Raw genomic sequence first — 189,206 nt, forward strand, 5'->3', positions numbered from 1 at the left:
GGGTTGGGGTCTGGCCGCTTGGCGCCCCCGGGGGGGGGGGGTGGGAGCGCCCCCCCCCGCCCGCCCCCCCCCCCCCGCCCCCCCGCCCCCCCCCCCCCCCCCCCCCCCCCCACGACTTAGTTCCAGCTAGATGTTCTCCAATCCTCCAGTGGGCGAGCTACTTTCGCTCCTTGATCGGTCGAGCCACATGAACAAAGGAGCCGAAGTTGCAAGTAGATTCGACAGTAAAACCGGGTGCCCGACTGGCGCCGATCCTTCGTTACGATCTGCCGGCCTCGCTGGTCGTGTTTCTGGTGGCGCTGCCTCTGTCACTGGGCATTGCCATCGCCTCGGGCGCTCCTGCCCTCGCCGGGCTGATCGCTGCGATCGTCGGCGGTATCGTCGCGGGCGCCCTGGGCGGATCGCCGCTGCAGGTCAGCGGTCCGGCTGCCGGGCTGACAGTGGTGGTCGCCAGCCTGGTTGCGCAGTTCGGGTGGAAGGTCACGTGCGCAATCACAGTGGCGGCAGGCGTCCTGCAGGTGCTATTCGGAATGAGTCGAGTAGCACGCGCGGCGTTGGCCATCTCGCCGGTGGTGGTTCACGCGATGCTTGCGGGAATCGGCCTCACCATTGCGTTACAGCAGGTCCATGTACTCCTGGGCGGACAGATCAACAGCTCGGCATGGCGCAACATCACCGAACTGCCTAATCAGCTGATGAACGCGCACGGACCGGGGCTGGTACTCGGTGCGCTGGTGATCGCTGTCCTGGCCGGGTGGCGGTGGTTGCCGAAGCCGCTTGCCAAGGTGCCGGGTCCCTTGGTCGCGATATTGCTGGCAACCGTACTCGCTGCGGTGCTGGCACTCGACGTGGAACGTGTTCGCCTCGACGGATCGCTCCTCGACGCGCTCGCTCTGCCCAGTCTTCCGGACGGGAACTGGGGCGCCTTCGCGGTGGGCGTGCTGACCGTCGCACTCATCGCCAGCGTCGAAAGCCTCTTGTCGGCTGTTTCGATTGACCGCATGCACAACGGTCCACGAACGAACTTCGATCGCGAAATGATCGGCCAAGGCGCCGCCAACATCACCTCTGGAGCCATCGGCGGATTACCGGTGACAGGAGTCATCGTACGAAGCTCGACCAACGTCAATTCCGGTGCGAGAACGCGTGCTTCGGCGATCCTGCACGGAGTGTGGGTATTGATCTTCGCGCTGCCGTTCGCAGGCTTGGCAGAGCAGATCCCGACCGTCGCACTGGCGGGGCTCCTCATCGTGATCGGGATCCAGCTTGTCAAGCGAGCTCACATCGAAACCGCGCGCCGCACGGGAGACATTGCGGTCTACGCCGTCACCTTGCTCGGCGTGGTGTTCCTGAACCTACTCGAGGGCGTGCTGATCGGACTGGCGCTGGCCATCGTTCTCGTACTCTGGCGCGTGGTGCGCGCGCGGATCAAAGCCGAACCGATCGGTGACGGGGAGTGGCGCGTCCTGGTCGAGGGCTCCTGCAGCTTCCTGTCGCTTCCGCGCCTGGCGAAGACGTTGGCCACCGTCCCGGCCGGGTCGGCGGTGACGGTCGAGTTGTCGGTGGACTATATCGATCATGCGGCGCATGAGGTGATCGAGGACTGGTGCCGTCAGCATCGCAATGCTGGTGGGACCGTGGAGATCTGCGAGGTCGGCTCCGTTGAGATGCACAGCGCCGTGGAGCGACCTCCGGTACGGGAAATTACGCCGCTCGACGTGCGCTCCGGTGTGGTGCCCTGGAGCTCATGGCAGAACGGGAACAGCGTCGACGCCGCTGTCTTCACCGGTGTCGACGTGTACCAGCGCCGCACCGCTCCTTATCTGAAGCCACACATGGAAAGGCTCGCGCACGCGCAACGCCCCGAGACGCTGTTCATCACCTGCACCGACTCCCGTCTCGTCCCGAACATCATTACGAGCAGTGGCCCCGGCGATCTGTTCACGGTGCGCAACGTCGGTAACCTGGTCCCAGAAGACCGGCGGGACAATTCGATCGAGGCTGCGATCGCCTTTGCGGTGGACAAGCTCGAAGTCACGTCGATCGTGGTTTGCGGACACTCCAGCTGCGGCGCAATGAACGCGATTCTCCATGGTGGTGCCCCGCTCAGTGAGGCCGATGAACATCTGTCGGAATGGTTGAAGCACGGGGATGCCGCGCTGATCGAATTCGACGACGGCAACCATCCGGTGGCACGGTCGGCAGCAGATGCGGGGTTCGGTCGCGTGGATCAGCTGAGCGTGGTCAGCGTCGCCACCCAAGTCGAGACGTTGCAGCGGCACCCGCTCGTTCGGACACGCACTCAGCTGGAGGTCGTCGGATTGTTCTACGACATCCCCAGTGCATCGGTTCTTCGCGTCACGCCTGAGCTCATTGATTTCCCTATCCAACCAGCGAAAATGGTCGAACTTCACAGCTAATGGCATGGTGGCTGCCATGAGCAGCACTTCCAGCAGGTTGTACCGCAAATGGTTGGCGGTGGCGATTGCCGGCATCGCAACACTGGGTCTCGTGACGGCGTGCGCAGGGTCGGGCCCGTCGCGGCACGAGAACGACGCGCCCGCGTCGAAGTTCACCACCGATGGCGCCGCCGCCGGCGCACCGGAGGCCCCGCCGCCTCAGGAGCCCGCGCCGGTGCAGGACGCCCAACGCGATGTCGTCAAGACCGCATCGATGACCATCACGGTGTCCAACACGTCCGAGGCCGCGGACAAGGCGGCGGTCATCGTCGAGGATGCCGACGGCCGAGTCGACAGCCGCAGCGAGAACGCGGGGTCCGACTCGGGATTGGCGCGCACCTCGGTCGTCCTGCGCGTCCCGGTGGACAAGCTCGACGGTGTGGTGCGCGAGCTCAAGACACTCGGGACCGTGCAGTCGGCCGAAACCAGCTCCGAGGATGTGACGGCACAGCGTGTCGATCTCGACGCCCGCATCAAAGCGCTGCAGACCTCGGTGGACCGATTGCTGGCGATCATGCGCGATGCCCGCGACCCCGAAGCGCTCATCGCCGCCGAAGACGCGCTCTCACAGCGCCAGGCCGACTTGGACAGCCTGCGTGCACAGCGTGAGGCCCTCGGCGACCGCATCGAATACAGCACCGTCAACGCCACCTTCGTGGCCGAGACGATCGGTGGACCGGCGCCGGAGCAGTATCAGGGCTTTCTGGGCCAGGTCGAACGTGGTTGGGACGCATTGGTTTCCGTCGGAAGCAACCTGGTGCTGCTTTTCGGTCTCATGCTGCCCTGGCTGCTCGTTGTGGCCGCCGTCGTCGCGCTGTGCTACGGCGTGATCCGCGTGGCCGGCGCCCGTCAGCCCAAGCCCGTGGTTGTCGCGAAACCGGCCGGTGCATCAGACGTGGACGCGGCGCACAACCCGCCTCCAGCTGACCAACAGGATGACGGGAATCAATAGCAGCGACGTGCGAGATATGAACTGAGTCAGTACATCGTCTTTCAGCAGCCCGGGCCCCGCGAAGTAGCCGAAGAGCAGGAGGGTTGCGGTCACCAAAACCGCCGCCCGGCCCACGGGAGTGCAGATGCCACTGGCATCCAGCGATGTCGGCATCACGGTGCGATAGAAATCGACCATCGCCGCCAGGGTCAGGTATCCGATCACCACGTACAGCCACCACCACGACTGGCCTGAACCCCAGGTCCAGTTGTGCATGTCGTCACTCGGTGCCGCGACGCGGATCGGAACGTAGCAGTAGAAGTTGCCGACCTCCATGCACAGCAACCAGAACGTGGAGTAGGCGACAAGTCGGTGCGCACTCTTGCGCCACAAAGGCGCGACGAAGCGAAAGATCAGGTACAGCAGCGCATTGACCGCGATCCCGGATAATGCCACGACAGCGACAGCCAGATGTCTCCCGGATGCCATCGCGGCGGCATAGTCGACGTGTTCGTCGACTTCGTCAAGAAACAGAATGTTGAAAATGCTGTTGCTACCCCAGTGAATCGGCCAGGGGCTCGATTTGATGCCCAGGAACCAGGCGGCGAACGAGTGCCCGTATTCGTGTGTCATGAAGGACACGTAGTACGTCACGAGAAGAACCAAGGGTGTTGATGCCAACAGCAGCCACATCGATCGGGAACCGGAAGAATCCGCCGGGTGCACTGCCATGCGCTCTCCAACCGTTCGGCCTGCCGGTCGTCCCACGCGGGAGCATAGGCATACGCGCGACAAAATTCCTTGAAATTCCTTGAAATTTGCGGATTTCGGTTGCCATAACCGGCAGCCCGCCAACGTGATTCGCGATATTCTGGCTTGCCAAATGGATAACACCACGTTGTTCACACTGACGGCTATGGTGTTGTGCTATGCGGTGATCTCAGCGTTGGTCAAACGGTGGTATGTCGCGCCTGCCTTGATATTCATGCTGTGCGGAATGGCTTTGGGGCCGTTCGGTATCGGCGCGATCGAGGTTGGCCACGACGTAGGCGATTACTTGATCGTCGCCGAGTTGGCGCTCACATTGATCCTCTTCAATCAAGCAGCCGCTCTCGACTTGTCGGCGGTCGTTCGTCGCCACGGCATCACCGTCCGGCTGTTGGTGGTCGGCATCCCGGTGTCTCTCGGCCTGGGCACTTTGACCGCGCTGCTACTCATCCCCTATATGTCGGTTGCGGGCGCGATCGCTGTGGGGGCGATCGCAGCTCCCGCGGAGGTCGCGCTCATCTCAGCTTTGCTGGAGGATCGCCGCATCCCGGAGACTGTCCGCCATGCGTTGTCGACGGAGAGCGGGCTCTACGACGGATTCGCGCTGACCACGCTGGTACTCGCACTTGCGGTGTACGAGGCCCACGAGCGGGCCCCGCACCAGCGGTTTGATGATGTGGCGTGGTTCCTGGTCCGCACCGAAGTCATGTCCGTCGTTGCCGGTCTGATCCTCGGTGCGATCGGGGGCGTGGTGATCACTTGGTCGCGTCGGCGCGGCTGGATGGGCGACACGTGGGCCCAGTTGTCGATGTTGGTAGGTGCGTTGCTGTGTTTCCAGGTCGGTCAGCTGTCGGACGGCAGTGGTCTGGTGGCTGCCTTTGCCGGTGGACTCGCGTTTGCCTTTGTCGCGGAACGGAGGGGAGGCGGACCTGACACGCATGTCTCAGATGCCGCCGCTCATCTGCTGGAACTTGTCGTCTTCGCGATGTTCGGCGCCTACGCCGTGGTTGGGGCCTGGCGCGAAGTTGAGTGGCGGGTGGTGGCCTTCGTCATCGTCGCTGTGTTCGCGGTGCGTCTCATCGCTGTCTCGTTGGCGTTGATCCGTACCGACCTGCCGCCCAGAGACCGGCTGTTCATCGGCTGGTTCGGACCGCGCGGCCTGGGCACCATTGTTCTGGGCCTGCTGATGATCGAACATATCGAACTACGTGAGCCCGATCTCGAGCCCTGGATCACACAGTTGGTCGGAGTCGCGGTCTCGTTGAGCCTCGTTGTGCACAGCCTCACCGTGTGGCCGGGAATCAACTGGCTGGCAACGAAAGTACGCGCGGCCGGTGCATCAGACGTGGACGTCGCGAAGGCCGACGGCGAAGCGGAGGCCTGAGCAGTTGTAGCACCCCGCACAGCCAACACAGTTCGTGCAGCCGACGCACCCCAGGCACGCGACACACTTCTTGCAGAACGCGCACGCCACACACGCGATGCTGCCCGCGACGGCGAGAGACATTGCGGTAACCATGCTTCCGGCGACCGCGGCACTTCCGGCGGTTGCCATCGATCCGGCCACAGCTGTGCTGGCGACGGTGGCCGCCGAGCTGACCACACCGGCACTCGCCACCGTGGCTGCCGACCCGGCAACTGCGGTGCTCGCCACCGTCGCCGCCGAACCGGCCACTGCCGAGCTGACCGTGGTGGACACCGATCCGGCGACCGCCGTGCCGGCCGTTGCGGTTTCGAAGTTGTAAGGGTCCAGGTTTCCTGACACGGCGTCCATTTTGCGTCAGGCCCGCATCGCTGTCGCGGCGGTTCGGCTACGACCTTGTTCAAGCGTGGATCGCAGGACGCGTCGGACCAACCTCTCGAGCTTCGGTTCGTTCGGCCGGTGCTCCGTCGTCGCGGCGATCAGGGCCTCGAACGTCGGCGGGCCGTCCGACGGTGTGCACGTGGCAATGACTTCTTCGATGATGTCGATCGCTTGGCAGAGCCGGGTCGAAGGCTCGGCGATGTCGAGCTCAGTCCGCCACAGTGCGCCTTGGTGTGCGTAGGCCATCAAATCGGGCAGCCGCTTGGGTGCCACCGCGAGGGTTTCCGCGACGGCCTGCGCCCAACCGGTGAGGACGGTGAGGTCCTCGACTTCGAGCACCGGAGGCGACGGTGCAGACGTGTCGACGGGTTGTGGTTCCGAACCCGTTGCCGAGGCGTAGATCTGGTGTACGGATACGTCGAAGTAGTGGACCGCGTTGTCAATCGTCTTACGGCTGTCGGCGGTGCGCCGCAATGCGCGATCCCCGCAGATGGTCATCAGGACGCCGTGGGCACCGGCCTCCAACGGAACCTCGCGGGTACCCCGGACCGGGTCTCGCCATAGTCCGACGATGGGGGAGAAGCCGAAACCTGGCGGCTGGGAGCGCCGCACCATGCCGTAGGCGCTCAGTGTCGCGACCGCCGAGCCCGGATCGTCGGCCAAGATGCTGGCATACCGGCCGGCCCACCGCGACGTCAGCTGGGGCCCGTCGAGCAGTGGCGTGACGACGAGCGTCGGCCCCACCGATCGAACGACTTCGGCCACATCGTCGCGCTGGGACAGGTCCTCGCATATCAAGCAGCAGAGGGTTAGTTCCTCTCCCATTTCGATGAACTGGACCGTCCTTCGCGTGACGTCCATCGCCTCCCACCACCGGACGTGCGGGTGTAGGGCACCGCCGAGGTGGTACTGGTAAATCTGTGCTTCGTCGAGCGACCAACGGTGATGCTTGTTCTGCCGGATGTGGAACCACTGATCACGAGCCGAACCTGTTGCGGCTCTGTGCTCTTTGAGTCCCTTCTCCAGCTGCGAGTTCACGCCGATGTGCACCCAGTTGCCCGGCAACTGCCCCGTCTTCGGTGCCGGTTGCCGAACCCCGGCCATCAAGATGTTCACTCCGTGGCGGTCCAGGACGGCCTCGAGTTCCTCGAGATCGCTTTCATCGATTGCGCTTTCGGGAAAGACCACCACGTCAACACTGGAAACTTCATCGAGAGCGGCGATGATGGTGCGGTCCACCAGGTCGAAATCAAGCCGTTCCGGCGGGGCGAACTCGAAATAGCCGTAGGGCTCGCTGGTATGTCTGCGCACCGATCCTTCGACGGGGCGAAAGTCCGTTTCACGTATCCGCAGCGGCCAGGGAAGGAGGAGTAAGTTCGCGTACTCGGCCTGGACATCTGTGCCGCGATGCCGCACAGGAACCTTCGACCACCGGACCTGCGCACCGGGGCGATGAACGCACGCGTAGCGCGAAAACGAGCCCAGGGCAGTCGCATTGGGTGAAGTGCGGACCTTCGGAAGGACGCGCAGAAGGTCGGGGTGAATGCGGGCCAGGGATCCGGTTCGAGCCAGGAGCTCGCGCCCGCGGGCGCGATAGGTGTAGCCGTGATCATCGGGCCGACCCACCGGCGCGCCCAATCCGGCGCACGCCTCGTCGGCTATCGCGTGAAGTGTCAGTAGCGCCTCACACATCCGCCAGTCCCGACCCTCGGTGAGGTCGTCGATCGGGATCTGGATCTGGCCGCGAAAGACCTTCCATTCGCGGGCGAGGATTTCGGGAACCGTGCAGCTGTCTCGGTTGTCGACCCAGCCGCTCCACTCCCGGCCTGCGTCCTCGACCGCTTCGGCCCAGCTGACGTAGCGATCGGGCGGCCAGGTGGCGCCGCCCGGCGGGGACAACACGAAGCGATAGGCCTGGGTGTGGTCAAGGAGCACCTCGGTGAGGGCGAAGAGATCTGGCGGCCACTCGAGGATTTCGTCGGAGACAGAGACGCCGCTCAATGCCGCCCACATCGACTCGGGCGTCGGATCTACCACGGGCGGCTCCCTTATTTGTCGCTCATGCTAAGCGAGGATCAGCCGCGCGCCGTTTCGACCGAGAGAAGAAGGTCCCACCCGGCACGCCGGATGGGACCTTCGCTATGGGGAATCGTGGTTATGAAGCGCGCCGGATGCCCCGCTTCAGCAACAATTCGCGCTCGGACTCCGACAGGCCGCCCCAGATGCCGTAGGGCTCACCGACCGCCAGTGCATGCGAGCGGCACTGAGCGATCACGGGGCAGCTGCGGCACATCTCCTTGGCACGCATCTCACGCTGCGCGCGGGCCCGGCCGCGTTCGCCGTCGGGATGAAAGAACATGGACGAGTCGACGCCTCGGCAAAGGCCGGCGATCTGCCAATCCCAGATATCTGCGTTAGGTCCGGGAAGCTGTTGCGGCTGTGGCATTGGAAAACCCCTCTCTACACACCCATTTCGCCAACTACACGGGTGCGTGAGTTTTGGAACCGATCCGAGCGCAAGTCGCCGATGACTACTCGTGCACACAAACTAGGGGGGCTCACGAAATTCCGTCAATAGCCTGAGCATGTGCCAATTGACATAACAGCAGGTCCAGAATTTACTTCACGTTCATCTTGGGACACTTCGTCGACGAGATCGGTGTTTAGACAAACGTGATGCGGAGACCGCCAAGGCGTATTTGTCCTGATCGGGTCGATACATGCGACTCTGGCAATTATTCGCGACTCCGCTCCGCCTTACATGGAATTAACTTTTGCAGCACCAACTGTTAACCAAAGTGATTTTGGCCCCTTTTGAATACGAGTCCACCGGTACCGGGTAACCGCATCTGCTCGTTGCCGCCGTTGATACCGTCGCGGGCACCCATGATCACTTCCACGACAGACCTGGCAAACGCGGCGTTCGGGGATGACCCGGGATGCTGGCCGCTGCCTGCCGCGACAACTCCGCACGAGTCATGGCTGCGGGCGGTGGCGGCCGGTGGCCAGGGTCGCTACAGTAGTGCGCTGGCCGACCTCGCCGCGTTGCGCCGCGAGCCGCCCGGCCCGTTGGTGTCGTTGGCCCACAGCACCCGCGCATCGTTTCTGCGGCAGCTCGGCTGGCACGATCGGGCCCGCGCCTGGGACGGCCGGGCGTCGGCACTTGCGGGCACCGATCGCGAAGCGGGCGGCGACGCTCTGATCGGACTGGCCGCCGATGCGCTCGGCACGGGACGGTTCGCGGCGTCGGAGCGGGCGTTGCTCCGCGCGACCGACCTTCTCGACGGCCCGGTTTCGGCGCGACTGCAGGTGCGGATCGCCTGGGTGTCCGCGGAGCTCGCCATGGCCCGCGGAGAGGGTTCGGCCGCGGTGCGACACGCGGAAGCGGCCAGGGCCGCGGCCGCGACACTGGGCTCGGCCCGGCACACCGTCAAATCCCAGGTGGTCATGGCCGCCGCACTGTGCTGCGTCGGCGACCTCGACGGCTCCCGCCGGGTGGCCGATGCCGCGTTGGAGGACACCGAACAGCACGGAATGATTCCGCTGCGCTGGGCGTTGGCGTCCTTGCTGGTCGGTATCGGCAGCGCGACGCGGTCAGAAGTAGAGGTGGCCGGGATCCGAGACGGTTCTGCCGACACAGTCCGATCACGGGGCGGCGTGTGGGCCGTGCGCTGAGCCGGGAGCACGCCATCCTGAAAGTTATTGTTTAGCTGAGCCAAGCCCACCGGTAAGTGTCCGCTACGTAACGCTGGAGAGATCGCCCACGATGACAATTTCGGGAGAACATCTCGATGATGTCGTTGCTGAGGCTGTGGCAGGCAATCGAGACGCACTCCGGAGGGTGCTGGAGACCATTCGTCCCATCGTCGTCCGGTATTGCCGGGCGAGGGTTGGATCGACTGAACGAAGTGGCCTCTCAGCTGATGACGTCGCGCAGGAGGTGTGCTTGGCCGCCATAACGGCGCTGCCGCGGTACAAGGATCAGGGACGACCGTTCCTGGCCTTTGTGTACGGCATTGCAGCGCACAAGGTCGCTGACGCACATCGCGCAGCAGGCAGGAACCGCTCCGACCCGACGGATGTCGTGCCGGAACGCTTCTCGCTGGACGCTGGCCCCGAACAGATGGCGTTGGACTCCGAGGCATCGGCCCGGATGAAGCGGCTACTGGCGGTTTTGCCGGAGAAGCAACGCGAAATCCTGATCCTGCGTGTGGTCGTCGGCATGAGCGCCGAAGAGACCGCAGAAGCTGTCGGAAGTACGGCGGGTGCGGTCCGGGTCGCCCAGCACCGCGCACTCGCGCGGCTGAAGGACGAGATCATGTCGACGGGGCACGACTATGCCTGACTTCGGACGTTGGACTTCCAACGGAGGCGACCCGTCGCTCAACGAGATCAACCGCACCGATCAGCTGCTCGATGCGCTCGCGTACGAGCAGCCGGCCTATGCGGCCGATCGCGGTGAGGCCGAACTGATCAACTTGCTATCCGGTTGGCGAGACAACATTCGTGATGCGCCGCTGACGGTTCCTGTGACGCCGCGCGACGCGGTGATCGCGTTGGATACCGCACAACGTTCGCGCAAACGCTCGCGCAGGACGCTGGCCCTGGTCGGGTCGACCGCCGCCGCGGTGCTGTGCCTAGGTGGTTTCGCCAGCGTTGTTGCCGGCGCGGGACCGGGCGACTCCCTCTACGGGCTGCGCACGATGATTTTCGGCGAGGCGCCGGCCCCGCGGGACGACGCCGTCATGCTTGCTTCGCAGCAACTGGCCGAGGTGCAGCAGCTTGTCGACCAGGGGCAATGGGACGCCGCGCAGCAGAAGCTGGAGACGCTCACCACGACGGTGGCGACGGTCAATGACGACGTGCAGAAGCAAGAACTGGTCAGCCAATGGCAAGACCTGACGGTGAAGGTCGAGGCCCAGGACCCCGCGGCGGTGCTGCCGCCCGACGTTCCGCCGCCTACCTTCCCTGACGTGCCGGTGGTCATGCTCACACCGCCACCAGCCGACGGCACTTCGTCGGAGACGACGTCGCCGACGACACCGCCGTCTGAGACAACGTCGACGTCGGGAACCACGCCGTCGGAATCTCCGACGTCTCCGACGACGCCGCCATCGGAGACCCCGCCGGCCAGTCCGACGTCACCGGCCACCAGTCCGCCGGTGCAAGGCCCGCCGCCTTCGTCGGCCCCTGCGACTGCGACGGAGGAGCCGACGACGGAGGAGGAGCTCCCGCCGAGTTCTTCCGCACCGACGACGACCACCACCGTTGCGGCCACGACGCGACCCCAGCCGTTGCCGACATCGACCGTCACCGAGGCCGCCGAGGAGGCGCCGCCGGTAGAGGCTCCGCCGGCAACGGTCGAGGCACCACCTGTGACGGTTGAGGAACCTGCAGAAGTGGAGGCGCCGCCGACAACTCAGGCACCGCCGGTTCAACGACAAGAGCCGCCGGTACAACGGCGAGCCCCGGTTACGACCACATTCGCGGCGCCCGAACCCGAATCAGGCGGGGAGGGCAGCTAACCGGGGGTATGCGCTCTCAGCGATATCCGTCGGTGTCCGTCGTAGCCTCGTTGAGGGAAGCGTCGGCGTAGCCGCGGCAATAATCCCAGGTGACGTAGGCATCGGGTTCGGGATCGTAGGCTGGCTCGTGCGGCCGGACCGTCCCGTCGACCAGCAGCTGCAGCAGGTTCGCCCGCAGCATGTCCCAGTCGTGATAGTGGTCCTGCTGGCATTCGTCGCAGCAGACGACCAAACCGCGAATTCCCTTGTGTGCCAACAACGCTTCGTACACCGCTAAATCGGCGAGATCGGCCTCCACCGCGGTCCGCTCCTGTGGGTCCAGCGGTTGCCCGGGTTCCAGGGCGTCGAGCGCAGCCGAGGGGTCGCACGGGTCGTCGGCGAACGGATCGGGCGGCAAACCCGGCGGGAGGTGGTCGCGCACGACTCCACACTACGCAGCCGCCCACATTTCGCGCCAGCCGTCGCCCGGCATGGCGCAACCGGGAGTGTGGGGCCGAACCGGCGACGTCAATGCCGATAAGATGGGGAATCTAGCTCGTCTGTCTCGGGAGGCCCCACCCATGTCGATCGCCGAAAGCAGCCTTCCCCTCGCCGTTCCGGTGCCCACCGGCGGCGACGATCCGACGAAGATCGCGATGCTCGGCCTCACTTTCGACGATGTACTGCTGCTGCCCGCCGCCTCAGATGTGGTGCCCGCCACAGCTGATACCTCCAGCCAGTTGACCAAGAAGATCCGGCTGCGCGTCCCGCTCGTCAGCTCCGCGATGGACACCGTCACCGAATCGCGGATGGCCATCGCGATGGCCCGTGCCGGAGGCATGGGCGTGCTGCACCGCAACCTGCCCGTCGCCGAACAGGCAGGTCAGGTCGAGACGGTCAAGCGCTCCGAGGCCGGCATGGTCACCGACCCCGTCACCTGCTCACCTGACAACACGCTGGCCGAGGTCGACGCGATGTGCGCACGGTTCCGCATCTCGGGGTTGCCCGTCGTGGACTCGCTCGGTTCTCTTGTCGGGATCATCACCAATCGCGATATGCGCTTCGAGGTCGACCAGTCCAAACCGGTGTCCGAGGTGATGACGAAGGCCCCGTTGATCACTGCGCAGGAAGGGGTTTCGGCCGAGGCGGCACTGGGACTGTTGCGCCGCCACAAGATCGAGAAGCTGCCGATCGTCGACGGCAACGGCAAGCTGACCGGTCTGATCACCGTCAAGGACTTCGTCAAGACCGAGCAATTCCCCTTCGCGACGAAGGACAGCGATGGTCGGCTGCTCGTCGGCGCCGCCGTCGGTGTCGGCGACGACGCCTGGACGCGCGCGATGACGCTGACGGACGCCGGTGTCGACGTGCTCATAGTGGACACCGCGCACGCCCACAACCGTGGCGTGCTGGACATGGTGCATCGCGTCAAGGTGGCGGTCGGTGACCGCGTCGAGGTGATCGGCGGCAACGTCGCCACCCGCTCCGCCGCGGCCGCACTCGTCGAAGCGGGCGCCGACGCCGTGAAGGTCGGTGTCGGCCCGGGCTCGATTTGCACCACACGGGTCGTAGCCGGTGTCGGAGCTCCCCAGATCACTGCCATCCTCGAGGCCGTCGCCGCGTGCGCGCCCAAGGGCATTCCGGTCATCGCCGACGGGGGCCTGCAGTATTCGGGCGACATCGCCAAAGCCCTTGCCGCGGGCGCGTCCACAGCGATGCTGGGCTCGCTGCTCGCAGGCACCGCGGAGTCGCCTGGCGAGCTGATCTTCGTCAACGGCAAGCAGTTCAAGAGCTACCGCGGCATGGGTTCGCTCGGTGCGATGGCCGGGCGTGCGGGTGCGAGGTCGTACTCCAAAGACCGTTACTTCCAGGACGATGCGCTGTCCGAGGACAAGCTGGTGCCCGAGGGCATCGAGGGTCGGGTGCCGTTCCGCGGTCCGCTGTCGACGGTGATTCACCAACTCACCGGCGGGTTGCGCGCCGCCATGGGCTACACGGGCTCGGCCACGATCGAGCACCTGCAGCAGGCGCAGTTCGTACAGATCACCGCGGCTGGGTTGAAGGAGAGTCACCCGCACGACATCGCGATGACTGTCGAGGCCCCGAACTACTACACCCGCTGACAGGAAACTGAATCATGCGCGACATGGTTGAAATCGGCATGGGCCGAACCGCCCGCCGCACTTACGAACTCGACGACATCAACATTGTGCCGTCCCGCAGAACCCGGTCGTCTCAAGACGTTTCGACTGCCTGGCAATTGGATGCGTACCGGTTCGAGATCCCGGTGGTCGCACATCCCACCGACGCGTTGGTGTCGCCGGAGTTCGCGATCGAGATGGGCCGGCTCGGCGGCCTCGGTGTACTCAACGGCGAGGGTCTGATCGGCAGGCACGCCGACGTCGAGGAGAAGATCGCTCAGGTCGTCGCGGCGGCCGAGAAGGAGCCCGAACCGTCGGCGGCAATCCGACTGCTGCAACAACTGCATGCCGCGCCGCTGGACCCCGACCTGCTGGGCGCAGCGGTCGCGCGGATCCGCGACGCCGGGGTGACGACGGCGGTGCGCGTCAGCCCGCAGAACGCCCAGGCGCTGACGCCCGCGCTCGTCGCCGCTGGTGTCGAACTGCTCGTTATCCAGGGCACGATCATCTCCGCCGAGCGGGTCGCCCAAGATCACGGGGTCGGCGAACCGCTGAACCTCAAGACGTTCATCTCCGAACTCGATATCCCCGTGGTGGCGGGCGGTGTCCTCGACCACCGCACCGCCCTGCACCTCATGCGCACCGGCGCTGCGGGCGTCATCGTCGGCTACGGATCGACCCGCGGCGTCACCACCAGTGACGAGGTGCTCGGCATCAGCGTGCCGATGGCCACCGCAATCGCCGACGCCGCCGCGGCGCGGCGCGAATACCTCGACGAGACAGGCGGCCGCTACGTGCACGTGCTCGCCGACGGCGACATCCACACCTCCGGCGACCTGGCCAAGGCCATTGCGTGCGGCGCCGACGCCGTGGTGCTCGGCACCCCGTTGGCCACCGCTGCCGAGGCCCTGGGAGACGGCTGGTTCTGGCCCGCTGCGGCCGCGCACCCGTCGTTGCCGCGTGGTGCACTGCTGCAGGTTGCTCTCGGCGAACGGCCGTCGCTGGGACAGGTTCTGACCGGGCCGTCCGACGATCCGTTCGGCTCGTTGAATTTGGTCGGTGGCCTGCGGCGATCGATGGCCAAGGCGGGTTACTGTGACCTCAAGGAGTTCCAGAAGGTCGGCTTGACCGTCGGTGACTGACACTAAGAGGTGGGGTGCACTTCCCACGTGTCCGTCGGATAGACGCAGAACAACGGCAGACCGTCCGGTGACTGAGCGGCAGTCCACCCGTTGCCGTCAGGATTGACGGCAACTACATCGGAGAAGCACTCCGTGCCGATCTCGCGGACGCCGACGAGCCCGGCGATCTGTGACCATTCGCCAGGCGCTTTGGGGGAGCCGCACGCCAGAATCGCTCCGCTGGTGTTCGTTCCAAACACGAACGATTTGGTGTTCTCGCACGGCTGGCCCAGAACTGCGTCGTCGACCATCCCCGGAACCGGCTCCGCACCGGCAGGAACTGCGATGGCGAAGGCGGCTGCGAGGAAAGCGACCGCGACGAGCGAACGGGACATGGGCGAAGGGTACGCCCGGCCTGCTGCGTGAACGTCAATTTGGACGAAGTGCAGCTAAACGTGGACTAAGGGTGGCCTCACTAGTAGTTACTGGCCAGTAGTTAGATACTGAACCGATGAAGCCTGACTATGACGTCCTGATCATCGGTTCCGGTTTCGGTGGCAGTGTCACCGCGCTGCGGCTCACCGAGAAGGGCTATCGCGTCGGCGTTCTGGAGGCCGGTCGCCGCTTCGCCGACGAGGAGTTCGCGAAGACGTCGTGGAACCTGCGCAAGTTCTTGTGGGCGCCGAAACTCGGCATGTACGGCATCCAGCGAATCCACTTGTTGCGCAACGTGATGATCCTGGCCGGCGCCGGGGTAGGCGGAGGTTCGCTCAACTACGCCAACACGCTGTACGTGCCGCCGGACGCGTTCTTCAACGATCCGCAGTGGAAGCAGATCACCGACTGGCGCAGCGAGTTGACGCCGCACTACGACCAGGCGCAACGGATGCTCGGCGTGGTCCAAAACCCGACGTTCACCGACGCCGACCGCGTCATGAAAGAGGTCGCCGCCGACATGGGTGTCGAGGACACGTTCGTCGCGACGCCCGTCGGTGTGTTCTTCGGGCCCGACGGCACCAAGACGCCCGGCAAGACCGTGCCGGATCCGTATTTCGGCGGCGCGGGACCGGCACGCACCGGTTGCATCGAATGCGGTTCCTGCATGACGGGTTGCCGCTACGGCGCCAAGAACACGCTGCTGAAGAATTATCTCGGGCTCGCGGAAAAGGCTGGGGCAGAGATCATTCCGATGACGACAGTGTCGGGGTTCTCGCAACGATCCGACGGTGCGTGGGAAGTGCGCACGAAGCGGACGGGCTTGTTGGGACTGCGCAGGCGCAAGTACACGGCGACCCACGTGGTGCTGGCGGCGGGGACGTTCGGGACGCAGAAGCTGCTGTTCAAGATGCGCGACACGGGTAGGCTGCCGAGGCTTTCGGAGAAGCTCGGTGTGCTCACCAGGACCAACTCGGAATCGATCGTCGGTGCGGGCCGTTTCGCCGTGTCGCCGGATCTCGACCTGACCCATGGCGTGGCGATCACGTCGTCGATCCATCCGACCTCTGACACACACATCGAGCCGGTGCGCTACGGCAAGGGCAGCAATGCCATGGGCCTTCTGCAGACCCTGATGACCGACGGCGCGGGGCCCTCGGGATCCGACGTTCCGCGGTGGCGACAGTTCTTCGCGCAAGCGGGGGAGGATCCTCGCAACCTGCTGCGCTTGCTCAATCCGCGCAAGTGGAGCGAGCGGACCATGATCGCGCTCGTCATGCAGCACCTCGACAACTCCATCACGACATTCACGCGGCGCACCAAGTTCGGCTTCCGGCGGCTCGACAGCAAGCAGGGCCACGGCGAACCCAACCCGACGTGGATCCCGGTGGGCAACGAGGTCACGCGGCGGATCGCCAAGAAGATCGACGGTGTCGCGGGCGGCACCTGGGGTGAATTGTTCAACATCCCGCTGACGGCGCATTACCTCGGTGGCGCCGCGATCGGCGACACCGTCGACCATGGAGTCATCGACCCGTATCAGCGGGTCTACGGATATCCGACGCTCTCGGTACACGACGGTGCGGCGATCTCGGCGAATCTCGGTGTGAATCCATCGCTTTCGATTACGGCCCAGGCCGAGCGCGCCGCGTCGCTGTGGCCGAACAAGGGCGAGGCCGATCTGCGACCCGAGCAGGGCGAACCGTACAAGCGTCTGGCGCCGATCGCACCGGCACATCCCGTCGTTCCGATAGATGCGCCCGCGGCGTTACGTCATCTGCCGATCGAGCCGGTGAGCTCAGCGGGGTAAAACCTCAGCCGGGAGGTTTGAAGTGGCGGGACCTGGGTAAGTGGTGCCGATGCGTACCGCCTACCACGAGGAATTGTCGGGTCTGGGCACGCAGCTGGCCGAGATGTGCGGGCTGGCGGCGAAGGCATTGGACGACGCGACGCAGGCCCTGCTCATGGCAGACCTGTCACTGGCCGAACAAGTCATCGCCGAACATGAACACATTGCGGCGATGAATCGTCGGGCCGAGGAGACCGCGGTAAGACTTCTCGCGCTGCAGCAGCCGGTGGCCGGTGACCTGAGGAGGGTGGTCTGTGCCATCCACGTCGGCGCCGACATCGAGCGGATGGGTGCACTCGCGGTGCATGTGGCCGGCATCTCGCGGTTGCGGCACCCGGACTGCGCGTTGCCTGATGACGTCAAGGCCAGCTTCACCGAGATGGGCACTCGGGCAGTTCTGTTGGCCAGGATTGCACGTGAGGTGCTGGAGTCCAGTGATCCCGAGAAAGCGTCGGGCATGCACGAGCTGGACGACGCGGTCGACTCCGAACACCGGCATTTGTTCACTCTGCTGATGGACCACAAGTGGCAGGACGGCGTCTGCTCTGCGGTCGACGTTGCGCTACTGGGGCGCTATTACGAGCGGTTCGCCGATCACGCCGTCGAGATCGGCAGACGCGTCGTGTTCGAGGCGACGGGTGGTCTGCCGCAGGTCAAACAACTGGCGTAGATATTCGCTACAACGACTTGCGGCGCAACGGTTCCCGGCCGGGTGGCTGCTGCGGGGGCGGCAGTAGCGGTTCACGCGGCCTGAGCGCGACTGTCGTGGGGCGGTCCGTGCCGAGCTTTGTCTCCTCGCCTGCGTGACGAATCGTGAGGAACGAGTGCGGTCCGTCGCGGACGGTATAGGTGACGCTTTCATGGTTGACGTCGACCGTGATCCGGAAGTCCCTCCAGCGCAACCGGAATTGTAACCGTGAGATACCCGACGGCAGCCGTGGATCGAGCGACAGCACTCCGTCGTCGTCACGAAGTCCACCGAATCCGGCCACCAGTGCGGTCCACGCGCCTGCCAGTGACGCCATGTGCAGACCGTCGCGGGTGTTGTGGTGCAGGTCGCGCAGATCGATCAACGCGGCCTCGTACGCGTAGTCATGCGCGAGCTCGAGATGGCCGACGTCGGCGCACATCACGGCCTGCGTACACGCCGACAGCGACGAGTCACGCGTGGTCCGGCGCTCGTAGTAGTCGACATTGCGCGCCTTCTGCTCCGGGGTGAACGCGTGGCTCTGCCATTGCATGGCCAACACCAGATCCGCCTGTTTGATCACCTGCGCCGGGTACAGCCGCACATAGGGTGCGTGCAACAGCAGCGGATACGTCGTGTTTGTCACGAAGTCCCACTCTTGAAGCGTGGTAAATCCCGCGCACTGCGGATGGACGCCGAGTTCGTCGTCGAAGGGTATGAACGCGTCATCGGCGGCAGTGCGCCAATCGGCCATCTCCGCGGCGGTGACGCCCAGGTCCTCGGCGCGGTCGGGGTGACGCAGGCAGGCCTCCGCTGCGGTCCGAAGGTTGTGTGCCGCCATGAGATTGGTGAAGACGTTGTCCCGGACGACCGCGGTGTACTCGTCGGGTCCCGTGACGCCGTCGATGTGCCATACCCCGAAGCGGTCGTGATGCCCAAGCGACAGCCACAACCGCGCGGTCTCGACGAGGACCGCCAACCCACATTCGGCTTCCAGTGAATCGTCACCGGTCACAATGCGGTACCGCTCGAACGCCATTGCGATGTCGGCATTCACGTGCCAGGCGGCCGTGCCTGCCGGCCAGTACGCCGAGCACTCTTCCCCGCGGATGGTGCGCCATGGGAACGCGGCGCCGGTGAGGTTCAGTTGTGCGGCGCGCTCCCTGGCCATGTCCAGAGTGGAGGCTCGCCATCGCAGCGCGTCGGCTGCCGCATATGGTGCGGTGTAGGTGAGCAGCGGGAGCACGAAGCCTTCGGTGTCCCAGAACGCGTGCCCGTCGTATCCAGTGCCCGTCAATCCTTTTCCGGGGATCGCCCGGCGTTCGGCGCGTGCACTGGCCTGCAGGACATGGAACAGTCCAAACCGAACCGCCTGCTGACTGTCGGGGTCACCCTCGACCTCCACATCGGCGGAGTCCCAGAAGTCGTCGAGATATTCACGCTGAGCCTCGAGCAGGCCGTCCCAGCCGGTGTAGCGAGCGCCGCTGAGCGCCGCCGCGACCTGATCACGCAGTGCCGGACGGGATCTCAGACTGGACCACCCGTAGGCAAGGTATTTCACGATGCGCAGCTTCTGACCCGGCCGCAGGCCACAGATCACGGTTGTGGTGGCCCAATCCTCGCGTGCGCCGGTAGTCACCTCGACACGGCCCGGAACCTCGACGTCGTGCGTCATCGCCGCGGCCATCAGCAGTTCGCTGATCCTGGTCCGGTGTAGGAGGATCGCACCGTAGTCGGAGTGTTCGTGTCCAACGGCGTCCAAAGGCTTCTCGAGGACGGCGGCCACCCTCGGATCGTCTGCCGACTCCGGAAGTTGTTCGTTGGCGACAAGCTCGGACTGGACCGTGACACGGGTGAATTCGTCGACGGCCTCGACCGTGTACTCGATCGCCGCGACGCTGCGTTGCGCGAGCGACACCAGACGGGTCGACACGACCCTGACCTGCTTGCCCGCCGGGGAACGCCAATCCGCGGTGCGGGTCAGTGTGCCTGCCCTCATGTCGAGGACGCGTTCATGTTCGAGCAGTTCGCCGTACCGCAAATCGAATGGCTCGTCATCGACGAGCAGACGCAGGATCTTGCCATTGGTGATGTTGACCAGTGTCTGACCCGCCTCGGGATAACCAAACCCCGCCTCGGCGTAAGGCAGTGGGCGAACCTCGTAGTAAGAGTTCAGATACGTGCCAGGAAGTCCGTGTGGTTCGCCCTCTTCGAGATTGCCGCGCATGCCGATATGCCCGTTCGACAAGGCGAACAGGGATTCGGCTTCGTCCAACAGATCGAGGTCGAGCGAGGTCTCGCGGATATGCCACGGTTCGACGGTGAAATTCTCGCCGGAGATCATTGCGACATCAGATCCGCGAGATCGGTAACTACCACATCAGCGCCGTTCTGCCGCAGCTCTTCTGCGTGACCGACCCGGTCGACACCGACGACATACCCGAACTTTCCAGCGCATCCCGCCTCGACCCCTGATAGCGCGTCCTCGAACACGGCAGCCTCGTCGGGGGTGACATCGAGCAAGTCAGCGGCGCGCAGGAAGGAGTCGGGCGCGGGCTTGCCCGCGATGTTCTGCTCCCGGATGGTCACCCCGTCCACGCGGTGCTGGATGAATCGGTCGAGCCCGGTCAGCTCCAGCACCTCGCGTGTGTTCGCACTCGACGACACCACGGCGGTGCCGAACCCCGCGTCGACGACAGCTTCGAGGTAGCGGCGGGATCCCTCGAAGACCTCGACCCCGTCGGCCTTCAGGGTTCGCTGAAACGCCTCGTTCTTGAGGTTTCCGAGCCCGAAGACGGTCTCGGCGTCCGCCCCGTCGTCCGGGTCGCCGTTCGGCAGCTCGATGCCCCTGCTGGCCAGGAAGGACCGGACTCCGTCCTCACGCTTTTTGCCGTCGACGTACTCGAGATAGTCGGCATCGACGTCGAACGGCACGAATTGAGCGCCCGCGCGCTCTGCGTGGGTCTTGAGAAAGCCGTCGAACATCGACTTCCAGGCCTTTTTGTGCACGCTGGCGGTGTCGGTCAGCACGCCGTCGAGGTCGAAGAGCGTGGCACGGATCCGTTCGGGTAGACCAAGCACTGGGTACCTCGCTTTGGCTTCTGGGGTGCGTGCCTCCAGTTCACCATTCCCACGGTGCTCAATTCTTAAAGATGCACCGCGCGCATACTTGGGCATGGATTTGACGGGAGTTCGCTGGGATGCGGTCACCGAGATTTCGGTACGGACCACCGCGCGCGGGCCGGCCGAGGAGGACGTGTTCTTCGTTTTCACCTATGACGACGACACCCGGCTCGCCATCGGCCTCGGCGACACCGACTACCTGCTGCCGCGGCTCCAGGACATGCCGGGCTTCGACAACGAGGCGTTCATCCGGGCCGTGGCGACCAGCGAAGAAGGCTCGTCGGTGCTGTGGAGGCGCTGACTAGACTGTCCGCGTGACAACAGGTTCTCCCCGGCCCGTGCTGGTCGTCGACTTCGGGGCGCAGTACGCGCAGTTGATCGCCCGTCGCGTCCGCGAAGCGCGGGTCTACTCCGAGGTGATCCCGCACACCGCGACCGTCGAGGAGATCAAGGCGCGCGACCCGCAGGCCATCGTGCTGTCGGGCGGCCCCGCGAGTGTCTACGAAGAGGGTGCACCGCAGCTGAACGCCGAGGTGTTCGACCTGGGGGTGCCGGTGTTCGGCATCTGCTATGGCTTTCAGGCGATGGCCCAGGCGCTCGGCGGAACCGTCGCCCGTACCGGCACCAGCGAGTTCGGCCGCACCGAGCTGGAAGTGACTGGCGGCGATCTGCATTCCGATCTGCCAACCACCCAACCGGTGTGGATGAGCCACGGCGATGCAGTCACCGTCGCCCCTGATGGGTTCGACGTGGTCGCCACCAGTTCCGGTGCGCCCGTCGCCGCTTTTGAGAATCGGGCCAAGGGCCTGGCGGGTGTGCAGTACCACCCCGAGGTGATGCACACCCCGCACGGCCAGCAGATTCTCAGCCGGTTCCTGCACGAGTTCGCCGGTATCGATTCGACCTGGACACCGGCGAACATCGCCGACGCGCTCGTCGAGCAGGTGCGTGAGCAGATCGGTGACGGGCGGGCGATCTGCGGGCTGTCGGGCGGGGTGGACTCCGCGGTGGCCGCCGCGCTGGTGCAGCGTGCCGTTGGCGACCGCCTGACGTGTGTATTCGTCGACCACGGCCTGCTGAGGGCCGGCGAACGCGCACAGGTGCAGCGTGATTTCGTCGCCGCCACCGGCGCCAATCTGGTGACCGTCGACGTCGCCGACCGATTCCTGGAAGCGCTGTCCGGGGTGACCGATCCCGAGGGTAAGCGCAAGATCATCGGCAGACAGTTCATCCGTGCCTTCGAGGGCGCTGTTCGAGACATAGTCGGTGACAGTGGTTCTGAGGTCGACTTTCTGGTTCAGGGCACGTTGTATCCCGACGTGGTGGAGTCCGGCGGCGGAACCGGAACCGCGAACATCAAGAGCCACCACAACGTCGGTGGCCTGCCCGACGATCTGAAGTTCAAACTCGTGGAGCCGCTTAGGCTGCTGTTCAAGGACGAGGTTCGGGCGGTCGGCCGTGAACTGGGCCTGCCCGAGGAAATCGTTGCACGCCAACCCTTTCCGGGTCCGGGTCTCGGCATCCGGATCGTCGGGGAGGTGACCGCTGATCGGTTGGAGACGCTGCGGCGGGCCGACTCGATCGCGCGGGAGGAACTGACCTCGGCGGGCCTGGACCACCAGATCTGGCAGTGCCCCGTGGTGCTGCTCGCCGGAGTCCGTTCGGTCGGCGTGCAGGGCGACGGCCGGACCTATGGACACCCGATCGTGCTGCGCCCGGTATCCAGTGAGGACGCGATGACTGCGGACTGGACGCGGGTGCCCTACGAGGTGCTGGAACGTATCTCCACACGCATCACCAACGAGGTCCGCGAGGTGAACCGCGTCGTGCTGGACATCACCAGCAAGCCGCCGGGCACCATCGAGTGGGAATGATCAGGCGTCGACTGGGTTTTCGCTGGATGGCGGTTCCTTCTCGATGAACTCACCGAGGATCTGACCGACGGTCGACTCGATGGTCGATTCGATGGAGAAGGCCAACGTGGCCGAGACCGCCGACACGGCCTGGGTGCGGAACCGCACGAGCATCGTAATCAGTTCGGCTACTTCGGTATCCGGTGGCAGCGCAGCTCCCGGGTTGACGCGGTGCAGCACCTCGTCGATGCCGGCCTGCACCAGCATCCCGCTGATCTGATCGAGCAGGGGTGCGATCTGCTCGTGCAGGTCGATGAGTTTGTCGGTGGCGACGCCGTACTGCCTCATCTCGTTGAACGCCTCGATCAGCTTGGGGCGCACCACAACCGCCTCACCGTCTTCCAGCTTGATCACGCCCAGCCCGACCATCCGGTCGAATCCCGGATCGTCGTCGACCAGTCGTCGCGCGTCGGCAACGCTCATCCGTTCGGGCTTCTCCGTTGCCCAGCTGCCCGCGATCGCCGATTCGATGCCGAGCATGTCGCCAAGGTCCTTGCCCTGCTCCCAGGCCGACAGCATCTCGTGGACATGGGCGATGTTGTAGCCGCGGTTCAGCATTGAGGTGATGAGCCGCAGCCGCGTCAGGTGCGTGTCGTTGAAGAGAGCGATCCGCCCGACTCGCAGTGGCGGGTGCAGCAATCCGCGGTCGCGGTACACCCGGATGTTGCGGGTCGTGGTGCCGGCCAGGCGTGCGAGCTCGTCGATGCGGTACTCGCCGGAGGTGGACTCGGGATGGGGATGAAGCACTGCCGCGTCGAACAATTGCGACACCGCGGTCTCGATGACATCGCGGGAGCCGCGCCGTACGCGCCGCGGCGCGCGCCGCAGCGTTTTCAGGATCGCCGAGATCGCCCCCGCCTGCTGGCGTGGTGGCTTGTCCGGCGGATTGGTCATGCGCTCGAGAGGGCACCGCTGCCGGCGCGCGCGCCGTGCTCGACGGCGACGTAGTCGGGGAAGCGGAAGTCGCGCATCTGACGAAGATACTGCGTGGCGAAGCCGGGGTACATCGAGGCGTTAAAGCCGTCAGCCGTCAGATACCAGCTATTGCAACCCGACATCCACGTCGTCTTGGTCAGCCGCTTCTGGATGTGCTCGTTGTAGCGGTCCTGGATGTCCTTGCGGACGTCCAGATACTTCAGGTTCTCCCACAGGATCGTCGTGATGCCGCTGACCGCGTAGTCGAGCTGGCCCTCGACGTAGACGAGCAGCGAGTTGTGGCCCGGCCCGGAGTTGGGTCCCGTCATCAAGAACAGGTTCGGGTAGCCGTGGGCGTTGATGCTCTTGTAGGCCTGCGCCCCTCGTGCCCACTCCTGCGACAGCGAGCGACCGCCGATGCCGGTGACCTCATATGGCGGTCCGGTCAGATGTACGTCGTAACCGGTGGCGAAGACGATGCAGTCGAGATGGTGTTCGACACCGTCACTCGTGCGGATACCGACCGGGCTCATCGTGGCGATCGGCCAGTCGATGAGCTTGCAGTTGTCCTTCTGCAGCGCCGGGTAGTAGTCGCTGGAGATCAGCATCCGCTTGCAGCCCGGCCTGAAGTCAGGCGTGAGCTGACGGCGCAGCCAGGGATCCTTGACGGCTCTGCGTAGGTGGGCCTTGCCCAGCTGGGCGACCAGACCCGTCAGCGGCGTGTCCCACACCATCGCGGTGGCGGTGATCTCGTGACCCCAGAACAGTGCCTGGCGCGCAAGCTCTTGAACAGCAGGGACTTTGGCGAACAGCGCCTTTGCCGCCTCGGGAGTGGCGCCGTCCAGACGGGGCATCACCCAGCCCGGTGTGCGCTGGAAGACCTTGACGAACTCGGCCTGCTTGACCAGCTCGGGCACGATCTGCACGGCGCTGGCGCCAGTACCGATGACCGCGACGCGCTTACCGGCGAAGTCGTAGTCGTGGTCCCACTGGGCGCTGTGGATCTTGTGGCCCTCGTAGGTGTCGAGGCCACGGATATCCGGCCATTTGTGGTCAGGCAGCGGGCCGGAGGCCATCACGACAGTGCGCGCCTGAAAGCGCTTGCGACCCTTGGTCTTCACCGTCCAGACGCCGGCCTTCTCGTCGAATTCGAGACCGTTGACCTCGACGCCGAACTGGATGCGGCGCGGAATGTCGAACTTCTCGGCCATGTCCTCGATGTGGCGGCAGATCTCGTCGGCCGGGGAGTAGGCCCGCGACCACGACGAGTTCTTGACGAACGAGTACGAGTACAGCAGCGACGGAACGTCGCAGGCCGCACCGGGATACGTGTTGTCGCGCCAGGTGCCGCCGACACGGTCGGAGCGGTCCAGGATGACGAAGTCGTCGACGCCGGCCTCGGTGAGCTTGATCGCCGCGCCGATACCGGTGAATCCGGCTCCGACGATGAGGGTGTCGTAGATGTGAGTGGGCATGATCAGGCCGCCGGCTCGTGGGTGACCTCTTTAACCCAACTCGGCACGGAGGGCAGCAGTTGGCGTGGGTACCGGTCGGAGACCCAGACCATGGAGTTGGCCAGCAGGTGGTAGGGGTGACGCGGGTTGGTGACCACACCGGCGTAGCGCCGCAGGAACAGGTATGTCGGTACGCGCTTGGTGTACTGGCCGCGATCGCCGAGTTCCTTGAATCGCTTCACGGCGCGGTACAGCCGCTCGGGTTCCATTCCCATCGCGGCGATCTCGTTGGCGATCCGGTTGATCAGCGGTGCGCCCATGACCGCGCCGATGATGAGGCCCGGGGTGGCGTTGTGGCCGACGAAGTCGATGAGCATACGCCGGATCTTGGCGTGCCCGATCATGTCGAGCACCTCGAAATCGACGACGAGATGGCGGGATTCGTCGTTGTTGATCTTCTCGAAGACCTGGTGACATACGGGGTCGTGCACCTCGTCGAGCAGGAATTTCAGCAGTGCGCCGTCAAGTGCGACCTCGAGCATCGGAATGACCGTGCCGAGCAGTGACAGTGGCATGTCATCGGCCCAGCGGTCCAGCCAGTCGATGGCCAGCCGGATGTTGACATTGGGCTCGGGGACTTCGCCGTCCTCGAGCATGCCCCAGCGCTTCATCAGCGCGAGTTCGGCGTTGGCGTGCCGCTGTTCCTCGGCGTGGAAGTAGCGGTAGATCTCGGCGATCGTCGGCGTCGGAGCCTTCTTGGCCAGTGCGGCGAAGCCGCGGGCGCCGATGTTCTCGATCCAGCAGAGGTCGGCCATGAAGGCTTTGAGCTTGGGCCGTTGTTCGTCGGTGATCAGATCGGCCCCCGGTGCGTCCCAGTCGATGTCGGCCAGCGCCCACTGCCGGTTCTTGATCTTGTCGAGCATCACGTCCATGTCGATCTTTGATTTGGGGGCCATGAGCTCCTCCTACGGTGTGGTGACGCGGGTGGTGAGTCCGACGGCGCGGGTGTACACCGTCGGGGTGAAACGTTTGATGCCCCAGCCGATTCGGGCGTCAGGTTGCGGCATGCAGTAGAGGCCGCCGCGGTCGAGGGTGTCCAGGCAGGTGCGGGCCACTCGCTCGGGTGAGAAGCCGGTCCAGCGCATCAGCCGGTCGGCGAGTTGCGTTGACTTGTCGGAGATCCGTCCTGAGTCAACGATGCTGGTCTTGACGAACGTCGGGCATAGCACAGTGACGTTGACACCGGTGCCGGAGAGTTCGGCGGCCAACGTCTCGGACAGGGACAGCGTGCCCGCCTTGCTGACGTTGTACGCGGCCATCCCGGGTGCCGCGCCAAACGCGGCGGCCGACGCGACGTTGATGATGCCGCCATATCCGGCCTCGCGCAGGATCGGTGCGAACACATGGCAGCCGTGAATCGGCCCCCAGAGGTTGATGTCGAGAACCCACTGCCAGTCGTCGATGCTCATCTCGCCGATGGGCAGGCCGCCCGCGCCGACGCCGGCGTTGTTGATCACGACGGTCGGTGGGCCGTCGAACCAGGACTGCGCCTCTTTGGCCAGCGCCGTGACGTCGTCGAGTTGCGAGACGTCGCAGCGTAATGCGATCGCCTTCCCGCCGTCGGCGATGATCGCATCGGCGGTGGCGGTGGCGGCGGGTTCGTCGATGTCGCTGCACATCACGCGCCCGCCGCGCCTGGCGAGTTCTTTCGCGAACGCCGCACCGATGCCGCTGCCTGCGCCGGTAATGACTGCCGCGGCGTCATGGCTGCGCTTTTTCGACGATCCGAACAGGCCCATGCCCGTCACCCCGCTGCCTGATCGATGGTGTTGTCCTGCAACGTCTGTGAAATGAACGCGGCGATTCGTTGCATAGCCGGTCGTGCCTCGGGCGTCAGCCGTGGCAGTGCCTGGAAGACGTGCACCTGATCCGGCCAGACCTCGAGTTCGCAGGTTCCGCCCGCGGCACGGATGTGCTCGGCCAGCGCGGTGGCGTCGGCGGCGAGCATTTCGGCGCCGCCCGCCTGGATCAGCGTCGCAGGTAGAGGCCGGCCCGCGGCGACGTCGAGTTTCAGCCGAGGATGCGTCGACTCGATTCCGGTGCAATACAACTCGACCAGCCGAAGGGCGTCCGCTGAACGGATGGCCGGGTCACGGCGAATCTTTTCGCGGGTACGTGCAAGTGAGAACGTCAGATCCAGAACGGGGGAGAGCAGCGCCAGGGCTGCGGGATGGGTGACGTCGGGTTGCAGCAACAGGTCGACGGCCAGGTGGCCGCCTGCGGAATCCCCTGCGATGACGGTGCGCTCGGGTGCCACGCCATGTTCGTTTGTCAGCCAGTCCCATCCCGTGCGGACATCGTCTGCAGCGGTGGGGAATCGGTGTTTGGGAGCGAGGCGGTAGTCGATTGAGAAGACCGGCAGTCCGGTGAGATGGGAAAGCCAGGACGTGAGGCGGCGGTGCGTGCGCGGTGAGCAGAGAACGAAGCCGCTGCCGTGGACGAAGTAGATCGCCTCGGCCTGATGGCGTTGTACGCCTGGGCCGTACACCCATTCCCCGACAACGCGACGGCCGTCTGATGTTCTGGTGTCGACGCGCTGCACGTTGGTGCCGATCATCGATGGGCCGAACGTATCCATGATGCGGGCCACGATCTGGCGCGAAAGCCATACGCCCCACGCCTGATCCGGCGGGAGCACCGCGCTGATCTGCCGCAGGGTCAGGCCGCTGATCGATGCCGCGCTGCGCGAGCGCAGCGAACCGCGCTCGGGCATTGCGGGCTCTTCGTTGAGCACCTTTGGAGTACAGCACCGAATGATGACATTTGTCAATGTCAACATCAGGTAATGGCAAGGGTCGACGAGTCTGGATCCCTTGACGCTTGTCGGGGGGCAGGTGTTTACTCGGGGTATCGAACATACATTCGAAAAGAGGGTGATTCTGGTGATGCGGGAGGTGCTGTTGTGACAGCCGCCTTGACCCTGGATCAACGCCGTCCTGACCGCGCTGAACAGCTAGAACACCTACGCCGCAGGATAGCGGCAGTGTCCGGCAAGGTGGGTGGTGGGCGCCGCGGGGCAGCGCAGGCCAGCGACCCGCTTCCGGCCTCAGAAAGTTTGCTGCCGGTCCCCGAAACTCTTGGCAATGCCCTCCCTGCGCCGTTGCCACGCGGGACCGTGGCGGTGTTGTCGGGTGCCCGGTCGCTGGCGTTGAGCATGGTGGCGGCGGTGACAGCGGAGGGCGGACATGCCGCGATCGTCGGCCAACCCGATGCCGGTCTGCTGGCCGCTGTGGAGATGGGCGCGGATCTGAGCAGGATCGCAGTCATCCCCGACCCGGGAAGCGATCCGGTCGAGGTGGCCGCGGTGCTGATGGACGGCATGGACATGGTGGTGCTTGGGCTGGGCGGGCGTTCGGTGCCCGCCACCCGTGCGCGGGCGGTCATTGCCCGCGCGCGGCAGAAGGGCTGCACCCTGCTGGTCACCGACGGTGACTGGCAGGGTGCGTCCGCCCGATTGGATGCCAGGGTCTGCGGTTATGAGATCACCGGACGCGCTCGCCCCGGATTCGGTCGAATCGCCAAGGTGCAGTTGACCTACTCGGTCAGTGGCCGGGCCGGGCTGACGCCGGTTGCGCAGTGAGCGGGCCGTGTCATCACGCGCGCGTATTGGCCATCTGGTGCATGGACTGGCCCGCGGTCGCCGCCGCGGCGGCGGCGGGTCTGACACCCACGGCTCCGGTCGCCGTGACGCTGGCCAACCGGGTCATTGCCTGTTCGGCGTCGGCGCGTTCGGTCGGCGTGCGGCGGGGGTTGCGGCGTCGGGAGTCGCAAGCCAGGTGTCCGGATCTGCATGTCGTCACGGCCGATCCGGCGCGCGATGCCCGTCATTTCGAGCATGTGACTGCCGCGGTGGACGACCTGGTGCCGCGGGCCGAGGTTCTGCGGCCCGGCCTGCTGGTGCTGCCGGTGCGCGGGGCGGCCCGTTATTTCGGGTCTGAACAGGCCGCCTCCGAACGGCTGGTCGACGCGGTGGCCGCGGCCGGCGCCGAATGCCAGGTCGGCGTCGCGGATCAACTGCCCACCGCGGTCTTCGCCGCGCGGGCGGGCCGGATCGTCGAGTCCGGCAAGGACGCACTGTTCCTGTCGGCGCTGTCCATCCGGCAGCTGGCCACCGAGCCGAGCCTGGCTGCCCCCGGTCGGGAAGAATTGGCAGACCTGCTGTGGCGCATGGGAATCCGCACCATCGGACAGTTCGCGGCATTGTCTCGCAGTGATGTGGCCTCGCGGTTCGGCGCCGACGCGGTGGCCGCACACCGGTTCGCTCGAGGCGAGTCGGCCCGGGGGCCGTCGGGTCGTGAACCCGAGCAGGAGCTCGACGCCGTCATGGACTGCGACCCGCCGATCGAGAGGGTGGATGCCGCCGCGTTCGCGGGCCGCTCACTGGCGGGCACCCTGCACCGCAGCCTGGAGACGTCCGGGGTGGGATGCACCCGCCTGGCCATCCACGCGATCACCGCCAATGGTGAAGAGCTGGAACGGGTTTGGCGCTGCGCTGAGCCGCTGACCGAGGATGCGACCGCCGATCGGGTGCGCTGGCAGCTGGACGGCTGGTTGAACAGGCGCAATCCGGGTGATCGGCCCACCGCACCGGTCACCGTGATCCGGCTGCGTCCGGTGGAGCTGGTTTCGGCCGAGGCGCTGCAGCTGCCGTTGTGGGGAGGCATTGGGGAGGAGGACCGGCTGCGGGCCAGGCGAGCACTGGTACGCGTACAAGGTCTGCTCGGACCTGAGGCGGTGCAGGTGCCGATGCTCAGCGGTGGTCGAGGGCCCGCCGAACGCATCACCTTCACGCCGCTGGGTGACGAGCAGGTGTCGCGCGCCGATCCTGCTCAACCCTGGCCGGGCCAGCTGCCTGAACCGTCACCGACGGTGCTGCTCGACGATCCGGTCGAACTGTTCGACGCCGGCGGGAATCCGGTGCGAGTGACCGGCCGCGGACTGTTCTCCGCGGACCCATCGCGCCTGGTCTCACCGGGCGCGAACGATTGCCGCCTGGCCTGGTGGGCCGGACCCTGGCCGGTCGACGAGCGGTGGTGGGACCCCGAGCTCACAAAATCGGGCCGCACCGCCAGGGCGCAGGTGCTGGTGGAGGGCAAGTCCGGGCGGGCGCTGCTGCTGTGCTACCGGCAGAGGAGGTGGTACGTCGAGGGCATCTACGAATAAGGGGCACCAGATGGGGTACGCGTGCATGGCATGACTGCTCAGCCCCCAGATCCTGACCCCACACAAACACCGGGCCTCGAACCCGGCGGCGGAGTCACACCAGGGTCCACGCCACCGGATTCGGCGCAGACCTCCGGTCTCTCCGCCCCGCAGCCGCGGGCCAGCCGGAAGTTCACGCCTGCCGTCGTCGTGAGCATTGTCGCGATCGCGATCTTCATCCTGTTGTTCGCCGCGACCGCACTGGTGCTGATTCCGTAACGCTGGTCAGTTCAACCGTTTCGCGAAGGCACCGACCCGCGTGATGAAGCGGTCGAAGAACGCCGCCGGGTCAACGTCAACGCCTATGAGCGCGTTGGGTTCCCGACCCCAGCGGTTGCTCCAGTCCGCGATCGTCATGCCCTTGGTCAGAGTGCCGGTCAGTTCGACGTCGACAGCGACGCGCCGGCAACGAACCAGATCGGGATCCAGCACGACCGCCGCGGCCAGCGGGTCGTGCAGATGTGCCAGGTAGCCCTCGTTCTGGTCGAAGTGGAATTCGAAGTAGAACCGCATCGCGTCCTCGAGCGCCGCGATCAACGGATTGGACGCGACCGATTTCGTCCCGCGGCTGTCCAGCACGCTCATCGGGATCGACGACGACTCCGCCGCCGTGGCGAGTCGGCTCAGCAGCGTCGGCGTCATCGCGATGTTCTCGGTGAGGTTCAGACCGAGCACGATTGGGAGATGTCCGGGTGGCTTCAGCCCCCACGCGGCACCCCATACGGCGAAGACCTCGCCGGCGGCCTCCGGATCCACGCTGATGTTCCACTCCGCCACCGGCGTGGTGTTGCCGCGATAGTCGAAAGCGCCACCCATGATGACGAGTCGGCGGAGCAGCCTCGGCAGTGCGGGTTCTCTGCGCATGGCCAGTGCCAGATTCGTCAGTGGGCCGACGGCGATCGCGACCAGTTCGCCGGGATATTCGTGTGCCGCACGAATCCACGCGTCGGCGGCATCGTGCGCGGTGACTTCACGATCGGTCGAAGGCAACTCCGCATAACCCATGCCTTTGGGCCCGTGGGTGTCTTCTGCGGTGCGCAACGGTGTCACGAGGGGGCGTTCGGAACCCTTGGACACCGGAACGCTCATTCGGCAGAGCTCCAACAGCCCCAGGTTGTTCTCGCAGACCTGTTGTACGGGAACATTTCCCGCGGTCGACGCGATACCGACGACCTCGGCATCGTCGCTGGCGAACAGGTACACCAACGCCATCGCGTCGTCGACCCCCGTGTCGACATCGACGAAGACAGGCAGCGTCACGCTGCCAACGATAGGACCAGCTCGCTCACCAATGCACGCCGGGCACCAGCCGCACGGCGCGCTTAGCTGGGCGGACGACCACCCCCGGAACCCGCACCCGGGGCACCGAGGCTCGCGCGGGTCGCTTCGGGCGGCGCTCCGGCGTGGGTTCGGTTGCCTCGCCACGGGCCGCCGCGGAATCCGGGAATCCCAGATAGATCTGGTGGAGCACCCGCCGCGACAGCTTAGGAGTGAAGTACATCCCGACGTCGGCCAGTGTCCCGACCGGAGTGTCGATCCTTGCCGGCTTGTCGACCAGCCCGCGCACGACCATCGCCGCGGCGTGCTCGGCGGTGATCGGCGGCAACGGGTTCAGCCGCCGCGATGGCGCGATCATCGGCGTCTTCACCAACGGCATGTGGATGCTGGTGAAGGTGATGTGATCGGAAAGGGTCTCGCTGCCAACGACTTCGGCGAATGCATCCAGCGCGGCCTTGCTGGGGATGTACGCGCTGTACTTCGGGCTGCTCGCCTGCACACCGGCACTGGACACGTTGACCACATGCCCGAACTGCCTTTCGCGCCAGTGCGGCAGCAGGGCCAGCACCATCCGGACCGATCCGAAATAGTTGACCGCCATCACGCGTTCGTAGTCGTGCAGGCGGTCGGTGGATGCCGATACCGAGCGACGGATCGACCGCCCCGCGTTGTTCACCAGGTAGTCGACGTGCCCGAACCGGCCGAGGATGTCTTTGACCGTGGTCTCGACGGACGTCGAATCGGTGACATCACAGGTGAACGCGTACGCCTGCCCGCCGGCCTCGCGGATCTCGGCGATCAGCTCGTCGAGCGCATCGGCGTTGCGCGCCAACGCGAACACCGTCGCACCGCGTTCGGCGACGGCGACCGCCGACGCTCGTCCGATCCCGCTGGAAGCGCCGGTGATGATGACGTGCTTGCGTACCAAGGGGCCGGCCGGGTCGTCGCGGCGTGCGCGGTCGGGGTCCAGGTGCTCAGCCCAGTACCGCCAGAGGTGCGGTGCGTAGGAAGCGAACTCCGGCACGGCGATACCCGTGCCGCGCAGTGCTTCGTCCGCGTTATCGGAGGTGAACGTGGGGAACAGGTCGACGACATCGAGCACTTCGGCAGGCACGCCCAGCTGTGTGGCCGCCATATTGCGAAGGATCTTGGCGCGGCCGGTGGCCCGTACGATGGGCGCGGCGGCGCTGCGCGGCAGTGAGCCCACCAGCGGCGGCAGGCCTGCGGCTTTGGCAACGCCACGGTAGATCCCCCGCAGGCCAATGGTTTTCGGTGCGGTGAGATGGAACGTCTGCCAATCGCGATCGGGTTTGTGCATCAGCGCGACGATCGCCTCTGCGACGAAGTCGACCGGGACAATATTGGTGCGGCCGGTGTCGGGCAGCACCATTGGCGTGATACCGGGCAGTCGCGCCAGCTTGGCCAGTACTCCGAAGAAGTAGTAGGGCCCGTCGACCTTGTCCATCTCGCCGGTGCGCGAATCACCCACGACGACGGCCGGTCGGTAGATCCGGTACCGCAGACCATGAGCCGAGCGCACCAGCAATTCGGCTTCGAATTTTGTTTGGTGGTAGGGCGTCGGCAGATCCTGGGCGACGTCGAAATCGTCCTCGGTGAAGTCGCCTCGGTAGGCGCCGGCCACGGCGATCGAGGAGACGTGGTGCAGGGTCGCGTCGAGGCGGAGGGCGAGGTCTATGACGGCGCGGGTGCCGTCGACGTTGGCCGCGCGTTGGTCGGCCTCGGTGGCAGTGATGTCGTAGATCGCCGCGCTGTGCACGATGTGGTCGACGGTGCCGAGTTCGGCGACGGCGTCGTCGGTCAGTCCGAGATCCGGCGAGGTGAGGTCGCCGACCAGCGGTTTCGCTCGTTCGCCCCAGGGGTGCGCACCTTCGGTGGCCAACCGTTCGAACCGCTCGAGTGACTCTCGGCGGACCAAGACCCACACTTCGGCGTCATCGCGGCTCGCCAGAATCTGCGACACCACACGTCTGCCAATAAACCCGGTACCGCCGGTAACGACATAACGCATGCGAGCCATGGTCACCCCTGACGGGGGAAACGTCAATGGTTGGTGGTGCTGTGTATCGTCCGACACACCAGCGAAAGGGAGCCTCGATGCCGCTCGATCCGAATGCAATAGGCGCAAAGACGGAACCGCAACTTTTCAAATGGACCGATCGCGACACGATGTTGTACGCGCTCGGTGTCGGCGCGGGACTCGACGATCTCGCGTTCACCACCGAGAACACCCACGACACCCCACAACAGGTGCTGCCGACGTACGCCGTCATTGCGTGTCTGCCGTTCGCGGCCGCAGCGATGATCGGCAGCTTCAACTTCGCGATGCTGCTGCACGGATCTCAGGACATCCGGCTGTTCAAACCGCTCCCCCCGGCGGGCAAGCTCAGCGTCGTCGCTGAAGTCGCCGACATCCAGGACAAGGGTGAGGGAAAGAACGCCGTCGTCATGCTCAAGGCGACGGGCTCCGATCCGGACTCCGGTGAGGTGATCGCCGAAACCCACACCACCGCGGTGATCCGCGGTGAAGGTGGATTCGGTGGCCAGCCGGGACAGCGCCCGTCGGCGCCGGAAATCCCGGACCGCGAACCGGATTCGACTATCGCGCTGCCCACCCGAGAGGACCAGGCGCTGATCTACCGGCTCTCCGGCGACCGCAACCCGCTGCACAGTGATCCATGGTTCGCGCGCGAGCTGGCCGGCTTCCCGAAGCCGATCCTGCACGGGCTGTGCAGCTACGGCGTCGCGGGCCGAGCCTTGGTTGCCGACCTCGGTGGGGGCGACGCAACCAAAGTCAGCGCTGTCGCCGCCCGATTCACCTCGCCGGTGTTTCCCGGGGAGACCCTCACGACGTCGATCTGGCGGACCGAGCCGGGGCAGGCGGTGTTCCGCACCGAGGCTGCCAATCCCGACGGTTCGAACGCACGCCTCGTACTCGAGGACGGCACTGCCGAATACAGCGGCTGACGCTGCGTCACCGGGTAAGCCACCGGCCAATTTCTCTCAAAGCAGGGGTAATCGCGGTCCCGCGTTGACAGGATTCACCACACGACGCCCGTACAACGCTGTGCGAGATGGAGGGTGGTTCGGCTATGAAGCTGATCGTTGGTTACCTGGCAACGCCGGGAGGCGCCGACGCATTGGCGCTCGGAGTGCGGCTCTCCCGCACGCTTGGCGCCGAGCTCGGGGTGAGCATTATCTTGCCGCCGGATCGGACGGTGCCCTCGCTGGTGCCGGTTGGCGGCTATGACGAGCTCCTCACCGAGCAGGCCGAGCACTGGCTCGCCGAAGCGCGCGCTTCGATACCCGCCGATGTCGTGGCGGGTACCCACGTCAGCTTCGACGACTCGTACGCCGATGGGCTGATCAAAGAGGCGGCGCGGGTGCAGGCCGACCTCATCGTCGTCGGAGGTTCCGGCGGTGGGCTGGCGGGCAGTTATTCGTTGGGGTCGGTCGTCAACGAGCTCCTGCATTCGGCGCCGGTCCCCGTCGCGGTGGCGCCGCGCGGCAGCCGTCACTGGTCAGAAAATCGGGTTCGCGAGGTGACGTGCGCGATCGGTGAGCGTGCAGGTGCAGATCTGCTGCTCGACACCGCTGTGCGGTTCAGCCGCGCCGCGGGAACTCCGCTACGGCTGGTGTCGCTGGTGGCGCTGGACCCGATGTTCGGCACCCTTCGGGGCGATGACGACGCGGTGCGTGAGCGTGCCCTCGCGCATGCCGAGCACACCCTCGAGACGGCGAAAAGTCAACTCCCCGCTGATTTTCCGGTGACGTCGACGATTGTCGACGGCCGCACGGTCGAGGAAGCGGTGAGCAAGCTGCGGTGGCATGACGGTGACGTGCTCATGGTGGGATCGAGCCGGCTCAGTGCACCCAAGCGCCTGTTCCTCGGGTCAACGGCGGCGAAGATGTTACGGGTACTGGAGGTCCCCATGGTGGTGGTCCCGAGGGATCAGTTCGACGCCGCGGACCTGCCGTGAGCGAAACCCAAGAGGGAACGGGGCTCGTCTCCAAGGGTTTGGCCGCAGGCAAGGTAGGTACCTTCTCCGGTGCGGTGCTGGGTATTTCATCGGTCGCGCCCGGCTACACCCTGACGGCGAGCATCGGGCTGATCGTGGCCGCCGTCGGACTGAAGATGCCGGCCATCCTGATCGCCGGGTTCATTCCGATGTTCCTCACCGCATACGCATACCGCGAGCTGAACTCGCGGGCACCCGACTGTGGCGCATCGTTCACGTGGTCCACCAAGGCTTTTGGGCCCTATGTCGGGTGGATGTGCGGATGGGGCATGGTCATAGCAACCATCATCGTGCTGTCCAACCTCGCCGCGATCGCCGTGGAGTTCCTGTACCTGTTCATCGCGCGGATACTCGACAACCCATCGATCGCCGAACTGGCCGACAACAAGTTGATCAACATCGTGACGACACTCGCGTTCATCGCGGTCGCCACGCTGATCGCCAGCCGCGGCATCACGACCAGTGAGCGAGTTCAGTACGTGCTCGTCGGCTTCCAGATGACGGTGCTGATCGCCTTTGCGGTCGCCGCGATCCTTCTCGTGAGCCGTGGCGAGGCGCCCGCTGGTCTTTCTTTCAATCTCGAATGGTTCGACCCGTTCACCGGGCTTGCGTTGAGCGCCTTCGTCGTTGGCGTGACGGGGTCGATCTTCGCGTTCTGGGGTTGGGACACCTGTCTGACGCTCGGTGAGGAGTCCAAGGACCCGACCCGGGTGCCCGGTCGCGCGGGTCTGCTGTGTGTGCTGTCGATCCTGCTGACCTACCTGCTGGTCGCCGTCGCGGTGATGATGTACGCCGGCGTCGAAGCGGAGGGCCTTGGCCTTGGCAACGAGGAGAACGCGGAGAACGTGTTCGGTGCGCTCGCCGATCCGGTGCTCGGGTGGGCGGGGCCATTGCTTTTCCTCGCGGTACTCGCGTCGTCGGTGGCCAGCCTGCAGACGACGTTCTTGCCAGCTGCGCGGGCGATGCTCGCGATGGGCGCATACGGCGCATTCCCAAGTCGATTCGCCAGTGTCAGCCCGCGATTCCTGGTGCCGTCGTATGCCACGATGGTCGCCGGTGTGGTGACCGGTGCGTTCTACACGGTCGTGAGCCTGCTCTCGGAGCGCGTGCTGTTGGATACCATTGCCGCGCTTGGCATCATGATCTGCTGGTACTACGGCATCACCGCGTTCGCGTGCGTGTGGTACTTCCGCAAGGAGCTGTTCAGCAACATTCACAACATCGTGTTCAAGTTACTTTTCCCGATGCTCGGTGGAATCATGCTTGCTGCGGTCTTTGTGATCTCGGTGCGCGAGAGCATGAATCCGGAGAACGGCAGTGGCGCCTCCATCGGCGGTATCGGCCTGGTGTTCTACATGGGGTTCGGCATCCTGTTGCTCGGCGCGGTGTTGATGATGATCTGGCGCTTCCGCAGCCCCGCCTTCTTCGAGGGACGCACGCTGTCAGACGGACCGAGTAAGACTGAGTTATCCCCAATGACGGATTGATTCACAGATCGTCGCCCGTCAACGTCATTGCGGCCGCTTCCGTTGGTTGGCGTCGTTAGCGTTGTGATATGGGCGAATTCGTCACCGGAGCAGCAGCACGCGAGCGGTTTCGCGCGTTGCTGGACCAGGTCGACGACGCCTATGCCGAGATGCGGGATACTTCCTCTGACGGTGTGGGTAGCGCGTTTCGGGTGGAGATGGCCGAACGTCTCGAGACACAGGAGCGCACCAACCGGGGATTGATGTACCGGGTGTTCGGTCAGCTCGCCGACCCGCCCGACGAGTCGGGGGTAGTGGGCGGCGTGATCGACGGGCTGTGGGCGCGGTTGCGAATCCCGCGCGACGAGATCAAGCGCCGAATGAAGGTGGCCACACGGATTCGTCCGCGACGTCAGCTCAGCGGGCCGCCGCTGCCACCGGAACTGCCGCTGGTGGCTCAGGCAGTGGAGACTGGCGATATCGGTGAGGACCATCTGCGGGTGATCGGCAAGGCAATGGATCGACTGCCGTCGTGTGTGTCGGCAGATGACCGCCGAGAGGTCGAACGCAGCCTGGTCCGCGAGGCCATCAAGAACGACGCCGAGATCGTCAAGGCCGTAGGCCGCCGTATCGACGAGATCTTTAATCCTGATGGCGATTTCGACGAAGCCGACCGGGCTCGTCGGCGTGGCATGGTGCTGGGGCCGCAGGGTCGCGACGGGATGTCGCGATTGTCGGGATGGATCGACCCTGAAACCCGCTGCTACGTCGAGGCGGTAACCGCCGCGGTGCGTCCGGGCCGACACCTGCCCGACGGCACCCCGGCCGAGACATCCGATGACCGCAGCCGCTCGCAGCGGTGTCACGACGGGATCAAGCTTGGACTGAAGTTGGGCATCGCGTCCGGCGGCATGGGTTCGCACCGCGGCCATGCCGTCACGGTGATCGCCCGCACCACGTTGGGCGAACTCGACCAAGCCGCTCACGCCGTAAATGATCCGGACGTCCCGATGCCGTCGCCGGCGCGCACCGGAGGCAACACCGCACTGCCTATGCGGGACCTGATTCGGATGGCCGCCGACGGGGTCCACTACCTTGCGGTGTTCGAGGAACATAGTGAGCGACCGATCTACCTTGGGCGCCAGAAACGCGTGGCGACTGCCGATCAGCGCATCATCTGCTATTCACGCGACGGCGGATGCACGCGGCCGAATTGCGTCGAGCCCGGCTATCACTCTGAGGTGCACCACGCCGTCGACTGGGCCGCAGGAGGCGTCACCGATGCCGACATGCTGTTCTTCGCCTGCGGGCCCGACCACACGGCGGTCGGCAACGGGCGGTGGCAGACGATGGTCACCGACAGCGGACGGTTGGCATGGACCGACGGAACCCGACCCCCTGACGTCAACGACGCCCATCACCCCGAAGAACTCCTTCGCAGCGACCCTGACCCACCGGACCCCGGATGCGATTAGAACATGTGTTCGATAGACTGCGTGGATGGGCTGGCACACTGGACCGCCGAGCTGGACGGAAATGGAGCGTGTCCTCAACGGCAAACCCCGCCGTGCCGGCTGGCCCATCGACCAGCAGGTCGGCGACGGAGGCGACAGTCCGGCCTGGTCGCGCAAGCGCGGGTCCTACGAGCCGCTGGACATCGACCGCTCCGGATCGTCGGTTCCGTACGCGGAGTTGCATACGCATTCGGCGTACAGCTTCCTCGATGGCGCGAGCACACCGGAGGAACTCGTCGAGGAGGCCGCCAGGCTCGATCTGCGCGCCATCGCGCTGACCGACCACGACGGGCTCTACGGGGTGGTGCGTTTCGCCGAGGCCGCCAAGGAACTCGACGTGCAGACGGTGTTCGGCGCGGAACTGTCACTCGGCGGAGGTGACCGGACCGAGGATCCCGACCCGCCGGGCCCGCATCTGCTGGTGCTGGCCCGCGGCCCGGAGGGGTACCGGCGTCTGTCGCGCGAGCTCGCAAAGGCGCATCTGGCGGGCGGTGAGAAGGGAAAGCTGCGCTACGACTACGACGCGTTGACCGAGGCGGCGGGCGGTCACTGGCACATCCTCACCGGATGTCGTAAAGGCCATGTCCGCCAGGCATTTTCCGAAGGCGGTCCAGACGCGGCGGCCACGGCACTCGTCGATCTGGTGGACCGGTTCGGCCGCGACCGGGTCAGCATCGAGCTCACCCATCACGGGCACCCCTGCGACGACGAACGCAACGCCGCGCTCGCCGAGCTGGCGCCCAGATTGGGAGTCGGCGTCGTCGCGACCACCGGCGCACACTTCGCCGAACCGTCCCGCGGCAGGCTGGCCATGGCCATGGGGGCGATCCGCGCTCGGCATTCCATGGACGAGGCGGCCGGTTACCTTGCCCCGCTGGGCGGTTCGCACCTGCGATCGGGGGGGGAGATGGCGCGACTCTTCGCCGACCGTCCCGAGGTGGTGACGGCGGCGGCAGACCTGGGCGAGCAGTGCGCGTTCGGCCTCGCACTGATCGCCCCGCAGTTGCCGCCCTTCGACGTGCCGAAGGGGCACACCGAAGACAGCTGGCTGAGGCACCTCGTCATGGCGGGTGCTCGAAACCGGTACGGGCCACCCGAGCGTGCCCAGCGGGCGTACTCCCAGATCGAGCATGAGCTGAAAATCATTGAACAGCTGACATTTCCGGGCTATTTCCTGGTGGTGCACGACATCACCCGGTTTTGCAAGGAGAACAACATCCTGGCCCAGGGCAGGGGATCGGCGGCCAATTCTGCCGTCTGTTACGCCCTCGGCGTCACCAACGTCGACCCGATTGCCAACGAGCTGCTGTTCGAGCGGTTCCTGTCGCCGGCGCGTGACGGACCTCCGGATATCGACATCGACATCGAATCGGATCTGCGTGAGAAGGCAATCCAGTACGTCTACAACCGCTACGGCCGCGACTATGCCGCCCAAGTGGCCAACGTCATCACCTACCGGGGACGCAGCGCCGTGCGCGACATGGCCCGCGCTCTGGGGTTCTCTCAGGGGCAACAGGACGCGTGGAGCAAGCAGATCGGCCAGTGGGGCGACCTGACCGAGGCAACACACGTCGAGGACGTTCCAGAACCGGTGATCGACCTGGCCGTGCAGATCTCCAACCTGCCCAGGCACATGGGCATCCACTCGGGCGGCATGGTGATCTGCGACCGCCCCATCGCCGACGTCTGCCCGGTGGAATGGGCGCGGATGGAGAACCGCAGCGTGCTCCAGTGGGACAAAGACGACTGCGCGGCAATCGGTTTGGTGAAGTTCGACCTACTCGGCCTCGGTATGCTCTCGGCGCTGCACTACTGCATCGACCTGGTGCGTGAGCACAAGGGTCTCGAGGTCGACCTGTCCAAGCTGGACCTGTCCGAGCCCGCGGTGTACGAGATGCTGCAGCGCGCCGACTCCGTCGGGGTGTTCCAGGTGGAGTCCCGCGCGCAGATGGCCACGTTGCCCCGGCTGAAGCCGAGAGTGTTCTACGACCTGGTCGTCGAGGTGGCGCTGATTCGCCCTGGCCCGATCCAGGGCGGGTCGGTCCATCCGTACATCAAACGGCGCAACGGGGACGAACGCGTCACCTACGAACACCCGTCGATGGCAGCCGCCCTGCGAAAGACCCTGGGTGTACCCCTGTTTCAGGAACAGCTCATGCAACTTGCGGTGGACTGTGCGGGCTTCTCCGCCGCCGAGGCCGATCAGTTACGTCGCGCGATGGGATCCAAACGTTCCACCGAGCGGATGCGACGGCTGCGGGGCAGGTTCTACGACGGTATGCGCGCGCGGCACGGTATCACGGGCGACGTCGCCGACCGGATCTACGAGAAATTGGAAGCGTTCGCCAACTTCGGTTTCCCGGAAAGCCATTCGCTGAGCTTCGCCTCGCTGGTGTTCTATTCGTCGTGGTTCAAGTTGCATCATCCGGCGGCGTTCTGCGCGGCGCTGCTGCGGGCACAGCCGATGGGCTTCTACTCGCCGCAGTCGCTGGTGGCTGACGCCCGCAGGCACGGGGTCACCGTCCACGGGCCGGACGTCAATGCCAGCGTCGCGCATGCCACCTTGGAGGACGCCGGGAACGCGGTCAGATTGGGACTCGGCAGTGTCCGCCACATCGGTGACGAGCTGGCCGAACGTATCGTCGACGAACGAGAAGCCAACGGAGCGTTCACTTCTCTGGTGGGCCTCACCCAGCGGATTCAACTCAGTGTTCCGCAGACCGAGGCGCTGGCCACCGCCGGCGCGCTGGGCTGCTTCGGGATCACCCGACGCGAAGGGTTGTGGGCTGCGGGTGCGGCCGCCACCCAGCGTCCCGGCCGGCTGCCAGGAGTGGGGGCGTCATCGCAGATCCCCTCGCTGCCCGGGATGACCGAACTGGAACTGGCAGCCGCCGACGTATGGGCGACGGGCGTATCGTCCGACAGTTATCCGACCCAGTTCCTGCGCGAGAACCTCGACGCCCTCGGCGTCGTTCCGGCCGACAAGCTGCTGGAGGTACCCGACGGGACGCGGGTGCTGGTGGCCGGCGCGGTGACTCACCGCCAGCGGCCGGCGACGGCACAAGGGGTCACGTTCATCAATCTCGAGGACGAGACCGGAATGGTCAACGTCGTGTGTTCGCGGGGGGTTTGGGCACGGCACCGCAAGCTGGCCCAGACTGCGTCGGCATTGTTGATCCGCGGTCAGGTGCAGAACGCCACTGGCGCGGTCACCGTCGTCGCAGACCGCATGGGCAACCTCGACATGCGGGTGGCATCGAAGTCCCGCGATTTTCGCTGAGCGCAGCGAAGCGGAACGTCGGGCCCGGCAGATGACCTGGCCCTCGCTACTGTTGAGACGTGTCCCGCTCGCTGTACTTCCTCATCGGCGCGGGAACAGCACTCATTGCCTGTTGCTACGGGTTCGCCCGGTTCGCCTACGGGTTGTTCACGCCCGTCTTCGCCGACGTCTTCGAGCTCGACGGCGCCCTCACCGGAGTCATCGGCGCAGGGAGCTACATCGGATACTGCGCCGCGATCATCCTCAGCCTGCTACTGACAGAGCGAATCGGTTCCCGGCGCGTTGCTGTCCTCGCCGGAGTGGTTGCCACGGTGGGCCTTTCGATCATCGCGGCGGCGCCGTCAGGGTGGGTTCTGGCGCTGGGCGTCCTGGTCGCGGGTTGTAGCACCGGGATCGCATCGCCGCCGCTGGCCGCAGCCGTCGCGCAGTTCGTTCCCGCCGCGAAGGCGGACCGGGCGCAGACGGTGGTCAACGGAGGTACCGGAATCGGCGTGGTGCTGTCCGCCCCGGTCGCCCTGCTGCTGTTGGATCAGTGGCGCGCGGCCTGGTCTGTGTATGCGACTCTCGCCGCAGCGGTGACGATATGGGTCGCTCGCTCCGTCCCTTCGACAACGCGGTCGCGCGCCACGGATTCAGTCGGATCATTCTGGCGCGCAGGCACTGTGACGATGTTGATCGGTGCGCTGCTGTTCGGGGTGGGTAGTTCCGCGGTGTGGACATTTGGCCGCGACTTGATCACGACTGTCGGGGAGGCAGACGCTACGCGCTCATCGATCATGTGGATCGTCCTCGGCGCGGCGGGTGTCGCCGGGGCCCTGGCCGGTGATGCGGTGCAACGGATCGGATTGCGACGGTCGTGGTTGGCCGCCACCGCGACGATGGCCGCGGCGACGCTGTTGCTGGCCGCGGCACCTTCCGAATTCGTTGTGGTGGTCGCCGCCGCCACGATGTTCGGCGCCGCTTACATCGCGTTGACCGGCCTGCTGCTGTTGTGGAGTACGCGCCTGTATCCGGATAGAACGTCGTTCGGGGTCGGCGTGGCTTTCTTCACGATCGCAGCCGGGCAGGCATTGGGAGCGCCCGCGGCGGGCGCGCTCATCGACGCGGTGGGAGCGAAAACGTCGTTCGTCGTCATCGCCACGGTCGGGTTGTGCGCTGTGACGTTGCGTCCTGCGCCCGAGGTGAAACCGGTCTAGCCCTCGGTCGGGGTGGTCCACACCTTGTCGACGCTGATCTTCAACCGTAGGTTGTAGGCCGACAGGAACTCGTCGGTGAAGCCCAGGCTGGCCGCGAGCTCCCCGTATTTCGCGCGATATCGCTCGTCCTGCAACGGATCCGCGTTCTCCGCGTCTACGGTGGCCTCGCCGCCCACGACGATGACGCCCGACCCGGTTCCGTCGGAATCCAGGTTCAGGCTGACGCGGGGATGGTTTTTGATGTGCCGAACCTTCGCGGCGTTGGGTTCCGAATAGACGATGACATCCTTGCCATCGAAGTAGAACCACACCAGTCGCGGCACGGGCTGGCCGGATCTGGCCACCGTGGTCAACCAGCCCGAATGATCGGCCGAAAGTCGGTCGGAAACCTCTTGTGTGTATTCGACTGCCATGCCGCCGAATGTAGTCTCCGGGCATGACACTCAACCTCTCCGTCGATGAAGTCCTGACCACTACGCGTTCGGTACGCAAGCGACTGGATCTGGAGAAGCCGGTGTCGCGCGAGGTGTTGATGGAGTGTCTCGAGCTATCGCTGCAGGCGCCGACCGGATCGAACGCACAGGGTTGGCAGTGGGTCTTCGTCGACGACCCCGAGAAGAAGAAGGCGCTCGCCGACATCTACCGCCACAACGCCGAGCGGTATCTCGAAATGCCGAAGCCCACCTACGGCGACGAACGCGACGAGCAGCGCCCGCGCGTCACCGATTCCGCCAAGTACCTCGCCGAGCACTTCCACGAGGTTCCGGTGATGTTGGTTCCCTGCTTGGCGGGCAGCCCGGACGACGCGGTTGCCGGCAGCGCCGGGTTCTGGGGCTCGCTGCTACCCGCGGTCTGGAGTTACATGCTGGCCCTGCGCTCGCGTGGCCTCGGCTCGGCGTGGACGACGTTGCATCTCGTTGGTAAGGGCGAGCAGCTGGCCGCCGAGGTTCTCGGCATTCCGTTCGACGAGTACCGCCAGGGCGGCCTGTTTCCGATCGCTTACACGAAGGGCACCGATTTCCGGCCTGCCAAGCGGCTGCCCGCCGAGCAGCTGACGCACTGGAACTCGTGGTGATTCAGACCGCGCCACTGAATCCCTGCTGCCGCCACGCCTCGTAGACGACGACCGCGGCGGCGTTGGAGAGGTTGAGCGACCGTCGACCCACGAGCATCGGGATGCGTAGCTGCGCGGTGATGCGCGGGTCGGCCAGCGTTGCCGCGTCCAGGCCGGTGGGTTCGGGACCGAACATCACCACGTCGCCCGGCTCATAGCTGACGTTGTCGAACCGTTCGCTGGCATGTGCGGTGAATGCGTACACGCGCTGCGGTGCAATCGCTTCCCACGCGGCCGCCAGGTCGCGGTGAACCGTGACCGACGCGAGGTCGTGGTAGTCCAGTCCGGCACGCCGTAATTTGGGTTCGGACAGATCGAATCCGAGCGGCTCGACGAGATGCAATTCGCAGCCGGTTGCGGCGACCATTCGAATCGCATTGCCGGTGTTGGGTGCGATGCGCGGCGAGAAGAACAGCACCTTGAACACAACACGCGATTCTTTCAACATGCTCAGCTCGGCGGTCGAATTTGCGGAGGTCAACCGCGGACGTTGCCCACCGCGCCGATCGAAACCCCAATCTTTGACGGATGCGTCAATACCCCGCCTTATGGGTGCCCCCCGCCTAGTCTTGGCCTATGGGGGCGGTCGCAAGCCGCGGATCGGCAGTGCTCGCATGACAGTCGCCGGTGTTGCGTGCGTGACTTGCGGCACCGATCTGCCCGAGAATGCGAAGTTTTGCCACGAGTGTGGCGTCGCCGTTGCGGTCGCTACCCAGCCGGCCGAATACAAGCAGGTGACAGTCCTGTTTGCCGACGTGGTTCATTCGATGGACATAGCCGCTGCGGTCGGGGCCGAACGTCTTCGCGAGATCATGACTTCGCTCGTGAACCGCGCAGCGCACGTGGTCCAGCGCTACGGAGGCACCGTCGACAAGTTCACCGGCGACGGCATCATGGCGCTATTCGGTGCTCCAACGGCCCTGGAGGATCACGCGGTGCGCGCTTGTCTATCGGCGCTGGCTATCCAAGAGGACGGAGAGGCTTTCGCCGGTGAGGTGCAGCGGCGCGACGGTGTCGAGCTACAACTCCGGGTCGGGCTGAACTCCGGTGAGGTGATCGCCGGTGAGCTGGGGTCGGGCCCGTTCGGATACACCGCGATAGGCGAGCAAGTCGGGATGGCACAGCGGATGGAGTCGGTGGCCCCCGCGGGTGGGGTGATGCTCAGCCAGTCCACCGCACGCCTTGTGGCCGACGCAGCCGTGCTGGACGAGATGGAAATGGTGCGCGTCAAGGGTGCCCGTGAACCCCTTCCTGCATATCGTCTGCGGGGAATTGGCGAGCGCAGGTGGGTCGGCACTCAGGAATCGACTCTGGTCGGACGCGAGCAGGAAGTCGCGACGCTTGAAGCGGCACTTGGCCGGACGGTTTATGGCGCCGGCTGTGTTGTCGGAATCGTCGGGCCGGCTGGTATCGGTAAAACCCGACTGGTTCGCGAGACTGCGGCAATGGCGAGCCGACATGACGTCGCGGTGCTTTCAACGTTGTGTCAGTCCCACGCGCGCGACATCGCCTTCCATGCCGCGGTGGGACTGTTGCGAGCACTGTTCGACATTGACGGCATGACCTTCGAGACCGCGCGCCAGCGCGTACGGGCACAGCTTCCCGGTGCAGATCTAGAGGATCTGCGACTGCTCGACGATCTGCTCGGAATACGTGAGACCGACACAGGCGCAGTTGATATCGACCCGGATGCTCGCCGCCGTCGCCTGTCACGGCTTGTCAACAGGGCCGCGACGACGCGGACTGCGCCGACCCTGTACCTCATCGAGGACGCACACTGGATCGACGATGTGAGCGAATCGATGTTGAACGATTTGGTACCCGTCCTTCAACAGACGCGGTCGCTTGTCTTGATCACCTATCGCCCCGAATACCAAGGTGCACTGACCAGAATATCCGACTGCCAGACCATCTCGCTTGCATCCCTTGAGGTTTCGCACATCTCGTCGATGGTGAACGAGTTGCTCGGTGTACACCCTTCGATTGCAGCGCTCTCGGCTCAGGTGACCGAACGAGCCGCTGGGAACCCATTTTTTGTCGAGGAGATCGTGCGCGATCTAGTCGAACGTGGCGTCTTCGATGGGAATTCGGGGGCTTACGCGCTCCGCGTGGACTCCGCACAGGTCAGTGTTCCCGCCAGCGTGCAGGCGACCATCGCCGCACGCATCGATCGTCTTGGTAGCACCGCCAAACGCACATTGAGTGCCGCAGCGGTCATCGGCTCCCGGTTCGACGGGGAGTTACTCGTCCGCGTCGAATCACGCACAGCGTTGAGCGAACTCGTCGATGCCGAGCTACTGGATCCGGTCACGGCGTCGGCGCGAGCCGAGTACGCGTTCCGTCACCCTTTGATCCGCGCCGTGGCGTACGAGTCGCAACTGCTGGCCGACCGCTCGCTGCTGCACCGCCGGGTAGCGGCGGCGATCCAAGAGATCGATCCGTTGGCGGTTGAGAACAACGCCGCGCTGATTGCCACTCACTTGGAGGCTGCCGGGGACCTGAGGGAGGCGTTCGATTGGCACATGCGTGCCGCGACCTGGCTGACGAATCGCGACATCGGCGCGGCACGAGCGAGTTGGGAGCGGGCCAGGAACGTCGCCGATCGCCTGCCTGAGGATGAGCCTGACCACATGTCGATGCGCATCGCTCCCCGCACACTCCTCTGCGGTTTCACCTGGCGCGCCGGTGGTGCCGATCTGGAGGGTTCCGGCTTCGACGAACTGCGTGACCTCTGCGATGCAGCGAGCGACCAAATGTCCTTCGTGATGGGCACATCGGGGGTGCTTGTGGCGATGACTCTCAACCATCGACTCGACGAATTGCGAGCGCTGGCTCCCGAATACGTTCGGCTTCTGGAGTCGACTGGTGACCCCGCACTGATCATGCTGCTCAACACCGCTACCCACGGCATGTTCGAAGCGGGTCAAATCACCGATGCACTGCGATTGTTCCAGCGGGCAATCGACGTCGCCGATGGCGACGCCACCCTGGGCAACTTTTTCTTCGAATCGCCCCTGGCTTGGGTGACGACCCTGCGCGGGCTCGCGCGTTGCAGCCTGGGACAGTCGGGCTGGCGCGAGGACCTGCAGGCGGGCGTGGCAATGGCTCGCACCGCGCAAGGCATGACGCAGGCCGCTGTCACCACATATGGCTACGGGGCGGCCTTCCAGAACGGCGCGCTCGTGCCGGACCCAGTGGTGCTCGGCCATACCGCAGATGCACTTCGCACTGCCGAGAGGTCCGGCGATGACGTTTCGCTGGCGTGGGCGCGGATCATTCACGGCAGCTTGCTGCTCTATGCGCAGGAAGCGAACGATGGTGTCGGCTTGGATCTGCTCGTCAGTGGTCGTCAACAAGCGTTTCGGCATGGAGACCTTCTCACGGCGACTACAGCCGACATCAATCTCGCGGGACACAAGACACGCACCGGGAATTTCGACGGGGCTATCGACGTCGCCCGCGCTACCGTCGAGCACGTCTTCGGCCGCGGCGAAGTGATCAACCGCGGTCCCGCCGCAACCGCGCTGGTGGACCCGCTGCTGCGTCGCGGCACCGAGCCGGATCTGCGCGAAGCACAGGCCGTCGTCAACAGGCTGGCAGCTTGCCCTATAGAACCGGGATTTGTCTTTTATGAGCTGCCGCTTCTGCGGCTACGAGCACTGCTTGCTCGTGCACGCGACGACGAATTCGCCTACCGGGAGTGCGCTGCCCGTTACCGCGCCATGGCGACGCGGCTTGGCTTTGAAGGGCATATCGCGATGGCGCGCGCTATGAGGTGACGTGCGGCCGCAGGATCGGCGGGGCATTTGTCGAACGGCGTCACGAATACGCTGAAAACGTGTTTGCTCTGTTATCGCAAAGCGACAAGAACGTGCCCTTATGAACTCTGTCTGTTCAGTAAGAATTGTGGAACCAGCACGGCACGGCTGGCATACTCGAGCAATTGCCAGGCGCACACCGCCAGCCCGCTGAGCGGGCGAATTATCAGGAAGCATATGAACCACGCTCCAAAACTGGAATATCGACACGCGGGAACACGCGGATGAGTGTGTTCTCGCAGCTCGCATCGTCGGGCGATGCATCTGCCAATTTCGAATTCAAAACCGCGCCACCGCCCAAGAGGCCTAGCCGTTGGTCGGTTTCCAATTGGCCGGTCCGCTGGAAAGTGTTCGCGATCGTATTGGTGCCACTCGTTCTCGCAGGCGCCTTTGGTGGGTTGCGCATCCACAGCAGCGTCACCGAAGCAACGGATTTGCGCCGCGCCGCCGACCGCGCCGAAATGGTCCCCGCGATCGTGAACTACATGGCGGCACTCGACCGTGCAATGTTGGCGAGTTCGACCGGCGGCGATCCGCAGTCCGCGCTCACCGAGTTCGATTCCAGCAGGCAAGAATTGCAGCGCCGGGTATCCGACACCGACATCGCCGACGACGTCAGCAAGGGCGTCACGAGCATGATCGAGGGCGGCCAGGCGCTGATGGACAGGGTCGCCGCCAACAACATCAACCTGTTCGACCGCGTCACCACCTACGCGCCGGTCCTGCTGACCGCAGAGGACGCCATCACCGGGTCGGTGCGCGTCGACGATGAGCGCATCACTGCCGAGACCCTCGGGCTGTCCCGCGCGGTCGGTGCCCGCGGTCAGATGATGATGCAGCAGCTACTCGTCAATCTCGGCGGTGAACTGCCGGAACCCGAGCTGCGCACCAGGATGATCGCGCTCGCCGGTACTGAGCCTTCGACGCTGTTCGGGATGAGCCAGGTGCTCGGTGTCGGCTCGGCTGCGGCTCAACAGCTACAGGGGGAGATGGTCAAACGACTGGCGATCATGTCCGATCCGGCCGCCGTCCTGGTCAACAATCCCGACCTGCGCGCATCCGAGACGGTGACGGACCAGATCGCAACTCAAATCATCAGCGACACCTCCACTTGGGTGACATCGACGGTGGAGGAGCGGGCCGCCGCGCAGCGCACCGCCGCCATCCGGGATGCGGCGATCATCGGCGGCGCCATGCTGCTGGCCCTGATCGTCGTTTTCGTGGTGGCGCTGTCGCTGGTGCGCCCGCTGCGCCGCCTGCGCGACAGCGCCCTTCGCGTCGCCCATGACGACCTGGCCCGCGAGATCGAGCACGTGCGTGCCGGTGGCGATCCGGGACCGATCGATCCGATTCCCGTGTACACCTCCGAGGAGGTGGGGCAGGTTGCGCACGCTGTCGACGAATTGCACGAGCAGGCGGTACTGCTCGCCGGTGAGCAGTCGCGGCTTCAGCTCCAGGTCGGCGACATGTTCGAGACTCTGTCGCGGCGCAGTCGCTCACTGGTCGACCAGCAGCTGTCGCTCATCGACCGGCTCGAGCGCAACGAAGAGGATCCCGAGCGGCTGGAAAGCCTGTTCCGCCTTGATCACCTCGCGGCCAGGATGCGCCGCAACGGCGCCAACCTACTGGTGCTCGCCGGTGCGAAGGTCCCGCGCGAGCAGGCCGAGCCGGTGCCGGTCTCGGCGATCATCAACGCGGCGGCCTCCGAGGTCGAGGACTACACCCGCGTGGTGACCGCGACGGTGCCCGACAGCGAGGTCGCCGGCTCCGTGGCGGGCGACCTTGTCCATCTGGTGGCCGAGCTGCTCGACAACGCTTTGCGCTACTCGCCGCCGATCTCACAGGTGCGCGTGTCCGCGGTGCACACCGGTCAAGGTGGCCTCGTCATCGAGGTCAGCGATATCGGCCTGGGTATGACGGACTCGGATCTGCGGGTCGCGAATACGCGTCTGCAGTCCGGCGGTGAGGTCACCCCCTATACCGCTCGGCATATGGGCCTGTTCGTGGTCGGACGGCTCGCGATGCAGCACGGTCTGGTGGTAAGACTGCGCAGCACCATTGCGGGCGAACCGAATTCGGGCACCACGGCCGGGGTCTACGTGCCCGCCGAACTCCTCGGCGGAGCCGATGCGCCGCACCAATTCAGCGAGCCTGAATACGCGGCCGACGCGCACGCGGGTATCACGACCGCGCTGGCTCTCGACGACCACGGGGACGGCTGGGGCGACTACGACGACGAGCCGCAGGCCCGCAACGGCCACTCCGACGTACCGGTCGCGTTGTTGCCGCAACGCGACCCCGGCGCCAGCGGTATCTCCGACGTCCCCGCATCGCTCGGGCCGCCCGCGGATGCGGCGCCCGAGGACGAGTGGCCCGCCGACGAGTGGCCAGAAGACGAGTGGCCCGAGGACTCGATGCCCGCTCAGACGGCTGAGTTCGGAGACCGCGAACCGGTCGACGAGTGGGTTGCACCTCCTGCGCCCACCGAGCGGCCGGTCGACACCTCGGGGTTCTTCGCCGCCCGGCAGCAGGCCGCGAGTAACGCGGTGTCCGCCCCCGAGCCCGAACCACAGGTCCAACCGCAGCCCGAGCCGGAGCCGTCGGCCACAGCCGGCTCAGACGATGCCATCTACCAGAAGATGCTCTCCGAATGGCTGGTCGACCCGACTGAGCTGGCCAACAGCGCCGATCTGAACTGGGAATCGGTGTGGGACAGCGGCTGGTCGGCAGCGGAAGCCGCGGACGAGGCTCCGGTCGAGCAGCACACCGAGGAGGGCCTGCCGGTGCGCGAGCCCGGTGCGCGGCTGGTCCCCGGCGCGGCTGAATTCGCAGGTAGTGACGCTGGGCACGACCGTAGCGGCGGCGTGCAGGGGAACGCCGAGGGTGCCGACGAGGTAGCATCGGCGGCTGAGTTCGGCTCTCCGGGGCCGGACGCATCATCCGCAGGCGGCGCATTGCCGCAGCGCGATCCCGATGCTGTCCGTGCGAGTATCAGCAGCCATTTCGGTGGTGTTCACGCGGGCCGCTCGCACGCGCGAGAGACCAGAGGAACAGATAGCTAATGACGTACCCGCCACGATCGACGCAGCGCGATTCGCTCGACTGGCTGGTCTCGAAATTCGCGCACGAGGTATCCGGGGTCACCCACGCGGTCCTGGTGTCCGCCGACGGGCTCTTGATGGCTTCTAGTGAGCACATCCCGGTCGAACGCGCCGACCAGCTGGCCGCGGTCGCCTCCGGGCTGGCCAGTCTGTCGACGGGCGCCGCGCAGCTGTTCGACGGCGGCTACGTCATGCAGTCAATCGTCGAGATGGAGAACGGTTATCTGCTGTTGATGCGCGTCGGTGACGGTTCGAACCTGGCGACGCTCGCATCGCGCAATTGCGACATCGGCCAAATCGGTTACGAGATGGCGATTCTGGTGGAACGGGTGGGCGCCGTGGTGCAGTCGTCGCGGCGGCGTGCACCTCAGCACATGTGAGCGGCCGATGGACAACTGGGAGCGGGAGGTCGCTGACGAACCGAGTCTGGTCCGGCCCTACACGCTGACGGCCGGCCGCACGGAGCCCCGGTTCCATCTGCCGTTGGAAGCGCCCATCGGGAAGCTCACGACGACCAGGGCGCCGCGCTGGCCGGGGAACGACGTACGGGGCCAGATCCTCACGATGAGCGACGAAATTCCATCGGTGGCCGAGATCGCCGCCGGTTTGGCCTTACCGCTCGGCGTGGCGCGGGTGCTGATCGGTGACCTCGTGACGCAGGGTTATCTGCAGGTGCACACCACCCTCGGCGATTCGGTGACCGACGACGAACGACGGGACCTCATAGGAAGGACGCTGCGTGGCCTCAGGGCACTCTGAGAGGCGGCATGCCTCGCCGGACCCCGCGGCGAAGCGGGCCGCCGCCTCGACCAAGATCGTCATCTCCGGCGGGTTCGGAGCCGGTAAGACGACATTCGTGGGCGCAGTCTCCGAGATCATGCCGCTGCGGACCGAGGCGTTGGTCACCAACGCGTCAGCCGGTGTCGACGGCCTGGAAGCGACACCGTCGAAGACCACCACGACGGTGGCGATGGACTTCGGCCGAATCACCCTCGACGAGGAGCTGGTGCTGTACCTGTTCGGCACACCCGGCCAGCGCCGGTTTTGGTTCATGTGGGACGACCTCATCCGCGGCGCGATCGGCGCGGTCATCCTGGTCGACGTCCGGCGACTCAAGGACAGCTTCGCCGCCGTCGACTTCTTCGAAGCGCGACGCCTGCCGTTCCTGATCGCGATCAATGAATTCGACGGCGCACCAACATATTCGACTCAAGCACTGCGCAAGGCTCTGGCGCTGTCGGATCACATCCCCGTGGTCGCGGTCGACGCCAGGGACCGCCACTCGTGCCGCGAGGCGTTGATCGCGGTCACCGAGTACGCGCTCGACTCCCTGTCCTCGCTGCCCGGCTGAAACGGTGGACGACGAAGAAGCTTGGGTCGAAAGGGAGTTCGTCGCTCACGACTTTCGCGACGAGGATCTCAGCCGGTTACGCACCGAGCGTGCGGTGTTCGACGAGTGCGACTTCCGCGGTGTCGATCTTGCTGAGTCCGAGCATGTCGGCTCGGCGTTCCGTAACTGTCGATTCGAGCGGGCCAGGCTGCACCACAGCACTTTTCAGCACTGCAGCATGCTGGGATCGGTGTTCACTGAATGTCGGCTGCGGCCGCTGCAGCTGGTCGAGGTCGACCTGACGCTCGCGGTCCTCGGTGGTTGCGATCTGCGGGGCGTCGACTTGTCCGGGTGCCGGCTGCGTGAGGCCAGCCTCGTCGAGACGGATTTGCGCAAGGCGATACTGCGCGGCGCCGACCTCAGCGGTGCACGGTTGCAGAAGACGCGGCTCGAGGAATCGGATCTACGGGGCGCGCGCACCGATGCGACGTTCTGGACCACTGCCGCCCTGCGCGGCGCGAAGATCGACATCGATCAGGCGCTGGCCTACGCCGTCGCGCACGGTCTGAACATCCACGGGGAATAACCGCTGTACTCTCACGTTGAGAGCTGCATGCGAGCTGGTGAGATGACTGCGCACACGGGGTTTCACGACGGAGAACTCGCGGTTCAGGACCGCGCTGGTGTTCGTGCGCAGGCCGCCCGCCTCGGGGACGCCATGTTGGCCACTCCTGATCTGAACGGCGGTATGAGCGGCTTCCTGGCTCACCGCGAATTCGCCGTACTGACCGCCCGCGACGCCGATGACCGGTTGTGGACGTCGCCGCTGTACTCGTCGCCGGGATTCCTGCAGGCACACGACCGGGAACTGCGGGTCCACGCCGTACCGACTCCCGGGGATCCGTTGCACGACCTCGCCGCGGATCAGCCGGTCGGCATGCTCGCCATCGAGTTCGCCACCCGCCGTCGGGTCCGGGTCAACGGCACCCTCGCCCACGTCGGTGATGATGGTCTGTTGATCTCGGTCGACCAGGCATACGGCAACTGCCCCAAGTACATTCACCCACGCCATCTCGAGCACACAGACATTCCCGCGCCTCCCATCGAACGCTCGTCGACGCTGAGCGCCGAGCACGCACAGCTCATCGCAAACGCCGACACCTTCTTCCTCGGCACCATCCATCCGTCGCGCGGAGCCGACGCATCCCATCGAGGCGGCCCACCCGGATTCGTCCACGTCGAGGGTAACCAGCTGTGGTGGCCGGACTATCCGGGCAACAACATGTTCAACAGCTTCGGCAACCTCGCGGTGGATCCCAGCGCCGCGGTGCTTTTCGTCGATTTCGAGACGGGCACGACGCTGCACATCTCGGGTAAGGCCACCATCGAGTGGGTGACGCCCAGTGATGCCGACGGTGGCACCGGACGTCGCGTGCGGCTCGCGGTGGAGTCGATCGTGTGGGGCGCCCGCTGGTGAATACTCGCAGAACGATCGAACGGTGGGTCGAGTTGTTCAATGCCGGTGATGCCGAGGGGATTTCGGAGCTGTACGCCGAGGATGCGGTGAACCACCAGATCGCGCTCGAACCCGTCGTGGGCAGAGATGCGATCAAGCAGTTTCACCGTGACACCTTCGCCGGGGGACCGCTGACCTGTACGCCGCTCACCCTCGTCGTCGACGGTGCCTGGGGCGCGCTGGAGTGGGTCGACCCCGACGGTTTCCGTGGCTGCGGGTTCTTCCAGGTGCGTGACGGGCAGATCCTGCTCCAGCGGGGCTACTGGGACAGCGCGCAGCTCGGTGCGATTCACCCCGATATGCACGATCTCTGAATCCGGCCTGCGCTCACCGGCGGCGGAGCATGATCAGCACATGGCAGCCACCGGGGACACGATCGATCGCTATGTCGTCATCTCGACAGACACACACGCCGGAGCGGATCTCCACGAATACAAGGAGTACCTGCCCGCGCGACTGCACGATGACTTCGACGCGTGGGCGAAGACGTACGTCAGCCCGTTCGACGACCTGATCATCGCGACCGCCAAACGCAACTGGGACCACGAGCTGCGGATGTCGGAGATGGATGCCGACGGAGTGGCGGCCGAGGTGCTGCTGCCCAACACCGTGCCGCCGTTCTTCCCGACCTCGCCGAACATCACGATCAGCCTGCCGCGCACCCGCGAGGAGTTCGAGCACCGATGGGCAGGTGTGCAGGCCCACAACCGGTGGCAGGTCGACTTCTGCGCGCTGGCGCCGGATCGGCGTCGCGGGCTGATCCAGATCTTCCCCAACGACATCGAGCTCGCCGTCGAGGAGATCCGCTGGGGGGCGCAGCAGAGATGTTTCGGCGGGGTCCTGCTGCCCGCGGTTTCGCCAGGGGATCCGAACGTCGCCCCGCTCTTTCACACGCGCTACGAACCGATCTGGGCGCTGTGCACGGAGCTCGACCTGACCCTGGTTCAGCACGCGGGCGCGGGCAGTCCGGTGATGCCGATGGATCAGCCGGCGTCCAACGCCGTGTTGGTGACCGAGATGGCGCTGTGGGCGCAACGTACGGTCAGCCACCTCATTCTCGCCGGGGTGTTCGAGCGTCACCCGACCCTGCGCTTCGTGCCGACCGAGCAGGGCACCATGTGGCTGCAAGACCAGATGACCTTGCTCGATGTCATGGTGCCGAGCATGAAAACCGAAGCGGGGAACCGTACCTACGGAATGTTCGGGGGTTCGTCGATCGACGAGTTGTCGATGGCGCCGAGCGAGTATGCCAAGCGCAACTGCTACCTGGCGTCCGAACTCACGCCCTACGAGAGGTCGATGATCGACTACATGGGTGCCGATCACATGATGTGGGGCAGCGACTATCCGCACGAGGAAGGCTTCGCGCCGCATTCCAAGCTGGCGATCCAGTGGGCGCTGCACGACCAGCCCGAGGACACCTGTCGAAAGATTCTGGGCGGCAACGCCGGTCGCCTGTACCGCTTCGATCTGGATGCGCTTGCTCCGATTGCCGCCAAGATCGGGCCGACGGTCGCCGAGGTCGGCAAGCCGTTGGGGGACACCGGCTACGTTGCTCCGCCCGCGTTCGGCTATCGGCCGTTTGAGGGTGGACTGGCGCTCAAGCGGTTGGCTCCGGCGCGGGTTTGACCAGGATCGCGCGGGTGTAGAGCAGGTCGAAACCGCGACGCTGCACGTTCTCTTGGGACTTAGACCCCGGTGACGTCGTGACGACGGCGATGTCGCACCCCGCTGCGGCCGCGTCGACGAGCCGGGTCGCCAGCAGCGCCGTCTGCACCCCGCGCCTACGGTGCGCGGGAGCCGTCGCGGCACCGGTGAGTTGTGCGATGCCGTCGACCAACCGCACGCTCGCCGCGCCGGCGACGACTCCGTCGGCCATCGCGATGTAGCGGGTCGCGCCTGCGGCCGCCATATCGCGGGTGGCGTCGGCAAGGACGTCGCGCGGGAACTCCTCGTGTGAGGCGACGCCCTGCGTGTCCGGGTTGGCGAAACCCTCGACGACCGTGTCCAGCCACGTCCCGAATTCGTCGTCATCGCTGGGCCGGACGTCGACACCGGGTGGCGTGATCCGCTCCAACGGGCCAACCAGTAGGCGGCCGAGCACGTTCTCGAAGGAGACCAGCTGATAGCCGCGAGCCGTCAGCGCCGCAGCGATATCGGGGTCGGCCAGGTGTGCGAGCTCGACCTGGGTCGCGCTGCCGCGCGCCGCGAAAGCCGTTTCGATCTCGTCCAATTCGGCGGCCGAGGGCACACCGCCAAAGCCGACCCCGACGACCTTGTTGAACGGCGAGTTCTCGCCGGCGAAGCACGCCGCGCCGCCGGCCACCGGAACCTCGAAGCCCTCGCCGCCGCGGCGCCGTGCCGCGTCGGCGCCGGCGGTGATCAGACCCGCCTCAGCGCGCTCGATGCGCTCAGCCAGCGCGGTGCTGCAGAACGTCGGCGTCACTTGGCGGCAGCGAGCCTGATCTTCCAGCGCACGAACCCGGTGTAACCCACACAGATCACGACGAGCATCAGCATGTCGAACCACCACGCACCACTCGTGTGGTGCCAGTGAGAGTCATTGGGTGACAGCGGACTTGGTACGAGTCTGGTCAGGTCGATCGTCGACGCCGACGCCGCGAAGCCCCAGCGTGCGGGAGTCAACCAGGCCAGCTGATCGAGCACGATCCGGTCGGTCACCGGGATCATGCCGCCGGAGAACACCAGCTGCGACATGATCGCCACCACGAGCAACGGCATGATCTGCTCTTGCGATTTCGCCAGTGCCGACAGTGCGAGGCCGACCATGCCCGCGGCGATGGTGGTCATCGCGATGTCGACGAACAACTCCAGGCTGCGGTTGCCGATGAACACCCCGGATTCGGTGGCTCCGGGCCCCCACCCCTTACCCCACACAGCGATCGAGGTGACGATGGCCGACTGGATGATCGCGAACACCGTGAAGACGGCCATCTTCGCGAGCATGTACGCCGACGTCGACAGTCCGACGGCCTGCTCACGCAGGAAGATCGCCCGTTCACCGATCAGCGCCCGGATGGTCAACGCGGTGCCCATGAAGATGGCGCCCACGTTGAGCATCACGAGGATCTGGCCGGGCTCGTTGGGTGCTTCACCACCCTTGATGGCGGGAACCGGCAGGCCGAAGCCGACGTTGCCGGGCACCGACAGTGACAGCACACCCATGATGAACGGCAGGAACATCAGGAAGATGAAGTAACCGCGGTCCGAAATGATCAGCCGGACCTGACGCCTGGCGATCGTCGAGAACTGTCTTCGCAGACTCGTTTTCGTCGGCGCGCCGAGATCGGAGGGCTTTTCCGCAGGCGGTGGCGGTGGCGGCGGCCCGTGCTGGGCGAGGTACCGAGCCTTGGCCGCCTCGGGGTCTCCCGCAACCGAGCTGAAGATGTCGGCCCAGTTCGTCGTGCCCATCGACGAGCCGATCTCACTGGGCGGCCCGTAGAACGCGGTCTTTCCGCCGGGCGCCAGCAGCAGAACCTGATCGCACACGTCGAGATAGGTCAGCGAGTGCGTGACCACGAGCACGACGCGGCCCGCGTCTGCGAGCTGGCGCAGCATCGTCATGACCTGGCGGTCGAGCGCCGGGTCCAGACCCGAGGTGGGCTCGTCCAGGATCAGCAGCGACGGCCCGGTCAGCAGCTCGAGGGCGACCGAAGCGCGTTTGCGCTGACCGCCGGAGAGCTTGTCGACGCGGGTCTCGAGGTGCTTGGTCATCTCGAGTTCCTCGAGGACCTGCATGACGACCTGTTCGCGGTCGGCCTTTGTGGTGTCCGGCGGCAGCCGCAGCTCGGCGGCGTACATCAGCGCTTGCCGCACGGTCAGCTGACCGTGCACCACATCGTCCTGGGGAACCATGCCGATGCGGGAGCGCAGCGAGGCGTACTCGGCGTGAATGTTGTGACCCTCGAAGGTCACGGTGCCCGTCGTCGGATGGGTGTAGCCGGCCACCAACTTCGCGAAGGTCGACTTGCCCGCGCCGGACGGGCCGATGACCGCGGTCAACGTGCCGGGGCGGGCCGCGATCGAGATGTTGTCCAGCAGCGTCTTGTTGCCCTCGATCGTCCACGTGATGGAGTGGACTTCCAGGCCACCGGTTTGGGTTGCCGCCGCGGTCTCGGTGCGACGGGCCAGCGTGCCGCCGGTGAACACCAGGTCGATGTTGCCGATCGTGACGGTGTCGCCGTCACGCAGAATCGCCGAGTCGACGCGGGCACCGTTGACGAACGTGCCGTTGATGCTGCGGTTGTCCCGGATCTCGGTGCCGTTGGGCGTCGGGAGCAGGGTTGCGTGGTGCCGTGACGCGAGCACGTCGGGCACCACGATGTCGTTATCGGTGGCGCGACCGATCTTGATGGCGCCCGCGATCCCCGCTGCGGCGGCGGGCTTGCCCGGCCGCAGGATCTTCAGCATGCTCGTCGCGAGATTGCCCTCGCCCGCACGTGGAGCCGCCGTCGGACCCATCGCGGTGACCGACTCAAGCGCCGGTTGCGACATCGGCGCAGAGACCGGAGGTGGCCGCAGCGGTGCCGAGGGGCTGGAAGGGTACTGCTGCCCGCCGCCGTAAGCGGCCGGTTGTTGGGGCGACGACGGGTACCGCGGTGGGGCGGTCGGCGGACGCTGGGTGCTCGGCGGCGGCGACTGCGGTCGGGATACCTGCGGCGAGGAGGCCGGCGGATGGGCGGCCGGCGCCTGCGTCGGCCACGAAGTGTCCGCGGGGCGAGCCGAGCCGATGGGCACCGATTGGGTCGGCGTCCGCCCGGCGGCACCCTGGTGACGCCCGATCTCGAAACTCAGTTGCGGCCCATCGGGATTGCCGATGTTGAGATGCTGACCGTCTTGTAGGTCAACGGCGGGTACGCGACGGTTGTTGACGTACATCCCGTTGAGGCTGCCGTTGTCGATGGCGACCCACCGACCCTGGTCGAACCGCAGCACAAGGTGTGCGCGCGAGATCAACGGATGTGCGATTCGGATGTCGGCGCGAAGATCGCGACCGACGACTACGTCGTTGCCCGGCGCGAAGGTTCGGGTCGATCCGTCGTATCGAACGGTCAGCGCGGGTGGGGCTGGTCGGCTCATCGCGGACAACTCTATCGGTACGACACCGATCTCGGCGCAGGTCTGCGGAGCGTCAATGTGCAGTCATCGGCACGGGATGCGCCATTGGGCAGTGTCAGTGATCTGCTGCAGTGCGGTTATCTGCTCGCCCCGGGTCGTGATGACGTGAGCGAATGCGGCGTCGACGGTCGTCGCGCCGTCTCGTGCCGGACCTCGATACCGGCCGATCACGACGATCCTGTCGGCATCGACCGCGAGATATTCGACGGGATCGACGGTCACGTCGTAGAGCGCGTCAATGCGGCCCCAGACTCCGGCGATCATGTCGTTCGGGCCCCGGTGCTGGCCGCCGACATCGTGCGGCATACCCGTACTCACGGTGCCGACGAAATCGTTGGTGAGCAGCGCGAACAGCTCCTCGGCGTCGGACCGGGCGATGGCCTCGTAGAAGCGTTGCGCAATAACGGTAGGGGATGACACGCGGTTACCTCCAGACGGTATTAGAGAAAACTCTCTATTATCATAAGGCGATGCCGCGGCCCGCGCGATACACCGTCGACGAACTTCTTGACGCCGCGGCAGCCCTATTGGCCGACCAGGGTCCCGCCGCGGTGACCATGTCGGCCGTCGCGCGCGCGGTCGGTGCGCCCAGCGGGTCGATGTATCACCGCTTTCCGACCAGGGCCGCCCTGTGCGGCGAACTGTGGATTCGTACCGAGCAGCGCTTCGGATCCGGCGTCACCGAGGCGCTGTCCGGCGCGGAAGACCCGCAGACCCGGTGTGTCGATGCGGCCCAGTTCACGGTGCGGTGGTGCCGCGAGCATCCGAATGAAGCGCAGGTGCTGCTGGCCGGGGCCGACGCGCTGGCCGCCGCCGACTGGCCCGAACACCTGACCGCGGCCAGGCGGCGCCTGCACCGCAGGCTGCGACAGCTCATGAAGGACGTTCCGGCCGATACGGACCGGGTCACTGCCGCGGTCGTCGACGTTCCGTACGCCGTCGTCCGGCGGCACCTGCTCGCCAAGCAAGCGATTCCCGCGAGCGCCGACGGCATCGTCGGGGACTGTGCCAGGGCACTGATACCGCCTGGGTGACAAATATGTACCGGTTCGCTCGGCGAGTCGTCGGCCGTCGCAGCCGCGTTCGTGGTGTCGTTAATCATGGTGTCTAAGGCGCCTGCAGCCCTGCTCACGGGTGCCGCGGCGGTTCTGAGTCTGGCGGCGGTCAGCACGCCGTCGACCGCAGGGGCACAGCCGTCCTACCCCACCGATGATCGGGGCTTCGTCGACTCGCAGATCCGCTGCGACGCGCCCCAGTCGGCGGTCGCGTTCAGCCGCACCGAACAGTCAATTGTGGCGATCTGCGTCGACCAGGCGGGCCGCTACCAGTACCGGGGCGCCAGGGTGGCCGATAAGGACGCCGTGCTCACCGTCGTCGCCGAACCCACCGTGCCCGGCGAATTCTTCGCCCAGAAAGACGGCGTCACCTACACCGTCACCGCGCAGAACCTGGTCATCAAGACTCCAGAGTGGACGCGCACCGAGCCGGTAGTGCAGTTCGGTACGCAGCCGCTGCTCGCGGTCGAGGCGCCGACAGCACCTCGTTAGCCCGGCGAACCCGTCACCACGCAGTGCGTGTGGCTGTAGATCGTGGCCATGCACTTGTTGCAATGAGTGCAGAGCGACCGGATCGAGTGGGCGTCGCCGTCGTCCTGGATGCGGTTGATCAAATCGGGTTCGGCGAGCAGCGCCCGCCCCATCGCGACGAAATCGAAACCCTCGGCCATCGCCAGATCCATGGTTTCGCGATTTGTGATGCCGCCCAACAGGATCAGCGGCATCTTGAGTTCGGCGCGGAACAGCTTGGCGTCGCGCAGCAGGAACGCCTCCCGGTAGGGGTAGGCGCGCAGGAACTTCTTGCCGGTCATCCGGATTCCCCACCGCAGTGGCGGCTTGAACGCGCCCGCGAACTCCTTGACCGGGGCGTCGCCGCGGAACAGGTACATCGGATTGACCAGTGAGCTGCCCGCGGTGAGTTCGATGGCGTCGAGGCCGCCGTCCTCTTCCAGCCACTTCGCGGTCTGCAGCGACTCCTCGATCGGGATGCCGCCGCGCACCCCATCGGCCATCGTCAACTTGGCGGTGACCGCGATCGGAGTACCTTCCTTCTCCACCGCGCGTCGTACCGCCATCACCATGCCGCGCGCCACCTTGGCGCGGTTCTCGAGCGACCCGCCGAATTCGTCGGCCCTGCGATTGATCAGCGGGCTGAGGAACGAACTCGCGAAATAGTTGTGTCCCAAATGGATTTCGACAGCGTCGAACCCGGCCTCGATCGCCATCCGCGCGGCGTTGGCGTGTGCGGCGATGATGTCGTTGATGTCGTCCCGCGTGGCCTTCTTGGCGAACCGCATGGAGAGCGGATTGAAGAACCGCACCGGCGCGTACGCCCTGGCCTTCGTCGAGCGGGCATTGGCCACCGGTCCGGCATGACCGATCTGCGCGCTGATCGCCGCGCCCTCGGAGTGGATGGACTCCGTGAGCTTCTTCAGGCCCGGCATGGCCTCGGGACGCCACCAGATGACGTTGCCCTCCGTGCGACCACCTTGCGTGACCGCCAGATACGCGACTGTCGTCATGCCGACCCCACCGGCGGCGGGCAGCCGGTGATACGTGATGAGGTCGTCCGTGACGAGCGCGTTCGGCGAAGAAGCCTCGAACGTGGCCGCCTTGATGATTCGGTTGCGCAGCGTCACCGGGCCGAGCTTGGCCGGGGTGAACACATTGGGCTGTGTGTTCATAGGCAGTGAGCATGCCAGACTGGGCTCGCGGGCGAGCGAAGCGACGGGAGAAATCTGCGTGGGTGCGATCACATTGGACGGTAAGGCCACACGCGACGAAATTTTTGTCGACCTCAAGGAGCGGGTGGCGGCCCTGACCGCCGCAGGCCACACGCCAGGACTGGGCACGGTTCTGGTCGGCGACGACCCGGGCTCCCATGCGTATGTCCGGGGCAAGCACGCGGACTGCGCCAAGGTGGGTATCAACTCCATCCGCCGCGACCTGCCCGCCGACATCAGCCAGGCCACGCTCGACGAGACCATCGACGAGTTGAACGCCAACCCCGAGTGCACCGGCTACATCGTCCAGTTGCCGCTGCCCAAACACCTCAACGAGAACGCCGCCCTGGAACGGGTCGACCCCGGCAAGGATGCCGACGGTTTGCATCCGACGAATCTGGGCCGGTTGGTGCTCAACGAGCCGGCGCCGTTGCCCTGCACCCCGCGCGGGATCGTGCACCTGCTGCGCCGCTATGAGGTCGAGATCGCGGGCGCGGAGGTCGTGGTGATCGGTCGCGGCGTGACGGTCGGCAGGCCACTCGGTCTGCTGCTGACCCGTCGATCCGAGAACGCCACGGTCACGTTGTGCCACACCGCGACTCGGCATCTGCCTCAGCACACCCTCGATGCCGACATCATCATTGCCGCGGCAGGGGTGCCGCACATGGTGACCGCCGAGATGGTCCGACCCGGGGCCGCGGTGATCGATGTCGGAGTAAGCCGCGACGACGCGGGCAAGCTCGTTGGCGACGTGCATCCGGACGTCTGGGACGTCGCTGGTCACGTGTCACCGAACCCTGGCGGAGTCGGACCGCTGACCAGGGCGTTTCTGCTCACCAACGTGGTCGAGCGGGCAGAGGCGGCGATGAGCGCTTGACGCCGCGGGAGTTCGCGCGCAAAGTCTTCGGCGGGCAGTGGCCGATCCTGTTGCCCGGCGTGATCCTGATCGCGGCATTCGCGCTCGTGGTCGCCGGCTATTGGCGCCGCGGAGCACTGGTGCTTGCGATCGGGGTGGCCGTCGCGGCGGTGCTGAGGCTCACCCTGCCCGAGGAGCGGGCGGGCTTGCTCGCGGTACGCAGCCGCGGGATCGACGTCGCCACAACCGCCAGTGTCAGCGCGACGATTCTCTACATCGCGTGGACGATCGATCCCCTGGGCACCAGCTAGCCGGTCACGCGGCCGATGGTTCGGGTGGAATGTTGTGGTTCGTTCGAAACCTGTTGTGCGGGTCGTACTTTGCCTTGACGGCCCGCAGTTTCCTGTAGGTGTCGCGTTCGTAGGCGCGGGCGGTCGCCGACTCGCTCACATCGGCGGGACCCTGAAAGCTCGGGTGCGCCATGCGGTGTAGCCACGGCGCCAGTGCGTCGACGAGTTCTCGGCCCGAATCGCGGTAGTCGGCGACCTCCTGGCCCGGCGGCACCACCGTCAGCGCGAAGAACCCGAAGGCGGCATCACGTCCGCCGACGGCGTTGGGGAACGCCGGGGGCCGGCTGAAGGCCCCCTGGAGGTGCCGGATGTCGACGAGGTTGATGTGGCTGCCGGCTTCGGGTCCAGCCACCTCGACGATGGCTTCGACGGCGTCCGGGGTGAGGTCGCGTAGCAGTCCGAAGTGCTCGACTGCGGCTGCGGGATCCGTGGGATCGGCGCTGATCGAGGCGAATTGGGTGAAGGGGATGTCTGCGACGGTGTCCACGAGGACCGGTGCGGCCTGACGCAGTGGGTCGATCAAACGCGCACCCTCGTCGGGGTCCCCGAGGTAGGACACCCGCACCGCGACGGCGACCTTGCCCTGCATGAACGCCGGAAGGTCCGGCAGCGGTGGGAAGTTCAGGATCGCCAGTCCGGTGGCGATGTCATCGGGCGCGGTCGCGGTGAAGGGGAGATAAGCGTTGAGGACGTCCCGAATGTGTTCGCCCGAGAAGAACAGTGCGCCCGCATAGAGTCTCGTCACAGGGAAGAGCGCGAACTCGATTGCGGTGACCACGCCGAAGTTGCCTTTTCCGCCGAGCAGCGCGCTGAACAAGTCGGCGTCCGAGCAGGGCGTGACCCGACGGAACCGTCCGTCCGCCGTGACGACGTCGATGGCGCTGACGTGGTCGGCCGCCCAACCGTAGCGGCGGCCCATCGTCGCGCTGGCCCCACCGGCCAGGGTGTAGCCGACCACGCCGACGCCGGGCGCGGATCCCGGCAGCGGAGCGAGGCCAAGCGGTGCGGCGGCGTCCACCAGTTGTCCGAATCGGACCCCGGCCTCCACCCGCGCCGTGGACGTGTCGACGTCGATCTCGATCCTCGACATCCGCTTGGTCGTGATCATCAAAGTCGATGGGCCCGACGGCACCGACGGGCCATGACCGGTGTTCAGCACGGCGATATCCATACTGTGTCGCGACGCAAAGTCCACCGCCACACCGATATCGGACGTGTTGACCGCACCCACGACGACGGCGGGACGATGGGTAACCGCTTCGTTGAACACCGCGACCTCATCGGAGTAGCCGGGGGTGCCGGAAACAAAGCAAGGTCCGGCAAGGCGATTTTGTAACGCCGGAAGATCATCGCGCCACGAGTGCGTCATGGTTTCCTCTTCGTTGGTGGGATGCCCGCTATTGGTTTTCAACGGTATGAACAACGATTCCGCTTGCACGCGGGCGAGTTGTTCCAGGCACCTGCAATAGGGCTGCGCGACTGCAAGATTTCCGTCACTCGCATCGTTGGATATTGAGAAGGACTGTGACGCAGAGCTACGGAGGAAGAATGGCTACAACCGGACGCGTGCGCTTCACCCGCGACAACACCGCAGTACTGCTGATCGACCATCAGGTCGGACTGTTCACCGGCGTGCGGGACATCAACGTCAACGAGCTCAAACACAACGTCGTAGGCCTCGCGCGCGCCGCGCAGATCCTCGGTCTGCCCATCGTCGCGGTGACCACCGCCCGGGACAGCATGTGGGGTCCGACGATTCCCGAACTGCGGGAAGTGCTCCGGGAAACCGAGATCATCGACCGGTCCACCGTCAACGCCTGGAACGACGACCGCTTCGTGGCACAGGTCGAGGCGACGAAACGCGATCACCTGATCATCGCCGGCCTCTCATTTGAGGTCTGCGCCTAGCTACCGGCGATCTCCGCTCGAGACAGAGGTTTTCATTCAGTGGTGGCTTTGGATGCGTGCGGGACGTTCTCGCATCACAAGCGTGAAGCCGGTCTCGCCCGCCTCACGACGCTCGGAATCGAAGTCTCCGATTACGCAACGCTGATGGTCGAGATCATGGGCGACAACGCCGACCCGAAGGCCAACGACATCTACGCCGCACTGGACATGCCCTTCGCCACCCTCATGGGACAGGTGGCCTCCGCGCTGGCGCGGTAGCGGCAGCGGCTCGACATGATCGCGAATGATGACGGTGCGGTAGGCCCGCCTCGCAGTTGAAGTAGTCGCCTACGCTAGTGGCCGCACTGGTGCCTTGCGATGCTCCAGCCATGGTCCTGAAGATCGAAAACGTCGAGTTGAGCGCGCTACCGCCGGCTCCGAAGAACCCGCTCTCGTACTGGCAGACACTGCGGGCTGTCAGATCGCTGCATTTCGGCGTGGAACAGCTGCGCGAGGCGGGAGGTCCGGTTTCGCGATTCAGTCTGGGTCCGCGCTGGCTCATGCCGCCAGTGGTACTCGCGGCCTCACCCCAGGGCATTCGCGATGTTCTCGGCCGCAAGGATGACTACATCGAGAAGACCGTCGTCCATCGGGAGATGCGCCATCTGCTCGGTGGGAACCTGTTCGACCTCATGCACGACGAGTGGCTGCCCCGCCGACGTGCGCTGCAGCCGATTTTCACCAAACAGCACGTCCGTCAGTTCGGTGGCCACATGTTCCACGCTGCGGAGACGGTCGCGTCCCGCTGGCCCGACGACGGTGAAGTCGACCTCGATGCGCAGTGCCGCACACTCACCATGCGCGCGTTGGGTCGCTCGGTTCTCGGACTGGACCTCGACGAACGAGCGGACAATTTGGCCGAGCCCATGCAGGCAGCCCTTAAGTACATCGCGGACCGGGCGCTGAGTCCGGTGCGCGCTCCGAGGTGGTTGCCCACGCCTGCACGCCGCCGCGCCCGCGCGGCCACCCACAGCATGCGTCAGCTCGCGAGTGAGATTCTGCAGGCGTGCCGCGAGGATTCGGAGCGGGATGCTCCATTGGTGCGGGCACTGATGGTCGCAACTGACCCCGTTACGGGACAATCGTTGTCCGACAGCGATATCTGTGACGAACTGTTGGTGTTCTTGATCGCCGGTCACGACACCACCGCCACCGCACTGGCCTATTCCATGTGGGCGCTCGGTCGTCACCCCGAACTGCAGGACCGGGTGGCTGCCGAGGTCGCCGAACTGGGTGATCGCGAATTGACACCCGACGACATGTCGCACCTGAGCTACACCGTCCAGGTGCTGCATGAGGCGTTGCGGCTGTGTCCGCCTGGCGCTACTGGAGCCCGGATGGCGATGCGCGATGTCGAGATCGACGGCTACCGTGTCGAAGCCGGCACCCTGCTCTTGTTCGGCATCATGTCGGTGCAGCGGGATCCGTCGCTGTGGGACGATCCGCTGAAGTTTGACCCCGATCGGTTCAGCCCGGAGAATTCAAAGGCCCGCGATCGTTGGCAATATCTTCCGTTCGGCGGGGGCCCACGATCGTGCATCGGCGATCACTTCGCCATGCTGGAGGCGACGCTGGCGCTGGCCACGATCGTGCGGCACGTCGAAATCTGCTCTTTGGAAGACGATTTCCCGGTCGAGACACCGTTCACGACCGTCGCGGCGGGGCCGATCCGTGCCCGCGTGAAGACTCGCGCAAGATCCAAGGTGGGCTAGACGGGATCAGCTGCCCGACAAGGTGCTTTCCCAGAACAACAGCCGGGCACGCAACCTCGGGTTGCTGAGGCCGTCGAGCAGCTTGAGTCCCGCACTGGTCAGTGCCGGTGTGCCGACCAGGCGGTGAAACAGCCTGCCGTGTCGATATTCTCGGCCCCAGATCGAGTTCACCTGCTGCTCGTAGTTGGTGAAATCCTCTGGTCCGCCGTTGGTGAGCGCGGCGATCGCACACTCTCCCGCGGCGAGACCGGACTGCAATGCCTTCGAAATGCCCGCACCCGAGACCGGCCTCGCCGCGCCAAGGGCATCGCCTGCGAACAGTACCCCCGGTCGCCACGGCGGCCACGCCGTGAAGCCCATGGGGAGCCGCCAGCCCTGAAGTGCCTTCGACCGTTGCAGTTCATCGATCGACGGCAGGTCCCAGTCCCGCGGCAGCGTGGCCATGAACTCGCTCAAGAGCTGGGTGGAGTTGATCTGGTGCCACTTCTTGTAGCTGTTGACATAGCCGAGTCCGACGTTGACTCGGCCGTCGCCGAGCGGGAAAACCCAGCCGTAGCCGGGCAATTGATCGCCCTTGAAGGTCACCTTCAAATGGATGTCGAGGGAGTCGGAGTCCGGGCGGTTCGCAGACATTTCGGCGCGAATCGCGATCGCAGAGTAGCCGTTGTATTTCGACGTGAGCTTGAGCGCGCGCTTGACCGGTGAGTACGTGCCGTCGGCGGCGATCACCGCATCGGCCAGCACTTCTTCGCCGCCCTTGAGAGCCAGGCCCGTCACCCGACCGTCGGTGTCGAGCACCGGGCCGACGACCTCGGCGGACTCTCGTACCTCAGCCCCCGCCACTTCCGCGTGTCTGAGCAGCATCGTGTCCAGTTGCGTGCGACGGATGCCATGTCCGTGATCGGGCATACCGGGTCGTCGAGGGAACGACAACTCCCACTCGGACGGACTGAAGATCGTCGCCCGATTGAGCCGATGGAACTTCGCGACTTCGTCCGCCAATCCCATCTTTTGTAGGTAGCTGACGGCTCGCGGTGTCAGACCGTCGCCGCACGGCTTGTCGCGGGGAAATGTGGCTTTGTCCAGAACTACGACCCGTGCTCCGGTTTGCACGGCCTTCCACGCGGCTGCCGACCCCGCCGGGCCGCCGCCGGCGATCGCGACGTCGTACCGCTGCTTCGTTGCACCCATCAGGACCTTCTTGACCTCGTTTTCGCACGTCGACGGTCGCCGCAAACGTGCTCTCAAGAGGTATTCGGAGCCATCGAGCGCGCGGACTGGCGCTTCGTTGATTGGCGTAGCGAACAGTCGTCACTTACGGCCCAAACATCAGCGGCCCGTTCAGTCCCACTGATCAATGTTTCACAGCGGACTACTCGGACTTCCTGCAATATGCGCGACGCTGCGACGTGTGTGACTGAGCGCCACCGATGCACCCGCCGCCGCGTTGACCCGCTGGTTCGGCGTCTAGGACAGCGTCGCGCGGATGGACACCGTGACGTAAGGCAGCGCCAGACCGTTGGAGTTGGCCAGTGCGGGATGGGTGTCCAGCAGTTCGCGCACCTGATCGAGAGTCTTGGTGCGCACCTTCTCCGGCGACGTGATGCAGTAGCTGCGTGATGCGACCAGATCGATGAGTGCCTGCGGTGTCAGGTAGCTGGTCCAGTCGACTCGGTGATGTTCGACATCGGTGAATACGTCCGGCAGCGTGGTGGTTTCGTTGAAATGGGCGTTCTCGTGGCCGATGATCGTGCCTAGATCCTTCACCCAGCCCAGCCGCTCGTCGCGGGCATTCCACACCAGGCCGAGCCGACCGCCGGGCCGCAGCACGCGCGCCACCTCTTTGACCGCGCGCTCGGTGTCGAACCAGTGCCAGGCCTGTGCCACCAGCACGGCGTCGACACTGTCATCGGGGAGCGGGATCTCTTCCGCTGTGCCCAACAGCGCGGGCGTGTCGGGCAGCGAATTGCTCAGCAGTTCGAGCATTTCCGGAATCGGGTCGACGGCGATTACGTCGAGTCCGCGTTCGACCAGCCGTGTGGTCAGCTTTCCCGTCCCGGCACCGAGATCGAGGACGTCGCGAGCCCCGTCCGGAAGCAACCAGTCGATCGCCTCTGGCGGATACGACGGCCTGCCGCGCTCGTATGCCGCGGCTTCCGCACCGAAGGACAGCGAGCGCTGCTGGCTGCTCGTCACCGCTCAGCCAACTCCAGCGTCTTGCGGACCAATTCGCCCACCGCCTCCGTCTCGACCAGGAACCCGTCGTGGCCGTAGATAGAGTCGACCACGTTCAGTTGGGTGCAACCCGGAAGCAGCTCGGCCAATTCCTCCTGCAGTCGCAGTGGGTACAGCCGATCTGAGGTGATGCCGCCGACCACGACAGGAACCGGGCAGCTGCGCAGCGCCGCCTCCACGCCCCCGCGGCCGCGCCCGACGTCGTGGCTGGACAGGGATTCCGTCAGTGCCACGTAGGTGCCCGCGTCGAACCGAGCCGACAGTTTGCGGCCCTGGTATTCGAGGTAACTCTGCACCGAATAGCGGCCCCCCGCCGAGGGATCCTCGTCGCCCTGCGCGTCGTTGGCGAAGCGGTCGTCCAGTTCGGCCTCACCGCGATAGGTGAGGTGGGCGAACCGGCGTGCGATCTCCATGCCGGTCTCCGGGACCAGCCCGGTGTCGTAGTAGTCGCCGCCGCACCAGTTCGGGTCGGACTTGATGGCCGCCACCTGTGTGCTCTGGGTCCCGATCTGGTCGGCGGTAGCGCGGGCCCCGACGGCCAGCACCAGCGCTGCGCGCACCTTGTCGGGATGACCGACGATCCACTCCAGTGCGCGAGCGCCACCCATCGAACCGCCGACCACCGCGGCGACCTGGGTGATGCCCAGCGCCTCGAGTGCGGCGATGTCGGCCTCGACCTGGTCACGCACCGACACGAGCGGGAACCGGGATCCCCAGGCCTTTCCGTCGGGGTGTGGCGAGCTCGGGCCGGTCGATCCGCGGAAGCCGCCGAGCACATTGGTCGAGACCGCGCACCAGCGGTTCGTGTCGATCGGCGCACCGGGGCCGGCGACGCCTTCCCACCAGCCCTCGGTCTCCACGCCCGGACCGGTTGGACCGGTCACGTGCGAATCGCCGGTGAGCGCGTGCAGGACGACGACCACGTTGTCGCGGTTGGGCGAAAGCTCACCCCAGCGCTGCACGGCGATGGTGACATCGTCGATGACGGCGCCGTTCTCCAGCGCCAGAGGGCCGATGTCGATGTAGCCGACTTCTCCTTGGGCGGGCAGAAATTGGGGGTTCACTTCGACTTTCCTATCGAGCAATGTCATCAGAACGCCGCCGCGGCTTTGGGATCAGATGACCCGGAGAACTGCTTGGCAGCGGCGAAGCCCTGTTCGAGATCGCCCAGAATGTCGTCGATACCTTCGATCCCGACTGCGAGGCGCACCAAGCCCGGTGTGACACCAGTGGCCAGCTGCTCCTCGGGCGACAGCTGCGCATGAGTCGTCGACGCGGGATGGATGACCAGCGATCGCACGTCGCCGATGTTGGCGACGTGGCTGTGCAGCGTGAGCGCGTTGACGAACGCCTTACCCGCGTCGATGCCACCCGCCAGCTCGAACGCCAGCACCGCACCGGTTCCCTTGGGGGCCAACTTCTTTCCAAGCTGGTGCCACGGTGAGGTCGGCAGCCCCGCATAGTTGACGGAGATGACGTCCTCGCGCCCGGCGAGGTACTCGGCGACCGTTTGCGCGTTCTGGACGTGCCGCTCGACGCGCAGGCTCAGCGTCTCCAGCCCCTGGGCGACCAGGAACGCATTGAAAGGTGATGCCGCTGAGCCGAGATCGCGCAGCAACTGAACGCGCGCCTTCAATGCGTATGCGGGAGGGCCGAGTTCGGCAAACACCACGCCGTGATAGCTCGGGTCGGGTGTGGTGAATCCGGGGAACTTGCCGTTGGTCCAGTCGAAGGTGCCGCCGTCGACGATGACACCGGCGATCGCCGCGCCGTGACCGCCGAGGTACTTGGTGGCCGAGTGCACGACGATGTCCGCGCCGTGGGCCAGCGGCTGGATCAGGTATGGCGTCGCGATCGTGTTGTCGACGATCAACGGCACACCTGCCTCGTGTGCGACGCCGGCAACCCCTGGAATGTCGAGGATGTCGATCTGGGGGTTCGAGATCGTCTCGCCGAAGAACGCCTTGGTGTTGGGGCGCACGGCGGCCCGCCACGAGTCCAGGTCGTCAGCGTCGTCGACGAAGCTGACCTCGATGCCGATCTTGGGCAGCGTGTAGTGGAACAGGTTGTAGGTGCCGCCGTAGAGCCGCGGGCTGGAGACGATGTGATCGCCCGCATTGGCCAGGTTGAGAATCGCGAAGTGCTCGGCGGCTTGACCGGAAGCCAGGAACAGCGCCGCGACGCCGCCCTCGAGCGCCGCGATGCGCTGCTCGACGACATCCTGCGTCGGGTTCATGATCCGGGTGTAGATATTGCCCGGCTCGGCGAGGCCGAACAGCGCAGCGGCGTGCTCGGTGCTGTTGAACGTGTACGACGTGGTCTGGTAGATCGGCAGGGCACGCGCGTTGGTTGCGACATCCGGAGTTTGGCCGGCGTGTACCTGCTTGGTTTCGAACGCCCACTGTTGGGTCGGGTCTTCTGGCGCGCTCATGGAATGGCCCTCCATCTGTGTGTCAGGGGGCCCGTCGAACGGACCCGCGCTTGCCGGCAGCCACTCGCTAGTGGCTACTCAACCTGGTCTTCACCCGGAGCACCCCACCGCGGTTGGAGGGTTGCCGGCCAGCAAGCCGGGGCTTGACGCTGGCACTCATGACCGACGACAGACTATCTCACCGGGTTCATTGTGTGCCAGCAGCCTCAATGAGGCGGGCCGAAAAGCTACCCGTCAGTAGCTGAAGTCCGCCCGGGAACGCACCGTGGCCCCCGCGTAGCGTCGTGTTCGACGTAATACTGATAGCCGCAGATCTGACCGAGAAGACGCCGGGAGACCATCACATGAGCCAAGAGCAGCCGACCATCATCTACACCCTGACCGACGAGGCGCCGCTGCTTGCGACCTATGGCTTTCTGCCGATCATTCGGACCTTCGCCGATCCGGCGGGGATCAATGTCGAAACGAGCGACATTTCGGTGGCGGCGCGCATCCTGGCTGAGTTCGGCGATCACCTCGAAGAAGACCAGCGTGTGCCGGACAACCTGGGCGAGCTCGGGAAGCTGACGCAGTCGCCCGACACCAACATCATCAAGCTGCCCAACATCAGCGCGTCCGTCCCGCAGCTCTACGCCGCGATCAAGGAGCTGCAGGAGAAGGGCTACGCGATTCCCGACTATCCCGCGCAGCCGAAGAGCGACGAGGAGAAGGAGCTCAACCAGCGCTACGGCAAGATCCTCGGTAGTGCGGTGAACCCTGTTCTGCGCGAAGGAAACTCAGACCGCCGTGCTCCCAACGCCGTCAAGGAGTACGCGCGCAAGCACCCGCACAGCATGGGCGAGTTCTCCCAGGCGTCGCGTACGCACGTGGCGACCATGAAGGATGGCGATTTCTACCACGGCGAGAAGTCGATGACGCTCGACAAGGATCGCAAGGTCCGCATGGAGCTGAAGACCAAGGGCGGCAACACGATTGTGCTCAAGCCCGAGACGGCGCTGCAGGACGGCGACGTCATCGATTCCATGTTCATGAGCAAGAAGGCGCTCGTCGAGTTCTACGAGCAGCAGATCGAGGACGCGTACAAGACTGGCGTCATGTTCTCCCTGCACGTCAAGGCGACGATGATGAAGGTCAGCCACCCCATCGTGTTCGGTCACTGCGTGAAGGTCTTCTATAAGGACGCCTTCGCCAAGCACCAGGACGTGCTCGACGAGCTGGGCGTCAACGTCAACAACGGAATGGTCGACCTGTACAACAAGATCGAGTCGCTGCCGTCGTTCCAGCGTGAGCAGATCATTCAGGACATCCACGACGTGCACGAGCACCGTCCCGAGTTGGCCATGGTGGATTCGGCCAAGGGAATCACCAACTTCCACTCGCCGAGCGACGTGATCGTGGACGCGTCGATGCCCGCCATGATCCGTCTCGGCGGCAAGATGTACGGCGCCGACGGGCGGACCAAGGACACCAAGGCGGTCAACCCCGAGTCGACGTTCTCCCGCATCTATCAGGAGATGATCAACTGGTGTAAGACCAACGGTCAGTTCGATCCGACCACCATGGGCACCGTGCCGAACGTCGGCCTGATGGCGCAGAAGGCCGAGGAGTACGGCAGCCACGACAAGACCTTTGAGATCCCCGAGGACGGCGTCGCCGACATCGTCGACATCGACAGCGGTGAGGTGCTGCTGTCGTGGGACGTCGAGGAGGGCGACATCTGGCGGATGCCCGTCACCAAGGACGCGGCGATCCGGGACTGGGTGAAGCTGGCCGTCACCCGTGCCCGCGCTTCCAATATGACGGCGGTGTTCTGGCTCGACACCGAGCGTCCACACGAGGTCGAACTCCGCAAGAAGGTGAAGGAGTACCTGAAGGACCACGACACCGAGGGTCTGCAGATTCAGATCATGCCGCAGGTGTGGGCCATGCGGTACACGCTGGAGCGGGCGACCCGCGGCCAGGACACCATCGCCGTCACCGGAAACATCCTGCGCGACTACCTCACCGACCTGTTCCCGATTCTCGAGCTGGGCACCAGCGCCAAGATGTTGTCGATCGTGCCGCTGATGGCGGGCGGTGGAATGTACGAGACGGGTGCTGGCGGTTCGGCGCCCAAGCACGTTCACCAACTGGTCGAGGAGAACCACCTGCGGTGGGATTCGCTCGGCGAGTTCCTCGCGCTGGGGGCCTGCTTCGAGGATCTTGGCGACAAGACCGGCAACAAGCGGGCCACGCTGTTGGGCAAGACGCTCGACGGCGCGATCGGCAAGCTGCTCGAGAACGACAAGGGTCCGTCGCGTAAGACCGGCGAGCTCGACAACCGCGGCAGCCAGTTCTACCTCGCGATGTACTGGGCGGCCGAACTCGCGGAGCAGACCGAGGATCAGGAGCTGGCCGACCACTTCGCGAGCCTGGCGAAGTCGCTGAAGGAGAACGAGGACGCGATCGTGTCCGAACTTGCGCAGGTGCAAGGGGATTCGGTGGACATCGGCGGCTACTACTGGCCGGATCCGGAGAAGACCACCGCGATCATGCGGCCGAGCAAGACGCTGAACTCGACGCTGGAGTCCGCGCGTAGCTAACCGATGGCTTCGTGCGGGGGAGGCGTCGCGTAGCGGTCGGTGAACTCGACGATCAGGTCGGCGACCCGGCGCGGTGCCTCGAACATCGGGATGTGCCCGACGTCGTCGAGATGCGTCACCTCCGTGGACTGCGGTAGGTGGGTGGTGAAGTGCCGGGTGAACCGCGGATGCGGCAGCACCCGGTCCTTCTCGCAGATGACCAGATGCGTCGGCGTCTTGGCCTCGGCGAGTTCCATCAGGCCAGGCATCAGTAGGGACTTGGCCAGCAGCTGGTAGTACGCCGGGCAGTGGGTGACGTCGTCGATGATGTCGAGCCACTGCTCGTCGTTGAGGCGGTCCGCTTTCGCGCTGATCGGCACGAAACCGAGCTGTCGGACATACGGCAGCTTCAGCGCACGCTGGCCGAGCACCTTGGCGCCCAGGTAGACGGGCAGACCGGCGACGAACTTGAACACGATCTCGAACTTGGCGGGGGTGTAGCGGGTCCAGCCGCCGGCTGGGGCGATACCGGTCAGCGTGCGGGCCCGGCCGCGGCGCGCCAGCTCGAACGCCGTCCAGCCGCCCAGCGAGTTGCCGACGATGTGCGCGGTATCCCAGCCGAGCTCGTCCATCCGGCGTTCCATGTCGTCGGCCAGCTCGGCGGTGTCCAGGAAGAACCTGCCTTTGACCCCGCCGTTGTGGCCGGGCATCGTGGGCGCCAGAACCTCGTACCGACCGGTGTCAGCAATCAGCGGGGCGACGCCTTTCCAGACGTTCTGAGACATCATGAACGGATGCAGCAAAAGCATCGGCTCGCCTGAGCCCAGGTGTATCGGTGCGCGCTCGCTCATCTGCCCGACACTAAAGGTGATACCGCCGGTACCGCAAGCCTGTCTCGAGGTTCATGGCTAGGGTCTGGACCCGTGATTGTCAGCACCATCAACGTCAACGGCATTCGCGCAGCGATCAAGGAACGGTCACCGGAGAACCTCGGGCTGCTGCCGTGGTTCGCCGCCACCACCGCCGACGTCGTGTGCCTGCAGGAAACCCGCGCCGACGACGACCAACTCGCGACGGCGCTGGCGCCGGTGCTGGCCGACGGGTGGCACCTGGCGTCGGCGGAACCACATATCAAGGGGCGCAGCGGCGTTGCGGTCCTCTCCCGGCATCCGATCGAGGCGACGCGGTTGATGGACTCCGACGAATTCGGGACGCACGGCCGCTACCTGGAGGCCGACACCGCAGGGATGACGGTCGCCAGCCTCTACATCCAGACCGGTGAGGCGGATACGCCGCGCCAGTTGGAGAAGGAGCGGTTTATGGCGACTCTCGCGGCGCGGATGGCGGCGTTGGCCGCGGCCGGCCGCGATGCCGTCATGTGCGGCGACTGGAATATCGCGCATACCGAGAACGACATCAAGAACTGGAAGGGCAACATCAAGAAGTCGGGCTTTCTGCCCAGCGAGCGGGCCTGGCTCACCGATCTGCTGGCCTCCGGGTGGGTCGACGTGGCGCGGGTGCTGAATCCGGATGTTCCCGGCCCGTATGCGTGGTGGTCCTGGCGCGGCCGCGCGTTCGACAACGACGCAGGCTGGCGGATCGACTATCAGCTGGCCACCGCAGGGCTGGCGGCGCGGGCGGTGTCCGCGCGGGTCGAGCGCGCCGAGGCCTATGCGCTGCGCTGGTCCGACCACGCCCCGGTCACCGTCGAGTATTCGGGTTAAGGTCGGCCCATGACCGTCGAGACCAGCGCTCCCCGGCGCCACCGCGTCGTCATCATCGGGTCCGGCTTCGGCGGCCTGTTCGCGGCCAAGCACCTCAAGCGCGCGGACGTCGACGTCACGCTCATCGCGAAGACGACCCACCACCTGTTCCAGCCGCTGCTGTATCAGGTCGCGACGGGCATCCTGTCGGTCGGCGAGATCGCGCCCGCGACGCGAATCATCCTGCGCAAGAACAAGAATGCCGAAGTTTTGCTCGGCGACGTCGTGGGCATCGACCTGAAGAACAAGACCGTCACCTCCAAGCTGCTCGACTGGGAGCGGGTCACGCCGTTCGACAGCCTGATCGTGGCTGCGGGTGCGCAGCAGTCCTATTTCGGCAACGACCATTTCGAGGCCTTCGCGCCCGGCATGAAGACCGTCGACGACGCGCTGGAACTACGCGGCCGGATCCTCGGTGCCTTCGAGGCGGCCGAGGTGACGACGTCGGAAGCCGAGCGCAAGCGCCGGCTGACGTTCGTCGTCGTCGGCGCAGGGCCGACCGGTGTCGAGGTCGTCGGCCAGATCGCCGAACTCGCGGACCGGACGTTGAAAGGAGCGTTCCGGACCATCGACCCGACCCACGCCCGGGTGATTCTCGTCGAGGCCGCGCCCGCGGTGCTGCCACCCATGGGCCCCAAACTCGGGCTTAAGGCGCAGCGCCGCCTGGAGAAGATGGGCGTCGAGGTCAAGCTGAACACAATGGTCACCGATGTCGATTACCTGGGACTGACCGTCAGGGAAGGTGGCGCGGACGGTGAAGAGACGAGAATCGAGGCCGCCGTCAAGGTCTGGTCAGCCGGTGTGCAGGCGAGCCCGCTGGGCAAGCTGATCGCCGAACAGTCCGAAGGTACCGAGACGGACAGGGCCGGACGGGTCGTGGTCGAGCCCGACCTCACCGTCAAAGGGCATCCGAACGTCTACGTCATTGGCGACCTGATGAGCGTTCCCGGCGTGCCCGGGATGGCGCAGGGTGCGATTCAGGGCGCGGTTTATGCCACCAAACAGATCAAGAGCGAACTCAAGAACTCGGCTCCGGCGGAACGAAAGCCGTTCAAGTACTTGAACAAAGGCAGCATGGCCACCGTCTCGCGGTTCAGCGCGGTATGCCAGATCGGCAAGGTCGAGTTCGGCGGATTCCTGGCCTGGCTGGCCTGGCTGGGCTTGCACCTGTACTACCTCGTGGGCAGCCGAAACCGCATCGTCGCGGTGTACTCGTGGTTCATCACCTTCCTGGGCCGGGGCCGCAGCCAGCTGGCGATCACCGAACGCTGGGTGTTCGCACGCAGGGCCATCGAGGAGTCCCGAGAGCAGAGCGCCCAAAAAGCCATTGGCTGAGCGTGCCAAGATTGACGCATCATGAGCACTGCGCGTCGCGTCTTTTCTGGTGTCCAACCCACGTCTGACTCTCTGCACCTGGGCAACGCCCTGGGCGCCATCAAGCAGTGGGTGGGCATGCAGGACGACTACGACGCCTTCTTCTGCGTGGTCAATCTGCACGCGATCACAGTCCCGCAGGATCCCGAGCAGTTGCGGCGGCGCACTCTGGTGACCGCCGCGCAGTACTTGGCACTTGGCATCGACCCGTCGCGATCCACCGTCTTCGTGCAGAGCCAGGTCCCCGAACATGCCGAACTCGCTTGGGTGCTGGGCTGTTTCACCGGTTTCGGCCAGGCATCGCGAATGACACAGTTCAAGGACAAGTCGCAGAAGGAAGGCGCCGAGGCCACCACTGTCGGGCTGTTCACCTATCCGGTGCTGATGGCCGCCGACGTGTTGCTATATGACACCGATCTCGTTCCGGTCGGAGAAGATCAGCGTCAGCATCTGGAGCTGGCCCGTGATGTCGCGCAGCGGTTCAACGCCCGCTTTCCGGACACCTTCGTGGTGCCCGACGTGCTGATTCAGAAGGCCACCGCCAAGATCTACGACCTGCAGGACCCCACCGCGAAGATGAGCAAGTCCGCGGCCACCGACGCGGGGCTGATCAGCCTGCTCGACGATCCGAAGAAGACTGCGAAGAAGATCCGGTCGGCGGTCACCGACAGTGAGCGCGAGATCCGCTACGACCCGGCCGCCAAAGCCGGCGTCTCCAACCTGCTGACCATCCAGTCCGCGATCACCGGCACTGACGTCGACAAGCTCGTCGAGGGTTATGCCGGCCGCGGCTATGGCGACCTGAAGGCCGACACCGCCGAGGCCGTCGTCGAGTTCGTGACGCCGATCCAGGCACGCGTCGACGAATTGATGACCGATCCCGCCGAGCTCGAGGCAGCGCTGGCCGCCGGTGCCGAGCGTGCCAGAGAGGTGTCTTCAAAGACGCTGCGGCGGGTATACGACCGGTTAGGGTTTCTACTCGCGACCTAGTCGATGCCCGGTCAACGCCCGTAACTCGCTTGGAGGCACGTATGACACCTCCGTCCGAACCGGGTGAATCGGACGAGGACAAGCCCGGGATTCTCGATCGCTACCGCGCGCGGTATCACTGGTTCGACCACGTGATGCGGGCCCAGGAGCGATACCAGGACAGCAAGGGTGACTTCTACGCCGCGGGCATCACGTACTTCACGATCTTCGCGCTCTTTCCGATGTTGATGGTCGGGTTCGCGATCGGCGGCTTCATTCTGGCGAGCCAGCCCGAGTTGCTCGCCGAGATGCAGGCCCGCATCAAGTCGACAGTGTCCGGAGATATCGGACAGCAGCTGGTCGAGCTGATGGACTCGGCGATCAAGTCGCGCACGTCGGTTGGCATCATCGGCCTCGCGACCGCCGCATGGGCCGGCCTGGGCTGGATGGCGAACCTGCGTGAAGCGCTGAGTCAGATGTGGGGGCTGGCGCGGCAGGAGGCCAAAGGGTTCATCCGCACCAAGCTGTCGGATCTGACGGCCATGGTGGGTTTGTTCCTCGCGCTGGTCGTCACGATCGGCCTCACCGTGCTGGGCAGTTCAGGCGCGATGAAGGGCGTGTTGAAATGGCTTGGACTGGAGGATGTTCCGGGTGTGAGCATAGCGCTGCGGGTGGCGTCCCTAGCGATATCGGTGCTCATCACCTGGCTGTTGTTCACCTGGATCATCGCGCGATTGCCGCGGGAGTCGGTCAGCTTCCGAAGCGCTTTGAGGGCGGGCCTGCTGGCTGCGGTGGCCTTCGAGGTCTTCAAGCAGGTGGCGTCGATCTACCTGCGGTCGGTGGTGACCGGCCCGGCCGGGGCGACGTTCGGTCCGGTGTTGGGCCTGATGGTGTTCGCCTACATCACCTCACGACTCATTCTCTTCGCCACCGCGTGGGCCGCGACGTCGAGAGACAACCTGGAGGCCGCGCCGGTCGACCCGCCCAACGCCGCGCGGATCACCCCGCGCGTCGAGTACCGCGAGGGTATCGGGGTGCGCGGTGCTCTCGCCGCCGCTGCCATGGGCGCTGTTGGCGCACTGAGTATCTCGCGATGGACGCGCCGGTCGTGAGCCTCGGCTGAACTACACCGGCGCCGCCTCCTCCGCGAGCGCAGGCGCCTTGTCCTCGACCGCCCCTGTGGTGGAATCCAGGGCGTCGTCGACATCCTGTGCGACCTGAATGTCCAGGCCGCGTAGCGGTGCGGGTGGTGTCATCAGCGACACAGCGACATAGGTCAGGAGGCCGGCCGCGAATGCGATGAACGTGGGCCATCCGTCGAACGATGCGCTGATGAGGTTGTTCGGGATGTAGAGGATCGTGTTCTCGACTCCGAACATCGTCGGGGTCATGACGAACAGCACGATCCGGACGACGAATCCGACGCCGATCGCGGCGACGGCGGCCGTGGTGGTTCCTCGCCGCCACACCAACCCGAGGATGAACGGCACGGTCAGGCAGGCCAGCATCAGGTCGAAGGCGAGCGTCAACAAGATCCCGGTCTGCTGCACGTAGATCGCGAACAGGATCGAGAACAGCGTCATCGGCACCATCGCGATGCGCGTGGCCTTCAGCAGCGGATCCTTTTTGCCCGGCTCGTGCACCCGGCGGACGCCGCCGAGGTTACGCACGCACACATTGGAGATGGCCAGGATCGCGCCGTTCGCGGTGGACATCGACGCGCCGACCAGCCCGCACAGCACCAGCACCGTCAGCCCGACCGGGGCGTACTGGTCCAGCAGGACGAACAGCACCGGACCGTCGAGTTCCGCGGGCATGAACGAATGTGCCGCCAGCACAACCAATCCGAACGGGATGCAGATGGCGACGGTTCCCGCTGCAGCGGTGAAACAGGCCTTGCGTGCGGCCTCGGGTGACTTCGCGGAGAACACGCGGGCCATGAAGTCGATCGCGACGATGTCACCGATGCCCAGGGCGATCAGCGTCGCCCAGTTGATGACTGCGCCCTGCGCGGGGTCCGACAGCTGACCGAGCGCCAAAGGCCCTGTGCCCTCGGCGATATCGAGACTGTGCGTCGTGGTCATCCACACGAACAACCCGATCGCGCCGATCAGGATCAGTGCCATCTGGATGATCGCGGTGTAGGCGTCGGCGATCAGGCCTCCGGTTCCTGTGTAGGCCACTGCGATTGCCGCGATCAGGACCACACCCAGCCAGTAGGGCATGCCGAGGAAGTAGTTGAACAAGAAGCCGCCCGCGACGAGGTTGCCGGCCACGAGCATGCAGAACGCGACGGCCAGGAGCACGGAGGCGCCGACCTCGACCGAGCGCCCGAACCGGAGACGGTAGTAGTCGGGAAACGACGTCAGACCCATCCGGTTCATCGGTTTGGCGAAGAAGATGCCGGTGATCGTCAGGCAGAGCGCCAACCCCAGGGGCAGCGCCGCACCGGCCCAGAAGCCGAACTCGAAGGCGAGGTCGGTGTTGCCGAGGGTCGCGTTGGTGTCGACGGCCGCGCCCATGAGTGCGCCGCCGACGAGCCAGAAGGGCAACATCCGACCGCCGACAAGGAAATTCGAGCTGTCGCCCTCGATGCGTTTGGACACATAGAAGCCGACGGCCACGACAACGGCGATGCTGATCGCCACGCCGAGAAGAATCATGAGGGGGACCTCCCATGGGTCGTGCGGAAGCGGAGCCTCCGACGAGGGATAAGGCCTCCCGGGCTTTTGTCCCGCCGTGGAACGACCCGACATCGCTGCCCGGTCGCCTGCGTCTCTCGGACCAGACCCGCGAACGGCGGAACCCTAGACGCGCCCCACAACTCTCTGTGAGTCCACGTCAGAAAAGACCCCGCTCGTTACGGCCGATCGCGATCGGTGTTAACGATGCGTTTCCTTCAGCGCTGGACAGGGATAGCGCCACGTGCCAACAATGACGGCAGGCGCCGTGCGAACTGCGCCCCGGACGAGGTGCGTCGTACCCGGTCAGCGACAAGACGACGCTTGAGGAGTTCTCATGTCCGATGGCGACGAATTCACCCGCGATCCGTCCCTGCCGAACGCCGAAGGGGCGTGGGCACAGCAAGTAGAGGCCAATCTCGGCGATCGCCGGTTGCGTGAGGAGATCGATCGCGGCCTGAGCTACGGCCTGGAGGCCGCCCCCACCATCAACGACCGGACGATCTCCACGTTCGTCCGCGGGGAGAAGCCGCACTTCGCCGGCGAGCGCGGCACGTTCCTCAAGTGCCCGTTCATCGAGGACGTCAACGAGGTCGACGACGCCGAGGTCGCGATCTTCGGCGTGCCCCTCGACGCCGGTGCCACCTACCGGCCTGGCACCCGGTTCGGTCCGCAAGGAATTCGCCGCTCCACCAACCTGTTCGGCACATACAACTACGAGTCCGGAGTCGATCTGCGCGAGCAGCTGAACATGGTCGACATCGGCGACGTGTTCACCATTCCGGGCAACTTGGAGAAGTCGTTCGATCAGATCAGTCAGGCGATGGCGCACGTCGCGCAGAAGGGCGTCATGCCCATCGTGCTCGGGGGCGACCACTCGATCGGCTTCCCGACGATCCGCGGTCTGGCGCCGTACATGGACGGCAACATCGGCATCATCCACTTCGACCGCCATGTCGACACTCAGGAGACCGACCTCGACGAACGGATGCACACCACCCCTTGGTTCCATGCCACCAACATCAAGAACGCGCCCGCGACAAACCTCGTGCAGATCGGTATCGGCGGCTGGCAGAGCCCGCGCGAGGGCGTGAAGGTTGGTCGTGCACGCAAGTCGACGGTCATCACGGTCGGCGATGTGGAACGCGTCGGCGTCGAGAAGATCGCCGAGATGGCGCTCGAAATCGCGTGGAAGGGCGCCAAAGCGGTTTATTTGTCTTTCGACATCGACGTGATCGACGCGGGATTCGTACCTGGCACCGGCTGGCCCGAACCGGGAGGACTGCTGCCGCGGGAAGCGCTGAACCTGGTCAAGATGGTCTCGGAGCCCGGGCTGGCCGGTATCGAGGTCGTCGAATGCTCACCGCCGTACGACTGGGCGGAGCAGACGGCGCTGATGAGCTCGCGGGTGATCCTGGACAGCCTTGCCGCGCAGGTGCGCTCGGGAAAGCTCGGCAAGAAGTCGGCTGCGCTGCCCCGTCCGGCGTGGGGGCCGTAACGGGTCTCAGTGCTGCGGACGACGATTGAGTGACCGGGCAGCCATGATGAGCCCGAAGACGATGATCGAGCCGACGATGCCCACACCGACGCGTACGGGTGTGGCCTCCATGTCGGGCAGCACCGGTGCGGCATTGAGCGCTTGGGCGTTGGCGGCCGTCTCCGGCTTCGGCGCGAGCAGCGACGGGTCGGGCTCGATCAGCGTGCCGACCTTGGTGCCCGGCGCCGTCGCAAAGCCGTAGTCCAGCAGATGCGCCGCCTGCTCCCAGGGGGCGATCGGCTGGCGGGTCCCGCGCAACAGCACCGCCACCAGTCGGCGGCCGTCGCGGTTGGCCGCGCCGACGAACGTCTGGCCCGCGTCGTCGGTGAACCCGGTCTTGCCGCCGAGGGCACCGGGGTAGTTGGCGAGCAGCTTGTTGTCGTTCTCGATGGGATAGCCGACATCACCGCGGCCGGGGAAGTCGAAGCTGCGGGTACTGACGATGTCGCTGAAAATCGGGTTCTGCCAGGCATATCGGTAGAACAAGCCGATGTCGTAGGCCGATGTGCTCATGCCAGGACCGTCGAGTCCCGACGGTGTCGCGACCCGGGTGTCGTGTCCGCCGAGCTTGTCCGCGAGCACGTTGAGCTTGCCGATGGTGGTTTCCATCCCGCCCATCTGAGCCGCCAGCGCGTGCGCCGCGTCGTTGCCCGAGTACATCAGCAGACCGTGCAGCAGGTCGTTGATGGAGTAGTGGCCGTTCTCGCCGACTCCGACCTTGGTACCCTCCTGCGCCGAATCTTCGGCGGTGCCCGGGACGACCCTGTGGATCGGCAGGTCTTTGATGGCCTGCATCGCGACGAGGACCTTGATGATGCTCGCGGGCCGGTGCCTGCCGTGCGGGTCCTTGGCGGCGATCACGTCTCCGGTGTCCAGATCGGCGACCAGCCACGCCTCGGCGGAGACATCGTTGGGCAGCGGCGGGGTGCCGGGCGCGGTGATGACGCCGCAGCCCGAGAGCGCATCGCCGCCCATCGGCTTGGCCGGGACGGGCAGCGGACCGGGAGCGGCCTGGCCCGGTTTGGGCACCTCGGAGGCGTCGACGGCCGGTGGTGTCGATTGCTTGTACGGGCACGCGTTGGTATCCGGCGCCGCGTCCGGTTGGGCCGCGGCCACCGCGGGAGAAGTCAACAGAAACAGGGCCGCCACCAGGGCAGCAGCGCGCTTGGACGAGGTTCGTACATTCGCCATGGTGTGCGCAGATTAGGCGTTTTAGACAGGGTTTGCCGGGAGGCGCGCTGTGACTAGTGTGATTGGAGTTTCAAATGTGACTTGCTGGGGTATGGGTCTGCAGCCCTTCAGCGCAGCGCCGTCGCCGCCAGATCCACGTGCGCCACGGCCGCCGAGCCGATCGAGCCCAGCCACAGTCTGTCGCCCACTTCGACCAGACCGGTCACCAAACCGAAATCGGGATGCTCGGTGCGCACACCGGCGACCGGCTTGCCACTGTCCGGGTCGAACGCCACCGCCCACACGATCGGCTTGATCTTGGGCTGCGTCCGGTCGGGCAGTCGCCACAGCAGCTTGCGCAACCACGGCGGGCTCTTGGGCAACAGCTCCGCGATGGCGTTGGTGGCCGACACCATCGCGCACCAGATCCGTCCGTCGGCACCCGTCGACAAGTTGTCCGGGCTGCCCGGCAGGTTGACCGCGAGCGGCGTCACCGTGCCGGCCTTGTTGCCGGTGAGCCAGTACTTCGACAACCGCCGTGCCTGGGTCTCGGCGAACACCAGGGCCGACCCGTCGGCCGTCGGCGTGATGCCGTTGGCGAAGTACAACCCCGCGACCACGGTGAGCACCGTCCCGTCAGGATCGCGACGGAACACGCTGCCGCGATTGCGGGCCTCGAAGATCGGTCCGAGGAAGTGCTCGTAGGTGAACGCGCTGGTCGATTCGGTGAAATAAATTGTGCCGTCGGCTAATTCGGTGACGTTCGAGCAGAATTGCAGAGCCCGTCCGTCAACCTCAGCCACCAGCGTCTCGACAGCGCCGCTGGCCGGGTCGAGCGCGAGCAGACCGCCGGGACTGCTGCAGACCAGCAGCCGGCCGTCCCGCGCGACGTGCAGACCCAGCGGCCGGTTGTCGATCTGCGCGACCACCGCGGGTGCGCCCCCGTCAGGTGGGATGCGGATGATCTTCCCGTCGATCAGCCCGGCCCAGATCTGGCCGTCATTGTCGACGACAACATCCTCGGGCGCATCGCCGGGCACGGCGACGACCGTCAGCTCCGCGGAAGGAAAGTCCGGCAGCGGGTCGACCGGTGGCGGAGTCCAGCGGACGGGGTCGATCGGCGGCTTGGGCTGTTTGGCAGGCACCTTTCAAGTTTCGCCGAAGCTGAATTGCGGCAGGTCGTTACGCGAACTTTCACTGTCGCCGGGTTTGTCAGTAGGACATGCCGGGAAACCCGACCAGTCATCCAGCGAAAGGACAAGATGTCTGACGTCACTGCTGCAATCGAGGCGACATTGTCCGGGTTAGCGGGCGGTATCAGCCCCCTTCGGGCCGGATTGTTCGCCCGCCCAGGCCCGACTTTTCGCGCCACGTTGACGATCGATGCGCAACCGCACGCCCCCGGCGTTTCGCGGGTATTCCACACCGGGACGCCGGCCGAGGCGGTGATCCGATTCGCCGCGGCGGAGGAGCTCGCGAACGACCGTCGTTCACTGGTACGGACGGCCTGCATCAAGTTGCCCGATTACCACGGACCCCAACGCGATCAGGATTTTCTGCTCGCGTCGTCGGCTGACGGCATCCCGTTTCACCACGCCGTACTTCCTGCGGCCGGCCCGGGGGATCGCCTCTACTCGTCGCTGTGGCTGTACCTGGCCGGTGTGGAGCCGGTGATTTTCGGCCTGCGATCCGACAAGTTGTCGAATGAAGACGAGGTGACCCCCGGTGACCGGTTCTCGTTCCTGACCGCCGGCATGCTCAGTCGGTTCGCCGTTGCGGGCGTGCTGGATATCGGCGACGAATTCAGCGACGCCACAGTGCAGTTCGCGGCCCGCAATAGCGGGGGCGGCTTGCGTCCGTTACCGCCCGCTCTGTTCTACCGCAGCTGACCGGCTCCTTAGAGCCTCCGGCTGGCTTCGTCGAGGACGCCGTGCAGGATCTGGTAGATCGCGTCGAATTCCTTCTGACCGCTGATCAGCGGTGGCGCCAGCTGAACGACCGGGTCGCCGCGGTCATCGGCGCGGCAGTACAGGCCCGCCTCGAAGAGGGCGGGGGTCAGGAAGCCGCGCAGCAGCCGCTCGCTCTCCTCGTCGTTGAACGTTTCCTTGGTGGTCTTGTCCTTGACTAGTTCGATGCCATAGAAGAACCCCTCGCCGCGGACGTCGCCGACGATCGGAAGGTCGTAGAGCTGCTCGAGCGTCGCACGGAAGGCCGGCGCCATCTCCTTGACGTGGGCGTTGAGACCCTCGCGCTCGAAGATGTCCAGGTTGGCCAGCGCCACCGCGGACGACACCGCATGGCCGCCGAACGTGTAACCGTGCGCGAATGTCGTCTTGCCGTCGTTGAACGGTTCGAACAGTCGGTCAGAGGCGATCATCGCGCCAATCGGCGAGTAGCCCGACGTCAAACCCTTTGCGCAGGTGATGATGTCGGGTACGTACCCGAAGTCGTCGCAGGCGAACATCGAACCGATTCGGCCGTAGGCACAGATCACTTCGTCGGACACCAACAGCACGTCGTACTCGTCGCAGATCTCGCGGACGCGCTCGAAATACCCCGGAGGTGGCGGGAAGCAGCCGCCAGCGTTCTGCACCGGTTCCAGGAAGACCGCGCACACGGTGTCAGGACCCTCGAACTCGATCGCCTCGGCGATGCGGTCGGCGCAGTACTGACCGAACGCCTTCGAGTCGTTCTCGTAGAGCGCGGGCGCGCGGTAGAAGTTGGTGTTGGGGACACGGAAACCGCCCGGGGTGAGCGGCTCGAATTGCTGCTTGAAATCGGGCAGGCCGGTGATCGCCAAGGCACCCTGCGGGGTGCCGTGATAGGCGATGGCACGCGAAATCACCTTGTGCTTACCGGGTTTGCCGGTCAGTTTGTAGTAGTTCTTGGCCAGCTTCCACGCCGACTCGACGGCCTCGCCGCCGCCGGTTGTGAAGAACACGCGGTTCAGATCGCCCGGTGCGTACCCCGCGATCCGTTCGGACAGCTCGATCGCCGTCGGCGTCGCATAGGACCACAGCGGGAAGAACGCCAGCGTCTCGGCCTGCTTTGCCGCGGCCTCCGCCAGTTCCTTGCGGCCGTGGCCGACCTGTACGACGAACAGGCCCGACAGGCCGTCGATGTAGCTCTTGCCCTTGCTGTCCCAGATGTGGACACCTTCGCCGCGGGTGATGATCGGCGGCGTGATGCCGGCGCCGTGGCGCGCGAAGTGTCCCCACAGGTGGCGATTCGCGGTGGCGCCCAGCTCGGCGGTGTCCGGGCTGATATCGGTTGCAGTCATCTTGTACCCCAATTGTATTGCTGCTTAACGAGTTTCAGGTAAACAAGTGTCTCGGTTGATATCACTCCCGGAAGTGCGCGGATCTGGGTGTTGAGCAGGTCGAGAAGGTCATCGTCGTCCGCGCAGACGACTTCGACGATGGCGTCGAACGAACCCGCCGTCAGGACCACGTAGTCGACGGACTCGATGGTGGCCAGCTTCTCGGCCACCTTGGTGGTGTCCCCGGTGCACTTGATGCCGATCATGGCCTGGCGCGCGAAGCCCAGTTGCATCGGATCGGTGACGGCGACGATCTGCATGACTCCCGCGTCGACCATGCGCTGGACGCGCTGGCGTACCGCGGCCTCGGAGAGGCCGACAGCCTTGCCGATGCCGGCATAGGAGCGTCTGCCGTCCTGCTGCAGCTTCTCGATGATCTGTTTGGACAAGTCATCGAGCTGAAACGCCGCGCCAGGTCTGGACTGGTTGACGCGGAACGACACGGGCCCGATACCCGGGGTAGCCATGCATGAGATTGTGCACGGAATCCGTCGTGGCAAGCAACTATGACCATGAAATCACGCGTTTCGGTGGCTTGGCGCTGCAGGAATGCGTAGCTTGGCCGGTCGAAGTCGGTTAGCGTTGGACGATGACTGTGTCTTCTCCCGCGACCGTGCCCACTAAGTTGGCAGGCAGCTGGATCGACGGGGCTCCCGTGGTCACCGGCGGCGGCGTACACCAGGTGATCAATCCCGCCGACGGATCGACCGTGGCGGAGATGGCGCTTGCGACTCCCGGCGACGTCGACCGGGCGGTGGCCTCGGCCCGCGCCGCGCTTCGGCAGTGGGCCACCGCGACACCGGTGGACCGTGCCGGCGTCCTCGCCAAGCTCGGCGCCCTCGTCGCGGAGAACGCGGAGGCGATCGTCGCCGAGGAAGTCAGCCAGACCGGAAAGCCGGTGCGACTGGCGACGGAGTTCGACGTGCCCGGCAGCATCGACAACATCGACTTCTTCGCGGGCGCCGCCAGACACCTCGAGGGCAAGGCCACCGCGGAGTACTCCGCCGACCACACGTCGAGCATCCGACGCGAGGCGGTAGGGGTGGTAGCTACGATCACGCCGTGGAACTACCCGCTGCAGATGGCGGTGTGGAAGGTGTTGCCCGCATTGGCAGCCGGATGCAGCGTGGTCATCAAACCCGCCGAGCTCACGCCGCTCACGACGCTGACGCTCGCGCGGTTGGCCACCGAGGCGGGCCTGCCCGACGGGGTCTTCAACGTGGTGACCGGAGCCGGGGGAGACGTCGGCACCGCCCTCGCCGGACACACCGACGTCGACGTGGTCACCTTCACGGGCTCAACCCCGGTGGGACGCAAGGTGATGGCCGCGGCTGCCGTGCACGGCCACCGCACACAGCTGGAGTTGGGCGGCAAGGCGCCCTTCGTGGTGTTCGACGACGCCGACCTGGACGCCGCCATTCAGGGCGCCGTCGCGGGGGCGCTCATCAACACCGGACAGGACTGTACGGCCGCGACCCGCGCGATCGTGGCTCGAGAGCTCTACGACGACTTCGTCGCCGGTGTCGGCGAGGTGATGAGCAGCATCGTCGTCGGTGACCCGCAGGACCCCGAAACCGATCTGGGCCCGCTGATCTCGATGGCGCATCGCGCGAAGGTGGCCGGAATGGTCGAGCGCGCACCCGGCCAGGGTGGCCGCGTCGTCACCGGAGGCGTGGCACCCGAGCTGCCGGGATCGTTCTACCGTCCGACGTTGATCGCCGACGTCGACGAGCAGTCCGAGGTGTATCGCGACGAGATCTTCGGCCCGGTCCTGACGGTGCGGTCGTTCACTGATGACGACGACGCGCTACGCCAGGCCAACGACACGAAATACGGCCTGGCCGCATCGGCGTGGACGCGCGACGTGTACCGCGCTCAGCGGGCGTCACGGGAAATCAACGCGGGGTGCGTGTGGATCAACGACCACATCCCGATCATCAGCGAGATGCCACACGGCGGGTTTGCCGCCTCCGGGTTCGGCAAGGACATGAGTCAGTACTCGCTCGAGGAATACCTCACGATCAAGCACGTGATGAGCGATATCACCGGTGTGGCCGAAAAGGACTGGCACCGGACGATATTCACGAAGCGCCAGCGGAGCTGAATCATCTGACCTGGCACGAAGCGGTAATCCACGTCACAATTGGGTACCCACCCTCTGTCCTGCGACGGAGGTGTGCCATGAGTGCAACGACAGCGCATTCGACCGGCCCGGAACTGAAGAAGGCTCTCAGTCAGCGGCAGCTGCGAATGATCGCCATCGGCGGTGTGATCGGCGCCGGCCTCTTCGTCGGCTCCGGCGTGGTGATGTCTGATACCGGGCCCGGCGTCTTCCTGACCTATGCGCTGTCCGGTGTGCTGATCATCATGGTCATGCGGATGCTGGCCGAAATGGCAGTGGCCAGACCGTCGACGGGATCGTTCGCCGACTACTCCCGCGATGCGCTCGGTCAGTGGGCAGGCTTCTCGGTCGGCTGGCTCTACTGGTACTTCTGGGTGATCGTCGTCGGTTTCGAGGCGATCGCGGGTGCGAAGATCGTGCAGTTCTGGATCGACGTCCCATTGTGGTTGTGCGCCTTGATCTTCATGGTGCTGATGACCGCGACCAACCTCTTCTCCGTCAAGTCCTACGGCGAGTTCGAGTTCTGGTTCGCGGGCATCAAGGTCGCCGCCATCCTGGCCTTCATCGCCGTCGGCGCGTGCTTCGTGCTCGGGCTGTGGCCGGGCCGATCGATGGACTTCTCAAACCTGACCGCACACGGAGGGTTCCTGCCGCTGGGCGCGGGCGTCATCACCGTTGGCATCGTCACGGTGATCTTCTCGATGGTCGGCCCGGAGATCGCGACGATCGCGGCCGCCGAGTCGACCGATCCCGAGAAAGCGGTCGCGAAGGCGGCCAATTCGGTCATCTGGCGCATCTTGCTCTTCTACGTCTGCTCGGTGTTCCTGCTGGTGACGATCGTGCCCTGGAACGACCACGGGAGCGATGGCTCGCCATTCGTCGCCGCCTTCACCCAAATGGGAATCCCGTACGCCGACCACATCATGAATGCGGTCGTGTTGACGGCTGTATTGAGCTGTCTGAACTCGGGCATGTACACGGCCTCGCGCATGCTGTTCGTCCTTTCCGCCCGCAGCGAGGCGCCCGAACGCCTGATGCACCTCACCCGCCGCGGCGTACCCGCCAACGCGATCCTGTTCTCGTCCATCGTCGGCTTCGCGTGCGTCATCGCCGCCGCATTCGCCGAGGACACCATCTTCGCGTTCTTGCTCAACTCGAGCGGCGCGATCATCCTGTTCGTCTACATCCTCATCGCGATCTCGCAGATCGTGCTGCGCTACCGCAACCGCGACACCGAACTGACGCTCAAAATGTGGTTGTTCCCGGCGCTGTCGATTCTGACAACCGTTGCGATGCTTGCGATCCTGGTGCAGATGTTCTTCGACGACAAGCTGCGCTCGCAGCTGCTGTTGAGCCTGTTGTCGTGGGCGGTGGTGCTCGTCCTGTTCTTCGCAGGTAGGAAGTACTTCACCCGACACCACGCCGGCGAACTCCGCGATGTCGCGGAGTCGCAGCGCTAATCGCCCTTGGGGACCACGATCACCGGCACGTCGACGCCGGCCAGTATGCGCGCGGCCGTCGACCCAAGGAAGATCCGTCGGGGCGCCGCGAAGCGAGCGGAACCGACGACGAGCAGATCGCCGTCGTCCCACCGGAGTTTCTTCAGCGCGGACTCCAACGTCATGCCGTCGGCGACAAGCGATTCGATCTCGGGTGCGTCCGGCAGCGCGCGCGCCGCGACCGCAAGGTTCTCCTCGGCAGCAGCCCTTTGGAGTTGACGCACCTCGCGCGCGTTGGCGGCCTCGGTGAGGTTCTCCGACGACACCAGTGAGAGCATCCGGATAGCCAGGTTGGCAGCGCTGGCGAGGGTGATCGCGAACGGCAGCGGGTTGTCGTCACCGGGACGCGTCGGCACCGCGGCGGTCACGGCGGCGAATGTCTCGTCGGGGTCGTCCGCGTAACCACGCGGGGCCAGCGCCACCGGAATCGGCGAGGAGTGCAACAGGGCACCGGTGACCGGTCCGATCGTGTGGCCACCGAAGAACCCGTCGCGCGCGCCTCCGACCACGATGAGGTCAGAATCCTTCTGTTCGGCGAAACCGACGAGCGATTCGGCGAACGACTCACCCACCATCACGGTGGACGATGCGCTGACACCGTTGGCGGTGAGCCGGTCGATTGCCCGGGAGATCCAGTCCTCGCCACGCTCGACGAGCATCTGCTGGTACTCGGCGCGGCCCGGATGGCCATCCGGAAGTTCCTGCCGCACAACGATAACGACATCGACCTGGGCGTCGAAGGTCTTAGCCAGGGCGCTTGCCAGTGCGACCCCGTCGTCTCCGGTGGGGGTGGCTAGGTAGCCGACAGTCAAATGCATTGCAGGGCCTGACCTTTCAGAAGGTATCCGGGACCTTGACTTCGGTATCGGCGTTCAGCGTTTCACCACGGAAGAACCGCTTGGTGCCGAAGGCGAAGCACGCCAACATCAGGGGAATGCCGAGCACCAGCATGCCGACCCCGAGGACGAACACGCCACCGATCGGCCCGAACGCCGTGTAGCCGTAGTCGGGAGCGATCATGTCCTTGGCGCTTATACCGAACGCCACCGCCATCGCGATTCCGCCGAGCAACGGGAAAACGCCGCGGAAGAACAAGTTTCGAGCCGACGAGAAAAGTGTCCTGCGGAAGTACCACACGCACGCGAACGCGGTGATGCCGTAATAAAACGCGACCGCGAGCCCAAGCGATGCCACGGAGTCGGCAAGCGCATTCTCCGACAGGACGGTCAGTAGGAGGTAGAAGAATAACGCCGCCCCGCCCATCACAAGGGTGCCGAACGCCGGCGTCATGTAACGAGGATGGACGCGCGCGAACCGCTTGGGAATCGCCTCGTACACCGCCATCGACAGAGTGCCGCGCGCGGTGGGCAGGATGGTCGTCTGGGTCGACGACAGCGCCGAAACCGAGATGGTGAGCAGCAGTAGGGAATGCGCGATGACCCCCGCGACCGGTTTACCGAGAACAGTGAGCACGTCGTCGGTGTTGTTGGGGTTGTTCAACCCGATTCCCACATCGCTGAAACCGGAGAACGATTGCACCGCATACGCGACGAGCACGTAGGTACAGACCAGGATCAGGGTCGTGACCACGGCGGCGATTCCAGGCGTGCGGCCAGGGTTCTTGGTCTCCTCGCCGACGGCCAGGCAGGCGTCCCAGCCCCAGTAGATGAAGATGCACAGGATGATGGCCTGCGCGATCGACGACACGTCCAGTCCGCCCGGTGACAGCCAGGACAGCTGTGGCGTGACCGCCTGCGCGCCGGCCGTTCCGGAGAACACACGAACGAGCGCGATGATGCTGACGATGATCAGCACTCCGAACTGAATGGCGATCAGGATGTTCTGCACGCGTTCGGACACCACGATGCCCCGCGCACTGAGCAGTGTCATTGCGACGATGAAGAACACGCCGAGCAGCACCTTGGTCCACAGGGTTTCGGCGAGGTCTTCGAAGCCCAGGAACTTGAACATGTAGATGGCCGCGATCTCGGCCACGTTGGCCAGCACGATGATCGCCGACACAGCAAGACCCCATCCGCCGATCCATCCGATCCACGGACCGAACGCCTTCGTGCCCCACGTGAACGTGGTGCCGCAGTCGGGGGTGTCCTGTGACAGCTCCTTGTAGGCGAATGCGACGAGCAGCATCGGAATGAACGCGAGGACGAACATCGACGGCGCCCTGTCGCCGACCGCGAGCACGACGTAGCCGAGTGTGGCGGCGAGGCTGTAGGCGGGAGCCACGGCGGCGAGGCCGATGACGATATTGCCGACGAGGCCAAGGGCACCCGCCTGCAGCCCCTTGCCGCCGACAGCAGGAGCGTCGGGTTCCTTGATTGCCATGTGCGGGAATATACGGTTTACGCGGTTTCCGCGGGGGTTCTACACGGGAATCGGAGTTAGCCAAGCGATATTGCTACGGAATCAGTCACGCGGCGCGCGCTCTAGACTTGGCGCATGACCCGATTTTCGGGAACCACGCGGATCGATGAGTTCGAGGAACTGCGACCGCATCTGCTGTCGGTAGCGTACCGGCTGACCGGCACGATCGCTGATGCAGAAGACGTCGTTCAGGATGCATGGCTGCGATGGGACCGCGCAGATTCCGAGGAGATCAACAATCTGCGAGCCTGGCTGACGACGGTGGTCAGCAGACTGGCCCTCGACCGTCTGCGCTCGGCCGCGCATCGACGCGAGACGTACTACGGCGAATGGCTGCCCGAGCCTGTCGTGACATCGCTGGATGGCAATGATCCGCTGGCCGCGGTGGTGGCCGGCGAGGACGCGCGGTTCGCCGCGATGGTGGTGCTGGAGCGGTTGAACCCAGATCAGCGGGTGGCGTTCGTCCTGCACGACGGGTTCGCCGTGCCGTTCGGTGAGGTCGCCTCGGTGCTCGGCATCACGGACGCCGCCGCGCGTCAGTTGGCGTCGCGAGCGCGACGTGCAGTGGCGGCGGGGCCGCCCGCGGTTTCCGACGAGATCCACGCCGAGGTGGCCGGCGCGTTGATGCTCGCGCTCGCCGCCGGTGACATGGAAGCCGCTGTGGCCCTTCTGCATCCGGAGGTGACATTCACCGGCGATTCGAACCGCAAGGCGCCTACCGCAGCCCGGGTGATCCACGGTCCGGACAAGGTGGCGCGTTTCCTGTTCGGGCTGGCCGCCCGCTACGGGCCCGAGTTCCTGTCGTCGAGCCAGATGGCGAACATCAACGGCCAGCTGGGCACCTACCTCGCCGGGTCGCCACCGAACGACGGTTATCCGGAGGTCATGCCGCGCGTGACGGCGATGACGGTGCGCGACGGAAAGGTCTGCGCCATCTGGGATATCGCGAACCCGGACAAGTTCACCGGCTCGCCGCTGCGTCGTCCGCGCTGAACTCCGCGAGCGTGCGTGTCTGCACACGACACGCCGCGGAAATTGCGCACTTTGCGCACGCTCGTCCCGCGGAGGGACGCTCAATGATGCGCGGCGTCGCTCTCGTCAGCCCATGGAACCCGGCACGCGTCGCCAGAGTTGAAGCCCTGCTCGGTGATGCCCAGCGCCGAGTACATCCGGGCCCGCATGTTCTCCACGCCGATCTGATACGTCAGCTCGATGACCCCGTCGTCACCGAAGCGGTGTTTGAGGTCGGCGACCTGTTCGTCGGTGATGGTGTGCGGATCCGTGGTCATCGCATTGGCATATGTGATCGCGGCCCGCTCATCGTCGGTGAAGAGTTCAGATGTGGCGTAGTCGTCGATCTGCTTGAGCCGGTCGACGTCGAGCCCGTCGAGCCGCTGCAGCATCGAACCGAAGTCGACGCACCACGAGCATCCGACGGTGCGTGCGGTCCAGAACACGGCGAGCTCGAGCACGTTCTTGGGCAGCTTCTTGGACGCCGAACCCAACATGCCCTCGTGCACCACGTTGGCCAGCATCAGCCGCGGATGATGTGCGGCCACCGCGAACGGTTCGGGCACCTCGCCGAACCTGCGCTTGGCGACCCGGTAGAAGACCTTGGTCATCAGCGATGCGTGCTTCGGGGATACGGGCTCGATGCGGGATGTCTGAGTCATATCCGTTAGACGAGGCAGCCTCGGAATGTGTGACAGAGTGCGATTTCGGCATGCTTGCCAGCCGTCGGTGACACGATATTGACGTGGACGACGGTTCGGGTGGCCGTAGCGGGGTGGCGGCAACCGCGGAGCTTTCCTGTGCAAGTTGTCAATCGTCGTTGAGCGGCTCGCCCAAGTTTTGTGGCGAGTGCGGGGCACCGGTTGCCCACGTCACCGCATCGGCGGAGTACAAGCAGGTGACCATCTTGTTTGCAGACGTCGTGCACTCGATGGACATCGCCGCAGCCGTCGGTGCGGAGCGGTTGCGCGAGATCATGACGGAGTTGGTCGAGCGCTGCGCCGCGGTGATTCGACGTTACGAGGGCACGGTGGACAAGTTCACCGGTGACGGGCTGATGGCGGTGTTCGGCGCACCAGTGGCCTTGGAGGATCACGCCGCTAGCGCCTGCCTCGCGGCTCTGGGCGTGCAGGAGGAGGCCGAACGTCTCGCGGCCGACGTCGCAGAACACGACGGGGTCGAGCTTCGGCTGCGGGTAGGACTGAACTCCGGTCGGGTCATCACGGGCGAGATGGGTTCTGGTGCATTCGGTTACACCGCAATTGGAGAGCAGGTCGGCATAGCGCAACGAATGGAGGCGGTCGCTCCGCCGGGCGCGGTGATGCTCAGCGCGTCGACTGCGCGACTGGTCGATGACGCCTCTGTTCTCGGTGAGCCCGAGTTTGTACGCATCAAGGGTGCCGAGGAGCCGGTGATGGCGCGGCGACTGATAAGCATGAGCGTGCACCGCGAGGACCGTCGCGACGAATCACCGCTGGCGGGTCGACGGTGGGAGCTCTCCGCCATCGAGGGCTTGCTGGAGGGTGCAATCGACGGTCACGGCGCTGTGGTCGGGTTGGTCGGCCCGCCGGGGATCGGCAAGAGCCGGCTCGTTCGTGAAGTCGCCGTGGTGGCGGGCGAGCGCGGCGTCGAAGTGGCACGGGCCTTCTGCGAGACCCATACGAAACAGGTGCCGTTTCACGTGCTGACAGCATTTCTGCGAGCGGCAACCGGTGTGGAACGTCTCGACGCCGAATCGGCGCGTGTTCGAATTCGAGCCGGCCTCCTCGATGCAGATGCCGAGGACGTGCTGCTTTTCGAAGATTTACTGGGCGTCGGCGAGCCGAACGCCGCATCGGCCACGATCACTCCGGATGCCCGGCGGCGGCGACTGACCGCGTTGGTCAACACGTTCTCGCTCGCTCGGCGGAGTCCGGCCGTTTACGTCGTGGAGGACGCACATTGGATCGATGAGGTCAGCGAGTCGATGCTGGCCGACTTCCTTTCCGTGGTTCAGCAGACACCCCTTCTGGTGTTGGTCACTTATCGCCCTGAGTACCAAGGCATGTTGACCCGAGTGCCGAGCGGTCACACCATCGCGCTGGCACCACTTCGTGACGCCGAGGCCCGCGCCCTCGTCGATGCCCTGCTCGGCTCGGCCGAATCGGTCACCGGGCTGCGAGAGGCGATCTGCGAACGCGCCGCGGGGAATCCGTTCTTCGCCGAGGAGATCGTGCGCGAACTCGCCGAGCGCGGCGTGCTGGACGGCACGCCGGGAGAGTATCGGTTGGTCGCGGATCACGCCGAGGTGAGCGTCCCTGCGACTCTGCAGACGACGATCGCGGCACGCATCGACCGGCTCGACCCGAACGCCAAGCGCACCCTCAGCGCCGCCGCGGTCATCGGCTCGCGGTTCGGTGTCGACTTGCTCAACGCGCTAGGGGCCGAAGTCGTCGTCGATGAGCTGCTCGTCGCGGAGCTCGTCGAGCAGGTCAGGTTCGGCCGCTGGCCGGAATTTGTCTTCCGCAATCCGCTGATCCGCACCGTGGCATTAGAGTCCCAGTTGAAATCCGAACGCGCAGAACTGCATCGACGGCTGGCGGCGGCCATCGAGGCGAGGGGGCCGACCGATGAGAAAGCGGCGCTGATCGCAGAACACCTCGAGGCGGCCGGAGACTTGCGGGACGCGTATCGCTGGCATATGCGAGCAGCCACATGGTTGTCGCAGCGTGACATCCGCGGAGCCCGCGCGAACTGGGAGCGTGCGGCCAGTGCGGCCGACGCGCTGCCAGCCGAAGAACCAAACCGCACGGCGTTACGCATTGTGCCGAAAACGATGCTCTGCATGTCCACGTGGCGGGTGGGTGGCGGCCTCGACGACACGGGATTCGATGAACTGAGGACGCTATGTGAGAGTTCCGGTGACGGCGTTTCATTGGCGATCGGGATGTACGGCCAGATTGCATTGCTGAGTTTCCAGCATCGCCACTCTGAAGCGTCCGCGCTCGCGTCCGAGCAGTTCGAGCTGCTTCAGAAGTGCGACGGCGCGGTGAGGGCGGTCGGGTACACCCACGCGGGGGTGATGGCGAAAATTCTTGCGGGCGAGGCGTTAGAGGCCCGCCGCATCTCCCGGTGGTCGGTCGGCCTTCTCGAGGATTACACCGGCACCGAGTTCAGCCGCGAGCAGCTTGATTCGGCGTTGGCGATGAGTTTGACCTGGGGCGCGGTCGCCGATCGCGTGGTGGGCGATTCGCTCAGCTGGCAGCGGAACTCACGCCGGGGTATCGGGCTCGAGCGTGGAACCTATGCGGGCGGCGCAGCTCTGGTGTTCCTCGTCGGTATCGGCAGCGGGTTCGGCATGCATTTCAAGGCCGTTGTCCCCGACGACCGCGTGGTCGCAGAAACAGGAGAAGCTGTTCGGAAAGGACAAGAGATCGGCGATAACCTCGCCCTCGCTACCGCATGTGTGGCCCACGGTCTGGTGTTGAGTCACAGACCCACTGAAGCAGAGCGCAGCCTCGGATTGCAGACGCTCCATCAGGCGCGCCACCTGTATGAGGAGTCGTCGATCCTTGCTCCTGCCGTGATGGCGAGGACTCGAATCGCCGAAATCGCCGCGGCTTCCGGTGATCTCGACGGCGCAATCGAGGATGCGAGGTCGATCCTCGACACCCTCGTCCGTAGCGGAGAGAAAGCCCTGCGCGCCGAAGCCACCGCCGTTTTGGTGGAGTCGCTGCTTCAGCGCGGCGGGATCGACGACATCCGCGAAGCGGCCGCGGAAATCGACCGGATGGCCGCCGTGCCCACTGAGCCGGGCTTTGTGATCAACGAGATCCAGCTGCTGCGGATGCGCGCCAGGTTGGCCAAGGCCCGCGGTGACGACGTCGGCTACCGCGACCTCGTCGAGCACTATCGTGCGATGGCCGTGTCCCTCGATTTCCCGGGACACATCGAGGTCGCAGACGCGATGCGCAAATGATTCCGATGCGCTAGCGCGCGAACATCAGCGCGCGCTTGACCTCCTGGATGGCCTGCGTGACCTGGATGCCACGCGGGCAGGACTCCGTGCAGTTAAACGTCGTGCGGCAGCGCCACACCCCGTCGACCTCGTTGAGGATGTCGAGGCGCTCGGCCGCACCCTCGTCGCGGCTGTCGAAGATGAACCGGTGGGCGTTGACGATCGCGGCGGGCCCGAAGTAGCTGCCCTCGCTCCAGTACACCGGGCAGCTGGTGGTGCAGCACGCGCACAGGATGCACTTGGTGGTGTCGTCGTAGCGGTGCCGGTCGGTCTGGCTCTGGATGCGTTCGCGCGTCGGCTCATTGCCGGACGTCATCAGGTACGGCTTGATCGCGCGGTAGGCGTCGAAGAACGGCTCCATGTTCACCACGAGGTCCTTTTCCACGGGCAGGCCGCGGATCGGTTCGATGGTGATGGTCAGCTGCTTACTAGCCTTCTTGGGCAGCAGGTCGCGCATCAGAACCTTGCACGCCAAACGGTTGACGCCGTTGATTCGCATGGCATCTGAGCCGCAGACGCCGTGCGCGCACGAACGCCGGAACGTCAGCGTGCCGTCCAGATACCACTTCACGTAGTGCAGCAGGTTCAGCAGTCGGTCCGACGGCAGACACGGCACGCGGAAGCTCTGCCAGCCGGCATCGTCGGGCGACTCCGGATTGAACCGCGCGATCTTCAGCGTCACCATCACCGCGCCATCGGGCACCGGTGGCAACTCGGGGTCTTTCGTCGAGACCTCGGGAGCGATAGTCATCTGTCCTCACTCTTCGCGCAAGCGCTCATCGGCGTCAGTACTTCCGTTCCATCGGCTCGTAACGCGTCTGCACCACCTGCTTGTAGTCCAGCCGGATGTCGCTCAGCAGATCGGCGCCTTCCTTGTAGGCCATGGTGTGGCGCATGTAGTTGGTGTCGTCGCGGTTGGGGTAGTCCTCGCGGGCGTGCCCGCCACGGGACTCCTTGCGGTTGAGCGCGCCGACAACTGTCACCTCCGCCAATTCCAGCAAGAAGCCCAGCTCGATCGCCTCGAGCAGATCGCTGTTGTACCGCTTTCCCTTGTCCTGCACGGTGATTCGGGAATAACGCTCCTTGAGCGCATGGATGTCGGTGAGCGCCTGCTTCAGCGTCTCCTCGGTGCGGAACACCGCGGCGTTGTTGTCCATCGACTGCTGCAGCGCTCCGCGGATGTCGGCGACGCGCTCGTTGCCGTGCTCGGAAAGGATGTCGCCGACCCAGTTGACGACCATGCCCGCGGGTTCGGACGGCAGGTCGACGAAGTCATGGCCGAGTGCATAGTTGGCCGCCGCGATACCTGCGCGCCTGCCGAACACGTTGATGTCCAGCAACGAGTTGGTGCCCAGCCGGTTGGCGCCGTGGACAGATACGCATGCGCACTCGCCCGCGGCGTACAAGCCGGGCAGGGGAGTGGTGTTGTCGCGCAACACCTGACCGCTGATCGTCGTCGGGATGCCGCCCATGACGTAGTGGCACGTCGGGTACACCGGCACCAGTTCGGTGACGGGGTCGACGCCCAGGTAGGTGCGGGCGAACTCGGTGATGTCGGGCAGCTTGGCTTCGAGCACATCCGCGCCCAGGTGCCGCACGTCGATGTAGACGTAGTCCTTGTTCGGACCGGCGCCGCGACCCTCGAGAACCTCGAGCACCATCGAGCGGGCCACGATGTCGCGCGGCGCCAGATCGACGATTGTCGGGGCGTACCGCTCCATGAAGCGTTCGCCGTCGCCGTTGAGCAGCCGGCCGCCCTCACCGCGCACGGCTTCGGAGATGAGGATGCCGAGGCCTGCCAGACCCGTCGGATGGAACTGGTGAAACTCCATGTCCTCCAACGGAAGTCCCTTGCGGAACACGATGCCGAGACCGTCGCCGGTCAGGGTGTGCGCGTTGGAGGTCGTCTTGTACATGCGGCCCGAGCCGCCGGTGGCGAATACGATCGCCTTGGCGTGGAAGACGTGGATGTCGCCGGTCGCCAGCTCGTAGGCGATGACGCCGGTGGCGACGGGGCCCGACTGCGTCTCGGTGATCGCGATGTCGAGCGCGTAGAACTCGTTGAAGAACTCGACGTCGTGTTTGACGCAGTTTTGGTACAGGGTCTGCAGGATCATGTGGCCGGTGCGGTCGGCGGCGTAGCACGCCCGGCGCACCGGCGCCTTACCGTGATCGCGGGTATGCCCGCCGAACCGGCGCTGGTCGATGCGTCCCTCCGGAGTGCGGTTGAACGGCATACCCATCTTCTCGAGGTCCAGCACCGCGTCGATGGCTTCCTTGCACATGATCTCGACCGCGTCCTGGTCGGCTAGGTAGTCGCCGCCCTTGACGGTGTCGAAGGTGTGCCACTCCCAGTTGTCCTCTTCGACGTTGGCCAGTGCCGCGCACATGCCACCCTGAGCCGCGCCGGTGTGGCTGCGGGTCGGGTACAGCTTCGTCAGCACCGCGGTACGAGCCCGTGGCCCCGCCTCGACGGCGGCACGCATACCCGCGCCGCCTGCGCCGACGATCACCACGTCATAACGATGTTCTTGAATCATGCTATGAGCTCCCCGTAACAGGTCATGCGATGCTCGCGTCGAAGGTGACGAGCACGTAGCTGCCCAACACCAGGGTGAAGCCGGTTGCCAACAACAGCAGCGAGTTCAGATAGAACTTCGTGGTGTTCTTGCGGGCGTAATCGCCGATGATCGTGCGCATGCCGTTCGCGCCGTGAATCATGGCCAGCCACAGCAGCGCCATGTCCCAGATCTGCCAGAACGGCGATGCCCAGCGCTGCGCGACGTAGTTGAAGTCGATGCGGTACACCCCGCCGTCCCAGATCAGCATGATGAACAGGTGGCCGAGCGCCAGAAACACCAGGGCTACGCCTGAGAAGCGCATGAACAGCCACGCGTACTTCTCGAAGTAGGGGATGCCCCTCGGGCGCCGTGGCGCGCGAGGATGGTCCAGGCTCGCCGGGCGGTCGTACTCCTTCTCCATCACCGGGGCGATCCGGCCCTCCTTGTGATGCGGCGTCCAAGTGCCTCCCGCCGCCCCGCCCGGCGCTCCCGTGGGCCCGCCTTCTGCCGCGCTCACAGGAACCGCTCCACCATGTGCATTCCGATCATGCCGAGTGCGGGAATGAACACCGCGAGGAAGATACCGATGACGACCCACAGCATCTGCTTCTGATACTTGGGGCCCTTCGCCCAGAAATCGATGAGGATCACCCGGATGCCGTTGAGGGCGTGGTAGAGGACTGCGACCACGAGGCCGATCTCCATCAGCCCGACGATCGGCGACTTGTACGTCTCGATGACCTCGTTGTAGGCCTGCGGGCTGACCCGCACGAGCGCGGTGTCGAGCACGTGGACGAACAGGAAGAAGAAGATGGTGGCACCGGTGATGCGGTGCAGCACCCAGGACCACATCCCGGGGTCACCGCGATAGAGGGTGCGTCTGCGTGACGGTTCAGGGCGCGGAGCAGGTACCGCTGTGCTCGCGGGTGTCGCAGTACTCATCTGGCCTCCAACGCCTTCGGTGGAAGCTTGGGCTCGGAGCCGCCACGGCGGCGGACGCTGGCCGTGGCTGTGAACCGCAGCCCAAACCTCGGGGCGACTCTAAACCCACTTGTACTCCCTAACGAACTACCGTTTAGCCGTCGGTGCACGTAAAACGGGAAAAGTTAGGGTTACCTTGGTCACTGACCCGCCGCGGGGCTGGAGCGTCGGAATCCATTCAGAGTCGGCCCGGAGGGATTGACATGACATCCGATATCGACTGGAAAATGCTGCGGCACAAGGCGACTGAAGCAGCTGGCCACGCCTATGCGCCGTATTCGGGCTTCTCCGTCGGGGCGGCGGCGCTGGTCGACGATCACCGGATGGTGTCGGGCTGCAATGTGGAGAATGTCTCATATGGCCTAGGTCTCTGTGCCGAGTGTTCAGTGGTCTGCGCCCTGCATTCCGGCGGTGGTGGCAGGCTCATCGCGCTGGCGTGTGTGGACCGTGCCGGGGAGGTGCTGATGCCGTGCGGTCGGTGCAGGCAGGTGCTGTTGGAGCATGGCGGGCCCGAAATGCTGATCGACCATCCGATGGGGCCGCGGCCGCTGGGCGACTTGCTGCCCGACGCGTTCGGGCCGCACGACCTGGCCCGTCGTGAGGGGCCGCAGGAAGAAGTACCGTAATCCGGTGATGCAGTTCACATTCGACGCGCCGACAATCATCAGAACCAAGCGCGACGGCGGCGTCCTCTCCGATGCGGCGATCGACTGGGTGATCGACGCCTACACCCATGGCAAGGTGGCCGACGCGCAAATGTCGGCTCTACTGATGGCGATCTTCCTGCGCGGCATGACGCGGTCCGAGATCGCCCGCTGGACAGCGGCGATGGTCGCCTCCGGTGAGCGCATGGACTTTACAGATCTGCGCCGCGATGGAAAGCCATTGGCGTTGGTGGACAAGCATTCCACCGGAGGTGTGGGTGACAAGGTCACCATCCCGCTGGTGCCCGTCGTGATGGCCTGCGGCGGTGCGGTGCCGCAGGCGGCAGGACGCGGGCTCGGTCACACCGGCGGCACGTTGGACAAATTGGAGTCGATCCCCGGGTTCACCCCTGAGTTGTCGAAAGCCCAGATTCGCCAACAGCTTTGCGACATCGGCGCGGCCATCTTCGCTGCCGGGGAGCTGGCGCCGGCAGACCGCAAGATCTACGCGCTGCGCGATGTCACTGGCACCACCGAATCACTGCCGCTGATCGCGAGTTCGGTGATGAGCAAGAAGATCGCCGAGGGCGCCACGTCGCTGGTACTCGATTGCAAGGTGGGCTCCGGCGCGTTCCTCAATACCGAGGAGGAGTGCCGCGAACTGGCCCACACGTTGGTCGAGCTCGGCACCGAAGCCGGGTTGGTGACACGTGTGCTCCTGACCGACATGTCGACACCGCTCGGGCGTGCGGTGGGCAACGCGATCGAGGTCGCCGAATCTCTGGAGGTGCTGGCCGGTGGCGGTCCGCCGGATGTGGTGGAGCTGACGCTGGCGCTGGCCAACGAGATGCTCGACGCCGCCGGCCTCGACGGCGCTGATCCGGCTCAGACGTTGCAGGACGGCACCGCCATGGACCGATTTCGTGCACTCGTCACCGCACAGGGCGGTGATCTCGGAGTCCTGTCCGCCGACGGGTTCCCGGTCGCGCACGCAGAGACCATCACGGCCCCGCGTGGTGGCACGATGGAAAGCATCGACGCGATGGCGGTTGGTCTTGCGGTGTGGCGGCTCGGCGCGGGCCGCTCCGTCCCCGGTGAGCGCGTGCAGTCCGGTGCGGGTCTGCGGATCCACCGCAGACCCGGCGAGCCTGTCGCCGCTGGTGAGCCGATCTTCACGCTGTACACCGAAACACCGGAGCGTTTCGAGGCCGCGATCGCCGAGCTGGACGGCGGCTGGCGCGTCGGAGACCAGGCGCCGCCCGAGCGCCCGCTGATCATCGATCGGATCACGAGCGGAGACTGACATGGCTGCATTGACGTTGGAGTCGATCCGGCAGGCGCCCAAGGCGCTGCTGCACGACCATCTCGACGGTGGCCTGCGACCGGCCACCGTGCTCGAACTGGCCGAGGCGAACGGCTACGACGGGCTGCCGACGACAGATGTCGAAGAACTCGCGGCGTACTTCCGCAGCGCCGCCCACCAGGCGTTCGCCAACGCAGATCCGGACACCAAGTCCCTGATGCGCTACCTGGAGCCGTTCACCCACACCGTCGGCGTCATGCAGACGCCGGAGGCCATGTATCGGGTGGCGCTCGAGTGCGTCGAAGACCTTGCCGACGACAACGTGGTGTACGCCGAGGTCCGCTTCGCGCCCGAGCTGCACATCGACTCCGGCCTGTCGCTGGACGCCGTCGTCGACGCTGTGCTGGCCGGCTTCGCCGACGGCGAGAAGGCCGCCGGCGCCGAGGGCCGCCCCATCGTGGTCCGAACCCTGGTCACGGCGATGCGCACCCAGGCGCGGTCCCTGGAGATCGCCGAGCTGGCGATCCGCTTCCGCGACAGGGGCGTCGTCGGATTCGATATCGCGGGCGCAGAGGCCGGCTACCCGCCCACCCGGCATCTGGACGCATTCGAGTGCATGCGAGACAACAATGGCCGCTTCACAATTCACGCAGGCGAGGCCTTCGGTCTGCCGTCCATTCACGAGGCCATCGCGTTCTGCGGCGCCGACCGGCTCGGACACGGCGTGCGGATCGTCGACGACATCAAGGTCAGCGAGGACGGCGAGGCGAAGCTGGGCCGACTGGCAGCACTGTTGCGGGACAAGCGGATTCCGTTCGAGATGTGCCCGAGCAGCAACGTGCAGACCGGTGCAGTCGGTAGCATCGCCGAGCATCCGTTCGATCTGCTGGCGCGGCTACGGTTTCGCGTCACCGTCAACACCGACAACCGGCTGATCAGCGACACCACGATGAGCCAGGAGATGCTGCGCCTAGTCGAGACGTTCGGTTACGGGTGGAGTGACCTGCAGCGATTCACCATCAACGCGATGAAGTCCGCGTTCATCTCCTTCGATGAGCGGCTGTCCATCATCGACGACGTGATCAAGCCACGTTTCGCGGTTCTGATCGGCTGAGGATCTGCGTACGGTGTAGACGTGATCACGGGTGCCCACGTCATCGTGTACAGCCAGGACGCCGACGCGGACCGGGCGTTTTTCCGCGACGTTCTGGAGTACCCGCACGTCGACGCCGGAGGTGGCTGGCTGATCTTCAGGCTGCCGCCCTCGGAGGTTGCAGTGCATCCCGCCGAGGGCGCCGGATCACACGAGTTGTACTTGATGTGCGACGACGTCAACGCGACCATCGATGAGCTGAGTGCCAAGGGCGTGTCGTGCGGCCCCGTCTGCGACGAAGGCTGGGGCCTGCTGACCAGCATCAGGCTTCCCGGTGGAGGAGAACTCGGCCTGTACGAGCCCCGGCATCCGAAAGCGACGGAGCTGTAAACCTATTCGGCGCGCAACCGGGATTCGAGGAACGTTTCCAGCGACTCCCACTGCTCGACCGCCTTGGCGTACGGGGGTGTCGGCTTGCGGACGTTCTCGGGATCAAGCACGTACGAGACGATCTTGCCCAGCGGCTGATCGGCGTCGAGCGACTCCTCGACCACTGTGTCCTCGGCGTATTCGCCGACGTCCCTGAGCAATTCGACAGCGAGGTCCAGCTGGTCGCGGTCGATGGCGTCGGGTCCTTCGGCGAGATAGTCGACGATCTCGGTCAGCACGTAGACATTCTCGTCAGAGACGTTCACTCGCAGCGACCCGTCATTGGCGGCCGTGCGGATGTCGTCGTACGTCGCCAGGTTGGAGATGTCGTGGTCGTGCTCGTCGGCCAGGTACCGTGCCAGCGCACGTTCGGATCCGAACACGCTGATGCGGCCGTTGCGTCCGAGGAAAACCGGCTGATCGTCGAGGTAGCACCGCAGGGTGTAGTACGTACCGCCGGTGGTCATGATCCGAACCGGGTCGATGCCGACCTTGACCCAGAAATCGTCGTCGCTGCCGAGCACGGCGCCGTCGGCATGATCTTCGAGTTGGTCGGTCTCCTCGACGTCGGCATCGTCGCTGGTCTCCTCGACCTCCTCGACAACCTCCTCCTCGATCTCGGGAGCGTCTTCGGCCAGCTCGTCGGCGGCCTTCTTCGACGCGGCCGTGTCGACATCGGGGGTGCTGACCAGCTCGTCGATGGCGTCGACGACGTTGTCCCAGCTGCGACCGATTGCCGATTCGATCTCGCTCCACCGCTTGCGGCCGACGCGGCCTGAGAAGGCGTCAACTCCGCCGCCCAGCTGGCTGAGCCCAGGGTTGCCGTTGAAGAACTTGCTGATTGCCGGGAGTTCGCACACCGATCCGATGGACGAGACGATGGCCAGCGAACGATGCAGCTGCGTCACCGTCTCCTCGCTGGGCTTCTCGGCGGCCAGCTCGGGCACACCGACGACGTCATACTGCCGCTCCTCGGCGGGGTCCAGCCGGTGCGCGTTGGCTTCGGTCAGCTTTTCCCAGGCGGGATGGTCCGTCAGGTCGTTGTCCTTGTTGGTCCGCACGAACGCGACCAGGTCGGCGACCGTCTCGAAGGCAAAAAGGTCTTCGTCCTTCCCGAGAAACGCCTCCCATTCGTCGCCCTCGTCGCGCCACCGCGGCGCCCATAACGTGTAGAGGTCGCCCTTGGTCAGCCCAAGCCGGATCGGCACGATGTCAGCAGCCATGGCGCACACAATAGCCACCGCGGTTGAGGACGAGTTCGACGAGCGTCCATCGGCGTCGCCCTGGCCCTCCCTCCGACCGCGGCGCGGTAGCTCTATCTGGGCTTCAAGTTTTTGACGAGAATCCCTCAAGCCGGTGCACCGAGTCTGACCTCATGCCTGCCGCGCTCCTCACCAGGCCGGACATCGACACTGCCGCTGCGCCGGTCGGTGTGGGCATGGCGCCACGATTATCGCCACTCCGGCGAGTCCTCAAGCACCCGCGTGTCATGCACTACAACCGGCTCGTCGCGTTGGTGATGACGATCAATGTGGCATGGGGGGTCTTCGGTGCCACCGAGTTGCACTGGTGGACCGGCACCGACGGCTCTGACCTGGGCGCCGTCGCGCTTGCGGCGCAGACGAATCTCGCCGCCGCTGTGGTGTTTCGGCAGCAGTACATCCTCAATGGGTTGGCGTGGCTGGTGACCAGGCCCCCGACGTCCTGGCCGTTGCGGGTGCGCTGGACGCTGGGAAAGTACTACCACCTCGGTGGGCTGCACGTCGGCTCCGCCGTCGCCGGGACACTCTGGTATCTGGTCCTCGTCGCGTCGATGATCCGCGACGCCCTCGCTGGTGTCGGCCAGGCATCCCAGACGCACATGATCTTCGGGATCACAATCGCCACGACCTTCACAGTCATGGTCGTGATGGCACTGCCCCGTCTGCGGGCTGCACAGCACGACCGTTTCGAGGTGACCCATCGATTCTGCGGCTGGGCGGCGCTGGTGCTGGTGTGGACCAACACCCTGCTGTTCGTCAACGCAGGCCGCGGTGATCAGTCGTTGGGTTCGGCGCTGCTGGGTGAGCCGTCCTTCTGGCTCGTCGTGCTGAGCGCAGTGTTGGCCATCTGGCCGTGGCTGCTCCTGCGCCGCGTGCCGATCAGCTTCGAGCGACCGTCGTCGCACGTGGTGGTTCTGCATCTCGACCACGGCGCGGTGCCGGCCGTCGGCACCACCCGGCCGATCAGCCGTCAACCGTTCGTGGGGTGGCACCACTTCGCCAATGTGCCTGCGGCGCCGGGGGATAGCGGATACCGGATGTTGGTTTCCCGCGCCGGCGACTGGACCGCTGACGTGATCGACGCAACCCCGACACACGTATGGGTGCGCGGCATACCAGCGGTGGGAGTGGCCAACGTCCGCAAGCTCTTCACGAAGGTGGTGATCGTGGCCACCGGCAGCGGTATCGGCCCCGTGCTGGGCCACCTCCTCGATACGACCGTGCCGTCGCGGCTGGTATGGGTGACGAGGAATCCGCGCCGCACGTACGGAGACGCGTTCGTCGACGAAATCGAGGCAGCCCAACCCGATGCGTTGATCTGGGACACCGGCGCGCAAGGTAAGCCCGACATGCTGCAGCTGGCCTACGCCGCGTACGTCGAATCTGGCGCGGAGGCGGTCATCTGTGTGTCCAACCGCACCGTCACCTGGCAGGTCGTGCACGGCCTCGAGGAGCGTGGGATACCGGCGTTCGGCCCGATCTGGGATTCGTGAGATCACCTCAGGGGTGGTCGCAGGAAGCCCTGAAAACCCTTTTCCGCGTCACCTATTCGGATTAGGAGACAAACGCATGTGATCACCCGCCGTGGATCGAGAGGGTGCCAATCCGCTTAGCACTGCGGCTAAACTACCGCCCAGCATGAGCGGAGCGTGCCTCAAGCCGGTGAGAAGCGTTTCAATGCTCGCGGCGTGAGAACTTGCTCGATACCAGTTGATACAGCTGCCGACCGGTCGACGGCGGGCTGAACAGCCGCTCGTTTTGCGGTCGGTTCATTGCCTGTGCAACGAAGTCACGCGCGAGCAACGCCCAGACTTTAGGGCTGCGCATCCGCATCATCACTTGCAAATCGTATCGGGGTGTGAGCAGATCGCCGTGCCAACAGCTTAGCGATATTGAGCTCTCGGACGAGGCGAAATAATGCCACCAAGCACGCGGGAGATAAAGCATGTCGCCGGGTTCGAGCGTGGCCTGCATCAGCTTGGCGCGCGCGAATCGCGGATGCGCCTTGAGGTCGGGATGCTCCGGCGCGACCTGGCTCTTGCTGTGTGAATCCGGGAAGAGATGCAGGTTATAAACCTCTTCGGGCGCAGCGAGAATTGCGAGCTTGGTTCCGTGTACTTGCGCGAACAGGTTGTCGACATTGTCGTAGTGCATGCCCGAGCGCGTGCTTGTGCCCATCCAAAATGCCACCTCAATGACGTTGGCCGGTGCAAGCGATGCGAAATCGAAATCGTGCTCGAGACCCGGCAGGTCGCCGATCGGGGCCTGACCGATGTAGCAGCGGTCTCCGCTATCCATGAGTTCTGCGAACTCACGCATCGTCATCGATTTGCGGAACTCCTCCGCGCGGTTGTTATAGGGCACCTCGGTATCCGGCAGTCCAACACTAGGCGTGACTTCAACATCGCCAACGATCTCCGCCAGATATGCCGGAGTCCATTTATTGACCGCCTTCCAGTCGGCAGCGGCGCCCTGCAGGACAAGCGGACGCCGTTCGTGGCGATGCAATTCCAAGGCAGCAGGGATATCTGCGCCGCTTACGCGCGGAATGTCGGCCCGTGTCGGTCCTTCGCTGTGTTGGACCAACTGTGGCTGCATTTTTTGCCCCCCCGCGATGGATTCCGCTCGACGTTCCCAGCTCATCGAACACTAGCGCAATTCATTCCGACGAGAGGAGCGTCCGGAAATGCAACTACAGATTCCAGAGCTGTCGTGAATACCAGCACGTGATCTCTGCCAGCATGGTCGAATCTCGGCCATCAGGAAGCTGGCTGTATCCGAATGCCGGGCGCCATTCCCCAATTTCGCATCTCGCATCGAGGACTCGGTCGTGTCTTGCGATGCTCTGATCCTCAGGCCAACAACGGTGTTCTGCGTCGCAATCGTTCCAGAGGTGCCATTGCGGTTAGTTCCGCGCGTATCGGGTCACTGCCCTAAATCGCGCAACTCACTGGACGTGGAGGACAAATGGCATGGGTCGGGAGAGATCACACCCCGTCGTTTAGGCCGTAGGGCGCCAGAAGCCCTGAAAACCCTGTCCCGCGTTATCCGTTCGGACAGGCGACAACCGCACCGGATCGCCCGCCTCGATCATGGTGCCGTTTCCGACGACCATCGCGACGTGGCCGTCCCACACAGCGAGGTCGCCGGGCCGCAGGCTCCCTGCCGACACGGGTGCACCGACGTCCTGCTCCTGAGCCAGCCGCGGAAGATTCAGTCCCGCTTCGGAATACGCCCACTGAGTGAGTCCGCTGCAGTCCAGGCCGATTCCGGGTGTCGTGCCACCCCAGTCGTAGGGCACGCCCAGCTGCGTGAGGGCATTGCGGACAGCATTGGCGGCCATCGTATTTGGGGCTGTAGCGCTGCTGCCGTCGGGGAGCCGGATGGCAACACCGTCTCCAAAGACGCCTGCTTCCGGGAATGATCCCGGCGTATCCGGCTTGAACAATGCCGCCAGGTCGCCGAACCCCGAACCCGACGTTCCGTTCGGCATGGGACCCATCGGTGCGCCGCCGCCCATACCCGAACCCATCGACGGCAGCGCCGACCCGATCCCGTCCGGCGTCGTTGATGCCGCAGCCGGGGCCGAGGGCTGAGCGAGCGCGACGGTGTGCCCCTCCAACTCGGACTCGAGCTCCTTGACGACTGCGACTGCCTCGGCGAGTGAACGTTGCGCCTCGGCCCGCAGCGCCGCGGCGGTCTCCGGCGAGTCCAAGAACGGCTCCAGTGCCGCAGCGCGGGATTCGAAGTCGTTGACGATGGCGCGCAGCCGCTGATGGGCGCGCGCCACCGCCGCCCCGGCGGCGCTTGCCGCCATGTTCATGCGGTCGGCTTGGTCGGCCAGGTTGTCGATGGCCTGCCGCGTCCTTGCCATGAACGCTGCAGCCCCATCGGCACCCGTCCCGGTCCATTCGGTCCGGCGCCATGACCGGATGGTCGCCGCCGACACGTCGGAAAGCGCGTCGCGGGCATTGGCCAGCGCCACTGCGGGGTCGGCGGCAGAACCCGCGGACCATCCGGGGCCGACCATCGACTGCACCGCCCGCAGTGGTGCCGCCAGAGCACTGACTAAAGCGCCGGTCACTGTCAAACGTCCGCGATGCGCGAGCTCGCCTCGCCGTCGGCCGAGTCATACGCCGATGCAACGGCATACGCGGTGTCATCGGACATCCAGAGACGCTCGCTGAGTGCGGCCACCGCGCGGGATCCGTCGGCCACGGCTTCGGTCAGCGCGGACAGGAAGCCGGCACCAACGGGGCCGAGAGACGATCCGGCCGCCGAGAGAGGTAGTGACGACAACGCGGCGGCAATGGCCGCGAGGTCGTCGGCATGCGCCGAATTGGCGGATCCCAGCGCACGGATTGCATCGGTATCGGCGAACATGCGCTTAGGACGACCTCCGGGCCTCACCGGTTCCATTAATGTGCGGCCCATGGACGTGCGCGTCATCGATCATCCGCTGGCCGCGGCGAGGCTGACCACGCTGCGCGACGTCGCCACCGATAACGCGGCCTTCCGCGCAGCGCTTCGTGACCTCACCCTGATGCTCGTCTACGAGGCCACCCGTGACTCCGCCACCGCCACCTTGACGGTGAGGACCCCGCTCGCCGAGACCACCGGACACCGACTGGCCAATCCGCCGCTGCTTGTCCCCGTCCTGCGCGCCGGCCTTGGCATGGTCGACCAGGCGCACGCGTTGATTCCGGAGGCGCGGGTCGGGTTCGTCGGTGTCGCCCGCGACGAGGAAACGCGCCAGCCCACCCCGTATTTGGAGTCGTTGCCTGACGATCTGAGCAGTCAACCCGTCTTCGTGTTGGACCCGATGTTGGCCACCGGCGGTTCGATGGCCCACACGATCGGCCTGCTACAAGCCCGCAGTGTCGTCGACGTAACGGCGATCTGCGTCGTCGTCGCCCCGGAAGGCCTCGCAGCCCTGGAAGCTGTCGCGCCGAATCTGCGCTTGTTCACCGCGACCATCGACGACGGACTCAACGACATCGCCTATATCGTTCCCGGGCTCGGTGACGCGGGTGACCGGCAGTTCGGGCCGCGCTAGCTGCCCCGCCTTGGGTAGCCAACATCTGGAAATTAGCGGAAGTTCGTTAACCTCGCCGCAAAATAGTTGGCTGTGAGGGCATACCTTCCCAAAAATGGGACGTTCAACCCACGCCGTACCTTTTGGAATGTCGGTGCCGATTTGGATTTGCTAAAACCTCAACCTTGCGTTGATTCAGCTGGATCCACCGGCCCGTCGTCGCGGTGAATCTGAGTTTGCGTGACCGGCGTTGGGCCCAAGGCTGGCTAATTCCTGCGTCAGGCGTCCGCGGCCATTTCGCGTGGTCAAAACGATACCGCGAGTGACGAATAGCAATATTCACATGCGTAAATTCGAGGTTGCCACGTGTTTTCGCCACGCATCGCGTTTGCATCGATTTCTTATCCACTTTAGCGTGGGCGGTGACATGAGGTGCTACGGACGTAGCCGAGGCCCACGCGGCCAGTCGAGTTGAGTTCGTCACAGCGCGCTGCGACGAGACTGGCTAAGTGTTAGCCTCCGCGCATACCGATTAATTGTCTGAACCGCGGATTTTCGGCAGGAATCGAGAAGCGGCAACGGCGTAGCCAGGTACTAACTAAATTTGTAGGGGAAGCGTTGCTGAATTTGCACAGGCAGGCCGAGTTCGCAACCCGTGTGGGCTCGCCGCGCGACCGAGTGGCGGTCGCGACGTGAGCGCCGCGATCGAGGCGACGACCATGTTCAACAGTGAGCTCGTCGATATCGTCTGCATCGGAACGGGCAGCATGGGCCTGGCCGCCGCTATCTCATCGGCCGATTCCGGACTGTCTGTCTTTGTCGCCGAGCCCCGTCGACGGCCACCGCAGATCGGATCGCTCGCCGAATCCGCCGAGGCCTGGGCCGCCCAGTTGCAGCGGTATTGGGGCGCCGATGAGCTCGACGGGCCGACGACCGCATACCTCCGCGAGATGACGTCCGACCTGGGTACAACACGCCGTTCCCATGCGAACGGCCAGCTGTTCACCGCTGCTGTCGAATCCTTCGGAGATATAGAGGTCGACCGGCGTGCGGCCGTGCCACCGTTTTACGGCAACGAGATGGCGAACTGGGCGCGCGACTGCCTGACCTCGCCGTACGGCATGGTGTTCAGCAAGCTGTCCCCGTTGGCGATGTCTGAATTGCGATTGCAGGACGGCAGGCCGATCAGGGCGCGCGTCGTCGCGGACATTCCGTCTGCTCGACGATCCGGGCTGACACTGCGCCAGTGGCTTCGGGAAATGGCCAAAGAGCGTGGCGTAAAGATCCACGGGTCCAGTGCAATTCAGCGTCTGCTCTTCAATGACGGCCAACCTGTCGGCGCGGTGATCGACACGCCCAGCGGTGTCCGTCACGTGCGAGCACGCCAGGCCGTGCTGCTCGGAACCAGCAACTCGCTCGCCGACGATCTGCTCGGCATGCACCCGGCGTCGGTGCTGCGCGAAGGCAGGCTGTCTCTGGTGAGCAGGAACGCTAGTCGGTTCGCCCGATTGGAGCTGCTGACCACCGCCGAGGGTATGAACCTCTGCGCGCCTCAGAGCCAGTTGGCGTGAGCCGACGGGTGGGGGTCACCACCTCTGCGCGTCGCGCTTGAGCTCCGCCGCCAACTTATCGGCGCGTACTCGCGCCTGACTCAGATCGCGTACGTCGGCGCAGCGAACCTCGATGTAGCACTTGACTTTTGGCTCTGTTCCCGATGGCCGCACGACAACGCGGATCGTGGTTTGTCCGTCGCCGCCCAATAGGACCACCGCGTCTGTGCGCAGAGGCCCCGTCTCGTCTTCGAGGTCCCTCAGGGTCACGTCGAACCCTGCGAGTGTGTCCGGTGGCTCCGTGCGTAGCCGCTTCATCATCGCCTCGGCCTCACGGGTATCCGCAACCTGCCGGGACACCGCGGCCGTCGTGTGCACGCCGTGGCGGCGGGCCAAATCGTCGAGCGCGTCGAGCAGCGTGTAGCCGCGACGACGGAGTGCGACCGCCAGATCGCACACCAGCACCGCGGCGCTGATTCCGTCCTTGTCGCGTACGGATGCCGGATCGACACAATGTCCGATCGCTTCTTCGTACGCATAGACCAGGGTGCAGGCCGGCAGGTCGAGGTCGGCTCGCGCTAGCCATTTGAAGCCCGTCAACGTCTCCACGTGGCATGCGCCGTGCTCGGCGGCGATGGCCGCAAGCATCCGCGAGGACACCACCGAGTTGGCGACGACGGTCGCCGCCATGACAGGGCCAGGCTCGACTTGGGACAGGATGTAATCGCCAAGTAGCCAACCGGTTTCGTCGCCCGAGAGCATTCGCCAGCCGTCGGGGGTCGGCACGCCGACCGCGCAACGGTCCGCATCGGGATCCAGCGCGAGCGCGATGTCGGCCTCGACGTCGGCGGCCAGCTTCAGCAGGGCATCTGCGGCGCCTGGTTCTTCCGGGTTCGGTAGCGCCACCGTCGGGAAGTCTGGATCAGGAGCGAACTGGCTGTCGACGACGTGCACCTCATCGAAGCCGGCGCGAACCATGGCGTCGAGAACGAATTCCCCGCCGACGCCGTGCATCGGCGTGAGCGCGACCCGTACCGATCCGTGCGTGTGTCGCACCTGGGCCGCGCGTTCGACGTAACGCTGGACGACGTCGACGCCGGACGGGGTGACCGCCTGCCGGGGAATCTCGTCGGCGTGCGGGGCGTCGGCCATCGCCTGCTCGATCTCCTGGTCGACCGGCGGCACGATCGGGAATCCGTCATCGAAATAGACCTTGTAGCCGTTGTCCGTCGGCGGATTGTGCGACGCCGTGATCTGGATACCCGCTACCGCACCGCCGTGGCGCACGGCAAACGCGACAATCGGCGTGGGCACCGCGGTGAACATCAACTTTGTGGAAAACCCCTGAGCGGCAATCACTTCAGCGGCGGCCAGGGCGAACTCGTCGGATCCGTGCCGGGCGTCGCGACCGATCACGACCTCATGGCCTCGCATGCCGCGGTCCTTGAGCACCTTGGCGACGGCCCAGGTAACGCGCAGCACTACGGCGAGGTTCATTCCGTTCGGTCCGCCGCGCAGAGGTCCGCGCAGGCCGGCGGTTCCGAACGTCAGGGGCTGTGCAAACCTGTCGTCAAGATCAGCCTCGGAGCATTCGAGAAGTTCGGCGGCGGTCCTCGGATCGGGATCGTGGGCGATCCACTCCTGCGCGGCGGTCGAGGTCCACTCTCGCGCTGTCATTCAGTAAGTGTGCCCATTTTTGAGTCGGCTTATGTGGAGTCGGCGTATGCGAGCTTGCGCAGCACCGGCGCGACCAGCATCACCAGATCGAACTCCAGCTCCGACAGGTTGTCGCGCATCGTCGCGTGCAGCCACGCGTCACGCTCGGCGCGGTCGGCCTCGAGCAGCTCGGTGCCGGCGGTGGTGATCTCGATGAGCTGGCGTCGACGATCGATCTCGTCGGGCCGGCGCGCGATCAGCTCGCGGCCCTCCAGCGCGTTGATGCTGTCGGTCAGCGACTGCACCCGAACCTGCAACCGAGCGCTGAGCTCGGCGGGAGTGGTGACACCCGCGCGCTCGACCTCGGCGAGCAATTGCATCTGGCTGAGCGTCAGTCCGTGGTCAGGGCGGTGGCGGCGCATCTGCTGATTGACCGCGACGATCGATTCCCGCAGTTCGGTGGCCGCGGATCTGCGCGCGGGCTCAGCTTCGTCCATATACAAGTTATACCTTGGTAATTGTGGATATCTGTGGTCTGTATACGCATGTTGCACATCAAACTTAGTAAGAGGATACTTGTAATCAATGGTGATACGACAGTTGCTCAGATGGTTGCTGCTGATAGCGGTGACGGTCGGGGTGACCTATCCGCTCACCTTGGTGGGGGTCCCGTCGGCAGCGCTGTTCGCGGCGCTTGCCGTCGGTATCGGACTGGCGCTCTCGTCGCTGGCACCGAGCGGCGTGCCACGTCCCGCCGGCATCGCCGCGCAGGGTGTGCTCGGCGTCTACATCGGGACGATGGTCCAGCAGGAGGCGGTCGACGCACTCGGTCCGCACTGGCCGATCGTCATCGCCGTCGCGGTGGCCACCTTGTTGCTGAGCGTCGTGTGTGGCGCGCTGCTGTCGACGCACCGCGACGTCACTCCGCTGACGGGCTCATTGGCTCTCGTGGCGGGCGGCGCATCCGGCTTGGTCGCAATCGCCCGCGAGCTCGGTGGTGACGATCGCATCGTGTCGGTCGTGCAGTATCTGCGCGTCGCTTTGGTGACGGCGTCGATGCCGGTGGTCGTCACGCTCATCTATCATGCCGACAGGTCACGGCCAGACGCCGTCGTCACCCAATCTGACTCCGCCCCTTGGTATCTGAGCATTGGTATGCTCATCGCCCTTGTGCTGGTCGGCGCTACCGTCGGCAAGTTGATCCGGCTGCCCGGCGCAGGTCTGCTCGGGCCGCTGGCGTTGACTGTGCTTCTGGAGGTCACCGGGCTGTCCTTCGGCCTTTCGGTGCCGATGGTGCTGGTGCAGCTCGGCTACGCGCTGATCGGCTGGCAGGCCGGCCTGGCTTTCACGCGCGATTCGCTGCGTGCGGTGGGACGCATGCTGCCGACGGCGATCGCTCTCATCGTCGTGCTCAGTGTCGCGACTGCCGGGCTGGGTGTGGTGCTGGCGCACGTCGCGGGACTCACTCCGCTCGAGGGATATCTGGCCACCAGCCCCGGCGGGGTCTACGCCGTGCTGGCCACCGCCGTCGAGACGGGATCCAACGTCACGTTCATCATCGCCGCGCAGGTAGTACGGATTCTGCTGATGCTGTTCGCCGCGCCGCTGCTGGCCCGCAGCATGGTGTGGCTGAACCGGCGGCTCACCCGTCAGAGCCGGGAGATGACCCCGGCGAGCAGAGAACCCATCAGCGTCGCGGACTGACGCCCCGCCTCCAGCACCTCGTCGTGGCTCAACGGCTGACCCGTCATACCCGCGGCGAGGTTGGTCACCAGCGACACCGCCAGTACCTGCGCACCTGCGGCACGCGCCGCGATGGTTTCGTGCACGGTCGACATACCGACGAGGTCCGCACCCAATGTGCGCAGCATCCGAATCTCGGCAGGCGTCTCGTACTGGGGTCCGTTCAATCCGGCGTAGACGCCTTCGGCCAGCGCGGGGTCGATCTCACGGGCGACGGCCCGCAGCCGTGGGGAGTAGGCGTCGACCATATCAACGAAATGTGCCCCGACCAGCGGTGACCGGCCTGTCAGATTGAGGTGGTCACTGATCAGCACCGGTTGTCCGACGGCGAAATCCTCGCGCAGGCTGCCCGCGGCGTTGGTCAGCACGATCGTGCGCGCACCGGCCGCGCATGCCGCCCGTACGGGATGGACCACATGGCGGAGTTCGTGTCCTTCATAGGCGTGGATCCTGCCGACGAACACCAGCACCCGGTGGTCGCCGACCCGCAGCGACAACATCTGGCCGCCGTGTCCTTCGGCGGAAGGCGGGGTGAAGCCGGCCACCTCGGTGATCGGGACGACCGCCACCGGGTCCCCGAGTTCGTCGATGGCGGGTGCCCACCCCGATCCCAGGACAACCGCGACGTCGTGTTCGTCGACGCCAGTGCGCACGCGGATCTGTGCCGCCGACTCGGCGACAACCGCTTCCGGCGTCGTCACGCTGGGCAGCTTAGCCGTCGAACCGGCATCCATCGGTGCAGTGAGATACTTCGAGGATGCCTACAGCCACTGCGTCGAGTTGCGTCGAGGACGCTGTCAACCGACGCCGCGGCGATCTGGTCGAGCTGTCGCATTCGATTCACGCCGAGCCCGAACTCGCGTTCGCCGAACACCGCAGCTGTGCGAAGACCCAGAAGCTGGTCGCCGACTACGGGTTCGAGGTCACGAAGACGCTCGGCGGCCTGGACACCGCCTTCAGGGCCGACTACGGCAGCGGCCCGCTGGTCATCGGAATCTGTGCCGAGTACGACGCGCTGCCCGGCATCGGACACGCATGCGGTCACAACGTCATTGCCGCATCTGCGGTCGGCACCGCCCTGGCATTGGCTGAAGTGGCCGACCAGCTGGGGTTGACCGTTGTGCTGTTCGGAACTCCCGCCGAAGAGGCGGGTGGCGGAAAAGTGTTGCTGCTCAACGCGGGAGCATTCGACGACATCGTCGCCACCGTGATGCTGCACCCAGGCCCGCTCGACATCGCCGCCGCCCGTTCGCTGGCGCTGTCCCAGGTCGCTGTCGACTATCGCGGCCGGGAATCGCACGCCGCCGTGGCGCCGTACCTCGGCATCAACGCCGCCGACGCGATCACTGTCTCGCAGGTGGCGATCGGGCTGCTTCGCCAGCAGCTCGCGCCCGGCCAGATGATGCACGGCATCGTCACCGACGGCGGCCAGGCCACCAACATCATTCCGGGACGCGCCGAGATGCAGTACACGATGCGGGCCAACGACGCGGCGTCGTTGCGTGAACTCGAGCAGCGGATGTCCGACTGCTTCCTCGCAGGCGCGGTCGCCACCGGATGTGACTACACGGTGGCCGAGACCGAGCCGCCCTACGACGAGCTGGCTCCCGATTCGTGGCTCGCCGACACCTTCCGCGACGAGATGGTGCGGCTGGGTCGCACGCCGGTGCCCGCTGAGATCGAGGCGTCGTTGCCGCTGGGTAGTACCGACATGGGCAACGTCACCCAGGTCATGCCCGGTATTCATCCGATCGTCGGGATCGACGCGGGCGGTGCGTCGGTACATCAGCCGGCGTTCGCCGCGGCGGCGGCGCGACCCAGTGCCGACACGGCGGTCGTCGAGGGTGCGATCATGCTGGCTCGTACGGTGGTCAAGCTGGCCGAGACGGCAGCCGAACGGGACCGCGTTCTCGAGCTGAAGGCGAGGCGGGCGGCATGAGTCTCCATGACGCGACGGAACTGTGGCTCGACGCCCACTACCCGGACATGGTCGCGTGGCGCCGTCATATGCATGCCCACCCCGAGCTGGGGCGGCAAGAGTTCGCCACCACCCAGTTCGTCGCCTCGCATCTGGCCGACGCGGGTCTCAACCCGAAGGTGCTGCCCGGCGGCACCGGTCTGACGTGCGACTTCGGCCCGGAGCACGGGCCAAAAATCGCGCTGCGCGCCGATATGGACGCGCTGCCGATGGCCGAGCGCACCGGAGCGCCGTACGCGTCGGTGGTTCCTAATGTCACCCACGCCTGCGGGCACGACGCGCACACCTCGATCTTGTTGGGCACCGCGCTGGCCCTGGCATCGGTGCCGGAACTGCCAGTCGGCGTGCGACTCATCTTCCAGGCGGCCGAGGAGTTGATGCCAGGTGGTGCGATCGACGCCATCGCGGCGGGAGCGTTGTCGGGGGTGTCGCGCATTTTCGCGTTGCACTGCGATCCGCGGCTGGCTGTCGGCAAGGTCGCGGTGCGGCCGGGCCCGATCACGTCGGCCGCCGATCAGCTCGAGGTGACGCTGCACTCGCCCGGCGGGCATACGTCGCGACCGCATCTGACCGGGGATCTGGTCTACGGAATCGGCACGTTGATCACCGGGGTGCCGGGGATCCTGTCCCGTCGCATCGACCCGCGCAACAGCACGGTGATGGTGTGGGGTGCGGTCAATTCCGGCACCGCGGCCAACGCGATACCGCAGACCGGCACGTTGGCGGGCACTATTCGCACAGCCAGCCGTGAAACGTGGGAAACGCTGGAAGAGATTGTGCGTGAGGCGATTACTGCGCTGCTGGCGCCGCTGAACATCGATCACAGCGTGCAGTACCGGCGCGGGGTGCCCCCGGTGGTCAACGAGGAGATCTCGACCCGCATCGTCACCCACGCGATCGAGGCGATCGGCCCCGAGGTGCTATGCGACACCCGTCAGTCCGGTGGTGGCGAGGATTTCTCCTGGTACCTCGAGGAGGTGCCCGGCGCGATGGCGCGACTGGGGGTGTGGTCGGGTCGCGGGCCGCAATTGGATTTGCATCAACCGACATTCGACCTCGACGAGCGCGCGATGGCGGTGGGAGTGCGGTTCCTGGTCAACATCGTCGAGCAGGCGGCGCAGTTTTAGAACTTGCTTCCGCGAGTGACCGTGTTTGTACACCGACACACCGCTAATCGCGTGCATTTCGCGGTCGCTCGGCTGGTGCGATAGTCCCCAATCCGCTCTCAATGCACAGATCGCCCTGGGCTGCTGTCGCCACCGCAGCTCACCGACGCACGATCGCGGGGTGAACGCAGACCTTGAGCGACTATTCGTTGAGCAGATGGGTGTGGCAACGAGCGGCCAGATACTCAAGCATTTGAGTAGACGCGCATTCGCAGCGGCAGTGGATTCCGGAGTGCTGGAGAGGATTTGGCAAGGCATCTACTGTCTCGGTGAACCGGACGACGGCGCCCGCATGCGTGGGCTCGATCTGTCATGTGGCACCAAGGTGGCTGCTTGCCTCGGCACGGCCGCGGCCTTGTATGGGTTTGACACCGAACAGCCGACGGATCTCCACGTGCTGAGCCCGCCAGCGTCGAGACTTCGTTCCGCCGACGGCCTCACGGTGCACAGGCGCGAAGGAGCACCGCTGACTGTCGTCGAAGGACGTCCCGTCACCGCGCCGGCGTGGACTGCGGTCGAGGTAGCGCGATCACTTGAGCGCCCTCGGGCGTTGGCGACCCTGGATGCTGCGCTCCGCAGTGGGACGGCCACACGTCCTGAAATGTGGCGAGCAGCCGTCGCCCAGGCGGGTCGTCGGGGCATCGTCGCGGTGCGAGACCTGATCCCGCTAGCTGATTTCCGGGCTGAATCGCCTATGGAAAGTGAGGCGCGGTTGGCGATGATGGACGGTGCCCTGCCGATTCCCGAGCTGCAATACGAGATCATCGACGGAAACGGCGAGCGCAGACGAGTCGACTTCGCGTGGCCGCAGTACCGGATTGCCGTCGAATATGACGGCCTCGACTGGCATAGCGGGCCCGAAGCCATGCGCCGTGACCGGAGGCGCACAGCGGCGCTGATGGATGTCGGATGGGTGGTGATAGCGATCGTCTTCGAAGATGTCCGATATCGCAGCACGGAGTTCGTGGCTCGCATCGATGTGCAATTGAGGCGCGCTCAGGCAGCGTGAGCGACCGCAAAATGCACACCGTTTGCGGCGTGTCTGTGTACAGACACGGTCACTCGCGGAGAACCGCCTACGTGGTGCCTGGCCCGATGTTGCGGGCCGGGCGGGTGCGCAGACCGTGTACGTATTCCTCTGGTGCACCGGCGATTTCGGCGGCATCGGCCATGACGCCGATGTAACGAGCCGAGGGCAGACCACCCTCCCACGCGTCGACCACGTACAGCCACGCCAGCACCGGCTCGAAGCTGGTGTCCGACGACGTGCGATGCACCCGGCACCGGATCTTCTTGTGGATGCCGAGCTCTGAACCCTCCCAGCGGTCGAGGTTCTGCTCGTCGTCTCTGGTCATGTCGTAGAGCACGACGAACACGCTCGCCGTGGGATCTTCGACGACGGTGGCCAAGGCGCCTTCCCAGCCAATGTCCTCGCCGCCGAACGTCAGCCGCCAGCCGTGCAGCCATCCGGTTCCCGCCATCGGCGAATGAGGCGCCCGCTCCAACATCTGCTCTGGATGCATGTTGGATCCGTAGGCGGCGTAGAGCGGCACCAGGAAACTCTACGGCTTACCGGGCCGGCTTCGCCGACAGGCTGGGCGATCAACGCCTCGCTTGGCTAGCGTTGACGTCGTGGCAACGCGCATCGTCATCATCGGCGGCGGCCCCGCCGGCTACGAGGCGGCACTGGTCGCCGCCGCTCGGGGGCCCGAGGTCGCCGAGGTCACCGTCGTCGACTCCGACGGCATCGGCGGCGCTTGCGTGCTTTGGGACTGCGTTCCCTCAAAGACCTTCATCGCCTCCACCGGTGTGCGCACCGAACTGCGTCGCGCCTCGGGCCTCGGCTTCGACATCGCGATCGAGGACGCCAAGATCTCACTGGACCAGATCCACAATCGCGTCAAGACGCTGGCGAAATCGCAGTCAACCGACATCGGCCATCAGCTGCTGCGTGAGGGCGTAACCGTCGTCCACGGCCGCGGGGAGCTGGTCGACGACACCTCCGGCATGGCCCACCACCGAGTGAGGGTCACCACGGTGGGTGGCCGGGTCGGCACGCTCAAGGCTGATGTCGTGCTGATCGCGACGGGCGCGAGCCCGCGAGTGCTGCCGAACGCCAAGCCCGACGGCGAGCGCATTCTCAACTGGCGCCAGCTCTATGACCTCACCGAACTGCCCCAGCACCTCATCATCGTCGGGTCCGGCGTCACCGGAGCCGAGTTCTGCAACGCCTACACCGAGCTCGGTGTGCAGGTCACCGTGGTCGCCAGTCGCGATCAGATCCTGCCGCACGAGGACCGCGACGCGGCGGCCGTGCTCGAGGAGGCGTTCGCCGACCGCGGTGTGAAGCTGGTCAAGAACGCTCGTGCCGACTCGGTGACCCGGACCGCCGACGGCGTGCTGGTGAAGATGGCCGACGGCAGAACCGTCGAGGGCAGCCACGCGCTGATGACCGTCGGTTCGGTCCCCAACACCTCGGGACTGGGACTGGAGAACGTCGGCATCGAGCTTGCCCAGGGCAACTATCTGAAGGTCGACCGGGTGTCGCGGACGTCGGCGTCGGGAATCTACGCGGCGGGCGACTGTACCGGTCTGTTGCCGCTGGCGTCGGTGGCCGCCATGCAGGGGCGTATCGCGATGTACCACGCATTGGGCGAGGGGGTGACGCCGATCCGGCTGCGTACCGTCTCCGCGGCGGTGTTCACCAGGCCCGAGATTGCCGCGGTCGGGGTGCCGCAGACGGCCATCGACAGCGGCAATGTGCCCGCGCGGACCCTCATGTTGCCGCTCAACACCAACGCCAGGGCCAAGATGTCGCTGCTGCGTCTCGGCTTCGTGAAGATCTTCTGCCGCCCGGCCACCGGCGTCGTGATCGGAGGCGTTGTGGTCGCACCGATCGCCTCCGAGCTGATCCTGCCCATCGCGCTGGCAGTGCAGAACAACCTCTCTGTGACCGACCTTGCGCAGACGCTGTCGGTGTATCCGTCGCTGTCCGGGTCGATCGTGGAGGCGGCGCGAAGATTGATGGCACACGACGATCTGGACTGAGCCCACGTAACCTGGGATACGGCGGCGTACCGACCAGTAACTAGGAGCGATTTCGGTGAGCGACCCGATCCCCGCGAACGGGCAGACACTCCTGAGTCCGGAGCAGCGCGCAGAGGCGTGGGAGCGTCTAGGCAGCGAGCAGTTCGACGTCGTCGTTGTCGGCGGCGGGGTAGTGGGGGCGGGTGCCGCTCTCGACGCGGCAACTCGCGGCCTCAAAGTGGCCCTCGTCGAGGCGCGCGACTTCGCTTCCGGAACGTCGAGTCGGTCGTCGAAGATGTTTCACGGCGGCTTGCGTTACCTCGAGCAACTCGAGTTCGGGCTCGTTCGCGAGGCGCTGCACGAGCGTGAACTCTCGCTCACGACGTTGGCCCCGCATCTGGTCAAACCGCTGCCGTTCCTGTTCCCGCTGACCAACCGGGTCTGGGAGCGGCCCTACATCGCCGCGGGGATCTTTCTCTATGACCAACTCGGCGGGGCGAAATCCGTTCCGGCGCAGAAGCATCTGACCAAATCGGGTGCACTGCGGCTGGCGCCCGGGCTGAAGCGGTCGTCGTTGATCGGCGGCATTCGGTACTACGACACCGTGGTCGACGACGCGCGGCACACCATGACCGTCGCGCGAACCGCGGCGCACTACGGAGCGGTGGTGCGGACGTCGACGCAGGTGGTGTCGCTGATGCGCGAGGGTGACCGGGTCGTTGGGGTGGAGGTGCGTGACTCCGAAGACGGTCGGATTACCGAGGTACGCGGGCATGTGGTGGTGAATGCCACCGGCGTCTGGACCGACGAGATCCAGGCGTTGTCGAAGCAGCGCGGCCGATTTCGGGTGCGCGCATCCAAGGGCGTGCACATCGTCGTACCCCGCGACCGCATCGTCAGCGAGGTGGCGATCATTCTGCGCACCGAGCAGTCGGTGCTGTTCGTCATCCCGTGGGGCACGCACTGGATCATCGGCACCACCGACACCGACTGGAATCTCGACCTAGCCCACCCGGCAGCCACCAAGGCCGACATCGACTACATCCTTGGCACCGTCAACACGGTGCTGGCGACGCCCTTGACTCACGACGACATCGACGGGGTGTACGCCGGTCTGCGACCGCTGCTCGCGGGGGAGAGCGAGGAGACCTCCAAGCTGTCGCGCGAGCATGCGGTGGCCGTGCCCGCGCCTGGACTGGTGGCCATCGCCGGCGGCAAGTACACGACGTATCGGGTGATGGGCGCCGACGCGATCGATGCCGCAGCCGAGTACGTGCCGGCCCGGGTTGCTCCGTCGATCACCGAGAAGGTGCCGCTGATGGGCGCCGACGGCTACTTCGCGCTGATCAATCAGACGGAACATGTCGGAAAGCATTACGGGCTGCATCCGTATCGGGTGCGGCATCTGCTGGACCGCTACGGGTCGCTGATCGGTGAGGTCCTTCAGATGGCCGAAGGCCGGCCGGATCTACTGACCCCGATCACCGAAGCTCCGGTGTATCTGAAGGTGGAGGCGTGGTACGCCGTGGCGGCCGAGGGTGCGTTGCATCTGGAGGACATTCTGGCGCGGCGCATGCGGATCTCGATCGAGTACCCGCACCGCGGCGTGGACTGTGCGCGCGAAGTCGCCGAAGTGGTTGCGCCCGCGCTGGGTTGGAGCTCTGCCGATATCGACCGCGAGGTGACGACATACCTGGCTCGTGTCGAGGCCGAGGTGCGTTCGCAGCAGGAGCCGGATGATGAATCCGCTGATGCGCTGCGGGCCGCCGCGCCGGAGGCGCGTGCTGAGATTCTCGAACCGGTGCCACTCAATTGAGGCGTCCCGCTCCGTTGCCGGTCCGTGACGGACTCGGCCCGGCGCGGGTGCGGTTGCGCGGCGGATCGGTGCTCGTCGAGTTGGCGTCTCGGTTCGGGGACGGTGCTGCGGCGAAAGTGCTTGCAGGTGAGGTTGTTTGCGCTGACGGCAGTGTCGTCGGGGTAGGGACGGTCCTACCGCCCGGGTCTTTCGTCTACCTGTACCGCGAGTTACGCGAAGAGGTTCCGGTGCCGTTCGACATGCCGATCCTGTATCGCGACGACGACATCGTGGTGGTCGACAAACCGCATTTTCTGGCGACAATGCCACGGGGGCGACATGTGGCGCAGACGGCGACGGTGCGGCTGCGGCGAGAGCTTGAGTTGCCGGAGCTGTCGCCTGCGCATCGGTTGGATCGGCTGACGGCGGGCGTGCTGTTGTTCACGGTGCGGCGCGAGGTGCGCGGTGCATATCAGACGATGTTCGCGCGGGGCGAGGTGCGGAAGACATATCTGGCGCGAGCGGGGATCGATCCGGCGCTGGAGTTTCCGGTGATTCTGCGAAGCCGTATTACCAAGCGGCGTGGGCAGTTACAGTCCGCCGAGGAGCAGGGTGAGCCGAATGCGGAGACCTTGGTGGAGCATCTCGGCGACGGGCTTTATCGGCTGACGCCGAGGACGGGGAGGACACATCAATTGCGGGTGCATATGAATTCGTTGGGGATTCCTATCATTGGCGACCCGTGGTATCCGAACGTCGTCGACGTGGCGCCCGACGACTTCTCCAGGCCCCTTCAGCTGCTTGCGCACCGCCTCGAACTCGACGATCCGATCTCCGGTGAACCGCGCGTATTCGTCAGCAAGCGATCGCTAGCGTGAACCCGCGGCGATGACTGCGCGATTACGCCCTGCCACTACCGGTAGGTCGACCTTCATGATCTGGCGGTCGTAGGTCATATAGCCGTTGACCTCGTTCTCGACATCCGTTGTCTGCGTGTAGATAGCACCCGACAGTCCGACCTCACGGATCACCCGCTCGACGTCGAGGCTGACCTCGACGTAGCGCTGGGTCAGACGTTCCTTACTGTCGGGCATCTCGTATGCCATGGGCGGCCCGGGCCACCGGTTGGCTTCTTCGATCAGGCCCAAGCCACCGTACTCACCGTTGACGGTCACCCTGCCGTCACGTATCAGCGGCCTACCCGGACCCACGTAGGTGTGATCGTCAAAGATGTCGCCGGCCCTGCTGTCGCCGCGGGACTTGCAGCAGTTCGCCCCGCTGTTGGGGACCACCATGCGCGTGCGGTCCTCGGCCTTCACCGCCCTCGCGATCCTGGCCGTGTCGTACTCGCCCCAGCCCTCGTTGAACGGCACCCACCCGACGATCGACGTGACGCTGCTCAGCTGATGGACCATCTCGGAGAGCTCGTTTTCGAAGTGCGCCTGGGCATCCCGACGTGGTGTCGGGGCCGGACCCGTCGGAATGTCGAGCGACACGTCCAGAGACGGCATATCCTGCCACACCAGGAGTCCCAGCTTGTCCGTCCAGTAGTACCACCGCGCGGGTTCGGTCTTGGCGTGCTTGCGGACGAAGTTCATACCGAGCGCCTTGATCTGCTCGAGGTCGAACTTCAGTGCATCGTCGGTGGGCGCGGTGTAGATCCCGTCGGGCCAGTAGCCCTGATCCAGCGGACCGTGCAGGAACGTGATCTTGCCGTTCAGCGCCATCCGCGCTCTGCCCTGTGCGTCTTTGACCGTGCTGATCGTGCGCAGGCCGCCATAGCTGGACACCTCGTCGACAACCTTGCCCGACCGGGTCACCAGTCGCGCCGTCAGGTCGTAGAGGTACGGATCGTCCGGCGTCCATAACCGCGGCGACGGCACCCGCAGGCGCAGCGTGGCACCCGGCCTTCCCGTCGCGCGCGCGACGACCTCGCCGCCGGGTTTGGAGACAACCACTTCGGCGCGCTGATCACTCGCACCCGAAACACGCGGCGTCACAGTGAAACTGGTCAAGTCCGGTGTGATGTCGAGCTTGTCGATATGCGCCGTGGGCACCGGCTCCATCCACACCGTCTGCCAGATGCCCGACGCTCCGGTGTAGAACAGCCCGGCGGGGTGGTAGCGCTGCTTGCCGACGGCGAAGCCGCCCTTTTCGTTGCGATCCTCGACGCGAACTGTCAACTCCTGCGGGCCCGACGGACGCAGTGCGCTGGTGATGTCTGCGCTGAACTCGGTGTATCCGCCTTCGTGTCGGGCGACCTGCTTCTTGTTCACCCAGACGGTGGCGATCTGATCGACGGCACCGAAGTGAAGCAGTACGTGCTGGCTGTCCCAGTCGCGGGGAATCTCAAATACCTTGCGGTACCACATCTGATCGTCGTGACGTTGTATTCCCGACAGGGCGGACTCGGTGGGGAAAGGCACCAGGATCTGCTCCCGGTAGGCGCTTTCCGGCGGCAGTGCGGTCGACCCAGCCTTGGCGGGACCGCCGGTGTAACCCCATAAACCGTTGAGGTTCAACCATTTCTCTCGGGACAGCTGCGGGCGCGGATACTCAGGTAGCGCATTATTCGGTCCGACCAACTGGGTCCACCGGGTCGACAACGGTGGTTTCTTCGGTTGCCACACGTCGGCGGCATGGGCCGGCGTGATCACGATCGTGATGCTGCCCAGCAGTGCCAGCGCCAAGGCGAGGGCGATCTGGGCGAGTCGGGTCTTTGTCATGGGGTGAGTGCCCGGCGGGTACGACGGTTGACGCGAGCAGGCATGAACATTCCCCACGATCGACAGAAGTAGGACCTGACTTGGCGGCGCCAACCTTGAAAGTCCCCCGACGCGCCGTTTCGTCGCAGCAAACATACACAGAAGTTCATGCCGACGGAAGTAGGCAAGCCTGGCAATTCGGATAGAACATCGCCCCGATGGTGTCGAGCACTACGAGACCCCACGGTTGGCGTGGTCCGCCAGATCGCCGTGCTTTGCCTGCAGATGTGAGCATTTCGCCCCAGAAGTACGTGGGCAGATTCAAACTTGGCACTCGAAAGTCCGCTATGTGGTTCACAGAAATCTTCCACTGATCCTGCACGGGGCATCGCGCCGCACCGATGCCGAGATGTCGATCGCCCAGCAAAGCATGATCGGTTCCTGATCGACCTTGCACGACTTCCCGCGTGGTGCGTTTTCGATCACACTGAACGTCCGAACTGCGAGAATTTGGATCGGCGTCGTCGAGCAGCGGCAGCGCCTCTTGAAGGAGCGATACGTGCGCAGGATTTGGCTTTGTGCCGCGGCAGTGTTGTTCGCAGGCGGTTTGGTGAATGCGGAGATTCCGACCGCCAACGCCACGCTGTGCGGATCCGTTGGCGGCAGGCATGTCGACGTCACCGGCTGTAGTGACCCGCTGTCCTATCTCAACGACGCCCTGCCCCCACCGCCGCTCCCTGCCGCGCCTCCGCCGCCGGGTGCGCCGCCACCTCCACCGCCGCCACCCCCGGTGTATGTGCCGCCGCCCGCGCCGAACGTCAACGTGTGCGCCGACGCCGGCCGACGGATCAGCGTCAGCGGCTGTATCTAAGCGCCGAACGGCATCTGTTTGACTGACCCCGTGAACCGCACAACATTTGATCGCCTGTTCGACATGACCGACCGCGCCGTCATCGTGACGGGCGGCACCCGCGGAATCGGGTTGGCGCTCGCCGAAGGCTTTGTTCTCGCCGGTGCCCGTGCCGTGGTCGCCAGTCGCAAAGCAGACGCCTGTGAACAAACCGCGGCGCACCTGCGCGACCTCGGCGGCCAGGCGATCGGCGTACCGACTCACCTCGGAGACCCGGCCGCACTAGAGGCCCTTGTGCAAAAGACGGTCGACGAATTCGGTGGCATCGACGTGGTGGTCAACAACGCTGCCAATGCGCTGGCTCAGCCGCTCGGCGAGATGACCGCAGAGGCGTTGACGAAGTCGCACGAGGTGAACGTGCGCGGTCCGCTCTTCCTGGTGCAGGCGGCATTGCCGTATCTGAAGGAGTCTTCGCATGCAGCGGTGATCAATCTGGTGTCCGTCGGCGCCTTCAACTTCTCGCCGGGAACGGCCATCTACTCGTCGAACAAGGCGGCGTTGATGTCTTTGACCCGATCGATGGCAGCGGAGTACGCGTCGCTGGGGATCCGGGTCAACGCGATCGCACCCGGCCCCGTCGATACCGACATGATGCGCAACAACCCGCAGGAGGCCGTCGACCGCATGGCGGGCAGCGTGTTCTTGAAGCGGCTCGCCACCCCGGACGAGATGGTTGGCGCAGCATTGCTTTTGGCGTCCGACGCGGGGAGCTACATGACCGGAACGGTGATCATCGCTGACGGTGGCGGAACGCCTCGGTAGCGTCCGCCATCACCCCGCCGGTTGACGCCAGGATCTGGCTGCGGTTTTCCAGATGCAGGGCCGACTCCAGACTTGACGCGTCGAGGTTCGCCCACAAGACCTGCTTGGTCGACTCGACGCCGAATTTGCCATAACTGCACAGTGTTTCAGCGATTGCGAGCGCGTCGTCGACCACCGAGCCGGCCGTGGAGATGCGGGACACCAAGCCGAGCCGTAGCGCCTCGCCGGCGTCGACCGCGCGGGCCGTCAGGATGAGGTCGAACGCGGGGCCCGCGCCGATGATGCGCGGCAGTGTGTAGCTGACGCCGATGTCGCACCCGCCGAGGCCCAGCTTGATGAACTGGGTGCAGAATTTCGCGGACTCGGACCCGATCCGGATGTCGCAGGCCAGCGCGATGCCCATGCCACCGCCGTAGGCCGGACCGTTGACGGCCGCAATCACCGGCTGCCGAAGGTGATGGATCTTCGCGGTGAGGTCTGCAATCCTTTCCTGCCAACGCATTCCGGCTCGTGGGAACTCCGTTCCTTCGCCCGCCCTGTTGGGGTTGGGATCGGTCAGGTCGAGCCCGGAACAGAAGCCACGGCCCGCGCCTGTGAAGACGACGACTCGCAGGTCGTTGTTCGCCCGGAATCCGTCGAGGGCGGCGTGCAGGTCCTCGACCAGCTCATAGGACAGCGCGTTGAGCTTCTCCGGCCTGTTGAGGGTCAGGACGGCGATGTCGGGGCGCGGATACTCCAGTTCCAGATTCGGCATGCATCAGACGGTACTTCGCCAGTCCGCGACGCCGACGGCGATCATCCGCAGCTGCTTGACCGCGATCCGCTTGATCTCGTCCAGGGCCGCCTGGTCGTGCGCGTCCTCGATGGCCTCGGCGATCACGATCATCGAGTTGACGAACAGGCTGGCCAGGATGTTCAGATCCTCACCGCTCCAGGTGTTCAGGCCGGGGAAGCGGGCGAGGTCGATGGCCAGCTCGGAGGTGATCAACCGAATCTCGGTGCGAATGGCGTAGCGGAGCACGGACACTCCGCTGGAGCGTTCCCGCCCGATGAAGCGCCAATGCTCGCGACGCTCGTTGACCCCGTCGATGAGGATGTCGACGCTGGATTCGATGACCCGTTTCGGGTCCAGCTTGCCGGCGCGCGCCCCCCGCAGCATCTCGCGCAGGCTGCGGAACGACTCGTCGATCAGCACCAGGCCGAGCGCCTCCATCGACTCGAAATGCCGATAGAACGCCGCGGGCACGATGCCCGCTTCGCGCGTGACCTCACGCAAGCTCAGCGCGGAGAAACTGCGCTCTTCCAGGAGCCGCAGACCGGCGGCGACGATGGCCTGCCGGGTCGCCTCTTTGCGCTCTTCACGCGACGGCGAAGAGCGTCCGGATTCCCGTGACCGCGATCTGCTCGAACGGCTTGACCGTGAGCTAGGCGTACGACTGTTCACTGATGTGAAACATACCACAACCTGGCCAAATCCGTTGACGAGGTGCTGCAAACATAGTCACAGTGTACACATGTTCACTCAAACTTTGACGCAGCGGGTGCTCCGGTCGCCCCTGGTCGACCTGCTGACCGGACCTCACGGTGTAGACCGGTATACCGAGCTCGTCGCCCCGACCTGGACCCAGCGCGACGCTCGCGCGACCGTGATCGCGGTCCGGCGCCAGACCCCGCGAAGCGTCACCCTCACCCTTGAGCCCAATCAGGCGTTCACTGGATTCAGCGCCGGGCAGCACATCAACCTGACGGTCGAGATCGACGGTCGTCGTCGCACCCGCCCGTACTCGCCTGCGAGTGCCGAAGGTGCGGCCTACATCGAGCTGACGATCGGCCACCACGACGGCGGACTGGTCTCCACCTATCTGAACCGTCACGCGCGACCGGGGATGGTGGTCGGCCTGGACTCCGTCGGCGGCGACTTCGTGATGCCGGAGGTCCGGCCCCGAAACATCCTGTTCGTCTCGGGCGGTAGCGGCATCACCCCGGTGATGTCGATGCTGCGGACGTTGCGAGCCGAGGGCGCCGATCGCGACATCACGTTCATCCATTACGCGCGGACCCGCGCCGAGGCCTGCTATGCCGACGAACTCGCGGCGATGGCGGGGGTGCGGGTGCTGCACGGCTACACCCGCGGTGACGGCGGCGACCTCTCCGGCTATTTCGACGCCGAGCACCTCGCGTTGGCCGATGCCACGGAGGACACCGACGTGTACGTGTGCGGGCCGCCCGCGCTTGTCGACGCCGTTCGGACCCATTTCCCGGCCGCCAAGTCGGAGAGCTTCGTGCCTCCAGTGTTCACGGTTCCGGCCGAATCATCCGGCGGTCGTGTGGCATTCACCGACGCGAAGGTCGACATCACCGACGACGGTCGGCCTCTTCTCGAGCAGGCCGAGGCCGCGGGCCTGAATCCGGAGAGCGGATGCCGCATGGGCATCTGCCACAGCTGTACCCGTCGCAAGACCCGCGGCGCGGTGCGAAACCTGATCACCGGTGCGGTGTCGACGACCGACGAGGAGGACGTGCAGATCTGCGTGACCGTCCCCGTCGGCGACGTCGACCTGGCGCTGTAAACCGAAAGGAGTAATCGAGATGCCTACAACCACCATCGATGCCACCACCACTCCCACCACCACGATCGCGCAGCCACAGACGATCACCAAGACCGTCGCTGGCAAGGCCGTGACCATGACACCCGAGCAGGCCGACGCCTTCGGCCGCGAGCTCGACGCCCTCAAAGAGCGCGTGATCGCCGATCTCGGTGAGCGCGACGTCACCTACATTCGCCGAATCATCAGGGCGCAGCGCGGTTTGGAGGTCGCCGGCCGCGCAATGCTGTTCGGTGGCATCTTCCCGCCGTTCTGGCTCGCGGGGACCGCGATGCTGGGCCTGTCGAAGATCCTCGACAACATGGAGATCGGCCACAACATCATGCACGGCCAGTACGACTGGACCGGCGACCCGACGCTGTCGAGCAAGAACTTCGAATGGGACACCGCCTGCCCGGCTGATCAGTGGCGCCATTCGCACAACTACATGCACCACACCTACACCAACATCGTCGGCATGGACCGCGATGTGGGCTACGGCATCCTGCGGATCAGCGAAGACCAGAAGTGGAAGCCGTACTACCTGGGCAACCCGGTGTGGGCGTTCCTGTTGATGGTGCTCTTCCAGTACGGCGTCGCCCTGCACGAGATGGAATCCGAGCGCATCGCCGCCGGTGAGATCAGCATCGCCGACAAGCGCGAAATCCTCGAAGGCATCTGGCGCAAGACCAAGCGTCAGACGCTCAAGGACTACGTGGCCTTCCCGCTGTTGGCCGGGCCGTTCGCACCGTGGGTGTTCGCGGGCAACATGACCGCCAACCTGATGCGCAACGTCTGGTCCAACGTCATCATCTTCTGCGGGCACTTCCCCGAGGATGTGCAGGAATTCTCGATCGAGGAAACCAAGGCCGAGACGCGTGGACAGTGGTACTTCCGCCAGGTCCTCGGATCGGCGAACCTCACCGGAGGCAAGCTCTTTCACATCCTGAGCGGAAACCTGTCGTTCCAGATCGAGCACCATCTGTTCCCTGATATCCCGGCACATCGCCACGCTGAGATCGCACCCGAGGTGCAGGACATCTGCCAGCGCTACGGCATTCCGTACAACAAGGGGCCGCTGCACAAGCAGATCGCCACGGTCTGGCGGAAGATCTTCAAGCTGGCGCTGCCCAGCTAGCTGCTTAGCCGCGAAATGGCATTCCAGCAGGCATCTACTCGAACTTTCGCTGCTGGAATGCCATTTCGGCGTCTCAGTTTCGGCGCGAACTACTTCTGACAGTTCGGGCACCAGAACGAGATCCGATCGCTGCCCATGACGTCGGCGCGATCCGAAGCGATCGGAGTGCTGCAACGTCGACAGGGACGCCCCACCCGGCCGTACACCCAAAGGTCACGACCGGAACGGGTGTCGCCTGTCGTGGTTCGATTGACGCGTGATCGGTTCAGCCACAGCATGTCGCGCGCTCGTTGCACCATGCGTAGCGGATCTTTGACGTTACCCACCGGTGTGGTCGGCAGATACCCTGTCACGAAACAGAGTTCGTTGGCGTACACGTTTCCGACGCCTGCCATCACGCGCTGATCCAACAGCGTCTCGGCCAGTGGTCGTTGCGGTTCCGATACCAGGTTTTCTCGCGCAATCCGCGGCTCCCAGTCGTCGCCCAATAGGTCGGGACCAAGGTGTGCTACGGCGTCCATGTCATGCTCGCGTTTGAGGATCTCCAGCACTCCGAGGTCGATGCCTGCGGCACGAGAATCCTGGGTTTCCAGGATGATTCGGATCTTGTGCGGCTGGACGCGTCGGATCTGCCCGCCGATCAGCCAGGCGCCGTCCATCTTGAGGTGCGAGTGAATGCTCGCATCACCCGCACGAATGAACAGATGCTTACCGCGGCTGACCACTTCGTCGACGACGCACCCCGTCAGGTCGATCGTCGCGAACTTCGGGACCCGCACGTCGCAGCGGGTGAGGGTTTTACCGGCGAGCGCCTCCCGCAGCTTGGTGGCCGTGCGAAAGACGGTGTCGCCCTCAGGCATACAACTGGCCCGCTGCGTCGATGGCTTGCTCTGCCTGCATCACGATCTGTGCCACGACGGCGGCCGCATCGTCGGACTCGGTGATCAGGTCGACGGCTTCGCCGGCCCAGATGGGCACGTAGTCGTAGTCCCGGCGCGCGACGGCATCGAGGTATTCCTGTCGCACCGAATCATCCAACTCCGCCACACGGTCCTGCCATTCGTCGGTGAACCGATTGCGCAGTGTCCGTGCCGGATACCGCTCCGGCCACGCGGCCCCAGCCGCGACGTCGATGGCTCTGCCGCGCGTCGTGTCGGCGGCTTGCGCGGCGAGGATCGCCGTGACTTCCTCGGCGTCGAGCAGCGCTTCGGTGGTGGCCTCGAAGCGTGTCCCGATCATCGCCCCCGCTGCACCGAGTGTGAGGGCCGCGGCGAGTCCGCGACCGTCGGCGATGCCGCCCGCCGCAAGCACCGGCGTCGTGCCCGCGAGGTCGACGACCGCGGGGACGAACGGCAGCGTCGCCCGGCCGCCGCCGTGACCGCCGGCCTCCGATCCCTGCGCGACGACGACGTCAGCGCCGACGGCCAGCGCGCGCTGAGCTTCCTCCATCGACGTGACCTGCACCATGACAGCGATGTCGGCCGCGCGGATGCCGTCGACGAACGGCTCCGGATCGCCGAACGAGAGCATGATCGCCGACGGCGACTGCTCAATCGCCGCGCCGAGTACGTCGGGGGTCACGCCCCAGGTGAGAAATCCGATGCCCCACGGCTTGCTGGTCGCCGCTTTCGCGAGGCGGCATTCGCGTTCGAGCCATCGCCGGTTGCCACTGCCGGCTCCGATCAGACCGAGCCCGCCGCCCTCGGACACGGCGGCCGCCAGTGCACCGCCGGCAACGCCACCCATCGGTGCCAGCACGACCGGATGCTTGATCCCGAACCTGGCCGTCAACGCGGTGCGAAGCGTCATGTCACGACTGTAAGCGTGGTGTCAGCGCAATCGCAGACCGCGCGGTGTGCGCGCGAAGCCGGCGCCGATCAGCGCGTCCTGGACGGCAGCCCGCTGACCGCCGGCACCCGGCTCCAGGACCGGCACTCCATTGACCTTTTCGACGAGGAAGGACTGCACACGCCCGCCGCTCACCAGATCTGCCAGCGCGGCGGCGGCCGCGATGTGCGCCTCGGGATCGTTGGCGAAGCTGAGCAGCGAGCGTCCACCCCGCTCGAGAAACCACACGAGTTCGCCATCGACCAGCGCGACGAGAGCCCCGGCCTTGCGGCCCGGCCGGTGTGCGACGTCCTCCTCGGACGAGGCGCGACTGGGCCACGGCAGCGCCGCGCCATACGGATTGGCCGGGTCGGCGGCGGCCAGCACGACCGCGTGGTACTCGTGGTGGTCCGGATCGACGCCGTCGAGGTAGGACCGCAGCCTGTCGACCGTAGAAGCCACCGCGAACTGGGCGCCGCCGAGCGACTCGACGAAGTATCCGCGCTGGCACCGGCCGGCATCCTCGAATGCCGTCAGCACCTTGTAGAGCATGGCGAAGCCGCCGGGCACCTGTTCGGATGTGGCGGCGCCCTTGGTCAGCACACCGTGGCGACCCAACAGCAGCTCGGCCTGGAAATGCGCGCGCACAGTCGATTCCGGCTCGGCGGCTGGAAGCGCAGACCAGCGGCCGGCAACCGTGGGATCGGAGGTGCGCGCCTGCGCATGCGCGATGCTGTAGCTGCTCAGTCGCGGCGGACGTTGACGCTGTCGGTGTGCTGGGACGCCGCGGCGACCCGACGAACGGCGGGGGCCCGTCAGCACCGCCCGCACTGGGGCGAACGTATCGCCGGATATCCAGCCCGCCCAAATGAGTTCCCAGAGAGCCTGTTTCAGCTCGTCGTTCGGGTTGTCGGCGAGTTGACGGAAGAAGTACGCGCCGCCACCGCCGAGCGTTTCCATGATCGCGCGATGTGTATCGCTGAACTCAATGTCGGTCGGCGCCGTCAACGTCATCGGTGCAGAGTCCGCGGGATGGAAGGCGATCCATCCGTCACCGCCGCCGATCTGACCCACACCCGACCAGGTGACCTCACCGGACGCCAGCAGCTCGTCCAGCATCGCGGGCTGATAATCGCGCACCCGCAGCCCGAATACCAACGGCTCGACCGCCGAAGCCGGAATCGGCACCCCCGCCAACTGTTCGATCACCGTGGCGAGCCCGTCGATACCGCTGTTGTGCGTCGACCCAACCTGCTGCCACGCTGGCAGGAATCGGCCGTAGGCGGCGGTGCTGACCGGCTCGACCTGTGCCCGTAGTGCCGCGAGCGATCGGCGGCGCAGGATCTTGAGGATGTCGGAGTCACACCACTGATCGCCTTCCGATTCGGTCGTGAACTCACCGCGAATCAGCCTGCCGTCGATCGCCATGCGGCCCAGCACATCCGCGGTGACCCGCAGGCCCAGACCGAACCGGGCCGCGGCATCGTGAGTCGTGAACGGGCCGCGCGTGCGGGCATAGCGGCCGAGCAGTTCGCCAAGCGGATCGTCGACCCCCTCGGTGAATGCCGTCGGCACCCCGACCGGCACGGCCACCCCGACCCCATCGCGCAGCAGGCCGATGTCCTCGATGGCCACCCACCACGTCCGGTCGGCATATGTCACCGTCAGCGCGCGTTTGGCGGCCAGCAGCCCGTCAAGCCAGCCACCCACCTCGGAAGTGGTACAGCGCTCGGCGATTTCGGCTTTTGTCAGAGGACCGAGCATCCGCAGCAGATCCGCCACACCTTCGGCATCGCGGGCCTGTCGGTCGTCGCTGAGGTGTTGCAGCTGTCGCGTGGTCGATTCGATGACCTGCGGATCGAGCAGCTCGCGCAGCTCCACGCGGCCGAGCAGTTCGGCCAGCAGCACGCTGTCCAACGACAGCGCGGCGGCGCGTCGCTCGGCCAACGGGCTGTCGCCCTCGTACATGAACGCGCCGACATATCCGAACAGGAGAGACGCCGCGAACGGAGACGGCGTCTGGGTCTCGACCTCGACCAGCCGCAGCCGGCGCTGCGCGACCCGGTGCATCAGCTCCGTCAGTGCCGGAACGTCGTACACGTCCTGCAGGCATTCGCGCACCGCCTCCAGCACGATCGGGAAGTCCGGATACTTGCGCGCGACGTCCAGCAGCTGCGCGGCCCGCTGGCGCTGATGCCACAGGGGCGACCGCTTGCCGGGGTGGCGGCGGGGGAGAAGCAGTGCGCGGGCGGCACATTCGCGGAACCGCGACGCAAACAGCGCAGAGCCGCCGACCTCCGCGGTGACGATCGGTTCGATCTCGTCGGCGTCAAAAACGAAGAGATCCGCGCCGGGCGCGGTGTCCTCGGTGTCGGGTAGCCGCACGATGATGCCGTCGTCGGACGCCGTCGGCTTCTCGTCGATGCCATAGCGTTCGCGCAGCCGCCGGGCGACGGCCAAGGCCAAGGGGCCGTGCACCCGCAAGCCGTACGGGGAGTGCAGGATCACACGCCAATCGCCGAGTTCGTCTCGGAACCGCTCCACTACGAACGTCGTATCCGTCGGCACCACCGATGTAGCTTGTCGCTGCTCGTCGAGCAGCTGCCACAGGTTGTTGGAGGCGAACTCGTCGAAACCCATTGCGCGGCAGCGTTCGTCGAACTCGTCACGGCCGAGCCGGGCCAGCTCGCCGGTGAATGCGCCGACGGCCGCACCGAGTTCGGCCGGTCTGCCCACGCTGTCGCCGCGCCAGAATGGTAGCCGGGCCGGCTGCCCCGGTGCGGGCACGACGAGCACCCGATCATGGGTGATCTCGGTGATCCGCCAGCTCGTCGCACCGAGTGAGATCACGTCTCCGGGCCGCGACTCGTAGACCATCTCCTCGTCCAGTTCGCCGACCCGCGAGGGCTTCTCCGAGTCGGTCGCCAGGTAGACGGTGAAGAGGCCGCGGTCGGGGATCGCGCCGCCGGACGTCACCGCCAGCCGCTGCGCACCGGGACGGGCGGTCAGCGTTCCCGCATCGCGGTCGTACACCAGTCGAGGGCGCAGTTCGGCGAACTCGGTGGACGGATACTTGCCGGAGAGCAGGTCCAGCGTCGCCTCGAATGCGCTGCGCGGCAACGTCGCAAACGGCGCGCTGCGCCGAACCGCATCAAACCAGCGGTCGACGTCCAGCGGTTCGAGCGCTGAGGCCGCGACGGTGTGCTGCGCGAGGACGTCGAGCGGATTCGTCGGCACGCGCATGGTCTCGATGTCGCCGGTGAGCATTCGCTTCACGGTGACCGCGCATCCGATCAGATCGGTTCGGTGCTTGGGAAACAGCACACCCTGCGAGATCTCACCGACCTGGTGACCCGCGCGACCGATGCGCTGCAGCCCGCTGGCCACCGACGGCGGCGCCTCGACCTGGATGACAAGGTCGACCGCGCCCATGTCGATGCCCAGCTCGAGGCTGGACGTCGCGACGACCGCCTTGAGCCGGCCCGACTTGAGGTCGTCCTCGACCTGCGCGCGCTGCTCCTTGCTGACCGAACCGTGGTGCGCGCGGGCCAGCAGTGTCGGAGCGCCCAACGATGCGCCACTCGCCATCAGCTGTGCCGGGAAGCCGCCGCCTACCTTCGGGTTGCGCTCCATGGACACTTCGTCACCAGTGCGATCGGCGTGAATCTCGTTGAGCCGCGACGTGAGTCGCTCGGCCAGCCGCCGAGAGTTGGCGAAGACGATCGACGAGTTGTGCGTTTCGATCAGGTCGACGATGCGTTCCTCGACGTCGGGCCAAATAGTGTTGTTCTCGAGATTGGCCATGTCGGGAACGGGCACCGTCACCGACAGATCGAAGGTCTTGGCGGCGGGCGGCGCCACGATGGTGGTGCGGGCCTGGCCGGACAGGAACCGCGCGACCTCTTCGGGCGGGCGGACCGTGGCGGACAACCCGATGCGTTGCGCGGGCTTGTCCAACAACTGGTCGAGCCGTTCCAGCGACAGCGCCAGGTGCGCGCCACGCTTGGTGGCTGCGACGGCGTGCACCTCGTCGACGATGACCGTCTGCACTTCGGTCAGCGTCTCGCGCGCCGCCGAGGTGAGCATCAGGAACAGCGACTCCGGCGTGGTGATGAGGATGTCCGGCGGCCGGGTGATCAGCTCGCGGCGCTGGGCAGGTGTGGTGTCACCGGAGCGGACGCCGACGCTGATCTCGGGTGCGGCAGTCCCACTGCGTTCGGCGAGGCGGCCGATGCCCGTCAACGGGGTCCGCAGGTTGCGCTCGACGTCCACGGCCAGCGCCTTCAGCGGCGACACGTAGAGGACTCGAGTGCCTGCCGAGGCGGGCCGGGGTTCCGATGAGGCAAGACGGTCGATCGCCCAGAGGAACGCCGCGAGCGTCTTACCCGAGCCAGTGGGAGCGATGACCAGTGTGTTGTCGCCGTCGGCGATGGCCGACCACGCCTGCGCCTGCGCGGGCGTCGGCTCCGCGAACGTGCCCGTGAACCAGTCGCGGGTCAGCCCGCTGAACCGGGCGAGGGGACCGGTGCTCATGTAGCCATCGTGCAGGAGAGCACCGACAAATATCAGGGACGTGCGGCCGCGATGGTCTCTGCCAGCGCGTTGGGTATACCCGGGACCCGGGAGACGGTGTCGAGCAGGGCGTGCGTACACGCGTCGGCGACAACCTCGATGTCGGTCGAGGGGTCGATCATCCGCTGCCTGCACATCTCGAGAGTGAAGGCCAGCCACCCGTAGACCACGACGCGCAAATCCCGTTCGACTTTGGAATCGAGCTGCTCACCACCGAGGCCGGCAACGATGCGTTCGGCCTGCCGGTCGTTGTCGACGTCTTCGATGCCACGCAAAACAGGGTCGGAGCGCCCTGCGCCGACGTAGGCCGCCCACGCGACGTTCGGGTTCTCCTCGTAGTAGCTGAGGTAAGCGATGACGCCTTCGCGCAGCTGGTCGAACAGGCTCAGACCGGGATCGGGTGGGGTATTGGTCGCCTCGAAGAGTCGCTCGCTCTCGGCGCGGAGCACCGCGGCGAAGAAAGCCCGCTTGTCCGGGAAGTAGTGGTACATCAGCGCGCGTGACACGCCGGCCCGCTCGGCGATCTCGTCGATGCGGACCTCGTCGTAGGGTCGTTGTCCGAACACCTCAGCGCCGAGGGTGAGAAGTTCGGTGCGGCGCTCGTCGGGAGACAGTCGCCGTCTGGGCTCGGCCATCAGCCCATCCTAGTTGACATATGTACAACAGCGCGAAGGCCGCGAGCCGACAGCCGACTCAGCCGAAGTGCACACCCTGGGCGAGCGGCAGTTCAGACGAGTAGTTGACGGTATTGGTGGCCCGGCGCATATAGGCCTTCCACGAATCCGAACCCGACTCGCGTCCGCCGCCGGTCTGCTTCTCACCACCGAACGCGCCGCCGATCTCGGCGCCCGATGTGCCGATGTTGACGTTGGCTATGCCGCAGTCCGAACCTTCGGCGGACATGAAGCGTTCCGCCTCGCGCATGTCCGTCGTGAAGATCGACGACGAAAGACCCTGCGGCACCGCATTGTTCATCGCGATCGCCTCGTCCAGCTCGTCGTAGGTCAGCACATACAGAATCGGTGCGAACGTCTCGGAGTGGACGACCTCGGTCTGCGCGGGCATGCGGACCACGGCCGGGGCGACGTAGTAGGCGCTGTCATCACCGAGTTCATGGCGTTCGCCGCCGAACACCTTGCCGCCGTCGGCGCGCGCCTGCTCGAGAGCCTTGACCATGTCGCGGTACGCGGTCTCATGGATCAGCGGACCGACCAGCGTGCCGTCCGCCGCGGGTTCGCCGATGGGCAGCTGCCGGTAGGCCGACACGATCCGGCCGACAAGTTCGTCGGCGACCGAGGAGTGCACGATCAGCCGACGCATCGTCGTGCAGCGCTGTCCGGCGGTGCCCGCGGCGGAGAACACGATGCCGCGCACAGCAAGATTCAGGTCGGCCGACGGCGTGACGATCGCGGCGTTGTTCCCGCCGAGCTCCAGCAGCACCTTTCCGAACCGCTGCGCCACCCTCGGTCCGACCTGCTGGCCCATCCGCACCGAACCCGTGGCGGACAGCAGCGCGACCCGCGGATCGTCGACGAGGCGCTCGCCGACCTCGCGTCCTCCCTGGATCAGCCGGCTGATCTCCCGCGGCGCACCCACATCGTCGGCCGCGCGCTCGATCAGCGCCTGGCAGGCCAGCGCGGTCAACGGCGTCAGTTCCGACGGCTTCCACACGACAGTGTCACCGCAGACCAACGCGATCGCGGTGTTCCAGGCCCAGACCGCCACCGGGAAATTGAACGCGGTGATGACCCCGACCACGCCAAGGGGATGCCACGTCTCCATCAGCCGGTGACCCGGACGTTCGGACGCGATGGTCTTGCCGTAGAGCTGTCGGGACAGACCGACGGCGAACTGACAGATGTCGATCATCTCCTGCACCTCGCCGAGGGCTTCTGAGGTGATCTTGCCCGCCTCGACCGTGACAAGCGTCGCGACGTCGGCCTTGTGCTCGACCAGCAGCTCTGAAAGGCGTGCGACCAGAGCGCCGCGGACCGGCGCCGGAGTTGTGCGCCATGACGTAAATGCCTGCGCCGCCTCGGCAATCGCCGCATCGGCCTGCTGCGGGCTGGTCTCGGCGACCGTGAACAGCACGTCGCCGGTGATCGGGGTACTGGCGTGTAGACCATTCCCGCTGGGTTCGCCGAGTTCGACGGGCGAGCCGACCGCCGTCAGCGCCTCGCGTGCGCGGGCGCGCAGAGCATCGGCGGTCGGAAGCTGGGACTTCTGCATGGTTGTCATTGTGATGCGGCTTTCTCGTAGAGCTCGTACGGATCGTGGATGTGGTGCCCGATCTGGCCGGCCATCCAGTTCAGGCTGTAGTGACAACCATCGGTGGTGTCGTCGGATTCGCCGTCCGAGTCGAGGTTGGACCGGAAGATGCCGGCTGCCGAGGCGGGCAGGAAGTCCTCGTAGACAACCGGTTTCGACGGATCACCGCCCCGGTAGTACGCCAGGCCCGCGGCCGCCATCGCCTCGTCGGTGGTAGGGAAGTATTCGCCCCATGTCAGCGTCGGATCAGTCGTCGCCATGACCTCGTCGTAGCGCCGCCTGCCCTCGGGAGTCAGTGCGACCCCGCGTGACTCGACCTCCCCGAAGCGCACGCGAAGAGTGCCGTCAGACACCGTGCCGTCATCCTCGCGGAAGCGCCGCGGTTCGGCGAGCGCTCGAAAAGACGTCTGCCGCAACAGCACGTCGGGTCCGACGCATCGCGGCGGGCCCTGAATCGCGTCGATCATCGCGACGCCGCGCTGCGACATTCGCGCGTACAGCTCGTCGATGTCGAGAACCCGCGGCGTGAGGTGATTGATATGGGTGGTGCGCACCCCGGCGATGTCCGCGGCCACCGCCGACACGCGGCCCAACTCGTCGTACCACGCGCGGTCTATCGGCTCACGTGACAGAGCGAATGCGGCGACGGCGGCGGTGACGAACCGCCCGGCGCTCTCGTGATCGGTTCCGCCGTCGAATGCGATGCGTCGCGCCTCGGCGATCAGCGCGGGGTCGAACAGCTGCCGGGCGGCGAGGAACCGGTCGATGCGGGCGCGCAGCTCAGGAGCGAAGAATCTCTGGTCGGCCGTGGACAACATCGAGGTGAACACCCGAAACGGGTTGTGCTCCAAGTCGTCTGGATCTATCGGCCGAAACGCAGTCGACACCACCGGTACCGGGGACTCCGCATCGCGCAGGTCGTAAAAGCCGACAGGGAACATGCCGAACGCGGCGAACAGATCTGCGACGTCGGCGAGTTCGCGCGGGCTGCCGACCCGGATCGCACCGTGGCGTTCCGTGGTCACGCGCTCGGTGGCGCCGAGTTCTCGGTTCACCTCGGCGCTGACGTCGACGAGCGTTGAGTACAGCGGCACCTCGGCGGCGTACAGGCTCGACAGCGCCGCGGCGAACTGTGCTCGCAGCTGCCATGTTTGGACGCTCAAGCTCATTTCACGCCCCCGCTCCGATACAGTGCCGCCATGAGCGAACCGCTCGATGACATCGACCGTGTGCTGGCGCGTGAGTTGGTCGCTGACGGACGGGCCACTTTGGCGCACCTCGCGGCGATCGCGGGGCTGTCGGTCTCGGCGGTCCAGTCGCGGGTGCGACGCCTGGAGGCTCGGGGGGTGGTCGTCGGATACTCGGCGAGGATCAACCCCGAAGCCGTCGGGAACATGCTGTCGGCGTTCGTGGCCATCACCCCTCTCGATCCCTCTCAACCCGATGATGCTCCCGCGCGGCTCGAACACATCGATGCCATCGAGTCGTGTCACTCGGTGGCCGGCGACGAGAGCTACGTCCTGCTCGTGCGTGTCGAGACCGCGCGGGCGCTCGAAGACTTGCTGCAACGCATTCGGACGGCAGCCAACGTCCGCACACGAAGCACGATCATCTTACAAACTTTTTACGACAGACGCGACTCAGTGCCGTAATCGTTACGGTCAGATGGCTAGTTGACCATAAAATTTCTGTTAAGATCGGGCCATGACCGCTGTCCTTACGCATGGCGCCCACGACGTCCCCTCCACAGCTGCGGCCCCCCCGGTTCGCCCGGACGACGTCCACGTGGTGTTGGCCCGCAGCATCCTGGCCGACGGTATGGACCTCGTCCTCGACATCGACCGCTCATCTGGCTCATACCTGGTCGACGCCCGTAGCGGTAAGCGCTACCTCGACATGTTCACGTTCTTCGCGTCGTCGGCGCTCGGAATGAACCATCCGGCGCTCGCCAGCGACGAAGACTTCCGCGCCGAACTCGCGCAGGCTGCGGTCAACAAGCCGAGCAACTCCGATATCTACTCGGTGCCGATGGCACGGTTCGTCGCGACCTTCGCGCGGGTGCTCGGCGATCCGGCGCTGCCGCACCTGTTCTTCGTCGACGGGGGAGCGCTGGCGGTCGAGAACGCGTTGAAGGTCGCCTTCGACTGGAAGAGCAGGCACAACGAGGCGCACGGGATCGACCCCGCCCTCGGCATCAAGGTGCTGCATCTGCGCGGTGCTTTTCATGGCCGCAGCGGCTACACGCTCTCGCTGACAAACACCGACCCCAACAAGGTCGCCCGCTTTCCGAAGTTCGACTGGCCGCGCATCGACGCGCCCTATACCCGGCCCGGCCTGGATGAGCGAGCCATGGATGCCTTAGAAGCCCAGTCGCTTCGTCAGGCCCGCGCAGCGTTCGAAGCCAACCCCAACGACATCGCCTGCTTCATCGCCGAGCCCATCCAGGGTGAAGGCGGCGATCGCCACTTCCGGCCGCAGTTCTTCGCGGCGATGCGTGAATTGTGCGACGAGTTCGACGCGCTGCTCATTTTCGACGAGGTGCAGACCGGTTGTGGAATGACCGGAACCCCTTGGGCCTACCAGCAATTGGGAGTGGCTCCCGATGTCGTCGCCTTCGGAAAGAAGACGCAGGTGTGTGGCGTCATGGCCGGCGGGCGGGTCGATGAGGTACCCGACAACGTCTTCGCGGTCAGCTCCCGGATCAACTCGACGTGGGGTGGCAACCTCGTCGACATGGTGCGCTCGCGACGCATCCTGGAGGTCATCGAATCCGATCAGCTGATGGTTCGGGCCGCCCACGCGGGTCGGTACCTGCTCGACCGGCTCGCTGAGCTAGCGGTGGAATTCCCGGACCTGGTGCTCGATGTCCGCGGACGCGGCCTGATGTGTGCTTTCAGCTTGCCCAGCGTCGCGCAGCGCGACGAGCTCATCGCCAAGTTGTGGGATCGCGGCGTGATCATGCTCGCCAGCGGAGGAGATAGCGTGCGGTTCCGGCCGGCGCTGACGGTATCGCGCGGGGAGATCGACACCGCGGTCGACGCGGTACGCGACGCGCTGCGCTAGACCTCAGTGGGCGCGGTGGGCGCTGTCAGGCGGCGGATGGTCGCCCGCAGCGCACCTAGTTCGGCGCCACCGACGAGCTCACAACCGTGAAGTTCGGCGAGTTTTCTTGCCGCAGCAGTGAATTCATGGTTCGTTACCACCATGGTCGCGGCACAGTCGTGCATGGGTGCGCCCGCGACCACCTCCTGAATGGCGCCTGAGCCGACCGGGCGCGCTTGGCGTTTACATTGAATCGCAAGGCGATTCGGGCGCTTGCCGACGATGATGTCGACCCCCCAGTCGCCGGTGGTCGACGTCATGATGACCGGCGCCCCGCTGGAGCGCGCGATCCGCGCGACGTAGTCCTCGAACTCCGTCCCCGACATCTCCGCCGCCGGATCTTCGCGGGGATTCGGGGTTCGCATGCCGTGGATGGCGCCGCGGATGAAGCGCGGCGCCGCGGCGATGATGATCGGCGTCGCCGCGGCGATCACCAGGCTCCACCCGGGGGTCGCGCCCAGGACCCACGCGACCGCGGCAAGGGCGGGCGCGGCGAGCAATTGCCACTTCAGCGCCACGCGGCGAATCGTAGGGGCGGACTCCGACATCGTTGACCAGCCACGCCGCGCCACTGTCCGATATGCGAAAGTTCGCGTCAGCTGCAATACGAAGCCACAGGTTGCCGGGTTAATCTGCAGATATGACCGATGAGCTGGCCGAACTCGGTGGGCAGACCCCCATCGAGCACGCGCTGGCAGGCGGTGATCCCCAGCGGGTCGGTGCGTTCAAATACATCTTCGCCGACGAACGCTGGGAGTGGTCGCCGCAGGTGCAGCGGATGCACGGCTACGAGCCGGGCAGCGTAGAGCCCACCACCGATCTGGTGCTGTCGCACAAGCATCCGGACGACTACGGCCAAGTCGCTGCCACACTCGACGAGATCCGCCGGACATCGGGCGCGTTCTCCAACCGGCACCGCATCATCGACACCCACGGTGAGATCCACTACGTCGTCGTCGTGGGCGATCAGCTGTTCGACGACGGTGGGGCGGTGGTCGGGACGCACGGCTTCTACGTCGACGTCACGCCGTCGATGCAGGAACGCCACGACAAGATAGTCAGCGAAGCCGTTGCCGAGATCGCCGAGGCGAGAGGCGTCATCGAGCAGGCCAAGGGCATGCTGATGGTCATCTACCGGATCAACGCCGACTCGGCGTTCGAGCTGCTCAAGTGGCGCTCGCAGGAGACCAACACCAAGCTGCGGGCGCTGGCCGAGCGGATCTGCAGGGATTTTCTGGAGTTGCGGTACGACGAGGAGCTGCCACCCCGCAGCGCCTACGACCGACTGTTGCTCACCGCTCATCAACGCGTCTAGCCCGAGGTTTACCTCTACGACGTGCCGGGAACCTTCTACCCGTTCCCATCGGTGACTTTCGGGAGAGTCCAGCCGTGTATCAGAGTTCTGCGCGTGTGCGATCAGATGACCACAACGTGCGCGAAGCCGTCCGTTTCGGCGCGATCGTCGCCGTAATCGGCATCGCGTTCCTGGCCACCGCTGCCGTATGGGTGAGTACCTGCAGCGGCGCGACGGCCGACACGGTCGCCTGCGGCGTACCCCAGCGGACTCTGCTCGCCATCGGGGCACCCGTCATCCTGCTGCTCGGCGGGCTGCGCGCGTTCTTCCGTACCTACCAGACCTGGCGCAGGCAAGAGACCTGGTGGGCTTGGCAGGGCGTTGGCTGGTTCCTGCTGACCATGATGCTGCTGGCGCTAACTATGAGCATGCCGCCGCTGGCTGGATCCGCGGTGTTCGGAGGATGACTGTTCCGGCGCTGACCGCGGTCGCACTGGTGTGCAGCCTCAAACCCAGCCCAGCGCCGTCCAGTAGCGAACTGATCGCCGAGCATGTCTGCGAACAACTGCGTGCGGCTGGCGTGTCGACCGAATCGCTACGCTGCGTCGATTTCGCGATTGCGCCCGGGGTGGAGGCGGATATGGGTGACGGCGACGAGTGGCCCGGCATCCGCGAAAAGCTGCTGAACTGCGACATCCTGGTGCTCGCAACGCCCGTCTGGCTGGGTAATCCGTCGAGCGTCACACAGCGCGTGCTCGAGCGTCTGGATGCCGAATTGTCCAACACCGACGAGGCTGAGCGTCCGGTCATGGTCGGCAAGGTGGCGCTCGTGGCGGTGGTCGGCAACGAGGACGGCGCGCACAAGGTCATAGCCGATTGCTTCCAGGGCCTCAACGACATTGGATACACGATTCCGGCGCAGGGATCCACCTATTGGAACGGCGAGGCAATGCAGTCCAAGGACTACAACGACCTCGACGAGGTACCCGAGGCGATTGCATCTGCCACGGCTGCGGCGGCACGAAACGCGGCACACCTTGCGAACGCGCTGCGCGACGGTCAATACCCGTCATACAACTGACACTTCGTTTCTCCCACAACGGCGCCGGGTAGTTCTACCGTTGTAATCAGCCCAAATTGGGTGGCCCAGGTAAGCCGAGAGAGGAGTACCGATGAAAGGCCCAAAGGATCCCGTCGACCATGCGAGGACGACCCGTCCGCATGCCGGAGAGTCGATGAAGGACAACAAGATCATGCCGGGACTCATCCTGATCGGGGTATCCCTGGTGCTGTTCGTCTCGTGCTTGGCGGCCTTCGCCACAAAGCATCATGACACCGGGTTGGTGCTGGCATCCCTCGCCGGCGCAGGATTCGTCGTCGGCGGCGGCTGGTTGGCAATCGAGCATCTCCGCGTCCGCAAGATCGAAGAGCGTTGGTACGCAGAGCATCCCGACGCACTGAGGCAACGACCGAGCAGTTAGGCACCAGAAAAAGGCCCAGCCGATTGGCTGGGCCTTTTCCGTGGAGTCCTACGAATTCTGCTCGGACTTCTGGCGCTCCTCGGCTGCCTTGGCTCCACCGCGCGCGGATTCCGCCTCAGCCTCCTTCTTAGCCACGTCCCGCTGGGCGTCGGCCTTGTCCTGCTGGGCCTCACCCTCGCGGACCATGTCGTCACGGCCGGTCACGGTGCCGACGGCTTCCTTCGCCTTGCCCTTGACGTCCTCGACGACGCCCTTGATGCCTTCTTCAGGGCCACTGTTCTTCTCAGTCATATAACTGCCTTTCCGCTGTTGTAGTGGAATTGGTCCTGCCCACTTCTTGAGCGTGGGGCCGCGGGGAAACACCCGCGACCCAAGGGTTACCCGGGTCCGGGAGCGCTAAACGGGCCTATTCCTCGCGGCGCAATACCGCGGAGTACCTCGTGTAATCCGGTCGCAGCGTGACCGCGGCGGCTCCGACTCTCGACACGTCGTCCCACGCGGCCAAAAACGTCCCGCGATGGCGCCACCGTGCAGATTTCGCGATCAGTGCCGGCGCGTCAGCCCCGGACCGCTCGAAACCGAGGTAGGACGATCGAGTGCGCGGACTGATGACCAGCCCCAGCACGCGCGGCGTCGGCGGATCGTCATAAGGATCGCCCGAGATTACGAGCCGGACATCCACCACCGTGCCCACTCGATGCGAGCCCGCGTCGACCACGTCCAATCCGAGAAGCTTACTCAGCTGCATCTCGGCCTCCTGGAATGTGTTTGACAACACGGTCACGCAGCCAACGCTCCATCCAATCGGCGTCAAATGTCATGTCGTTGGGCTTCAGCCTGACGACGACTCCGACGGAGGCGATCAGTTTCCACGGAATCTCCTGGAGGCGTCTCATCGGCGGAAAACCTCCGAAGATCCGGGTTGCCACGACCTGTCCCGAAAGCACGCCGGTGGCCCGCGGGGCGTCTGCGCCGTTGGGGATGTCCTGATCGAAATCTATGCCGTCGAGCACGATGTCATCAACGATGCCGACCGGTTTGTTGTCCTCGTCGAGCAGTTGGCGGTCCAGCAGGTGTAGCCGCGCGTCGAGCAGTTCACCGCGATGCCGCTTGGCCGGTAGCTTGCTCATTGCCCCGCACCCGTCACGATCATCAGGGGGATGGCCGCCAGCGAAGCGGCCAAGATGATAACCAGGTAAATCGAGCCGAACATATTGATCACCTTGCCGTTGGTCAACTCGCCCATGTACTCAGAGTCGTTGGCCACGATGAGGATCGGCAGATATGTCAGCGGCAGCGCAATAGCCGAGAACACCACCGAGTACTCGGTGACCATGATCGGATCGACGCCGGTGAACAACACCGCGACACCGGCCACGACGGTGACGAACATCACCACGTGGAATCGGGCAGCCTGTGCGGGTCGCCGGAACTTGCCCCACGGCCAACCGAGAAACTGGGCCAGGATGTAGCCGCCCGACAGGGTGGTTTCCAGTGCCGCGCCGAACGTTGCGGCGACAATACCGACGATGACGAATGCCAACGCCAGTTTTCCGCCTGCGGCGACGACAGGCATGACCGTGTGTGAAAGCGAGGTGACTTCGATCTGGTTGGGCAGCAGAACGATTGCCGCAGACGCCGCCACAGCGATCGAAAGCACACCGCCGAGTGGAAAGCCCACCAGAACGTTCAGCCGGGAGGTTCCCAGATCCTTGACGGTCCAGCCTTCTTCCACTGCACCGGAGGAAAAGAAGAACACCTCGTAGGGCGTCATCGCCGCACCGAACAGAGCGATCGCGAAGTACCAGTACGTCGCCGCGGATTCCTGTTCGGGAATCGCTGGTGAGGTTGCCTGGTGGGCCAGTTCGCCCCAATCTGGCTGCAGGGCAAAGACACTGACGGCGAAGATGATCAAGCACAGTCCGAGCAGGCCGGTGACGTTCTCCATCACCTGGAATTTGACCCGCCAGACGACCACCCAGACCGCGAAGGCGGCGACCGGTATCCACATCATGGGTCCGACGTCGGTCGCGAGCTGTAGAGCCAGTGCCACGCCACCGATCTCGGCGGTGAGTGTCATCAGGTTGATGAGGAACGACGCCGACAGGTTGGCCACCGCGGTGCGGGGCCCGAGGCGTTCGCGGATGATCTCGAAGGTTGCCCTGCCGCTGACGGCGGCAACGCGGCCCGCCATGTTGGCGTACAGGCAGATTCCGATGACCCCGACCACCACCACCCATGCCAGTCCCAACCCGAAACGGGAGCCGACGATGGCATTGGTGACCAGGTCTCCGATGTCGAGGAACCCCCCGATGGCGGTGAGGACGCCGAGTGCGACCGAAAAGATCTTGGTCATCAGCGGTATCCAGACTCGAGCGCCGCGGCCGCATTCAGGAGATCACTGCGGATCCGTTCGGCGGGGGGTTCTGACTCCACGCCGCGCACGGTGGCCGAGGCGGCGTTGAGTGCGCCGATGATCGACGTCATCGAGGTGGTGAGTATCTGCTGCCGCTGAATGTCAACAGGGTCTTCGGCGCGCAATTCGGCAATGCCTTTGTATGCGTTGACGACCTCGTTGCGGGAGTCGGACAATGCAACGCTGGTCAGCTGTGTGGTCGCGCGCCTCTGCGTCCACATGTCAAGCGCCGCCGCACCACTGCGCGCTGCCGACGTCGTCTCCTGCATGGCCTGAGCCAGTTGGCCTGGCATGCCGTCACGGTTGGCTGGACAACGTGTCAGCAGTAGGCCTGTGCCGACGAGGATCAACGCCAACAACACCAACGCACGTAACCGATGAGCTCGTGCACTGTGAACCTCCATGGCGACTCCTGTCAGCCCGGCGGCGTCTGACCCCTGATGGGTGCGAGAACTTCGCTGTCAGACATCGGAGATGTCCTCTTCGGGATCGAAGTCGACGACCTCGCGCTGGTCTTGCCAGTCCGGGCCTGCCGCCTCCAAGGGTCGCTCGTCCGGCGGCCCCGCGGAGTCCTCCTCGTCGAGAGTCGGCTCGCTGATCGCGCGATGCTGTTCAACGGCGTCTGCGACGGGGACGTCGTCGGGAAAGTCGTCGCTGCCTTGCATATCGGCCGGATACCCGACGTCAGGTGCGAGAAACCCCGCGGGCGGGCGGCCGCTAGCTCTTGGCGACCTGTCGAATCAGTCGTGCGGTGCCGCGGTCCAGAATCTCCTGACGTTTGTACGCCGCTTTGGTTTTCGCCGCTCGCTTGGCCGCAGCCGCGATGGTCAGGCCCGCCTCATATCCCTCCACGACCCGAGGATCCACATACGAACCGCGCGCCACGGCGGGCGTGTTGCCGAGTTCCTCCGCGACCTCTTTCATGACGGCCGATTCCACGCGTTTGATCACCGACTTGTTCTCCGGCAGGTCGGCGTCCACGAACGCCTCCGCCGCCAGGACCGTGCCGTGCCACGTACGCAGGTCCTTGACCGTGTACTCGTCGCCGACGAGTTCTTTGAAGCGGCCATTGAGATCGTCGGCGTGCACATCGGTCCATCCGGACCCGTTGCGGCACACCAGAAGTCGATCGCCACGTTCCGGTCGGCGCATCAGCGCGCGCACCGCACGGACCACCTCGGTGTCCTCGATCAGCAGCGTGCGGCGCACCCCGCTCTTGGCCGGGAAGTCGAACTCGACCCCGTCCTTTTGGAGTGTCACGTGTTCGCACAGCAGAGTCGCAAGGCCGAAAGAGTTGTTCTCCTCGGCATATTGCTCTGACCCAGAACGGAAGTAGCCGAGATCGAGCAGCTGCAACGCCAGCGCGATCACCCGCTCGCGGGTGAGTCCGCGGCCGCGAAGATCCGACGCGATCTGTTGCCGCATGTCGGGTAGTGCGGCCGACATGTCCAGCGCCCGGTCGAATTTCTCTTCCATCCGTTCCTGCTGCCACGTCTGGTGATAGAGGTATTGGCGACGCCCGGCGACGTCGGTTCCGACCGCCTGGATGTGGCCGTTGGGGTGGGGGCTGATCCAGACCTTCTTCCAGGCCGGCGGGATCACCAGGTCCTTGATGCGGTTCAGCGTCTTTGCGTCGGTGACCGAGGCACCGTCGGCGTCGTAATAAGAGAACCCGCGGCCCCGCCGCACCCGATGCAACCCCGGGCCACGCAGTTGGCTATGACGAAGGCGCATGTTTGGCGCTAGACCTGGTGAGGGTATGGAACGTGGACCATGGCGAATCTCGAACCAACAGGGGCGACCTCATCGATGGCCTCACTGCATCATTGGCGCCAGGATGAGAAACGCCCCGGCGTAGATCGCCACCAAGATCAAGATCAGTCCAACCAGGACAACCCCGGCCGTCACTACGATCCGACGCAGTCCCCGGGTACCGCCCGGGTCTGCGTCATTGAGCCGGCCGTGCGACTCCATCTGCTTCATGACCGGGGATTACCCGGCTTGAGCGCTTGCCACACGTTGGCGCTGACTGGCCGCGGGACGACCCGTGGTTAGCTGGGAGCCGACCTGGGGTAACCTCGCTTCGACATTGCCGGGAGGTCAAATGGCCGACGTTGCCAACACGAACAACGGGCATCTGCGGAACGCCGGGTCGGTCGAACTTCGGGTGGCCGCCACTTTGGAGAACCTTGCTGTGTTGCGCACGCTCGTCGCCGCGGTGGCCACATACGAGGATCTGGACTTCGACTCCGTCGCTGATCTGCGGTTGGCGGTCGACGAAGCATGTACGCGTCTCATTCGATGCGCCGTCCCCGATTCCACGCTGCTGCTTGTCGTCGATCCGCGCGACGACGCGGTCGTCATCCACGCATCGGCGCCGTGCAAGAGTCCGGACATTCTCGCCCCCGGCAGCTTCAGCTGGCATGTGCTCAGCTCACTGACCGACGATGTGCGGACCTTCCAGGACGGGCAGGGCCCTGAGGAAGGACAGGTCTTCGGGATTTCCATGACGACGAGGCGAGCGAGCTCGTTGCAGTGAGCCCTTCGACGTCACAGGGTTCGTCATCGCGATCGAACTCTGAGTACGCGGATGTCGCGGACATGTTCCGCGAACTCGAAGGCGTACCCCAAGACACCCCGGCTTTTCAGCGGCAGCGGGACCGCATCGTGGAGCGCTGCCTTCCACTGGCCGATCACATCGCCCGCCGGTTCGACGGGCGCGGAGAGTCCCGCGACGATCTCGTCCAGGTCGCCCGGGTGGGTCTGGTGAACGCGGTGATCCGCTTCGACGTGAACGCCGGATCGGACTTCGTGTCGTTCGCGGTGCCCACGATCATGGGCGAGGTCCGGCGACACTTCCGGGACAACAGCTGGTCGGTCAAGGTACCCCGCAGGCTCAAGGAACTGCACCTGCGGCTGGGCGCCGCGACAGCGGAACTGTCTCAACGGCTCGGTCGCGCACCCACCGCTTCGGAACTTGCCGCCGAACTGGAGATGGACCGCGACGAGGTCATCGAAGGCCTGGTGGCGGGCAGTTCCTACAACACGCTGTCGATCGACAGTGGCGGCAGCGGAAGCGAGGACGCCCCCGCGATCGCCGACACCATCGGTGATGTCGACCTGGGGCTCGACCAGATCGAGAACCGGGAAGCGTTGCGGCCCTTGCTCGCAGCGCTGCCGGAGCGGGAACGAACGGTGCTGCTGCTGCGCTTCTTCGAATCGCTCACGCAGACGCAGATCGCCGAGAGGGTGGGCATCTCGCAGATGCACGTGTCCCGGCTGCTCGCGAAGTCTCTAGCGCGCCTGCGGGACCAACTGCAGTAGCGGAGGCGGTTCACCCTGCACCGCGGACAGCGCGGAGTCGACACCGCTGAAGAACGGCAACGCCGATTCGGGATCACAAATCCTCTCCAGCCTCGCCACGGCGGGGCTGGGCACCGAAGCCCAGATGATGGATTCGCCCGCGCAGCGGACGTTCAGTGAATGCAACGCCGAAAACCCCGATGTGCCAAAGAAATCGATCCCGCTCATATCGAGCACCAGACGGTCGATGCGATCGCTGTGCCGCATCGCGTAGTCGACGAGCTGCTGTGCGTTGGCCGCGTCGATCTCGCCATGTGCGGTGACGACGGCGGTTTTCGGTGGTAGCCACCGGATGGCGAAATGCGCCATGTGTGATTCGGCGCGCTCGATCAGCGATTCCGGCGTGGCCGGCGGGTCTTGCGTGGTGGTGGACATTGTGACTCCATCAGTGGTGAATACATCGATTCGTACTGTGGTCACGTCAAAATTTGGGCCCTGCGCTTTTGAAAGCCTCGCTGCAGGGCGGCAGCCCTGCACGTCGATGACGTTTTTGCAGACGGCTGTGAGTTCAACCTGTTTTTACCCTACGCGCCATGATCGAGATCGACAATCTGATTCGGAAGGACGTCATAAGTCCAGTTCACAGCGGTGAAGCGACCCGAGTTTGTCTGAATCGCCTGGTGGACCCACACTTGTCGACATGTCATCCACGGCCAGCGGTGTGTTGCTGGCAGCCGGTGCCGGCACGCGGTTCGGAATGCCCAAAGTGCTTGCCGCGCAGGGCGAGTGGCTGACATCTGCAGTCACAGCGTTGCATTTGGGCGGCTGCGACGAGGTCGTCGTTGTGCTGGGTGCGGCGATCGTCGATGTGCCCGCCCCCGCCCGCGCCGTCATCGCGCCCGACTGGTCAGATGGGCTCTCCGCATCGCTGCGCACGGGCCTATCTGCCGTCGACGCCGACTACGCGGTAGTGCACACCGTCGACACCCCTGATGTGCGGGCCGACGTGGTGACTCGGGTGCTGGCCGCGGCGCGATCGTCTATGTCGGGACTGGCGCGGGCGTTCTACGGCGACGTGCCCGGCCATCCCGTCGTCATAGCCAACAGGCATTGGCCTGAACTCCTGCGAGGACTACGCGGCGACGAGGGCGCGCGAGCGTTTCTCTCCGCGCGCTCCGACGTCACAGAGGTGAACTGCGCGGACCTGGCGACGGGTCGCGATATCGACACCCCGGGGTGAGGCGCCGATCGCGTCAGGGGATGGTCAGCCCCAGCATCGCCGACGCGAACCGGCGAACTGACTGCTCGGCGATCGCCACGACGTCCTCGTGGCCGTCGCGCGCTCTGGTCCGCAACGTGGCGGCCGCGGGATCCACTCTCACCTCGGCCAACATCTCACCGGTGGTCGGCTCACAGACCGCCCACGTGTACCCGGTGTCGGTCGCCCATTGCGCGGTGCAGCGCGCCACATAGTCCGGGTCGGACTCACCCATTGCGGCGAGCGCGGGGCGGTCGTCCATCAACTCGTCATCGCGCAGTGCGCGCAGATACCAAGTGCCGGCATTAATTTCCACGGGCTCCACCCGTCGATGGTAGGCATGGCCTATGAAAATCACAGTGATCGGTGCCAGCGGTCTGATCGGCACCAAGGTGGTGGCCCTGCTGCAGGCCGGCGGGCACGAGGTAGTAGCGGCATCTCGCGGATCGGGTGTAGACGTACTCACCGGCGACGGGCTCGGCGAGGCGCTGGAGGGCGCCGATGCGGTCGTCGACGTCACGAATTCCCCGTCGTTCGAAGACGACTCGGTACTGGAGTTCTTCACCAGGGCAACCACGAATGTCGTTGCGGCCGCGAAGCACGCCGGTGTCGGGCACTACGTCGTGCTGTCGATCGTCGGTGTGGACGATCTACCGCTCAGCGGCTACATGCGTGCCAAGGTCGCCCAGGAGAAGTTGCTCACCGAATCCGCCATGGCGTACACCATCGTGCGGGCCACGCAGTTCGCCGAATTCACCGACGCCATCACCGGGTCGATGACCGTCGGAGACGAGGTCCGCGTACCCGATGCGCTGATCCAGCCGATCCCGGCAGACAGGGTCGCCTCGGACGTCGCGCGCGCCGCTGTCGCCGGACCGCTCAACAGTGTCGTGAACATCGGTGGGCCGCAGAAGATCTCGTTCGAGCAGATGGCCCGCGAGTCGCTGGCCCGGCAGGGCGACGACACGAAGACCGTGGTCGTCGACCCCGAGGCCGGTTACTTCGGTACGCCCCTAGAGAACGACAGTCTCGTCACGCCCGACTAACGGGCGAGTGGCCACTTATCCGACGTTTGACGCGATTTCCGTCGCATAACTGGCCACTCGGCGGGGTAGGGCTACTTGATTTCGGCGAGCACCGTGCCCTGAGTGACGGCCGCACCCGGCTCTACCGCGAGACCGGTGATGACGCCGTCCTTGTGGGCAGTGACGGGGTTTTCCATCTTCATCGCCTCGAGGACCACCACGAGATCGCCGGTGGCGACTTCCTGACCCTCTTCGACAGCGACCTTGACCACGGTGCCCTGCATCGGTGCCGTCACCGAATCGCCGGATGCTGCCGCGCCGCCGTGCGAGCCGCGCTTGCGTGCCTTGGGCTTCTTGCGGACGACACCGGCGCCCGCGGGGGCTCCGCCGCCACCGCCGATGGCCAGATCGCCGGGCAGCGACACCTCGATACGCCGGCCCCCCACCTCGACGACAACCGTCTGCCGAGGAATGGTGTCTTCTTCTTCGATCGCTTCGCCGCCGGTGAAGGGCTCTACCGTGTTCTCCCACTCGGTTTCGATCCAGCGGGTGTGGACGTCGAACTTCTCGCCGTCACCGATGAACGCCGGATCGGACACGACGGCGCGGTGGAACGGGATGACCGTCGCCAGGCCCTCGACATGAAATTCAGCGAGCGCGCGCCGCGAGCGGGCCAGCGCCTCCTCGCGGGTGGCGCCGGACACGATCAGCTTCGAAAGCATCGAGTCGAACTGGCCGCCGATCACCGAGCCGGCCTCGACGCCGGAGTCCAGCCGCACACCGGGGCCGGTGGGGATGTCGTACCGGGTCACCGGGCCGGGTGCCGGCAGGAACCCGCGGCCGGCGTCCTCGCCGTTGATGCGGAACTCGAACGAGTGGCCGCGAGGCGTCGGGTCCTCGGTGATATCCAGTGCCTCGCCGTTGGCGATCTTGAACTGCTGCAGGACCAGGTCGATGCCCGCGGTCTCCTCGGTGACCGGGTGCTCCACCTGGAGACGGGTGTTCACCTCGAGGAACGAGATCAGCCCGTCCTGGCCAACGAGGTACTCGACGGTGCCTGCGCCGTAGTAGCCGGCTTCCTTGCAGATGCGCTTGGCGGACTCGTGGATCTCCTTACGCTGCGCGTCGGACAGGAACGGCGCGGGCGCCTCCTCGACGAGCTTCTGGAAGCGACGCTGCAGCGAGCAGTCGCGGGTGCCCGCGACGACGACGTTGCCGTGCGTATCGGCGATGACCTGGGCCTCGACGTGACGCGGCTTGTCCAGGTAACGCTCGACGAAGCACTCGCCGCGGCCGAACGCCGCGACCGCTTCACGGGTGGCCGAGTCGAACAGTTCGGGGATCTCCTCGATGGTGCGGGCCACCTTCATCCCGCGGCCGCCACCGCCGAACGCCGCCTTGATCGCGATCGGGACGCCGTGCTCCTTGGCGAACGCGACTATTTCGTCGGCGTCCTTGACGGGCTCGGGCGTGCCGGGCACCAGCGGCGCCTTGGCCTTGGCGGCGATGTGCCGGGCGGTGACCTTGTCGCCGAGATCACGGATGGACTGCGGGCTGGGGCCGATCCAGATCAGTCCGGCGTCGAGCACCGCCTGAGCGAAATCTGCGTTCTCGGAAAGGAATCCGTAGCCGGGGTGAATCGCGTTCGCGCCGGACTTCTCGGCCGCCTCCAAGATCTTCTCGAAGACGAGGTAGGACTCGGCCGATGTCTGGCCGCCGAGGGCGAAGGCCTCGTCGGCGAGCCGCACATGGGGAGCGTCGGCGTCGGGTTCGGCGTACACGGCCACGCTTCCCAGCCCGGCGTCCTTGGCTGCCCGGATCACCCTGACCGCGATCTCTCCGCGATTGGCGACCAGCACCTTGGAGATCTTTGAGCTGGCGTGACTTGCCACTGCGCCTCCTGACGGCATGTTTTTTAAGAAACGTCTTTAAGAATGTATCGGAGGCAGTTTAGGCGGCAGCAGGACGCCCACGCCAAGCCGGTATCGGTTACTGCCGGGTAGCCCCGTTCAGAGTGGCGAGTTGTGCCTCATGTGATCGGTGATTCTGCGTTGCGGTAGGCATCATCGGCTGTGTTTATCGCAGTCGCTTTTTGATGCGGGCCAGCATCGCCGACATACCGCGTAGCCGCAGCGGGCTGATCAGCGCGGCCAGGCCGAGCTCACTGTAGAAGTCGTCGGGCACCGCGAGGATGTCGTCAGCCGACTGTGAGTCGAGACCGGCCGCCAGAATCGCCGCGAAACCACGCGTGGTCGGGGCCTCCGCGGGCGCGCTGAAATACAGCCGAACCTTGGCCCGGTCGGCGGCGTCGACATGAAGGAACAGCGGTGACTGACATTCGGGCACCGGCTCCATCGCCGCCTCTTCGAGCTCGGCGGGCAGCGGAGGCAACTCGCCTGCGAACTCGAGCAGCAGCTGCAATTTGTCCTGCCCCTGCATGTCCTTGAAGTCGGACACCACCTCGGCCAGCGCGGCCGGCATGGTCATTTGGCGCTCACGGCGCTTCGCCGGGCTCTTCCCCGACGGCGACCGGGACCCGCACGGCATTGCCCCATTCGGTCCACGAGCCGTCGTAGTTGCGAACGCCCGCACGGCCGAGCAGGTGTGTCAGCACGAACCAGGTATGGCTGCTTCGCTCGCCGATGCGGCAGTAGACGACCGTCTTGTCCTCAGGGGAGAGGAACCCGTACAGCTCGTCGAGTTCGGCGCGACTGCGGAACTGGCCGTTGTCCTTGGCCGCCTTGGCCCACGGGATCGACCGCGCGGTCGGGATGTGCCCGCCGCGCAGCGCGCCCTCCTCGGGGTAGTCCGGCATATGGGTGCGCTCGCCGGTGTACTCCTGCGGTGAGCGGACGTCGATCAACGGCTGGGACCCGATGATCTCGAGGACGTCGTCCTTATAAGCGCGGATCGGCGCGTCGTTGCGTTCGACGACGGGGTAGCCGGTCGTCTGCTTGCTCGGCACGTCGAGATTGGTGTCGCGGCCGTCGGAGATCCACAGGTCGCGCCCGCCGTCGAGCAGCCGCACATCGGGATGGCCGAACAGGGTGAACACCCACAGCGCGTAGGCGGCCCACCAGTTGCTCTTGTCGCCGTAGATCACGACGGTGTCGTCGCGGGAGATGCCCTTGCGGTCCATCAGCTCGGCGAATTGGGCGCCGTCGATGTAGTCGCGAACCTTCGCGTCGTTGAGGTCGGTGTGCCAGTCGATCTTCACCGCACCGGGGATGTGACCGGTGTCGTAGAGCAGCACGTCCTCGTCGGATTCGACGATGGCCAGCCCGGGCCTGCCTAAGTTGCCCGACAACCAGTCGGGGGTGACCAGGCGTTCCGGGTGGGCGTAGTCGGCCAGGGCGGGATCGGTATCGGCGGGTAGCGGCACAACTGCGAGCCTACCCACGCGGCGGATCAGCGCATCGGGTTGGCGGACCAGAGTTCGGCGATCGAAAGACCCCCGTCGGCGAGCAGTCGCCGGATCAGCGGCAGACCGATGCCGATGACCGACGACGGATCGCCGTCGACGCCGTCGACGAACCAGCCGCCCAGGCCGTCGAGGGTGAATCCGCCCGCTACGGCCGTCGGCTCGCCGCTGCCCACGTACGCGTCCAAATCCGCTGCGTTCGGGCTGCCGAACCTGACAGTGGTGACAGTGGCATCGGCGGCGCGCCAAGTGATGACGTTGTCCTGCAGACGAATCGCGCTATGGCCGGTGTACAGCTCACCCGAGGTGCCGGCCATCTGCTGCCAACCGATGCGCGCCGCGTCGGCAGTGGCGGGCTTACCGCGTAATTCACCGCCGTGGTACAGCATCGAATCGCAGCCGATGACAACGCAATCGGCGCCGACTTCGGCGTCGAGGACCGCGGCGACGGCCTCGGCCTTGGCGGCCGCCAGCGCGGTGGTCACGTCTGCGGGGGTTGCCGTCGGCTCCAGCGCAGCCATGGCGGCGTCCTCGTCCACCCCGGAGACAATGACAAGTGGGTCGATTCCCGCCTGGCGCAACACCTTACGGCGACCGGACGACGCTGACGCGAGAACGAATCGCGTCATCGATGACGCATGTGCGTCCGTTGCTGAAGTGCCACCTTCTGCCAGCTGAAGAACGAATAGCGCAGCCGGTCGACCGGGTGGCCCCAGAGGTTTTCTTCCTGCTCACGCGGCTCGGCAGGGGTGCCGGAAGCTGCGGCGAGCACGGCGATGACGGCGCCGATCTCTTCCGCGGTCGGGCTGCCCTTGACGATCTGGATGGGTGCCTCGTGCGCGTGGGGGTCTTCGGCCACGGTCTCGTTCCCGTCCTCGCTCACAGTGGAATGTTCCCGTGCTTCTTCGGCGGCACCTGCGTGATCTTGCGTTCCAGCAGGCGCAGGGCGGTCGCCACGTAGCCGCGGGTGTGCGACGGCGGGATCACCGCGTCCACATAGCCACGCTCGGCTGCGATGTACGGGTTGACGAGAGTGTCCTCGTACGTCTGCTGCAGCTCCAGCCGCAGCGCATCGACGTCCTCGCCCTCCTTGGCCGCCTTGGACAGCTCCTGGCGGTAGACGAACCCGACCGCGCCGGCGGCGCCCATCACGGCGATCTGGGCGGTCGGCCAGGCCACGTTCACGTCGGCGCCCATCTCCTTGGAGCCCATGACGCAGTACGCGCCGCCGTAGGCCTTACGGGTGATGACGGTGATCTTGGCGACCGTGGCCTCGCCGTAGGCGTAGAGCAGCTTCGCGCCGCGGCGGATGATGCCGTTGTATTCCTGTTCGGTGCCCGGCAGGAAGCCCGGCACGTCGACCAGCATCACGATCGGCACGTTGAAGCAGTCGCACGTGCGGATGAACCGCGCGGCCTTCTCCGAGGCGTTGATGTCCAGGCAGCCCGCGAACTGGGTCGGCTGGTTGGCGACGATGCCGACTGGCCGGCCCTCGATGCGGCCGAAGCCGACGATGATGTTCTGCGCGTAGCCCTGCTGCACCTCGAGGAACTCGTCGTCGTCGAGGATGCGGGTGATGACCTCGTGCATGTCGTAGGGCTGGTTCGGCGAATCGGGAATCAGCGTGTCCAGCTCGAGGTCCTCGTCGGTGAGGTTGTCCTCGATCGCACCCGCCGGAACGGCGGCGGGGTAACGCGGCGGATCGGCGTAGTTGTTGGCGGGCAGGTAGGACAGCAGGTCGCGGACGTAGTCGAAGGCGTCCTGCTCGCCGGTCGCCACGTAGTGCGCCGTGCCGGACTTGGCCATGTGCGTGTGCGCGCCACCGAGTTCTTCCATCGTGACGTCCTCACCGGTGACGGTCTTGATGACGTCCGGTCCGGTGATGAACATCTGGCTGGTCTGGTCGACCATGACGACGAAGTCGGTCAATGCGGGGGAGTAGACGTGCCCGCCCGCCGCGGCGCCCATGATCAGTGAGATCTGTGGGATGACACCCGACGCCTTGATGTTGTTGTGAAAGATGTTGCTGTACAGGCCAAGCGACACCACACCCTCTTGGATCCGGGCGCCTGCGCCGTCGTTGATTCCGATGAGTGGTCGGCCCGTTTTGATCGCGAGTTCCTGAACCTTGACGATTTTCTCGCCGTAGACCTCGCCGAGACTGCCGCCGAACACCGCGACGTCCTGGCTGAAGATGCAGATCTCGCGACCGTCGATGGTGCCGTAGCCGGTTACCACGCCGTCACCGAACGGGCGCTTGTCGGCGAGCCCGAAGTTCGTGCTGCGATGCCGGGCCAGCGCGTCGAGTTCGACGAACGAACCCTCGTCCAGCAGCGCGAGGATGCGCTCGCGGGCCGTCAGCTTGCCCTTGGCGTGGATCTTTTCGACCGCCGCCTCTCCGACCGGGTGCAGCGTCTCTTCGCTGCGCTTGCGAAGATCGGCCAGCTTGCCTGCGGTGGTGTGGATGTCGATCTCGTGCTCGCCCGAGGGCTCGACCGACTGATCGCTAACGCTCGTCATGAGCGTCGATGCTAACGAACGACGTCGACGGCGCGGACAGCGCGTCCTTAATGTCTCCTTAAGCAGCTGTGCGCGGCGTCGCTTACGTTTGGCCGATGACTGCTGAGCGGGCTCCTCTGGACGAAACGACGTTGCGTGCCGCCATCGGAGGCGGCCCGGTGTGGCAGACCGTCGAGGTGGTGGCCGAGACCGGATCCACTAACTCCGACCTGATCGCGCGCGCCAACAGCGGCGCCGACATCGCCGGTGCGGTGCTCATCGCCGAGCACCAGACCGCGGGCCGTGGCAGGCAGGGGCGCAGCTGGTCGGCCGCGCGATACGCCCAGATCACGATGTCGGTGGCCATCGACGCCGCTGGGGTGCCGACGGAGGCCTGGGGCTGGCTCCCGCTGGCAACGGGGGTGGCCATCGTCGACACCGTGACAGCCATCGGCGTGGACGCCGGACTGAAGTGGCCGAACGACGTGCTGGCCGGCGGAGGCAAGCTCGCGGGGATCCTCGCCGAGGTCGCCGCCGAGCAGCGGGCAGTCGTCGTCGGTATCGGCCTCAACGTCTCGCTGAGTGGTGATGAGGTGGGCGTTGACGGCGTCACGTCGCTCGTCGGCCTCGGGGTGAGCGCGCCGGATCGTCAGGATCTCGTCGTCCGGCTCCTGAACGAATTGGTGCGGCGCGTCGACGCATGGCGCGGCGCGGGCGGCGCGGACCCGCAACTGATCGCGGACTACCGGGCCCGCAGCCTGACCCTCGGGAGCCCGGTCCGCGCGATTCTGCCCGGTGACCGAGAGATCGTCGGGGTGGCCCGCGATGTCGACGACCAGGGCCGGCTGTCGATCGACACCGACGGGCAGACGACGACGGTCGCCGCTGGTGACATCGTCCACTTGCGACCCGCGGGCACCTGAACCGGAATAAGGTCTTCGCTCATGGGATACCCGGAGAAAGTGCTCGCCAAAGACGAGCATGTGGTGCTGCACCGCCATCCGCACTGGAAACGGCTGATCGGCCCGATCCTGATCCTGCTGGTAATCACCGCGGTCGCGACGTTCGCCGCCGGTTACGTCAACAGCACCAACTGGGATCCCACCGCGCGCAACGTGGTGATGATCGTCATCGCGGTTGTGTGGGCGGTCATTGTCATCTGGCTGACGGTGTGGCCGTTCCTCAATTGGTGGACAACGCATTTCGTCATCACTGACCGCAGGGTGATGTTCCGGCACGGGCTGCTTACTCGCTCGGGCATCGACATCCCGCTGGCCCGCATCAACAGCGTCGAGTTCCGTCACGGTGTGCTCGATCGCATGCTGCGCACCGGCACGCTGATCATCGAGTCAGCGTCGCAGGATCCGCTTGAGTTCCAGGAAATTCCGCGAGTGGAAGAGGTCCACTCGCTGCTGTATCACGAGGTTTTCGACACCCTGGGCTCTGAGGAATCGTCGAGCTGAGCCAGTCGCCGGGCGCGGCGGGTCGGCCTGCGTAGCGGTGTCACGTTGCCGTCCGCGTCGAGCCCGTGCAGGGCCGGGTCGCGGGCATCTTCCACAGCCTCGGCGATGCCGCCGCCGGTCAGCGTGGCCTCCAGCGCCTTGTCCGGGTTGCGGCCGAACTCGTCCGGGAACACCCAACGGCGGAACGCCCAGAAGCGGAACGCCATCTGCAGCAGATTGCCGATGATGTAGGCCGCGACGAAGTCGGCGATGTTCTCGACCGTCAGGCTGACTTCAGGCACCCGCAGCATCAGCACGTAGCTCGAGAACCACAGCGGTGCCATTGACAGCAGCACGCCCACGCCGCTGAACGCGAAGAACATCAGCGCCTCGTGGTGACGTTCCCGGCCGCCGCGGTCACGGAAGCTCCACTCACGGTTGAGGATGTACGACGCGATCACCGCGACGACACCGGCGATGATCTTCGCCGTCACAGGCTTGGGCTCCAGCACCGTGAGCTTCAGCGTGAAGAAGACCGCTGAGTCGATGACGAATGTGGTGGCGCCGACGATCGCGAACTTGATCAGCTCGTGGTGCCGTTCGAAGTACGGCCGGATCGGGCGAGGTAGCCGCGCGATCGTGGCATCGGTGAAGGACACAACAGGCGAGTGTACGGAAATTGACCACCACACGCGTACCCGTGCAGGTCACCGTTGCTAAACCGAAGGTTCAGCTCATGACAACATAGGCACGTGCCACGTAATCCGACGAAGCCCCCGGTAGTGACCATGATCGGCGGCGGGCAACTGGCGAGAATGACTCATCAGGCCGCCATCGCGCTCGGTCAGACGCTGCGTGTGTTGGCCGTCACACCCGAGGATCCGGCCGCGCAGGTGACCCCCGATGTGGTGCTCGGTTCGCACGACGACCTCGATGCGCTGCGCCGCGCGGCGGCGGGCGCCGACGCGCTGACGTTCGACCATGAGCACGTGCCGACCGAGATGCTCGAGAAGCTGATCGCCGAGGGCGTGAACGTCGCACCGCCGCCGACGGCGCTGATCCACGCCCAGGACAAGTTGGTGATGCGCCGACGGCTTGAGGCCCTCGGCGCGCCGGTGCCACGGTTCGCGGCTGTGACGTCGCCCGGCGACGTGGACGCCTTCGCCGCGGGTTCGGATGCCCCGCTGGTCCTCAAGACCGTGCGTGGCGGCTACGACGGCCGCGGTGTCACCTTGGCCCGCGATATCGCCCACGCCCGGGAGGCGGCGGCTGAGTACCTGGCAGCTGGAGCCGAGGTCCTCATCGAGGAGAAGGTGGAGATGCGGCGCGAACTCACCGCGCTGGTGGCCCGGTCGCCCTTCGGTCAGGGTGCGGCGTGGCCGGTCGTGCAGACCGTGCAGCGCGACGGCATCTGTGTCGAGGTCATCGCGCCGGCCCCCGACCTCGACGACGACATCGCGGGCGCCGCCGGCGGTCTGGCGCTGCGCTTGGCCGACGAACTCGGCGTCGTCGGTGTGCTGGCGGTCGAACTGTTCGAGACCACCGACGGCGGGTTGCTGGTGAACGAATTGGCGATGCGGCCACACAATTCGGGTCACTGGTCGATGGACGGTGCACGCACCAGCCAGTTCGAGCAGCACCTGCGGGCGGTGCTGGACTATCCGCTGGGGGACACCTCACCGATCGCGCCGGTGACCGTTATGGCGAATGTGCTTGGCGCTCAAGAGACCCCGGCGATGGCCATAGATGAGCGGCTGCACCACTTGTTCGGGCGGATGCCGGAGGTCAAGGTGCACCTGTACGGCAAGGGTGAGCGTCCGGGTCGCAAGATCGGCCACGTCAACGTCCTCGGCGCGGCGTGGGGCTCGCCGGACGATGCCGCGTATGTCGAGGAGGTTCGTGAACGTGCGGTGCGGGCCGCACACTGGTTGTCGCACGCCGAATGGACCGACGGATGGAGTGGACATGACTAACGGCTCGAAGCCGCGCGTCGGCGTGATCATGGGCAGCGACAGCGACTGGTCGGTGATGGAGGACGCGGCGCAGGCGCTCGCCGAGTTCGGGGTGCCGTTCGAAGTCGGCATCGTGTCGGCGCACCGCACCCCCGATCGCATGCTCGACTACGCGAAGACGGCAGCGGGACGCGGCATCGAGGTGATCATCGCCGGTGCCGGCGGGGCCGCGCACCTGCCTGGCATGGTCGCGTCGGCGACGCCGCTGCCCGTCATTGGCGTTCCGGTGCCCCTGGCCAAGCTCGACGGCCTCGATTCGCTGCTGTCGATCGTGCAGATGCCCGCCGGTGTGCCGGTGGCCACGGTGTCGATCGGCGGTGCCCGCAACGCCGGGCTGTTGGCCGTGCGGATTCTCGGGTCGTCGGATACCGCCCTGCGCGAGCGCGTCGAGGAATTCCAGAGCGCGCTGTCGGACATGGTGCTGCAGAAGGACGCGGCGCTGCGCGATCGGCTGCTCGGGCAGTAAAGCCGCGAATTGGGTCGATGACGCCGGAACGGTAAAGTTACCGGCGAGTAGCAAGGAGTCGCCATGGGAATCGGAAATCCGTCCTTCGACGTTTTCAAGCTTTCTGACGAGCACATCGAGTTGCGCGCAGTGCTGCGCGATCTGTGCGACAAGGAGATCGCGCCATACGCCGCGGACGTCGACGAGAAGGCCCGCTACACCGACGAGGCGGAGGCGGCGCTGACCGCGTCCGGGATGGCCGCGATCCACATTCCCGAGGAGTACGGCGGTCAGGGCGGCGACTCGGTGGCCGCCTGCATCGTCATCGAAGAGGTCGCGCGGGTGTGCGCGTCGTCGTCGCTCATCCCGATCTGCAACAAGCTCGGGACGATGGGTCTGCTGCTGCGGGGGTCGGAGGAACTCAAGAAGCAGGTGCTGCCCAGCATCGGCTCGGGTGAGGCGATGGCGTCGTACGCGTTGTCCGAACGTGAAGCCGGCAGCGACGCGGCCTCAATGCGGACCCGCGCGAAGCGCGACGGCGATGACTGGGTGCTCAACGGCGCCAAGTGCTGGATCTCCAACGGCGGGCACTCGACCTGGTACACCGTCATGGCGGTGACCGATCCGGACAAGGGCGCCAACGGTATCTCCGCGTTCGTCGTGCACAAGGACGATCCCGGCTTCGCAGTTGGGGCCAAGGAGCGCAAGCTCGGCATTAAGGGGTCGCCGACGACTGAGTTGTACTTCGAGGACTGCCGTATTCCCGGCGATCGGATCATCGGCGACGAGGGCACCGGCTTCAAGACTGCGCTGGCCACCCTGGACCACACCCGCCCGACCATCGGCGCCCAGGCTGTCGGCATCGCGCAGGGCGCGCTGGAAGCGGCGATCGCATACACCAAGGAGCGCAAGCAGTTCCGCCAACGCATCGCGGACTTCCAAGCGGTGCAGTTCATGCTCGCCGATATGGCGATGAAGATCGAGGCCGCCCGGCTCATGGTGTACACCGCCGCGGCTCGCGCCGAACGTGGCGAGCCAGATCTGGGCTTCATTTCCTCAGCGGCGAAGTGCTACGCCTCCGACGTAGCGATGTCGGTGACCACCGATGCCGTGCAGCTGTTCGGCGGCTACGGCTACACGGTGGACTTCCCCGTCGAGCGGTTCATGCGCGACGCCAAGATCACGCAGATCTACGAGGGCACTAACCAGATTCAGCGTGTGGTGATGTCGCGCGCATTACTGAAGTAACGCTCAAGGCCGCGAGACTCAGCCCGTGTACTCGATGAAGGTCGCCATCCCTGCTTCGAGGTGATAGGTGTTGTGGCAGTGGGTGATCCACCGCCCCGGATTGTTCGTGTCGAAGTCGATGACGACAGTCTGCTTCGGTGGCACCAGCACAGTGTCCTTACGGGCCTTGGCGATGCTGCCGTCCATCACCTGGAACGTGTGGCCGTGCAGATGGAATGGATGAAACATCATCGTGTCGTTGATGTACCGAATGCGCACACGCTGATTCGGTTGGACGGCCACCCCGTCATTCGGTGGGTTGTATAACTTCTGATTGATCGGCCAGGTGTAGCCGTTGACGGGCCCGGCCAGGTGGGCGTCGAAAACCTGATCGGGTTGTTTCGCCGGCAGCGTCACCTCCGGGGTTGGCGACAGCGTCGCGGTGTTCAGCGGAGCCTGGGTGCGTACCGATGCGACGAAATCATCGATGTTGGCCGCCGCGTGCCCCTGGTTGATCCGCATGTTCAACCGGGCGTGGCCCTGCTTGCCCTCCGGCACGGCGACCACCGGCACCGACTCGTTCACGGTGATGATCGCGTCGAACCGCTCACCCATGCCGAGTATCACGGAGTCCGCCTGAACCGGCACCACCGGGTAACCGTCGGTTTGAATGACCCGCATCGAAACGCTGGGTACCGCTACCCGGAACGCGGTGTCGGAACCCGCGTTGATCACCCGCAGGCGGATTCGTTGGCCCCCGCGGTAATCCACGACCTGGGGATCGCCCGCAGCGCGGCCGTTGATGACGAAGTAGGGGTAGGTGACATCGCCGCCGTCGGCGCCGAGCGGTCTGGTCGGAGTCACCCCAGGACCGCCGGGTTCCATCGGCTTCATCCCCGTCTTGCGCAGGTTCTCGAACACCTCGTCGGGGTTGGTGCCGGTGCCGTCGATCCAATCGTCCAGTACGACAACGAGTTCGCCGTCGTAATCGACTTTCTCATCCGGGTCCTCGACGATCAGCGGCCCGTACAGGCCGCGGTCGAGCTGAGTGCCGACATGTGAGTGGAACCAATAGGTTCCGGCGTCGGGCACGACGAAGTCGTAGGTGAATGTCTGCCCGTTAGGTACCGCATCCTGGGTAAGCGCCGGGACCCCGTCCATGTCGTTGACGATCGCGATGCCATGCCAGTGCACCGTGACGTCCTGCGGCAGCGCGTTGGTCAGCTCAGCCCGGAGTCGCTCGCCCTTGCGGAGACGAATCTCCCGAGCGGGTACCTGGTTTCCGTATGCCCAGGTGCGCAGTGTGGCGCCGGCGAGGTCGATGTCCGTCTCACCGGCGGCAAGGGTGAGGTTGGGGGAGCCCCCCGATGGTGGTTGCGGTTGCGAACAAGCAGCCACCACCCCCGCGATGCCCATCGCGCCCACGACCATGAAATGCCGTCGACTGATCATGCTTCCAGAGTGGCACTTTTGGGCGGCCGTGGTTAGTAGCTCAGTCCACAAAGAAGCGGTAGCAGGGCCAGAACAGGTTGGACCCGGCGTGCGGGTGCGAACGAATACTGCACCACGCGCCGCAGTCCCAGGTGCATGGTCTGGTTGTAGGCCTGGTCGTTCAATGCTCCCTGTGGGTCCAGCCACATCCACAAATCCGGTGACAGCGACGGCCCAGGGACGCCGGCAAGCACCTCGCCGAGCACGTCCCCCGCTGGGCTCCGTACCGGCCACGGACTGTCGCCGTCGCACGTGAACTCGGCGAGTGCATCGTCATCCGGCCCGGAGACAGTGACCACCCTGTCGTTCCGTCTGGTGCGTCCCCAGGGGCGGCCGGTTGCGTCGGCCACCGTCACCGTCGGCTCCGTGTAGGTGGAGCTCGCCCGGGCCAGTGCGGCGCCGTCGGCGCCGACCAGCTCGACGTGAATGTCGTTGTTGACGTCCATACCGGTGAGCGTGACGGCTTTCCACCACACCTGCGCGACCTTGCCGCCACTGTGCACCCGCTCGGTATGTGCCAATTCGGAACCATTCTGGCCGAACAGCTTCCAGTGGTGTCCGAGCGCCGTAGAGCCCGCTTTGAATACGGCCGTGACACCGCCGCAAGCCGCGAAGTCGTCGAGCGTTCGTGCGGTGGCAATCACGGCTACCCCTTGGTGATCTTCTCCGTCTGCCTGCGACGGTCCATCGCAGCCGGGTCCGGATTCGTGACGTGCACAAGTGAAGCACCGATGCTGAACACCGCGAGCAGATTGGCGATGAGTTCGTCTGGCGTTCGCCACGGCGCACTCGACATCACCCGGTCGTCGGCTGTGACTCCCTGCGCGGTGGCTGCGGCCGCCGCACCGGTCAACACGTCGGCCACCGAACGGCCGTCGAGTGCGGTACCGGGATGGCGCTCGGGAGCGATCTGGTCGCCGTGCACGCGCACCGCGGTGGCGTAGTCCGTCACGCCCACAGGAAGGTCGGGCGCGGGCTTGCCGAACGGGTCCAGCGACAGGACGGCGATCTCGCCCACCCCGACGGCGTTGTCGGCTTCGCCGAGGCGGTCGGCGGTGCACAGCGCGATGTCGGCCTCTCCGGCAGTGACGACTTCGGCACCGATCCACCAGATTCCGAACAGCACCGCGGCGGTCTGCCAGTGCGCGGGTAGCAGCACCGCAACCCGGCTGGACGGCCCTGCGCCGAGTTCGTCACGCAGCAGGTTGCCGGTCTTGGCGGCCCAGTTCACCAGTGTGGCGGTGGACAATTCGATGCGTTCACCGGTCGCGTCGTCGTAATAGGTGATCCGCGGGCCGGCGGGATCGGACGCCATGAGCGGATCGAGGATCGCCGAACTGACTGTGCTCACAGCTAGTTGACGCACTCCGGGTCGTTCGAGCCGGCGGTGATGATCGGCGACGCCAACGGGTTTTCCGTCGACCCGACCGCGACGGGGTCGGCGGTGGTCAGCGTCGGATCGATTCCGTCCAGGCCCGAACCGGGACCGGTGTAGTCGGCGGCCAGCACGACCCGTACCGAACCGGGCGCCACCGACGCGTCCTCGACGATCGGCAGTCCGCCCAGGTCCTTGGCAATCGCCTGGGCGCCAAGGTCATCGGCCTTGGCTGCCTGCACCTGGCTGTTCGTCACCGGAGCGCCCTCGTGGTTGCCGGTGCTGCCGGGAGAGAAGCCTTTGTTGGTCAGCACGTCTGAGACCGCAGACGCGAGCCCGTTGACGTCGCTGGCGTTCACCACGTCGGCGGTCGTCTTCTCTGGCGTGTACGCGAGTTCCTCGGTCTTACCCTCGTCCTGGTCGTGCAGCAGTCCGTCGACCCAATCCTTGACCTCGCTCGAATCGACCCGCACCACGCTCTGCATACCGTCGTCACTCCAGCCGTTCTCCTGGAGTACGGGAATCGTGGCGAACGCGACATTGCCCGCGGCGAGCTTCTGCAATTGCTTCGCGAATTCCATGACGTCCCAACCATCTGAGAGCACGACGGAGCGCTGCACTGCGTCCTCGAGCCGGTTCAGGGTTGACGGGCTGGACAGCGTCTTGCTTGAGATGACCTCGTGGGCAAGCGATGCCATGACCGCCTGCTGGCGCACCACCCGGTCGAGATCGCCGCGGGGCAGATCGTGGCGCTGACGAACGAAGCTCAGCGCCTGCGGGCCACTCAGCTTTTGCCAGCCCGCCGAGAAATCGGCGCCCGAAAGTGGTTCGTAGACAGGGTTTTTCAGACATACGTTCACACCGCCGAGGGCGTCGGTGATGAGCGAGAATCCCAACAGCCCGATCTCGGCGTAGTGGTCGACGGTAACGCCGGTCAGATTCGCGACGGTCTTGATCAACGCCTCGCGGCCGGCCTCGACGGCCTGCGGCTCCGCCTGCGCCTTCTCCATGCCATCCTGTTCGACCAGCTCGACCAGCTTCTCGAAGTGGGCTGAGCCGTAGACGCCGTTGATCTTCATCTTGCCGACGCCGGGTGCCTCTACGTAGGAGTCACGCGGGATGGAGATGGCGGTGGCGGACTTACCGTTGTTGGGAATTCGCACCAAGATGATGGTGTCGGTGTTGGTCGCCTCGTCGTCGCCCGCCCGGAGCGTCGCGAGTTCTTCCTGCGTCAGCGGGTTTCCATGCGCATCGGTGCGGCTGTCCACGCCGACCAGCAATATATCGATTGCACCGTCCTCACCGCCGCCGCCCAACGACATGGGGGAGATGTGGTTGATGCCGGATTCGAATGATCGGATCTTTCCCCAGGCGACGCCTGTACCTACGACGATCGCCAATGCCAGCGACACGGCAATGACACGGAAAGTACGAGCGGGCATCAGCCCAGGTTACTTGCGAGATGGGCGCAGAGTCGGTAGCCCGGGTCGGCGTGCCAGACTCGTCACCATGGGTTTCCGAGAGTCTGGCCGAATCGTTATCTCCGGCGCTGGCGGCATGGTTGGTCGTGAATTGGCAGCTCAGGCACGTAGTGGGGGCCGTGACGTATTGGCGCTGACGTCGTCTGAGTGGGATATCACAGACGCCCCCGCGGCCGAGCGATTCGTCGAATCCGGTGACGTGGTGATCAATTGCGCGGCCTATACGAAGGTCGACGCGGCCGAGTCCGACGAGGAGCGCGCCCACGCAGTCAACGCCGTGGGACCCGCCCATATCGCGCACGCCTGCGCCCGCGCCGGAGCTGAGTTCATTCACATCTCCACCGACTACGTCTTCTCCGGCCCGCAGCGCACGCCGTTCGAGATCAACGACGAGACCGCGCCGGTGGGCGTGTACGGCCGCACGAAGCTCGCAGGCGAGTTCGCGGTGCTCGCGGCGATGCCCGATGCGCATATCGTCCGAACGGCGTGGATCTACGAGGGTGCGGACGGCGGTGACTTCGTAGCCGTGATGAAAAGGCTGGCCGCCGGGGATCAGACCGTCGATGTGGTGGCTGACCAGGTCGGCTCGCCGACGTATGCCGCCGATTTGGTGGGCGCGCTGCTCGAGGTGGCGGACGGAAGCATCCGGGAGCCGGTGCTGCATGCTGCCAATGCGGGCCAGGCCAGCCGCTACGAGCAGGCACAGGCGGTTTTCGAGGCCGTGGGCGCCGATCCTGCCCGGGTGCGCCCGGTCGGCACCGACCGCCATCCCCGCCCGGCCCCACGGCCGCAGTACTCGGCGTTGTCGGCCCGGCTGTCCGCCGATGCCGGCCTGACCCCGCTGCGGCCCTGGCGCGACGCGCTGGCCGCGGCGATCGCAGAACACGGCACATTAACCTCTACGCCGTGAGTGACGACCTTGGAGTGACGAAGTGGGCCGTCACGTGAGTGATGAATTGATAGTGGTGACGGTGACGTATTCACCGGGGCCACATCTGAACCGGTTCCTGGCGTCGTTGTCGCATGCCACCGATCGCGCGGTGACGGTGATCATGTCCGACAACGGGTCCACAGATGGTGCACCCGAAGAGGCGCTAGAGCACTATTCCAATGTGCGCCTCTTGCGCACCGGTGCGAATTTGGGCTACGGCAGCGCGGTCAACCGGGCTGTCGACGAGTACGTGAAAGACGGTGCAGCTCAGTCGATATCGGATCACTCCGACTTTTTCATCGTCGCCAATCCGGACGTCCAGTGGGGTCCGCACAGCATCGACATCCTCATCGACGCTGCGGCGCGCTGGCCGCGGGCGGGGGCTCTTGGCCCGTTGATCCGCGACCCGGATGGCACGGTGTATCCGTCGGCGCGCCACCTGCCCAGCTTGATCCGGGGCGGCATGCACGCGGTCGTCGGGCCGTTGTGGCGGTCCAATCCGTGGACCACGGCCTACCGCCAGGCCAAGGAGACCCCCAGCGAACGGCCCGTCGGATGGCTATCGGGTTCGTGCCTGTTGCTGCGTCGGGCGGCGTTCGACCAGATCGCCGGCTTCGATGAGCGGTATTTCATGTACATGGAAGACGTTGACCTGGGAGATCGACTCGGACGGGCGGGCTGGCAGAATGTGTACGTGCCGTCAGCCGAGATTTTGCACGATAAGGGACATGCGACAGGACGGGACCCGGCCCGCAACCTGGCCGCCCACCACACCAGTACCTACACTTTTCTTGCGGATCGCTATCCACACTGGTCACAGGCGCCGTTGCGGTGGACAATCAAGGCCGCTCTCGCTGCGCGCGCTGGCCTGGTCGTGCGTAAATCCCGGCGTAAGCAGGCGAAGGGGGAACGGGGCTGATGAATCCCGCGCAAGTCGATGCCGTCATTTTGGTCGGTGGTCTGGGCACCCGGTTGCGCCCCTTGACGCTGTCAGCCCCCAAACCGATGCTGCCCACGGCAGGTCTGCCGTTCCTGACCCACCTGTTGTCGAGGATCGCCGAGGCCGGCATCGAGCACGTCGTGCTCGGCACGTCGTACAAGGCGGCCGTGTTCGAGTCTGAGTTCGGTGACGGGTCCAAGATGGGCCTGCAGATCGAATACGTCGTCGAGACCGAGCCGCTGGGTACCGGCGGCGGTATCGCCAACGTGGCCTCGAAGCTGCGGCACTCCACCGCACTGGTTTTCAACGGCGATGTGTTGTCCGGCGCCGACCTGCGCGCCCTGCTCGACAGCCACGAGAACAACAACGCCGATGTGACCCTGCATTTGGTCCGCGTGGGCGATCCCCGGGCATTCGGCTGCGTACCAACGGATTCCGATGGCCTCGTCACCGCGTTTCTGGAGAAGACGCAGGATCCGCCGACCGATCAGATCAACGCCGGGTGCTATGTGTTCAAGCGCGAGATCATCGATCGCATCCCGAAAGGGCGCGCGCTGTCCGTCGAACGTGAGGTGTTCCCGGGCTTGCTCGCCGACGGGTTTCGGGTGTGTGGGTACGTGGACGCCACATACTGGCGCGACATGGGCACACCCGAGGACTTCGTGCGCGGTTCCGCCGACCTGGTCCGCGGTATCGCTGCATCACCGGCGCTGCAGGGCCACCGCGGTGAGGAACTGGTCCACGACGGCGCGAGCGTCGCACCGGGTGCGCTGCTCTTCGGCGGGACGGTCGTCGGTCGCGGTGCCGAGATCGCCGGCGGTGCGCGCCTGGACGGTGCGGTGATCTTCGACGGTGCCAAAATTGGTGCCGGTGCCGTGATCGAACGGTCGATCATCGGCTTCGGTGCACGAATCGGACCCCGCGCGCTGATTCGCGACGGCGTGATCGGCGACGGCGCCGACATCGGTGCGCGCTGTGAGTTGTTGCGCGGTGCGCGTGTGTGGCCGGGGGTCACGATTCCCGACGGCGGCATCCGCTACTCGACCGACATCTAGTTCCGCGCGAATCCGGCGCGCTAATCAACCCTAGCGGTGCGTGTCCGCGCCGAATTCGCGAGTTGGACGCGGGTGCTGATGCCCAGCTTCGTGTAGATGTGGCTGAGGTGCGCCTGTACGGTGCGCGGAGAGACGAAAAGCCGCGCGGCGACTTCCTTGTTGCCCAGACCCTCGCACACCAACCGTACGACATCGAGCTCGGCAGGGGTCAGCGAGTCCCAGCCGCTGCTGGGCCGCTTGCGCTCGCCGCGGCCGCGCTGCGCGTAAGCGATGGCGTCATCGGTTGACAGGTGTGTGCCTTCGGTCCAGGCGGCGTCGAAGTCATTCGGCTGCATAGCTTTACGCAGTTGTTCGAGGACAACGTCGTAGGCGTCTTGATAGATCCGCAGCCGCACCTCGCCGGTCCGCCGCCGTATACCGTCGGCAGCACCGAACAGCCGAGCGGCTTCGGCGTGCGCGTCTGCTTGGCATGCCAGGGTGGCCAGGCATTCCAACGTATCGCTGACCCCGAGTACCGCACCGACCTCGACGGCGATGGCGAGAGCCGAGTGCGCATCGCTATCGGCCTGTGCGACATCACCGTTGGCGATCGCGACCCGGGCACGTGTCGTCAGCGCGATGGCCCGGTGCGATCCGTTCGTGCTTGCCACGGCCTCGTCGGCGAACTGCCGCGCAGCCGTCATCTCCTTACGCGCGAGGGCGACGGCCGCTCGCCGCCACGCGCTGATCCTCGCCTGCGACGACAGCTGGTTGTCCAGCTTTGACCAGGCGTTCTGGTCGAATCGGTGTGCCGCTTCGACGTCGCCTGCGCCGATTGCCACCAATCCGTCCGCCAAATCGGTGAAAGCCTGGTAATTGCCGCCGAGTTCTTCGACAGCTGGGCGCACGGCGTCGACACTGGCTCGGGCACCGTCGATATCACCTAGATGCACCTGCACTTGCGCTGCGTGAAACAACGCGGCCCAGGCCCAGATTGCGTCCGCATCCCGGCTCGCGTCGGCAGCCATGTCGAGGAGTTCTGCCACGGCTGTACTCAACTCACCTCGGGCCATCCGTGCCCACCCGGCGGCCCACCGGCATCCGCGCGCGATATACCGGTGGCCGAGTTCGTCGCCGATCCGCCGCCCTTCCTCGGCGGCAATCAGGGCGGCAACCGGAACGCCGGCGACATGGGCGTATTGCCCATGCCACGTCAGGGCGGTAGCCAGCATCGTCTGATCCCCGTTCGAGCGGGCGATCTCGATCGCCTCGCCGATGTAGGGCTGTGCGAAGTCGAGATCTATGCCTGCAGTGCTTGCGCACGCCATGACTGCATGCGCGATGAGGGCGCTGTCACCGATGTCTCGCGCGATCGCCAGTGCTTCCCTGGCGTCGTCGGCCGGGTTGATCTCTTGCAGCTGCGAATGGAGCATCACACGATGGGCGAGGGCCCGGGCGCGGGTGGCCGGCTGAACGGACTCATCGTCGGCCGCCAGCGCGGCGTCGAACCACGCGAACGCTTCCCGTAGGCGGCCGCGCGAAACCCAAAGCGGCCATAGCGTCGACGCGAGCTGAAGCGCCCCTTCGTTGTCGCGGTTGTCGCGACTCCAGGAGAAGGCCGCGCGCAGATTGTCGATGTCGGCTTCGGCCAACGACATCCGCCACCTGGATTCATCGTTCGGAGGAACGTTGAGCTGGGCTGCTTTCGCCGCGTAATAGTCGCGGTGACGGAAGCGCACGGCCGAGGCTTCGCCGGATTCACCGAGCTTCTCCTGCGCGTATTGACGGACGGTTTCGAGCAGCCGGTACCGCGTGCGGCCGCGGACATCTTCGGCAACCACCAGCGACTTGTCCACCAGCAGAGTCAGCTGGTCGAGGATCTGAAACGGCGCGATCTCGCCGCCGGACGCGACGACGCGCGCCGCATCGAGGTCGAACCCACCCATGAATGCGGCCAACCGGCGGAACAGGATCCGTTCGGCGTCGGTGAGCAAGGCATGGGACCAGTCGACTGACGCTCGCAGCGTCTGTTGCCGACGTACCGCGGTGCGCGCGCCTCCGGTCAACAGCATGAAGTGGTCGTGCAGGCTATCCAGAATCTCGTTGAGTGACAACGCGCGTACCCGGGCCGCTGCGAGTTCGATGGCCAGTGGCATGCCGTCGAGCCGTCGGCAGATCTCCACCACCGTGGTGGTGTTCTGTTCTGTGACAACGAAGTCGGGCCGAGCCAGTCGAGCGCGGTCAGCGAACAACTCCAATGCCTCGTCGGCCAGCGACAGAGAAGGTACGCGCCATGTCGCCTCGCCCTGCACACCGATCGGTTCCCGGCTTGTTGCGAACAGCGTCAGGTGTGGGCAGTGTCGCAACATTGCCGCCACGAGGTCCGCGACCACGTCGAGTAGGTGCTCACAGTTGTCCAACAGGATGAGCATGCGCCGACCTGAGACGAACCGAAGGAGTGTGTCCATCGTGGGCCGACCCAGTTGATCCGATAGTCCGAGGGCACGAATCACCGCGATCGCCACCACATCCGGGTCGGTGATCGATGCGAGATCGACATACCGCGACCCGTCGGCGAATTCTGTAGCCCTGTGTGATGCGAGATGGACGGCCAGTCGGGTCTTGCCCACCCCGCCTGCCCCGGTGAGCGTCACCAGCCGACTACCGACCAACAGTTCGCGCACCTGCGTGACCGCGTCATCTCTGCCCACGAAGCTGGTGAGTTGAACCGGGAAATGCGGCGCAGCATCGGTATTCGGTACCCGCAGCGGAGGAAACTCGTTGCAAAGGTCCGGGTGGCAGAGCTGCATCACGTGCTCGGGCCTCGGAAGGTCCTTCAACGGGTGCGAGCCTAGGTCGGAAAGCGATACGCCGTCTGGCAGCTGGTCGATGACGAGATGACCGGTGGCAGCGGACAATACCGTCTGGCCGCCGTGTGCGAGATCGCGCAGGCGCGCCGTCCGGTTGATCGTCGGGCCGATGTAATTGGCTTCCCCGCTGCTCTGGCTACGCAACTGGACCTCGCCGGTGTGCAAACCGATCCGCAGCCGGATCGGTGCCAGGGGCGCCTGCTGCAACTGCAGTGCACACGCCACCGCATCACTTGCGCGCGCAAATGCGATGACGAAGCTGTCGCCCTCGCCCTGTTCGAGGGGTCGAACGCCGTTGTGCACGGCCGTCGCGTCGGCTACCGCCGCATCGAGGCGCGTGACCGCGTCGGCCATGTTGTCCGGAGCGGTCTCCCACAGCTGCGTGGACCCCTGGACGTCGGCGAGCAGCAGCGTCACGGTGCCGCTGGGAAGAAGCTCGCTCACGCCCACGTCGCTCCAATTCGTCTCACTCATGCTAATCAGCCTGCGGTCAGCGCCAACAGACAACATCAGCCAAATGGCCTACGCGAAGTCGCATCCGGCCTGGTCGCCGGAATAGGCCGTCCGGCCGATGACGGGGCGCCGGAACGACGAGAGAGTCGAAGCGTCCCGACCGCAGGAGGCCCACGATGACCACCGCCACTGAGCGCCCGACCGTTTTCGGGGCCGCGTTACCCACGATCGCCTATCACGGCTTGCGGTGTCCCGACGAGGCCCACGCCGCCATCGCCGAGGCTCGACGGCACGGGCCGATCGCGCTCGGCCCCTTTGGGCCCGAGTTGATCAGCTACGACCTTGTCCGCCTTGCACTGCGCGACACACGCTTCGCAATGCCTGCGGCCTGCGGCCTTTCGATGTTCGGCACCACGTCCGGTCCCCTTTGGGACAAGATGGCCGCGCTGATCGTCGGCACCGACGGCGCCGACCACAAACGGCTGCGCCGACTCGTCTCACGCGCCTTCACCCCGAAGGCCGCCGACCGGATGCGCACGGCGTGCCGGGAGCGCATCACGGAACTCGTGCAACCGCACGTCTCCGCGGGACGGGTGGACGTGGTTGCCGACATCGCAAGGCCATATCCGGTTCCGATCATCTGCAGGCTTCTCGGTGTGCCACCGGGCGATTGGCCGGTGTTCGCGGAGTGGTTGCGAGACATCGCCAGAGCGTTCGCGCCGACCGCGGCCGACGATGCGGCGACGATCCTGGACGCATGGGCGCAGCTGGATGGATATCTTGTCGATCTGATTGAGCGCAAGCGCCATGACGAGACCGAAGATCTGCTCTCCGAGCTGATTAGCGCCGAAAGTGACGGCGACCGGCTCACCCGCCGTGAGATCTTCGATCTCGTCGCTGTGCTACTCGTCGCGGGCACCGACACAACTCGAAACCAGTTGGCTGCGGCGATCCAGGTGTTCAGCGATCACCCGGACCAGTGGGGACTCCTTCGGGATCATCCGGAACTCGCGCCGGACGCTGTCGAGGAGGTCATGCGGTACTCGCCGGCGTCCTTCACATGCGTGCGCATCGCCGTCGCGGACGTCGACGTCGACGGCGTGGTGATTCCCGCCGGGGCAAGCGTTGTCGTCAATACGGCCGCCGCCAACCGAGATCCGCAGCGATATGAGGATCCAGAACGTTTCGATATCACGCACAGCGGGCGAGCAGCGGTCATGACGTTCGGCGGCGGTGCACATCATTGCCTTGGCGCGCACCTCGCCAGGGTCGAGCTAGCCGAAGCTCTGGTTGCCATGTCGACGCTCATGCCCCGGATCCGTCGGGCGGGGCCGGCACCGTGGCGCCCGATCGTCGGCATTGCAGGGCCGAAAACTCTCCCTATCCAGTTCGATTCCGTGCCGCAGCCGCCAGCTGGGTGAGCCCGAAATCGCAGTCGTTCGGCAGCGCGTCCAGTGGCCACCACCGAAGGTCCAGCGACTCGTCGCTGCGGGCGATCTCCGCACCTGCGGGTGCGCGGACGATGAATTGCATGTCGAGGTGACGGGTGGGTACGCCTAGCGAGCATGTGACGGGATGCACGTGCAGCGCGGCCAGCACAGGATCGATCTCGAGGCAGTCGATGCCCGACTCCTCGGTCGCCTCCCGCAGCGCGGCGGCGACGATGTCGGCGTCGGATTCCTCGCAGTGCCCGCCCAGTTGGAGCCACCGGCCGAACCGTGGATGCAGGGTGAGCAGTGCGTGTGTTCCACCGTGGTCGATCACCAACGCCGAACCGGTCACGTGCCCCGGCACGCACGCCCGCAGACATCCGTCGGGCCGCGCGGCGAGGAACGCCAGCACGGCATGGCGCAGGGTGTCCTGGGCGGGATCGGATGTCTGCCAATCGGTCAGCACCGCGACCGCGGACGCGTGCAGGGTCACTTGCGCACCAGCAGGCCATCCATCGGCACCGGATCGCGTGGTCCCGACTCCTCGGGCGGAAAGCCGATCGCGATGGCGCCCAAAGGTTCCCAATCGGCGGGCAGGTCGAGCTCGTCGCGCACCAGTTCGGCGGCAAAGATGGTGGACCCGATCCAGCAGCTGCCGACACCGCGGACCGCCAGTGCGACGAGCAGGGCCTGAACGGCTGCCCCGGCCGCGACGGTGAACATCGTGTGCTCAGCCGCGGTACGTTCGGCGTCGGGGTAATCGTGCGCACCGTCGGGCACCATGAAGGGGATGACGAGTTCAGGTGCGTCATAGAGGATCTGGCCGCGACGGACACGGCGCTCGACGGCATCGGCCGGACGGCCGTCGCCGGTGAGGTCCGTACGCCACTTCGCCTTCATCCGGTCCAGTAGAGCCAACCGCTTGTGCGGATCCTGTATCCACACAAACCGGACCGGCCGCGTGTGATGGGGCGCGGGGGCGGTGAGCGCTTCGGCGATCGCGGCTTCGATCAGCTCGGGGGCCACGTGTTCATCGCTGAAGGTGCGCACCGACCGCCGTAACAACTGGGCCTGGGTGCGGCCGAGCGCGATGGCCTCCTCGGTGCCCAGCCAGAACAGATCGTCCTCGCCGGCACGCACCAGGTCACGGGCCTTGGATCCGTCGTCCGGCAGGGTAAGCCCGCGCACCACGGCGACGGGAATGTCCGTCAGTTTGCCCTTCACGAGATCTGCGGCCGCGGCTATCTCGTCGGCGACCGCGATCTCGGTGACAATCAGCTCGTTGCCGTGCCGGTCCTGCGACCCTTCATAACCGTGCAGCACCCGCAGTCCCGCAGCGCCAATCGCAACGTCAGTCTGCCCGTTGCGCCATGCACGCCCCATGGTGTCGGTGACCACCACCCCCACGGTGACCCCGAGGCGGTCGCGTAGGCCGTCGCGCAGCGCGGCAGCACTGCCATCGGGATCCTTTGGTAGCAAAGCGAGTTCCGCTGAGTCGACGTTGGAACCGTCCACTCCGGCGGCCGCCTGTACCAGACCGATAGCGTTCTCGGTGATCAGTGTCTTACCCTTGCGTGCCAAAACCCGCACGGCCTCGGCGTCGATCAGTCTGCGCCGCAGGGTGTCTCGTTCTTCGGCATCGATGGGCGCATCGACGATGCGTCCCTCGCACTTGGACATCACCTTGCTGGTTACGACGAGGATGTCGTCGTCTCGAAGCCATGGTGTGGCTGCGGCGATTGCCGCGGCGAGATCGTCGCCGGGGCGGAATTCGGGCAACCCTGGCACAGGAAGTATTTCGACGGCTGCCGCGGATCCGTGCTCGGTCATTACCGTGGATCCACCTTGAGCCCGGCGAGATCCAGACCGGCGAGCACCATTTCTGCTGTCGTCGCCGGATCCTTCATCAACAGTGGCACGGTCCGCACCTCGACTCCGTCGATCTCGGCGTGATCTCCCTCGTGGATCAGCCATCCGTCGAGGATGCCGGTGCCGCTGCGGGCCCCGTAGTGGATGCCGACCGCTTCTGAGGTGCTGTCCACACCGATGACCGACAGGCATTCGTCGGCCATGCCGCGCAACGGCTTACCGCCGATGATGGGGGAGTAGCCAATGACCCGCGCCGCCGTCGTACGCAGTGCGCCGCGAATGCCGGCAATGTTCAGGATCGATCCGACGCTCACGACCGGATTGGAGGGGGCCACCAGTACGACGTCGGCGGTCTCGATCGCCTCGACGACGCCGGGGCCGGCGGACGCTGTCTCGGCCCCGACGAACGCGAAGCTATGGGTCTGAACCTGCGCGCGGTAACGCACCCACCACTCCTGGAAGTGAATCGCCTTCTTCTCGCCGTCCTCGGGATCGCTGATGACGACATGGGTTTCGCTGCGGTCGTCGCTCGCGGGTAACAATCGTGCACCGGGTGACCAACGGCCACATAACGCTTCGGTCACCTGTGACAGCGGATATCCGGCCCGCAACATCTGGCTGCGCACGAGGTGCGTGGCGAGGTCGCGGTCGCCGAGGCCGAACCAGGCGGGCTGCACACCGTAAGCGGCGAGTTCTTCCTTGGCATGCCAGGTTTCGTTGCGATGGCCCCAACCGCGGTCGGGGTCAATCCCTCCACCTAAGGTGTACATGCAGGTATCGAGGTCCGGGCAGATCCGCACACCGAACATCCACGCGTCGTCACCGACGTTGACGACGGCGGTCAACTCGTGGGCGGACGTGCTCCCGGAATCCTGGAACTGGCCCAACCCCAACAGGTGCTGTACGCCCAGCAGGAAGCGGGCGCCGCCTACGCCGCCGACCAGAACGGTGACCTTCACAGTGACCGACATTAGGCCGTCGCGCCCCGGCGAAGGCACGTGGCCGACGGTGTGACAGACACGCCGATATTCCGACGCGCCGAATCCGGGTCACGGAATGGTATGAATTTCTGTTCCAAAGCTTGACCACGGCTGCTAGCGCGTGTGTAATCACACCAGTGTCATTTCGCGGTTGGCCGGCCGGTTTCGGTGTCGCAGACCGAGATTCGATCATATGTTCGAATCTGAGATGGCCGCACAGAAAATAGTGGGGCTCAAGTTACGGATCTACGACATCAGGTGAGGAGGCGGAAAATGTCTTTTGAGTACAGCGATTTCGATCATGTGGTCCGGTTCGACGACCGGCTACTTGGCTCAGTGGACAGCGCGCCGCACACCAATACCGGACCGGCACCGTTCGAGACGCCACGGCGTCCCCAGTTAAGTCTGGTGCCCGCCCCGATTGATGTGCCGTCGGCAATCCCGGCAATGCCGGCAATGCTGACGCCGGAGGACGACCTCTGGCAAGAGAAGGCTTTGTGTGCACAAACCGATCCCGAGGCATTCTTCCCTGAAAAGGGCGGCTCGACCCGTGAGGCCAAGCGCATCTGCCAGGGCTGCGAGGTGCGTGACGCGTGCCTCGACTACGCGCTGGCTCATGATGAACGCTTCGGCATCTGGGGCGGGCTGTCCGAGCGTGAGCGCCGTCGCCTCAAGCGCGGCGTGATTTAACGCTTCTTCGCGCAAGCACTAGTCGCGATTTAGGCGGGTTGTCTACTCGTTCTCGATCGTGGGGTCGATAACGGAGGGTTCGACGCCCAGATAAGTGGCCACCTGCGCCACGAGGACTTCATGCAACAATTCCGAAAGTTCGACGGTGTCTTTCGCCCGTCGCTCAATCGGCTTGCGGAACAACATGATTCGCGCTCTGGTGGCGTTCCCGCGGACATCGACGCCTGCCGGGATCAGACGGGCTAGCGCGACCGGCCCGTCAGCGATGACCTCGGGTGGCCATTGCACACTTTCGGGATCCTTGGCCGCGATGCGCGGTATTTCGTCGACAGCGATGTCCAGCGTCGACAACCGATCCTGCCACCGGCGTTCGATTGGCTCATAGGCCTCCAGCACGGCCATGTCGAACAGCTCGGCGCGGCTGCGCCAACCAGGCACGGTCGGCGGAAGGAGCGGCCCGCGCATTTCGCGGCCGCGGCGTGATCGCTGGTGTCCGCGTTCGGCCACGGACAGATCGTAACGGTTGAAGATCGACGCTCCGATGGCGCGCGTGTCCGGCGGCTTGCGCCGTTTGCGCACGATAACCTCTCGCTGTGAACGTTCCCCGTCGCTGCTGCCGGCCCGGGTGCCCCCACTATGCGGTCGCGACGCTGACATTTGTCTACTCCGACTCCACGGCAGTCGTCGGCCCGCTGGCTACGGTGTCCGAGCCCCACTCTTGGGATCTGTGCGTGCTGCACGCCAGCCGGATCACCGCACCGCGCGGCTGGGAGCTGGTTCGCCACGCGGGTCCGCTGCCGTCGCACCCTGACGAGGACGACCTGGTGGCGCTTGCCGACGCGGTCCGCGAAGGGCGCGATATGGCGCCGCCGATCAACGGAGTGGCCGCAGGGTTTTCGGATCCGGTCACCGGTGTCCCCGGCGGCGCGCTGATGGCGCCGCCGGCCCGCAGGTCCGAGTCCAACGGACGCCGGCGGGGCCACCTGCGGGTGCTGCCTGACCCTCCCGAATAGCCGGGCACTCGGCGAGGACTAGCGGACATGCCTCTTTCATTCGACGGTTAGGCTGACGCAAGTAGTCCACGTCACAAGGAGTTATCTTGACGCGCTCTTCGCGCAAGCGCTCATCGCAGCCTCGTTCCTCTGCGGCTGTCCAGCGCGTCATCAAGGCGTATGACGTTCGTGGCCTGGTCGGCAAAGAACTCGATGAAGATTTCGTCCACGACGTCGGTGGCGCGTTCGCCCGGCTGATGCGCGATGAGAACGCCACTCAGGTTGTCATCGGCCACGACATGCGAGACAGCTCACCCGCTCTGTCGGAAGCCTTCGCCGAGGGTGTCGTCGCGCAAGGTCTCGATGTGGTGCGCGTCGGCCTGGCTTCCACCGATCAGCTGTACTTCGCCTCGGGCCTGCTGGAATGCCCCGGGGCGATGTTCACCGCGAGCCACAACCCGGCCGCCTACAACGGCATCAAGCTGTGCCGCGCCGGCGCGAAGCCGGTCGGTAAGGACACCGGACTCACGACGATCAGCGAGGACGTCATCGCCGGAGTGCCAGCGCACGACGGGCCCTCCGGCTCGAAGTCGGACCGCGACGTGCTGGCCGACTATGGCGACTTCCTGCGGTCACTTGTCAGCCTGGCCGGGCTGCGGCCGCTGAAGGTCGCCGTCGACGCGGGCAACGGGATGGCGGGCCACACGGCTCCCGCTGTGCTGGGCGAGATCCCGGCAATCACGCTCGCCCCGTTGTTCTTCGAACTCGACGGCACCTTCCCCAACCACGAAGCCAACCCGCTGGACCCGGCCAACCTCGTCGACCTGCAGGCGCACGTGCTGGAGACCGGCGCCGACATCGGGCTGGCGTTCGACGGCGACGCCGACCGGTGTTTCGTCGTCGACGAGCTGGGCCGGCCGGTCTCTCCGTCAGCCGTGACCGCGTTGGTCGCCGCGCGCGAACTCGGTCGTGAGATCGGCGCGACGGTAATTCACAACCTGATCACCTCGAGGGCCGTCCCTGAACTCGTGGTGGAACGAGGCGGCACTCCCGTGCGCTCGCGCGTCGGGCACTCCTACATCAAGGCGCTGATGGCCGAGACCGGTGCGATCTTCGGCGGGGAGCATTCGGCGCACTACTATTTCCGCGATTTCTGGGGCGCCGACTCCGGCATGCTGGCCGCATTGCACGTACTGTCCGCGCTCAGCGAGCAGGACCGGCCGCTGTCCGAGCTGATGGCCGACTATCAACGCTACGAAGCCTCGGGCGAGATCAATTACACGGTTGCCGATGCCGAGTCGTGCATCGACGAGGTGTTGTCGTCGTTCAGCACCCGCATCCACTCGATGGACCACCTGGACGGTGTGACGGTCGATCTGGGTGACGGATCGTGGTTCAACCTGCGCATGTCGAATACCGAGCCATTGCTGCGGCTCAACGTCGAGGCGCGGACCACCGAAGAGGTCGACGCCATCGTGGAACAGGTTGCGGCTGGAATCGCCGCGCGTACTGAGGCGGCCTCCGAGGCGCCGAAGTGAACGCCACCCATTCGCTCGTCGACCTCGACGACGCGGAAGGACTTATCGCCGCCGACCGCGGAGGGTCGCTACGCGCGGCGGCGATGGCGGGCGCCCAGGTGCGCGCCACCGCAGCCGCGCTGGACGAGGGTGACCTGGATCAGCTGAAAAGCGACGAGCCGCCTCGCACGGTGATCTGGGTGGCAGGCCGCGGAAATGCCGAAGCGGCAGGGTCGCTGCTCGCCGCCGCGCTGGGAGGCTCGGTGGCTGCACCGATCGTCGTCGCCCCCGAGGTGCCGCCGTGGATCGGCGCACTCGACGTGTTGGTCGTGGCCGGCGACGACCCGGGTGACCCTGTGCTCGTGGCGGCCGCCGCCACCGGAGTTCGTCGCGGCGCCCGCGTCGTCGTGGTCGCCCCCTACGAGGGACCGCTTCGTGATGCCACCGCGGGACGATCCGTCCCTTTGGCTCCCCGGGTCTGGGTTCCCGACGAGTTCGGCTTCTCTCGCTACCTGGCTGCCGGGCTGGCGACGTTGCACATGGTCGATCCGGGTCTTCGGGTGGATCTGGCCGCGCTGGCCGATGAACTGGACGCGGAAGCGTTGCGCAACAGCGCCGGTCGCGAGGTGATCACGAATCCCGCAAAAGCGTTGGCCGAGCGGATGTCCGGGTCCGAGGTTGTCATCGCCGGTGACAATGCCGCGACGCTGGTGTTGGCCCGGCATGTCGCGGCCATCATGCTGCGGGTTGCCCACCGGGCTGTGGCCGCCGTGAGCCTCGCCGATGCGGCGGTGGCATTGCGCGGCGGAATGGGCGAGGTCTCCGCTGCGGACAGCGAGCAATCGATATTCCATGACGAGCAAATCGACGGTCCGCTGCCGCCTCGCGTTCGTACCTTTGTGCTCGCCACCGATGCGGAACGCGCCGTGGTCGGCGCCAGGGTCGCGGGGTTGAACAGCGTCGACGTGATCCACGCCGAGGATGTGCCGGATGCGTTTGACTCCACCGAGATCGAGCGCCTGCCCGCCACTTCGACTGGACCCGGTCGCCTAGAGGAGCAGCTGGCAATGTTGGCCGTGCGGATGGAGATGACCGCCGTCTATCTGAAGCTGGTGCGGGGTTGAGCAAGTGAACTTGCTACGTGGAGCGGTGCGGACCTACGCATGGGGATCACGCACCGCGATCGCCGATTTCACCGGACGGCCAAGTCCCACAGACCATCCCGAGGCCGAACTGTGGTTCGGTGCGCATCCGGGTGATCCGGCGTGGCTGGACACCGAAGACGGTGAACGGTCGCTGCTCGACACGTTGCGCGAGGATCCGGAAGGACAGCTCGGTGCTGGTGTGCGCGCCAGATTCGGTGACACGCTACCGTTCCTGCTCAAGGTGCTCGCGGCCGACGAGCCGCTGTCGCTGCAGGCGCATCCCAGCGCACGGCAGGCAGCTGAGGGTTTCGCGCGCGAGGACCGCCTGGGCATCCCCGTCAACGCGCCCAACCGCAACTACCGCGACGCGAGCCACAAACCCGAGATCCTGGTCGCTCTCGGCGAATTCGACGCCCTCGCCGGATTCCGCCCGGCCGAGCGCACCGTCGAGCTGATGCGCGCACTCGCGGTGACCGATCTCGACCCGTTTGTCGACCTGCTGGCCGGTCAGCCCGACGCCAACGGCCTGCGGGCACTGTTCACCACGTGGATCACCGCGCCGCAACCTCATCTAGACATACTGGTGCCCGCGGTGATTGAAGGCGCGATCCACTATGTGCGTTCGGGCAGTAGAGAATTCGCCGCCGAGGCGAGGACTGTCCTCGAACTCGGCGAGCGATATCCCGGTGATGCGGGTGTGCTGGCAAGCCTGCTGCTCAACCGCATCACGCTGCAGGCTGGTGAAGCCATCTACCTGCCCGCCGGAAACCTCCACGCGTACATGCACGGCGTGGGCCTGGAGGTGATGGCCAACTCGGACAACGTGCTACGTGGTGGTCTGACCCCGAAGCACGTCGACGTGCCCGAGTTGCTGCGCGTGCTCGACTTCACCCCAGCGAGCGAGGATCTGATCCGCCCGACGACCACAACGGACGGAATGGAGTTGGTGTACAACACACCGGCTCCTGAGTTCGCGGTTTCGGTGCTGCGCATCGATGGCGAGCAACTCGGCCACGAGGTCGACGCACCGAGTCGCCACGACGGGCCACAGATCCTGCTGTGCACCGAGGGGTCGACGGTGGTGTATGCCAAAGGGGACAAGGTCACCTTGCAGCGCGGATCAGCTGCATGGGTGGCCGCCGACGAGGGTCCGATCCGCCTGAGCGCGGAGGTGCCGACGAAGCTCTTCCGAGCCACCGTCGGGATTTAGACCGCCGTCACGCGGGTCGCTTCTCTGCCAGCCACAGCTTCATGTTGTGCCGAATGGTGCGCCCGACGAGCCGGGCATTGGGCACCATGTAGAGGCTGTCGAGAAGGCTGAATCTGCGCAGAAACCATTCTGCCAGTACAGGATCCGTTTCCGCGGCGCCGAGGAACTGGTCGAACAATCCACCGACCGGCTTGTACCACCACGGCACCTTGGCGGTGGTCGTCGCGTTGTGCAGTGAAAGATCGCCGATCGATGTCATCATCCAGACCGGCCAAGTTGTCTTGGCCGTAGCCTTCGCCAGCCGCGCCGCGACATCGGGGTCCGGCGACTCCAGGACGGTCCGCAAGTTGCTTGCCTGGATGGCCGTCATCGTCATGCCCTGCCCGAAGGTCGGGTTGAAGCTGACGACCGCGTCGCCGAACGGAATGATGCCCGCGGGAAGGCGCTCCAGCTTGTCGTAGCGGCGCCATCGACTTGTCGGATACTTGTGAAACGCCATCTCGCCGATTGGCGTGCCTCTTCGCAGCGCGGACGAGAAGTGCGCGGGCAGGATCTCGTCGGCCACATCGCAGATCTGAGCGAAGTTCTGCGGTGGCTCGACCTTTGCAATGCCGAAGCTGGTCACGTTCCACACGCTGTCTTCGTAGAAGAGCGCACCGATTCCGATCGGCTGTTCCCGTGACGCGCCGGCCACCACGACCTTTTCCGCGACCAGCCCGTCGGGCACCTGGACCCGCTGGCTTGCGTAGGCAATACCGACGTCCACGGTTTCCTCTAGAGGACGCTCGTAACCCCACTTCTCAAGCCACGCGGGCAGTCGGGTGCCGCGGCCCGCCGCATCGACGACGAGGTCGGCGGGCACGATCTCACCGGTGTCGAGTACGACGCCAGTCACTCGACGCTGGCCGGCGTCATAGGTGGGCTCGGAAACGACCGCGTTCATGACAGCGACGTTGTCGATCTTGTGCACCCGTCTGCGGATCTGCCATTCCAGCTGCGGCCGACTCGGGACATATGCGGTGAACTCGTCCTGAAGCCGATGTGCGGTGCCCAGCACATGGCCCGCGGCACCGAAGTGGATGCAGTCTGGCCGGTTCTCCAGAATCGGCACACCGTCGGCCACCATGTCGTCGAGCAGGCCGGGGAAGAGGTCTTCGAATTCCTGGGCACCGCGCGCCATCAGCAGATGCACATGTCTGCCTTGGGGGACGGCGCTTCGGTTCGCGGGGCCGTCGGGCAGTGCGTCACGCTCGAAGACGGTCACGCGCTCACTGACGTCCGAGAGCACGCGGGCGGCGCACAAGCCCCCCAGGCTGCCCCCGATCACGATTGCGTGTTTATAACTCCGCCCCATTGGGTGGACAGTACTCGGTACATTCCCGAGACAGACCACGGGAGGAAACGCCGATGCCAAGGCGAACGAAGTCGGTTGAGCAGTCGATCGCTGACACTGACGAACCCGACACTCGTCTGCGAAAAGATCTGAACTGGTGGGACCTCACCGTTTTCGGTGTTTCGGTGGTCATCGGTGCGGGCATCTTCACGATCACGGCGTCGACGGCGGGAAACATCACCGGGCCTGCCATCTCGATCTCGTTCGTCATCGCCGCGATCGCGTGTGGCCTTGCCGCGCTGTGCTACGCGGAGTTCGCGTCGACGGTGCCGGTGGCAGGTAGTGCCTACACGTTCTCCTATGCGACGTTCGGCGAGTTCATCGCGTGGATCATCGGCTGGGACCTGATCTTGGAGTTCGCCGTGGCGGCCGCGGTGGTGGCCAAAGGCTGGTCGAGTTATCTCGGCACCGTGTTCGGCTTCGCCGGCGGCACTTCGGAAGTGGCTGGGCTGGAGCTGGATTGGGGTGCGCTGCTGATCATCGTCTTCGTGACCATGATCCTGGCGTGGGGCACCAAGCTCTCCGCGGAGGTCAGCCTGGCGATCACGGTGATCAAGGTTGCGGTGGTGCTGCTCGTCGTGGCCGTCGGCGCCTTCTACATCAAGATGGAGAACTTCACCCCGTTCGTCCCGCCCGCCCAGGCCGGTGAAGGTGGCTCTGGAACTGACCAGTCGCTGTTCTCGTTGCTGACCGGCGCCGGAGGCAGTACATATGGCTGGTACGGCGTCCTGGCCGGTGCGTCGATCGTGTTCTTCGCGTTCATCGGCTTCGACATCGTTGCCACCACCGCGGAGGAAACCAAGAACCCGCAGCGTGACGTAGCACGGGGCATCCTCGCCTCGCTGGCGATCGTCACCGTTCTCTACATCGCGGTGGCGATCGTGATCTCGGGCATGGTGAGCTACACCGAACTACACGAGGCCGGTGAAAAGGCCAACCTCGCAACGGCATTCGCTGCCAACGGTATCGACTGGGCGGCCAAGGTCATCTCGATCGGCGCTTTGGCCGGGCTCACCACCGTGGTGATCGTGCTGGTGCTCGGGCAGACTCGGGTGCTGTTCGCGATGTCACGCGACGGACTGTTGCCTCGGTCGCTGGCCAAGACCGGCAAGCACGGTACGCCGGTGCGGATCACCCTGATCGTCGGTGTGCTGGTGGCGGTGACGGCGACGGTGTTCCCGATCGGCAAGCTCGAAGAGATGGTCAACATCGGCACGCTCTTCGCGTTCGTGCTGGTGTCGGCGGGAGTGATCGTCCTACGTCGCACACGTCCAGACCTAGAGCGCGGCTTCCGGGCTCCGGGTGTGCCGCTGCTGCCGATCGCGGCGATCATCGCGTGCGTCTGGTTGATGCTGAACCTCACGGCTCTGACGTGGATCCGGTTCCTCATCTGGATGGCCCTCGGCGTCGTCATCTATTTCCTCTACGGGCGCAGGCATTCGCTGCTCGGTCGCCGGCAGCGGGAGCCTGCCGCGGATTCGGGGGGGGGGGGGGGGGGGGGGGGGGGGGGGGGGGGGCGCGGGCCCCCCCCCCCCCCCCCGGGGGGGGGGGGGGGGGGGGGGGGGGGGGGGAAGTCGTCGGGGGTGGGAGGGGGAGAGTGGTGGACGGGATGGGCGGGGCCCCCGCTCCGGGGACGCCG

At 65.6% G+C, this 189,206-nt stretch carries 174 protein-coding genes, 2 pseudogenes and 3 riboswitches; of the genes and pseudogenes, 92 read left to right on the forward strand and 84 right to left on the reverse strand.

The window, feature by feature from the left end:
* Nucleotides 1-206: 206 nt before the first annotated feature.
* Nucleotides 207-2,420 (forward strand): SulP family inorganic anion transporter, encoded by a 2,214-nt coding sequence (locus ACIA48_RS18230; protein ID WP_396734331.1) that lies wholly within the window; start codon nt 207-209, stop codon nt 2,418-2,420.
* Between the two features lie 16 nt (nt 2,421-2,436).
* Entirely contained in the window at nt 2,437-3,411 is a 975-nt protein-coding gene (locus ACIA48_RS18235) for a DUF4349 domain-containing protein (protein ID WP_396734334.1), read from the forward strand.
* Here ACIA48_RS18235 and ACIA48_RS18240 read toward each other — a convergent pair.
* Nucleotides 3,349-4,122 carry a hypothetical protein gene (locus tag ACIA48_RS18240; RefSeq protein WP_396734336.1) on the reverse strand — a complete coding sequence of 258 codons (774 nt, stop codon included), beginning with the start codon at nt 4,120-4,122 and terminating at the stop codon, nt 3,349-3,351. The two genes, ACIA48_RS18235 and ACIA48_RS18240, sit on opposite strands and share 63 nt — an antisense overlap.
* A gap of 151 nt (nt 4,123-4,273) precedes the next feature.
* On the opposite strand from ACIA48_RS18240, the gene ACIA48_RS18245 reads away from it, so the two are divergent.
* Nucleotides 4,274-5,542 carry a cation:proton antiporter gene (locus ACIA48_RS18245; protein WP_396734339.1) on the forward strand — a complete coding sequence of 423 codons (1,269 nt, stop codon included), beginning with the start codon at nt 4,274-4,276 and terminating at the stop codon, nt 5,540-5,542.
* Here the strand turns inward: ACIA48_RS18245 and ACIA48_RS18250 are convergent.
* The 3 genes from ACIA48_RS18250 to ACIA48_RS18260 all read right to left on the reverse strand — a co-directional run bounded on the left by ACIA48_RS18250 (nt 5,498) and on the right by ACIA48_RS18260 (nt 8,408).
* Complete coding sequence (locus ACIA48_RS18250; protein WP_396734341.1) at nt 5,498-5,932, reverse strand: hypothetical protein; 435 nt, start codon at nt 5,930-5,932, stop codon at nt 5,498-5,500. The two genes, ACIA48_RS18245 and ACIA48_RS18250, sit on opposite strands and share 45 nt — an antisense overlap.
* Before the next feature lie 6 nt (nt 5,933-5,938).
* A complete protein-coding gene (locus ACIA48_RS18255) occupies nt 5,939-7,999 on the reverse strand; it encodes a hypothetical protein (protein ID WP_396734344.1) in 2,061 nt (686 codons plus the stop codon).
* Nucleotides 8,000-8,117: 118 nt separating this feature from the next.
* Nucleotides 8,118-8,408: a WhiB family transcriptional regulator gene (locus ACIA48_RS18260; protein WP_014209031.1), complete on the reverse strand. Its 291-nt coding sequence runs from the start codon at nt 8,406-8,408 to the stop codon at nt 8,118-8,120.
* Between the two features lie 440 nt (nt 8,409-8,848).
* Here ACIA48_RS18260 and ACIA48_RS18265 point away from each other — a divergent pair, with 440 nt between their 5' ends.
* The 3 genes from ACIA48_RS18265 to ACIA48_RS18275 all read left to right on the forward strand — a co-directional run bounded on the left by ACIA48_RS18265 (nt 8,849) and on the right by ACIA48_RS18275 (nt 11,487).
* Entirely contained in the window at nt 8,849-9,637 is a 789-nt protein-coding gene (locus tag ACIA48_RS18265) for a hypothetical protein (protein WP_396734347.1), read from the forward strand.
* A gap of 91 nt (nt 9,638-9,728) precedes the next feature.
* The gene (locus tag ACIA48_RS18270) at nt 9,729-10,307 is read left to right on the forward strand and encodes a sigma-70 family RNA polymerase sigma factor (RefSeq protein ID WP_396734349.1); all 579 of its coding nucleotides are present in this window, start codon (nt 9,729-9,731) and stop codon (nt 10,305-10,307) included.
* Nucleotides 10,300-11,487: an anti-sigma-D factor RsdA gene (locus tag ACIA48_RS18275; RefSeq protein WP_396734352.1), complete on the forward strand. Its 1,188-nt coding sequence runs from the start codon at nt 10,300-10,302 to the stop codon at nt 11,485-11,487. The genes ACIA48_RS18270 and ACIA48_RS18275 overlap by 8 nt, the downstream gene beginning before the upstream one ends.
* A 16-nt stretch (nt 11,488-11,503) precedes the next feature.
* Here the strand turns inward: ACIA48_RS18275 and ACIA48_RS18280 are convergent, their stop codons facing one another.
* On the reverse strand, nt 11,504-11,908 hold the full coding sequence (locus tag ACIA48_RS18280; protein WP_014209027.1) for a DUF5319 domain-containing protein: 405 nt from the start codon (nt 11,906-11,908) through the stop codon (nt 11,504-11,506).
* 139 nt (nt 11,909-12,047) lie between these two features.
* Here ACIA48_RS18280 and guaB point away from each other — a divergent pair, with 139 nt between their 5' ends.
* Together guaB and ACIA48_RS18290 are read left to right on the forward strand one after the other, a co-directional pair.
* The gene (guaB, locus tag ACIA48_RS18285) at nt 12,048-13,589 is read left to right on the forward strand and encodes an IMP dehydrogenase (RefSeq protein WP_396734354.1); all 1,542 of its coding nucleotides are present in this window, start codon (nt 12,048-12,050) and stop codon (nt 13,587-13,589) included.
* Nucleotides 13,590-13,612: 23 nt separating this feature from the next.
* Nucleotides 13,613-14,749, forward strand: coding sequence for a GuaB3 family IMP dehydrogenase-related protein (locus tag ACIA48_RS18290; protein WP_396735072.1), 1,137 nt, complete (start codon nt 13,613-13,615; stop codon nt 14,747-14,749).
* A 2-nt stretch (nt 14,750-14,751) separates the two neighbouring features.
* Here ACIA48_RS18290 and ACIA48_RS18295 read toward each other — a convergent pair whose 3' ends face one another.
* The gene (locus ACIA48_RS18295) at nt 14,752-15,123 is read right to left on the reverse strand and encodes a hypothetical protein (RefSeq protein ID WP_396734356.1); all 372 of its coding nucleotides are present in this window, start codon (nt 15,121-15,123) and stop codon (nt 14,752-14,754) included.
* 116 nt (nt 15,124-15,239) lie between these two features.
* Here ACIA48_RS18295 and ACIA48_RS18300 point away from each other — a divergent pair, with 116 nt between their 5' ends.
* Complete coding sequence (locus tag ACIA48_RS18300; RefSeq protein WP_396734359.1) at nt 15,240-16,973, forward strand: GMC family oxidoreductase N-terminal domain-containing protein; 1,734 nt, start codon at nt 15,240-15,242, stop codon at nt 16,971-16,973.
* Between the two features lie 49 nt (nt 16,974-17,022).
* Nucleotides 17,023-17,682 (forward strand): phosphate signaling complex protein PhoU, encoded by a 660-nt coding sequence (gene phoU / locus ACIA48_RS18305; protein WP_396734362.1) that lies wholly within the window; start codon nt 17,023-17,025, stop codon nt 17,680-17,682.
* 7 nt (nt 17,683-17,689) lie between these two features.
* Here the strand turns inward: phoU and ACIA48_RS18310 are convergent, their stop codons facing one another.
* Complete coding sequence (locus ACIA48_RS18310; protein ID WP_396734365.1) at nt 17,690-20,044, reverse strand: glycoside hydrolase family 65 protein; 2,355 nt, start codon at nt 20,042-20,044, stop codon at nt 17,690-17,692.
* Nucleotides 20,041-20,781 carry a beta-phosphoglucomutase family hydrolase gene (locus tag ACIA48_RS18315; protein WP_396734368.1) on the reverse strand — a complete coding sequence of 247 codons (741 nt, stop codon included), beginning with the start codon at nt 20,779-20,781 and terminating at the stop codon, nt 20,041-20,043. Before ACIA48_RS18315 ends, ACIA48_RS18310 begins: the two co-directional genes overlap by 4 nt.
* Before the next feature lie 94 nt (nt 20,782-20,875).
* On the opposite strand from ACIA48_RS18315, the gene ACIA48_RS18320 reads away from it, so the two are divergent.
* Nucleotides 20,876-21,124 (forward strand): hypothetical protein, encoded by a 249-nt coding sequence (locus tag ACIA48_RS18320; RefSeq protein WP_396734371.1) that lies wholly within the window; start codon nt 20,876-20,878, stop codon nt 21,122-21,124.
* Between the two features lie 13 nt (nt 21,125-21,137).
* Nucleotides 21,138-22,697 (forward strand): glutamine-hydrolyzing GMP synthase, encoded by a 1,560-nt coding sequence (gene guaA, locus ACIA48_RS18325; RefSeq protein WP_396734374.1) that lies wholly within the window; start codon nt 21,138-21,140, stop codon nt 22,695-22,697.
* On the opposite strand, the gene ACIA48_RS18330 is transcribed toward guaA, so the two are convergent.
* From ACIA48_RS18330 to ACIA48_RS18350, 5 genes are read right to left on the reverse strand one after another with little or no spacing between them, the layout of a single operon-like run.
* The gene (locus ACIA48_RS18330) at nt 22,698-23,630 is read right to left on the reverse strand and encodes a MerR family transcriptional regulator (protein ID WP_396734377.1); all 933 of its coding nucleotides are present in this window, start codon (nt 23,628-23,630) and stop codon (nt 22,698-22,700) included. It lies immediately after the preceding gene.
* Entirely contained in the window at nt 23,627-25,126 is a 1,500-nt protein-coding gene (locus tag ACIA48_RS18335) for a flavin-containing monooxygenase (protein ID WP_396734380.1), read from the reverse strand. The genes ACIA48_RS18330 and ACIA48_RS18335 overlap by 4 nt, the downstream gene beginning before the upstream one ends.
* Nucleotides 25,127-25,128: 2 nt before the next feature.
* Nucleotides 25,129-26,061, reverse strand: a complete 933-nt coding sequence (locus ACIA48_RS18340) for a ferritin-like domain-containing protein (RefSeq protein ID WP_396734383.1) — start codon at nt 26,059-26,061, stop codon at nt 25,129-25,131.
* 9 nt (nt 26,062-26,070) lie between these two features.
* Entirely contained in the window at nt 26,071-26,904 is an 834-nt protein-coding gene (locus ACIA48_RS18345) for an SDR family NAD(P)-dependent oxidoreductase (RefSeq protein ID WP_396734386.1), read from the reverse strand.
* A gap of 5 nt (nt 26,905-26,909) precedes the next feature.
* Nucleotides 26,910-27,878 (reverse strand): alpha/beta hydrolase, encoded by a 969-nt coding sequence (locus ACIA48_RS18350; RefSeq protein WP_396735075.1) that lies wholly within the window; start codon nt 27,876-27,878, stop codon nt 26,910-26,912.
* A gap of 189 nt (nt 27,879-28,067) precedes the next feature.
* Between ACIA48_RS18350 and ACIA48_RS18355 the strand changes: the two genes are divergently transcribed.
* From ACIA48_RS18355 to ACIA48_RS18365, 3 genes are read left to right on the forward strand one after another with little or no spacing between them, the layout of a single operon-like run.
* Complete coding sequence (locus ACIA48_RS18355) at nt 28,068-28,745, forward strand: hypothetical protein (RefSeq protein WP_396734389.1); 678 nt, start codon at nt 28,068-28,070, stop codon at nt 28,743-28,745.
* Nucleotides 28,746-28,786: 41 nt separating this feature from the next.
* Nucleotides 28,787-30,328 carry a DNA polymerase Y family protein gene (locus ACIA48_RS18360; RefSeq protein ID WP_396734392.1) on the forward strand — a complete coding sequence of 514 codons (1,542 nt, stop codon included), beginning with the start codon at nt 28,787-28,789 and terminating at the stop codon, nt 30,326-30,328.
* Nucleotides 30,329-30,358: 30 nt separating this feature from the next.
* A complete protein-coding gene (locus tag ACIA48_RS18365) occupies nt 30,359-30,586 on the forward strand; it encodes a DUF6480 family protein (RefSeq protein WP_396734395.1) in 228 nt (75 codons plus the stop codon).
* A gap of 6 nt (nt 30,587-30,592) precedes the next feature.
* Here the strand turns inward: ACIA48_RS18365 and ACIA48_RS18370 are convergent, their stop codons facing one another.
* Together ACIA48_RS18370 and ACIA48_RS18375 are read right to left on the reverse strand one after the other, a co-directional pair.
* A complete protein-coding gene (locus ACIA48_RS18370) occupies nt 30,593-31,627 on the reverse strand; it encodes a nucleoside hydrolase (RefSeq protein ID WP_396734397.1) in 1,035 nt (344 codons plus the stop codon).
* Nucleotides 31,628-31,652: 25 nt separating this feature from the next.
* On the reverse strand, nt 31,653-33,674 hold the full coding sequence (locus ACIA48_RS18375; protein WP_396734400.1) for an SDR family oxidoreductase: 2,022 nt from the start codon (nt 33,672-33,674) through the stop codon (nt 31,653-31,655).
* An 86-nt stretch (nt 33,675-33,760) separates the two neighbouring features.
* Here ACIA48_RS18375 and ACIA48_RS18380 point away from each other — a divergent pair, with 86 nt between their 5' ends.
* The 6 genes from ACIA48_RS18380 to ACIA48_RS18405 all read left to right on the forward strand — a co-directional run bounded on the left by ACIA48_RS18380 (nt 33,761) and on the right by ACIA48_RS18405 (nt 43,138).
* The gene (locus tag ACIA48_RS18380; RefSeq protein ID WP_396734403.1) at nt 33,761-34,630 is read left to right on the forward strand and encodes a MaoC/PaaZ C-terminal domain-containing protein; all 870 of its coding nucleotides are present in this window, start codon (nt 33,761-33,763) and stop codon (nt 34,628-34,630) included.
* 125 nt (nt 34,631-34,755) lie between these two features.
* Nucleotides 34,756-35,643: a universal stress protein gene (locus ACIA48_RS18385; RefSeq protein ID WP_396734406.1), complete on the forward strand. Its 888-nt coding sequence runs from the start codon at nt 34,756-34,758 to the stop codon at nt 35,641-35,643.
* Nucleotides 35,640-37,169, forward strand: a complete 1,530-nt coding sequence (locus tag ACIA48_RS18390) for an APC family permease (RefSeq protein ID WP_396734409.1) — start codon at nt 35,640-35,642, stop codon at nt 37,167-37,169. The genes ACIA48_RS18385 and ACIA48_RS18390 overlap by 4 nt, the downstream gene beginning before the upstream one ends.
* A 68-nt stretch (nt 37,170-37,237) precedes the next feature.
* On the forward strand, nt 37,238-38,623 hold the full coding sequence (locus ACIA48_RS18395) for a 13E12 repeat family protein (protein WP_396734411.1): 1,386 nt from the start codon (nt 37,238-37,240) through the stop codon (nt 38,621-38,623).
* A 25-nt stretch (nt 38,624-38,648) separates the two neighbouring features.
* Nucleotides 38,649-41,942: an error-prone DNA polymerase gene (locus tag ACIA48_RS18400; protein ID WP_396734414.1), complete on the forward strand. Its 3,294-nt coding sequence runs from the start codon at nt 38,649-38,651 to the stop codon at nt 41,940-41,942.
* Nucleotides 41,943-42,001: 59 nt separating this feature from the next.
* Nucleotides 42,002-43,138 (forward strand): MFS transporter, encoded by a 1,137-nt coding sequence (locus tag ACIA48_RS18405; protein WP_396734417.1) that lies wholly within the window; start codon nt 42,002-42,004, stop codon nt 43,136-43,138.
* Here the strand turns inward: ACIA48_RS18405 and ACIA48_RS18410 are convergent.
* The gene (locus ACIA48_RS18410; RefSeq protein WP_396734420.1) at nt 43,135-43,551 is read right to left on the reverse strand and encodes a TIGR03667 family PPOX class F420-dependent oxidoreductase; all 417 of its coding nucleotides are present in this window, start codon (nt 43,549-43,551) and stop codon (nt 43,135-43,137) included. The two genes, ACIA48_RS18405 and ACIA48_RS18410, sit on opposite strands and share 4 nt — an antisense overlap.
* Before the next feature lie 23 nt (nt 43,552-43,574).
* Here ACIA48_RS18410 and ACIA48_RS18415 point away from each other — a divergent pair, with 23 nt between their 5' ends.
* Nucleotides 43,575-44,213: a nitroreductase family protein gene (locus ACIA48_RS18415; protein WP_396734423.1), complete on the forward strand. Its 639-nt coding sequence runs from the start codon at nt 43,575-43,577 to the stop codon at nt 44,211-44,213.
* Between the two features lies 1 nt (nt 44,214).
* Here the strand turns inward: ACIA48_RS18415 and ACIA48_RS18420 are convergent, their stop codons facing one another.
* Nucleotides 44,215-44,679, reverse strand: a complete 465-nt coding sequence (locus ACIA48_RS18420) for a tRNA (cytidine(34)-2'-O)-methyltransferase (protein WP_396735078.1) — start codon at nt 44,677-44,679, stop codon at nt 44,215-44,217.
* Nucleotides 44,680-44,866: 187 nt separating this feature from the next.
* On the opposite strand from ACIA48_RS18420, the gene ACIA48_RS18425 reads away from it, so the two are divergent.
* From ACIA48_RS18425 to ACIA48_RS18465, 9 genes are all read left to right on the forward strand, one after another.
* Nucleotides 44,867-48,031 carry an adenylate/guanylate cyclase domain-containing protein gene (locus ACIA48_RS18425; protein WP_396734425.1) on the forward strand — a complete coding sequence of 1,055 codons (3,165 nt, stop codon included), beginning with the start codon at nt 44,867-44,869 and terminating at the stop codon, nt 48,029-48,031.
* A gap of 263 nt (nt 48,032-48,294) precedes the next feature.
* On the forward strand, nt 48,295-51,132 hold the full coding sequence (locus ACIA48_RS18430) for an ATP-binding protein (RefSeq protein ID WP_396734428.1): 2,838 nt from the start codon (nt 48,295-48,297) through the stop codon (nt 51,130-51,132).
* Nucleotides 51,132-51,551: a roadblock/LC7 domain-containing protein gene (locus ACIA48_RS18435; protein ID WP_396734431.1), complete on the forward strand. Its 420-nt coding sequence runs from the start codon at nt 51,132-51,134 to the stop codon at nt 51,549-51,551. The genes ACIA48_RS18430 and ACIA48_RS18435 overlap by 1 nt, the downstream gene beginning before the upstream one ends.
* A 7-nt stretch (nt 51,552-51,558) precedes the next feature.
* Nucleotides 51,559-51,930: a DUF742 domain-containing protein gene (locus tag ACIA48_RS18440; protein ID WP_396734434.1), complete on the forward strand. Its 372-nt coding sequence runs from the start codon at nt 51,559-51,561 to the stop codon at nt 51,928-51,930.
* 55 nt (nt 51,931-51,985) lie between these two features.
* Nucleotides 51,986-52,522: a GTP-binding protein gene (locus ACIA48_RS18445; RefSeq protein ID WP_396735081.1), complete on the forward strand. Its 537-nt coding sequence runs from the start codon at nt 51,986-51,988 to the stop codon at nt 52,520-52,522.
* 4 nt (nt 52,523-52,526) lie between these two features.
* On the forward strand, nt 52,527-53,087 hold the full coding sequence (locus ACIA48_RS18450; protein WP_396734437.1) for a pentapeptide repeat-containing protein: 561 nt from the start codon (nt 52,527-52,529) through the stop codon (nt 53,085-53,087).
* A gap of 42 nt (nt 53,088-53,129) precedes the next feature.
* Nucleotides 53,130-53,978, forward strand: coding sequence for a pyridoxamine 5'-phosphate oxidase family protein (locus ACIA48_RS18455; protein WP_396734440.1), 849 nt, complete (start codon nt 53,130-53,132; stop codon nt 53,976-53,978).
* A complete protein-coding gene (locus ACIA48_RS18460; RefSeq protein WP_396734442.1) occupies nt 53,975-54,331 on the forward strand; it encodes a nuclear transport factor 2 family protein in 357 nt (118 codons plus the stop codon). The genes ACIA48_RS18455 and ACIA48_RS18460 overlap by 4 nt, the downstream gene beginning before the upstream one ends.
* Nucleotides 54,332-54,371: 40 nt before the next feature.
* Nucleotides 54,372-55,646, forward strand: a complete 1,275-nt coding sequence (locus ACIA48_RS18465) for an amidohydrolase family protein (RefSeq protein WP_396734444.1) — start codon at nt 54,372-54,374, stop codon at nt 55,644-55,646.
* Here the strand turns inward: ACIA48_RS18465 and ACIA48_RS18470 are convergent.
* The 3 genes from ACIA48_RS18470 to ACIA48_RS18480 form a co-directional block, all read right to left on the reverse strand.
* Entirely contained in the window at nt 55,618-56,463 is an 846-nt protein-coding gene (locus tag ACIA48_RS18470; protein ID WP_396734446.1) for a GNAT family N-acetyltransferase, read from the reverse strand. The two genes, ACIA48_RS18465 and ACIA48_RS18470, sit on opposite strands and share 29 nt — an antisense overlap.
* A complete protein-coding gene (locus ACIA48_RS18475; RefSeq protein WP_396734449.1) occupies nt 56,460-59,117 on the reverse strand; it encodes an FHA domain-containing protein in 2,658 nt (885 codons plus the stop codon). The genes ACIA48_RS18470 and ACIA48_RS18475 overlap by 4 nt, the downstream gene beginning before the upstream one ends.
* Nucleotides 59,118-59,180: 63 nt before the next feature.
* Complete coding sequence (locus ACIA48_RS18480; protein ID WP_396734451.1) at nt 59,181-59,576, reverse strand: nuclear transport factor 2 family protein; 396 nt, start codon at nt 59,574-59,576, stop codon at nt 59,181-59,183.
* A 50-nt stretch (nt 59,577-59,626) separates the two neighbouring features.
* Between ACIA48_RS18480 and ACIA48_RS18485 the strand changes: the two genes are divergently transcribed.
* Both ACIA48_RS18485 and ACIA48_RS18490 read left to right on the forward strand, forming a co-directional pair.
* Nucleotides 59,627-60,190 (forward strand): TetR/AcrR family transcriptional regulator, encoded by a 564-nt coding sequence (locus ACIA48_RS18485; RefSeq protein ID WP_396734453.1) that lies wholly within the window; start codon nt 59,627-59,629, stop codon nt 60,188-60,190.
* Between the two features lie 66 nt (nt 60,191-60,256).
* Nucleotides 60,257-60,703, forward strand: a complete 447-nt coding sequence (locus ACIA48_RS18490) for a hypothetical protein (protein WP_396734456.1) — start codon at nt 60,257-60,259, stop codon at nt 60,701-60,703.
* Here the strand turns inward: ACIA48_RS18490 and ACIA48_RS18495 are convergent.
* Complete coding sequence (locus ACIA48_RS18495; RefSeq protein WP_396734458.1) at nt 60,700-61,896, reverse strand: NADH:flavin oxidoreductase; 1,197 nt, start codon at nt 61,894-61,896, stop codon at nt 60,700-60,702. The genes ACIA48_RS18490 and ACIA48_RS18495 overlap by 4 nt on opposite strands.
* 58 nt (nt 61,897-61,954) lie before the next feature.
* Here ACIA48_RS18495 and ACIA48_RS18500 point away from each other — a divergent pair, with 58 nt between their 5' ends.
* Together ACIA48_RS18500 and ACIA48_RS18505 are read left to right on the forward strand one after the other, a co-directional pair.
* A complete protein-coding gene (locus ACIA48_RS18500) occupies nt 61,955-62,812 on the forward strand; it encodes a bifunctional methylenetetrahydrofolate dehydrogenase/methenyltetrahydrofolate cyclohydrolase (RefSeq protein WP_396734461.1) in 858 nt (285 codons plus the stop codon).
* Complete coding sequence (locus tag ACIA48_RS18505; RefSeq protein ID WP_396734464.1) at nt 62,809-63,102, forward strand: DUF3017 domain-containing protein; 294 nt, start codon at nt 62,809-62,811, stop codon at nt 63,100-63,102. Before ACIA48_RS18500 ends, ACIA48_RS18505 begins: the two co-directional genes overlap by 4 nt.
* Nucleotides 63,103-63,106: 4 nt before the next feature.
* On the opposite strand, the gene ACIA48_RS18510 is transcribed toward ACIA48_RS18505, so the two are convergent.
* Nucleotides 63,107-64,510 carry an FAD-binding protein gene (locus ACIA48_RS18510; RefSeq protein WP_396734467.1) on the reverse strand — a complete coding sequence of 468 codons (1,404 nt, stop codon included), beginning with the start codon at nt 64,508-64,510 and terminating at the stop codon, nt 63,107-63,109.
* Nucleotides 64,511-64,689: 179 nt separating this feature from the next.
* On the opposite strand from ACIA48_RS18510, the gene ACIA48_RS18515 reads away from it, so the two are divergent.
* The 3 genes from ACIA48_RS18515 to ACIA48_RS18525 all read left to right on the forward strand — a co-directional run bounded on the left by ACIA48_RS18515 (nt 64,690) and on the right by ACIA48_RS18525 (nt 66,800).
* A complete protein-coding gene (locus tag ACIA48_RS18515; protein ID WP_396734470.1) occupies nt 64,690-65,049 on the forward strand; it encodes an isochorismatase family protein in 360 nt (119 codons plus the stop codon).
* Between the two features lie 42 nt (nt 65,050-65,091).
* The gene (locus ACIA48_RS18520) at nt 65,092-65,307 is read left to right on the forward strand and encodes a hypothetical protein (RefSeq protein ID WP_396734473.1); all 216 of its coding nucleotides are present in this window, start codon (nt 65,092-65,094) and stop codon (nt 65,305-65,307) included.
* A gap of 110 nt (nt 65,308-65,417) precedes the next feature.
* On the forward strand, nt 65,418-66,800 hold the full coding sequence (locus ACIA48_RS18525; RefSeq protein WP_396734476.1) for a cytochrome P450: 1,383 nt from the start codon (nt 65,418-65,420) through the stop codon (nt 66,798-66,800).
* Between the two features lie 6 nt (nt 66,801-66,806).
* Here the strand turns inward: ACIA48_RS18525 and ACIA48_RS18530 are convergent, their stop codons facing one another.
* From ACIA48_RS18530 to ACIA48_RS18545, 4 genes are all read right to left on the reverse strand, one after another.
* On the reverse strand, nt 66,807-67,991 hold the full coding sequence (locus tag ACIA48_RS18530) for an NAD(P)/FAD-dependent oxidoreductase (protein ID WP_396734479.1): 1,185 nt from the start codon (nt 67,989-67,991) through the stop codon (nt 66,807-66,809).
* Nucleotides 67,992-68,267: 276 nt separating this feature from the next.
* Nucleotides 68,268-68,996, reverse strand: a complete 729-nt coding sequence (locus ACIA48_RS18535; protein WP_396734481.1) for a class I SAM-dependent methyltransferase — start codon at nt 68,994-68,996, stop codon at nt 68,268-68,270.
* Complete coding sequence (locus tag ACIA48_RS18540; RefSeq protein WP_396734484.1) at nt 68,993-70,126, reverse strand: homoserine O-acetyltransferase; 1,134 nt, start codon at nt 70,124-70,126, stop codon at nt 68,993-68,995. Before ACIA48_RS18540 ends, ACIA48_RS18535 begins: the two co-directional genes overlap by 4 nt.
* On the reverse strand, nt 70,126-71,466 hold the full coding sequence (locus tag ACIA48_RS18545) for a bifunctional o-acetylhomoserine/o-acetylserine sulfhydrylase (protein WP_396734487.1): 1,341 nt from the start codon (nt 71,464-71,466) through the stop codon (nt 70,126-70,128). Before ACIA48_RS18545 ends, ACIA48_RS18540 begins: the two co-directional genes overlap by 1 nt.
* Before the next feature lie 41 nt (nt 71,467-71,507).
* Nucleotides 71,508-71,630, reverse strand: a riboswitch (SAM riboswitch).
* Between the two features lie 180 nt (nt 71,631-71,810).
* Between ACIA48_RS18545 and ACIA48_RS18550 the strand changes: the two genes are divergently transcribed.
* Nucleotides 71,811-74,048 (forward strand): NADP-dependent isocitrate dehydrogenase, encoded by a 2,238-nt coding sequence (locus ACIA48_RS18550; RefSeq protein ID WP_396735084.1) that lies wholly within the window; start codon nt 71,811-71,813, stop codon nt 74,046-74,048.
* On the opposite strand, the gene ACIA48_RS18555 is transcribed toward ACIA48_RS18550, so the two are convergent.
* Nucleotides 74,045-74,878, reverse strand: a complete 834-nt coding sequence (locus tag ACIA48_RS18555) for an alpha/beta fold hydrolase (RefSeq protein ID WP_396734490.1) — start codon at nt 74,876-74,878, stop codon at nt 74,045-74,047. The two genes, ACIA48_RS18550 and ACIA48_RS18555, sit on opposite strands and share 4 nt — an antisense overlap.
* 72 nt (nt 74,879-74,950) lie before the next feature.
* Between ACIA48_RS18555 and ACIA48_RS18560 the strand changes: the two genes are divergently transcribed.
* Genes ACIA48_RS18560 through yhjD form a run of 4 tightly spaced genes read left to right on the forward strand, consistent with a single transcriptional unit; the run spans nt 74,951 to nt 79,245 of the window.
* The gene (locus ACIA48_RS18560) at nt 74,951-75,751 is read left to right on the forward strand and encodes an exodeoxyribonuclease III (RefSeq protein ID WP_396734493.1); all 801 of its coding nucleotides are present in this window, start codon (nt 74,951-74,953) and stop codon (nt 75,749-75,751) included.
* A 9-nt stretch (nt 75,752-75,760) separates the two neighbouring features.
* Complete coding sequence (locus ACIA48_RS18565) at nt 75,761-77,125, forward strand: NAD(P)/FAD-dependent oxidoreductase (RefSeq protein WP_396734495.1); 1,365 nt, start codon at nt 75,761-75,763, stop codon at nt 77,123-77,125.
* A gap of 21 nt (nt 77,126-77,146) precedes the next feature.
* A complete protein-coding gene (gene trpS, locus ACIA48_RS18570) occupies nt 77,147-78,154 on the forward strand; it encodes a tryptophan--tRNA ligase (RefSeq protein ID WP_396734496.1) in 1,008 nt (335 codons plus the stop codon).
* Between the two features lie 41 nt (nt 78,155-78,195).
* The gene (yhjD, locus tag ACIA48_RS18575) at nt 78,196-79,245 is read left to right on the forward strand and encodes an inner membrane protein YhjD (RefSeq protein ID WP_396734498.1); all 1,050 of its coding nucleotides are present in this window, start codon (nt 78,196-78,198) and stop codon (nt 79,243-79,245) included.
* Between the two features lie 12 nt (nt 79,246-79,257).
* Here the strand turns inward: yhjD and ACIA48_RS18580 are convergent, their stop codons facing one another.
* A complete protein-coding gene (locus ACIA48_RS18580) occupies nt 79,258-80,796 on the reverse strand; it encodes a sodium:solute symporter family protein (protein ID WP_396734500.1) in 1,539 nt (512 codons plus the stop codon).
* A 53-nt stretch (nt 80,797-80,849) separates the two neighbouring features.
* A riboswitch (guanidine-I (ykkC/yxkD leader) is annotated at nt 80,850-80,955 on the reverse strand.
* Between the two features lie 118 nt (nt 80,956-81,073).
* Nucleotides 81,074-81,141: riboswitch (guanidine-III (ykkC-III) riboswitch) on the forward strand.
* A gap of 10 nt (nt 81,142-81,151) precedes the next feature.
* On the opposite strand from ACIA48_RS18580, the gene ACIA48_RS18585 reads away from it, so the two are divergent.
* Nucleotides 81,152-82,312, forward strand: coding sequence for an agmatinase family protein (locus ACIA48_RS18585; RefSeq protein WP_396734502.1), 1,161 nt, complete (start codon nt 81,152-81,154; stop codon nt 82,310-82,312).
* Nucleotides 82,313-82,318: 6 nt separating this feature from the next.
* Here ACIA48_RS18585 and ACIA48_RS18590 read toward each other — a convergent pair whose 3' ends face one another.
* Together ACIA48_RS18590 and ACIA48_RS18595 are read right to left on the reverse strand one after the other, a co-directional pair.
* Nucleotides 82,319-83,542 (reverse strand): D-alanyl-D-alanine carboxypeptidase family protein, encoded by a 1,224-nt coding sequence (locus ACIA48_RS18590; RefSeq protein WP_396734504.1) that lies wholly within the window; start codon nt 83,540-83,542, stop codon nt 82,319-82,321.
* Nucleotides 83,543-83,649: 107 nt separating this feature from the next.
* Nucleotides 83,650-84,666 carry an SMP-30/gluconolactonase/LRE family protein gene (locus ACIA48_RS18595; protein ID WP_396734507.1) on the reverse strand — a complete coding sequence of 339 codons (1,017 nt, stop codon included), beginning with the start codon at nt 84,664-84,666 and terminating at the stop codon, nt 83,650-83,652.
* Between the two features lie 117 nt (nt 84,667-84,783).
* Here ACIA48_RS18595 and ACIA48_RS18600 point away from each other — a divergent pair, with 117 nt between their 5' ends.
* Nucleotides 84,784-85,410 (forward strand): hypothetical protein, encoded by a 627-nt coding sequence (locus ACIA48_RS18600; RefSeq protein ID WP_396734509.1) that lies wholly within the window; start codon nt 84,784-84,786, stop codon nt 85,408-85,410.
* Between the two features lie 8 nt (nt 85,411-85,418).
* Here the strand turns inward: ACIA48_RS18600 and ACIA48_RS18605 are convergent, their stop codons facing one another.
* Nucleotides 85,419-86,801: an aspartate aminotransferase family protein gene (locus tag ACIA48_RS18605; protein ID WP_396734511.1), complete on the reverse strand. Its 1,383-nt coding sequence runs from the start codon at nt 86,799-86,801 to the stop codon at nt 85,419-85,421.
* Nucleotides 86,798-87,307, reverse strand: a complete 510-nt coding sequence (locus tag ACIA48_RS18610; protein WP_396734514.1) for an Lrp/AsnC family transcriptional regulator — start codon at nt 87,305-87,307, stop codon at nt 86,798-86,800. The genes ACIA48_RS18605 and ACIA48_RS18610 overlap by 4 nt, the downstream gene beginning before the upstream one ends.
* Nucleotides 87,308-87,429: 122 nt before the next feature.
* Here ACIA48_RS18610 and ACIA48_RS18615 point away from each other — a divergent pair, with 122 nt between their 5' ends.
* The gene (locus tag ACIA48_RS18615) at nt 87,430-88,944 is read left to right on the forward strand and encodes a gamma-aminobutyraldehyde dehydrogenase (protein WP_396734517.1); all 1,515 of its coding nucleotides are present in this window, start codon (nt 87,430-87,432) and stop codon (nt 88,942-88,944) included.
* A gap of 77 nt (nt 88,945-89,021) precedes the next feature.
* A pseudogene (locus tag ACIA48_RS18620) lies at nt 89,022-90,377 on the forward strand (amino acid permease); the annotation flags it as partial.
* A gap of 41 nt (nt 90,378-90,418) precedes the next feature.
* Here ACIA48_RS18620 and ACIA48_RS18625 read toward each other — a convergent pair.
* Nucleotides 90,419-91,279 (reverse strand): universal stress protein, encoded by an 861-nt coding sequence (locus ACIA48_RS18625; protein ID WP_396734519.1) that lies wholly within the window; start codon nt 91,277-91,279, stop codon nt 90,419-90,421.
* A 16-nt stretch (nt 91,280-91,295) separates the two neighbouring features.
* Nucleotides 91,296-92,804 carry an APC family permease gene (locus tag ACIA48_RS18630; protein WP_396734522.1) on the reverse strand — a complete coding sequence of 503 codons (1,509 nt, stop codon included), beginning with the start codon at nt 92,802-92,804 and terminating at the stop codon, nt 91,296-91,298.
* Between the two features lie 114 nt (nt 92,805-92,918).
* On the opposite strand from ACIA48_RS18630, the gene ACIA48_RS18635 reads away from it, so the two are divergent.
* Nucleotides 92,919-93,836 (forward strand): sigma-70 family RNA polymerase sigma factor, encoded by a 918-nt coding sequence (locus ACIA48_RS18635; RefSeq protein ID WP_396734524.1) that lies wholly within the window; start codon nt 92,919-92,921, stop codon nt 93,834-93,836.
* An 80-nt stretch (nt 93,837-93,916) separates the two neighbouring features.
* Here ACIA48_RS18635 and ACIA48_RS18640 read toward each other — a convergent pair.
* Nucleotides 93,917-94,540, reverse strand: a pseudogene (locus ACIA48_RS18640) (carboxymuconolactone decarboxylase family protein); the annotation flags it as partial.
* Between the two features lie 89 nt (nt 94,541-94,629).
* Here ACIA48_RS18640 and ACIA48_RS18645 point away from each other — a divergent pair.
* Entirely contained in the window at nt 94,630-97,812 is a 3,183-nt protein-coding gene (locus tag ACIA48_RS18645; RefSeq protein ID WP_396735087.1) for an ATP-binding protein, read from the forward strand.
* A 10-nt stretch (nt 97,813-97,822) separates the two neighbouring features.
* Here ACIA48_RS18645 and ACIA48_RS18650 read toward each other — a convergent pair whose 3' ends face one another.
* The 4 genes from ACIA48_RS18650 to sdhC form a co-directional block, all read right to left on the reverse strand.
* Nucleotides 97,823-98,602, reverse strand: a complete 780-nt coding sequence (locus ACIA48_RS18650; RefSeq protein WP_396734527.1) for a succinate dehydrogenase iron-sulfur subunit — start codon at nt 98,600-98,602, stop codon at nt 97,823-97,825.
* Between the two features lie 34 nt (nt 98,603-98,636).
* On the reverse strand, nt 98,637-100,391 hold the full coding sequence (gene sdhA, locus ACIA48_RS18655) for a succinate dehydrogenase flavoprotein subunit (RefSeq protein WP_396734530.1): 1,755 nt from the start codon (nt 100,389-100,391) through the stop codon (nt 98,637-98,639).
* A gap of 22 nt (nt 100,392-100,413) precedes the next feature.
* Nucleotides 100,414-100,833 (reverse strand): succinate dehydrogenase hydrophobic membrane anchor subunit, encoded by a 420-nt coding sequence (locus ACIA48_RS18660; protein WP_083124935.1) that lies wholly within the window; start codon nt 100,831-100,833, stop codon nt 100,414-100,416.
* A 92-nt stretch (nt 100,834-100,925) separates the two neighbouring features.
* Nucleotides 100,926-101,354, reverse strand: a complete 429-nt coding sequence (gene sdhC, locus ACIA48_RS18665) for a succinate dehydrogenase, cytochrome b556 subunit (protein ID WP_396734533.1) — start codon at nt 101,352-101,354, stop codon at nt 100,926-100,928.
* 242 nt (nt 101,355-101,596) lie between these two features.
* Between sdhC and ACIA48_RS18670 the strand changes: the two genes are divergently transcribed.
* The 4 genes from ACIA48_RS18670 to ACIA48_RS18685 are packed head-to-tail and all read left to right on the forward strand — an operon-like array spanning nt 101,597 to nt 104,823.
* On the forward strand, nt 101,597-102,019 hold the full coding sequence (locus ACIA48_RS18670; RefSeq protein WP_396734536.1) for a cytidine deaminase: 423 nt from the start codon (nt 101,597-101,599) through the stop codon (nt 102,017-102,019).
* A gap of 7 nt (nt 102,020-102,026) precedes the next feature.
* Nucleotides 102,027-103,340, forward strand: a complete 1,314-nt coding sequence (locus ACIA48_RS18675) for a thymidine phosphorylase (RefSeq protein WP_396735090.1) — start codon at nt 102,027-102,029, stop codon at nt 103,338-103,340.
* Nucleotide 103,341: 1 nt separating this feature from the next.
* Nucleotides 103,342-104,454, forward strand: a complete 1,113-nt coding sequence (locus tag ACIA48_RS18680; protein ID WP_396734539.1) for an adenosine deaminase — start codon at nt 103,342-103,344, stop codon at nt 104,452-104,454.
* A gap of 21 nt (nt 104,455-104,475) precedes the next feature.
* Nucleotides 104,476-104,823, forward strand: coding sequence for a VOC family protein (locus tag ACIA48_RS18685; RefSeq protein WP_396734542.1), 348 nt, complete (start codon nt 104,476-104,478; stop codon nt 104,821-104,823).
* A 2-nt stretch (nt 104,824-104,825) separates the two neighbouring features.
* Here ACIA48_RS18685 and ACIA48_RS18690 read toward each other — a convergent pair whose 3' ends face one another.
* The gene (locus tag ACIA48_RS18690; RefSeq protein WP_396734545.1) at nt 104,826-106,085 is read right to left on the reverse strand and encodes a primosomal protein; all 1,260 of its coding nucleotides are present in this window, start codon (nt 106,083-106,085) and stop codon (nt 104,826-104,828) included.
* Nucleotides 106,086-106,237: 152 nt separating this feature from the next.
* On the opposite strand from ACIA48_RS18690, the gene ACIA48_RS18695 reads away from it, so the two are divergent.
* Nucleotides 106,238-107,617: a hypothetical protein gene (locus ACIA48_RS18695; RefSeq protein ID WP_396734548.1), complete on the forward strand. Its 1,380-nt coding sequence runs from the start codon at nt 106,238-106,240 to the stop codon at nt 107,615-107,617.
* 181 nt (nt 107,618-107,798) lie between these two features.
* On the opposite strand, the gene ACIA48_RS18700 is transcribed toward ACIA48_RS18695, so the two are convergent.
* From ACIA48_RS18700 to ACIA48_RS18710, 3 genes are all read right to left on the reverse strand, one after another.
* The gene (locus ACIA48_RS18700) at nt 107,799-108,767 is read right to left on the reverse strand and encodes a cupin-like domain-containing protein (protein WP_396734550.1); all 969 of its coding nucleotides are present in this window, start codon (nt 108,765-108,767) and stop codon (nt 107,799-107,801) included.
* Between the two features lie 358 nt (nt 108,768-109,125).
* Nucleotides 109,126-110,208 (reverse strand): C40 family peptidase, encoded by a 1,083-nt coding sequence (locus tag ACIA48_RS18705; RefSeq protein ID WP_396734552.1) that lies wholly within the window; start codon nt 110,206-110,208, stop codon nt 109,126-109,128.
* Nucleotides 110,209-110,210: 2 nt separating this feature from the next.
* The gene (locus ACIA48_RS18710; protein ID WP_396734554.1) at nt 110,211-110,507 is read right to left on the reverse strand and encodes a hypothetical protein; all 297 of its coding nucleotides are present in this window, start codon (nt 110,505-110,507) and stop codon (nt 110,211-110,213) included.
* A 49-nt stretch (nt 110,508-110,556) separates the two neighbouring features.
* On the opposite strand from ACIA48_RS18710, the gene upp reads away from it, so the two are divergent.
* Nucleotides 110,557-111,180 carry a uracil phosphoribosyltransferase gene (gene upp, locus ACIA48_RS18715; RefSeq protein ID WP_396734556.1) on the forward strand — a complete coding sequence of 208 codons (624 nt, stop codon included), beginning with the start codon at nt 110,557-110,559 and terminating at the stop codon, nt 111,178-111,180.
* Between the two features lie 671 nt (nt 111,181-111,851).
* Nucleotides 111,852-112,730, forward strand: a complete 879-nt coding sequence (locus ACIA48_RS18720; protein ID WP_396734557.1) for an FAD-dependent oxidoreductase — start codon at nt 111,852-111,854, stop codon at nt 112,728-112,730.
* 15 nt (nt 112,731-112,745) lie between these two features.
* Here the strand turns inward: ACIA48_RS18720 and ACIA48_RS18725 are convergent, their stop codons facing one another.
* Both ACIA48_RS18725 and ACIA48_RS18730 read right to left on the reverse strand, forming a co-directional pair.
* Nucleotides 112,746-114,386, reverse strand: coding sequence for a phospho-sugar mutase (locus tag ACIA48_RS18725; protein ID WP_396734559.1), 1,641 nt, complete (start codon nt 114,384-114,386; stop codon nt 112,746-112,748).
* Between the two features lie 29 nt (nt 114,387-114,415).
* Nucleotides 114,416-114,862 (reverse strand): MarR family winged helix-turn-helix transcriptional regulator, encoded by a 447-nt coding sequence (locus tag ACIA48_RS18730; RefSeq protein WP_396734561.1) that lies wholly within the window; start codon nt 114,860-114,862, stop codon nt 114,416-114,418.
* A gap of 88 nt (nt 114,863-114,950) precedes the next feature.
* Between ACIA48_RS18730 and ACIA48_RS18735 the strand changes: the two genes are divergently transcribed.
* Nucleotides 114,951-116,069: an AbrB family transcriptional regulator gene (locus tag ACIA48_RS18735; RefSeq protein WP_396734564.1), complete on the forward strand. Its 1,119-nt coding sequence runs from the start codon at nt 114,951-114,953 to the stop codon at nt 116,067-116,069.
* Here ACIA48_RS18735 and ACIA48_RS18740 read toward each other — a convergent pair.
* Nucleotides 116,015-116,809, reverse strand: coding sequence for a purine-nucleoside phosphorylase (locus tag ACIA48_RS18740; protein WP_396734567.1), 795 nt, complete (start codon nt 116,807-116,809; stop codon nt 116,015-116,017). The genes ACIA48_RS18735 and ACIA48_RS18740 overlap by 55 nt on opposite strands.
* A gap of 56 nt (nt 116,810-116,865) precedes the next feature.
* Between ACIA48_RS18740 and ACIA48_RS18745 the strand changes: the two genes are divergently transcribed.
* The 3 genes from ACIA48_RS18745 to ACIA48_RS18755 all read left to right on the forward strand — a co-directional run bounded on the left by ACIA48_RS18745 (nt 116,866) and on the right by ACIA48_RS18755 (nt 120,261).
* Nucleotides 116,866-118,047 carry a M20 family metallopeptidase gene (locus tag ACIA48_RS18745; RefSeq protein WP_396734570.1) on the forward strand — a complete coding sequence of 394 codons (1,182 nt, stop codon included), beginning with the start codon at nt 116,866-116,868 and terminating at the stop codon, nt 118,045-118,047.
* Entirely contained in the window at nt 118,044-119,213 is a 1,170-nt protein-coding gene (locus ACIA48_RS18750) for a M20 family metallopeptidase (protein WP_396734572.1), read from the forward strand. The genes ACIA48_RS18745 and ACIA48_RS18750 overlap by 4 nt, the downstream gene beginning before the upstream one ends.
* Before the next feature lie 160 nt (nt 119,214-119,373).
* Entirely contained in the window at nt 119,374-120,261 is an 888-nt protein-coding gene (locus tag ACIA48_RS18755; protein WP_396734575.1) for a DUF559 domain-containing protein, read from the forward strand.
* A 67-nt stretch (nt 120,262-120,328) separates the two neighbouring features.
* Here the strand turns inward: ACIA48_RS18755 and ACIA48_RS18760 are convergent, their stop codons facing one another.
* Nucleotides 120,329-120,805: a gamma-glutamylcyclotransferase gene (locus ACIA48_RS18760; protein ID WP_396734577.1), complete on the reverse strand. Its 477-nt coding sequence runs from the start codon at nt 120,803-120,805 to the stop codon at nt 120,329-120,331.
* A gap of 79 nt (nt 120,806-120,884) precedes the next feature.
* On the opposite strand from ACIA48_RS18760, the gene ACIA48_RS18765 reads away from it, so the two are divergent.
* Genes ACIA48_RS18765 through ACIA48_RS18775 form a run of 3 tightly spaced genes read left to right on the forward strand, consistent with a single transcriptional unit; the run spans nt 120,885 to nt 124,952 of the window.
* Nucleotides 120,885-122,300, forward strand: a complete 1,416-nt coding sequence (locus ACIA48_RS18765) for an NAD(P)H-quinone dehydrogenase (protein ID WP_396734580.1) — start codon at nt 120,885-120,887, stop codon at nt 122,298-122,300.
* Nucleotides 122,301-122,355: 55 nt separating this feature from the next.
* Entirely contained in the window at nt 122,356-124,095 is a 1,740-nt protein-coding gene (locus ACIA48_RS18770) for a glycerol-3-phosphate dehydrogenase/oxidase (protein WP_396734583.1), read from the forward strand.
* Complete coding sequence (locus ACIA48_RS18775) at nt 124,092-124,952, forward strand: pseudouridine synthase (RefSeq protein WP_396734585.1); 861 nt, start codon at nt 124,092-124,094, stop codon at nt 124,950-124,952. Before ACIA48_RS18770 ends, ACIA48_RS18775 begins: the two co-directional genes overlap by 4 nt.
* Here the strand turns inward: ACIA48_RS18775 and ACIA48_RS18780 are convergent.
* The gene (locus tag ACIA48_RS18780; RefSeq protein WP_396734587.1) at nt 124,944-126,800 is read right to left on the reverse strand and encodes a glycoside hydrolase family 2 protein; all 1,857 of its coding nucleotides are present in this window, start codon (nt 126,798-126,800) and stop codon (nt 124,944-124,946) included. The two genes, ACIA48_RS18775 and ACIA48_RS18780, sit on opposite strands and share 9 nt — an antisense overlap.
* Nucleotides 126,801-127,338: 538 nt before the next feature.
* Here ACIA48_RS18780 and ACIA48_RS18785 point away from each other — a divergent pair.
* Both ACIA48_RS18785 and ACIA48_RS18790 read left to right on the forward strand, forming a co-directional pair.
* Nucleotides 127,339-127,650, forward strand: coding sequence for an RNA-binding protein (locus ACIA48_RS18785; protein ID WP_396734590.1), 312 nt, complete (start codon nt 127,339-127,341; stop codon nt 127,648-127,650).
* A 30-nt stretch (nt 127,651-127,680) separates the two neighbouring features.
* The gene (locus tag ACIA48_RS18790; protein WP_396734593.1) at nt 127,681-128,451 is read left to right on the forward strand and encodes an SDR family NAD(P)-dependent oxidoreductase; all 771 of its coding nucleotides are present in this window, start codon (nt 127,681-127,683) and stop codon (nt 128,449-128,451) included.
* Here ACIA48_RS18790 and ACIA48_RS18795 read toward each other — a convergent pair.
* Both ACIA48_RS18795 and ACIA48_RS18800 read right to left on the reverse strand, forming a co-directional pair.
* The gene (locus ACIA48_RS18795; protein ID WP_396734596.1) at nt 128,420-129,205 is read right to left on the reverse strand and encodes an enoyl-CoA hydratase/isomerase family protein; all 786 of its coding nucleotides are present in this window, start codon (nt 129,203-129,205) and stop codon (nt 128,420-128,422) included. The genes ACIA48_RS18790 and ACIA48_RS18795 overlap by 32 nt on opposite strands.
* A gap of 3 nt (nt 129,206-129,208) precedes the next feature.
* Nucleotides 129,209-129,895: a TetR family transcriptional regulator gene (locus ACIA48_RS18800; protein ID WP_396734598.1), complete on the reverse strand. Its 687-nt coding sequence runs from the start codon at nt 129,893-129,895 to the stop codon at nt 129,209-129,211.
* Between the two features lie 70 nt (nt 129,896-129,965).
* Here ACIA48_RS18800 and ACIA48_RS18805 point away from each other — a divergent pair, with 70 nt between their 5' ends.
* Complete coding sequence (locus ACIA48_RS18805; RefSeq protein ID WP_396734600.1) at nt 129,966-131,021, forward strand: ferredoxin reductase; 1,056 nt, start codon at nt 129,966-129,968, stop codon at nt 131,019-131,021.
* A 19-nt stretch (nt 131,022-131,040) separates the two neighbouring features.
* Nucleotides 131,041-132,174, forward strand: coding sequence for a fatty acid desaturase family protein (locus ACIA48_RS18810; protein WP_396734603.1), 1,134 nt, complete (start codon nt 131,041-131,043; stop codon nt 132,172-132,174).
* 89 nt (nt 132,175-132,263) lie between these two features.
* Here the strand turns inward: ACIA48_RS18810 and nei2 are convergent, their stop codons facing one another.
* Genes nei2 through ACIA48_RS18840 form a run of 6 tightly spaced genes read right to left on the reverse strand, consistent with a single transcriptional unit; the run spans nt 132,264 to nt 142,010 of the window.
* Nucleotides 132,264-133,034: an endonuclease VIII Nei2 gene (nei2, locus tag ACIA48_RS18815; protein ID WP_396734606.1), complete on the reverse strand. Its 771-nt coding sequence runs from the start codon at nt 133,032-133,034 to the stop codon at nt 132,264-132,266.
* Entirely contained in the window at nt 133,027-133,983 is a 957-nt protein-coding gene (locus tag ACIA48_RS18820; protein WP_396734609.1) for an NAD(P)H-dependent flavin oxidoreductase, read from the reverse strand. The genes nei2 and ACIA48_RS18820 overlap by 8 nt, the downstream gene beginning before the upstream one ends.
* A 21-nt stretch (nt 133,984-134,004) precedes the next feature.
* Entirely contained in the window at nt 134,005-138,534 is a 4,530-nt protein-coding gene (locus ACIA48_RS18825) for an ATP-dependent helicase (protein ID WP_396734612.1), read from the reverse strand.
* 32 nt (nt 138,535-138,566) lie between these two features.
* Entirely contained in the window at nt 138,567-139,208 is a 642-nt protein-coding gene (locus tag ACIA48_RS18830) for a TetR/AcrR family transcriptional regulator (protein WP_396734615.1), read from the reverse strand.
* 58 nt (nt 139,209-139,266) lie between these two features.
* Nucleotides 139,267-140,811, reverse strand: a complete 1,545-nt coding sequence (locus ACIA48_RS18835) for an aldehyde dehydrogenase family protein (RefSeq protein WP_396734618.1) — start codon at nt 140,809-140,811, stop codon at nt 139,267-139,269.
* The gene (locus ACIA48_RS18840; protein ID WP_396734621.1) at nt 140,808-142,010 is read right to left on the reverse strand and encodes a 2-oxoadipate dioxygenase/decarboxylase family protein; all 1,203 of its coding nucleotides are present in this window, start codon (nt 142,008-142,010) and stop codon (nt 140,808-140,810) included. The genes ACIA48_RS18835 and ACIA48_RS18840 overlap by 4 nt, the downstream gene beginning before the upstream one ends.
* A 30-nt stretch (nt 142,011-142,040) precedes the next feature.
* Between ACIA48_RS18840 and ACIA48_RS18845 the strand changes: the two genes are divergently transcribed.
* Both ACIA48_RS18845 and lat read left to right on the forward strand, forming a co-directional pair.
* Nucleotides 142,041-142,493 (forward strand): Lrp/AsnC family transcriptional regulator, encoded by a 453-nt coding sequence (locus ACIA48_RS18845; RefSeq protein WP_396734624.1) that lies wholly within the window; start codon nt 142,041-142,043, stop codon nt 142,491-142,493.
* A gap of 52 nt (nt 142,494-142,545) precedes the next feature.
* Nucleotides 142,546-143,904 (forward strand): L-lysine 6-transaminase, encoded by a 1,359-nt coding sequence (gene lat / locus ACIA48_RS18850; protein ID WP_396734626.1) that lies wholly within the window; start codon nt 142,546-142,548, stop codon nt 143,902-143,904.
* On the opposite strand, the gene ACIA48_RS18855 is transcribed toward lat, so the two are convergent.
* Nucleotides 143,901-144,491, reverse strand: coding sequence for a restriction endonuclease (locus ACIA48_RS18855; RefSeq protein WP_396734628.1), 591 nt, complete (start codon nt 144,489-144,491; stop codon nt 143,901-143,903). The two genes, lat and ACIA48_RS18855, sit on opposite strands and share 4 nt — an antisense overlap.
* A gap of 92 nt (nt 144,492-144,583) precedes the next feature.
* On the opposite strand from ACIA48_RS18855, the gene ACIA48_RS18860 reads away from it, so the two are divergent.
* From ACIA48_RS18860 to usfY, 4 genes are all read left to right on the forward strand, one after another.
* On the forward strand, nt 144,584-145,258 hold the full coding sequence (locus tag ACIA48_RS18860; protein WP_396734631.1) for a PAS and ANTAR domain-containing protein: 675 nt from the start codon (nt 144,584-144,586) through the stop codon (nt 145,256-145,258).
* 95 nt (nt 145,259-145,353) lie between these two features.
* Nucleotides 145,354-145,704, forward strand: coding sequence for a hypothetical protein (locus ACIA48_RS18865; protein ID WP_396734632.1), 351 nt, complete (start codon nt 145,354-145,356; stop codon nt 145,702-145,704).
* Nucleotides 145,701-146,318: a flavodoxin family protein gene (locus ACIA48_RS18870; RefSeq protein ID WP_396734634.1), complete on the forward strand. Its 618-nt coding sequence runs from the start codon at nt 145,701-145,703 to the stop codon at nt 146,316-146,318. Before ACIA48_RS18865 ends, ACIA48_RS18870 begins: the two co-directional genes overlap by 4 nt.
* Nucleotides 146,319-146,409: 91 nt before the next feature.
* Complete coding sequence (gene usfY, locus ACIA48_RS18875) at nt 146,410-146,718, forward strand: protein UsfY (protein WP_396734637.1); 309 nt, start codon at nt 146,410-146,412, stop codon at nt 146,716-146,718.
* 48 nt (nt 146,719-146,766) lie between these two features.
* On the opposite strand, the gene ACIA48_RS18880 is transcribed toward usfY, so the two are convergent.
* The 8 genes from ACIA48_RS18880 to ACIA48_RS18915 form a co-directional block, all read right to left on the reverse strand.
* Nucleotides 146,767-147,009 carry a CsbD family protein gene (locus ACIA48_RS18880; protein WP_396734639.1) on the reverse strand — a complete coding sequence of 81 codons (243 nt, stop codon included), beginning with the start codon at nt 147,007-147,009 and terminating at the stop codon, nt 146,767-146,769.
* A gap of 115 nt (nt 147,010-147,124) precedes the next feature.
* On the reverse strand, nt 147,125-147,466 hold the full coding sequence (locus ACIA48_RS18885) for a PRC-barrel domain-containing protein (protein WP_396734642.1): 342 nt from the start codon (nt 147,464-147,466) through the stop codon (nt 147,125-147,127).
* The gene (locus ACIA48_RS18890; RefSeq protein ID WP_396734645.1) at nt 147,453-147,848 is read right to left on the reverse strand and encodes a hypothetical protein; all 396 of its coding nucleotides are present in this window, start codon (nt 147,846-147,848) and stop codon (nt 147,453-147,455) included. The genes ACIA48_RS18885 and ACIA48_RS18890 overlap by 14 nt, the downstream gene beginning before the upstream one ends.
* Nucleotides 147,845-149,074 (reverse strand): Nramp family divalent metal transporter, encoded by a 1,230-nt coding sequence (locus ACIA48_RS18895; protein ID WP_396734647.1) that lies wholly within the window; start codon nt 149,072-149,074, stop codon nt 147,845-147,847. Before ACIA48_RS18895 ends, ACIA48_RS18890 begins: the two co-directional genes overlap by 4 nt.
* The gene (locus tag ACIA48_RS18900) at nt 149,074-149,538 is read right to left on the reverse strand and encodes a hypothetical protein (protein ID WP_396734649.1); all 465 of its coding nucleotides are present in this window, start codon (nt 149,536-149,538) and stop codon (nt 149,074-149,076) included. Before ACIA48_RS18900 ends, ACIA48_RS18895 begins: the two co-directional genes overlap by 1 nt.
* Before the next feature lie 57 nt (nt 149,539-149,595).
* Entirely contained in the window at nt 149,596-149,799 is a 204-nt protein-coding gene (locus tag ACIA48_RS18905; RefSeq protein WP_396734652.1) for a hypothetical protein, read from the reverse strand.
* Between the two features lie 52 nt (nt 149,800-149,851).
* Nucleotides 149,852-150,868, reverse strand: coding sequence for a DNA topoisomerase IB (locus ACIA48_RS18910; protein ID WP_396734654.1), 1,017 nt, complete (start codon nt 150,866-150,868; stop codon nt 149,852-149,854).
* Between the two features lie 81 nt (nt 150,869-150,949).
* Nucleotides 150,950-151,117 (reverse strand): hypothetical protein, encoded by a 168-nt coding sequence (locus ACIA48_RS18915; protein WP_396734657.1) that lies wholly within the window; start codon nt 151,115-151,117, stop codon nt 150,950-150,952.
* A gap of 121 nt (nt 151,118-151,238) precedes the next feature.
* Between ACIA48_RS18915 and ACIA48_RS18920 the strand changes: the two genes are divergently transcribed.
* On the forward strand, nt 151,239-151,673 hold the full coding sequence (locus ACIA48_RS18920) for an ATP-binding protein (protein ID WP_396734659.1): 435 nt from the start codon (nt 151,239-151,241) through the stop codon (nt 151,671-151,673).
* Between the two features lie 62 nt (nt 151,674-151,735).
* Complete coding sequence (locus ACIA48_RS18925; RefSeq protein ID WP_396735093.1) at nt 151,736-152,458, forward strand: RNA polymerase sigma factor SigF; 723 nt, start codon at nt 151,736-151,738, stop codon at nt 152,456-152,458.
* Here the strand turns inward: ACIA48_RS18925 and ACIA48_RS18930 are convergent.
* The gene (locus tag ACIA48_RS18930; protein ID WP_396734662.1) at nt 152,429-152,872 is read right to left on the reverse strand and encodes an STAS domain-containing protein; all 444 of its coding nucleotides are present in this window, start codon (nt 152,870-152,872) and stop codon (nt 152,429-152,431) included. The genes ACIA48_RS18925 and ACIA48_RS18930 overlap by 30 nt on opposite strands.
* Nucleotides 152,873-153,137: 265 nt before the next feature.
* Here ACIA48_RS18930 and ACIA48_RS18935 point away from each other — a divergent pair, with 265 nt between their 5' ends.
* Nucleotides 153,138-153,677, forward strand: a complete 540-nt coding sequence (locus ACIA48_RS18935; RefSeq protein ID WP_396734665.1) for an NTP transferase domain-containing protein — start codon at nt 153,138-153,140, stop codon at nt 153,675-153,677.
* A 13-nt stretch (nt 153,678-153,690) separates the two neighbouring features.
* On the opposite strand, the gene ACIA48_RS18940 is transcribed toward ACIA48_RS18935, so the two are convergent.
* Nucleotides 153,691-154,020, reverse strand: coding sequence for a hypothetical protein (locus tag ACIA48_RS18940; protein ID WP_396734667.1), 330 nt, complete (start codon nt 154,018-154,020; stop codon nt 153,691-153,693).
* 22 nt (nt 154,021-154,042) lie between these two features.
* Between ACIA48_RS18940 and ACIA48_RS18945 the strand changes: the two genes are divergently transcribed.
* Nucleotides 154,043-154,741 (forward strand): SDR family oxidoreductase, encoded by a 699-nt coding sequence (locus tag ACIA48_RS18945; RefSeq protein WP_396734670.1) that lies wholly within the window; start codon nt 154,043-154,045, stop codon nt 154,739-154,741.
* A 71-nt stretch (nt 154,742-154,812) separates the two neighbouring features.
* Here ACIA48_RS18945 and ACIA48_RS18950 read toward each other — a convergent pair whose 3' ends face one another.
* The 6 genes from ACIA48_RS18950 to ACIA48_RS18975 all read right to left on the reverse strand — a co-directional run bounded on the left by ACIA48_RS18950 (nt 154,813) and on the right by ACIA48_RS18975 (nt 160,661).
* On the reverse strand, nt 154,813-156,612 hold the full coding sequence (locus ACIA48_RS18950) for an acetyl/propionyl/methylcrotonyl-CoA carboxylase subunit alpha (protein WP_396734673.1): 1,800 nt from the start codon (nt 156,610-156,612) through the stop codon (nt 154,813-154,815).
* Nucleotides 156,613-156,796: 184 nt separating this feature from the next.
* Entirely contained in the window at nt 156,797-157,207 is a 411-nt protein-coding gene (locus tag ACIA48_RS18955) for a SufE family protein (RefSeq protein ID WP_396734676.1), read from the reverse strand.
* Nucleotides 157,208-157,214: 7 nt separating this feature from the next.
* Nucleotides 157,215-158,102 (reverse strand): sulfurtransferase, encoded by an 888-nt coding sequence (locus ACIA48_RS18960; protein WP_396734678.1) that lies wholly within the window; start codon nt 158,100-158,102, stop codon nt 157,215-157,217.
* A 26-nt stretch (nt 158,103-158,128) separates the two neighbouring features.
* A complete protein-coding gene (locus tag ACIA48_RS18965) occupies nt 158,129-158,770 on the reverse strand; it encodes a Maf family protein (RefSeq protein ID WP_396734681.1) in 642 nt (213 codons plus the stop codon).
* A complete protein-coding gene (locus ACIA48_RS18970; RefSeq protein ID WP_396734683.1) occupies nt 158,767-159,024 on the reverse strand; it encodes an acyl-CoA carboxylase subunit epsilon in 258 nt (85 codons plus the stop codon). The genes ACIA48_RS18965 and ACIA48_RS18970 overlap by 4 nt, the downstream gene beginning before the upstream one ends.
* On the reverse strand, nt 159,021-160,661 hold the full coding sequence (locus ACIA48_RS18975) for an acyl-CoA carboxylase subunit beta (RefSeq protein ID WP_396734686.1): 1,641 nt from the start codon (nt 160,659-160,661) through the stop codon (nt 159,021-159,023). The genes ACIA48_RS18970 and ACIA48_RS18975 overlap by 4 nt, the downstream gene beginning before the upstream one ends.
* Nucleotides 160,662-160,756: 95 nt before the next feature.
* Here ACIA48_RS18975 and ACIA48_RS18980 point away from each other — a divergent pair, with 95 nt between their 5' ends.
* Together ACIA48_RS18980 and ACIA48_RS18985 are read left to right on the forward strand one after the other, a co-directional pair.
* Nucleotides 160,757-161,563, forward strand: coding sequence for a biotin--[acetyl-CoA-carboxylase] ligase (locus tag ACIA48_RS18980; RefSeq protein WP_396734689.1), 807 nt, complete (start codon nt 160,757-160,759; stop codon nt 161,561-161,563).
* A gap of 21 nt (nt 161,564-161,584) precedes the next feature.
* Nucleotides 161,585-162,103: a PH domain-containing protein gene (locus ACIA48_RS18985; protein ID WP_396734691.1), complete on the forward strand. Its 519-nt coding sequence runs from the start codon at nt 161,585-161,587 to the stop codon at nt 162,101-162,103.
* On the opposite strand, the gene ACIA48_RS18990 is transcribed toward ACIA48_RS18985, so the two are convergent.
* Nucleotides 162,058-162,741, reverse strand: a complete 684-nt coding sequence (locus ACIA48_RS18990) for a GtrA family protein (protein WP_396734694.1) — start codon at nt 162,739-162,741, stop codon at nt 162,058-162,060. The two genes, ACIA48_RS18985 and ACIA48_RS18990, sit on opposite strands and share 46 nt — an antisense overlap.
* A 93-nt stretch (nt 162,742-162,834) precedes the next feature.
* Here ACIA48_RS18990 and ACIA48_RS18995 point away from each other — a divergent pair, with 93 nt between their 5' ends.
* From ACIA48_RS18995 to ACIA48_RS19005, 3 genes are all read left to right on the forward strand, one after another.
* Nucleotides 162,835-164,055: a 5-(carboxyamino)imidazole ribonucleotide synthase gene (locus tag ACIA48_RS18995; protein WP_396734696.1), complete on the forward strand. Its 1,221-nt coding sequence runs from the start codon at nt 162,835-162,837 to the stop codon at nt 164,053-164,055.
* A complete protein-coding gene (gene purE / locus ACIA48_RS19000) occupies nt 164,048-164,560 on the forward strand; it encodes a 5-(carboxyamino)imidazole ribonucleotide mutase (protein ID WP_396734698.1) in 513 nt (170 codons plus the stop codon). The genes ACIA48_RS18995 and purE overlap by 8 nt, the downstream gene beginning before the upstream one ends.
* Nucleotides 164,561-164,623: 63 nt before the next feature.
* The gene (locus ACIA48_RS19005) at nt 164,624-165,787 is read left to right on the forward strand and encodes an acyl-CoA dehydrogenase (protein WP_396734701.1); all 1,164 of its coding nucleotides are present in this window, start codon (nt 164,624-164,626) and stop codon (nt 165,785-165,787) included.
* Nucleotides 165,788-165,805: 18 nt separating this feature from the next.
* Here the strand turns inward: ACIA48_RS19005 and ACIA48_RS19010 are convergent, their stop codons facing one another.
* From ACIA48_RS19010 to ACIA48_RS19025, 4 genes are read right to left on the reverse strand one after another with little or no spacing between them, the layout of a single operon-like run.
* The gene (locus ACIA48_RS19010) at nt 165,806-167,218 is read right to left on the reverse strand and encodes a multicopper oxidase family protein (RefSeq protein WP_396734704.1); all 1,413 of its coding nucleotides are present in this window, start codon (nt 167,216-167,218) and stop codon (nt 165,806-165,808) included.
* Nucleotides 167,219-167,250: 32 nt separating this feature from the next.
* On the reverse strand, nt 167,251-167,901 hold the full coding sequence (locus ACIA48_RS19015) for a hypothetical protein (RefSeq protein ID WP_396734706.1): 651 nt from the start codon (nt 167,899-167,901) through the stop codon (nt 167,251-167,253).
* A gap of 2 nt (nt 167,902-167,903) precedes the next feature.
* Nucleotides 167,904-168,608 (reverse strand): TIGR03089 family protein, encoded by a 705-nt coding sequence (locus ACIA48_RS19020; protein WP_396734709.1) that lies wholly within the window; start codon nt 168,606-168,608, stop codon nt 167,904-167,906.
* Nucleotides 168,609-168,610: 2 nt separating this feature from the next.
* On the reverse strand, nt 168,611-170,074 hold the full coding sequence (locus tag ACIA48_RS19025) for an LCP family protein (protein ID WP_396734712.1): 1,464 nt from the start codon (nt 170,072-170,074) through the stop codon (nt 168,611-168,613).
* A gap of 67 nt (nt 170,075-170,141) precedes the next feature.
* Between ACIA48_RS19025 and rfbD the strand changes: the two genes are divergently transcribed.
* The 3 genes from rfbD to ACIA48_RS19040 are packed head-to-tail and all read left to right on the forward strand — an operon-like array spanning nt 170,142 to nt 173,039.
* A complete protein-coding gene (gene rfbD / locus ACIA48_RS19030; RefSeq protein ID WP_396734715.1) occupies nt 170,142-171,023 on the forward strand; it encodes a dTDP-4-dehydrorhamnose reductase in 882 nt (293 codons plus the stop codon).
* 34 nt (nt 171,024-171,057) lie between these two features.
* Nucleotides 171,058-171,963: a glycosyltransferase family 2 protein gene (locus tag ACIA48_RS19035; protein WP_396734717.1), complete on the forward strand. Its 906-nt coding sequence runs from the start codon at nt 171,058-171,060 to the stop codon at nt 171,961-171,963.
* The gene (locus ACIA48_RS19040) at nt 171,963-173,039 is read left to right on the forward strand and encodes a sugar phosphate nucleotidyltransferase (protein ID WP_396734720.1); all 1,077 of its coding nucleotides are present in this window, start codon (nt 171,963-171,965) and stop codon (nt 173,037-173,039) included. Before ACIA48_RS19035 ends, ACIA48_RS19040 begins: the two co-directional genes overlap by 1 nt.
* Before the next feature lie 20 nt (nt 173,040-173,059).
* Here ACIA48_RS19040 and ACIA48_RS19045 read toward each other — a convergent pair whose 3' ends face one another.
* Nucleotides 173,060-176,362, reverse strand: coding sequence for a LuxR C-terminal-related transcriptional regulator (locus ACIA48_RS19045; protein WP_396734723.1), 3,303 nt, complete (start codon nt 176,360-176,362; stop codon nt 173,060-173,062).
* 155 nt (nt 176,363-176,517) lie between these two features.
* Here ACIA48_RS19045 and ACIA48_RS19050 point away from each other — a divergent pair, with 155 nt between their 5' ends.
* A complete protein-coding gene (locus ACIA48_RS19050; protein WP_396734726.1) occupies nt 176,518-177,762 on the forward strand; it encodes a cytochrome P450 in 1,245 nt (414 codons plus the stop codon).
* Here ACIA48_RS19050 and ACIA48_RS19055 read toward each other — a convergent pair.
* From ACIA48_RS19055 to cofD, 3 genes are read right to left on the reverse strand one after another with little or no spacing between them, the layout of a single operon-like run.
* The gene (locus tag ACIA48_RS19055) at nt 177,722-178,264 is read right to left on the reverse strand and encodes an NUDIX hydrolase (RefSeq protein ID WP_396734728.1); all 543 of its coding nucleotides are present in this window, start codon (nt 178,262-178,264) and stop codon (nt 177,722-177,724) included. The two genes, ACIA48_RS19050 and ACIA48_RS19055, sit on opposite strands and share 41 nt — an antisense overlap.
* Nucleotides 178,261-179,601 carry a coenzyme F420-0:L-glutamate ligase gene (locus ACIA48_RS19060; protein ID WP_396734731.1) on the reverse strand — a complete coding sequence of 447 codons (1,341 nt, stop codon included), beginning with the start codon at nt 179,599-179,601 and terminating at the stop codon, nt 178,261-178,263. The genes ACIA48_RS19055 and ACIA48_RS19060 overlap by 4 nt, the downstream gene beginning before the upstream one ends.
* Nucleotides 179,601-180,599 (reverse strand): 2-phospho-L-lactate transferase, encoded by a 999-nt coding sequence (cofD, locus tag ACIA48_RS19065; protein WP_396734734.1) that lies wholly within the window; start codon nt 180,597-180,599, stop codon nt 179,601-179,603. Before cofD ends, ACIA48_RS19060 begins: the two co-directional genes overlap by 1 nt.
* Before the next feature lie 294 nt (nt 180,600-180,893).
* Here cofD and ACIA48_RS19070 point away from each other — a divergent pair, with 294 nt between their 5' ends.
* A complete protein-coding gene (locus ACIA48_RS19070) occupies nt 180,894-181,310 on the forward strand; it encodes a WhiB family transcriptional regulator (RefSeq protein ID WP_396734736.1) in 417 nt (138 codons plus the stop codon).
* 42 nt (nt 181,311-181,352) lie between these two features.
* On the opposite strand, the gene ACIA48_RS19075 is transcribed toward ACIA48_RS19070, so the two are convergent.
* Nucleotides 181,353-181,775 (reverse strand): metallopeptidase family protein, encoded by a 423-nt coding sequence (locus ACIA48_RS19075; RefSeq protein WP_396735096.1) that lies wholly within the window; start codon nt 181,773-181,775, stop codon nt 181,353-181,355.
* A 128-nt stretch (nt 181,776-181,903) separates the two neighbouring features.
* Here ACIA48_RS19075 and ACIA48_RS19080 point away from each other — a divergent pair, with 128 nt between their 5' ends.
* The 4 genes from ACIA48_RS19080 to manA all read left to right on the forward strand — a co-directional run bounded on the left by ACIA48_RS19080 (nt 181,904) and on the right by manA (nt 186,174).
* On the forward strand, nt 181,904-182,323 hold the full coding sequence (locus tag ACIA48_RS19080) for a DUF3499 domain-containing protein (protein ID WP_396734739.1): 420 nt from the start codon (nt 181,904-181,906) through the stop codon (nt 182,321-182,323).
* An 86-nt stretch (nt 182,324-182,409) separates the two neighbouring features.
* Complete coding sequence (locus ACIA48_RS19085) at nt 182,410-183,840, forward strand: phosphomannomutase/phosphoglucomutase (RefSeq protein WP_396734742.1); 1,431 nt, start codon at nt 182,410-182,412, stop codon at nt 183,838-183,840.
* Entirely contained in the window at nt 183,837-184,943 is a 1,107-nt protein-coding gene (locus tag ACIA48_RS19090; RefSeq protein ID WP_396734744.1) for a TobH protein, read from the forward strand. The genes ACIA48_RS19085 and ACIA48_RS19090 overlap by 4 nt, the downstream gene beginning before the upstream one ends.
* Before the next feature lie 4 nt (nt 184,944-184,947).
* Nucleotides 184,948-186,174 carry a mannose-6-phosphate isomerase, class I gene (gene manA, locus ACIA48_RS19095; protein ID WP_396734747.1) on the forward strand — a complete coding sequence of 409 codons (1,227 nt, stop codon included), beginning with the start codon at nt 184,948-184,950 and terminating at the stop codon, nt 186,172-186,174.
* A 7-nt stretch (nt 186,175-186,181) separates the two neighbouring features.
* Here the strand turns inward: manA and ACIA48_RS19100 are convergent, their stop codons facing one another.
* Entirely contained in the window at nt 186,182-187,528 is a 1,347-nt protein-coding gene (locus ACIA48_RS19100) for an FAD-dependent oxidoreductase (RefSeq protein WP_396734750.1), read from the reverse strand.
* A 53-nt stretch (nt 187,529-187,581) separates the two neighbouring features.
* Between ACIA48_RS19100 and ACIA48_RS19105 the strand changes: the two genes are divergently transcribed.
* The coding region (locus ACIA48_RS19105) for an amino acid permease (protein ID WP_396734753.1) at nt 187,582-189,206 on the forward strand (1,625 nt) is incomplete at its 3' end.

The organism is Mycobacterium sp. NPDC051804 (assembly GCF_044452905.1).
Taxonomy (GTDB): domain Bacteria; phylum Actinomycetota; class Actinomycetes; order Mycobacteriales; family Mycobacteriaceae; genus Mycobacterium.

Bases quoted from the DNA above. Each gene is read 5' to 3' on its own strand.
- ACIA48_RS18235 (WP_396734334.1), top strand. From the start codon at position 2,437: ATGAGCAGCACTTCCAGCAGGTTGTACCGCAAATGGTTGGCGGTGGCG.
- ACIA48_RS18240 (WP_396734336.1), bottom strand. From the start codon at position 4,122: ATGGCAGTGCACCCGGCGGATTCTTCCGGTTCCCGATCGATGTGGCTG.
- ACIA48_RS18245 (WP_396734339.1), top strand. From the start codon at position 4,274: ATGGATAACACCACGTTGTTCACACTGACGGCTATGGTGTTGTGCTAT.
- ACIA48_RS18250 (WP_396734341.1), bottom strand. From the start codon at position 5,932: ATGGACGCCGTGTCAGGAAACCTGGACCCTTACAACTTCGAAACCGCA.
- ACIA48_RS18260 (WP_014209031.1), bottom strand. From the start codon at position 8,408: ATGCCACAGCCGCAACAGCTTCCCGGACCTAACGCAGATATCTGGGAT.
- ACIA48_RS18265 (WP_396734347.1), top strand. From the start codon at position 8,849: ATGATCACTTCCACGACAGACCTGGCAAACGCGGCGTTCGGGGATGAC.
- ACIA48_RS18270 (WP_396734349.1), top strand. From the start codon at position 9,729: ATGACAATTTCGGGAGAACATCTCGATGATGTCGTTGCTGAGGCTGTG.
- ACIA48_RS18275 (WP_396734352.1), top strand. From the start codon at position 10,300: ATGCCTGACTTCGGACGTTGGACTTCCAACGGAGGCGACCCGTCGCTC.
- guaB (WP_396734354.1), top strand. From the start codon at position 12,048: ATGTCGATCGCCGAAAGCAGCCTTCCCCTCGCCGTTCCGGTGCCCACC.
- ACIA48_RS18290 (WP_396735072.1), top strand. From the start codon at position 13,613: ATGGTTGAAATCGGCATGGGCCGAACCGCCCGCCGCACTTACGAACTC.
- ACIA48_RS18295 (WP_396734356.1), bottom strand. From the start codon at position 15,123: ATGTCCCGTTCGCTCGTCGCGGTCGCTTTCCTCGCAGCCGCCTTCGCC.
- ACIA48_RS18300 (WP_396734359.1), top strand. From the start codon at position 15,240: ATGAAGCCTGACTATGACGTCCTGATCATCGGTTCCGGTTTCGGTGGC.
- phoU (WP_396734362.1), top strand. From the start codon at position 17,023: ATGCGTACCGCCTACCACGAGGAATTGTCGGGTCTGGGCACGCAGCTG.
- ACIA48_RS18310 (WP_396734365.1), bottom strand. From the start codon at position 20,044: ATGATCTCCGGCGAGAATTTCACCGTCGAACCGTGGCATATCCGCGAG.
- ACIA48_RS18320 (WP_396734371.1), top strand. From the start codon at position 20,876: ATGGATTTGACGGGAGTTCGCTGGGATGCGGTCACCGAGATTTCGGTA.
- ACIA48_RS18330 (WP_396734377.1), bottom strand. From the start codon at position 23,630: ATGACCAATCCGCCGGACAAGCCACCACGCCAGCAGGCGGGGGCGATC.
- ACIA48_RS18335 (WP_396734380.1), bottom strand. From the start codon at position 25,126: ATGCCCACTCACATCTACGACACCCTCATCGTCGGAGCCGGATTCACC.
- ACIA48_RS18340 (WP_396734383.1), bottom strand. From the start codon at position 26,061: ATGGCCCCCAAATCAAAGATCGACATGGACGTGATGCTCGACAAGATC.
- ACIA48_RS18345 (WP_396734386.1), bottom strand. From the start codon at position 26,904: ATGGGCCTGTTCGGATCGTCGAAAAAGCGCAGCCATGACGCCGCGGCA.
- ACIA48_RS18350 (WP_396735075.1), bottom strand. From the start codon at position 27,878: ATGCCCGAGCGCGGTTCGCTGCGCTCGCGCAGCGCGGCATCGATCAGC.
- ACIA48_RS18360 (WP_396734392.1), top strand. From the start codon at position 28,787: ATGGACTGGCCCGCGGTCGCCGCCGCGGCGGCGGCGGGTCTGACACCC.
- ACIA48_RS18365 (WP_396734395.1), top strand. From the start codon at position 30,359: ATGACTGCTCAGCCCCCAGATCCTGACCCCACACAAACACCGGGCCTC.
- ACIA48_RS18375 (WP_396734400.1), bottom strand. From the start codon at position 33,674: ATGCGTTATGTCGTTACCGGCGGTACCGGGTTTATTGGCAGACGTGTG.
- ACIA48_RS18380 (WP_396734403.1), top strand. From the start codon at position 33,761: ATGCCGCTCGATCCGAATGCAATAGGCGCAAAGACGGAACCGCAACTT.
- ACIA48_RS18385 (WP_396734406.1), top strand. From the start codon at position 34,756: ATGAAGCTGATCGTTGGTTACCTGGCAACGCCGGGAGGCGCCGACGCA.
- ACIA48_RS18395 (WP_396734411.1), top strand. From the start codon at position 37,238: ATGGGCGAATTCGTCACCGGAGCAGCAGCACGCGAGCGGTTTCGCGCG.
- ACIA48_RS18400 (WP_396734414.1), top strand. From the start codon at position 38,649: ATGGGCTGGCACACTGGACCGCCGAGCTGGACGGAAATGGAGCGTGTC.
- ACIA48_RS18410 (WP_396734420.1), bottom strand. From the start codon at position 43,551: ATGGCAGTCGAATACACACAAGAGGTTTCCGACCGACTTTCGGCCGAT.
- ACIA48_RS18415 (WP_396734423.1), top strand. From the start codon at position 43,575: ATGACACTCAACCTCTCCGTCGATGAAGTCCTGACCACTACGCGTTCG.
- ACIA48_RS18425 (WP_396734425.1), top strand. From the start codon at position 44,867: ATGACAGTCGCCGGTGTTGCGTGCGTGACTTGCGGCACCGATCTGCCC.
- ACIA48_RS18430 (WP_396734428.1), top strand. From the start codon at position 48,295: ATGAGTGTGTTCTCGCAGCTCGCATCGTCGGGCGATGCATCTGCCAAT.
- ACIA48_RS18435 (WP_396734431.1), top strand. From the start codon at position 51,132: ATGACGTACCCGCCACGATCGACGCAGCGCGATTCGCTCGACTGGCTG.
- ACIA48_RS18440 (WP_396734434.1), top strand. From the start codon at position 51,559: ATGGACAACTGGGAGCGGGAGGTCGCTGACGAACCGAGTCTGGTCCGG.
- ACIA48_RS18455 (WP_396734440.1), top strand. From the start codon at position 53,130: ATGACTGCGCACACGGGGTTTCACGACGGAGAACTCGCGGTTCAGGAC.
- ACIA48_RS18465 (WP_396734444.1), top strand. From the start codon at position 54,372: ATGGCAGCCACCGGGGACACGATCGATCGCTATGTCGTCATCTCGACA.
- ACIA48_RS18475 (WP_396734449.1), bottom strand. From the start codon at position 59,117: ATGAGCCGACCAGCCCCACCCGCGCTGACCGTTCGATACGACGGATCG.
- ACIA48_RS18485 (WP_396734453.1), top strand. From the start codon at position 59,627: ATGCCGCGGCCCGCGCGATACACCGTCGACGAACTTCTTGACGCCGCG.
- ACIA48_RS18490 (WP_396734456.1), top strand. From the start codon at position 60,257: ATGGTGTCTAAGGCGCCTGCAGCCCTGCTCACGGGTGCCGCGGCGGTT.
- ACIA48_RS18495 (WP_396734458.1), bottom strand. From the start codon at position 61,896: ATGAACACACAGCCCAATGTGTTCACCCCGGCCAAGCTCGGCCCGGTG.
- ACIA48_RS18510 (WP_396734467.1), bottom strand. From the start codon at position 64,510: ATGACGCACTCGTGGCGCGATGATCTTCCGGCGTTACAAAATCGCCTT.
- ACIA48_RS18515 (WP_396734470.1), top strand. From the start codon at position 64,690: ATGGCTACAACCGGACGCGTGCGCTTCACCCGCGACAACACCGCAGTA.
- ACIA48_RS18525 (WP_396734476.1), top strand. From the start codon at position 65,418: ATGGTCCTGAAGATCGAAAACGTCGAGTTGAGCGCGCTACCGCCGGCT.
- ACIA48_RS18530 (WP_396734479.1), bottom strand. From the start codon at position 67,991: ATGGGTGCAACGAAGCAGCGGTACGACGTCGCGATCGCCGGCGGCGGC.
- ACIA48_RS18540 (WP_396734484.1), bottom strand. From the start codon at position 70,126: ATGACATTGCTCGATAGGAAAGTCGAAGTGAACCCCCAATTTCTGCCC.
- ACIA48_RS18545 (WP_396734487.1), bottom strand. From the start codon at position 71,466: ATGAGCGCGCCAGAAGACCCGACCCAACAGTGGGCGTTCGAAACCAAG.
- ACIA48_RS18550 (WP_396735084.1), top strand. From the start codon at position 71,811: ATGAGCCAAGAGCAGCCGACCATCATCTACACCCTGACCGACGAGGCG.
- ACIA48_RS18555 (WP_396734490.1), bottom strand. From the start codon at position 74,878: ATGAGCGAGCGCGCACCGATACACCTGGGCTCAGGCGAGCCGATGCTT.
- ACIA48_RS18565 (WP_396734495.1), top strand. From the start codon at position 75,761: ATGACCGTCGAGACCAGCGCTCCCCGGCGCCACCGCGTCGTCATCATC.
- trpS (WP_396734496.1), top strand. From the start codon at position 77,147: ATGAGCACTGCGCGTCGCGTCTTTTCTGGTGTCCAACCCACGTCTGAC.
- yhjD (WP_396734498.1), top strand. From the start codon at position 78,196: ATGACACCTCCGTCCGAACCGGGTGAATCGGACGAGGACAAGCCCGGG.
- ACIA48_RS18580 (WP_396734500.1), bottom strand. From the start codon at position 80,796: ATGATTCTTCTCGGCGTGGCGATCAGCATCGCCGTTGTCGTGGCCGTC.
- ACIA48_RS18585 (WP_396734502.1), top strand. From the start codon at position 81,152: ATGTCCGATGGCGACGAATTCACCCGCGATCCGTCCCTGCCGAACGCC.
- ACIA48_RS18590 (WP_396734504.1), bottom strand. From the start codon at position 83,542: ATGGCGAATGTACGAACCTCGTCCAAGCGCGCTGCTGCCCTGGTGGCG.
- ACIA48_RS18600 (WP_396734509.1), top strand. From the start codon at position 84,784: ATGTCTGACGTCACTGCTGCAATCGAGGCGACATTGTCCGGGTTAGCG.
- ACIA48_RS18605 (WP_396734511.1), bottom strand. From the start codon at position 86,801: ATGACTGCAACCGATATCAGCCCGGACACCGCCGAGCTGGGCGCCACC.
- ACIA48_RS18610 (WP_396734514.1), bottom strand. From the start codon at position 87,307: ATGGCTACCCCGGGTATCGGGCCCGTGTCGTTCCGCGTCAACCAGTCC.
- ACIA48_RS18615 (WP_396734517.1), top strand. From the start codon at position 87,430: ATGACTGTGTCTTCTCCCGCGACCGTGCCCACTAAGTTGGCAGGCAGC.
- ACIA48_RS18625 (WP_396734519.1), bottom strand. From the start codon at position 91,279: ATGCATTTGACTGTCGGCTACCTAGCCACCCCCACCGGAGACGACGGG.
- ACIA48_RS18630 (WP_396734522.1), bottom strand. From the start codon at position 92,804: ATGGCAATCAAGGAACCCGACGCTCCTGCTGTCGGCGGCAAGGGGCTG.
- ACIA48_RS18635 (WP_396734524.1), top strand. From the start codon at position 92,919: ATGACCCGATTTTCGGGAACCACGCGGATCGATGAGTTCGAGGAACTG.
- ACIA48_RS18650 (WP_396734527.1), bottom strand. From the start codon at position 98,602: ATGACTATCGCTCCCGAGGTCTCGACGAAAGACCCCGAGTTGCCACCG.
- sdhA (WP_396734530.1), bottom strand. From the start codon at position 100,391: ATGATTCAAGAACATCGTTATGACGTGGTGATCGTCGGCGCAGGCGGC.
- ACIA48_RS18660 (WP_083124935.1), bottom strand. From the start codon at position 100,833: ATGGAGAAGGAGTACGACCGCCCGGCGAGCCTGGACCATCCTCGCGCG.
- sdhC (WP_396734533.1), bottom strand. From the start codon at position 101,354: ATGAGTACTGCGACACCCGCGAGCACAGCGGTACCTGCTCCGCGCCCT.
- ACIA48_RS18670 (WP_396734536.1), top strand. From the start codon at position 101,597: ATGACATCCGATATCGACTGGAAAATGCTGCGGCACAAGGCGACTGAA.
- ACIA48_RS18675 (WP_396735090.1), top strand. From the start codon at position 102,027: ATGCAGTTCACATTCGACGCGCCGACAATCATCAGAACCAAGCGCGAC.
- ACIA48_RS18680 (WP_396734539.1), top strand. From the start codon at position 103,342: ATGGCTGCATTGACGTTGGAGTCGATCCGGCAGGCGCCCAAGGCGCTG.
- ACIA48_RS18690 (WP_396734545.1), bottom strand. From the start codon at position 106,085: ATGGCTGCTGACATCGTGCCGATCCGGCTTGGGCTGACCAAGGGCGAC.
- ACIA48_RS18695 (WP_396734548.1), top strand. From the start codon at position 106,238: ATGCCTGCCGCGCTCCTCACCAGGCCGGACATCGACACTGCCGCTGCG.
- ACIA48_RS18700 (WP_396734550.1), bottom strand. From the start codon at position 108,767: ATGAGCTGGGAACGTCGAGCGGAATCCATCGCGGGGGGGCAAAAAATG.
- ACIA48_RS18710 (WP_396734554.1), bottom strand. From the start codon at position 110,507: ATGTTCGCCGATACCGATGCAATCCGTGCGCTGGGATCCGCCAATTCG.
- upp (WP_396734556.1), top strand. From the start codon at position 110,557: ATGGACGTGCGCGTCATCGATCATCCGCTGGCCGCGGCGAGGCTGACC.
- ACIA48_RS18725 (WP_396734559.1), bottom strand. From the start codon at position 114,386: ATGACAGCGCGAGAGTGGACCTCGACCGCCGCGCAGGAGTGGATCGCC.
- ACIA48_RS18730 (WP_396734561.1), bottom strand. From the start codon at position 114,862: ATGGACGAAGCTGAGCCCGCGCGCAGATCCGCGGCCACCGAACTGCGG.
- ACIA48_RS18735 (WP_396734564.1), top strand. From the start codon at position 114,951: ATGGTGATACGACAGTTGCTCAGATGGTTGCTGCTGATAGCGGTGACG.
- ACIA48_RS18745 (WP_396734570.1), top strand. From the start codon at position 116,866: ATGCCTACAGCCACTGCGTCGAGTTGCGTCGAGGACGCTGTCAACCGA.
- ACIA48_RS18750 (WP_396734572.1), top strand. From the start codon at position 118,044: ATGAGTCTCCATGACGCGACGGAACTGTGGCTCGACGCCCACTACCCG.
- ACIA48_RS18780 (WP_396734587.1), bottom strand. From the start codon at position 126,800: ATGACAAAGACCCGACTCGCCCAGATCGCCCTCGCCTTGGCGCTGGCA.
- ACIA48_RS18795 (WP_396734596.1), bottom strand. From the start codon at position 129,205: ATGCCGAATCTGGAACTGGAGTATCCGCGCCCCGACATCGCCGTCCTG.
- ACIA48_RS18805 (WP_396734600.1), top strand. From the start codon at position 129,966: ATGTTCACTCAAACTTTGACGCAGCGGGTGCTCCGGTCGCCCCTGGTC.
- ACIA48_RS18810 (WP_396734603.1), top strand. From the start codon at position 131,041: ATGCCTACAACCACCATCGATGCCACCACCACTCCCACCACCACGATC.
- nei2 (WP_396734606.1), bottom strand. From the start codon at position 133,034: ATGCCTGAGGGCGACACCGTCTTTCGCACGGCCACCAAGCTGCGGGAG.
- ACIA48_RS18820 (WP_396734609.1), bottom strand. From the start codon at position 133,983: ATGACGCTTCGCACCGCGTTGACGGCCAGGTTCGGGATCAAGCATCCG.
- ACIA48_RS18825 (WP_396734612.1), bottom strand. From the start codon at position 138,534: ATGAGCACCGGTCCCCTCGCCCGGTTCAGCGGGCTGACCCGCGACTGG.
- ACIA48_RS18830 (WP_396734615.1), bottom strand. From the start codon at position 139,208: ATGGCCGAGCCCAGACGGCGACTGTCTCCCGACGAGCGCCGCACCGAA.
- ACIA48_RS18835 (WP_396734618.1), bottom strand. From the start codon at position 140,811: ATGACAACCATGCAGAAGTCCCAGCTTCCGACCGCCGATGCTCTGCGC.
- ACIA48_RS18840 (WP_396734621.1), bottom strand. From the start codon at position 142,010: ATGAGCTTGAGCGTCCAAACATGGCAGCTGCGAGCACAGTTCGCCGCG.
- ACIA48_RS18845 (WP_396734624.1), top strand. From the start codon at position 142,041: ATGAGCGAACCGCTCGATGACATCGACCGTGTGCTGGCGCGTGAGTTG.
- lat (WP_396734626.1), top strand. From the start codon at position 142,546: ATGACCGCTGTCCTTACGCATGGCGCCCACGACGTCCCCTCCACAGCT.
- ACIA48_RS18855 (WP_396734628.1), bottom strand. From the start codon at position 144,491: ATGTCGGAGTCCGCCCCTACGATTCGCCGCGTGGCGCTGAAGTGGCAA.
- ACIA48_RS18860 (WP_396734631.1), top strand. From the start codon at position 144,584: ATGACCGATGAGCTGGCCGAACTCGGTGGGCAGACCCCCATCGAGCAC.
- ACIA48_RS18870 (WP_396734634.1), top strand. From the start codon at position 145,701: ATGACTGTTCCGGCGCTGACCGCGGTCGCACTGGTGTGCAGCCTCAAA.
- usfY (WP_396734637.1), top strand. From the start codon at position 146,410: ATGAAAGGCCCAAAGGATCCCGTCGACCATGCGAGGACGACCCGTCCG.
- ACIA48_RS18880 (WP_396734639.1), bottom strand. From the start codon at position 147,009: ATGACTGAGAAGAACAGTGGCCCTGAAGAAGGCATCAAGGGCGTCGTC.
- ACIA48_RS18885 (WP_396734642.1), bottom strand. From the start codon at position 147,466: ATGCAGCTGAGTAAGCTTCTCGGATTGGACGTGGTCGACGCGGGCTCG.
- ACIA48_RS18890 (WP_396734645.1), bottom strand. From the start codon at position 147,848: ATGAGCAAGCTACCGGCCAAGCGGCATCGCGGTGAACTGCTCGACGCG.
- ACIA48_RS18895 (WP_396734647.1), bottom strand. From the start codon at position 149,074: ATGACCAAGATCTTTTCGGTCGCACTCGGCGTCCTCACCGCCATCGGG.
- ACIA48_RS18900 (WP_396734649.1), bottom strand. From the start codon at position 149,538: ATGGAGGTTCACAGTGCACGAGCTCATCGGTTACGTGCGTTGGTGTTG.
- ACIA48_RS18905 (WP_396734652.1), bottom strand. From the start codon at position 149,799: ATGCAAGGCAGCGACGACTTTCCCGACGACGTCCCCGTCGCAGACGCC.
- ACIA48_RS18910 (WP_396734654.1), bottom strand. From the start codon at position 150,868: ATGCGCCTTCGTCATAGCCAACTGCGTGGCCCGGGGTTGCATCGGGTG.
- ACIA48_RS18915 (WP_396734657.1), bottom strand. From the start codon at position 151,117: ATGAAGCAGATGGAGTCGCACGGCCGGCTCAATGACGCAGACCCGGGC.
- ACIA48_RS18920 (WP_396734659.1), top strand. From the start codon at position 151,239: ATGGCCGACGTTGCCAACACGAACAACGGGCATCTGCGGAACGCCGGG.
- ACIA48_RS18925 (WP_396735093.1), top strand. From the start codon at position 151,736: ATGTTCCGCGAACTCGAAGGCGTACCCCAAGACACCCCGGCTTTTCAG.
- ACIA48_RS18930 (WP_396734662.1), bottom strand. From the start codon at position 152,872: ATGTCCACCACCACGCAAGACCCGCCGGCCACGCCGGAATCGCTGATC.
- ACIA48_RS18935 (WP_396734665.1), top strand. From the start codon at position 153,138: ATGTCATCCACGGCCAGCGGTGTGTTGCTGGCAGCCGGTGCCGGCACG.
- ACIA48_RS18945 (WP_396734670.1), top strand. From the start codon at position 154,043: ATGAAAATCACAGTGATCGGTGCCAGCGGTCTGATCGGCACCAAGGTG.
- ACIA48_RS18955 (WP_396734676.1), bottom strand. From the start codon at position 157,207: ATGACCATGCCGGCCGCGCTGGCCGAGGTGGTGTCCGACTTCAAGGAC.
- ACIA48_RS18965 (WP_396734681.1), bottom strand. From the start codon at position 158,770: ATGACGCGATTCGTTCTCGCGTCAGCGTCGTCCGGTCGCCGTAAGGTG.
- ACIA48_RS18975 (WP_396734686.1), bottom strand. From the start codon at position 160,661: ATGACGAGCGTTAGCGATCAGTCGGTCGAGCCCTCGGGCGAGCACGAG.
- ACIA48_RS18980 (WP_396734689.1), top strand. From the start codon at position 160,757: ATGACTGCTGAGCGGGCTCCTCTGGACGAAACGACGTTGCGTGCCGCC.
- ACIA48_RS18985 (WP_396734691.1), top strand. From the start codon at position 161,585: ATGGGATACCCGGAGAAAGTGCTCGCCAAAGACGAGCATGTGGTGCTG.
- purE (WP_396734698.1), top strand. From the start codon at position 164,048: ATGACTAACGGCTCGAAGCCGCGCGTCGGCGTGATCATGGGCAGCGAC.
- ACIA48_RS19005 (WP_396734701.1), top strand. From the start codon at position 164,624: ATGGGAATCGGAAATCCGTCCTTCGACGTTTTCAAGCTTTCTGACGAG.
- ACIA48_RS19010 (WP_396734704.1), bottom strand. From the start codon at position 167,218: ATGATCAGTCGACGGCATTTCATGGTCGTGGGCGCGATGGGCATCGCG.
- ACIA48_RS19025 (WP_396734712.1), bottom strand. From the start codon at position 170,074: ATGCCCGCTCGTACTTTCCGTGTCATTGCCGTGTCGCTGGCATTGGCG.
- rfbD (WP_396734715.1), top strand. From the start codon at position 170,142: ATGGGTTTCCGAGAGTCTGGCCGAATCGTTATCTCCGGCGCTGGCGGC.
- ACIA48_RS19040 (WP_396734720.1), top strand. From the start codon at position 171,963: ATGAATCCCGCGCAAGTCGATGCCGTCATTTTGGTCGGTGGTCTGGGC.
- ACIA48_RS19045 (WP_396734723.1), bottom strand. From the start codon at position 176,362: ATGAGTGAGACGAATTGGAGCGACGTGGGCGTGAGCGAGCTTCTTCCC.
- ACIA48_RS19050 (WP_396734726.1), top strand. From the start codon at position 176,518: ATGACCACCGCCACTGAGCGCCCGACCGTTTTCGGGGCCGCGTTACCC.
- ACIA48_RS19060 (WP_396734731.1), bottom strand. From the start codon at position 179,601: ATGACCGAGCACGGATCCGCGGCAGCCGTCGAAATACTTCCTGTGCCA.
- ACIA48_RS19070 (WP_396734736.1), top strand. From the start codon at position 180,894: ATGTCTTTTGAGTACAGCGATTTCGATCATGTGGTCCGGTTCGACGAC.
- ACIA48_RS19075 (WP_396735096.1), bottom strand. From the start codon at position 181,775: ATGCGCGGGCCGCTCCTTCCGCCGACCGTGCCTGGTTGGCGCAGCCGC.
- ACIA48_RS19100 (WP_396734750.1), bottom strand. From the start codon at position 187,528: ATGGGGCGGAGTTATAAACACGCAATCGTGATCGGGGGCAGCCTGGGG.